The organism is Novosphingopyxis baekryungensis DSM 16222 (assembly GCF_000420305.1).
In the GTDB taxonomy this organism is placed as follows: Bacteria; Pseudomonadota; Alphaproteobacteria; order Sphingomonadales; family Sphingomonadaceae; genus Novosphingopyxis; species Novosphingopyxis baekryungensis.
Genome location: NZ_ATUR01000003.1, coordinates 172,117 through 397,179 on the forward strand (window position 1 = coordinate 172,117; position 225,063 = coordinate 397,179).

At 62.1% G+C, this 225,063-nt stretch carries 225 protein-coding genes, 3 tRNA genes and 2 pseudogenes (1 of these 230 only partly in view); 111 read left to right on the forward strand and 119 right to left on the reverse strand.

Going from position 1 to position 225,063, the window contains the following annotated elements; translation table 11 throughout:
• Positions 1-322: the end of an alpha/beta fold hydrolase gene (locus tag G410_RS0104595; protein WP_022672478.1), read on the forward strand. 548 nt of this gene lie to the left of the window's left edge; 322 of the gene's 870 nt are visible here — the last part of the coding sequence; the start codon falls outside the window, past its left edge; it ends in the stop codon at positions 320-322.
• On the opposite strand, the gene G410_RS0104600 is transcribed toward G410_RS0104595, so the two are convergent.
• The 5 genes from G410_RS0104600 to rsmI are packed head-to-tail and all read right to left on the reverse strand — an operon-like array spanning position 317 to position 4,661.
• Positions 317-1,849: an acetyl-CoA acetyltransferase gene (locus tag G410_RS0104600; RefSeq protein WP_022672479.1), complete on the reverse strand. Its 1,533-nt coding sequence runs from the start codon at positions 1,847-1,849 to the stop codon at positions 317-319. The genes G410_RS0104595 and G410_RS0104600 overlap by 6 nt on opposite strands.
• An 18-nt stretch (positions 1,850-1,867) precedes the next feature.
• Positions 1,868-2,473 carry a DedA family protein gene (locus G410_RS0104605; protein WP_022672480.1) on the reverse strand — a complete coding sequence of 202 codons (606 nt, stop codon included), beginning with the start codon at positions 2,471-2,473 and terminating at the stop codon, positions 1,868-1,870.
• A gap of 10 nt (positions 2,474-2,483) precedes the next feature.
• The gene (gene gshB / locus G410_RS0104610; protein WP_028971062.1) at positions 2,484-3,440 is read right to left on the reverse strand and encodes a glutathione synthase; all 957 of its coding nucleotides are present in this window, start codon (positions 3,438-3,440) and stop codon (positions 2,484-2,486) included.
• Positions 3,441-3,459: 19 nt separating this feature from the next.
• A complete protein-coding gene (locus G410_RS0104615) occupies positions 3,460-3,819 on the reverse strand; it encodes a YraN family protein (protein WP_022672482.1) in 360 nt (119 codons plus the stop codon).
• On the reverse strand, positions 3,816-4,661 hold the full coding sequence (rsmI, locus tag G410_RS0104620; protein WP_022672483.1) for a 16S rRNA (cytidine(1402)-2'-O)-methyltransferase: 846 nt from the start codon (positions 4,659-4,661) through the stop codon (positions 3,816-3,818). The genes G410_RS0104615 and rsmI overlap by 4 nt, the downstream gene beginning before the upstream one ends.
• A gap of 11 nt (positions 4,662-4,672) precedes the next feature.
• Here rsmI and G410_RS0104625 point away from each other — a divergent pair, with 11 nt between their 5' ends.
• The gene (locus G410_RS0104625) at positions 4,673-5,929 is read left to right on the forward strand and encodes a penicillin-binding protein activator (protein ID WP_022672484.1); all 1,257 of its coding nucleotides are present in this window, start codon (positions 4,673-4,675) and stop codon (positions 5,927-5,929) included.
• 88 nt (positions 5,930-6,017) lie between these two features.
• On the forward strand, positions 6,018-6,413 hold the full coding sequence (locus G410_RS0104630) for a four-helix bundle copper-binding protein (RefSeq protein WP_022672485.1): 396 nt from the start codon (positions 6,018-6,020) through the stop codon (positions 6,411-6,413).
• A 69-nt stretch (positions 6,414-6,482) separates the two neighbouring features.
• Here G410_RS0104630 and def read toward each other — a convergent pair whose 3' ends face one another.
• Both def and recR read right to left on the reverse strand, forming a co-directional pair.
• On the reverse strand, positions 6,483-7,052 hold the full coding sequence (def, locus tag G410_RS0104635) for a peptide deformylase (protein ID WP_022672486.1): 570 nt from the start codon (positions 7,050-7,052) through the stop codon (positions 6,483-6,485).
• 205 nt (positions 7,053-7,257) lie between these two features.
• Positions 7,258-7,854 (reverse strand): recombination mediator RecR, encoded by a 597-nt coding sequence (gene recR / locus G410_RS0104640; RefSeq protein WP_028971064.1) that lies wholly within the window; start codon positions 7,852-7,854, stop codon positions 7,258-7,260.
• Between the two features lie 167 nt (positions 7,855-8,021).
• On the opposite strand from recR, the gene fmt reads away from it, so the two are divergent.
• On the forward strand, positions 8,022-8,927 hold the full coding sequence (gene fmt, locus G410_RS0104645) for a methionyl-tRNA formyltransferase (protein ID WP_028971065.1): 906 nt from the start codon (positions 8,022-8,024) through the stop codon (positions 8,925-8,927).
• Between the two features lie 3 nt (positions 8,928-8,930).
• The gene (gene truA / locus G410_RS0104650; protein WP_022672488.1) at positions 8,931-9,692 is read left to right on the forward strand and encodes a tRNA pseudouridine(38-40) synthase TruA; all 762 of its coding nucleotides are present in this window, start codon (positions 8,931-8,933) and stop codon (positions 9,690-9,692) included.
• A gap of 2 nt (positions 9,693-9,694) precedes the next feature.
• Here truA and G410_RS0104655 read toward each other — a convergent pair whose 3' ends face one another.
• The 12 genes from G410_RS0104655 to G410_RS0104710 all read right to left on the reverse strand — a co-directional run bounded on the left by G410_RS0104655 (position 9,695) and on the right by G410_RS0104710 (position 24,983).
• Positions 9,695-11,590, reverse strand: coding sequence for an XrtA/PEP-CTERM system amidotransferase (locus G410_RS0104655; RefSeq protein ID WP_022672489.1), 1,896 nt, complete (start codon positions 11,588-11,590; stop codon positions 9,695-9,697).
• Between the two features lie 9 nt (positions 11,591-11,599).
• On the reverse strand, positions 11,600-12,574 hold the full coding sequence (gene xrtA / locus G410_RS15640; RefSeq protein WP_022672490.1) for an exosortase A: 975 nt from the start codon (positions 12,572-12,574) through the stop codon (positions 11,600-11,602).
• Positions 12,571-13,791 carry a TIGR03087 family PEP-CTERM/XrtA system glycosyltransferase gene (locus tag G410_RS0104665; protein WP_022672491.1) on the reverse strand — a complete coding sequence of 407 codons (1,221 nt, stop codon included), beginning with the start codon at positions 13,789-13,791 and terminating at the stop codon, positions 12,571-12,573. The genes xrtA and G410_RS0104665 overlap by 4 nt, the downstream gene beginning before the upstream one ends.
• Positions 13,788-14,858, reverse strand: coding sequence for a FemAB family XrtA/PEP-CTERM system-associated protein (locus G410_RS0104670; protein WP_022672492.1), 1,071 nt, complete (start codon positions 14,856-14,858; stop codon positions 13,788-13,790). The genes G410_RS0104665 and G410_RS0104670 overlap by 4 nt, the downstream gene beginning before the upstream one ends.
• Positions 14,855-15,730 carry an XrtA system polysaccharide deacetylase gene (locus G410_RS0104675; protein ID WP_022672493.1) on the reverse strand — a complete coding sequence of 292 codons (876 nt, stop codon included), beginning with the start codon at positions 15,728-15,730 and terminating at the stop codon, positions 14,855-14,857. The genes G410_RS0104670 and G410_RS0104675 overlap by 4 nt, the downstream gene beginning before the upstream one ends.
• Before the next feature lie 27 nt (positions 15,731-15,757).
• Positions 15,758-17,161, reverse strand: coding sequence for an XrtA/PEP-CTERM system-associated ATPase (locus G410_RS0104680; RefSeq protein WP_022672494.1), 1,404 nt, complete (start codon positions 17,159-17,161; stop codon positions 15,758-15,760).
• A 36-nt stretch (positions 17,162-17,197) separates the two neighbouring features.
• The gene (locus G410_RS0104685; RefSeq protein WP_156851855.1) at positions 17,198-18,907 is read right to left on the reverse strand and encodes a porin family protein; all 1,710 of its coding nucleotides are present in this window, start codon (positions 18,905-18,907) and stop codon (positions 17,198-17,200) included.
• Positions 18,904-19,824: an AAA family ATPase gene (locus G410_RS0104690; protein ID WP_022672496.1), complete on the reverse strand. Its 921-nt coding sequence runs from the start codon at positions 19,822-19,824 to the stop codon at positions 18,904-18,906. The genes G410_RS0104685 and G410_RS0104690 overlap by 4 nt, the downstream gene beginning before the upstream one ends.
• 11 nt (positions 19,825-19,835) lie before the next feature.
• Entirely contained in the window at positions 19,836-21,380 is a 1,545-nt protein-coding gene (locus G410_RS0104695; RefSeq protein WP_028971069.1) for an XrtA system polysaccharide chain length determinant, read from the reverse strand.
• 28 nt (positions 21,381-21,408) lie between these two features.
• On the reverse strand, positions 21,409-22,038 hold the full coding sequence (locus G410_RS0104700; RefSeq protein ID WP_028971070.1) for an XrtA/PEP-CTERM system exopolysaccharide export protein: 630 nt from the start codon (positions 22,036-22,038) through the stop codon (positions 21,409-21,411).
• Positions 22,039-22,251: 213 nt separating this feature from the next.
• On the reverse strand, positions 22,252-23,478 hold the full coding sequence (locus tag G410_RS0104705) for a pyridoxal-dependent decarboxylase, exosortase A system-associated (RefSeq protein ID WP_022672499.1): 1,227 nt from the start codon (positions 23,476-23,478) through the stop codon (positions 22,252-22,254).
• On the reverse strand, positions 23,475-24,983 hold the full coding sequence (locus tag G410_RS0104710) for an acyl-CoA ligase (AMP-forming), exosortase A system-associated (RefSeq protein ID WP_022672500.1): 1,509 nt from the start codon (positions 24,981-24,983) through the stop codon (positions 23,475-23,477). Before G410_RS0104710 ends, G410_RS0104705 begins: the two co-directional genes overlap by 4 nt.
• Before the next feature lie 48 nt (positions 24,984-25,031).
• On the opposite strand from G410_RS0104710, the gene G410_RS15645 reads away from it, so the two are divergent.
• The 7 genes and pseudogenes from G410_RS15645 to mprF form a co-directional block, all read left to right on the forward strand.
• Positions 25,032-26,066, forward strand: coding sequence for a GNAT family N-acetyltransferase (locus G410_RS15645; protein ID WP_162604070.1), 1,035 nt, complete (start codon positions 25,032-25,034; stop codon positions 26,064-26,066).
• 54 nt (positions 26,067-26,120) lie between these two features.
• The gene (locus G410_RS0104720) at positions 26,121-26,372 is read left to right on the forward strand and encodes a phosphopantetheine-binding protein (protein ID WP_022672502.1); all 252 of its coding nucleotides are present in this window, start codon (positions 26,121-26,123) and stop codon (positions 26,370-26,372) included.
• Positions 26,372-27,058, forward strand: coding sequence for an alpha/beta hydrolase family protein (locus tag G410_RS0104725; protein ID WP_022672503.1), 687 nt, complete (start codon positions 26,372-26,374; stop codon positions 27,056-27,058). The genes G410_RS0104720 and G410_RS0104725 overlap by 1 nt, the downstream gene beginning before the upstream one ends.
• Complete coding sequence (locus tag G410_RS0104730; RefSeq protein ID WP_022672504.1) at positions 27,055-27,909, forward strand: hydrolase 1, exosortase A system-associated; 855 nt, start codon at positions 27,055-27,057, stop codon at positions 27,907-27,909. The genes G410_RS0104725 and G410_RS0104730 overlap by 4 nt, the downstream gene beginning before the upstream one ends.
• A gap of 97 nt (positions 27,910-28,006) precedes the next feature.
• Positions 28,007-28,083 (forward strand) — tRNA-Met (locus G410_RS0104735).
• 129 nt (positions 28,084-28,212) lie between these two features.
• Positions 28,213-28,386, forward strand: a complete 174-nt coding sequence (locus tag G410_RS17315; RefSeq protein ID WP_156851856.1) for a hypothetical protein — start codon at positions 28,213-28,215, stop codon at positions 28,384-28,386.
• Between the two features lie 141 nt (positions 28,387-28,527).
• A pseudogene (gene mprF, locus G410_RS17135) lies at positions 28,528-30,807 on the forward strand (bifunctional lysylphosphatidylglycerol flippase/synthetase MprF); the annotation flags it as partial.
• Positions 30,808-30,838: 31 nt separating this feature from the next.
• Here the strand turns inward: mprF and G410_RS0104745 are convergent.
• Complete coding sequence (locus G410_RS0104745) at positions 30,839-31,555, reverse strand: AcvB/VirJ family lysyl-phosphatidylglycerol hydrolase (protein WP_022672505.1); 717 nt, start codon at positions 31,553-31,555, stop codon at positions 30,839-30,841.
• 158 nt (positions 31,556-31,713) lie between these two features.
• Between G410_RS0104745 and G410_RS0104750 the strand changes: the two genes are divergently transcribed.
• Positions 31,714-33,060, forward strand: coding sequence for an AcvB/VirJ family lysyl-phosphatidylglycerol hydrolase (locus G410_RS0104750; RefSeq protein WP_022672506.1), 1,347 nt, complete (start codon positions 31,714-31,716; stop codon positions 33,058-33,060).
• Positions 33,061-33,109: 49 nt separating this feature from the next.
• On the opposite strand, the gene G410_RS0104755 is transcribed toward G410_RS0104750, so the two are convergent.
• From G410_RS0104755 to G410_RS15665, 5 genes are all read right to left on the reverse strand, one after another.
• Positions 33,110-33,709, reverse strand: coding sequence for an SDR family oxidoreductase (locus G410_RS0104755; protein WP_022672507.1), 600 nt, complete (start codon positions 33,707-33,709; stop codon positions 33,110-33,112).
• Between the two features lie 236 nt (positions 33,710-33,945).
• Positions 33,946-36,042, reverse strand: a complete 2,097-nt coding sequence (locus G410_RS17320) for an EAL domain-containing protein (RefSeq protein ID WP_211214994.1) — start codon at positions 36,040-36,042, stop codon at positions 33,946-33,948.
• A gap of 248 nt (positions 36,043-36,290) precedes the next feature.
• On the reverse strand, positions 36,291-37,679 hold the full coding sequence (locus G410_RS15660; RefSeq protein ID WP_156851858.1) for a TolC family protein: 1,389 nt from the start codon (positions 37,677-37,679) through the stop codon (positions 36,291-36,293).
• A gap of 2 nt (positions 37,680-37,681) precedes the next feature.
• Positions 37,682-40,828, reverse strand: coding sequence for an efflux RND transporter permease subunit (locus G410_RS0104770; protein WP_022672510.1), 3,147 nt, complete (start codon positions 40,826-40,828; stop codon positions 37,682-37,684).
• Positions 40,828-41,895 carry an efflux RND transporter periplasmic adaptor subunit gene (locus G410_RS15665; RefSeq protein WP_245559299.1) on the reverse strand — a complete coding sequence of 356 codons (1,068 nt, stop codon included), beginning with the start codon at positions 41,893-41,895 and terminating at the stop codon, positions 40,828-40,830. Before G410_RS15665 ends, G410_RS0104770 begins: the two co-directional genes overlap by 1 nt.
• Positions 41,896-42,164: 269 nt before the next feature.
• Here G410_RS15665 and G410_RS0104780 point away from each other — a divergent pair, with 269 nt between their 5' ends.
• Both G410_RS0104780 and G410_RS0104785 read left to right on the forward strand, forming a co-directional pair.
• Entirely contained in the window at positions 42,165-42,602 is a 438-nt protein-coding gene (locus tag G410_RS0104780; RefSeq protein ID WP_028971074.1) for a ferritin-like domain-containing protein, read from the forward strand.
• Between the two features lie 96 nt (positions 42,603-42,698).
• Complete coding sequence (locus tag G410_RS0104785; RefSeq protein WP_022672513.1) at positions 42,699-43,976, forward strand: NAD(P)/FAD-dependent oxidoreductase; 1,278 nt, start codon at positions 42,699-42,701, stop codon at positions 43,974-43,976.
• A 3-nt stretch (positions 43,977-43,979) separates the two neighbouring features.
• Here the strand turns inward: G410_RS0104785 and G410_RS0104790 are convergent, their stop codons facing one another.
• From G410_RS0104790 to G410_RS0104850, 13 genes are all read right to left on the reverse strand, one after another.
• Positions 43,980-44,507 carry a 2'-5' RNA ligase family protein gene (locus G410_RS0104790; protein WP_022672514.1) on the reverse strand — a complete coding sequence of 176 codons (528 nt, stop codon included), beginning with the start codon at positions 44,505-44,507 and terminating at the stop codon, positions 43,980-43,982.
• A gap of 6 nt (positions 44,508-44,513) precedes the next feature.
• On the reverse strand, positions 44,514-45,485 hold the full coding sequence (gene mltG, locus G410_RS0104795; protein WP_028971076.1) for an endolytic transglycosylase MltG: 972 nt from the start codon (positions 45,483-45,485) through the stop codon (positions 44,514-44,516).
• 186 nt (positions 45,486-45,671) lie between these two features.
• Positions 45,672-46,811: a GGDEF domain-containing protein gene (locus tag G410_RS18370; RefSeq protein ID WP_022672516.1), complete on the reverse strand. Its 1,140-nt coding sequence runs from the start codon at positions 46,809-46,811 to the stop codon at positions 45,672-45,674.
• Between the two features lie 391 nt (positions 46,812-47,202).
• A complete protein-coding gene (fabF, locus tag G410_RS0104805) occupies positions 47,203-48,462 on the reverse strand; it encodes a beta-ketoacyl-ACP synthase II (RefSeq protein ID WP_022672517.1) in 1,260 nt (419 codons plus the stop codon).
• A gap of 133 nt (positions 48,463-48,595) precedes the next feature.
• Positions 48,596-48,838 (reverse strand): acyl carrier protein, encoded by a 243-nt coding sequence (locus G410_RS0104810; RefSeq protein ID WP_022672518.1) that lies wholly within the window; start codon positions 48,836-48,838, stop codon positions 48,596-48,598.
• Between the two features lie 140 nt (positions 48,839-48,978).
• Complete coding sequence (fabG, locus tag G410_RS0104815; RefSeq protein WP_022672519.1) at positions 48,979-49,719, reverse strand: 3-oxoacyl-ACP reductase FabG; 741 nt, start codon at positions 49,717-49,719, stop codon at positions 48,979-48,981.
• Between the two features lie 2 nt (positions 49,720-49,721).
• A complete protein-coding gene (locus G410_RS0104820) occupies positions 49,722-50,147 on the reverse strand; it encodes a GxxExxY protein (protein WP_022672520.1) in 426 nt (141 codons plus the stop codon).
• A gap of 28 nt (positions 50,148-50,175) precedes the next feature.
• Complete coding sequence (gene fabD / locus G410_RS0104825) at positions 50,176-51,126, reverse strand: ACP S-malonyltransferase (RefSeq protein WP_022672521.1); 951 nt, start codon at positions 51,124-51,126, stop codon at positions 50,176-50,178.
• 217 nt (positions 51,127-51,343) lie between these two features.
• The gene (locus G410_RS0104830) at positions 51,344-53,131 is read right to left on the reverse strand and encodes an acyl-CoA dehydrogenase C-terminal domain-containing protein (RefSeq protein WP_022672522.1); all 1,788 of its coding nucleotides are present in this window, start codon (positions 53,129-53,131) and stop codon (positions 51,344-51,346) included.
• A gap of 47 nt (positions 53,132-53,178) precedes the next feature.
• On the reverse strand, positions 53,179-53,652 hold the full coding sequence (locus G410_RS0104835; RefSeq protein WP_022672523.1) for a MerR family transcriptional regulator: 474 nt from the start codon (positions 53,650-53,652) through the stop codon (positions 53,179-53,181).
• Positions 53,653-53,752: 100 nt separating this feature from the next.
• On the reverse strand, positions 53,753-54,283 hold the full coding sequence (locus G410_RS15675; RefSeq protein ID WP_022672524.1) for a hypothetical protein: 531 nt from the start codon (positions 54,281-54,283) through the stop codon (positions 53,753-53,755).
• Positions 54,280-54,642 (reverse strand): phosphoribosyl-AMP cyclohydrolase, encoded by a 363-nt coding sequence (hisI, locus tag G410_RS0104845; protein ID WP_022672525.1) that lies wholly within the window; start codon positions 54,640-54,642, stop codon positions 54,280-54,282. The genes G410_RS15675 and hisI overlap by 4 nt, the downstream gene beginning before the upstream one ends.
• 32 nt (positions 54,643-54,674) lie before the next feature.
• Positions 54,675-54,929, reverse strand: a complete 255-nt coding sequence (locus G410_RS0104850) for a Rho termination factor N-terminal domain-containing protein (RefSeq protein WP_028971078.1) — start codon at positions 54,927-54,929, stop codon at positions 54,675-54,677.
• Positions 54,930-55,108: 179 nt separating this feature from the next.
• Here G410_RS0104850 and purF point away from each other — a divergent pair, with 179 nt between their 5' ends.
• Entirely contained in the window at positions 55,109-56,578 is a 1,470-nt protein-coding gene (purF, locus tag G410_RS0104855; protein WP_028971079.1) for an amidophosphoribosyltransferase, read from the forward strand.
• 52 nt (positions 56,579-56,630) lie between these two features.
• Complete coding sequence (locus tag G410_RS0104860; protein WP_022672528.1) at positions 56,631-57,341, forward strand: SDR family NAD(P)-dependent oxidoreductase; 711 nt, start codon at positions 56,631-56,633, stop codon at positions 57,339-57,341.
• A gap of 115 nt (positions 57,342-57,456) precedes the next feature.
• Here the strand turns inward: G410_RS0104860 and G410_RS15680 are convergent, their stop codons facing one another.
• Positions 57,457-57,735, reverse strand: a complete 279-nt coding sequence (locus G410_RS15680; protein WP_033317356.1) for a hypothetical protein — start codon at positions 57,733-57,735, stop codon at positions 57,457-57,459.
• Between the two features lie 349 nt (positions 57,736-58,084).
• The gene (locus G410_RS0104870) at positions 58,085-59,173 is read right to left on the reverse strand and encodes a hypothetical protein (RefSeq protein ID WP_156851859.1); all 1,089 of its coding nucleotides are present in this window, start codon (positions 59,171-59,173) and stop codon (positions 58,085-58,087) included.
• A gap of 167 nt (positions 59,174-59,340) precedes the next feature.
• Between G410_RS0104870 and G410_RS0104880 the strand changes: the two genes are divergently transcribed.
• Both G410_RS0104880 and G410_RS17325 read left to right on the forward strand, forming a co-directional pair.
• Positions 59,341-59,661 (forward strand): hypothetical protein, encoded by a 321-nt coding sequence (locus tag G410_RS0104880; protein WP_022672532.1) that lies wholly within the window; start codon positions 59,341-59,343, stop codon positions 59,659-59,661.
• 311 nt (positions 59,662-59,972) lie between these two features.
• Positions 59,973-60,983 (forward strand): hypothetical protein, encoded by a 1,011-nt coding sequence (locus tag G410_RS17325; RefSeq protein WP_022672533.1) that lies wholly within the window; start codon positions 59,973-59,975, stop codon positions 60,981-60,983.
• Positions 60,984-61,085: 102 nt separating this feature from the next.
• Here G410_RS17325 and G410_RS0104890 read toward each other — a convergent pair whose 3' ends face one another.
• From G410_RS0104890 to G410_RS0104930, 8 genes are all read right to left on the reverse strand, one after another.
• Complete coding sequence (locus G410_RS0104890; protein ID WP_022672534.1) at positions 61,086-62,489, reverse strand: DUF2252 domain-containing protein; 1,404 nt, start codon at positions 62,487-62,489, stop codon at positions 61,086-61,088.
• Positions 62,490-62,568: 79 nt separating this feature from the next.
• The gene (locus G410_RS0104895; protein ID WP_022672535.1) at positions 62,569-63,789 is read right to left on the reverse strand and encodes a serine hydrolase domain-containing protein; all 1,221 of its coding nucleotides are present in this window, start codon (positions 63,787-63,789) and stop codon (positions 62,569-62,571) included.
• A complete protein-coding gene (locus tag G410_RS0104900; protein ID WP_022672536.1) occupies positions 63,786-65,081 on the reverse strand; it encodes a class I SAM-dependent methyltransferase in 1,296 nt (431 codons plus the stop codon). Before G410_RS0104900 ends, G410_RS0104895 begins: the two co-directional genes overlap by 4 nt.
• Positions 65,082-65,122: 41 nt before the next feature.
• Positions 65,123-65,905, reverse strand: a complete 783-nt coding sequence (locus G410_RS0104905) for an SDR family oxidoreductase (RefSeq protein WP_022672537.1) — start codon at positions 65,903-65,905, stop codon at positions 65,123-65,125.
• Positions 65,906-66,062: 157 nt separating this feature from the next.
• On the reverse strand, positions 66,063-67,457 hold the full coding sequence (locus tag G410_RS0104910; RefSeq protein ID WP_022672538.1) for a cryptochrome/photolyase family protein: 1,395 nt from the start codon (positions 67,455-67,457) through the stop codon (positions 66,063-66,065).
• 95 nt (positions 67,458-67,552) lie between these two features.
• Complete coding sequence (locus G410_RS0104915) at positions 67,553-68,554, reverse strand: metal-dependent hydrolase (protein WP_022672539.1); 1,002 nt, start codon at positions 68,552-68,554, stop codon at positions 67,553-67,555.
• Positions 68,555-68,569: 15 nt separating this feature from the next.
• The gene (locus tag G410_RS0104920; protein ID WP_022672540.1) at positions 68,570-69,601 is read right to left on the reverse strand and encodes a 2-oxoacid:ferredoxin oxidoreductase subunit beta; all 1,032 of its coding nucleotides are present in this window, start codon (positions 69,599-69,601) and stop codon (positions 68,570-68,572) included.
• A gap of 119 nt (positions 69,602-69,720) precedes the next feature.
• Positions 69,721-71,577, reverse strand: a complete 1,857-nt coding sequence (locus tag G410_RS0104930) for a 2-oxoacid:acceptor oxidoreductase subunit alpha (RefSeq protein WP_022672542.1) — start codon at positions 71,575-71,577, stop codon at positions 69,721-69,723.
• A gap of 170 nt (positions 71,578-71,747) precedes the next feature.
• Here G410_RS0104930 and G410_RS0104935 point away from each other — a divergent pair, with 170 nt between their 5' ends.
• From G410_RS0104935 to G410_RS0104945, 3 genes are read left to right on the forward strand one after another with little or no spacing between them, the layout of a single operon-like run.
• A complete protein-coding gene (locus G410_RS0104935; protein WP_022672543.1) occupies positions 71,748-72,701 on the forward strand; it encodes an alpha/beta hydrolase in 954 nt (317 codons plus the stop codon).
• Complete coding sequence (locus G410_RS17645) at positions 72,698-73,177, forward strand: RNA pyrophosphohydrolase (protein WP_022672544.1); 480 nt, start codon at positions 72,698-72,700, stop codon at positions 73,175-73,177. Before G410_RS0104935 ends, G410_RS17645 begins: the two co-directional genes overlap by 4 nt.
• Positions 73,178-73,210: 33 nt before the next feature.
• Positions 73,211-74,107, forward strand: a complete 897-nt coding sequence (locus G410_RS0104945; protein ID WP_022672545.1) for a DUF481 domain-containing protein — start codon at positions 73,211-73,213, stop codon at positions 74,105-74,107.
• 23 nt (positions 74,108-74,130) lie between these two features.
• Here the strand turns inward: G410_RS0104945 and G410_RS0104950 are convergent, their stop codons facing one another.
• Positions 74,131-74,664 carry a tetratricopeptide repeat protein gene (locus G410_RS0104950; RefSeq protein ID WP_051137224.1) on the reverse strand — a complete coding sequence of 178 codons (534 nt, stop codon included), beginning with the start codon at positions 74,662-74,664 and terminating at the stop codon, positions 74,131-74,133.
• 32 nt (positions 74,665-74,696) lie between these two features.
• On the reverse strand, positions 74,697-75,878 hold the full coding sequence (locus tag G410_RS0104955; RefSeq protein WP_028971081.1) for an RsmB/NOP family class I SAM-dependent RNA methyltransferase: 1,182 nt from the start codon (positions 75,876-75,878) through the stop codon (positions 74,697-74,699).
• A gap of 589 nt (positions 75,879-76,467) precedes the next feature.
• On the opposite strand from G410_RS0104955, the pseudogene G410_RS18445 reads away from it, so the two are divergent.
• Both G410_RS18445 and G410_RS17330 read left to right on the forward strand, forming a co-directional pair.
• Positions 76,468-76,767, forward strand: a pseudogene (locus tag G410_RS18445) (integrase core domain-containing protein); the annotation flags it as partial.
• A gap of 262 nt (positions 76,768-77,029) precedes the next feature.
• Positions 77,030-77,833 (forward strand): N-acyl amino acid synthase FeeM domain-containing protein, encoded by an 804-nt coding sequence (locus G410_RS17330; protein ID WP_022672548.1) that lies wholly within the window; start codon positions 77,030-77,032, stop codon positions 77,831-77,833.
• A gap of 64 nt (positions 77,834-77,897) precedes the next feature.
• On the opposite strand, the gene G410_RS0104970 is transcribed toward G410_RS17330, so the two are convergent.
• Together G410_RS0104970 and G410_RS0104975 are read right to left on the reverse strand one after the other, a co-directional pair.
• Complete coding sequence (locus G410_RS0104970; RefSeq protein ID WP_084488971.1) at positions 77,898-78,494, reverse strand: FxDxF family PEP-CTERM protein; 597 nt, start codon at positions 78,492-78,494, stop codon at positions 77,898-77,900.
• Between the two features lie 230 nt (positions 78,495-78,724).
• Entirely contained in the window at positions 78,725-79,954 is a 1,230-nt protein-coding gene (locus G410_RS0104975) for an NF038122 family metalloprotease (protein ID WP_022672550.1), read from the reverse strand.
• Between the two features lie 637 nt (positions 79,955-80,591).
• Here G410_RS0104975 and G410_RS18375 point away from each other — a divergent pair.
• From G410_RS18375 to G410_RS0104985, 3 genes are all read left to right on the forward strand, one after another.
• A complete protein-coding gene (locus G410_RS18375; protein WP_281163331.1) occupies positions 80,592-81,257 on the forward strand; it encodes a PEPxxWA-CTERM sorting domain-containing protein in 666 nt (221 codons plus the stop codon).
• Entirely contained in the window at positions 81,245-81,928 is a 684-nt protein-coding gene (locus G410_RS15700) for a L,D-transpeptidase family protein (protein ID WP_245559300.1), read from the forward strand. The genes G410_RS18375 and G410_RS15700 overlap by 13 nt, the downstream gene beginning before the upstream one ends.
• Before the next feature lie 110 nt (positions 81,929-82,038).
• Positions 82,039-82,560, forward strand: coding sequence for a CAP domain-containing protein (locus G410_RS0104985; protein ID WP_033317357.1), 522 nt, complete (start codon positions 82,039-82,041; stop codon positions 82,558-82,560).
• An 82-nt stretch (positions 82,561-82,642) separates the two neighbouring features.
• Here G410_RS0104985 and G410_RS15705 read toward each other — a convergent pair whose 3' ends face one another.
• A complete protein-coding gene (locus G410_RS15705; protein WP_245559301.1) occupies positions 82,643-83,659 on the reverse strand; it encodes a cell wall hydrolase in 1,017 nt (338 codons plus the stop codon).
• A gap of 171 nt (positions 83,660-83,830) precedes the next feature.
• On the opposite strand from G410_RS15705, the gene xrtV reads away from it, so the two are divergent.
• The 4 genes from xrtV (at position 83,831) to G410_RS15715 (ending at position 87,745) form a co-directional block, all read left to right on the forward strand.
• Positions 83,831-84,754 carry an exosortase V gene (gene xrtV, locus G410_RS15710; RefSeq protein ID WP_162604072.1) on the forward strand — a complete coding sequence of 308 codons (924 nt, stop codon included), beginning with the start codon at positions 83,831-83,833 and terminating at the stop codon, positions 84,752-84,754.
• Complete coding sequence (gene epsI / locus G410_RS0105000) at positions 84,744-85,463, forward strand: exosortase-associated protein EpsI, V-type (RefSeq protein WP_022672555.1); 720 nt, start codon at positions 84,744-84,746, stop codon at positions 85,461-85,463. The genes xrtV and epsI overlap by 11 nt, the downstream gene beginning before the upstream one ends.
• Before the next feature lie 12 nt (positions 85,464-85,475).
• A complete protein-coding gene (locus tag G410_RS0105005) occupies positions 85,476-86,321 on the forward strand; it encodes a SurA N-terminal domain-containing protein (protein ID WP_028971085.1) in 846 nt (281 codons plus the stop codon).
• A gap of 332 nt (positions 86,322-86,653) precedes the next feature.
• The gene (locus tag G410_RS15715; protein ID WP_022672557.1) at positions 86,654-87,745 is read left to right on the forward strand and encodes a glycosyltransferase family 4 protein; all 1,092 of its coding nucleotides are present in this window, start codon (positions 86,654-86,656) and stop codon (positions 87,743-87,745) included.
• A gap of 6 nt (positions 87,746-87,751) precedes the next feature.
• Here the strand turns inward: G410_RS15715 and G410_RS0105015 are convergent, their stop codons facing one another.
• Complete coding sequence (locus tag G410_RS0105015) at positions 87,752-88,708, reverse strand: UDP-glucuronic acid decarboxylase family protein (RefSeq protein ID WP_022672558.1); 957 nt, start codon at positions 88,706-88,708, stop codon at positions 87,752-87,754.
• A gap of 139 nt (positions 88,709-88,847) precedes the next feature.
• Here G410_RS0105015 and G410_RS15720 point away from each other — a divergent pair, with 139 nt between their 5' ends.
• On the forward strand, positions 88,848-90,047 hold the full coding sequence (locus G410_RS15720; RefSeq protein WP_033317358.1) for a glycosyltransferase family 2 protein: 1,200 nt from the start codon (positions 88,848-88,850) through the stop codon (positions 90,045-90,047).
• On the opposite strand, the gene G410_RS15725 is transcribed toward G410_RS15720, so the two are convergent.
• The gene (locus G410_RS15725; RefSeq protein ID WP_022672559.1) at positions 89,974-90,768 is read right to left on the reverse strand and encodes a WecB/TagA/CpsF family glycosyltransferase; all 795 of its coding nucleotides are present in this window, start codon (positions 90,766-90,768) and stop codon (positions 89,974-89,976) included. The genes G410_RS15720 and G410_RS15725 overlap by 74 nt on opposite strands.
• Positions 90,768-92,333, reverse strand: a complete 1,566-nt coding sequence (locus tag G410_RS0105030) for a tetratricopeptide repeat protein (protein ID WP_022672560.1) — start codon at positions 92,331-92,333, stop codon at positions 90,768-90,770. The genes G410_RS15725 and G410_RS0105030 overlap by 1 nt, the downstream gene beginning before the upstream one ends.
• 102 nt (positions 92,334-92,435) lie before the next feature.
• Here G410_RS0105030 and G410_RS0105035 point away from each other — a divergent pair, with 102 nt between their 5' ends.
• From G410_RS0105035 to G410_RS0105060, 6 genes are all read left to right on the forward strand, one after another.
• Positions 92,436-93,080 (forward strand): polysaccharide biosynthesis/export family protein, encoded by a 645-nt coding sequence (locus G410_RS0105035; RefSeq protein ID WP_022672561.1) that lies wholly within the window; start codon positions 92,436-92,438, stop codon positions 93,078-93,080.
• Between the two features lie 42 nt (positions 93,081-93,122).
• Positions 93,123-94,337 (forward strand): hypothetical protein, encoded by a 1,215-nt coding sequence (locus tag G410_RS0105040; RefSeq protein ID WP_022672562.1) that lies wholly within the window; start codon positions 93,123-93,125, stop codon positions 94,335-94,337.
• On the forward strand, positions 94,334-95,779 hold the full coding sequence (locus G410_RS15730; protein ID WP_022672563.1) for a GumC family protein: 1,446 nt from the start codon (positions 94,334-94,336) through the stop codon (positions 95,777-95,779). The genes G410_RS0105040 and G410_RS15730 overlap by 4 nt, the downstream gene beginning before the upstream one ends.
• 28 nt (positions 95,780-95,807) lie before the next feature.
• On the forward strand, positions 95,808-96,593 hold the full coding sequence (locus G410_RS0105050) for a CpsD/CapB family tyrosine-protein kinase (RefSeq protein ID WP_022672564.1): 786 nt from the start codon (positions 95,808-95,810) through the stop codon (positions 96,591-96,593).
• A gap of 222 nt (positions 96,594-96,815) precedes the next feature.
• Complete coding sequence (locus tag G410_RS0105055; protein WP_022672565.1) at positions 96,816-98,183, forward strand: oligosaccharide flippase family protein; 1,368 nt, start codon at positions 96,816-96,818, stop codon at positions 98,181-98,183.
• A gap of 29 nt (positions 98,184-98,212) precedes the next feature.
• Positions 98,213-99,031 carry a hypothetical protein gene (locus G410_RS0105060; RefSeq protein ID WP_022672566.1) on the forward strand — a complete coding sequence of 273 codons (819 nt, stop codon included), beginning with the start codon at positions 98,213-98,215 and terminating at the stop codon, positions 99,029-99,031.
• A 76-nt stretch (positions 99,032-99,107) separates the two neighbouring features.
• Here the strand turns inward: G410_RS0105060 and G410_RS0105065 are convergent, their stop codons facing one another.
• Positions 99,108-100,262, reverse strand: coding sequence for a glycosyltransferase (locus G410_RS0105065; RefSeq protein WP_033317360.1), 1,155 nt, complete (start codon positions 100,260-100,262; stop codon positions 99,108-99,110).
• A 246-nt stretch (positions 100,263-100,508) separates the two neighbouring features.
• Between G410_RS0105065 and G410_RS0105075 the strand changes: the two genes are divergently transcribed.
• Entirely contained in the window at positions 100,509-101,708 is a 1,200-nt protein-coding gene (locus G410_RS0105075) for a DUF1996 domain-containing protein (RefSeq protein WP_084488980.1), read from the forward strand.
• Between the two features lie 48 nt (positions 101,709-101,756).
• Here the strand turns inward: G410_RS0105075 and G410_RS0105080 are convergent, their stop codons facing one another.
• Genes G410_RS0105080 through G410_RS0105090 form a run of 3 tightly spaced genes read right to left on the reverse strand, consistent with a single transcriptional unit; the run spans position 101,757 to position 104,640 of the window.
• Positions 101,757-102,419 (reverse strand): glycosyltransferase family 25 protein, encoded by a 663-nt coding sequence (locus G410_RS0105080; protein ID WP_156851862.1) that lies wholly within the window; start codon positions 102,417-102,419, stop codon positions 101,757-101,759.
• A complete protein-coding gene (locus G410_RS15735; protein ID WP_022672570.1) occupies positions 102,416-103,618 on the reverse strand; it encodes a glycosyltransferase in 1,203 nt (400 codons plus the stop codon). Before G410_RS15735 ends, G410_RS0105080 begins: the two co-directional genes overlap by 4 nt.
• Positions 103,615-104,640 (reverse strand): glycosyltransferase family 2 protein, encoded by a 1,026-nt coding sequence (locus G410_RS0105090; protein WP_245559302.1) that lies wholly within the window; start codon positions 104,638-104,640, stop codon positions 103,615-103,617. Before G410_RS0105090 ends, G410_RS15735 begins: the two co-directional genes overlap by 4 nt.
• 168 nt (positions 104,641-104,808) lie before the next feature.
• Here G410_RS0105090 and G410_RS0105095 point away from each other — a divergent pair, with 168 nt between their 5' ends.
• A complete protein-coding gene (locus G410_RS0105095) occupies positions 104,809-105,915 on the forward strand; it encodes an acyltransferase family protein (protein ID WP_022672572.1) in 1,107 nt (368 codons plus the stop codon).
• Between the two features lie 16 nt (positions 105,916-105,931).
• Here G410_RS0105095 and G410_RS0105100 read toward each other — a convergent pair whose 3' ends face one another.
• The 3 genes from G410_RS0105100 to G410_RS0105110 all read right to left on the reverse strand — a co-directional run bounded on the left by G410_RS0105100 (position 105,932) and on the right by G410_RS0105110 (position 111,248).
• Positions 105,932-107,290, reverse strand: coding sequence for an O-antigen ligase family protein (locus G410_RS0105100; RefSeq protein ID WP_022672573.1), 1,359 nt, complete (start codon positions 107,288-107,290; stop codon positions 105,932-105,934).
• A gap of 12 nt (positions 107,291-107,302) precedes the next feature.
• Positions 107,303-109,789, reverse strand: a complete 2,487-nt coding sequence (locus G410_RS17335) for an AMP-binding protein (protein ID WP_022672574.1) — start codon at positions 109,787-109,789, stop codon at positions 107,303-107,305.
• Positions 109,790-109,886: 97 nt separating this feature from the next.
• Positions 109,887-111,248 carry an exopolysaccharide biosynthesis polyprenyl glycosylphosphotransferase gene (locus G410_RS0105110; RefSeq protein ID WP_022672575.1) on the reverse strand — a complete coding sequence of 454 codons (1,362 nt, stop codon included), beginning with the start codon at positions 111,246-111,248 and terminating at the stop codon, positions 109,887-109,889.
• A 700-nt stretch (positions 111,249-111,948) separates the two neighbouring features.
• Here G410_RS0105110 and G410_RS0105115 point away from each other — a divergent pair.
• Positions 111,949-112,968: a fatty acid desaturase gene (locus tag G410_RS0105115; protein ID WP_162604074.1), complete on the forward strand. Its 1,020-nt coding sequence runs from the start codon at positions 111,949-111,951 to the stop codon at positions 112,966-112,968.
• Between the two features lie 223 nt (positions 112,969-113,191).
• Here G410_RS0105115 and G410_RS0105120 read toward each other — a convergent pair whose 3' ends face one another.
• From G410_RS0105120 to G410_RS0105140, 5 genes are all read right to left on the reverse strand, one after another.
• Complete coding sequence (locus G410_RS0105120) at positions 113,192-113,716, reverse strand: PilZ domain-containing protein (RefSeq protein ID WP_022672577.1); 525 nt, start codon at positions 113,714-113,716, stop codon at positions 113,192-113,194.
• A 151-nt stretch (positions 113,717-113,867) separates the two neighbouring features.
• On the reverse strand, positions 113,868-114,116 hold the full coding sequence (locus tag G410_RS0105125) for an XrtV sorting system accessory protein (protein ID WP_022672578.1): 249 nt from the start codon (positions 114,114-114,116) through the stop codon (positions 113,868-113,870).
• Between the two features lie 226 nt (positions 114,117-114,342).
• Positions 114,343-115,797 carry an IMP dehydrogenase gene (guaB, locus tag G410_RS0105130; protein WP_028971091.1) on the reverse strand — a complete coding sequence of 485 codons (1,455 nt, stop codon included), beginning with the start codon at positions 115,795-115,797 and terminating at the stop codon, positions 114,343-114,345.
• A gap of 131 nt (positions 115,798-115,928) precedes the next feature.
• Entirely contained in the window at positions 115,929-117,446 is a 1,518-nt protein-coding gene (locus G410_RS0105135; protein ID WP_022672580.1) for a M20/M25/M40 family metallo-hydrolase, read from the reverse strand.
• On the reverse strand, positions 117,443-118,288 hold the full coding sequence (locus G410_RS0105140) for an HpcH/HpaI aldolase/citrate lyase family protein (protein WP_022672581.1): 846 nt from the start codon (positions 118,286-118,288) through the stop codon (positions 117,443-117,445). Before G410_RS0105140 ends, G410_RS0105135 begins: the two co-directional genes overlap by 4 nt.
• Positions 118,289-118,438: 150 nt before the next feature.
• Between G410_RS0105140 and G410_RS15745 the strand changes: the two genes are divergently transcribed.
• From G410_RS15745 to G410_RS0105155, 3 genes are all read left to right on the forward strand, one after another.
• Positions 118,439-119,410 (forward strand): SPFH domain-containing protein, encoded by a 972-nt coding sequence (locus G410_RS15745; protein WP_084489033.1) that lies wholly within the window; start codon positions 118,439-118,441, stop codon positions 119,408-119,410.
• A gap of 4 nt (positions 119,411-119,414) precedes the next feature.
• Positions 119,415-119,867: an NfeD family protein gene (locus G410_RS0105150; protein WP_022672583.1), complete on the forward strand. Its 453-nt coding sequence runs from the start codon at positions 119,415-119,417 to the stop codon at positions 119,865-119,867.
• 128 nt (positions 119,868-119,995) lie between these two features.
• Complete coding sequence (locus tag G410_RS0105155; RefSeq protein WP_022672584.1) at positions 119,996-120,508, forward strand: GNAT family N-acetyltransferase; 513 nt, start codon at positions 119,996-119,998, stop codon at positions 120,506-120,508.
• On the opposite strand, the gene G410_RS0105160 is transcribed toward G410_RS0105155, so the two are convergent.
• Positions 120,505-120,972 carry a MarR family winged helix-turn-helix transcriptional regulator gene (locus G410_RS0105160; RefSeq protein WP_022672585.1) on the reverse strand — a complete coding sequence of 156 codons (468 nt, stop codon included), beginning with the start codon at positions 120,970-120,972 and terminating at the stop codon, positions 120,505-120,507. The genes G410_RS0105155 and G410_RS0105160 overlap by 4 nt on opposite strands.
• Before the next feature lie 110 nt (positions 120,973-121,082).
• Here G410_RS0105160 and G410_RS0105165 point away from each other — a divergent pair, with 110 nt between their 5' ends.
• Together G410_RS0105165 and G410_RS0105170 are read left to right on the forward strand one after the other, a co-directional pair.
• On the forward strand, positions 121,083-121,508 hold the full coding sequence (locus G410_RS0105165; protein ID WP_022672586.1) for an Ohr family peroxiredoxin: 426 nt from the start codon (positions 121,083-121,085) through the stop codon (positions 121,506-121,508).
• A 125-nt stretch (positions 121,509-121,633) separates the two neighbouring features.
• Positions 121,634-122,056, forward strand: a complete 423-nt coding sequence (locus G410_RS0105170) for a DUF3597 family protein (RefSeq protein ID WP_022672587.1) — start codon at positions 121,634-121,636, stop codon at positions 122,054-122,056.
• On the opposite strand, the gene G410_RS0105175 is transcribed toward G410_RS0105170, so the two are convergent.
• Positions 122,053-123,150: a mechanosensitive ion channel family protein gene (locus G410_RS0105175; RefSeq protein ID WP_022672588.1), complete on the reverse strand. Its 1,098-nt coding sequence runs from the start codon at positions 123,148-123,150 to the stop codon at positions 122,053-122,055. The two genes, G410_RS0105170 and G410_RS0105175, sit on opposite strands and share 4 nt — an antisense overlap.
• A 112-nt stretch (positions 123,151-123,262) precedes the next feature.
• On the reverse strand, positions 123,263-124,867 hold the full coding sequence (locus tag G410_RS0105180; RefSeq protein ID WP_022672589.1) for a phosphoenolpyruvate carboxykinase: 1,605 nt from the start codon (positions 124,865-124,867) through the stop codon (positions 123,263-123,265).
• 278 nt (positions 124,868-125,145) lie between these two features.
• Between G410_RS0105180 and G410_RS0105185 the strand changes: the two genes are divergently transcribed.
• The 8 genes from G410_RS0105185 to G410_RS17340 all read left to right on the forward strand — a co-directional run bounded on the left by G410_RS0105185 (position 125,146) and on the right by G410_RS17340 (position 130,972).
• Positions 125,146-125,856 (forward strand): response regulator transcription factor, encoded by a 711-nt coding sequence (locus G410_RS0105185; protein ID WP_022672590.1) that lies wholly within the window; start codon positions 125,146-125,148, stop codon positions 125,854-125,856.
• 34 nt (positions 125,857-125,890) lie between these two features.
• The gene (locus G410_RS0105190) at positions 125,891-127,393 is read left to right on the forward strand and encodes an ATP-binding protein (RefSeq protein WP_084488988.1); all 1,503 of its coding nucleotides are present in this window, start codon (positions 125,891-125,893) and stop codon (positions 127,391-127,393) included.
• Positions 127,390-127,842: an HPr kinase/phosphorylase gene (locus G410_RS0105195; RefSeq protein WP_022672592.1), complete on the forward strand. Its 453-nt coding sequence runs from the start codon at positions 127,390-127,392 to the stop codon at positions 127,840-127,842. The genes G410_RS0105190 and G410_RS0105195 overlap by 4 nt, the downstream gene beginning before the upstream one ends.
• Positions 127,839-128,801: an RNase adapter RapZ gene (gene rapZ, locus G410_RS15750; protein ID WP_022672593.1), complete on the forward strand. Its 963-nt coding sequence runs from the start codon at positions 127,839-127,841 to the stop codon at positions 128,799-128,801. Before G410_RS0105195 ends, rapZ begins: the two co-directional genes overlap by 4 nt.
• Positions 128,798-129,202 carry a PTS sugar transporter subunit IIA gene (locus G410_RS0105205; RefSeq protein WP_022672594.1) on the forward strand — a complete coding sequence of 135 codons (405 nt, stop codon included), beginning with the start codon at positions 128,798-128,800 and terminating at the stop codon, positions 129,200-129,202. Before rapZ ends, G410_RS0105205 begins: the two co-directional genes overlap by 4 nt.
• Positions 129,199-129,477 (forward strand): HPr family phosphocarrier protein, encoded by a 279-nt coding sequence (locus tag G410_RS0105210; protein WP_022672595.1) that lies wholly within the window; start codon positions 129,199-129,201, stop codon positions 129,475-129,477. The genes G410_RS0105205 and G410_RS0105210 overlap by 4 nt, the downstream gene beginning before the upstream one ends.
• Positions 129,478-129,484: 7 nt before the next feature.
• A complete protein-coding gene (locus tag G410_RS0105215) occupies positions 129,485-130,294 on the forward strand; it encodes a TrmH family RNA methyltransferase (RefSeq protein ID WP_022672596.1) in 810 nt (269 codons plus the stop codon).
• 63 nt (positions 130,295-130,357) lie between these two features.
• The gene (locus G410_RS17340) at positions 130,358-130,972 is read left to right on the forward strand and encodes an META domain-containing protein (protein WP_022672597.1); all 615 of its coding nucleotides are present in this window, start codon (positions 130,358-130,360) and stop codon (positions 130,970-130,972) included.
• Between the two features lie 30 nt (positions 130,973-131,002).
• Here G410_RS17340 and G410_RS0105225 read toward each other — a convergent pair whose 3' ends face one another.
• From G410_RS0105225 to hrcA, 6 genes are all read right to left on the reverse strand, one after another.
• Positions 131,003-132,418 (reverse strand): DNA recombination protein RmuC, encoded by a 1,416-nt coding sequence (locus tag G410_RS0105225; protein ID WP_425411245.1) that lies wholly within the window; start codon positions 132,416-132,418, stop codon positions 131,003-131,005.
• Positions 132,419-132,502: 84 nt separating this feature from the next.
• The gene (locus G410_RS15760; protein WP_162604075.1) at positions 132,503-132,937 is read right to left on the reverse strand and encodes an energy transducer TonB; all 435 of its coding nucleotides are present in this window, start codon (positions 132,935-132,937) and stop codon (positions 132,503-132,505) included.
• A gap of 143 nt (positions 132,938-133,080) precedes the next feature.
• Positions 133,081-133,734, reverse strand: a complete 654-nt coding sequence (fsa, locus tag G410_RS0105235) for a fructose-6-phosphate aldolase (protein ID WP_022672600.1) — start codon at positions 133,732-133,734, stop codon at positions 133,081-133,083.
• A 101-nt stretch (positions 133,735-133,835) separates the two neighbouring features.
• Complete coding sequence (locus tag G410_RS15765; RefSeq protein ID WP_051137227.1) at positions 133,836-134,543, reverse strand: DUF4197 domain-containing protein; 708 nt, start codon at positions 134,541-134,543, stop codon at positions 133,836-133,838.
• Between the two features lie 102 nt (positions 134,544-134,645).
• A complete protein-coding gene (grpE, locus tag G410_RS0105245; RefSeq protein WP_022672602.1) occupies positions 134,646-135,221 on the reverse strand; it encodes a nucleotide exchange factor GrpE in 576 nt (191 codons plus the stop codon).
• Between the two features lie 44 nt (positions 135,222-135,265).
• A complete protein-coding gene (hrcA, locus tag G410_RS0105250) occupies positions 135,266-136,309 on the reverse strand; it encodes a heat-inducible transcriptional repressor HrcA (RefSeq protein ID WP_022672603.1) in 1,044 nt (347 codons plus the stop codon).
• 116 nt (positions 136,310-136,425) lie between these two features.
• On the opposite strand from hrcA, the gene rph reads away from it, so the two are divergent.
• Positions 136,426-137,142 carry a ribonuclease PH gene (gene rph / locus G410_RS0105255; protein WP_022672604.1) on the forward strand — a complete coding sequence of 239 codons (717 nt, stop codon included), beginning with the start codon at positions 136,426-136,428 and terminating at the stop codon, positions 137,140-137,142.
• Between the two features lie 85 nt (positions 137,143-137,227).
• Entirely contained in the window at positions 137,228-137,851 is a 624-nt protein-coding gene (rdgB, locus tag G410_RS0105260) for an RdgB/HAM1 family non-canonical purine NTP pyrophosphatase (RefSeq protein WP_022672605.1), read from the forward strand.
• Positions 137,852-137,911: 60 nt separating this feature from the next.
• Here rdgB and G410_RS15770 read toward each other — a convergent pair whose 3' ends face one another.
• The gene (locus G410_RS15770; protein ID WP_022672606.1) at positions 137,912-138,514 is read right to left on the reverse strand and encodes a CAP domain-containing protein; all 603 of its coding nucleotides are present in this window, start codon (positions 138,512-138,514) and stop codon (positions 137,912-137,914) included.
• Positions 138,515-138,698: 184 nt separating this feature from the next.
• Between G410_RS15770 and hemW the strand changes: the two genes are divergently transcribed.
• A complete protein-coding gene (gene hemW / locus G410_RS0105270; RefSeq protein ID WP_022672607.1) occupies positions 138,699-139,856 on the forward strand; it encodes a radical SAM family heme chaperone HemW in 1,158 nt (385 codons plus the stop codon).
• A 24-nt stretch (positions 139,857-139,880) separates the two neighbouring features.
• Positions 139,881-140,768 (forward strand): tyrosine recombinase XerC, encoded by an 888-nt coding sequence (locus G410_RS0105275; RefSeq protein WP_022672608.1) that lies wholly within the window; start codon positions 139,881-139,883, stop codon positions 140,766-140,768.
• A 3-nt stretch (positions 140,769-140,771) separates the two neighbouring features.
• Here the strand turns inward: G410_RS0105275 and G410_RS0105280 are convergent, their stop codons facing one another.
• The 15 genes from G410_RS0105280 to flgB all read right to left on the reverse strand — a co-directional run bounded on the left by G410_RS0105280 (position 140,772) and on the right by flgB (position 154,461).
• Positions 140,772-142,796: a TonB-dependent receptor gene (locus tag G410_RS0105280; protein ID WP_022672609.1), complete on the reverse strand. Its 2,025-nt coding sequence runs from the start codon at positions 142,794-142,796 to the stop codon at positions 140,772-140,774.
• Between the two features lie 88 nt (positions 142,797-142,884).
• Entirely contained in the window at positions 142,885-144,063 is a 1,179-nt protein-coding gene (locus tag G410_RS0105285) for an alpha/beta fold hydrolase (protein WP_022672610.1), read from the reverse strand.
• A 204-nt stretch (positions 144,064-144,267) separates the two neighbouring features.
• The gene (locus G410_RS0105290) at positions 144,268-145,200 is read right to left on the reverse strand and encodes a flagellar motor protein MotB (protein WP_022672611.1); all 933 of its coding nucleotides are present in this window, start codon (positions 145,198-145,200) and stop codon (positions 144,268-144,270) included.
• 3 nt (positions 145,201-145,203) lie between these two features.
• Positions 145,204-146,067 carry a flagellar motor stator protein MotA gene (gene motA, locus G410_RS0105295; protein ID WP_022672612.1) on the reverse strand — a complete coding sequence of 288 codons (864 nt, stop codon included), beginning with the start codon at positions 146,065-146,067 and terminating at the stop codon, positions 145,204-145,206.
• A gap of 145 nt (positions 146,068-146,212) precedes the next feature.
• Positions 146,213-147,061 carry a flagellin gene (locus G410_RS0105300; RefSeq protein ID WP_022672613.1) on the reverse strand — a complete coding sequence of 283 codons (849 nt, stop codon included), beginning with the start codon at positions 147,059-147,061 and terminating at the stop codon, positions 146,213-146,215.
• Between the two features lie 38 nt (positions 147,062-147,099).
• Entirely contained in the window at positions 147,100-148,431 is a 1,332-nt protein-coding gene (locus G410_RS0105305) for a flagellar hook-associated protein FlgK (protein WP_022672614.1), read from the reverse strand.
• The gene (locus G410_RS18265) at positions 148,428-148,721 is read right to left on the reverse strand and encodes a rod-binding protein (protein ID WP_022672615.1); all 294 of its coding nucleotides are present in this window, start codon (positions 148,719-148,721) and stop codon (positions 148,428-148,430) included. Before G410_RS18265 ends, G410_RS0105305 begins: the two co-directional genes overlap by 4 nt.
• Positions 148,718-149,830, reverse strand: a complete 1,113-nt coding sequence (locus tag G410_RS0105315; RefSeq protein ID WP_022672616.1) for a flagellar basal body P-ring protein FlgI — start codon at positions 149,828-149,830, stop codon at positions 148,718-148,720. Before G410_RS0105315 ends, G410_RS18265 begins: the two co-directional genes overlap by 4 nt.
• Positions 149,830-150,507, reverse strand: coding sequence for a flagellar basal body L-ring protein FlgH (locus tag G410_RS0105320; protein ID WP_022672617.1), 678 nt, complete (start codon positions 150,505-150,507; stop codon positions 149,830-149,832). Before G410_RS0105320 ends, G410_RS0105315 begins: the two co-directional genes overlap by 1 nt.
• A 5-nt stretch (positions 150,508-150,512) precedes the next feature.
• Positions 150,513-151,301 (reverse strand): flagellar basal-body rod protein FlgG, encoded by a 789-nt coding sequence (flgG, locus tag G410_RS0105325; RefSeq protein ID WP_022672618.1) that lies wholly within the window; start codon positions 151,299-151,301, stop codon positions 150,513-150,515.
• 54 nt (positions 151,302-151,355) lie between these two features.
• Positions 151,356-152,099: a flagellar basal body rod protein FlgF gene (locus G410_RS0105330; protein WP_022672619.1), complete on the reverse strand. Its 744-nt coding sequence runs from the start codon at positions 152,097-152,099 to the stop codon at positions 151,356-151,358.
• Between the two features lie 42 nt (positions 152,100-152,141).
• A complete protein-coding gene (locus G410_RS0105335; RefSeq protein WP_022672620.1) occupies positions 152,142-152,972 on the reverse strand; it encodes a flagellar hook-basal body complex protein in 831 nt (276 codons plus the stop codon).
• Positions 152,973-153,058: 86 nt separating this feature from the next.
• Positions 153,059-153,709: a flagellar hook assembly protein FlgD gene (locus tag G410_RS15775; RefSeq protein ID WP_022672621.1), complete on the reverse strand. Its 651-nt coding sequence runs from the start codon at positions 153,707-153,709 to the stop codon at positions 153,059-153,061.
• Positions 153,706-154,098 (reverse strand): flagellar basal body rod protein FlgC, encoded by a 393-nt coding sequence (flgC, locus tag G410_RS0105345; RefSeq protein ID WP_028971101.1) that lies wholly within the window; start codon positions 154,096-154,098, stop codon positions 153,706-153,708. The genes G410_RS15775 and flgC overlap by 4 nt, the downstream gene beginning before the upstream one ends.
• A 15-nt stretch (positions 154,099-154,113) precedes the next feature.
• Positions 154,114-154,461, reverse strand: a complete 348-nt coding sequence (gene flgB, locus G410_RS0105350) for a flagellar basal body rod protein FlgB (RefSeq protein WP_022672623.1) — start codon at positions 154,459-154,461, stop codon at positions 154,114-154,116.
• Positions 154,462-154,682: 221 nt separating this feature from the next.
• Between flgB and G410_RS0105355 the strand changes: the two genes are divergently transcribed.
• From G410_RS0105355 to G410_RS0105390, 8 genes are all read left to right on the forward strand, one after another.
• Entirely contained in the window at positions 154,683-155,417 is a 735-nt protein-coding gene (locus G410_RS0105355; protein WP_162604076.1) for a MotA/TolQ/ExbB proton channel family protein, read from the forward strand.
• Positions 155,414-155,854: a hypothetical protein gene (locus G410_RS0105360; RefSeq protein WP_022672625.1), complete on the forward strand. Its 441-nt coding sequence runs from the start codon at positions 155,414-155,416 to the stop codon at positions 155,852-155,854. Before G410_RS0105355 ends, G410_RS0105360 begins: the two co-directional genes overlap by 4 nt.
• Before the next feature lie 95 nt (positions 155,855-155,949).
• Positions 155,950-156,495, forward strand: coding sequence for a flagella basal body P-ring formation protein FlgA (locus G410_RS0105365; RefSeq protein ID WP_022672626.1), 546 nt, complete (start codon positions 155,950-155,952; stop codon positions 156,493-156,495).
• 97 nt (positions 156,496-156,592) lie between these two features.
• Positions 156,593-156,871 carry a flagellar biosynthesis anti-sigma factor FlgM gene (locus G410_RS15780; RefSeq protein ID WP_022672627.1) on the forward strand — a complete coding sequence of 93 codons (279 nt, stop codon included), beginning with the start codon at positions 156,593-156,595 and terminating at the stop codon, positions 156,869-156,871.
• Entirely contained in the window at positions 156,871-157,164 is a 294-nt protein-coding gene (locus G410_RS0105375) for a hypothetical protein (RefSeq protein ID WP_022672628.1), read from the forward strand. Before G410_RS15780 ends, G410_RS0105375 begins: the two co-directional genes overlap by 1 nt.
• A gap of 134 nt (positions 157,165-157,298) precedes the next feature.
• Positions 157,299-158,096: a transglycosylase SLT domain-containing protein gene (locus tag G410_RS0105380; protein WP_022672629.1), complete on the forward strand. Its 798-nt coding sequence runs from the start codon at positions 157,299-157,301 to the stop codon at positions 158,094-158,096.
• A gap of 83 nt (positions 158,097-158,179) precedes the next feature.
• Positions 158,180-160,228: a flagellar biosynthesis protein FlhA gene (gene flhA, locus G410_RS0105385; RefSeq protein WP_245559311.1), complete on the forward strand. Its 2,049-nt coding sequence runs from the start codon at positions 158,180-158,182 to the stop codon at positions 160,226-160,228.
• A 14-nt stretch (positions 160,229-160,242) separates the two neighbouring features.
• On the forward strand, positions 160,243-160,971 hold the full coding sequence (locus G410_RS0105390; protein WP_022672631.1) for a sigma-70 family RNA polymerase sigma factor: 729 nt from the start codon (positions 160,243-160,245) through the stop codon (positions 160,969-160,971).
• A 114-nt stretch (positions 160,972-161,085) separates the two neighbouring features.
• Here G410_RS0105390 and G410_RS0105395 read toward each other — a convergent pair whose 3' ends face one another.
• On the reverse strand, positions 161,086-161,937 hold the full coding sequence (locus G410_RS0105395; protein WP_022672632.1) for a flagellin N-terminal helical domain-containing protein: 852 nt from the start codon (positions 161,935-161,937) through the stop codon (positions 161,086-161,088).
• Positions 161,938-162,152: 215 nt separating this feature from the next.
• Positions 162,153-162,980 (reverse strand): flagellin N-terminal helical domain-containing protein, encoded by an 828-nt coding sequence (locus tag G410_RS0105400; RefSeq protein WP_022672633.1) that lies wholly within the window; start codon positions 162,978-162,980, stop codon positions 162,153-162,155.
• A gap of 313 nt (positions 162,981-163,293) precedes the next feature.
• Between G410_RS0105400 and G410_RS0105405 the strand changes: the two genes are divergently transcribed.
• Genes G410_RS0105405 through G410_RS0105490 form a run of 18 tightly spaced genes read left to right on the forward strand, consistent with a single transcriptional unit; the run spans position 163,294 to position 179,189 of the window.
• Positions 163,294-164,604, forward strand: a complete 1,311-nt coding sequence (locus tag G410_RS0105405; RefSeq protein WP_022672634.1) for a sigma-54 interaction domain-containing protein — start codon at positions 163,294-163,296, stop codon at positions 164,602-164,604.
• A gap of 14 nt (positions 164,605-164,618) precedes the next feature.
• The gene (gene fliE / locus G410_RS0105410) at positions 164,619-164,969 is read left to right on the forward strand and encodes a flagellar hook-basal body complex protein FliE (protein ID WP_028971105.1); all 351 of its coding nucleotides are present in this window, start codon (positions 164,619-164,621) and stop codon (positions 164,967-164,969) included.
• 10 nt (positions 164,970-164,979) lie between these two features.
• Positions 164,980-166,704: a flagellar basal-body MS-ring/collar protein FliF gene (fliF, locus tag G410_RS0105415; protein ID WP_342662452.1), complete on the forward strand. Its 1,725-nt coding sequence runs from the start codon at positions 164,980-164,982 to the stop codon at positions 166,702-166,704.
• Positions 166,697-167,773: a flagellar motor switch protein FliG gene (fliG, locus tag G410_RS0105420; protein WP_022672637.1), complete on the forward strand. Its 1,077-nt coding sequence runs from the start codon at positions 166,697-166,699 to the stop codon at positions 167,771-167,773. Before fliF ends, fliG begins: the two co-directional genes overlap by 8 nt.
• Positions 167,766-168,401 (forward strand): FliH/SctL family protein, encoded by a 636-nt coding sequence (locus tag G410_RS0105425; RefSeq protein WP_022672638.1) that lies wholly within the window; start codon positions 167,766-167,768, stop codon positions 168,399-168,401. The genes fliG and G410_RS0105425 overlap by 8 nt, the downstream gene beginning before the upstream one ends.
• Positions 168,398-169,744, forward strand: coding sequence for a FliI/YscN family ATPase (locus G410_RS0105430; protein ID WP_022672639.1), 1,347 nt, complete (start codon positions 168,398-168,400; stop codon positions 169,742-169,744). Before G410_RS0105425 ends, G410_RS0105430 begins: the two co-directional genes overlap by 4 nt.
• Complete coding sequence (locus G410_RS0105435; RefSeq protein WP_028971108.1) at positions 169,741-170,172, forward strand: hypothetical protein; 432 nt, start codon at positions 169,741-169,743, stop codon at positions 170,170-170,172. Before G410_RS0105430 ends, G410_RS0105435 begins: the two co-directional genes overlap by 4 nt.
• The gene (locus G410_RS17945) at positions 170,169-171,935 is read left to right on the forward strand and encodes a flagellar hook-length control protein FliK (RefSeq protein WP_156851863.1); all 1,767 of its coding nucleotides are present in this window, start codon (positions 170,169-170,171) and stop codon (positions 171,933-171,935) included. The genes G410_RS0105435 and G410_RS17945 overlap by 4 nt, the downstream gene beginning before the upstream one ends.
• A 39-nt stretch (positions 171,936-171,974) precedes the next feature.
• Positions 171,975-172,523, forward strand: a complete 549-nt coding sequence (locus tag G410_RS0105445) for a flagellar basal body-associated FliL family protein (protein ID WP_022672642.1) — start codon at positions 171,975-171,977, stop codon at positions 172,521-172,523.
• A gap of 4 nt (positions 172,524-172,527) precedes the next feature.
• Entirely contained in the window at positions 172,528-173,460 is a 933-nt protein-coding gene (locus G410_RS0105450) for a FliM/FliN family flagellar motor switch protein (RefSeq protein ID WP_022672643.1), read from the forward strand.
• Positions 173,453-173,833 carry a flagellar motor switch protein FliN gene (gene fliN, locus G410_RS0105455; protein ID WP_028971109.1) on the forward strand — a complete coding sequence of 127 codons (381 nt, stop codon included), beginning with the start codon at positions 173,453-173,455 and terminating at the stop codon, positions 173,831-173,833. The genes G410_RS0105450 and fliN overlap by 8 nt, the downstream gene beginning before the upstream one ends.
• Positions 173,833-174,216: a FliO/MopB family protein gene (locus tag G410_RS17655; RefSeq protein WP_022672645.1), complete on the forward strand. Its 384-nt coding sequence runs from the start codon at positions 173,833-173,835 to the stop codon at positions 174,214-174,216. Before fliN ends, G410_RS17655 begins: the two co-directional genes overlap by 1 nt.
• A 4-nt stretch (positions 174,217-174,220) precedes the next feature.
• Complete coding sequence (fliP, locus tag G410_RS0105465; protein ID WP_022672646.1) at positions 174,221-175,087, forward strand: flagellar type III secretion system pore protein FliP; 867 nt, start codon at positions 174,221-174,223, stop codon at positions 175,085-175,087.
• A gap of 8 nt (positions 175,088-175,095) precedes the next feature.
• Complete coding sequence (locus G410_RS0105470; RefSeq protein WP_022672647.1) at positions 175,096-175,368, forward strand: flagellar biosynthetic protein FliQ; 273 nt, start codon at positions 175,096-175,098, stop codon at positions 175,366-175,368.
• A 37-nt stretch (positions 175,369-175,405) separates the two neighbouring features.
• Entirely contained in the window at positions 175,406-176,188 is a 783-nt protein-coding gene (gene fliR / locus G410_RS0105475; protein ID WP_022672648.1) for a flagellar biosynthetic protein FliR, read from the forward strand.
• A gap of 3 nt (positions 176,189-176,191) precedes the next feature.
• Positions 176,192-177,334 carry an EscU/YscU/HrcU family type III secretion system export apparatus switch protein gene (locus tag G410_RS0105480; protein ID WP_022672649.1) on the forward strand — a complete coding sequence of 381 codons (1,143 nt, stop codon included), beginning with the start codon at positions 176,192-176,194 and terminating at the stop codon, positions 177,332-177,334.
• A 45-nt stretch (positions 177,335-177,379) separates the two neighbouring features.
• On the forward strand, positions 177,380-178,774 hold the full coding sequence (gene fliD, locus G410_RS0105485; protein WP_022672650.1) for a flagellar filament capping protein FliD: 1,395 nt from the start codon (positions 177,380-177,382) through the stop codon (positions 178,772-178,774).
• A 22-nt stretch (positions 178,775-178,796) separates the two neighbouring features.
• A complete protein-coding gene (locus G410_RS0105490; RefSeq protein WP_022672651.1) occupies positions 178,797-179,189 on the forward strand; it encodes a flagellar export chaperone FliS in 393 nt (130 codons plus the stop codon).
• An 85-nt stretch (positions 179,190-179,274) separates the two neighbouring features.
• On the opposite strand, the gene G410_RS0105495 is transcribed toward G410_RS0105490, so the two are convergent.
• Positions 179,275-180,306 carry a sigma-54 interaction domain-containing protein gene (locus G410_RS0105495; protein WP_028971111.1) on the reverse strand — a complete coding sequence of 344 codons (1,032 nt, stop codon included), beginning with the start codon at positions 180,304-180,306 and terminating at the stop codon, positions 179,275-179,277.
• Between the two features lie 369 nt (positions 180,307-180,675).
• Between G410_RS0105495 and G410_RS0105500 the strand changes: the two genes are divergently transcribed.
• Positions 180,676-181,803 carry a zinc-binding dehydrogenase gene (locus tag G410_RS0105500; RefSeq protein ID WP_028971112.1) on the forward strand — a complete coding sequence of 376 codons (1,128 nt, stop codon included), beginning with the start codon at positions 180,676-180,678 and terminating at the stop codon, positions 181,801-181,803.
• 86 nt (positions 181,804-181,889) lie between these two features.
• Here G410_RS0105500 and ribB read toward each other — a convergent pair whose 3' ends face one another.
• Positions 181,890-183,164 carry a 3,4-dihydroxy-2-butanone-4-phosphate synthase gene (ribB, locus tag G410_RS0105505; RefSeq protein WP_028971113.1) on the reverse strand — a complete coding sequence of 425 codons (1,275 nt, stop codon included), beginning with the start codon at positions 183,162-183,164 and terminating at the stop codon, positions 181,890-181,892.
• A gap of 479 nt (positions 183,165-183,643) precedes the next feature.
• Between ribB and G410_RS0105510 the strand changes: the two genes are divergently transcribed.
• Both G410_RS0105510 and G410_RS0105515 read left to right on the forward strand, forming a co-directional pair.
• A complete protein-coding gene (locus G410_RS0105510) occupies positions 183,644-184,825 on the forward strand; it encodes an acyl-CoA dehydrogenase (protein ID WP_022672655.1) in 1,182 nt (393 codons plus the stop codon).
• 1 nt (position 184,826) lies between these two features.
• Positions 184,827-186,005, forward strand: a complete 1,179-nt coding sequence (locus G410_RS0105515) for a CaiB/BaiF CoA transferase family protein (protein ID WP_022672656.1) — start codon at positions 184,827-184,829, stop codon at positions 186,003-186,005.
• 15 nt (positions 186,006-186,020) lie between these two features.
• Here G410_RS0105515 and G410_RS0105520 read toward each other — a convergent pair whose 3' ends face one another.
• From G410_RS0105520 to G410_RS0105530, 3 genes are all read right to left on the reverse strand, one after another.
• Positions 186,021-186,899, reverse strand: coding sequence for a crotonase/enoyl-CoA hydratase family protein (locus tag G410_RS0105520; protein ID WP_022672657.1), 879 nt, complete (start codon positions 186,897-186,899; stop codon positions 186,021-186,023).
• Positions 186,900-186,979: 80 nt separating this feature from the next.
• Entirely contained in the window at positions 186,980-187,762 is a 783-nt protein-coding gene (locus G410_RS0105525; protein WP_022672658.1) for an SDR family NAD(P)-dependent oxidoreductase, read from the reverse strand.
• A 33-nt stretch (positions 187,763-187,795) separates the two neighbouring features.
• A complete protein-coding gene (locus G410_RS0105530; RefSeq protein WP_022672659.1) occupies positions 187,796-188,968 on the reverse strand; it encodes an acetyl-CoA C-acetyltransferase in 1,173 nt (390 codons plus the stop codon).
• Between the two features lie 190 nt (positions 188,969-189,158).
• On the opposite strand from G410_RS0105530, the gene G410_RS0105535 reads away from it, so the two are divergent.
• Positions 189,159-189,234: transfer RNA gene (locus tag G410_RS0105535), tRNA-Ala, on the forward strand.
• Between the two features lie 488 nt (positions 189,235-189,722).
• Here the strand turns inward: G410_RS0105535 and G410_RS0105540 are convergent.
• Entirely contained in the window at positions 189,723-190,046 is a 324-nt protein-coding gene (locus G410_RS0105540; RefSeq protein ID WP_022672660.1) for a TIGR02300 family protein, read from the reverse strand.
• A gap of 188 nt (positions 190,047-190,234) precedes the next feature.
• Between G410_RS0105540 and aroA the strand changes: the two genes are divergently transcribed.
• The 4 genes from aroA to G410_RS0105560 all read left to right on the forward strand — a co-directional run bounded on the left by aroA (position 190,235) and on the right by G410_RS0105560 (position 194,608).
• Positions 190,235-191,560, forward strand: a complete 1,326-nt coding sequence (aroA, locus tag G410_RS0105545) for a 3-phosphoshikimate 1-carboxyvinyltransferase (RefSeq protein WP_022672661.1) — start codon at positions 190,235-190,237, stop codon at positions 191,558-191,560.
• Complete coding sequence (locus G410_RS0105550; protein WP_022672662.1) at positions 191,557-192,186, forward strand: (d)CMP kinase; 630 nt, start codon at positions 191,557-191,559, stop codon at positions 192,184-192,186. Before aroA ends, G410_RS0105550 begins: the two co-directional genes overlap by 4 nt.
• A gap of 231 nt (positions 192,187-192,417) precedes the next feature.
• Positions 192,418-194,112, forward strand: coding sequence for a 30S ribosomal protein S1 (gene rpsA / locus G410_RS0105555; RefSeq protein ID WP_022672663.1), 1,695 nt, complete (start codon positions 192,418-192,420; stop codon positions 194,110-194,112).
• 214 nt (positions 194,113-194,326) lie between these two features.
• Positions 194,327-194,608, forward strand: a complete 282-nt coding sequence (locus G410_RS0105560) for an integration host factor subunit beta (protein WP_022672664.1) — start codon at positions 194,327-194,329, stop codon at positions 194,606-194,608.
• Positions 194,609-194,692: 84 nt separating this feature from the next.
• On the opposite strand, the gene G410_RS0105565 is transcribed toward G410_RS0105560, so the two are convergent.
• From G410_RS0105565 to G410_RS0105585, 5 genes are all read right to left on the reverse strand, one after another.
• On the reverse strand, positions 194,693-195,814 hold the full coding sequence (locus G410_RS0105565; RefSeq protein ID WP_162604077.1) for a methyl-accepting chemotaxis protein: 1,122 nt from the start codon (positions 195,812-195,814) through the stop codon (positions 194,693-194,695).
• Positions 195,765-195,992 (reverse strand): sulfurtransferase TusA family protein, encoded by a 228-nt coding sequence (locus G410_RS0105570; RefSeq protein ID WP_022672666.1) that lies wholly within the window; start codon positions 195,990-195,992, stop codon positions 195,765-195,767. The genes G410_RS0105565 and G410_RS0105570 overlap by 50 nt, the downstream gene beginning before the upstream one ends.
• Before the next feature lie 26 nt (positions 195,993-196,018).
• On the reverse strand, positions 196,019-196,546 hold the full coding sequence (locus G410_RS0105575) for a DsrE/DsrF/DrsH-like family protein (protein ID WP_211214995.1): 528 nt from the start codon (positions 196,544-196,546) through the stop codon (positions 196,019-196,021).
• Between the two features lie 143 nt (positions 196,547-196,689).
• A complete protein-coding gene (locus G410_RS0105580; RefSeq protein ID WP_022672668.1) occupies positions 196,690-197,460 on the reverse strand; it encodes an ABC transporter permease in 771 nt (256 codons plus the stop codon).
• Positions 197,457-198,386, reverse strand: a complete 930-nt coding sequence (locus G410_RS0105585; RefSeq protein WP_022672669.1) for an ABC transporter ATP-binding protein — start codon at positions 198,384-198,386, stop codon at positions 197,457-197,459. Before G410_RS0105585 ends, G410_RS0105580 begins: the two co-directional genes overlap by 4 nt.
• Positions 198,387-198,478: 92 nt before the next feature.
• Between G410_RS0105585 and G410_RS0105590 the strand changes: the two genes are divergently transcribed.
• Positions 198,479-198,563, forward strand: a tRNA-Leu gene (locus G410_RS0105590).
• Here the strand turns inward: G410_RS0105590 and G410_RS17660 are convergent.
• Complete coding sequence (locus G410_RS17660; protein WP_084488998.1) at positions 198,527-199,027, reverse strand: hemerythrin domain-containing protein; 501 nt, start codon at positions 199,025-199,027, stop codon at positions 198,527-198,529. The two genes, G410_RS0105590 and G410_RS17660, sit on opposite strands and share 37 nt — an antisense overlap.
• 214 nt (positions 199,028-199,241) lie before the next feature.
• Between G410_RS17660 and G410_RS15790 the strand changes: the two genes are divergently transcribed.
• On the forward strand, positions 199,242-200,699 hold the full coding sequence (locus tag G410_RS15790; protein WP_022672670.1) for an ABC transporter substrate-binding protein: 1,458 nt from the start codon (positions 199,242-199,244) through the stop codon (positions 200,697-200,699).
• A gap of 33 nt (positions 200,700-200,732) precedes the next feature.
• Positions 200,733-201,155 (forward strand): DUF4112 domain-containing protein, encoded by a 423-nt coding sequence (locus tag G410_RS0105605; protein ID WP_033317362.1) that lies wholly within the window; start codon positions 200,733-200,735, stop codon positions 201,153-201,155.
• A gap of 33 nt (positions 201,156-201,188) precedes the next feature.
• Here G410_RS0105605 and G410_RS0105610 read toward each other — a convergent pair whose 3' ends face one another.
• The 12 genes from G410_RS0105610 to G410_RS0105665 all read right to left on the reverse strand — a co-directional run bounded on the left by G410_RS0105610 (position 201,189) and on the right by G410_RS0105665 (position 211,078).
• Complete coding sequence (locus G410_RS0105610) at positions 201,189-201,905, reverse strand: ribonuclease T2 family protein (protein WP_022672672.1); 717 nt, start codon at positions 201,903-201,905, stop codon at positions 201,189-201,191.
• Positions 201,906-202,337 (reverse strand): hypothetical protein, encoded by a 432-nt coding sequence (locus G410_RS0105615; RefSeq protein ID WP_022672673.1) that lies wholly within the window; start codon positions 202,335-202,337, stop codon positions 201,906-201,908.
• A 55-nt stretch (positions 202,338-202,392) separates the two neighbouring features.
• Positions 202,393-203,229: a carboxylating nicotinate-nucleotide diphosphorylase gene (gene nadC, locus G410_RS0105620; RefSeq protein WP_022672674.1), complete on the reverse strand. Its 837-nt coding sequence runs from the start codon at positions 203,227-203,229 to the stop codon at positions 202,393-202,395.
• Between the two features lie 10 nt (positions 203,230-203,239).
• Positions 203,240-204,526 carry a DUF2254 domain-containing protein gene (locus G410_RS0105625; RefSeq protein ID WP_022672675.1) on the reverse strand — a complete coding sequence of 429 codons (1,287 nt, stop codon included), beginning with the start codon at positions 204,524-204,526 and terminating at the stop codon, positions 203,240-203,242.
• Positions 204,526-205,872 (reverse strand): DUF2254 domain-containing protein, encoded by a 1,347-nt coding sequence (locus G410_RS15795; protein ID WP_022672676.1) that lies wholly within the window; start codon positions 205,870-205,872, stop codon positions 204,526-204,528. The genes G410_RS0105625 and G410_RS15795 overlap by 1 nt, the downstream gene beginning before the upstream one ends.
• 26 nt (positions 205,873-205,898) lie before the next feature.
• Entirely contained in the window at positions 205,899-206,918 is a 1,020-nt protein-coding gene (gene nadA / locus G410_RS0105635) for a quinolinate synthase NadA (protein ID WP_022672677.1), read from the reverse strand.
• Between the two features lie 95 nt (positions 206,919-207,013).
• Complete coding sequence (locus tag G410_RS0105640) at positions 207,014-207,724, reverse strand: DUF4230 domain-containing protein (protein WP_028971118.1); 711 nt, start codon at positions 207,722-207,724, stop codon at positions 207,014-207,016.
• Positions 207,721-208,614: an MBL fold metallo-hydrolase gene (locus G410_RS15800; protein ID WP_022672679.1), complete on the reverse strand. Its 894-nt coding sequence runs from the start codon at positions 208,612-208,614 to the stop codon at positions 207,721-207,723. Before G410_RS15800 ends, G410_RS0105640 begins: the two co-directional genes overlap by 4 nt.
• A gap of 359 nt (positions 208,615-208,973) precedes the next feature.
• Positions 208,974-209,306 carry a Grx4 family monothiol glutaredoxin gene (gene grxD, locus G410_RS0105650; RefSeq protein ID WP_022672680.1) on the reverse strand — a complete coding sequence of 111 codons (333 nt, stop codon included), beginning with the start codon at positions 209,304-209,306 and terminating at the stop codon, positions 208,974-208,976.
• Between the two features lie 4 nt (positions 209,307-209,310).
• Entirely contained in the window at positions 209,311-209,571 is a 261-nt protein-coding gene (locus tag G410_RS0105655; protein WP_022672681.1) for a BolA/IbaG family iron-sulfur metabolism protein, read from the reverse strand.
• A gap of 13 nt (positions 209,572-209,584) precedes the next feature.
• Complete coding sequence (locus tag G410_RS0105660) at positions 209,585-209,908, reverse strand: DUF1476 domain-containing protein (protein ID WP_022672682.1); 324 nt, start codon at positions 209,906-209,908, stop codon at positions 209,585-209,587.
• Positions 209,909-210,076: 168 nt separating this feature from the next.
• Positions 210,077-211,078 (reverse strand): NADPH:quinone oxidoreductase family protein, encoded by a 1,002-nt coding sequence (locus G410_RS0105665; RefSeq protein ID WP_022672683.1) that lies wholly within the window; start codon positions 211,076-211,078, stop codon positions 210,077-210,079.
• A 161-nt stretch (positions 211,079-211,239) separates the two neighbouring features.
• Between G410_RS0105665 and G410_RS0105670 the strand changes: the two genes are divergently transcribed.
• From G410_RS0105670 to G410_RS0105740, 16 genes are all read left to right on the forward strand, one after another.
• A complete protein-coding gene (locus tag G410_RS0105670) occupies positions 211,240-211,989 on the forward strand; it encodes a fatty acid desaturase (protein WP_028971119.1) in 750 nt (249 codons plus the stop codon).
• A gap of 10 nt (positions 211,990-211,999) precedes the next feature.
• The gene (locus tag G410_RS0105675; protein WP_022672685.1) at positions 212,000-212,524 is read left to right on the forward strand and encodes a sterol desaturase family protein; all 525 of its coding nucleotides are present in this window, start codon (positions 212,000-212,002) and stop codon (positions 212,522-212,524) included.
• 41 nt (positions 212,525-212,565) lie between these two features.
• Positions 212,566-212,916 carry a DUF3147 family protein gene (locus G410_RS0105680; protein ID WP_022672686.1) on the forward strand — a complete coding sequence of 117 codons (351 nt, stop codon included), beginning with the start codon at positions 212,566-212,568 and terminating at the stop codon, positions 212,914-212,916.
• Positions 212,917-212,932: 16 nt separating this feature from the next.
• A complete protein-coding gene (locus G410_RS0105685; RefSeq protein WP_022672687.1) occupies positions 212,933-213,844 on the forward strand; it encodes an SMP-30/gluconolactonase/LRE family protein in 912 nt (303 codons plus the stop codon).
• 135 nt (positions 213,845-213,979) lie between these two features.
• Complete coding sequence (locus G410_RS0105690; protein WP_022672688.1) at positions 213,980-214,534, forward strand: PepSY domain-containing protein; 555 nt, start codon at positions 213,980-213,982, stop codon at positions 214,532-214,534.
• Positions 214,535-214,639: 105 nt separating this feature from the next.
• Complete coding sequence (locus G410_RS0105695; RefSeq protein WP_022672689.1) at positions 214,640-215,347, forward strand: CoA transferase subunit A; 708 nt, start codon at positions 214,640-214,642, stop codon at positions 215,345-215,347.
• 14 nt (positions 215,348-215,361) lie between these two features.
• Positions 215,362-216,303 (forward strand): 5'-nucleotidase, lipoprotein e(P4) family, encoded by a 942-nt coding sequence (locus tag G410_RS0105700; protein ID WP_245559303.1) that lies wholly within the window; start codon positions 215,362-215,364, stop codon positions 216,301-216,303.
• A 52-nt stretch (positions 216,304-216,355) separates the two neighbouring features.
• Entirely contained in the window at positions 216,356-217,231 is an 876-nt protein-coding gene (locus G410_RS17345) for a hypothetical protein (RefSeq protein ID WP_156851864.1), read from the forward strand.
• Positions 217,228-217,866, forward strand: coding sequence for a 3-oxoacid CoA-transferase subunit B (locus tag G410_RS0105710; RefSeq protein ID WP_022672692.1), 639 nt, complete (start codon positions 217,228-217,230; stop codon positions 217,864-217,866). The genes G410_RS17345 and G410_RS0105710 overlap by 4 nt, the downstream gene beginning before the upstream one ends.
• A 48-nt stretch (positions 217,867-217,914) precedes the next feature.
• A complete protein-coding gene (locus G410_RS17950; RefSeq protein ID WP_156851865.1) occupies positions 217,915-218,058 on the forward strand; it encodes a hypothetical protein in 144 nt (47 codons plus the stop codon).
• A gap of 29 nt (positions 218,059-218,087) precedes the next feature.
• Positions 218,088-219,416 (forward strand): serine hydrolase domain-containing protein, encoded by a 1,329-nt coding sequence (locus G410_RS15810; RefSeq protein ID WP_022672693.1) that lies wholly within the window; start codon positions 218,088-218,090, stop codon positions 219,414-219,416.
• Entirely contained in the window at positions 219,413-220,288 is an 876-nt protein-coding gene (locus G410_RS0105720) for an alpha/beta hydrolase (RefSeq protein ID WP_022672694.1), read from the forward strand. The genes G410_RS15810 and G410_RS0105720 overlap by 4 nt, the downstream gene beginning before the upstream one ends.
• A gap of 149 nt (positions 220,289-220,437) precedes the next feature.
• Positions 220,438-220,668 (forward strand): hypothetical protein, encoded by a 231-nt coding sequence (locus G410_RS0105725; RefSeq protein ID WP_022672695.1) that lies wholly within the window; start codon positions 220,438-220,440, stop codon positions 220,666-220,668.
• A 288-nt stretch (positions 220,669-220,956) separates the two neighbouring features.
• Positions 220,957-222,438, forward strand: a complete 1,482-nt coding sequence (locus G410_RS0105730) for a SulP family inorganic anion transporter (protein ID WP_022672696.1) — start codon at positions 220,957-220,959, stop codon at positions 222,436-222,438.
• 58 nt (positions 222,439-222,496) lie between these two features.
• Complete coding sequence (locus G410_RS0105735; protein ID WP_022672697.1) at positions 222,497-223,120, forward strand: glutathione S-transferase family protein; 624 nt, start codon at positions 222,497-222,499, stop codon at positions 223,118-223,120.
• Between the two features lie 223 nt (positions 223,121-223,343).
• Positions 223,344-225,002 carry a thiamine pyrophosphate-binding protein gene (locus tag G410_RS0105740; protein WP_022672698.1) on the forward strand — a complete coding sequence of 553 codons (1,659 nt, stop codon included), beginning with the start codon at positions 223,344-223,346 and terminating at the stop codon, positions 225,000-225,002.
• Positions 225,003-225,063: the final 61 nt, after the last annotated feature.

Genomic DNA, 225,063 nt, shown 5'->3' on the forward strand with positions numbered 1-225,063 from the left:
TTCGGACGAGCAGGCCCGCCACCTGACGCTCCATGCCGTCATGCGCAACGAAGACGGTAGCTATAGCTGGAAGTTCGACCCCTATGTCCATCTCTGGCCGGTGATCGACATGGATTATCGCGACATCGAAGCGCTGTGGACCCGTATCCATTGCGAAACCCTGCTGATCTACGGAGAGGATAGCTGGGCGTCCAATCCGCAAGAGGATGGGCGCGCAGAGCATTTCCCCAATGCCCGGGTTTCCAATTATCAGAAGGCCGGTCACTGGGTCCATCATGACCAGTTCGATCAGTTCATCGCCGAACTCCGGGCATTTCTATAAAAAGCGAAACAGCGAGCGGCCATCACCGCCCGGTTGGACGGAAACGTTCTGGCCGATCGCATCGCCTTCAGCCAGCCTTTCCAGGGTGGCCGGATGATCGGGATCGGCCATGGCAACCAGGCGCTCGCCCGTGGCCGTTCGTGCCACGATCACGCCGCGATCCCCTGTGCGTCGCGGTAAAAACGTGTAGCTTTCGATCGTCGCATGGCCATGGTGCTCATCGACCACAGTGATTGCTGGCGGTTCGTCGGGCAGACTGGTCCAGCGCGATTTTGCCGACCAGTCGGCAGGGCGGCAGGAATAGATGCCGGTGGCATATTTGCTCATGATGCCGCCATTCGCGCCGATCATGGCATAAGCCTCGCGGTCGGCCCGCAAACGCTGGACCGCCTCGGCGATGGCATGCGCGGAATAATTGTTGCCGGGACCGCCGAAGAAAGGCAGCCCGCCCGTCAGGGTCAGGCCGCGGGGATCGTCCGGCGCAAGATCCAGCGCATCGGTAAGGTTGAAGACCGCGATGGCGAAGCAGCTGTAAAGATCGATATAAGCAAGATCGTCCAGAGTGATCCCGGCGATATCGAGCGCGCCGCGGACCGAGGCGATGGCCGCCTGGCTCACATTCAGCTCCGCGCGCGACAGGACGGAGGCTTCCTTGGCGTCGCAAACCCCGTGGATATGCACCCAGCGGTCTTCGGCAATGCCAAGCGCGCGTGCCTTGCCGGCCGAGGCGATGAGGATTGCCGCCCCCTGATTCACCTGATCACGGGCCACCGTGAGCCGGGTATAGGGTTCGGCGACGATGCGGTTGCGTTCCGTGACCCTTGCCAGCTCGCTGGCTGAACAGGCGATCGGCGCGGCGGCATAAGGATTGGCCGCCGCAACATCGGTGAACGGCGCAAACAGACGTCCGATATCCGATCGATAGTCTTCCAGACCGCGCCCCAGCCGCGCGCGCCGGGCATTTTCCAGCAGGGCATAGCCCGCAATCGGCGCGCCGACACCATGTGCGATCAGGGGAGTGTCGATCAGGCCTTTCATGCCATAGCCGCGATCGTCCAGCGAGCCCTGCACCGCCTCGGACCAATCCGCCCGTTCGTCCCTGGCCTGCAAGGCGAGCATGGTGGAGATAGCCTCCGCCCCGACAATCGTGGCGCAGCTGCTTCGGCCTTCGAAAATATCCTGCGCCAGTTCGCCGACCAGCTTTTGCGGCCCCTGCCCCCCGACAATCTCAAGAATGGCGCGATCGGGATTGGCCCCTACCCGCCGCGCAATGGACCGCGGCACATTGTGCGACCCGCCGAAGGGCGCCTTGGCCACCGGCGTCGATATCTCGAACTGGCGAATGGCCGCGACGGTATCGATGGCCGCACCGACATCATCGGCGCTCTGGCAATCGGCCATGGCCGCAGCAAGCGCTTCGCCAGCGAGATCCATGGGGCAAAGCGCTCGATAGCCGGGATCGTCGAGCCGCTCGGCATATTGGCCGACCCCGATGATGATCGGCGTGTTGTCTGCGATATGGTCCATGGCCGCCCGCTCCAGCGTTCAGCGTTGGTCGTGCGGCTTCCAGGTGGCCACGCGATAAAGGTAGAATATCAGGATCAACACCATCGTCGCGGTCGCAATCGGCCCGACATAATCGTTGATCGCCTCAAAATTGCGGCCGAGATAATAGCCTGCGCCGGTCAGAATGACATTCCAGATTGCCGCGCCTGCGAAGGTAACGACCAGAAACCGGGTTGTTCCCATGCGAAAGAGCCCGGCGGGCAGCGACACGATCGTGCGGAAGGCGGGCATGAAGCGCAGAACGAAAACGATCTTTCCACCGTGCCGCGTAAACAGCGCATTGATCTTCTGCACATCTTCCCAGTCCACCGTCAGCCAGCGGCCCCAGCGATTGACGAAGCCCTCCAGACGCCGGAACCCGTAGACACGGCCCAGCAGATACCAGGCGTAGTTTCCCAATGTCGAACCGATCGTCCCGGCCAGAATGACCGTCCAGAAATCCATCTTTCCCTGACCAACCTGGATGCCGGCCAACCCCATAATCACTTCGGACGGGATCGGGGGAAACACGTTTTCCAGGAACATCAGGAAAGCGATGCCCCAATAGCCCCCGGCGGCAACGATGTGGATGATCCAGCTGCTCACTGCGCGGCGCTCATGCAGCGGCGCGTTCGGCGAGACGGCGTTCGATGGCGTCCCAGATCATGCCCGAACTGTCGGTCCCGTTGAACTTGTCGATGGCCACGATGCCGGTGGGGGACGTCACGTTGATTTCGGTCAGCCATTTGCCGCCGATCACGTCGATGCCGACGAAGACGAGGCCTAGCCGCCGCAGTTCCGGCCCCATGGCGTCGCAGATGTCCTGCTCGATCTCAGTCAGCTGTGCCGCCTCGGCATAGCCGCCCTGCGCAAGGTTGGAGCGGAACTCGCCCTCGCCCGGCTTTCGGTTGATCGCGCCGGCAAATTCGCCGTCGATCAGCACGATGCGCTTGTCCCCCTTGGCGATATCCGGAAGGAAGGGCTGCACCATATGCGGCTCCTTCCAGGTCTGGTTGAACATTTCGATCAGCGCGGACAGATTGTCGCCATCTTCGCCGATACGGAACACCGCCTTGCCGCCGTTTCCGTGCAGCGGCTTGATCACGATAGCCCCATGTTCCGCCTGAAAGCGGCGCACCTCGTCCAGCCGCCGGGTGATCAGCGTGGGCGGCATGAAGCGCCGATAATCCAGCACATAAATTTTCTCAGGGGCGTCCCGTACGGCCTTGGGATCGTTGATTACCAGCGTCTCGTCGGCGATCTGCTCCAGCAGCCAGGTGCCGGTGAGATAGCCACTGTCGAACGGTGGATCCTGCCGCATCAGCACCACGTCCACATCTCTACCGAGATCGAGCGTCACTGGCTCGCCCAGCGTATAATGATCGCCTTCGACGCGCTGCACTGTCACCGGAAAAGCGCGGGTGGTGAGCCGACCGTCGTGCCAGGTGAGATCGCGCACATCATAATAGAATTGCTCCACGCCGCGCGCCTGCCCGGCCAGCAAGATCGCGAAGCTGGAGTCGCCGGCGATGTTGATCCCCTCCAGCGTGTCCATCTGAATGGCGGCTTTCATCACGGTTTCCTTCGATCGTTCATTGGCCAGCGTGCCAGACATTGGTCAGGTGGCGCGGCCACCGGCCCGGCGCAAGTAGGATGATATCGAACCGCGCATCGAAGCGTTCCCCGCAATATTGCGGGATGGCCACTTCCGCCGCGGCCACCACCCGGCGGAAGCGATAGGCATCGATGGCCGTTTCCAGTTCCTTTTCACTGGCGCGCGCCTTGACCTCGACAAAGGCCACCACCCTGCCCCGCCGGGCCACGATGTCGATCTCCCCGCGCGGATTGCGCACGCGCTGGCCGAGAATGCGATAGCCGTGCAGCCGCAGCCACCAGGCCGCGATCCGTTCCGCCCGCCGCCCGCGCCGTTCCGCCGCGAGCCGCCGGTTCATCCGCGGCTCTTGAGCGCCGTGGCGCGGACATACAGTTCCTTGCGGTCGAGCCCGAAGCGCTGTGCCACCTCTCCCGCCGCCTTGGACGTCGGCAGGCGTTCCAGGGCCTCCAGCAGCGCCGCCTCGATATCGTCTTCGCTCGCTTCCACCGATTGCTCCACCGGCGGGCCGACCATCAGAACGATTTCTCCCTTGGGCGTCTGCGCGTCGTATTGCGCGGCCAGATCGCCCAGGCTGCCGGTGACCACCTCCTCATGCCGCTTGGTCAGCTCCCGCGCCACGGCGGCCTCGCGGGATCCGCCCAGCAGCTCTGCCATCGCCGCCAGCGTGCGGCCAAGCCGCGGCCCGCTTTCATAAAAGATCAGCGTGGCGCGCAGCGGTTTGAACTCCGTCAATATATCGGCCCGCGCCTTTTCCTTGGTCGGCAGGAATCCGGCGAACAGAAACCGGTCGGTCGGCAGGCCGCTGATCGACAGCGCCATGATCGCCGCGTTCGGCCCTGGCGCACTGGACACCATCACCCCGGCCTCCCGCGCCGCGCGGACGAGCTTGTATCCCGGATCGGAAATCAGCGGCGTGCCGGCATCGCTCACCAGCGCGACCACGCCTTGCTGTGCCGCCGCGATCAGATCGTCCCGCTCCCGCTCGCCGCTATGATCATGATAGGGGCGCATCGGCTTGTGCAGGCCCAGATGGCGCAACAGCTTGGCCGTCACCCGGCTGTCCTCCACCGCCACGATATCGGCGGCCTCCAATATGGCGGCGGCGCGGGCGCTGACATCTGCCAGGTTGCCGATTGGCGTGGCCACGATATAGATGCCGGGAGAAAAATCGGTTTGCATGAGGGTAGGTCATGACAGAAGCAGTTATAGCGCGGCAAGCAGGCGTTGCAGATATCGCCGGAAAAGGTCGCGTCACGACCTTCCTGAAAAAGGGCCGCCTGACGCAGGGCGGTCTGAAAAAAATGGGCGCTGTGGCCGGGTTGATCTTCCTGACGGGGTGCGAGACTCTGGTGCCCAGCGGCGGGCGCCGTCCTCCACCGCGCACCGATACCGCGCCGCCCAGCTCCGCTTCGCAGCAGCCGGGCAATGTCATCACCGCAGACAATAGCCGCCACAAGGTTGCGCTGCTGCTGCCGACCACTGGCGAAAATGCCGACATCGGTCAGTCGATCGCCAATGCGACCACGCTGGCGTTGCTCGATATCAACGCCTCCAATATCCGCATGACCACCTATGATACCGCCAAGGATCCCCGCGCCGCGGCCCAGCGCGCCGTGGCGGACGGCAACAGCCTGATCCTCGGCCCCTTGCTGGGGGACAATGTGGTCACGGTTGCCGGTGTCGCGCAGCAGCGCAATATCCCCATCCTCAGCTTCTCCAATGATTCCGGCGTGGCGGGCCGCAACGTCTTCATCCTGGGCCATCTGCCCAGCCAGTCGATCGACCGTGTGGTCCGCTATGCCGTATCTCAGGGCAAGACGCGCATTGCCGGGCTGGTGCCGCAGAATGTCTATGGCCAGCGGGCGACCGGCGCGCTCAACAGTTCCGTGCGCGCCGCCGGTGGCATGCTGGTCGGCGTGCAGCCCTATGACCGGACCAGCCAGTCCGTGGATGCGGCCACCAAGGCGCTTGCGGCAGCCGGGCCGTTCGACGCCGTGCTGATTGCCGATACCGGGCGCGCCGCGATGGCGGCCGCTCCGCTGCTGCGCCGCAATGGTGCCGGAACCGCGCAGTTCCTGGGCACCGAATTGTGGAACACCGAAAGCGCCCTGGCCGGGTCCATCCCCATGCGCGGCGGAATCTTCGCCAGCGTTTCGGACGATCTCTATCGCCAATATGCCGATAAATATGAAACGCGCTTCGGCCGCATGCCCTTCCGCCTGTCCAGCCTGGGCTATGACGCGGTGCTGCTGGTCGCCAATATCGCCAAGAACTGGAAGGTGGGCACGCCCTTCCCCGTCCAGCGGCTCACCGATCCCGAAGGGTTTATCGGCATCGATGGCAGCTTCCGCCTGCTGCCCAACGGCCTGAACGAACGCAATCTGGAGGTGCAGGAGATTCAGAGTGGCCGTTTCGTCACGATCGATCCTGCGCCGCGCGGTTTCTGACCGGGCTGTTCCTGCGCGATTTTTCCGGGCGGCGGAACGAAGCACGCCGTCGCCCGGTTGATCTCCTGAAACCCATCAGGAGAAATTCATGTCTATCGCCGAAATGATTGCCGACCATCCGCAAGTCCAGAATGAGGACGCGGCGCTCGGCCTGGCCGTGCGCCACGCCATGTATTGCGCCGCGATCGCCAATAGCTGCGCCGATGCCGATAGCGCCGAGGACGGCGATATGCGCCAATGCATCCGCGCCTGTTCGGATTGTTCGGACATCTGCACCGCAACCTATCGCACCGCCAGCCGCCGCACGGCGGGCAATGTGCAGTTGATCATGAGCATGTTCGAACTGTGCATCCAGGCGTGCGAGCGCTGCGCCGAGGAATGCGAAAAGCATGACAATCCCCACTGCAAGCGCTGCGCCACGATGTGCCGCGAAACGATCGAAGATTGCCGCAAGGCGCTTGCGGTCATGAAAAAGGGCAGCTGAAGTACAGCCGACCCGATCATTCTATAGAATTTAGCAAAACCGCCTCTCCTCCCGGATGAGGCGGTTTTCTTATGCGGCTTCCTTGCGCAGCTTGTTGAGCTTTTTCAACACCATCTGGCGCTTCAGACGTGACAGATGATCGATGAACAACACCCCTTCGAGATGGTCCATCTCATGCTGAAGGCAGGTGGCCCAGAGACCGTCCATATCTTCCTCATGCACCTTCCCGTCCAGATCCTGCCAGCGGGCACGAATGGTGGCCGGACGCTCGACATCGGCATATTGATCGGGAACCGACAGGCAGCCCTCCTGATACACGCTGAGATCGTCGGACGGATCGAGAATTTCCGGATTGATGAACACGCGCGGATCGCGCTTCACCGGCTGATGCGTATGCGCATGGCCGTCATGATTGCATGGTTCCGGCTCCGCATCCGGATCGGGCTCCTGCAGATCGATCACCAGCACGCGCTTGGGCACGCCCACCTGGATCGCAGCCAGGCCGATGCCCGGCGCATCGTACATCGTGTCGAACATGTCCTCCACCAGCGTGCGCAACGCGTCGTCGAACTCGGTCACGGGGGTGGAAACGGTTTTCAGCCGGGGGTCCGGCACTTCAAGGATCGGTCTTATAGCCATGGGCGTGAGATAAGATCGCAGCGCGCAGCGGTCAAGCAGGGGAGACGCGGGGCAAACTACGTTCTGTCCTACAAGGTGCGCCATCCGCTACACTCCGCTCATGCGCACCGCCCTAGCCCGTCCTGTCCACTGGCCGACGATGGCCCACGGCTCACCGGGTTTTCACCCGCGCGGCCTGTCGCTTCTGTCACCCTTCGCGCGTCGTTCAGCCGATCGGGCGACGCGCGCGCAGCGCCTGCGCCAAGGTGCCTTCATCCAGATAGTCCATCTCGCCGCCCACCGGCATGCCGTGGGCCAGCTGCGTCAGCCGCACCGGCTTGTCCTCCAGCCGCTCGGCAATGAAATGCGCGGTGGTCTGCCCTTCCAGGGTCGCGTTCATCGCCAGCACCACCTCGTCGATGCCGCCGGCGGTCACCCGCGCAATCAGCTGATCGATCGACAGATCCTCGGGCCGCACGCCTTCCAGCGCGCTCAGCCGGCCACCGAGCACATGATAGCGGCCCGGAAACAGGCGCGATCGGTCGAGCGCCCAGAGATCGGCGACCTCTTCCACCACGCAAAGCGACTTTGCATCGCGCCGTGGATCGAGGCAGATCGCGCACGGATCGGTGGTGTCCACATTGCCGCAGGTGGAACAGGTGGTCAGCGTTTCGCTCACCGCCTTCAACGCGGAGAGGAGCGGCAGCAGCGAACCCTCACGCTTCTTCATCAGATGCAGAACCGCGCGCCGCGCCGATCGCGGGCCCAGACCGGGCAGCCGGGCCAGCGCCTGTGTCAACGCTTCGATTTCTTGAGATGCCATGATCGAAAGGTAGGAAATGCGGAGGTTGAATGAAAGCACCAACAACGCCACACCGTTCCTGCCAAGTACGGCCGTGACGGTTATCCATGCAGCGCGGTGCTTGGCGGATAGCCCTCCTGCCTGCGTATGAGGCCAAACGTTTTGCAACAGACGGGACCGAAGAACCAATGCGCCTAGCCTTTATGGGAACGCCGGACTTTGCCGTGCCGACGCTCAACGCCCTGCAGCTGGCGGGGCACGACATCGCCATGGTCTATTCGCAGCCGCCGCGCCGCGCGGGCCGGGGCAAAAAGGTCACGCCCACGCCCGTCGATGCCCGTGCGCAGGAACTGGGCCTGCCGGTGCGCACGCCCACCTCGCTGCGCAGCGCCGATGAACATGCCTATTTCGCCGGGCTGAAGCTGGATGTCGCCATCGTCGCCGCTTATGGCCTGATTTTGCCGCAGGCGATCCTCGATGCGCCGCGCCTCGGCTGTCTCAACGTCCATGGATCGCTGCTGCCGCGCTGGCGTGGCGCGGCCCCGGTGCAACGCGCGATATTGGCTGGCGACGCGGAGACCGGTGTCACCATCATGCAGATGGAAGCCGGACTGGATACCGGCCCGATGCTCGCCATGGCGGCCACGCCGATCGCGGACCGGACAGCGGGTGAGATCACCGACGAACTGGCCGTGCGCGGGGCCGCACTGATGGCCGAGGTGCTGGACAATATCGGCAGCTATCCCGCTGAAAAACAGCCGGAACATGGCGCGACCTATGCCGCGAAGATCGACAAGGCCGAGGCACGGATCGATTTTGCCGCATCGGGCGACGCGGTCCTTCGCCAGGTGCGCGCGTTCAATCCCGTGCCGGGCGCATTTTTCGAGCATGACGGCGAGCGCTACCGGGTGCATGCCGCCACGCTCCAGGGCAAGGATGGGGCGCCCGGCACGGTGCTGGACGATCGGCTGACCATCGCCTGCGGCACAGGGGCCATCCGCCCCGCGCTCATCCAGCGCGCGGGCAAACCGGCGATGTCGCTGGACGATTTTCTGCGCGGCAATGCCCTGCCCGTCGGTACCATGCTCGCCTGACCCATGCCCCGCTACGCCTTCACCATAGAGTTTGACGGCCGCCCCTATGTCGGCTGGCAGCGCCAGCATAGCGACCCGTCGGTGCAGGCCGCTCTGGAACGGGCGATCCGTACCATCACCGGCGAAGAGGTGACGGTGCATGCCGCCGGGCGCACCGACGCCGGGGTCCACGCGCTGGCCATGCGCGCGCATGCGGACATCGCCATGGCGCTGCCCGCTTTTCGCATGATGGAAGCGCTCAACGCCAAATTACGGCCCGATCCGGTTGCCGTAATCGGCTGCGCGCTGGTGCCAGAGGATTGGCACGCCCGCTTCAGCTGCACCGAACGGCGGTATATCTATCGGATTATCAATCGCCGCGCGCCGCTGACCTTTGAACGCGGCCTGATCTGGCAGGTGAAGCCGCCGCTCGATGAAGATGCCATGCAGGCGGCGGCCGATATGCTGCTCGGCCGGCATGACTTCACCACCTTTCGCTCCGCGCACTGCCAGTCCGCCAGCCCGGTCAAGACGCTCGACCGGCTGGATGTGGAGCGGAACGGCGATGCGATCAGCATCCGCGCGCAGGCCCGTTCTTTCCTGCATCATCAGGTGCGATCAATGGTCGGATGCCTGAAGATGGTGGGGGAAGGCAAATGGCGGGTGGAGGATATGAAGGCCGCACTGGACGCGGCGGATCGCCATGCGCTGGGCTTCAACGCGCCGCCGGACGGCCTCTATTTCGTCGGCGCCAGCTATCCGGGCGAACAGACAATTGCACCATAAAGCTACAGCCCGAACAGGCGCGTCATCGATTTTTCGAGCATCAGCATCTGCCAGATCAGCCGCCCATGATCCCGGCGGCCTGCGATATGGTCTTCCGCCATTCGGTCCAGCGCAACGCCATCGAACCAGCCCGTGCGGGCCAGCGCCGATCGGCTGCCCATGGCCCGCGCCTGCCCTGCCAGCGGCCCGCGAAACCAGGCGCTGATCGGGGTGACAAAGCCCATTTTCGGCCGATACAATATGTCTTCGGGCAGATAGCGCTCCATGGCGCTTTTCATCAGCCATTTGCCCTGCCCGCGCCGCACCCGGAACTTCTCCGGCAAGCGCGCGGCAAATTCGATCAGCCGATGGTCGAGCAACGGCTCGCGCGCTTCCAGGCCCATCGCCATGCTCGCCCGGTCGGTCTTGGTCAGAACGTCTCCGGGCAGCCAGAAGGTGAGATCGGCATATTGCGCCCGGTCCAGCCCAGACCGCGCCGGGGCGTTCTCCATAAGCCGGATCAGCCGGTCTTCTGCGCGGTACTCGCCCAGCGCCCCGCGCATATGGCTGGCATAAAGCGACTGCCGCGCATCCGGGCCGGTCACGCTGAGCGCATCGGCATAGCCCTCCGCCCCGCTGCGGGCGAGCGAGAGCAGCGTCGTCTTGGCGCGCAAGGGCCGCGGTGCCCAATCCGCCTTGGGGTAGATCGCCCCGAGCCCGCCCAGCAGGGAGGATCGCAATCCCGCCGGCAACAGGCCCCGCACGCGCTCTTCCGCGGCATGAAACACCTGGCGGCGATAGCCTGCCAGCGCCTCGTCCGCGCCATCGCCGGACAGCGCCACGGTGACATGCTCGCGCGCCAGCTCGCACACGCTCAGCGTCGGCAGCGCGGAAGCATCGGCAAAGGGCTCGTCATAGATGTCTGCCAGCCGGTCGATCCGCTCGAACTGGTCCGCGCCCACGGTGCGCGCGTGATGGTCGGTCGCGAACCGCTGTGCGATGGTGCGCGCATAATCGCTTTCGTCGAGGCCCTTTTCATCGAACCCGATGGAACAGGTGGTCACCGCCCGGCGCGAGGACTCGGCCATGAGCGCGACCACGCTGCTGCTGTCGACTCCTCCGCTCAGGAAGGCGCCCAAGGGTACATCGGCGACCATGCGGCTCGTGACCGCAGCGCGCATCAGCGCAACCAGCTCTTCCTCCAGCTCACCCACTTTGGCCCTGGAGCGCTGTGTGAAATCGACGTCCCACCAGCGCTGCGGTTCGGCCAGGCCGCCGCCACTGCGAAGCGTGAGACAATGCGCGGCCGGCAGTTTCATCACGCCTTTCACGATCGATCGATCGTCTGGCACATAGCCGAACGCCAGATAATCCTCGACCGCCCGCTCATCCGGCACGCGCCGCAGCAGCGGATGCACCAGCAACGCCTTGAGCTCGGATGCAAACGCAACCGATCCGTCGGACAAGGCGGTGTAAAAAAGCGGTTTTACGCCAAGCCGATCACGCGCCAGAAACAGCGATCTGGTCCGCTGATCGTACAATGCGAACGCGAACATGCCGTCGAGCCGCGAAAGGCAGGCCTCACCCCATTGCGCAAAAGCGGCCAGAATGACTTCCGTATCTCCGTGGGTGGCGAAGACATGGCCCTTGGCTTCCAGCTCGCAGCGCAGGGCGGCGAAGTTGTAAATCTCGCCATTGAAGATGATCTGAAAGCGACCGTCGGCATAGCCCATCGGCTGCGGGCTGCCCTCCAGATCGATGATCGACAGACGGCGATGGCCCAGCCCGATGCCGGGTGCGGTCCACACCCCTTCGCCGTCCGGACCGCGATGCGCGATGGCATCGGTCATGGCACCGATGCGCGCCGGATCGACCGGCTTGGCCGTGCCGATGTGAAATATACCTGCGATGCCACACATGAAGCGGCCCTAGAACAGCATAGCGGCGATGGCGAGCGGCAGCGCGGCAATGCCGACCAGCGCTGCCGCCGCCGGCCGCTCTTCGATCTTTCCGGCAAACGCGCCCTGCAACCGTGCCGGATCGAATGCGGCCGCGTCCGCGCTCTTGTCGAAAAACGGCCAGGCGGCGGCCAGAACGAGTCCGATCACCACGCCGAAAAATATCCAGCCGTAAAAGATATGATCGAACCCCGCCGCAAAATCGAGCCCGTGATAATGCGCGATGATGATGGTGCCCCAGGCGCGGATGCCATTGGCGACAATCGGCACAATCACGCATGCCGCGAGAAACGCGATACGGCGGCGCGCACTGTTAAAACACAGATTGGCAACCAGAGCACCGAGCGCGACCATCGCGATCAGGAATTTCACGCCCGAACAGGCTTCCGCCACATGGAACAGGCCCGCCGGCGTGGCGATATACAGGCCTGAAAGATGCGCGGGAATACCACTCCAGCCGAGCAGAACCATGCTCATCTCGGCCGTCACAATCTGAAGGGGATAAATCAGTTCATCGCCAAACGGCACCAGAAAGAAGGAGAAAAGAAACGGAAAGGCCAGCCCGCGCCCCACCATAGGGCCGGTCAGCGTCAGCACGGCGCTCTGCAGCAAGATCAGCAGGGCCAGATGGCGCGCAAAATTGATATCGAGCATCGCGCCGCCAAGCCAGATCGCCGCCCCCGCCGCGCCCCAGAGTAGGCCCGGCCACCATGCAGCGGGCGTCAGCGCGGCCAGCTCGGCCTTGCGCTGCCAGACCAGCCAGACGATGATCGGCGGCAACAGCAGGCAATGGCTGTAGGTGGAGATGTTCCACCAAATATCGAAAATCTGTGCGCTATCCCGCCAGAACAGCGCGAGGATGACCAGCATGGTGCCGCCGAGCAGTGGCAGCGTGGCGTTCCACAGGGAAGCGTTGCTATCAACGCGGGCGGCCAGAGCGGTCACAGCGAAGCACCATTGGCTGCCGGATCGGATATGCCGAGGATTGGTCCCAACGGCGCCAGCTGGCTGCCCCAGTCATAATGCGTCATGACATGGTGGCGCGCGGCCTGTCCCATGCGGGTGGCGCGGGCAGGATCGGACAATAGCGCGCTGGCCATCTCGGCTTCCTGAGCAGCGCCGTCGGCCACCATCAGATGCTCGCCGGAAACCGCATCGATGCCTTCGAACGCAGCGCCGCTCGCCAACACGGGACGCGCCATGGCCATCGCCTCCAGCACCTTGTTCTGCACGCCGCGCGCGATACGCAGCGGTGCCACGACCAGATCGGCAGCGGCCAGCCAGCTGCGCGTATCGGGCACTTCTCCGGTCACGAAACTACCGTGACATCCGTCCAGTGCGCGAACCTCCGCGCTCGGCGCACGCCCCACGATCGCGAAGCGGGCGGCTGGATGCGCCGTGCGAATCGCGGGCATCGCGTTGCGGGCAAAATCCGCCACCGCCTCGATATTCGGGCGATAATCCATCTGGCCGGTGAACAGGATCAGTGGTCCCTCCGGACGATCCACCAGCGGCACGATGTCCGGATTGGCCGGATCGAAGGTGGAAAAGTCGATCCCGTTGCCGATGGCATGTACCCGCCCGGCCCCGCTGCGCTCCCGGAACAACGCCGCCTCGGCTTCGCTCACGAACAGACTGGCATCGGCGCGGCGGGCGATCCGTTTTTCGACGTCGGCCAGCAATTTGCCCTCGCGCCGGTTGATCCAGCCCATCGGGCCGCCGCCTTCATGGCCATAGCGTTCGAACTTGGCGCTATCGACATCGCCGAAATCCATGACCACCCGGCCCTGAAAGCTTTTGGGAACATATTGCGCCATCTGGCTGGAAAAAATGTGGATCGTCTGGATCCGTGCGCGCTTCACCAGCAAATTGATCTTGCGGCGCATCGTGGGCGAATCGAATGCGACCAGCGAGACTGGCCGCCGCATGGCCAGCGCGCGCAGACCCGCTTTCCACATTGGCCGCAGGCGCGGCTCCAGCACCGTGGATTGCGCAACCGCCTTGAGCGACTCCTCATGCTGCCAGTCGTCGAGCTGATCGACGAAGGCGGCCACATGAACCGGTGCGCGCTCGGTCATCCAGCGCAGCATATGATAGGACCGTATCTTGTCGCCGCGATCCGGTGGCCACGGCATCCGGTGGGCGAGGAAAAGGATACTCATCCCAAACCCTTGGAAAGCCATGGGCCGATCATGTTTGCCACGGGCAGCGGCAGTTTCTGCCAGGCCGACACCATGGCGCGATATTTCGGGCTATTGGGGTTCACGTCCCGCTTCTGCCCGTCCCTGCTCCAGCTGGCATAGCGCAGCGGCTGCGGATCGAACCCCCAGTTTTTCTTGTAACTCCACGGACCGGTGCCGGTCTTGGATCGGCCAAAATCGAAGCGGGTGCAGCCGCGCCCTGCGGCGTGGCGCATCAGGGTAAAATACATGATCTCACTGGCCCGGAGCATGCGCGCCGCATGCACCCCGCCGCCCCAATAGGGCATCACCACGCCGTCATGATAAAGGCTGAGGACGCTGGCCACCGGCGCGCCGTCGTGCAGGACGGTCAGGATATCGGCATGCTCACCGAAGCGGTCCAGAACCTCCGCAAACAAGCGCTTCGGAAAGACCGGCGTGCCTAGATTGCGAACGCTGGTGGCATAGACCTGATAATGCCAATCCCGATCGCGCCGGGCACGGCCAGTTTCCACTTGCAGTCCTGCTTTCAGGCCTTTGCGTATCTCCGCCCGTTGCTTGCGCGGCACGGCCTTCAGCTGCGCTTCCTCGCTGTCGGCCAAATCCCAGGAAAATCCGCAATAGGTCGTCTCGTCGATCTGCCATTCCGGGCCGCCCGGCAATGCCCCGCCGCGCAGCTCCACGGAGGGAAAATCATGGGCACCGGCATGAGCGAGCACGGCTTCGGTCAAGGCTTTGCGCGTGGCATGATCGTCTGTCAGAATGCCGCCGTCGACCGCAAAGCCAGACGATGCCAGCGCCTTGCCGAACAGCGCCGAACGCATCTCGGTGATCGGCACGACGCCGCAAACGCGGCCTGCACGCTCAGCGATCAGATAGAGGCCCTGTTGACCGCAAGCCGCCGCCACGGCAGCCAGCCATTCCGGCCGGTGGAACGGCGTCGTATCGCCGCGTCCTGCGAGAAATTGCGCCGCCTTCTCCATGGCTGCATGGTCATCGAGCCGCGCGGCGGTTATGCTCGGCGTTTCCGGAACAAACGGCATGCTCATGCCAGCCGCAGCTTTTCCAGCTCGGCAACGCTATCCACGCGGCCCCACTCGAAGGCCGCAAGCATCCGGTCCATCTTGGCTTCCATGGCCGACAGATTGGTATAGTGGCGCAGGCGCGATTTCAGCGGCGCATGCGAAACGCGCGGCTGATCGGGGTCGATTTCCCAAGGGTGGAAGTAGAAGATACCGGGCCGGGCATCGCGCTGGTTTACCTGGTTGAACGCCCAGCGGCTGAAGGCATAGGGCAGCATGCGGAACCAGCCGCCGCCACCCGCCGCCAGTCGTTTGCCGGCAAACTCGGCGGTGGTCACCGGCAGTTCGATCAGATCCGATCCGTCGACCGGACGAAAGGCGAAGCGGCCAGCTTCCGGCCAGCCATAATGGTCGCTCTGCACCGGGGCCACGCTCGAGGAATAACCATAGCCGCGCTCGGCCAAAATCTCATGGGCCCAGGGCGTGCGCTTATCGATGGAAAAACTCGGCGCGCGATAGCCTGTCACCATGGCGCCGCTGCTATCTTCCAGCAGTTTCTTCGTGCGGTCGATATTCCGGGAGAAAACCTCCGGGCTCAGTGTAAAAACCCGCTCATGGCCATAGCCGTGACTGGCCAGCTCATGCCCGGCATCGACGATCGCCCGCATCAGCGCCGGGTGCCGCTCGGCCACCCAGCCCAGCGTGAAAAAGGTCGCCTTCACCCCCGCGCGGTCGAACATCTCGATCACCGCATGCGTGTTGCGCTCCACCCGCCGGGTAAGGCTGTCCCAATCGGTCCGGTCGATTGTATGTTCGAACGCACCGACCTGGAACCAGTCCTCGATATCGACGGACATGGCATTCAGGATCGGTCCGTTCTTGATCGGGCCTTGCAACATGGTGCGTGGGGCTCCTCGCCAAATGGATCAGGCGGCGCGAAGATGCGCCGGTTTTTCGTCGCGCTCAACATATTCCAGCAGAATGGTCACGAGCCGCCGGATGGTTTCCTCCTGATCGGCCACGCGGCCAGACAATAGATCGATCCGTTCCGCCAGTTCGTCGATGCGGGCTGCGGAAGCGCCTAGATTATCATGAGACCCGTCATGCCCGGGCGGGGAGTCCTCTGCAGTCGCCTCCATCGCGGGCATCGCCGGTTCGTCATGTTCGGCCATGCCGGCCTCATCAGCGGACGTTTCTTCTGCGCCCTGTTGCGAAATATCACCAAGGTCATGCGCGATCGCGGCCACGGGATCTTCCGGGGCCGCTTCGATCATGGGATCATCGCCCATGTCCGCAGCCCCATCGGCTTCGGGCGCATCATAAACAGGTGGCGGCTTGTCAGGGCGAAAGAAGCGCACCGGCGCGTTCTTCGGTCCATCGAACGCCGTGATGCTCTCCAGCGCCTCGTCCTGTACCGGCTCGTTCGGCTCGATGGACGGTTCCGGAATGTCCGCCACCGCTGCTGCATCGACCGATCGCGGCGTCTCCGGAGGGTTGGTAGCCCGGTCCGCCACGGGCGCATCTCCCTGAATATCGGCCAATACGGTATCGACCAGCGCGCCGTCGATCCGTTCGCGGCGTTCGACCGCCCCCATAAGAAGCACCCGCGTCAGCAGCATGTTCAGCTTGCGCGGCACGCCCCCACTGGCGTCATACAGGCGGCTTATGGCATCGACCGTGATGTCCGGGCGGCCGTTCCAGTCGACCTTGGACAGCCGGTGGATGATATAGGGTTCGATCTCGCTCGCCTGCATCGCATCGAGATGATGGGTGGCGATCACGCGCTGGCGCAACTGTTCCAGACCTGGCGCATCGCGCAGCTTGTCCCGAAATTCCGGCTGCCCCAGCAGGAATATCTGCAACAACGCCTGATTGCCGAGCTGGAAATTGGACAGCATGCGTAGCTCTTCCAGCGTGTCCGTGGGCAGATTTTGCGCCTCGTCCACCACCAGCAGGCAGCGCCGTCCCTCCCGCGCTTCGGCGTGGAGAAAATCTTCCAGCCCGCGCAGCATCTCGCTCTTCGGCTTGCCCGCCATGGAAAGGCCGAAGCTTTCCGTCACCATGCCAAGCAGGTCATGACCTTCGACCTGAGTCGTCACGATGGTCGCGGCGGTCAGCCGCCCTGGATCGACCGTTTCCATGAGATGACGCACCAGCGTGGTCTTGCCCGCACCGATCTCGCCAGTAATGACGATGAAACCTTCGCCCTGCGCCAGCCCATAGCCCAGATAGCTGAGCGCCTTGCGATGCGTGGCGCTTTCGAAATAAAAGCGCGGATCGGGCGTCAGCTGGAACGGGCGTCCGCTCAGTTCATAGAATTGATCATACATCTCGTGATCCCCTGTCGCGTCTTGCTTGCGCGCGCGTTAAAAACTGTACCGCAGGCCAAGCAGTGCCGACGCCGTGAACTCGTCATTGTTCAGATTGAATGCCTGGCTGTCATAATAATCGACACCCAGCGCCGCCGTCGCGTCCAGGCCACGCCAGATGCTGCGATTATATCCCGCATTTGCGCCCAGAGCGAACACCTCGCCAGCGGCAAAGCCTGGATCGAAATAATTGGCGTAGACATTGGCGGTCAGCGTCGAAAGCGCATCCAGATCCCGCGAAAGGAACAGATTGGCGAAATAATTCTGATCGGTCGTGCCGTTGATCGCCGCCTGCACACCGCTATCGGAAGTCAGGAATTTGCGCCGGTTATATCCCAGCGCCAGCCCGGCCTTCCATCCTGCCATATCGGTGGAATAGCTGCCGGTAATGCCGCGCGAGCGGAAGGCGACGCCGGAGGCGGACTGCAGCACATCGTCGAAACAGACGCCCGTGGCCGTGCCGAACGCACAGCTGCTGACGTCGCCCGTCAGGGGATTGCGGAAGGACTCGAAATCGGTCGGCAGACCGGCCAGGCGATCGCGCAACAGGCTGCCATATCCGGTCACGCTGTCATAAACGGACACGCCGAGCGAGGATCGCTGATTGGGCTGCCAGCTGAACGTGCCGCTGAAAGTCTCGCTGCCATAACGCTGGCCGACCCGCGCCTCGAGCGAGGTGCGGCGGCTGGGCCGCCACAGCACGCCCACATCCCAGATGAAGCCGTCCTGCTCATAAGCCAGCAATCGCGGGCTGGACCGATCCACGATCAGTCGCCCGGCATCGTCGGTGAGGACATTGCCATTGGCATCGCGCTGCACATCGCGCTCGGAAATCTCGATTTCCTCATAGCCCGCACCGCCGACGGCGGCCAAGGTCGGGCTAACGGGGACGGTCAGGTCCACCCGGCCATAGACATTCTCGAACCGGTTATCGAGCGCGCCTGCATCCTCGCGCTGATATCCGCCGCCGACTGCCCAGCCGATTGGCAGCACGCCGCCCGCCTGCTGGCCGATCGTGGCGCTGGCCGAATGGCTGGTGCTTTCATCGAAGGGCAGCACTCCGCCAAGGCCGACAGCGGAATCGATGCCGTCATCCTCCAGCCGGGTATAACCGGCCCGGTACGCTGCGCCGATCGTGACGCCGTTGGTCTGCACCCCGATGGTCGGCCCGGCGTACACCGAATAGATCTGGCTGGTATTGGCCGGATTGCCGACCAGATTGCTGGGCCGCGCGCCGGCTCCATCGACCCGGGTGCGTGCGGCAAGACCGCCCGCATCGACGGAAATTCCCCGCGCCAGCTTGACGCTGCCGGATGCCAGGCCGGTCACATAATCGCTGTCCGCCAGATCGTCATCATAGGTAATCAGCCGCTCATAGCGCGCACTGATCCCGGCCTCGACGCGCTGCTGGCTGATGCGCGCATCCACGCCAGCGGCGACGGTGGTGTAGGTGACGATATCGCTCTGACCATTGCCGCCGGTAAAGGCCACCTGATCCACTTCGATATAGGGCGTGATATCGCTGCGCACGCGGCTTGAGGAACGCGTCGTCGACGGCACTTCGTCCAGCGTTTCGGTTTCCAGCTGCGGCCCTGCCCCGTCGCTGGGCGGTGCATCATAGCTGGCGCCATAATCCTGCGCGGCCAGCGGCGCGCCAAGGGCGGCCAGCGTGAGCGCCATGGATAGTCTGTAGGGGGCCATCATCATGATGCTCCATGTCCATAATAGGAACCGAACTTGCGGCCGGTGGTGGAAAACTGCGTTCCGTTCAGCAGCAGGCGGATATGCTCGCAGCCGCCGAGCAGACCCAGCGCATCGCGCAGCGCCGCATCGCTGGTTTCGTCGGCCTTGACCACGAGCAACACCTGTCCGGCATGCATCGCCAAGACGCCGGCCGGTGACGCCGCCAATGCGGGTGGGCTGTCGAATATGACGATCCGGTTCGGGTCCGCTGCTTCCAGCCGCTGAAACACGGTTTGCGTGCGGTGCGACGCTAGATATTCAGTATCGGCTTTGTTCTGCATGCCTGACGGCAAAATGGTAAATCCCGGTATGTCGGTGCCCAGGATCAGGCTTTCGACATCGCGGTCCGGATCGGCCAGCGCGTCCATCAGTCCTGGAATGGTCACGCCGTCCGCATCCTGCGGATCGATGCCCAAGGTCGGAAGAATGGAGGGTCGCGCGAAATCCGCATCGACCAGCAAAACCCGGGTGTCGCGCTCCGTGGCAAGAGCCAGCGCCAGATTGATGGCGCAGAAGGTCTTGCCCTCATCCGCATTGGCGGAGCAGACCAGAATGCGCCGGCCATGCGGTATGGGCTCCATACCCTTGGCGCCATTGGCCCATAGCAGCAGCTGGCGTTTGACGATGCGGAATTCTTCGAGCAGTTTGCCGACTGCTCCGTCAGGAACGATCAGATTATTCTGGCGCAGGGTAGCACGGTCGATCTCGACCCTTTGGCTGGGCTCGCGGCGGGCCGGCGCTGGCTGCGCCTTGGCTTGGCTGCGCTGATAGGATTCTTCAGCGCCCCCCACCTGACGACGCAGCGCGGCACCAAAATCATAGATTTCGGCGGCACGCTCCAGGAGCGAGGGCTGATGCGCAGCAGGATCATTGTTGGTCATGCATATATCCTTCACGCTACCGAGCCACGCTGGACGAATTCCACCATCATCAGCATCAGAAAGACAATGGCGAGCGCGCCCGCGCCACCATAGAAGAGACGCTGGCGCTTTTTGCGGGCGGCACGCTGGGCATCGGTCAGCATTTCCGAAATCGATCCGATCACCGGCAGACCGCTGGCGCGTTCCAGCGCGGCGGGCGTGGGAAAGCTGGTGCGCAGCTGCGACATGGCAAAGGCAATCCCGGCGCCGCCGCCAAGGCCCAGCAGCAGCACGCCCGTCAGCAGGAGTGGGCGGTTCGGCGCGGCGGGCACGCGGCTGGCGCTCGGCGGCGTGACCACCCGGAACTGCGTGAGATCCGATTCCTGCTCCACGTCACCGCGCAGACGAATATTTTCGCGTTCCGCCAAAAGCTTGTCATATTGCTGCTTCAGCACATCATAATCCTGGCTGATGCGCTCATATTCCGCCTGCACGCCTGGCTCGGCGGACTGTCTGCCCATCAGACGGCTGACATCGCTCTCCAGGGCCGCTTTGCGGGAGCGCAAGGCCGCCACCGCCGCGTTGCGGTCGGCCTGCATGGACTGCAGTGAGCTGTAGGCCGGATTGGGCGTGCGATAGCTGCCCGCGCCCGCATTGGACGGTGCGCTGGCCGCGCCGCGCAGACTGGCGATCTGATTCTTCATGGCGATGACATCGGGATGGCTGTCGGTCCAGCCGCGTGCCCGCGCCGAAGCCAGTTCGCCCTGCAACTGCGCCATCTGATTGGCCGCCGGATTGCCTCCACCGCCGCCTGGAATGGGCGTCGAGATTGTGGGCGGCGTACCGGCCAGCTGACCATTGAGCGCGGCGAGCGAGCTTTGGGCGGATGCCAGCTGGCTATCGATCTGCCCCAGTTCCGTGCGGGCCGCCAGGAGCTGCTGGCTGGCGGACCCGGCCCCCGGGAGCAGCCCGAGATTCTGGGTTTCAAACGCCACGCGCTTCTGCTCGGCTGCCTGCAGTTCCTGCTGCCGGTCGGCCAACTGCTGGTCCAGAAAGCGCAGCGCCGTGCCGGTGCGGCCTGCACCGCCCGCGATATTCTCCTCCTGAAATATATCGATCACTTTCTGCGCAATATCTCGGGCCAAGCCGGCTGCCTCCCCGTCCGTGCGTCCACTGCTGGACTGCATGACGCTGATATCGACCAGATTGGCCTGCTCGGATTTCACCATGATATTCTGGCGCAGCGCCACGATCTTGCCGGCCATGTCCGCATCCGACGATACGGAATCGCCCAGCGCAGTGCCGCGTACGACCTTTTCCAGATTGTCCGCAGACAGCAGCGTTTGCTGGATCCGGTCCAGCTTCTGCCGCTGGTCGGCACGGTCGTCGATGACATTGGTGGACAGCATCGCCTGATCGCCAACGAACAGCTGCGCACGCGATTCATAAACGTTCGGAATCAGCGCGATGACCAGCCAGCCGAGAAGACAGATGCCCCACGCCACGGCCAGTGCGAACCAGCGCCGTTTCCACACGCGGTAGAGCGCGATACGGATTTCGTCGAAGAGACCGTTCAAGACAGACATTCCTTCATGAACAGAGCGATCAGAACATGCTTTCCGGAATAATGATCACGTCGCCGGGGCGCAGCAGGACATTGGCCTTGCTGTCGCCGCGTTTGAGCAGATCATCGATCCGAACGGAATATTCGCGCTGCACGCCGGATTCGCGATCGGCACGGATCAGGCGGGCCTTGTTGCCGGCAGCAAATTCGCTGAGCCCGCCAACCGCGATCATCGCATCCAACAGCGTCATGTTCGCACGATAAGGAATCGAGGCCGGCTTGTCGGTGGCACCGACGATGCGGACCTGCTGAGAGAAGGTGCCGGCAAAGCTCTTCACGATTACCGACACGATCGGATCGTTGATATATTCCGCCAGACGCAGCTTGATATCGTCGGAAAGCTGCTTGGGCGTCTTGCCGGTGGCGGGCAGGTCGGTAATCAACGGCGTGGTGATGCGGCCATCCGGGCGCACCTGCACCGTGGCACCCAGTTCCGGATTGCGCCAGACGAAGATCTGGAGCTCATCCAACGGGCCGATAACATATTGCTCGCTGGGCGCTTCGGTCTGCGACACATAGGTTGCGGGCGGCAGTTGCGGCCCCGGCGCCGGTCCGGCGCATGCCGAAAGCAGCGCTACGCCGGACAAGAAAGCCGCCGCCCTGATCTTCATGTTCGCCATAATAAAGTACCTCTTTGGATCTCCGCCACGCGCGCATATCGAACGAACGGATGTCTTGATGATGGCATGCACCAAAAGGGTGAACAGACCATTAGTATTGAACCGGAATTGGATCCGATTGCTGTCATAAGAACCCATATTGGCAACGAATATGCTGCCTGTTTGGACGCATAGGGGACCGCCTTGGCCGGTGCTGACCGTTGCTCAGATCAACAGTTCCGCCGCCGGTCCCTGACCGAGGAAATTGGCCGGCGACGCGCTGGCGCCATATGCTCCGGCACAGAAGATCGCGACCAGATCTCCCACATCGGCACGGGGCAACATGGCCTGGTCCGACAACCGGTCCAGCGGCGTGCATAGACATCCTACCACAGATTGCACGTCTTCGGCAGTGGCATCGAACCGGTTGGCAATGGCAACCGGATAATTGCGCCGAATGACGGTCCCGAAATTTCCGCTCGCGGCCAGTTGATGGTGCAAACCGCCATCGGTGATCAGGAATGTTTCGCCGTGGCTGATTTTTCGGTCGATCACCCGGGTGAGATAGACGCCCGCCTCGCCAACCAGATAGCGCCCGAGCTCTATCGCAAAATGCGTATCGGCCAAAATCGACGCGCGCCCGGCCAGTTCTGCGGAAAGCGCCCGCCCCACCGCCTCGATATCGACCGGCTCGTCTCCGGGGAAATAGGGGATGCCATAACCGCCGCCCAGATTGACATGCGGCGGCGTCACGCCGGCCTCTTCCGCCAGCCGCGCCGCCAGAGCGATCGTCTGGCTCTGCGTTTCGATCAGCGCGTCCGCCTTCAGCGCCTGGCTGCCGGCATAGATGTGAAAACCCCGCCAGTCCGCGCCCGCATCGATCAGACGCCGCACCAGCACCGGCACCCGTTCCTCGTCGATCCCGAACTGCTTGGCCCCGCCGCCCATCTTCATGCCCGATCCCTTGAGATCGAAACTGGGATTGACGCGAATGGCGATTTTCAGCGGTTTTCCAATGCGCGCAGCAATAGCCAGCGCGCGTTCGGCCTCACCCTCGGATTCGCAATTGAGGGTGACGCCATGGCCGATGGCCGCTTCCAGTTCGGCGTCGCGCTTGCCCGGTCCGGCAAAGCTGATGCGGGCCGGGTCGACGCCGGCGTTTATCGCCAGCGCCAGCTCTCCGCCGCTGGCAATGTCAAACCCGTCCACCAGCCCATTCATATGCTGGAGCAGCGGCCCGAAGGGGTTGGCTTTCATCGCATAATGGATGGCCAGTTGCTGCGGCATCGCAGCGCGTAGCCGCGCGAATGTTTCGCTCAACAATGCGCGCGAATAGACGAACAACGGTGTCTCGCCCGCCTGCGCGGCCACATCGGTGATCTTCACCTCGCCGATCGCCAGCGCGCCGTCCAGGGCCGAAAAGCCGTCTGGAATAGGTCCGGTCTTCTTCATGCAGCCACCCGCGCCTGCAGCGCCGTCCGGTCGATCTTGCCATTGGCGTTTTTAGGAAACGCGTCGAGCCAGATGACCTCGCTCGGTTGCATGAAATTGGGGAGCGTGGCCTTCAGATGCTGGCGCAGCGCCGTCTCGTCTCCGGTGCCGCGCGCAAACAGCACGATGGCCTCCCCCAGCGCAGCGTCCTTGCGCCCCATCGCGCAGCTTTCGGCCACCGCCTCGCTGGCATCGGCGGCCTCTTCGATCTCTTGGGGGGATATGCGATTGCCGCTCGTCTTGATCATCGCATCGTCCCGGCCCACGAAATATAGCAGGCCGTCCGCGCCGCGTCGCACGGTATCGCCGGACCACACGGCAGTGCCGCCAGAATGCGAAAAGGCCGGCGCCGGTTTGAAGCGCATCGCCGTGCGCTCGGAATCGCGCCAATAGCCCTGCGCCACCAGCGGCCCAGCATGAACAAGCTCGCCGGGCTCATCGGGCGCGGCTTCCGTTCCGTCCGCAGCCACCACGAGGATTTCGGCATGCGGTATCGCCTTGCCCATCGAGGTAGGGTTATCATCGATCAGCATGGGATCCAGATAGGTAGACCGGAATGCTTCGGTAAGACCGTACATCGCGTAGATCTCGGCCGAGGCGAAGATGCCGCGCAACTTGGCCACCAGCCCCGGCGTCAATGCGCCGCCGCTGTTGGTCAGCCGCCGCATTGAAGAAACGGCGTCGTCCGTCCAGCCTTGCTCCACCAGCTGGACCCAGAGTGGCGGTACTGCCGCTAGCGTAGTCACGCCATGTCTTGCGCAGGCCTTCACGACATCCTTCGGTGTCAGATAATCGAGCGGCGCCACCGACGCGCCGGCAGCCCAGCTGCTGAGCAGCTGGTTCTGGCCATAGTCGAAACTCAGCGGCAACACCGCCAGCGTCACGTCGTCGGACGCGAGCTTCAGATATTGCGCCACGCTCAGCGCGCCCAGCCACAAATTGGCATGGCTCAGCATCACGCCCTTCGGCCGGCCGGTCGATCCGGATGTGTAGAGGATCGCCGCAAGGTCGTGCACGTTGCGATGATCCGATGACGCACCAAGACTGTCGCCATCTTCGTTGAGAGCGGCCTCCGCCTGCCCTTCCTCGATCGCTGCGGCGTCGTGCAGATCGGCGGTTTCGAGGGTGCTGAGACGGGCCTTGCCGGCGATCAGAAGACGCGCGCCGCTATCGCCCAGAATATGATCGACCTGCGCGCGTTTCAGCAGCGGATTGATCGGCACATGGATCAGTTCGGCGCGCGCGGCCGCCAGCGGCATCAGGCAGGCTGTTTCGGTCTTGCCCATCCAGCTCGCCACCCGGTCACCTGAATTCAGACCGTGATCGCGCAACCAGCTGGCCAGTTTACCGATACGGAGATTTAACGCCTGATAGCTTATGGCGCCTCCACGCAGATGCAGGGCATCATCATCGGGCTTGCCACGCAGCGCCAGATGATCGAGCGGAAGGATAACGGGATGCGACATGAGCAGGTAACCGAAGCTCCGCTTGGAGAGGAAAGAATGGCGGAATACGTGGCGTCAAAAGGTGAATATCACGATAATTTTCAGGATGCGAGCGTCCGTGCGGCGCTGTCGCGTCCGGCGCAGACCAGGCTGTTCGACAGAGCCGACTGGCTGGCGCCGCTGCACGCCGCCGCCTTCGAAGATCAACCGCTGCAACTGCTGCAACTGCGTCAACCTATGGGCGAGATCTGGCTGCCGCTGGTGCAGGAGAATGCTGGCAAGCTGAAGGCGCTGGCAAATTGGTACAGCTTTCGCTGGTCACCACTTTTTTACGCGCTGGAAGATCCCGCCTTTCGCCTGCCCCTGCTGCGTGATGCGGCGGTGGCGCTGAGATCCCGGGCTCGCGCCGTCACCTTTTCTCCATTGGCCGAAAGCGATGCACAGCAGATGCGCACGGCGTTCACCGCAGCCGGCTGGCAGGTCGACGTGGAGCAATGTGACGAAAACCACATCCTGCATGTAAACGGCCGCAGCTTTGAGGAATATTGGGTGCAGCGACCCGGCAAGCTGCGCAGCACCGTCAAGCGCAAGGGCAAGTCCGGCGCGGTCACCTTGCGCATTCTCGACCATTTCGATGAAGCCGCCTGGGCCGATTATCAGACCGTCTACGCGCGCAGCTGGAAGCCCGAGGAAGGCAGCCCGGATTTCTTGAAAACCATCGCGCGGATCGAAGGTGCCCATGGCGCGCTGCGCCTTGGCCTCGCTTATATCGACGGCACCTGCGTGGCGGCGCAGTTCTGGACCTGCGAGCATGGGGAAGCGCTGATCCACAAGCTGGCCTATGACGAACGCCATGCCAAGGCGTCCGCCGGCACGCTGTTGACCCACGCATTGTTCCGGCATGTGATCGATGAGGACAAGGTCGATCTGGTCGATTACGGCACCGGTTCGGACGCGTATAAGCGCGACTGGATGGAGGCCGTGCGCCCGCGCTTTCGCCTGACGGCCATGCGCCCCTTTCACCCGGCCAACTGGCCCGAGATGATCCGCTCTTCACTCGGCCGCGCGCTCGCGCCGCTTGTGCGGCGCGCGGACAATGTCTAGGGGCGTCGCTGCAACGCGCTCTATTCAGGGGAATTCCAGCCTGTGGCACATGATATGCAAGCCGATATTGCGGTTCGATCGGTCCTGGTCGACGTGCTGGGCCTCGATGCCGAGCGTGTGGCCGCGTTCGACGCCGATACCGAGCTGTTCGGCGCCATTCCCGAACTTGATTCCATGGCGGTGGCCGGTCTGCTGACCGAGCTGGAAGACCGGCTGGACATCGAGATCGACGATGACGATGTCGATGCGGAAATCTTCGAGACATTCGGCAATCTGGTCGCCTTTGCCGAGGCGAAACAGGATTGATGCCCGGCGCGCTGCGCCATCTCTCCTATACTATAGACGGGCTGGCCGAACAGCTGCTCGTGATTGGCGACGGGAGCCCCAGGGTCCTGTTCGTGCCGCCCCTGTTCGATGAAATGAACCGCATGCGCCGCACGCTGGTGCTGGCCATGCATGCGCTGGCGCAGCGCGATATCGCATCCGCGCTGATGGATCTGCCCGGCTGCAATGAAAGTCTCGCCCAGCTCGATACGCAAAGCCTGACGCGCTGGCGGGATGCCGTGGTCGCCGCTGCAGCCGTCACGGAGCCAGATTGCCTGGCATCTTTACGCGGCGGTTGCCTGATCGATGACGGGGCAGACCCAGCGCATCGCTGGCGGCTTTCTCCTGCCAAGGGAGCCAGCCTGCTGAAGACATTGCTGCGCACACGAATAGCGGGCGAGCGCGAGGATGGCCGGACCGTCACCGCCGCGCAGCTTATCGAACAGTCCAGGCTCGCGCCGATCGAGCTGGCCGGCAACTGGCTTGGCCCGCAGATGGTGGCCGAGTTGCATGACGCCTTGCCCGCTGCGCTGCCTGCCCGGGAGGTGAAGCCGGGAACCGGCCCATCGACCATCACCGGCTCCGCTCTGTGGCTGCGCGCCGAACCGGGCGAAGACGCGGCCATGGCCCATGCCATAGTCAGCGATATCGCGCAGTTGATGGCATGAGGCGCTTCATCAGCTTTTCCTGCGATGGCGACCATCTGGCCGCTACGCTGGATGAGGCGCCCGGCACCACCGGGCTGCTCATCGTCAGCGGCGGCAATGAAATTCGCAGCGGCGGGCACGCCAATCAGGCCAGGCTCGCGGCCTGGGCCGCTGGCGAGGGCCACCCCGTCTTTCGCTATGACCGCCCCGGGATCGGGGACAGCGCAGGAATGAACCGGGGCTATCTGGAAGGTGGGCCGGCGCTGCGCGCCGCCGTCACCGCATTTCGCGATGCCTGTCCCAGCCTCGACAGGATCGTCGCCTTCGGCAATTGCGACGCGGCCGCCCTGCTGATCCACTGTGCCAGCGATCTGGATATCGATGCGCTGCTGCTGGCCAACCCCTGGCTGATCGAGCCTTCCGAAACGCCGGACTTGGCCGACGGTGCGGCGGATGGCCCGTCCCCCATGCCGTCCCCCATGCCATCCAGCGCCGCCATCCGCGCTCGCTATCTGGCGCGGCTGAAAAATCCGGTCCGGCTGCTGCGTGACCTGATGGGCGGCGCGATCGACCTGAGAAAATTTGCCGCCGGATTGGCCAGGCTGCGCGCAAGGCAGGCACCCTCCCCGCTGGCCGCCCGGGCGGCGGCGGCGCTGGAAGCGTTGGAAACGCCGGCGACCATCCTGATCGCACAGGCCGATGCCACGGCGCTCACCTTCATGGCCGCCTGGAAAAGCCCGCTTTTCCGCAAGGTACAGCGCAATCCGCACGTGCGATTGACCGCCCATGCCACCAGTTCGCACAGTTTCTCCGACGCATCGTCCCAGCGCTGGTTGCGCGAGGAAATATTGGACAGTCTGCAAAAAGTCTGAGCGCGGGAAGAACAGGCAGCTGGCCTGTTGACGCCCCTGCAACCCCGCCCTATAGGCCTGCGATCCGCGCGGCGACTGGCCGCGCCGGGCCCTTTGGGGCGGAGTAGCTCAGGTGGTTAGAGCAGCGGAATCATAATCCGCGTGTCGGGGGTTCAAGTCCCTCCTCCGCTACCAATTTCACGATGGCGTTTTTGCCAAAGCCTCGGCCTGGTCGGCCTAGGCCGGCCCACGCGCAATGAAGTCCTTCAAAACTTCCGATAGCGATTGATGCCGCCGTTGCGTATCAGCACGCGACTCACGTTGGTGAGCAGGCAGGCAGACGGGCTGAACGTGCAGATCGAGATGGGCGTCCTTCGTGAATTCGGGGTGCGGCACAAGACCGCGATCAGCCTGCTGGTGATGCTGGTGATAACCGCGCTCGGCCTTATGGCCGTCCATGCCCTGTCCCAGGAAATCAACGTGGCCGATCTGCGTTAACAATTGCGCACGATTGCCCCATCCCATGTGATGCTGGCGATCTTGTTTACCGCAGGCAGTTTCACCTGTCTGACCATCTATGACTTTCTGGCCCTGCGCACGGTGGGCGCCGGCCAGCCTTAGGCGACCGCGGCAAAAGGCGGCGCCTTGAGCTATGCCGTCGGAAATATGCTTGGCCTGTCGCTGCTCACGGGCGGATCGGTGCGCATGCGCATTTACCGGCAGGCAGGGGTGTCGCCGGAAAATGTCGCGCGTGTGATCGCCATTGCGGCGCTGACCTTCTGGTCGGGCATTTTCAGTCTTTTCGGGATCGTGCTTCTGCTGCGGCCGGGTGCCCTGTCGCTCGGCGGCTTTGCCGTGCCCGGGCCACTGCAGCTCGCAATGGGCGGGGTCATTTTGCTGACCCTGATGGCGGCGCTCGCCGCATCCGCACGTGGCAAAAGGCTGCTCACCCTGAACCGGTTTTCGCTGCCCCTGCCCTCGCCCGGCACGGGATTGGCGCAGCTCAGCATCGCCGCCATCGATATCGCCTGTTCCGCGGCCGTGCTGTTCGTGCTGGTGCCAGGGCTCGGCTGGGAGAGCTACCCCACGCTGCTGACCGCTTATGTAATCGCTCTGGTGATCGCCGTGCTCACCCATGCGCCGGGCGGTCTGGGGGTCTTCGAAACAATCATCCTGCTGGCGCTCCCGCAGATCGATAAATCGGACATGCTGACCGGGCTGATCGCCTATCGCCTGATCTATTATGTCCTGCCCTTCCTGCTGGCGATGGGCGTGCTGGCGGCCAGCGAGGGCGCACATATCCGGCGGCGCTTCGGCACCGTGGCGCGCGGATCACGCACTGTCGCGACATCGATTGCGCCCTTTGCCATGGGATCGCTGGTCTTCGTGGCGGGCGCGATCCTTTTGCTCAGTGGCACCCTGCCAGCGCTTCCGGATCGCCTGAAAGCGGTGGAGAGTGTCCTTCCGCTGCTGCTCGTCAACTTCTCGCACCTCGTCGCCAGCCTGATCGGCACCTTGCTGCTGATGGTTGGCTTTGGCCTGTTCCGCCGGCTCGATGCGGCGCGCCATGCCGCCAGCGGGCTGCTCCTGGCGGGCGCAGCCTTCGCCCTGCTGCGCGGGATCGACTATGAGGAAGCCGCCACGCTGCTGGCCGTGTTCGCGCTCCTGCGATGGACCGGGCCCGCCTTCTACCGCCGTACCGCCTTTTCCGCCGAGCCGCTTTCGCTTCGCTGGATTCTGGCGGTCGTCGCCGTCATTCTGCTGTCCGGCTGGCTGGGCTTGTTTGCCTATAGGAACGGGGCCTATGGCGCGGAGAACTGGTGGGAACTGGGCGTGCGCGGCGATGCCCCTCGTTTCCTGCGCGGCCTGATCCTGTCCGTGCTGGTCGCGCTGGGCTTCGCCCTCTGGCGCCTGGCCTCACCCCACCATATCCGTCTTTCCACCGGCAAATTGCCAGATGAGGTTTGGGACAAGGCAATCGCCGCCACCGATAATGCGGAGGCGCATCTGGCGCGCACGGGGGACAAGCGCTTCATCGTGTCGCAGGATGGCAGCGCGTTTCTGATGTACCAGGTGCAGGGCCGCAGCTGGATCGCCATGGGTGATCCCTTCGGCCCTGCCGAGCGCTGGAGCGGCCTGATGTGGCAACTGCGCGAGGTGGCCGATCGCGAGCAGGGGCGCGCCGTCTTCTACCAGCTGTCCGCAGCCGCCCTGCCCCATGTCATCGATCTTGGCCTTGGCATCATGAAACTGGGCGAGGAAGCGCGCGTGGACCTGACCAGTTTTACGCTGAGCGGTGCGGCCCGCAAATCGCTGCGCAACACCTATGGCCGGATGGAGCGCGAAGGGCAGCGGTTCGAGGTGATCGAGGGCGATGCCTTGCTGGCCGAGATGGATGCCCTTCGCGCGGTGTCCGACAGCTGGCTATCGGCCAAGAAGCAGCGCGAGAAACGCTTCAGCCTGGGACGGTTCGATCCGGCCTATATCGGCGGCGCGCCGGTTGCCGTGGTGCGCAACGACGCAGGCAGCATCACCGCCTTTGCCAATCTATGGACGCTGCCGGGCCGCGAAGAGCTCTCCATAGACCTCATGCGCCACGCACCGGATGCGCGCAGCGGATCGATGGACTATCTGTTCGTCAGCATATTTCTGTTGGGGCAGAGCCAGGGCTATCGGTGGTTCAACCTGGGCATGGCGCCGCTTTCCGGCATCGAGAACCGGCGGCTTGCCCCGCTCTGGGCGCGCGCGGCGGGCCTGCTCTATCATCATGGCGAGGTGCTTTACGGCTATGAGGGTCTGCGCGCCTATAAGGAGAAATTCCATCCCATATGGCGCTCGCGCTATCTGGCCGCACCGCGGGGATTGCCCATGGCCCAGGCGTTGATCGATACGACCTTGTTGGTTTCCGGCAAACCCTAGGGCTGTTTCCCGCCAAGCCCTTGGCCGCGCATTAACGTGCCCGTTTGGCAATTTGCCGTTCAAGCGTCTCGTAAACCGCGTCGGGATCGTCATTCAGATAATGACCGCCGGGCAAGGCGATATCGTTGATATTGGACCGATGCAGCAGCGGACAGAGCGAATGTTCTTCCCTCACGCCATGGATGCAGGCGGCGGACACCCAGTCCAGCTGCCGTGCCGTCGGCAGGGCCGGACGATCCGGTTTCATCCAGTTGAAAATCTCGGCGGGGCTGGCCCTCAGAAACACCGTGTCTGTCGGAACGATAAGGGCGACGAAGGCGACGTGGTCCCGCAATTCCGGCGACATGGCCGGCAGCGCGAGCTGCAAGGCATCAGCGCCGAAAGACTGGCCGACCAGAACGACGGTCCGCACACCGAATTGCCGCATGGTGCGACGGGTGAGCAGAGCGATTATATCCTCCACCTGCTCTGGCGTGCGGCGGTGGCGGAAATAGGTCAGCGAGTTGAAGCCCAGCACCGGAACGCCATCGGCGGCGAACCGCGCGGCGATTTTTGGCCCCATGCCGGCGTTGAAGCCCATGTCTCCCGACAGAAAGGCGACGGCATAATCGGCCTTTGGCGCGTCCGCCGCCGCTGGAACCGGCGTGAAAGGATCGCTGGAGAAATAACCGAGATAGCCCAGATACCCCCCGCCGCCGATGGCGAGGGTCAGCAGCGCGGCACCCGTCCAGCCCAACAGCCTTTTCATGCGCCGATTTCTCACGACACGGCACCTTCGGGCAGCCAGTCGTCGCCGGGGCGAGGCGGGCGCTTAAGCTTATCGGCATGGCATTTCATATCAGCACCCTTGTCAGGCATCTTCGGCCGGTGTCTTGCAGATCATCCAATCGCGCAGAGGGGAAAAGGATGCGCCTGCTTCGGCACTTCTGGTTCATAGCGCTGCTGGCGGCGGTTCTGGCCGTTCTCGCAGTCATCTGGTGGCCCGGTTCGTCGTCCGCCAGGCAAAGCATCTATGCCTATGGCCCCGTGGGCAAGGTGTACCTGACGCAGCCCGAGGGCAACCCGCAAGGAATGGCCATGCTGGTCTCCGGCCGCGCCGGCTGGACCTTGCAGGAAGACCGGTTGGCGCGCGACCTATCGAATATCGGCATAATCGTCGCGGGGGTGGACGCACGGCTTCTGGTTCAGCGCTCCGCCAAGGCCAGCGTGCGGCAGAAGTTTTCCTGTCTGAACTTTTCCAGCCAGCTGCATGCGGTGGGCAAAGATGTGCAGCACCGGCTGAACCTGGATCATTATATCCAGCCGGTTCTGCTGGGCGTCGGCGAAGGCGGAGCACTGGCCTATATCGCCCAGGCACAGTCCGGGAATGGCTTTTATCAGGCAGCGATGTCGATCGGCCTGCCGAAATCGGTGGACATGCCGATGCGCGGATGCGGCAAAACGACCGCGCGTACGGCGGGGCCGGATGGCTATATGCTTGCTGCGCTGCCCAAGGCCGATCAGCCGTGGTTCGTGGTCCTTGACGGCGGCGGAGATCCGATGTCCGATTTCGTGCGGAAAGTGGGCGGCGGCAAGCTGATCGGGCCACGCCAGATCGCCGGTACGCTGATGCCCGTTTTGCAGGATGCCGAAGCCGACGATATGCCCGGCGGACTGCCCATTACGGAAATTCCCGCCACGGCTGCTGGCAATCCCAGGCTGATGGCCATCCTCTATTCCGGCGATGGCGGCTGGGCCGGGCTGGACCGAGATATCGCCGCCGAGCTTGCCCGGCGCGGCATTCCTGTCGCCGGTATGAGCAGTCTGAAATATTTTTGGACCGCCCGCACGCCGCAGCAGAGCGCCACCGACCTTCAAACCATGATGGACCATTACAGCCAGAAATGGGGCCGCAACGAGATATTGCTGGTGGGGTACAGCTTCGGTGCGGACGTCCTGCCCTTCATCTACGATGCGCTGCCGCCGGAGCGACGGAAGCAGATCATACGGGTTGGGATGATCGGTTTTTCCGACAATGCCGATTTCCAGTTCCATCTCGACAACTGGCTGGTGGCTAAGGATGCCGCCAGTCGCCCCACCTTGCCGGAAGTCGCGCGCATGGCTGGCAGCGTCCTGTGCATCGGCGGCTTGAAAGACAGCGACAACGCCTGCCCCCGCATCACCAACCCATCGGTACGCAAAGTCACCCTGCCGGGCGATCATCACCTCAATGATGATGCCGGCAGGATCGTCGACAGCCTGCTCGAACGCTAGATCGCCGAGGAACGGGCGATGTGGCGCGCGCGCCGGATACTCTTGGTGATTACATCTTGCTGTCCATGAGGAACACCGCATTCGCCCTGGCTGGATCCGTCGTGGACTGCGCCAGTACGGCTGCCACGTCTCCGCGATGGGCCTTGCCCTTGGGATCGACATCGTCACCGAGGCGAATATTGCGCTCGCCATCCTCTTCGGTCAGCGTGACGGGGCGAACGATGACATATTCCAGGCCGGACGCCTTGAGATGCTCATCGGCTTCATGCTTTGCCTGCAGATAATGGGCCAGATCGGAACTGGGATCGGGCTTCCCGGCGCCGATGGAACTGAGCATCACGAACCGTTTCACGCCTTGCTTGGCAGCAAGATCGATAAGGGCTTTGGCACCGTCGCGGTCGACCTTGTCGGTCATATCGGCGCCCGTGTGACCACCCGAACCAGCCGCGAAGACCACGATGTCCGCATCCCGGCAGACATCGGCGGACAAATTCGTCAGATCGGCCTGCCGCGTCTCGATGCCTTCCGGCAGTTTCGAGAGATCCGAGGATTCCCGCACCATCGCAATGGGATAATGGCCGATCTCTTTGAGTTGTCGAGTGAGCCTGGCACCGGTATTTCCGGTGGCTCCGGCGATCAGAATGTTCATGGTCTGCAGGTCCTTGTTGCATGGAGAATGGCCGGAGAGCTCCGGCGTCGCCCATGCAATGGCTGACCCGCTTATTCGTTGCCCAAATGCGCGGCTTTGTCGATTATATGCCTGATCGGCACAGCCGCTGACGCCTTGATCCTGGATGCTGGAAAGCGGTGGCCGGAGCAGGCGAAAAGGGCATGCAGGACCTCACGCCATAGGCCGATAGCCTGCCCGAACGGAGTGGTCGCGGTTCAGGCTGCCGCGCGGACCGACAGGCTTTCCTCGTCGCATAACAGCGCGCGAAGCTGGGACGTGATGGCGTCGCCGTCGGCAGCGGCGAAATCGAAGCCGCTGTCGGCCGCATAATGACCGAATTTTTCCGCCGACGCTTCGTTCTGGCCAACAAATGCCATGGCCCAGCCCGGAAAGACGCGCGTTTCGACCGGACCGAAGGACAGCAACTGAACCTCGCCATGCCGCTCGTCGCGCTGGATATGTTCGAATACGGTCTCGATGGCCGCCTGGCCGCCTTCCAGAACCTGCGCGAACAGACCATCGGTGAACATCAGGGCGCCGGTGATACCGGCGGCCGCATTGTTGCGCTGCGATGTCGCCAGAATCTGATCGACCGTGCTGCGCACCTCCTCGTCCAGGCCCATCACCATGTTGCGACTATAATAGACAAGACGATACAGATCCGTTGCCACGATCGGACGCGCCTCTGCCGGTTCCGGATCGCCCAGAATGTCGTCCAGCCCCACGGGCGTCGTCGCCAGCCGCTCCAGCATGGACGAAATCTCGTCAGCGGGAACAGGGCGACTGAACAGATATCCCTGCGCCGAACCGCAGCCGCTCTCGGTCGCCTGATCGAGCTGCGCGGCCGTCTCCACGCCTTCCGCGATGGTCGTCATGCCCAGATGGCTGCCGATCGCGGTGATCGCGCTGATAATGCCCTTGCTCTTGATCGGGTCCATCGAGCGGATGAAGCTCTGGTCAATCTTGATCGTGTGAAATGGAAAGCTTTGAAGGTAGCTCAGCGAGGAATAACCGGTCCCGAAATCGTCCATCGAAATCTTGATGCCGAGTTCGCGCAGCGCGTACAGCGTGGCCACACATCCCTCGACGTCGGACATCAGTACGCTTTCGGTGATCTCCATTTCGAACCGTTCCGGCGGTAGACCGCTGCTGGCGAGCGCGTTGAGCACCGTGTTGGTCAGCTTGCCGCTTGCCAGTTGCTTGGCCGATACATTGACGGCAACGGGGATCGCCGTGCTCCAGCTGGCGGCATGTTCGCAGGCCTGGCGAATGACCCATTCACCGATCGGGATGATCAGCCCCGTCTCCTCGGCTATGGGAATGAATTGGGCGGGAGTGACGATCCCGCGTTCCGGATGGCGCCAGCGAATCAGGGCCTCCATGCCAGTCACCGTGCGCGTCTTCAGGTCCATCTGCGGCTGATAATAAAGCTCGAACTGCCGAAAGGCGAGCGCACGGCGCAAATCCACCTCCAGCGCGCGGCGTTCCTGCATGGCGGCGTCCATCGATGGTTCGAAGAAGCAATATTGACCGCGGCCAGCGCGCTTGGCCCGGTACAGGGCTATATCCGCCTGTTTCATCAGGCCGATCGCATCCTCCGCCTCGCCGCGCAGCGCCACGCCGACGCTGGCACCGATGTCGATCATATGGCCATCGATCACATAAGGGCGGCCGATCAGTTCGACCAGGCGCTTGGCGAGCATTTCGGCGCCGAACGGCTGCTCGGCGTCGCATTGCAGCACCACGAATTCATCGCCGCCGAACCGTGCCACACGGTCGGATTTGCGCAGGGCCGATGTCAGCCGCTCCGATACCTTGCGCAAAAGCGTATCGCCAACCGGGTGGCCCAGGGTGTCGTTGACCGTCTTGAAGTGATCCAGATCGACCATGATCAAAGCCGATTGCGTCCTGCTCTCGAAGGCGCGCTCAAGCTCTGGAAGAAAGGATCCGCGATTGCCCAGTCCGGTCAATATATCGAAGTTGGACGAGGCATGTGCCCGGTTCTGCCCCTCGATCCATTCTGTCACCTCATGCAGATGACAGACGGCGCCCGCACCGGCGAGCGGGCGAACCACGAGCGAATAATGTTTCTCGCCAAGCATGATCGTCTCGCCCTTGCCAAAGAACAGGTCCGGCTCGAGGGAGAAAAGATCGTGAAAGGTGCAAGCAGCGCCCTGGTCCGCATCCACGGCCGCCCAGAAGCTCGCATTGGCATTGATGATCCGATTGGCGCCATCCAGTAAAGCCACGCCGGTCGGCAGGGCATCCAGCATCATGCTTTGGTCAAACGGCAAATTTTTCAGATCAGCCACGTCGTTATCATATTCCATAGTTCTTGCCGTCGATGCATGCATGCATGCGCCTCAGGTCGTTAATAATCGTTTATGAGGGTCGGCGGCCGGCCCGCCGGCCATGCCCGTCGGCATTGACCCCGATGAACCTTACGTTCCATCCGATCAGATAGTTTCGCCCAGTTCACCGATGCCAACGCGCGGCACGAAGCGTGCCGCATGCCGGGCGCCGCACGGTGAGTGTCGTCAGCGTGCCGTGGACGCGCTGCTCAGTCCGCGGTGATCGGCGGCGCTTCCGGCATGTTGGGCGCACCGACGGCGCGGTACATGCGGATGATGGCGCTCGCCAGATCGGCCTGCGCATCGACATAATCCTGGCGGCTGGAGATCAGCTGGCGCTGCACATCGAGCACTTCGAACAGGGATGTCAGGCCTTCGCGGTACAAGGCGTTGGATTGATTGAACGCCACCTCGCTCTGGTCGATCGCACCGGCCAGCGCGTCCAGACGTTCCTCATAGCTTTGAATCGCAACCAGCGAGGTCTCGACCTCGGCCAGTATCTGCAGCAGCAGCTGACGATAATCATACAGGCTGGCCTCGGCCAAGGCTTCGGCAGAGCGAACTTCCGCGCGGCGGCGACCGCCATCGATCAGCGGTATATCCAGAACGGCGGTCAGCGTGGCGATAATCGAAGAGACAATGCTGACCGACCCCAAGGCGTCGAAGCCGATCTGCCCCGGAATGACCAGGCTGGGATAAAGATCGGCGCGCTCGATCCCCACGGCGGCGCCTGCCGCGGCAAGATTGGCCTCGGCAACCAGAAGATCGGGGCGGCGGCGCACCAGATCCGTCGGCACCCCCCGCGGCGGGCCACCGGCATATTCGGGGATACCGCCATCATCGTCCGGCAAGCTGATCCCGGTGGAGGCCGGTTCGCCGATCAGGACGGCCAGACTGTTCAGCGCATCGGCCCGTGCCAGATCGATCAGGCCGCGCTGCGCCTGCGTGCGCGCCAGATCGGCGGCGGCGCGGCGCACGTCCAGATTGGCGGACAACCCCGCCTCGTAACGCAGCGTGACGATGTTGAGCGTGCGTTCCTGCAGCGCGCTGGACTGGGCGAGCAGATCGAGCCGTTCCTCGCTGCGCTTGAGTTCGATATAGGTCAGCGCCACGGAGGCGGCGATCAGGCGGCGCGCGTCGGCCAGCTGATAGGCCGCGCCCTGCGTTCGCGCGAGCTGCTGCGCAATCTCCGCCGACAGCCGGCCATTGATGTCCGGATTGAACGACCCCGCCAGACCCGCTGCAGCGCGCAGATCATTGTTGTTGCCGCGAAAGCCGCCATCGGCGCCTGCCTCGGCAAAACCGTCCAGCTGCGGCAATCGGTCGCTGCGTTCCGCGTCGAGCAGCGCGCGGGCGGCCATCAGCCTTTGCCGGGTCGCCGCGATATCCAGATTTTGCGCCAGCGCACGATCGACCAGACGGTTGAGTTCCCGGTCGCCAAAGCCCCGCCACCACAGCTCCGCCTCGCCCGGCGACGGACGGTAGGCCGCCGAAAAATCTGCCGACAAGGCGGTCTGCGCTGCCGCCGGGGCTGGCGACTGCGGCGTGGCACAGGCGGCCAGCAGGCATAGCGGGGCCGGTAGAAGAAAGCGCGCCATCCTCATGCCGGTGCCCCCGCGCCCGGCAGCATCCCGTCCTCCCGCGCTTCGGCCAGTTCCTCACGCAAGCGGGACAGGTCCTGCGTCTGCGGTTTGCTGAACTGCGCGATCAGAAGATAGATCACCGGCGTCAGGAACAAGGTGAACAGCCCCGCCAGACCCAGCCCGCCGAAGATGACCCAGCCGATGGATTGCCGCGCTTCCGCCCCTGCCCCGCTGGCGATGATCAGCGGCACCGCGCCGACCACGGTGGAGATGAGCGTCATCGCGATCGGGCGCAGACGGATGGCGGCGGCTTCCTGGGTGGCTTGCCGCAGACTGCGGCCCTCCAGCCGCAGCTGGTCGGCGAATTCCACGATCAGAATGCCGTTCTTGGCCATCAGGCCGATCAGCATGACCAGCCCGATCTGCGAATAGATGTTGAGCGATATGCCGGACAGGGAAAGCGCAAAGACCGCCGCCGCCAGCGCGAACGGCACGGTCAGCAGCACCACCAGCGCGCTCGTCAGGCTTTCGAACTGCGCCACCAGCACCAGAAACACGATGACGAAAGCAAAGATATAGGTGAGCAGCAGATCGCTCGACGTTTCCTCCAGCGTCTGCGCATCGCCCTGCAGGATCATGTCGATATCCTCGGCCACGCTTTGGTCGGTCAATCGCTCGATCTCCGTCACCGCATCGGCCAGGGTCACGTCCGGATCGATATCGGCCTGCACCTCGATCGCGCGGCGCTGCTCGGTGCGGTCCAGCTCGGCCGCGATGCCTTCCTCGCGGATGCTGGCGACGGTGGACAGCGGCACCAATCCGCCACTTTGGGTCCGCACGAACAGATTGCCCAGATCGGCCGGGTTGGCGACCGATACGGTTTCCGAGGACAAGAGGATCGGGATCGCCTGATCGTCGACATTCAGATCCACCACCTCGTCCCCGCCGACCATGGCGCGCAGGGTGGCCGCCAGATCATCCAGATCGATGCCGAGATCGGCGGCGCGCTCGCGATCGATCTGCACGGATAGCTGCGGCTGGGTCGGCTGATAGCTGATTTCGCTCTGCGACAGAATATCGGAACGGGTGTCGATCGCCTCGGACAGTTTGAGCGCGGAGCGATAGATACGGTCATAATTGCTGCCGGTCAGCGCCACCTCGATGCGGTCCCCGCCCCCGCCGCCGACATTCAGCGAACTCTGGCCGCGCGCGCTGGCGCGCGATCCGGGGATCTCCTTCAGCGGATCGCGCAGCGAATCCACGATCTCGCGCTGGCTGCGGTCGCGCTGGCTCCAGTCGGCCAGCGTCGCATCGACCCGGATACGGTTGGGATCATATCGCCCGACGATCGAGAAGCTGGAGACGATCTCCCCGCTGTCGATCAGCGGCTGCAACACCTGTTCGATCTCATCCATCTCACCCTGCATGAAATCGATGCCCACGCCGTCCGGCCCGCTGGCATCGACGATGATGCTGCCCCGGTCCTCGTCCGGCACCAGTTCATTGTCGAGCGTGCCGTAAAGGAGCGCCGCCGCGCCCGCCGCCAGCACCGCGACGCCCAAAGTGAGTTTCGGCCTGTCCAGACAGTGGTTCAGGATGCGCTCGTAACGCGCGTTCAGCCATCCACCCCACGCGCCCAGACGGCGCGAGATGGCGCCTTCCTCCTGCTTCGTTCCATCTTCCTGCTCCTGCGGCACCAGATGCAGCCGGGCAGCCAGTGCGGGCACAAGCGACAGGGCGACGAAGGAGGAAATAATCACCGACAGCGCAAGCACAAAGCCGAATTCGCGGAACAGTCGCCCGGCCTCGGACGGCAGAAAGCTGATCGGCACGAACACCGATACCAGCACCGCCGTGGTGGCGATCACCGCGAAGAAGACCTGCCGCGTGCCGATGACCGCTGCCGCCTTGCGGCCCAGCCCCTTGCCCTGCAATCGCTGCGCATTTTCCAGCACCACGATGGCGTCATCGACAATCAGCCCGGTGGCCAGCACCAGCGCCAGGAGGGTGAGCAGATTGATCGAAAAGCCCAGGAGCCAGATGCCCGCCAGCACGCCGATCAGTGCAACCGGGATGGTGGCGCTGGGAATGATGGTCGCCTTCCATTGGCGGAAGAAAAGCAGGATGGTCAGGATCACGATGGCGATGGTGAAGCCCAGCGTGATCAGCACCTCCTCCACCGAGACGCGGATGAACTCGGCATCGTCGGAGATGACGGAAATCTTCAGATCGTCGAACCGCCCGTTGAGCCTATCGACCGACGCATTGACCGCGTCCGATATCTCGATGGTGTTGCTGCTGGCCTGCCGCACCACGCCCAGCCCAATGATCTGCTCGCCGTTCAACCGCACGAAATTGGTGGCATCGGCGGGCGCGAAATAGACCTCGGCCACGTCGCCGATGCGGGTATTGGCGTTGATCGCGACATTCTTGATCAGCGCGGGCGTTGCGGCATTCGCCTCGGCCCGCACGACCAGCTCCTGCGCTTCGGAGCGAAAGCTGCCAACTGGTACATCGAACGGCGCGCTCTGCAGCGCTTCGGACACATCGGCGATCGTCAGGCCATAGCGGTTGAGGCGGATCGGATCGATCGCCACACGCATCTGCCGGATCCGCGCACCGAACTGATCGATGCTGGCCACGCCGTCCGCGGCCAGCAGTTCGGGCACGATATCATTGTCGATGATGCGGGTCAGCTCGGCCTCGTCATGGACGCGGCTGGATATGGCCAGACGCATGATCGGCTGCGCATCGTTATCGGCCTTGACCACCCGCAGCTGCTCGACGCGGTCCGGCAGGTCGCGCTGCACGCGGCTCACCGCTTCGCGTACATCGCTGGCCGCGGTATCCAGATCGGTGCCGGGATAGAATTCCACGCGGATACGGCTGTTGTTTTCCTCGCTGGACGACCGGATTTCGCGCACCCCGGTCACGCGGGCGGCGGCGTCTTCCAAAATGGAGGTGACCTCGCTGTCCATGGTTTCGGGCGCCGCGCCGGGGAAATTGGCGGTTACCGACACGACCGGTCGATCGATATCGGGCAGCTCGCGCACTTCGATGCCGAACAGCGCCGCCAGACCCGCGATCACGATCAGCAAGTTGAGCACGGCGATCAGCAGCGGCCGCTTGACCGCCAGCATGGGAAGATCGGACTTTTCCTCCATCAGCGCGCAGGTGCGGCGCGCGCGGGGCCGGCCCCAGAACCGGCCCCTGGACCGGTCTTAGTCAGCTGCGCATCGATAGGCTTGGCGCGGTCCCGGCTAATCACGCGAACCTTGCTGCCGTCCCGCACCTTCTGCGCCCCTTGCGCAATGATGGTGGCGCCGCGCGGCAAGGCCGCGTCGACCAGCGCCATTCCCTGCCGGCGCGACAGAATGGTCAACGGCACGCGCCGCGCGGTGCCATTGTCCACGCGGAACAGATGCGCGCCTTCGCTGCCCCAGATAATGGCCTCTTCCGGCACGGCGGGCATTGCGCGCCCTTCCAGATCCAGATTGATGCGAAAGCTCATGCCCGGGCGCAGCGTATCGCCGGCATTGGGCACGCGGGCGCGCACGGTGAAATTGCGCTCATCGCTGGAAATGATGGTGTTGCGATCGCGCACCTCGGCCTCAAAAGTGCGGTCCGGCATCGAATAGGGGGTGATGCTGACCGCGCGGCCCGGCGTCATCGCGTCGTACACGCTCTCCGGTGCCTGGAAATCCACGAACAGGGTGGACCGGCGATCGAGCTGTGCAATCAGGGTGCTGGTCGTCACCCGGTCGCCCACATCCGCTTCGGTAAATCCGATATTGCCCGAAAAGGGCGCGCGCACCGTGCGTTGATCGAGCGCCAGCTTGGCCTGCCGCAGCTGAATCTGCGCGGAGACCAGCGCGGTTTCGCCCTGCTCGATCTGGCTGTCCGACAGGGCGCCGGTATCCTCGATCCGGCGATACCGCCCCAGCAACTGCTCCGCCTCACGCACGGCATTCTGCGCCAGATCGACGGCCAGCTGCTCCTCGCGCGATTCCAGTCTAACCAGCGGCGCGCCTTCGCGCACATAATCGCCGCCGTCGAACAGCACCGCCGTGACGATGCCGTCGCTGCGTGCGAACAGCTCCGCCGAATCCTGCGCGCGCGCGGTTCCGATCGCTTCGATCTGGCGTTGCTCTGGAAGATAGGACACCGCCTGCGCGGTCACCGTCACCGCCTCTTCGCCTGCGTCCCTTTCCTTGTCGGCAGCGCAACTCATGAGCAGAAGGCAGCAGGAAAGCTTGCAGAATGTGGGGAACGCATGCGGCATGGCCACTGGACTAAGCATCGTTCGCGCCATGGCAATAGCGCTGTCACCTGAAGGCCCATGTTCGGCCAGCATCCGGCAGGGCGGAATGGTGCCCGACGATCTGAAAGGGTGGCGGTTACGGCGGCGCGTGCCGGGCGTGCGACATAACCTTTGTTTGCCCGGCACCCATTGCCCCGCGCCCACGTTTCATCAGCTCAACAAGTATGGAGTTCAATATCATGGCAGACGGTCTCAAAACGCTAGAAACCCTCACCGACACCGCGTTCGACAGCGCAATCGGATATGAAAAGGCCGCCGAAAAGGCGACCAACAGCGGTCTCAAGACCACCCTGATCGAACAGGCCGGCAAGCGCCGCCAGACGGTCGCCACGCTCAATGCGGAAATTCAGCGCCTGGGCGGCACGGCCCGGACCGACGGCAGCACGCTGGGTGCGGCGCACCGCGCGTTCACCTCGCTTGCCGATGCCTTTGGCGATTCCAATGAGCGCGCTGCCGAACGTGTGGAAGAGGGCGAGGATTATATCGAGAAGAAATTCCGCGAGGCCCTGGAAGACAAGTCCTTCACGCCGGAAACCCGCGCCGTGATCGAGGCTGCGCACCGCGAAATCAGCGAAGGCGAGCGTCTGACCGATCGTCTGGAAGCACAGTTCGACTGATCCAGTCCGGATAGCTACTTTTTCGCCCGCGATCGGCAACGGTCGCGGGCGTTTCTGTGTCCATCGCGGGCGCGGTCAAGCCAGGTCTTGCAACATATGGCTGCGCGCTGCATCACCGGCGCCATGGACAGCGATACACTTCAAGAGCGCTACGATATCGTCATCGTCGGCGCTGGGCATGCCGGTGCGCAGGCGGCCATCAATCTTCGGCAGGCCAAGTTCGAAGGTACGATTGCGCTGCTCGGGGATGAACGCGCCCTCCCCTATGAGCGGCCACCGCTCAGCAAGGAATATCTTGCCGGCGACAAGCCGTTCGAACGCATCATGCTGCGGCCCGAAGCCTTCTGGGCGGAGCGCCATATCGCGTTTCATGGTGGCGCGCGCGTGGCCAGCATCGATTCCATGGATCGCACGCTGCGGCTGGCCGATGACCGGACGGTGGGTTTCGACAAGCTGATCTGGGCCGCCGGTGGCAGCCCGCGCATGCTGCCCTGCCCGGGCGCACAAGCCGCCAATGTCCACGCCATCCGCCGCAAGCGCGATGTCGACGTTATTCGGCAGGATCTCGGCGCGGCCGAGCGTATCGTGATCGTCGGCGGCGGCTATATCGGCCTGGAAACGGCGGCGGTGATGCGCAAGCTGGGCAAGCAAGTGACCGTGCTGGAATCGCTGGACCGTGTGCTGGCGCGCGTGGCCGGCCCGCTCCTGTCCCGCTTTTACGAGGCCGAGCATCGCGCGCAAGGCGTCGATCTGCGGCTGGATTCCACGCTGGAGATGTTCGAAACGGATGAGCGCGGACGCGCGGTGGCGGCCATTCTGACCAGCGGCGAAGCTATTCCCATGGACATGGCCGTGGTCGGCATCGGTATCGTGCCGGAAGTCGGGCCGCTGATCAGTGCGGGCGCGGCAGGCGGCAATGGTGTGGATATCGACAGCCAGTGCCGCACCAGCCTGCCCGATGTCTATGCGATCGGCGACTGCGCGGCGCATGGCAATCCCTATGCGGACGGCGCGCATATCCGGCTGGAATCGGTGCAAAACGCCAATGACATGGCCAAGGTGGCGGCGATGAGCATCGTCGGCACCCCGATCGATTATGACGCGGTGCCCTGGTTCTGGTCCAATCAATATGATCTGAAGTTGCAGACGGTGGGCCTGTCGACCGGGTTCGATCAATGCGTGCTGCGCGGCGATCCTGCCGAGCGCAGCTTTTCCCTCGCCTATCTGCGCGGCGGACAGCTGATCGCGCTGGACTGCGTCAATCGGACCAAGGACTATGCGCAGGGGCGTGCGCTGGTCGCGGCAGGCGCGATGCCCGATCCCAATGAGCTGGCCGATGGTGAGCGCACCCTGAAAGACGTCGCGCTTCTCTAGACCCTAGCGCCCGCGAAAGCTGTACCGGCCGATCGCTTCCCAGGGGCCGCCGCGATAATAGAAGCTGGCCAGACCGGTAATGGCAAAAGGGCGCGGCTCGAACCCGGCCGAAAGCTCGGCATGGAGCGCCTTGGATTCCTTGGGCGTCACCTTGTTCTGCACGGTCACATGCAAGCGCGGGCGCGCCTGATCCTGCGGGGTCAGCAGCCCGCGAAATCGGTCCGCCAGTTCGTCCCGCATGGCCAGCAGCTCCGGGCTGTCGATGCGATAGGCCACGCCCTTGCCCAGATGCATGACCTCGCTCAGCCGCGCTCCGGGCGGCGGGTAATCCGCCGCCATAGCGGCCAGCGCCTGTGCAATCTCGCGCGCGCAGGCAGGCGGCAGATGGTGAAACAGCGTGACATGCGCATCCAGATAGTTGCGCTCGGGAGGAAAGTAGCGCTGCCGCAGGCCATTGGCCCAGGCGAAATCCTCCGCTCCCATCAGGGCGGTGACGATGATCGGGGCGGCGGCGGGCGCTTCCTCAGTCATAGTGACTTACATCTCCCCGCGCTGACGGCGGATGGCATACCATTTGGCGACATTGGCGTTGTGCTCATCCAGCGTTCTGGCGAAGACATGGCCGCCCGTGCCATCGGCCACGAAATAGAGCGCATCGCTGTCCGCAGGATGCAGCACCGCCTCTATCGACGCGCGCCCAGGATTGGCGATCGGCCCCTGGGGCAGCCCGGTCATGGCATAGGTGTTGTAGGCGTTCACATCCGCAATCTCGGACTGGCGAATGCGGCGGCCGAGCGGCTTGCCCTTGGTGATGGGATAGATGATCGTGGGATCGGCCTGCAGCATCATGTTCTGCCGCAGCCGGTTGGAGTAGACGGCGGCCACCGTGGTGCGCTCTGCCGACAAAGCGGTTTCCTTCTCCACGATCGATGCCAGCGCCAGCGCCTCCTGCGGCGTCTTGACCACGATGTTCGGATCGCGCTTGGGCCATAGCTCGGCCATCGTCTTGGTCATCGCTTCCTGCATGCGCTCCAGCACCGCCGCACGCGGCTCGCCGCGTTGAAAGCTGTAGCTTTCCGGCAGAACGGAGCCTTCGGGCGGCACCGGAACGTCACCGGTCAGCAGCGGTTCGGCCATCAGCGTATCGCGCACCATGACGGACGGCATGCCCTCCGGAATGGTGACGAGCCGGTTCAGCACATCGCCGCCCTGCAAGATGTCCATTACCGCGCTGTTGCTGGATTTGGCCGGAATGAAGAACTCGCCCGCCTTGATCGCCGCGCCGCCGCCCAGCAGGCGCGCCCGGTTGAGAAAGGCCTCGGCGGACTTGATCGCGCCCGCCTCTTCCAGCGTCTTGGCCGCTCTGGTGAGCGTGGAGCCCTCCTTGATGACGACCGTGAGATCCTTCGGCGCTGGGCCGTCGGCGGTCCAGCCATAGACGAAATTGCCGCCCACGAAGAGCGCGATACCGATGGCGAGAACGAGGATAAAGAGACCGATTTTGCGCATGAGGAATTCTGTAGCGGCAATGCGCAAGGGCGCAAAGCATCTTGGCAAGCCGGCGTTGCGCCAGCGCCCAAACGCAGCCACTCGGTCGCGTCGGCTTTCCAGTCAGGTCTGCGTTCTGATATCGATCGGTCCGGCTTCCGTCGGTTTTTTGCCGAAGAGCGACCTCTCAGCCTGATCGGCGCCGCCCTATTTGGGCTCCACAAATGGGCCAAGCTTGGCGGAAGCGCGTGAAGGCGATGGGTGGGGCTGGAAACCGCCACCATTTCGTTTGATCTCATAGCTGGCCGCGTCGGCTTCGCGCATCAGGGCGTTGAGCGATGCCGTGCTCAACGGGGCAATACTGAAACCAAGGCTGAGGCCCAATGTGATCGGTCGACCGGTGCCGACATCATAAGGTTCTGTCAGCTGCCGATGAATGTTTCCCGCAAGTGCCCCTGCATCGGACTGGCGGTCGGAAACCGGCTGCAAGACCACGAATTCGTCCCCGCCGACGCGGGCGGCCGCATAATTTTGCCCGACGAGCTGCTGCAGCCTCTCGGCGATGGCTTTCAGCAGAATGTCCCCGGTGGCATGGCCGAATTGGTCGTTGACCGCCTTGAAGCCGTCCAGATCGAAGGCGTGGACCGCTATGAGCCCATTGTTACCATGCGGCAGCGCGTCGAATGCTTCGCGTAATCCCAAACGGTTTTGCAGCGACGTGAGGGGATCGAGCCTGGCCAGATTGGCCATCTGCAGACGCATGGTAATCAGGCGGCGATCATTGCCGTAAATATGCCAGATCGTCTCCAGGGCGATCAGTAGAAACAGCGCAAAGACGGCGATGATCAACAGCCGGGCGTCCTGCAGGAATATCAAAGCGGACGCAATTGCAGGCACGGCGGCGATGGTCACGGCGCTCATCGCGATCAATGGCCGCGCCGAAATACGCGTGGCGACGCCCGCGCAATATCCAAATAGCAGCGCGGTTCCAACGACGTGCAACTGGAGGGCGGGCAGCGAAAACAAAAGCGCGCAGAGGGCACCGACCGGCCCCGCCATGCACCATGTGGTGATCGCATGGCCAAGTTCGAACCGTTTGACGGCTGCGTCCGAGGACGGGCGAACGACCATCGCGCGCCGATGAAAGCGGATCAGCAAGATCTTGAGGGCGGTGGCCATGATGCCGACGACGGTAATGCCAATCGCAACAGCGGCGCCGGTCTTGCTGTAGGTATAAAGGCCGATGCCGGCAAAAATTGCCCCGATCGCCGCTGTCGGCAGCACATTATCTGCCAGGGCCGACACCAGGGCCCGGTAGACATCGATCGGTTCGGTGTGACGCCGCATCAGCTTACCATCATTGTTCCGAAGAGCGTCTTGCTACCACGGGGCCTGTTTAGGATTGTTTAAGTGGCATCGGCGGCGCTTTCGGCAGATGGGCGCGAATCTGCCAGAACAGTATCTCCGCTGCACCCATGGCCCCGCAGAAGGGCTGTGGAGACCGCATCGAGAAGGGTTCAAACTCGCAACGCAGAAGCGCAAATGGCCATCAATTGAGCCGTTCGCAAAACGTCAGCCGGGCACGAACGACGACCTAGAGGCTATCGTTTCGCGCAGGTCTTGCGATCACGAACCTGCACATGCCAGACCCACGAAAGCACCCGGTCAGCAAGCTGGATCCAGTGGGACTGAAAAGCAAAAGCCCTTCAGTCCTCGCCTGAAACAGACTGCCTGACGATCAGACCCGTGTCATGATCAGGCTGGCATTGGTGCCGCCGAAGCCAAAGCTGTTGTTCAGCACCGCGCGCACCTCGCGCTCCTTGGCGACGTGCGGCACCAGATCGACACCCTCGCAGCCCTCGGACGGGTGATCGAGATTGAGCGTTGGCGGCACGATCTGGTCGCGCATGGCCAGGATGCAGAAGATGCTCTCCACCGCGCCCGCGCCGCCCAGCAGATGGCCGATGGCGGACTTGGTCGAGCTCATCGACATTTTCTTCAGATCGTCGCCGAACAGGCGGCGCACCGCGCCCAGCTCCAGCTCGTCGCCCAGCGGCGTGGAGGTGCCGTGCGCGTTGACATAATCGATGTCTTCCAGGCTGAGGCCGGACTTTTTCAGCGCCATTTCCATCGAACGGAATGCGCCGGAGCCTTCCGGATGCGGGGCGGTGACGTGATAGGCATCGCCCGACAGACCGTAGCCGATCACCTCGGCATAGATCTTCGCGCCGCGCGCCTTGGCATGCTCATATTCTTCCAGGCAGACGACGCCGGCGCCCTCACCCATCACGAAGCCGTCGCGGTCCTTGTCATAGGGGCGCGAGCCTTTTTCGGGCGCATCGTTGAAATTGGTGCTGAGTGCGCGCGCCTGCGCAAAGCCGGCAATGCCGATCGGGCAGATCGCGCCTTCCGCGCCGCCCGCCAGCATCACGTCCGCATCGCCATCACGGATCATGCGCGCGGCATCGCCGATGGAGTGGGCGCCCGTGGAACAGGCGGTGACGACGGCATGGTTCGGCCCCATCAGGCCATATTTGATCGAGACCTGGCCGGAGATCAGATTGATCAGGCGGCCATGGACGAAGTGCGGCGAGACGCGGCTGGGGCCCTTGCGGTCCAGCACGAGCGATTCGCTCTCGATGCCCGGCAGGCCGCCAATGCCCGATCCGATCGAGCAGCCCATGCGATAGCGCTCTTCCTCGCTCGCGTCGGTCAGCCCGGCATCTTCCAATGCCTGCCCGGCGGCATCGATGCCGTAGACGATGAACGGATCGACCTGGCGCTGCACCTTGTGATCGACACGCAGGTTCGGATCGAAGCCATATTCATGGTCCGCCGGCTTCACTTCGCATGCGATGCGGCATTTATAGTCCGTCGCATCGAAGCGCGTGATGGTTCCCGCGCCGGATTTGGACGCCAGAATATTTTTCCACGCGGTTTCCACGTCCGCCCCCAAAGGCGTGACCAGCCCAAGCCCCGTTACGACGATCCGACGCATGCGTTATTCCTCATTCCCATTCACTCGGCGCGCAGCCATGGCCCGCGTGCCGCAAACTAAAACGGCCCCCCGCCCGTTGCCGGATCGGAGGGCCGCATTGATAGCATCACCGTCAGGCGGCGACCATCGGCCGTCAGGCGGCCTTGACGTTCCGGATGTAGTCGATCGCGTCCTTGACGGTCGTGATCTTCTCGGCGGCGTCGTCAGGAATCTCGACGTTGAACTCTTCTTCGAAGGCCATCACGAGCTCGACGATATCAAGGCTGTCCGCGCCCAGATCGTCGATGAAGCTCGCATCCTCGGTTACCTTGTCGGATTCGACGCCGAGATGTTCGACTACGATCTTCTTTACGCGTTCGGCAATATCATCACTCATGGAATGAGCCCCTTCATGGTCTGAAAACTTGTGTCACGGATTGCCCTACTTGGGCGCTGCCCGCTGCGCAAGAGGCCCCGCGATCTGCGCAGCCACAACGGACAACGCCTCGGCGCGCGCATGGGGTCCATGCTGGCACGTTACAGCATGGCCATGCCGCCGTTGACGTGCAGCGTCTCGCCGGTGACATAGCCGGCTTCACGGCTCGCTAGATAGGTGACGGCAGCGGCAATGTCCGCGCCTTCGCCCAGGTCGCCTGCGGGAATCTTGGTCAGCAGCGCGCTTTTCTGCGCGTCGGGCAGACCGTCCGTCATGTCGGACCGGATGAAGCCGGGCGCCACGCAATTGACGGTGATGCCCCGGCTCGCCAGCTCCTGCGCCAGCGCCTTGGACATGCCGACCATCCCGGCCTTGGCCGCCGCATAATTGGCCTGCCCCGGATTGCCGGTCGCGCCCACGATGCTGGTGATGGAGACGATGCGCCCGAAGCGCGCCTTCATCATCGGACGCGCAGCGGCGCGGCACAGACGGAACGCGGCCTCCAAATTGACGCGCAGCACATCGGACCATTCCTCGTCCTTCATGCGCATCGCCAGATTATCGCGCGTGATGCCGGCATTGTTGACCAGGATATCGAGCTTGCCGAGCTTCTCCACCGCAGACGGCACCAGCGCGTCCACCGCAGCGCCATCGGACAGGTTGCACGGTAGGCTGACATGGCCATCGCCTTTCAGCGTACCGCGCACCTCGTCCAGCTTGCCCTCCCGCGTGCCGGACAGCGCAATCGTCGCGCCCTGCTCGGCGAGCGCGGCGGCGATGGCAGAACCGATACCGCCGCTGGCCCCGGTTACAAGGGCGGTCATGCCGCTAAGGTCGAACATGGTCATTCTCCTTTTTGATTCACGCGAAGTCGCGAAGACGCGGAGGGCGTGTAATTGTTCACGATACGGCGCAGCCCTTCCTTGAGGGTCGCGCCACCAAAATTTACGAGCAGCCCGAGCGGTTGTCCGGTAAGCTTCAGGTAGGTCAGCAATTGTTTTGCATGCGCCGCATGCAGTTTTTCAACCGATTTGATTTCAATGAGTAAAATGTTGTCGACCAGCAGGTCGATCCGAAACGCTGCGTTGAACGACAATCCCCGATAATCGATATCGACCGGCTTTTGCCGGTCAATCCTGTGGCCGCGCCGTTCCAATTCAGCAGCAAGGATCATTTCATACACGCTTTCCAGCAAACCCGGCCCAAGATCGCGATGCAAATGAAACGCAGCGTCGACGACATCTTCAGCAATTGCCTCAAGGTCGGACATCTTCGCGCCTTTGCGTCTTCGCGAGAACCTATATACCCTTAATCAGCGCCTCGATATCGTCCATCCCCTGCACGCTCAGCACCTGAGCATCGGGCGCGATGCGGCCGACCATGGGGCCGACGACCTTGCCGCCGATCTCCACGAAATACTCTGCGCCCGCGTCGTGCATGGCGGCGACGCTTTCGCGCCAGCGCACGCGGCCCGTCACCTGATCGACAAGGAGGGTGCGGATCACGTCAGGGTTCGACGTCGCCTCCGCCGTGACATTGGCAAAGAGCGGCACGTCCGGCGCAGTGATCGCGGTATCGGCCAGCGCCTTTTCCATCGCCTCGGCAGCGGGCTGCATCAACGGGCAGTGGAACGGCGCGGAGACGGGCAGCAGAACGCCGCGCTTGATGCCCCAGCGCTCCTTGTCGTCCTTCACCATGGCCACCGCCCGTTCGATCGCGCCCTTATGGCCGGAAATCACGACCTGGGTGGGATCATTATCGTTCGCGACGGTACAGATCTCCCCTTCCGCCTCGGCAGCTTCGGCAAGGTCTTCGGCTTTGGCGACATCGGCGCCGAGCAGCGCGGCCATCGCACCCTCACCCACCGGCACGGCACGCTGCATCGCCTGCCCGCGCAGTTTAAGCAGCCGTGCGGTTTCGCCCAGCGGGATCGCTCCGGCGGCGCACAGCGCGCTATATTCGCCCAGCGAATGCCCGGCCACGCAGCCGGCGACATCGGCCAGCTTCACGCCGCCCTCCTTCTCCAGCACGCGCAGCACGGCCAGGGACAGCGCCATGATCGCGGGCTGGGCATTTTCGGTGAGCATCAGCTCATCCGCCGGGCCGTCCTTCATGAGCGCGAACAGCTTCTGGCCGAGCGCGTCGTCGACTTCCTCGAACAGTTCGCGGGCATGGGGGCTGGCGGCGGCCAGGTCTGCGCCCATGCCGACCTTCTGGCTGCCCTGTCCGGGGAAAATGAATGCGCGCATCGCTCGTCCTGTTCGCTCTGTAATGGGAGCGGTGGGTTAGGACGCGGATCGAGCGAGTGCAAGACCGGTGGGATCGTGCGAGGCGTGCCCCCCGGATAGGACAACGCCCCGGCCCGTTCGACTGGAACGGGGCCGGGGCGTCGTCTTTACCTTCTGACGCAGGACGTCAGCGATTTCAGGCTGCCGCTTTACCTTCTGACGCAGGACGTCAGCGATTTCAGGCTGCCGCGAACATCTCCGGCTCCAGATCCATCAGGCTGTCCGCGCCCGCTTCGATCTTGCGGCGCAGCGCGCCGGCATCGGGCATGATCCGCTCGGCAAAGAAGCGCGCGGTGATCAGCTTGGCTTCGGCGAACTTGTCACCTTCCATGCCAGCGGCCGCCTTGGCCATGCGCAGCCACATCAGACCGAGCGCGACGATGCCGAGGATGTGCATATAGCTATGCGCACCGGCGCCGACATTGTTGGGATTGCTCATGCCGTTCTGCATGAACCACATGGTCGCCGCCTTCAGCTCGCCATTGGCCTTTTCCAGACGCTCGGCGAAATCCTTCACCGCCGCTACGTCCTTGGCATCGGCGCATTCGGAATCGACCAGCGCGAAGAATGCCTGAATGGCGCGGCCATTGTTCTTGGCCAGCTTACGCCCGACCAGATCCATGGCCTGCACGCCATTGGTGCCCTCATAGATCATGGCGATCCGCGCATCGCGAACATATTGCTCCATGCCCCATTCCTGGATGTAGCCATGGCCGCCATAGACCTGCTGCATATTGGTGGCGATGTCATAACCCTTGTCGGTGCCATAGCCCTTGATGACCGGGGTCAGCAGGCTGATCAGGTCGTCGGCCATTTCCTTGTCTTCGTCGCTCACCGCCTTGTGCGTGAGATCGACCTGCAGCGCGCCCCAGATGCACAGGGCGCGAAGGCCTTCGGTCAGCGCCTTGGCTTCCATCAGCATGCGGCGCACATCAGGATGCACGAACAGCGTGTCGGCCTTTTCGGACGTGTCTTCCGGCCCGGTCAGCGCACGGCCCTGACGGCGATCCTGCGCATAGGCGACCCCGTTCTGGAAGGCGACTTCCGCCACGCCCAGACCCTGAAGACCCACACCAAGCCGTGCGGCGTTCATCATGATGAACATGGCGGCCAGACCCTTGTTCTCTTCGCCGACCATATAACCGGTCGCGCCGTCATAGTTCATGACGCAGGTCGAGTTGCCGTGGATGCCCATCTTGTGCTCGATCGAGCCGCAGCTGACCGGATTGCGCTCGCCCAGCGAGCCATCCTCATTCACCATCACCTTGGGCACGATGAACAGCGAGATCCCCTTCACGCTGTCGGGCGCATCCGGCGTCTTGGCCAGCACCAAATGGATGATATTGTCGGTCAGGTCATGCTCGCCCGAGGAGATGAAAATCTTGGTGCCGGTGATGGCATAGCTGCCATCGTCATTTGGCACGGCCTTGGTCCGGATCAGGCCCAGATCGGTGCCGCATTGCGGCTCTGTCAGGTTCATGGTGCCGCCCCATTCGCCGGACACCATCTTGGGAACATATTTTTCCTTCTGCTCCTGCGATCCCTTGGCCAGGATCGCGGAAACGGCGCCGTGGGTCAGGCCCGGATACATGGCAAAGGCCATGTTGGCGCTGGTCATATATTCCTCGAACGCCATCGCCATCACATGCGGCAATTCCTGTCCGCCGAATTCCACCGGCGTGGCCAGCGTGCCCCAGCCGCCTTCGCGGAACTGCGCATAGGCTTCCTTGAAACCCTTGGGCGTGGTCACGCTGCCATCTTCATGGCGCGTGCACCCTTCCTGATCGCCGCTCTGGTTGAGCGGAAACAGCACTTCACTGACGAATTTGCCGCCTTCATTCAGAATGGCTTCCACCATGTCGGCGGAAGCGTTCTCGAAACCGGCCAGGTTCGAATAGCGATCGAGGCCGACGACATGGTCGAGGATGAAACGGGTGTCCTGCACTGGGGCGCGATATTGAGGCATGGGGGAATTCTCCGGCTAAGGTCGTTTGATAAAAAGGGATGAAATGGTCAGGCGCGGCGGGCGATCCTGGCGGATTGCTGTTCCTCACGTTCCACCAGTTCCACCTGCGCTACGAAATCGGTCAGTTCTTCGATCGCACTTTCGATATCGTCTCGCTGACGGGTCAGGCTGTCGATACGCTCGCGGCATTTCTCGATCGTGACGCGGCGCTGCTTGTTTCGGCCATCGTCGAGATCATAGAGATCGATCATCTCGCGGATTTCCGACAGGCTGAACCCGACGCGCTTGGCCCGCAGGATCCAGGCCACACGCGCCCGGTCCCGCTTGGAATAGATACGCGACAGGCCCACGCGCTCGGGCGCGATCAGTCCCTGATCCTCGTAAAAACGCAGGGCGCGCGGGGTAATGTCGAATTCTCGGCTGAGATCGGAAATGCTGTAACGCTCCCGGTCGTCACCCGGCGTGTCGATCGTCGCCGTGCCCGAAACGGCTTTGCTTTGCGAAGCTCTGCTGTGTGACATGGCGGCTCTCCCCGGAAACGAACGGAACGCCTGTTGTTATACTTTACGTTTGCGTAAACGTCAAGACAAAGCGAGCGTCGCCACAGAGCATCACGGAGGTCTATGGACACAGCCGGTCCACACCCCTGCCCAGCGTCGATCGGGCCGCCGCTGCGCCGGGTTCGACCAGATAATAGCTCGTGCCGGCAAAACTGGCCCGCGCGCTGCAAAGCTGCGCGCAGCTTTCCGGTATATCGCCGGAAAAGCGCAGCTCGGCGCCGTCATAATGTGCGTCAATCTCGCATCCCTCGGCACGGTCGAAGCGGATCAGCATTCCGTCCCCGGTCTGCCGTGCTTCGCCTTGTCCTTCGCAGACGCTGGCGCCGCCAAAAACCGCCAGCGCGCCGATGCGAAAGCGGTCGTCTCCGCTGGCCACGGCGCAGAATTTGTCGGTGCCCAGATCGCTGCGCCGTTCATAGCGGCCCACCAGCTGCACGGCGTCCGGATCCGGCACGATGCCGCGCGCGATGGCGGCTTTTTCCAGTGCGCTGCCGGCGCCCGTCGGGTCTGGGGGCGTCCGCCCTGCCTCGTCCTGTCCGCAGCCCGCCAATAGCGATGCGAGCAGCAGGGCCAGCGGCAGGACGTGCCTCACAGCCGTTCCAGCGATCCCGAAGCGGTAACGCGGCGATAGAAGCAGCTGCGCTCCCCGGTATGGCAGGTCGGTCCGGCGGGGCGCGCGATCACCAGAACAGCGTCCTGATCACAATCGATCCGCAGGTCCTCGACCGTCAGCACGTTGCCGCTGCTTTCACCCTTTTTCCAGAGCGTCTGGCGGCTGCGCGAAAAGAACCATGTCTCGCCGCTCTCGATGGTCCGGTCCAGCGCTTCGCGGTTCATATGGCCCACCATCAGCACGGTGCCATCGGCAGCGTCCGTCACCACCGCCGTCAGCAGTCCATCGTCGCCAAATTTCGGATCGAGCGCGAGCCCGGATTCGCGTGCATTGTCCATGGCAAAGCAGCTAGCGGCCCCGCACCCGCCGTTCAACTGTTGCGGATTGCCGCAATCAGCTCATCCTTGGTCATGTCCGAACGCCCATCGATGCCGATGTCCTGCGCTTCCTCATAAAGCTCATCCTTGGTGCGGTCCTCCAGCTTGCGGCTGTCATGATCGATCGAGCCATTGGCCTGCGCATTGGCGATGCGCGCCGCCTTCTCCTTAGACGCACCGTCGTCGCGCAACGCTTCATAGGTATCCTTGTTCTTTACCGATGGGCCGGGATCGTTCTTCGCTGCCATGATCATCATCTCCTTTGCCATCCGGAACGCACGTCTTTTGCGCGTCGTTCCCTGCCCACTCGCGCCGCGCCCCGCAGGCACCGCGTGACAATTGCATGACGACAAGGGGAGACAAGCGAACCGGCCCGCCCTATATGCGCGTGGCACAGGCCCACTCCAGCGAAAGTACCGCGATCGGCATGCTGACCACCCACCCCTATGACGATGACAAACTGCGCGAAGAATGCGGGGTATTCGGAGTCGCCGATGTGTCGGACGCTGCGGCCATGGTCGCGCTCGGCCTCCACGCCCTGCAGCATCGCGGGCAGGAGGGCGCCGGCATCGTCAGCTTCGACGGGGCGGAGTTCCACAACCACCGCGCCGCCGGCCATATCGCGGGCAATTTCGACAGCGAGGAGGTGATTGCCTCGCTGCCCGGCCGTTCGGCCATCGGCCATACGCGCTATTCCACCCATGGCGAATCGGGCCTGCGCAATGTGCAGCCCTTGTTCGCGGAGCTGGCCAGCGGCGGCTTCGCCATCGCGCATAACGGCAATATTTCCAACGCCATGGCGCTGCGGCGCGATCTGGTGAACCGCGGCTCGATCTTCCAGTCGACCTCCGATACCGAGGTGATCATCCACCTCGTCGCCACCTCCAGCTACCGCACCCTGCTGGACAAGTTCATCGACGCGCTGAAGCAGGTGGAGGGCGCCTACTCGCTCATCACCATGACGCCGCGCGGGATGATCGCCTGCCGCGATCCGCTGGGCATCCGTCCGCTGGTGATGGGCAAGCTGGGCGACAGCATCATCTTCGCCAGCGAGACCGTGGCGCTCGACATCGTCGGGGCGGATTATGTGCGCAGCGTGGATCCGGGCGAGCTGGTGGTGGTCGAGGGGGGCAAGATCACCTCGCACCGCCCCTTTGGCGAGAATCGCCCGCGCCCGTGCATCTTCGAACATGTCTATTTCAGCCGCCCGGACAGCATCGTCGACGGCAGCTCGGTCTATGGCGTGCGCAAGGCGATCGGCGCGGAGCTGGCGCGCGAAAATCCGGTGGAGGCGGATATCGTCATCCCCGTGCCGGACAGCGGCACGCCCGCCGCGCTGGGCTATGCCGAAGAATCGGGCATCCCGTTCGAGCTGGGCATCATCCGCTCCCACTATATCGGCCGCACCTTCATTCAGCCGGGCGACGGCGTGCGCCATCTGGGCGTCAAGCTGAAGCACAATGCCAACAAGCCGCTGGTGAACGGCAAGCGCATCATCCTGGTGGATGACAGCATCGTGCGCGGCACCACCTCCCTGAAGATCGTGCAGATGATGCGCGAGGCCGGCGCGCGCGAGGTGCATATGCGCATCGCCAGCCCGCCCACGCGCCACAGCTGCTTCTACGGCGTCGATACGCCGGAAAAGTCCAAGCTGCTCGCCAACCGCAAGACCATTGAGGAGATGCAGGACTTCATCCATGCCGACAGCCTGGATTTCCTGACCATCGACGGGCTCTACCGCGCGCTGGGCGAAGCCAATCGCCGCGATGAGCGCCCGCAATATTGCGATGCCTGCTTCACCGGCGATTATCCGACCCGCCTGACCGATCACGATGCGCTGGAGCGCCCCGATCAGCTGACCCTGCTGAACGCCGTGGAGACCGAGGCGGCGGAATAACCCTCCCCCTCCGCCACGGCGAGAGGACCTGTATTCAAGAGCGAGAATGCCCATGACCGACATGCCAGACCAGAACGTCGCCCTCGTCACCGGCGCGGGGCGCGGGATCGGCGCTGCGCTGGCCCGGCGGCTGGCGGCAGACGGCATGCATGTCGTCCTCACCGCCCGCACCAGCAGCGAGCTGGAGGCGGTGGAGGACCAGATTTTCGAGGCCGGCGGACAGGCCACCATCGCCCCGCTGGACCTGACCGAGAGCGACAGCATCGCGCGCCTGGCCAATGCGATATCGGAGCGCTGGAACCGGCTGGACCTGCTGGCGCTGAACGCCGCCATGCTCGGCAATCTCTCCCCCGTCACCGCGATCGACGGCAAGCAGTTCAACAAGCTGCTCACCCTCAACATCGTGGCGCAGCAATCGCTCATCGCCAATTTCGATCCGCTGCTGCGGCGCAGCGCGGCGGGCCGCCTGATCGCCATCACCAGCAGCGTGGGCCAGACCCCGCGCCCCTATTGGGGGGCTTATGGCGCCAGCAAGGCCGCGCTGGAGGTGCTGGTGCAAAGCTATGCCGCGGAGGTCAAACGCCTCAGCCCCATCCGCGCCGCCATCGTGGACCCGGGCGCCACCCGCACCAAGATGCGTGAAAACGCCTATCCCGGCGAAGACCCAGAGACGGTCAAACCGCCCGAGGCCGTGGCCGATGCCATCGCCGCGCTGCTGGAAAGCGGGTTCGAGACCGGGCACCGGATGCGCGTGGAGGGCTGATCGCCCGCCCCGCCGAACGCCGGGTCCCAATCCTTCCAGAAAAAGAGGCCCGCTGAACCAGCGGACCTCCCAGGGAGGGGTGCGACGCCTGCCGCACCCGATCCATCACGATAGCTCAGATACCGTCTGCGGTGTCTTCCAGCGTCTCGGCTTTCTGATCCATGGCTTCGGCCTTCTGCTCCATCTTGGCAGCGCCCACCTGATCGGTGGCCATCTCGGCCTGTTCCTCGGCCAGATCGCTCTGCGCTTCGGCAACACCGGCCTGCGCGTCCATCACTTCGCCCTGCGCTTCGAGCACATCGTCCTGCTGTTCGGCGGCTTCCTCATTCGGGCCATCGCAAGCGGCGAGAACGAACATCGAGGACAGGGCAACGGCGGCAATCAGTTTCTTCATGATACATCCTGTTAAAATGACTTCTGTAACGCAGCGGCCTATAGCATCTCCGCCCGCCACGTACAGCGCTGGTACATTCCCAAGGCCAGCGACACAAATTTTTGCGAAGCCGACCGTCCAGACGGCGCGTACCGACGGTCGATCTCCACGCATTTGGAAATCGAACGGCGGCTGTGGTTTTTAGAACGATATTGCTGTCGAAGCAGCGCGTAATCGCCGCGCCATTTGCAGAGAAGAACCAAATCTAGGTCCGCGTTGGAGTTGCGCCGTCGAAAAAGAATGGCAGTTATTGGGCCGGGAACAGACTGGCCGGTTTGAAACCTTCTGAGGCCGAAAGGAGACATTCAATTCAGATTTGTTGTCGTTTTTCTGCGTCCATCTTCAAAATCCATGTTTCAACGCTTTCGGGCAGGCCGAGCCTTCGAGCCGCGGCAATATCCCGCCGAGGGTCGTAAGAAAACGCGGTCATAGGAATGGCGCGGTTGGCCATTTCGAGCATAAGATGGGTGAACTGCTCTATGCCCAAAGTTGTTTGGTCCTTTGAGATGGTGACGGGTGGGTTTTTGAGGAAGCTCAAGGTGTTGACCAGCATGATCTCATCGAATCGATCGCGCAGTTGATCGTTGGTCAAAGGCTGCAGATACGGATTTCGACGATAGTCGGTTCGCCATCGTTCGTGACGAGGTGCGTGCTCAGGAATATGATCAATGGTGGTGAAGTCGGACGCTTGTGGTTCGTCAAAGGAAAGGTCGGGGTAGTCGCAATGGCGTATCCACGCGTGTTGGATGAACTCAACCACCTCCGATTTCCACGGCGCATATTGAATGCCGCTCCCTTCGACCACGGTGAGTGGGAAGGTCAGGAGATTTTCCACGATTGTTGCATGGCGCTCGGTGAAGTAGATGATCGCATCGACATGGGCGAAGCGCGGCGAGCCGTCCTTGTCTCGGCGCCGGACGGCGTGCCAAAGGATATATGACACGGTGTGTGGGTCATACGCTTCGTGATCCTCGTTCACTAGTATCAGAATTTTTACGAGGCTTTTGCGCGGGTGATCTTTCTCATGCGCTTCGAGCTGGCGATTGGCTTTCTGTAACGGGCGAGTGATGCCGCGCCCGATCCTTTCAAGCACCTGTTTACCGATGCCGTCTGGGTCGTCCGTATTCTTTATAAAGGAGTCCATCGGGGCGCTGCCGAGGAAGATCGGCCAATCCGGGCGCTTGCGTAATTGCTCGACGAGATTTTCAACACGCTCCTCACCATCATCTTCAAGTGTTTTCAACTCAATGGCGACAAGACCGCGGAAGCAGGCATAGTCTGGTCGAAGCTGCTCAGAACTGTCTGGGTCGTCGAGCGATTGGCCGCGCAGGGCTTCAAAGATAAAGCGTTCGACGCGCGGAGTTAGTGGCTCGACAGGGCCGGTTCGTTCGATACGCATGACATAACTACCATAACCACTGCTGCGGCAAATGTTAATGGTAGTGCGGAGGGGCAAAGCTGCCTTTCGCCTAACGCCCCTATTGCGGACCTTCTACAAAAATATACGATGCCCTAAGGCGGCCATCCAATCGGTTGGGACGGGATCTACAGGGATGCCGAGAGGGGGTGGCGGTATTCATTGCATCCGGTCAGTTGGGCATCCATGACCCACGCTTCGCACGTTGGCCAAGAGAGGCATTTACGGCGTATTATGAGATTTACCTGAGCGGTGGTGAACGGGATGAGAGGAGAGCCATCCGGGAGACGTTCAATGGCCGTGAGGCGGACTACACAGGCCACGAGGTCGTTTTCTATGTAAATCGCGATTATGACATCGAAAAAATGCGCACGAACGTGAGCGGCCTTTTGTCTGACGATATGGAAGTGACGGTGATACGTTCATCGAAACGTCAATGGGATTGGAAGAAGAACCAAAAAAAGTCTTGAAGCACGTTGTCGATGTCTTTGCAAAGTGTTGGCTAGGTACCCCTAGTTTCCGCAGGGGGGGACTCGCCGTCGTCAGATTTGCAGCGCCGCAAATCCAGGGCGCTTTTCGACACCCACAAACTGACAGTCACAAAACCACCCCCAAGGCGGTCATTCAGGGGCCGCTCGGGCAGTCCCGAAAGCGGATATCGCCGGAGGCTCGCGGCTACTACCGCTTTCAGGTTCGCCTAACGAAAATCGGAATGACCGACGTAAAGACGCAAAGCCGCCCTCTCTTGCAATGTAGGACTATCTTTGCCCTATCCTGTTCGATGACAGGCTCATCGAAACCGCATCGCCCTTCGGCCCACCATCATGCCGGGGAGGACGCGCCTGATCCTGTCGAACGCGCCGCGCGGGCCGAGGCGTTGGCGGATGCGGAGGCCGGGCCGGGGGATGCGGAAAGCACGCAGGATTTCGTCGATCGCATATGGACCGACCATGGGCATTGGCCGGATGTCTATTTCCCCGAGGGGCTGGCAGGGCTTTGTTACAAGGACGGCGCGCCGCTGCCCAGCAACCATCCCGATCATCCGCGCGTGCGCGGCGCACCGCGGCAGGCGGATGGCTCGCTGGCCAGCTATTGGCAGTGCACGCCGGGCGAGCTTCGGGACATGGGCGTGGATGCGCCCCCGCCGCGCCGCAGCCGCCATGACGGCTGGACCACCGCGCGGATCGAGCAATTTCTGGAGGAGCTGCGCGCCACCGCCAGCATCTCGGACGCTTGCCGGGCCGTTAGCATGTCGCGTTCTTCGGCCTACAAGCTCTATGCCCGCGCCGATTCCGGCCATATCCGCAAGGCGTGGGACGCGGCGTTGAAGGCGGCGACCAATGTGCTGGTCACCACCGCGTTCGACCGGGCGGTGAACGGCGTGCAGGAGCAGGTCTGGTATCAGGGCAGAATGGTCGGTTTTCGCGAACGCCATGACAACCGCCATCTGCAATTCATGCTGAAGGCGCGCGATCCGCTCAACTGGGCGCCGCTGGACGATCTGCAGGGCTGGGTCCGCCATCGCGGCCTGCCCGAGGCGGCGATGCCGGCGGACACGGCGCTCGCCCATGTCCGCAAGGGGGAGGAGGCGTGGGGCCGGCAGCTGCCCGGTGAAGATGGCTGCGCGGAGGAGACGCTCCTGCCCCCACCGGACGAGCGCGCCAGGGCCGCCAGGGACGCGCCGACGCAGGAGACGGCGGCGAACCGCCAGCTGGGTTCGGGAGGGTTGGATTCGGGGGTGTTGGATTCGGGCATGTTGGATTCGGGGGACGACCGAAAGGAACAGGATTGAGCAATCGATCCGTGTTCACTTTGTCAACTTAGCGCAATTTTATAACGGGCCGAGAGTGATGCGCCATGGGGCGGCCCTGCGGTTCGCCGCGCTTATTAGGCTCTAGCTGATCTTGTAGGGCAATCGCTCGAACGCGCCGCGCTTGTGATCCCGGCGATAGGCCTTGTGGTCCTTGCGGATGCGTTTGGCCGCCTCGCACGCGAAGCAGGTGACGTCGTCTATGAAGACATGGCGCGGCTCCATCGCCTCCAGGATGGCCGGTTCCACGTCATAATCGACATCGCCCACCTCGTCCGACCGGGCATGGGCGCGGGCCAGGGCGCGGCCGCAGATATCGGCATAGTCCAGCCACTCGTCATAGGACAGGTCGTCCAGATCGATATCGTCGCGGAACGGCGCCCGCTCGCGCGACAGGAAGCTCATGCCGTCTATCTTCACGCTGCCATAGAACACATCGCCATCGGGCAGATGCACCTTCTGGCCATGGACGATGCGGGCGGCCTCATCCTCGAACTGCCGGTCCGGCGTGGGGACCAGCCCGGCCATGGCGCTGCGGCGGGCGCGCTTGAACTCGACGATCCAGTCATCGGTGGCGTCTTCCGATGGCCCCTCCAGCAGGATGTAGAAGCGATCGAGGCCGAGCGAGGCGGTGCCCTGCCCGTGCCGCCGGGCCACGTCCTTCACCCGCAGCTGGCCGTGCAGGCTGTCCGGCTCGATCCCGTTGCTCTTGGCCAGCCCGTCGATCAGCGCCTGAAACTCGTCGCGCCGGCTGCTGATCGGCGTCAGCTCCTCGCTGGTGCGAAAGCCGTCGCCCTTTTCATTATGGTAGCGGTCCTTCAGCCAGCGGTGCCGGTCCGTCAGCGCGCTATGGAACAGCTTTTTGATCAGCGGTGGGCTGTTGTCCATGCGGTAGACATGGCGCGTCTCGATCTCGTCGCGCGCGCACTCCTCCATGGCGGCGGCATAGCCTTTGACGAAAGCCTTGGCGATCTTGCGCCGCTTCTTCTTGCCATGCCCGCCAATCTCCCGCGCGGCGATCACGAAACCGGTGGCGCCGCGCTTGATGTCCCAGCTGAACGGGCCGTACCCCACTTCGTCGAAATCATTGACCGAGAAGATGGGCGCATGGTCCGCATTTGGCATGATGCCGAAATTCTCCGGGTGCACATCACCCAGCAGCATCACCTCCGGCATGGCCGCATCGGCGCCCGCCATGTCGCGGTAGAAGACCAGCGCGGTGCCACGGAAATAGGCGAACAGCGACGCGGAAAGCGCTGCGAACTTCTCGCGCGTGCCCTCGGCATGATTGTCGATCCGCTCGACATGGTCTTCCAGAATGGTGGCACGCACATGCTCGCGCCGGGCCTGGCCCTTGAGCATCGTGGGCAGCATGATCGCGGCCTCATGGGCAAAGCGCTCGGACAGACGGGCATAGGCCTCCCGCCGCTTGCCAACGTCATGATCGTCCTGCTCGCGCCCCTTGGTCCATTTATCCTTGGTCGCCACGCGCTGCTCCTGTTGCTATCCGCCTGCCCCGTGGCGGATACGTGTGCGCTGTTTCAACGCTTCGGGACGGGTTTGGCCCCTAACGCGTTCCAGCCGCGAGCTTCTGGAAGAAAGCCAGCCGCTCTGCGGTCAGCTTGCGTGACGAGGCGACCGGCCAGTTGGAGACCGCCGCGATCACCACATTCTGTTCGGGAAAGATCGTGATCGCCTGCCCGAATATGCCCTGCGCGCCGTAATTGCCGCCGGGATACACCCACCATTGATATCCATATCCGAGGCCCGCAATCCCGGTATCGGCCTGCGACGACCCGGCCGCGGCAAACCATCCGTCCGGTACCTGCCCCTTGCCCCCGTCCATCGCGAACAGGCCCATCCTTGCATAATCGGACAGGCGCAGCGACAGGCAACAGCCACCGATATTGTTGGTCGCGCTATCGACCATCCAGAACAGATCACCGGCGAAGCCCGCCGGATCGACGATCTTGCGCTTGGCATAATCGCTGAGGCGCTCCCCGGTGGCCCGCGACACCAAGGTGCCGATCAGATTGGTTTCGCCGGTCTTGTATTCCCAATGCGTACCGGGCGCATATTCGCGCTTCAGGGTCTTCATGTAAGCGGTGACCGGGTCCTGCCCCGCCCCCACCGGGATGGACAACATTTTGACCACATCGCTCTGCGGATCGGTATAGTCCTCGTTCCATGCGACGCCGGATGTCATGCTGAGCAGCTGCTCGATGGTGACCCCGTCATAGCCGCTGCCGCCCAGCTCAGGGATATAGGCGGTGACAGGGTCCTGCAGCGATCCGATCTTTCCGTCCCTGATCGCCGCGCCGACCAGCGTGGAGGTGAAGCTTTTGGCCACCGAGAAACTGGTCCACCGATCGGTCGGCTTCAGGCCTAGCCCGTAGCGCTCCAGCACGATCTTGCCGTCCTTGATCACCATCAGTCCGGCGACCTGCTGTACTTGCATGAACGTGGTCACGGCGGCATCGTCCATGGCCAGCGGCGCGCCTTTGGGCAGCACAAGCGGCTTGGGAGACGCCTTTGCGGTGGTGCCGGGGAAAATATCCTCCATCCGCCGGAAATTGGCCGAGCGCTGTTCATCGGACCAGAACAGGATCTCCGCCCCCGCCTTCTGGACGCGCGCCATTTCCTCCGGAGAGAGGATCAGCGTGTCAGCTTTTGACGATGCCAACGTCGGGGCCGACGTCGAGGCCGACGCCAAATCGGTAGTCGACACCGGTGCGCAGCCCCCCATCGACAATGCGGCCAGTGCCCCGAAAGCTGTGATATATTTCATCGATCCTGCTCCTTCACCAAGGTCACCTGCGCCACGTCGATCCCGCCGCCGCGAAAACCGCCCTCGCAATACATCAGATAATAGCGCCACAGCGCCACGAAATCGGTGTCGAACCCCTCTGGCAGACGCCCTGCCTCGACGGCCGCGTCGAACCGTTCCCGCCAGATCCGCAGCGTGCGGGCATAATCCAGACCCATGGAGTGTTGGTTCTCCCACATGAGCCCGCGGGCTTCGGCAAGCGCGCGAAAGCGGCTTTCGGACAGCAACATGCCGCCGGGGAAAATATATGTCTGAATGAAATCGGCGCCGGCCGCATAATGCTCGAAAATGTCATCGGCGATGCTGATATATTGCAACCCGGCCCGCCCGCCCGGCTTCAGATTGGCGGCGATGGCGTCGAGATAGGCGGGCCAGTAGCGCTGGCCCACGGCCTCCACCATTTCAACGCTGGCAATGGCATCGAAGCGCCCCGCCCCTTTCTCGCCCAAAACGTCGCGATAATCGGTCAGGGTGAAAGACAGCTGCGATCCGCCAGAGCAGCCCCTTCCCCTCTGCTGCGCCGCAACCATCTGCTCGGCAGACAGCGTGATGCCGCGATAATCGAGCGCATGGCGCTCGCACGCGCGAACAGCAAGCCCGCCCCAGCCGCAGCCGATTTCCAGCAGTCTGGCGCCGTCATGCAGATCAAGCCGGTCCAGCAAGGCGTCGATCTTGCGCAGCTGGGCCTGCTCCAGCCGTTCGCCATCGTCCGCACCGGCATTGTCGAACAGAGCGCTGGAATAGCTCATCGTATCGTCGAGCCACAGCTCGTAGAAATCATTGCCGAGATCGTAATGATATTCGATGTTGCGGCGGGCCTTGGAAGGGCTGTTATCGCGCAGCCAATGGCGCAATTTGCCAAGCAATTTCCATGGGCCGCGTGATCGTGCCGATTGACCGAGCGACACCCGGTTGCGCATGAATAGGTCGAACAACGGCACCGGATCGGGACTGGTCCATTCGCCGAGCTCCCATGCGTGATACCATCCTGCCGATCCGCCGGTAATCAGCCGGAGCAGTGCCCGCCAGTCGCGCAGATCGACTTGCGGCACCGGCCCGGACGCGCGGCAACCGAGGATGCGGAACTCGCCATTGGGAAGGGTCGCCTCAATCCCGCCTTCGGCCAGCCCTGCATCGATCCTGTCCAGAATGCGGTGCATGCTGGGCGCGAGGAGACGGGACAGCAGGCTGCCGCCAAGCGCCAAGCGCTGCTTCGTCAAATGCTTGGCCCTATTGGACGCCGGCGCGTTCATCCGTTGCTCATGCCGCAAGCCGCGGGCGAAGGCAATTGCCGCTAGCTGCCGGGGGCCGCGGCAGATCCTGCAAGTATCCCTCCGTCCAAAGTCAGCTCCGCACCAGTCATATAGCTGGCCTCATCGGACGCCAGCAGCACCGCCAGCGCCGCCACTTCCTGCGGTGTACCGAAACGGCGGAGCGGCGTATCCGCGACGAGCGCATCCATGCGCGCCTGGCGGCCGGGTTCATCCCCCAGCATGGGCTCCCACATCGCAGTCAGGATCGCTGCAGGATGAATGGAATTGCAACGGATCGCGAGCCCCTGTTGCGCGCAGTACAGGGCCACAGTCTTGCTATGGTTGCGCACGGCCGCCTTGGACGCCGCATAGGCGGCCGCACCGGGTATGCCGACCATGCCGGAGCGCGACGATATATTGATGATGGACCCCGCCCCGCGCGCCCGCATCGCGCGGATGGCGTACCGGCAGCCCAGGAACGTACCGTCGCTATTCACGGCATGAACGCGCCGCCAGCTTTCCAGGGTGGCATGTTCGGGATCATGCGCCGCTGGCCCATGTTCAAAACCGGTGATCCCGGCATTGTTTACCAGGATATCCAACTGTGGGACGTTCCGCGCAAGATCGTCCCAATCGGCCTCTTCAGACACATCGAGCCGGAAAAACTGCCCGCCAAGTTCTTCAGCCAGTTCCTGGCCGGCAGATTCATCGATATCGGTAATGATGAGGTGGCCGCCCTCGCGGTGAAACGCGCGTGCGATCGCCTCGCCAATCCCGCGCGCGGCGCCGGTGACAAGGCAGATCTTGCCTATCAATTTTTGCATGGAAAATCTTTCGTGAACAAAACGCGCAGTTGTGGGCTGCGCCAAAAGGACGCCGCAACGTCCGGGCTTCAAAAGGTCAGAAGCGCTTGTTCACTGGTCTCACTCCGCACATCAATGCCCGGAAGCTAGATCGCAATCTGGCGCCGGTCAATCGGCGCTAATTCTTGATCTTCTCATACGCCGCGAGTGCACGCTCGCGCGCGTCCTTGTGCCCGATGATCTTGGCGGGATAGTCATCCGGCTTGCATCCGGCATCCTCGGGATCGTGGATGGCATCATCGGGCAGATCGGCCAGTTCCGGCACATAACGGCGGATATAGTCGGCCGCGTCGAACTTTTCGGACTGGCTCAGCGGTGCCATGATCCGCACGAACATGTTGCTGTCGACACCGGTGCCAGAGATCCATTGCCAGTTGACCGCGTTGTTGCCGTAATCGGCATCGACAAGACAGTCCCAGTACCAGCGCTCGCCCTCGCGCCAGTCGATCAGCAGATGCTTGATCAGGAAACTGGCGCAGATCATCCGCACGCGATTGTGCAGCCAGCCATGCTTCCAGAGCTGCCGCATGCCAGCGTCCACGATGGGATAGCCCGTCTGGCCATGGCACCAGCGATCGAACTCGTCCCGAACAGTCGAGGAGCGAAAGTCGCGCCATTCCAGCTCTTCGAAGCGTTCGCGATAGCCCTGCACGCCATAATCGGGAAACTGCATGATCACATTCTGGGCATAGTCACGCCAGGCCAGTTCCTTGAGGAACACCGTGGCATCGCCCTTGGCCTCGGCGATACGGTGCCAGACATAGCTTGGGGACACTTCGCCAAAATGCAGATGCGGGCTGAGGCGCGAGCTGCCGTCCTCCGATGGAAGGTTGCGCCGATCGTCATAGTCCGCGGCAGACGGACGAAAATCATTCACTTGCCGCCGCGCCGCTTCCTCACCCGGGGTCCACATCTCGGTAAAGGCCGTGGCCCAGTCGGGATCGGTCGGCAGCAACGCCCAGTCCTCCAACCTTTCGCTATCGGGCCATTGGTCCGGGCACTCGATCTTTTGCGGGGCGCGGAGAGCCTCTTCGGGAGGCATCGTCTCCTTCAGCGATTTCCAGAATGGCGTGTAGATTTTATACGGCTCATCGGAGCCGGTCGTCACGCTACCGGGGGGTTTCAGATAATTGCCATCATGGAGGCACAGCGCGCAATCTGCGTCCAGCTGCGCCTTCAGCTCGCTTTCCGCCTCGACCCACCATGGCTCATAATGCCGCAGGGCATGGATCTGCGACACACCCTGCTGCGCCGCGATGGCGCATAACACGGACACGCTGTCGCCCTTTCGCAGGATAAGCTGGCTGCCTTTTTCTTCCAGATCCGCGCTCAGCGACGCAAGGCTATGGTGCAGCCACCACCGGCTGGCCCCGCCCATCGCATGGTCTGCGGCGCGCTCGTCATCCAGAACATAGACCGGAATGACCGGCCCGGCCGCAACTGCCGCGCGCAGGGCCGGTTGATCCGACAGGCGCAGATCGCGGCGCAGCCAAAGGATGACAGGATCGGGCATGCGCTTGGACTCCAGCAGAAAATTGATCGGGCTTGGCCGCCATTGTTTCTATAGCGGCCAGCCTGCTTTGCCCAATGCACGATCCGGACTTCCGTTCACTGATCGCCCGCTATCCGCACCGTCCGGCTGAAACCGCTGGCGGTACGCGCATCGCTGAACCGCGCATCGCCCACCTTAACCAGCGTCTCGTTCGGCCCGCGTTCGGCACGCGCGACGGGAACGAGCGACCAGTTGAGAAATGCCGCCAGCTGCCGATCCTGCCGCGCGGCCTCTGCCACCGCAGGGTCGGCCATATTGGTGTCGGTGGGTGTTTCGTCCGCGGTCATCCTGCCGGAGAGCGCATCGTAGCTGGTCCGCCCAAGCGTCGTGCCGCGCCGCCAGATGATCTCACGCCGCCAGAAGGCAATCGGCACTTCGCCAGCCATCACAAAATCCGGGCTTATGCCATAAAAGCCCTGCGCCAGCGCGCGCGTGGCGTGTTCCGCCTTCAGGCTGAGCAGGCCATTGGCACAAATATAGACCAGCGCCGCGCACAGCCCCACGATTGCCGGACGACGCCATTCGGTACGCTTGCGTTTTTCCCACCGCCGGGAAAGCCAGATGGAGAAGGCGAGGATCGACCAGACCCAGACATCGATGATGAACAGGGTGTCTCCATGAAACCAGCGCTCGCTGAACGGCGCGAGCAGCTGGATGCCATAGGTGTTCATGAAATCCAGCGCCGGATGGGTCAGCGTGCCGATATAGCATAGCGCGACAAGCCAGCCGAAGCGTACGGTATCGCGCCCCAGCGGACGGCGGTTCCACTGTTGCCACCAGCGCGCCTCGGCAGACCGGTCACCCTGTTTGCCCTGCCAGCGATCGAGCGCCAGCAGCAGGCAGGCGAGCAGGAACGGCATGATGGCCACGCCGCCCACACCATGGGTAAATCCGCGATGATATTGGATGCTTGGCAGCCCGAAGAGCGGTTCCAGCACCACATCGATATCCGGCATGTTCGCGCCGAGGATAAGCGCGGCCATGCCCAGCCCGGTCTTGCGCTTCAGCCCGGCCTGCCCCAGCGCCCAGCCAGCCAGCGAGTGGGTGAAATTGTCCACGCGGCTGCGGCGGCCCTAAAGGTCGGGGCCGGGATCCGTTACAGTCCAGGTCTGTCCTTTGCTCACCAGCTTCTGCAGATTGGGCGTCTTGCCCTTGGCGGCTTCTGCCATTTGCTCGACCACTGCGCTCTCGAACGTTTCGCGCGGATCGTCATAGAGCACGCCGAGCGCCTTGGGAAACGGGCCGAACGGCATCTCGACCAGCATCTGCGCCATCATGCGGTTCTTCACATCATGCACGCGCACACCAGCGCCCTGCCAGTCGCCGTCTGCCACGTCGACCACTTCCAGCTTCAGCGTGTCGTTGTTGAGCGCAAGGCCCTTGGTGCCGCCGTCGAACAGCATCGGTTCGCCATCGTTCAGCCAGAGCTGGCCGGTCGCTGCGTTCTTCTTCTCGGTAAATTCGCCGAACACGTCCTTGTTATAGACGATGCAGTTCTGGAAAATCTCGATGAACGCTGCGCCCTTGTGCGCATGCGCCGCCTTCAGCACATCGGGCAGATCCTTCGACACGTCGAAGCCCCGCGCGATGAACCGGGCACCCGAGCCCAGCGCAAAGCTGCACGGCTCGGCTGGATGGTCGACCGAGCCGAATGGCGTTGACGGTGTGGTCGTGCCTTCGCGGCTGGTCGGTGAATATTGGCCCTTGGTGAGGCCATAGATCTCATTGTTGAACAGCATGATCTGGCAGTCGAGATTGCGGCGGACCAAATGCATCATGTGATTGCCGCCGATCGACAGACCATCGCCATCACCGGTGATGATCCAAACGTCCAGATCGGGGTTGGCCAGCTTCACGCCCGTGGCCACCGCCGGCGCGCGGCCGTGGATCGTGTGGAAGCCATAGGTTTCCATATAATAGGGAAAGCGGCTGGAACAGCCGATGCCGGAGATGAACACGGTGTTGGCCGGATCGCCGCCAATCTGCGGCATCGTGCGCTGCACCGCCTTCAGGATGGCGTAATCGCCGCAGCCGGGGCACCAGCGAACTTCCTGATCGGTTTCCCAATCCTTCAGCGTGGTCGTGACGGGGGTCATGTCATTCATGGAATCAACTCTCGCTCAGGAATACAGCTTCCAGATCAGGAAGCCGACTACTGCCAGCATCGCGATCAGGGGGAGGACGGGCTTGGGTTTCAGCTCGTCCGGTTCAATGGGTCCGGGCATCACGACGCGCCCTGGATCGCCAATTCCAGTTCGGCAATCGTGAAGGGCTGTCCGGTCACCTTGGTCAGCGGCTGGGCATCGATCAGATATTGATCGCGCAAAAGGGTCTTCAGCTGCCCGGTGTTCATTTCCGGCACTATGACCTTATCATAGCTTTTCAGCAGATCGCCCAGATTGGCGGGCATCGGCCAGATGTGGCGCAGATGAATATGGCTGACATCATGGCCATCGCGGCGCATGCGGCGCACGGCCTGATGAATTGGCCCATAGGTGGAGCCCCAGCCGACTAGCGCCAGCTTGCCGCCAGGCTCGCCCAGCGTGACATCCTGATCCGGAATCGAATCCTGCACACCCATCACCTTGGCGGCGCGAATGCCGGTCATCTGCGCATGGTTTTCAGGGCTGTAATCGATATGGCCGGTGCCGGCCGCCTTTTCGATGCCACCGATGCGGTGCATCAGGCCGGGCGTACCGGGCTTCACCCATGGGCGGGCCAGCTTCCTGTCGCGCGCATAGGGAAGATATCCGCCCTCCGGCACGTCCTCGAGAAATTGCACTTCGAACGGTTTGTAATCGTCCATGTCCGGCACCTTCCAGGGCTCGGCAGCATTGGCGATATAACCATCTGTCAGGAGCATGACCGGCGTCATATATTGCACGGCCAGGCGCACCGCTTCGATGGCGCAGTCGAACACATCGACGGGCGAGCGCGCGGCCACCACCGGCATCGGCGCGTCGCCATTGCGACCGAATACGGCCTGATACAGATCGGACTGTTCGGTCTTGGTCGGCAGACCGGTCGATGGTCCACCCCGCTGCGAGTTCACGATGACGAGCGGCAGTTCCGTCATGATGGCGAGGCCCATGGCCTCTCCCTTCAGCGCGATGCCGGGACCGGACGAACTGGTGACGCCCAGCTGCCCGGCATAGCTTGCGCCGATGGCAGAACAGATGGCCGCGATCTCGTCTTCCGCCTGGAAGGTCGTGACGCCGAATTCCTTGAGGCGCGACAGATGATGCAAGATCGCGGAGGCCGGGGTGATCGGATAGCCGCCAAAGAACATCGGCAGACCGGCCAGCTGCGCGCCCGCCACCAACCCGAGCGCCACCGCCTCGGCGCCGTTCACCGTCCGGTACAGACCCGGACTTGCCGGTGCCGGATCGACATGATGCTGCTTGAGCGGACCGGAAATCTCTGCGGTCTCGCCATAGGCATGGCCAGCGTTCAACGCCGCGATATTGGCTTCCGCGATATCGGGTTTCTTGGCGAACTTGGCGTTCAGCCAATCGACAATCGGCTGCCGATCGCGATCGAACATCCAGAGCGCGAGTCCCAGCGTCCACATGTTCTTGCAACGCAGCGCTTCCTTGTTGCCAAGACCAAACGGCTTCACCGCTTCGAGCGTCAGTGCACTGATATCGAACGCCAGCAGATCATAGGGCGCCAGGCTGCCATCCTCGAGCGGATTGACCTCATATTTCGCCTTGTCCAGATTGCGTTTACCAAACTCGCCGGTGTCGGCAATGATCAGGCCCCCTTCGCGCAAGGAGCCGACATTGGTCTTCAGCGCCGCCGGGTTCATCGCAACCAGCACATCGGGCCGATCCCCGGCGGTATCGATCGCGGTCGAACCGAAGTTGATCTGAAACGCGGACACGCCAAACAAGGTGCCCTGCGGTGCCCGGATTTCCGCGGGGAAATCCGGAAAAGTCGCAAAATCGTTGCCCGCCATGGCCGAGGACAGCGTGAACTGCCCACCGGTCAGCTGCATACCGTCTCCACTATCGCCTGCGAAACGCACCACCACGCGCTCGGCGCTTGCTACGTTGTCCTGATCCTTCAGCGCCGTCGCCATGCCCGGCCTTTCCTGTCATGCATTGTCTGGTTTCCGGAAGTAGGACAGGCAGTGCAGTTGCGCAAATTAGAAAATCTGTGCCGCACCCAGCCTGCGGTTCACCGATAAGATTTTGACAGGCCGGTCAACCATCTCCACCTACAGCTTCAAGACAGGCGAAAGGAACCAATATGCCGGACCTCTACGTTCGCGACGACGTGCGCAATTTCCTCCAGATGCTCGAACAGATGGGCGGAAAAGCAGCGCATGAGGGGACGCCTGCCGAGGCGAGACAGGCGTACAACATGCTCACGCCGCTGGCCGACATGCCGCCTGAACACCTGGCCGTCATCACCGAAATGCATTGTGACGGACCGGATGGTCGCATTCCGCTGCGCTATTATGATGCGCGTTCCGACCGCGCGGACAACCCCGTCATATTGTTCATCCATGGCGGCGGATTCGTCATCGGCAATCTGGACAGCCATCACCCTTTCTGCACCAGCCTTGCCAAGGCGCTCGACCTTCCGGTGATTGCGGTCGATTATCGCCTGGCGCCGGAACATCCGTTCCCCGCCGCGCCGGATGATTGCGAGGCGGTGGCCCGCTGGATTGCCTCCAATCCAGCCGCGCTTCCCTTCAAGCCCACCGGCCTGATCCCATGCGGCGACAGTGCGGGTGGCAATCTGGCTATCGTGACCACCATGGCGCTCCGCAAGGATCCGGCAGAGGTGCCTGTGGTGGCACAGTTCCCAATCTATCCAGTGGTCGATTCGGGCGCGGACTATGACAGTTTTCGCGAATGCGCGGAGGGCTTCCTTCTGACGAGCGAGACGATGGCATGGTTCGGCGAGCAATATGCAGCTCAAGCCGGTCATGAGCGCAATGACGTGCTCCACCTTTCGCAGGAAGGAATGCCGCCAACAGTCATCGTCACTGCATCGCTCGATCCGTTGCGCGATCAGGGGCTGGCCTATGCCGACAAGCTGCGCGAGGCCGGTGTGCCGGTGCGGGCCATCATGGCCGAAGGCACGATCCATGGCTTCATCTGCATTCGCAAGGCGATCCCTTCCGGTCAGGAGGATATCGCCAAACTGTTCGGTCTGATGAAGGAGACGCTGGCCGATATCGGAGTGACACAGTGACCACATCCACCGATCTTCCTTACAGGCCTTGTGCAGGGATCATGCTGGCCAACAGGTCCGGCAAGATCTTTGTCGGACAGCGCATCGACAATCCGGACAGCGATGCCTGGCAGATGCCACAGGGCGGTATCGACGAAGGGGAAGACGCCGAACAGGCGGCCCTGCGCGAACTGACCGAAGAGACCGGTATCGCGCCGGACAAGGTGACCATCGTGGCCCGCTCCAGCGAGGAGCTGTTCTACGATCTGCCACCCGAACTCTACGGCAAGATCTGGGGCGGACGCTATGGCGGGCAGCGGCAGAGCTGGTTCCTCATGCGGTTCGAGGGCGAAGACAGCGATGTCGACATCGCCACCAGCCATGCCGAGTTCCGCGCTTGGCGCTGGGCCGATCCGGACGAGCTGCCACAGCTGATCGTCCCGTTCAAACGCAAGCTTTACCGTGACATCATCGATGAGTTCGGCCCGCTCATCTGAGGGGTTGGACGCGCGTTGACCTTGAGGGACTTCATGAGACCGATCCTCTCCGGGCTGGCCGGCGGCGCCGTGATGCTTGCCAGCCCCGCCGCTGCGCAACTGAGCGATCCTGTGCGCGTCATGCTGGAAGGTTCAATCGAGAGCGGCAATGCCAGCGAAGTCGACACCGTCGCCAAATACGCCAAGACGGCGTTTCCCGAAGACGCCGATGCCATCGATGCGATGGTGAGCGGATGGAAGACCAAGGTGGCGGAGCGCAAGCGCGCGGAGCTTGAGAGCGCCAACCTGCTGGACCGCTGGGAGGGCGAAGGCCAGCTGGGCTTCACCCGCTCCACCGGCACCAGCAGCGACATCGGCCTGAACTCCGCCCTCCGGCTCAAGCGGGTGGGGCTCGACTGGACGCACGCCCTGCGCGCACAGGTCGACTATCAGGAGAGCAACGGCGTCACCACGCGCGAGCGCATCATGGCGGCGCTGGAGAGCCAGTATCGGTTCGACGACAGCGCCTTCGCCTTCGGCCAGTTCCAGTTCGACCGGGACCGCGTGCAGGGCGTGGAGCAGCGCTATGCCGTCTCCGGCGGCCTCGGCTGGACCGTCGTGGAGCAGCCCGACCTGCGCATCGCGCTCAAGGGCGGCCCGGCCTATCGCTACACCCGCTACCGGCGCGATGGCGACGAGCAGGTCATCACCGGCCTTGGCGCCGTCGACAGCCGCTGGACGGTCGCCAGCGGCATCGCCCTGACCGAACAGGCACAGGCGCTTGTGGCCACGGACAACAGCACCTTCACCTCCACCACCGCGCTCGATGCCAATCTGATCGGATCGCTCTCCGCCCGGCTATCCTACACGCTGGACTATCAGACCGCGCCGCCCCCGGGCCTGGTCGACCTCAGCACGCTGAGCCGGGTGAGCCTGGTCTACGGCTTCTGACACCGCGGCCGCACGGCAGCCGCTCAGGGCTGTTCCTCGGCGCGGCGTTCCGCCTCTTCCACCGTGGTGGCCGGCGTTACCGCCTCGGCTGAGCGGACCGGCTCGGCGGCAGCCTGATCGATCGCCTGCGCCAGACGGTCCGCATCGGAGCAATCGGTCCGGCAGAGCAGCCGCAGCCGCGCCAGATCCTCCCGCGCCCGCTCCAGCGCGCCGCGATCCGCCAGCGCCTCCCCCTCGCCCGCCAGCGCGGCCACGTCATTGGGGTCGCGCTCCAGCGCCTCCCGGTAGAGCCGCACCGCCTTGCCATCGAGACCCTGTGCGCGGGCGATATCAGCCAGCGATACGAACGCCTGCTGGAAGGCGGGATCGACCGCCAGCGCAGTCTCGTACAGGTCTATCGCCAGCGCGCTATCGCCTGCGGCCTGCGCCGCCGCAGCCCGTGCCGCAAGCGCCTGCGCCTGCGCGCTAATCGGCGGCAGTTCCGGCTTCGATAAACCGGCGCTCGACACCATGGCAAGGCCGAGCGACAGGGCGATGGCGGCGGGAGAAAAGCGCATGATGAGATTCCAGATCGTTTCGCGGTTTGCGGTCATTTGGGCGTGAGCAGGGCGTAGAAAAAGCCGTCACTCCCGTCATGAGACGGATCGAGCAACGTTCCGTTCCGATGGCCGCGGCCGGGGCCCTCATGGGGCATCGCCGTCCAGCCGGCATGGCCTGTCAGAAACCGGTCGATCTGCCCTGCGCCCTCTTCATCCAGCAGCGAGCAGACGGCATAGACGATCCGCCCGCCCGGCGCGACCATCGTCGCCGCCAGATCGAGTAGCCGCGCCTGCAGCGCCGTCACCGCCTCCAGCCGCTTGGGCGTCAGCCGCCAGCGCGTCTCCGGGTTGCGCCGCCAGGTGCCGGTGCCCGAACAGGGCGCGTCGACCACCACGATATCGCATTGCCCCGCCAGGGCGGCGAGCGCCTCGGCCTCCTTGCCGGGATCGAGCAGCAGCGTCTCGGCGATGGTCGCCCCGGCGCGTTCGGCCCGGTCGGGCAATTGATTGAGCCGCCGCCGATCGGTGTCGGCTGCGATCAGGCGGCCACGGTTCTGCATCAGCGCGGCCAGGGACAGCGTCTTGCCGCCCGCGCCCGCGCACAGATCGAGCACGGTCATGCCCGGCTGCGCGCCGCTGGCCTGGCAGATGAGCTGGCTGCCCAGATCCTGAATTTCCACGCGTCCGTCCCGATAGGCATCGGTGGTCAACACGTCGCTGTCCGGCGGCAGACGCACCGCATTGGGCGCGGTGTCGATCGGCTCCGGCGCAAGATCGGCCAGATCGCCCAGCACGGACTCGCGGCTCGTCTTCAGCCGATTGACGCGCAGGTCCAGCGGGGCGCGCTCCATCAGCGCATCGAGATCGCGCCGCACCGGCGCGGCGAAGCGCTTGACCAGCCAGCCGGGGATGGTGCGGCCACTGGCCACCGGTTCGTCCGCGCCCATGGCGGGCGGCGCATGCCCTTCCCCGCCAAACATTTCCGCCAGTTCGGGCTGGCTGGCCGCCATGCCGAGCATCGCCGCGCGCCCACTGACGGGCCGGTCGCCCCAGCGGCGGATGGCGTTCCACGCCAGATCGCGCACCGCGCGCCGGTCCTTGGACCCGGCATAACGGCGCGCCTTGAAGAATTGCCGCGCAATCACATCCGCCGCCGGTCCGCCATCGCGCGCCGAGACGATCACCTCGTCCAGCAGCTCGATAGCCGACTGCACCCGCGCCGCCGGAGTCACGACCGCCGCCCCAGGGTCACACGGTTCACACAGTCCAGAGCGGGAAAAGCTGGTCCCTCACAGCCGACGGAACTGGACATGACATGATGGCAACCACGCAGGGGCTGAGAATAAGAAAAATGCATGAGGACCGCATAAGCAAACTCCGCCCGGTAGGACAGCGATTTGAATCATTGCCCGCTCAGCGTGGCGTGCCGTGGCGTGATCGCTTGTTTTTCTCCAGGCTCGATTGGTGTCCGGCGCCAACAGAAGGACCGACAAGATGAAGAGAAAGAAGATGAGCGAAGAGCGCATCATCGCCGTGCTGAAGGAGGCCGTGGCGGGTTCTACGACCGCTGACCTCGCTCGGCGGCACCGCGTGTTTCAAGCAGCGATCTAGAGCTGGAAGGCCACATGAGGCGGGTTGAAGCTGTGTGCTTCGCACGCCTTCGCCACCCGATGCGCGTTGGCTGAGGGCGCTTGAGCGCGAGAACGCGAAGCTGAAGCGACTGCTGGCGACTATGATGCTCTGCCAGGCTGCCTTAACCCGAAGGGCGGCGTCGCCAAGGATATCCTAGCATAAAGGCTCTGACGCTCGCCGCCGGGCCGCAGGAGGCGACGCAGTTGCAAGCGTGCTGTTGAAATGAGGGCGCCGGACCCGGTGCTTGCCCTGCCGAACCAGCGCTGCAGCCTAAAGTTCGGCGTAGAATGGCATGACATAGCACCGGATAAACCGATGCAGACCAGCTTCTGTGCCAGCATGAACGGTCGCATACGCAGCGAACTTCCCAATGAGACGCCGTTCATGAGCCTCGCGCATGCCCGGGCCGTAATCGTGGATTACAACCAACAGAAACCACACTCATCCCTCGGCTACGCAACAGCAGCGGCGTTCGCATCAGCGTCACATCCGGCATATAGCTCACCCAGCGCGTTTTTCAGGGTCAGCTTTTCAACTCCGGCCGCAGCGGGATTGGCCTCGACCTTGCAGCCTCACGCCTCCTAACAAATCAGTTTTTCTATTAACTAAAGTCAGCGTCCAACCATTAAACGATTCGCGGCACAAAGACCCACTAACAGAGGGTCGGGAATATGCAGGGTCAATCGTTCGCAATAGTGAAGCATCATGATCGCATCGCTCAGCTTCGCATAAGCCAGCTACGGTTCACGTCATGATCGTATCCGCGCTGGATCAGGCAGCCGATCCTTCGCTCGATGCTACGATCTGTTCTCGGCATTTCCAAAGAGCAGAGAACGGTCCGTTGCAGGAAGTCATGTTCAGGCTCGCAAATTCCGACGGGCAGCGCAGCAACGCGCAATTTCTGCTCAACCAAATCTATGCACGCAAGGGTTTCGGTTCGAATCATTCGTTCGCCCGGTCCCAAAAGTCTTCGACGTTCATTGCGTCCGTGGAAGATTATATCTTTGGCACCCTTACGCTGACCGCCGATTCAAGTGACGGCCTTGGGCTAGATTCGACCTTCCGAGACGAAATTGATTATTTCCGTGCAACAGCACGTCTGGACATATGTGAGCTGACCAAGTTTGCGTTCGATCCATCCCCGCGCTCGCGGCCATTACTGGCCGCATTGTTCCACATCATATATATTTACGGGGTTAGCCACTTAAACTGCAGCGACTTGCTCATTGAAGTGAATCCGCGACATGTCCGTTTTTACGAAACGATGCTTGGATTTAGCAAAGTAGGGGCTCCACGAACGAACAGACATGTTTGCGCGCCGGCTCAGCTCATGCACATTACAGTCGATCAGGTCAGTGAATCGATCCGGATGCTTGCCGGAAAACAGACCCCCGGCGAACGGTCTTTGTACCCTTATTTTTTCAGCCCAGCGGAAGAGGCTGGCATACGGACACGGCTTGCCAGGGAAAATGGACTGGGACGAACGAACGACGTCACGTCTCTAGGGAGCACTTTAGCCGTTCCAGGCCCATCCAGCCGTCAAAAAGTGCATTAAAAAGGCGGGAAGAAACATCTGTTTCTTCCCGCCCTTGAACATTGCCAGATTTGGCAAAAGCCTATCAGAAGGCAAACTTTACGCGAACATTCTCACGCGTGCGACGACGCATCGAGAAGCCGATGCCCGCAAAACCAAAGAGCATAAGCGCCCAAGCTGCTGGCTCGGGTACGGCCGTCATGGCGTTCGGCGAGAACGAAAGATCACCACCGAAAGAACCGTTTCCACGCGACTGGTAGTTGATCGACAAAATGTTCTCGTTCCCTGTGAAAATAGGAATGTTCGACAAAGCGCCGAATTCCGCATTACCCAGCGACGCCAGCGGCACGACGAAATTGCTAACGCCATTGCTGAACATCACGGAAATAAAATCAAGATCGGTCCGGCTGCCGAGCATTCCGGCAAAGTTCGTGATCAGCGATCCGCTGCCCAGGCCGTCCTGACCCAAACGAAAGATGAAACGATCGGTAAAGTTACCGGCCTGAAGGCCCGAACGACCAAAGGTAGCCGAAACGGTGCCGTCGAAGGGATCGCCATTAACCTGGAAAAATGCCGAAGGCGATCCGGTCTCGTTCGTTCCCGGGAAAAAGTCTGCTGCGCTGGCCGTTGTTGAAATGGCAAGTGCCGATGCTGCGACCAAAGCTTTTAAAGCTATGTTCATGATAATTCCGATCTATTTGAGTTGCAAAAGTGCCCGACTCGTTGAAAGTTATTAAAACATTAATTCAACGATAGCAATGCCCTAACTGGTCGTGTCCGGGTTCGTTCCAGAATGGCACTAAGATCAATTCAAATGTTTCAGAGTCTTTCGGGCCAAAACCCCATATTCTGCAGTCGGACCCGCAGCCCCCCGTCATATTGCACGACGAGAGACCGCGGTCCGATTAGCAATCAGGCGAACCGAACGCCCTTTAGCCCACGCTTGCGGAAGCGCATGGAACCGGCAAGGGCACCGAAGCCAAGAATCATCTGCAGCCACGTGGATGGCTCTGGCACGGCAGGTACGGCGAAGGCGCGATAGGCATCGGCTGTGGTGTAACGATAGTTAGCACCGTTGCGCAGTACATCGAAGTTCACGTCATAGCCGATGGCATCATAAGCGGCCAAGTCGAGGCCGGTGATCTCTTGAAGCTGACCACGACCCGATGTTGGATCGAGAATACCCCGCTGCGGGTCACCAGCCGCGCTGTCGCGCCAGTGGGACGCCTGCTGACGACCACGACCGTTGAAACGACCATCTTCGAGAAGCGAGTCGCCAAACAGCTGGCTCCGGCCGCCATCGATCGAGAAATAGGGGTTGCCCTGCGTGGACCAGTCAAGCGTTCCTTCGCTACCGTAGCGGAAAAGATCGAGCTGGCTCATAACCACGAAATTCTCGAGCAGGCCGGCATTCGCATTGGGGCCGTTTGGCGATGTGAAAGCATCATAGCTGTCTACGCCGCTTACGAACCCAAGCGCGTGGCCAATCTCATGAATCGCAACGCCAATGAAATCGAACGCGTTGGAGTCGATACCATCAGTCGGATTGAAATCGAACGCGAACGAATTGCTGAACGTGATCGTTCCATCACTGCTGCCGTAATTGACAGCATTCCCGTTAACGTCGGTAGTGATGCCGAGCGCTTTCGCACTTGCCTTGGTAATCGCCAACGTGGAGTTATTCACACCGCCATCGTTGTCGATACGCGTCGCGGCATCGGTGTACCCGCTACGATCGGCCTTGATCGCGTTCGTAACAGCAGTGACTGCACCGAAGGAAGGATCCAGTGCACTGAGGCTTGTGCGCTGCAGATTGGAGGTAGCCTGCGCATCCAGCGCGCTCGTCACATCACCAAACAGCGCAGAGTAGCCCTGGTTGATCGACAGCAAAGTGCGGCTGCTGCCCGTCGAACCGAGAACACCGGGGTTGAGCGCACGGAAGCCAATGTCGAGATTGATCACGGCGTTATCGGTCAATACCGACGACCAGTACGCAGTCGCAATATCAAATCCGGCACGCGCCTGCGTGCCCACACCGGCGCCGCCTGTATCGTTCAGTACGAAAGTGACGGCATTGGCGGGCGCGGAAGCCCCGAAAAGCGCAAGCGCAGCACCTGCTGCTAACAGCGTAGATTTCATCATCGATATTCCCCAATTCCTGAAAATTGCAAACAGGCACAGCCGTTTCTTAAGGCTTTATTAACCGTCCTGTTAGCTGCGACAGGAATGACCACCGGTCAAGGCCAATTTTCGGCGGACGTTCAGAATCCGTTTCAAAAAAGCACATGGTCTGCTTTTAATACTTAGCGACGCAATATTCTAACAACTGCAGCGACTGAGACAGCGAAATTTAGCGGAATCAATTCGCGAATTGGCCATGATCGATCGCAACATTCGTTGATGAAGCGGTGATTGCGCCGCTGAAAGAGCATCCAGAGAGCACGCCGCTTTATCTGAGAACCCAGTTGCCATTCAGATGGCCGGTTCCACCGATAGCCTCACGCCCCCCACATAAGAATCGACCAGTGAAGATCAGTTCGAATCGATTTTCACCGCTCTAAAAAAGGCCCTTGCCATACTGATATCGGGCGCTGAGGCGACGGACATTAACCACGCATCAGGGACCTTTATGGGCGGTTGAGCCGTTTTGTGTGCAATGGTTACAATTGTGTAAATAATAGGGTATCATGCTTCCGTGAAAAACAAATTGAACCCCAATCGGACGAAACGGCGAACGGTCGTCCCTGTCGGCAAGCTGATGATCGTATCGGCTCTCGCCATGTTGAATTTGGGCTTTGGGAGCGACCGGCTGAATGGCGTTGCCAACGCTCAGGCATCAAGCGACGCGCAGACATCGGCCGCCATTCTCGATCTTCTCGCGCGTTCGCCCGGCGAACGTGGTCTCACTGACCTATTAAAGGGAAAGCGCCAAGCCACTATATTTGGCGAGATTGAAAATGTGCCGGCCGACGCAGCTCCAAGGCAGCGCGCCCTTGGCAAAGTCTTTGATTTCCCACCGGAAGATGGCCTGGCATTTACGGCAGGAACGCCGACCGACCTTCTCGGGCTCGGGACACCGCCGCCCATTTCTGATTTGGCGGACTTTCCTGCAATAGCTGCGACGCCCGCGGCCGGAGTGCCCAGTTTTTCCGGCACGGGCCCTGGGGCACCACCAGTTGGCGTGATTGGCGGAAACCCTGGAGGGGGTGGCCCCGCCGTCCCTGGACCCGGCACTCCAGATGGCCCACAGCCAGAACCCCCGGTGGCAACACCAACGCCGCCTGCTGGTCCTGGCATCCCGACACCGCCTATAACAAGTCCAGTGCCAGAGCCCGGCACATGGATGCTGATGCTGGTGGGTTTTATCGCATGCGGTGGAGCATTGCGGCGCCGTGGTGCAGTGCGCGTGTTTGGAAAGGATGCAGATAGCAGATGCGTTGGATAATGTTGTCAATCCTGGGTGCAATCCTGTTCACCGGTTTCCTTCTGGTCGGACAACCAAAGCTATTTGCAAGCGAGGAAATGCCTGTACGGAACGGCTCGCCGGAGTTCACATCAGGTGGAGACAGCTTCAGTCTTACCAAGCGATATCCCCTCACGCCTGAGGAGGTGGCTTTAGCTGCCAGCAAGAATTTATTACCGGCAAATGCTCGGACGCTTTTAAGAGTGGATGCCAAGCTGAAGCATGGTGATTATCGCTGGGACGCGGAAGGCGTGCCCGCGGGAACCTTGAATGTTTTTGTCGATCTGGAACGGCAGATGATTTCGGTTTTCCGCGCAGGGCATGAGATTGGTACCGCTGTCATCGTATATGGCGATGACAAGATGCGCTCTCCCCTCGGCGTCTTTCCTATCCTGTCGAAACAAAAAGATTATCATTCGCGTAGCTATGATGCGCCAATGCCGTACGCGATGTTTCTGACCATGGACGGCGTGGCACTGCACGCTAGTCCGATATCGGCCCGGCGAGCGACACATGGATGTATCGGCCTGCCGGAACCCTTTGCACAGCTACTCTTCAATGCGGCCAAAGCCGGTGATCGCGTCCAGATCGTGCGCTCGGAGCCTAGCTTGCGCGGTCCGTTGGTAGCGGCTCCCCTGCCCGACCTTTATTAGCCTGCTTTAAGAGTTTCTTTGGCAACATCGTAAACCGCATTTCTTTATCCTGTTTCTGTACGTGACATTGAGACCGCAGAACTAGTTTTGCCCCTGAAGAAAGGGGCATCATGGTACGGTTTGCTACGGTCTGGAAACTCTCGGTCCTAACAGCCTGTTCTTTCATGCTGCCCGGAATGCAGGGCCGTCTGGATAATGCCGAACTCCGTATTCTTTCGGCTCACAATGCCGAACGTGCCAAAATGGGTGTGGCTTCGCTGCGGTGGGATGATCAACTGGCCGAAGGAGCGCAGCGCTGGGCCGATCATCTGTCGGCTACCGGAAAGTTCGAACATTCGCCCAATCGGCCGGGTGAACCGCTGGAAGGCGAAAATATCTGGGGGGGAACGCCAGACTCCTTTACACCCGAATCCATGGTTCGTCTGTGGATCGCCGAGAAGCGGTCCTATGTGGCGGGGGTGTTCCCAGCCAATAGCAGCACTGGCCGGGTTGAGGATGTCAGCCATTACACCCAATTGATCTGGCGTCGCACGGAAGCGGTCGGGTGCGGCCTTGCCCATCTCGGTGGAGAAGAGATACTGGTTTGTCGCTACAGTCAGCCCGGAAACGTGCGTGGACGCATACCAATCTAGGACGGAAGTTGCCGATCATAAGGCTCAGCCACGGCGCAGCTTTCTGATCACCAGAGCATGTATAGGGGCAGCAATGAAAACCCTATTGATCGACAAGCGCTCCCGCTTTTTGATCAGCCGCCAGGCGCGAAGGCCGCTCGTCAACTTTCAGGCCAGATGCCTCGCGAGCCTGAGTTTTTGTAGACGTTAAAATCTTCTCGGCCTGTGCAAGCGGCATGAAATCATCAGCCAACAGTGGTGATAATTGTGGTTTCTGGGACAGCGTGGGTGGAACGCCCAAAAAGATGTTCTCGTCATACTCAATGGTTTCCAGGTCGCCTATTAGCTGCTTCGCACTTTCAAGGTCGTCCAGCAGAGCAACCTGGGTGAAAGCGCGACGCCGGCCCCAATTGCCTTTCCAACGGTAAAAGATGTGGTGACCCAATTTGGTGATTTTATTGAGTGATGGTGCCCAATAGGGCACGACGAAATCTGCGTGATAATGCGTTGCCATACCCACCTCCGGTTCGACACCGCCCGACAATGCGGTGACTGCCAGCTTTCGCGCGCTTTCCCATCCTGCCTTGGAAGGGCGGCGTTCCAGGCTGCCATCGCAGGTGAAGGTGAACTGGCATCCCGTCTTGCGATCGGAGCCTTCGTAAACCACGCCGCAGACAGAACGTGGGAAAGCCGGATGCCGAACGCGATTAAGGACGACCTGCGCCACAGCACGTCGCCCACTGGCCGGCTCATTTGCAGCTTCGTAATAAATGGCCGCGGTGAGGCAGTCAACCGAAGCTCCGCGCTCACCCTCACCCGCCCCCATCGGCAAGACGAGCGCTGGAGCCGGCTCAACGGGCTCCTTGGAAAATGGCATTTCCTCGTTCGCTTCGGCCGCCTCTTCGGCTGTCAGCGGCATGAATGTCTGCGGCGCAGGGATAAGAGGTTTTGGCCCGGCAAGCCGTTCCTGATCGATCGCGGCATCGATACCCTGCTGCTGTCGACCAGCATCATGGACCACCAGCCACCAGACTGCAGCACCCAAAGCTATGACGGCAAACAAAATGACGAATATAAGCTGCATGGCTGACATAGCGCGCCAGTTTGCTTTGAATTTCATTGCGAACAGCACCTGTCACATTCAGCCATGATCATGTCTTATTACAGAAGACCGACTAACGGCTTACACCAAAACCGTCTCGCGCCGGCACGCAAAGCGTTTCTTGAAAATTGAGGCATTGGCATGAGGTCGCCAGCACTCTATCCACGAATATTAGGCATAGGATGGGAAATGGCAATGGCGACCGCGTGGAAGTCCGTATCGGCCGGGCCGGTTGGCGTCCGGGAGAAGCCACAAGCAGGGTTCATTCTGCTCGTATTGATTCTGGGGATCGTTCTTTTCGCGGTTCCTACCATGATGTTCGTCACGCAGCAGTCTTGGACCGGCGAAGAAGGTGCGCATGGACCAATCGTGCTGCTTACTGGCCTGTGGCTATTATATCGCCGCTGGCAAGAGGTGAAAGGATATGCTGGAACGCCGCCGGCTTGGCACGTGTGGGGGCTTCTGGCCGTGCTCATACCCTTGCAGATTTTCGCCCGGATCACCCAGATCGTGGAAATCGAAGGCTATTTGATGTATTTCGTGCTGCTGACGGTGCTGTACAGCATTGTCGGTATAGACGTGATGAAACGTCTGCTGTTTCCCTTATTCTATCTGGCGTTCATTTTCCCACCGCCGGATACCGTTGTAGCTGCGATAACCATACCGATGAAGATGTGGCTATCGAAGGCGGCGATCGCTTTTCTTGCCATGTTCGGCTATCCGATCGGCGGCGAAGGCGTGCGCATCTATGTGGGCCAATATGAGCTGCTGGTTGCTGCAGCCTGCTCCGGTATCAACTCCATCATTTCGCTGACCGCCATTTCACTTTTTTACATCTATATTCGCCACCAAGCTGACTGGCGTTATGCCGTGTTTTTGGGCCTGTTCATTATTCCTGTCGCGTTGATCGCCAATTTCTTCCGCGTTTTGATCTTGATCCTCTTGACCTATCATTCCGGTGAGGCGGCTGCGCAGGGATTTTTGCACAATTTTGCGGGCATCTTGATGTTTGCAATTGCCTTGCTCACCATCTTCGGGCTCGACAGCGTGCTCAAACCGATATGGGATAGGTTTATGGATCGCAGATCAGGAGATGCCAGCCATGGTCAGTGACATTCAGCCTCAATCAGCCAAACCGCAATCGCGGCCGCTATTATTGTCGCGGCGGCATGCGCTGATCGGTGGCGCGCTAGCTTGCGCATCGGGGTTCGCTTTTTTGCGCCAGCCTGCCGTTGCCAACCCAGTTATCAAGGAAAGCCAGTTCGAAGGCTGGGTTCCAGAGCAATTCGGCCAGTGGAAAACGATTTCGCAAAGCGGGGTAGTTCTCCCGCCGCCGGATACGCTCAGCGATCGTTTGTATGACAATCTCATAACCCAGGTTTATGCCGCGCCGGGCCTGCCTGCGGTCATGTTGCTCCTCGCGTATAATAACGCACAGGACGGCGTTTTGCAGGTCCATAGACCGGAAGTTTGCTATCCCGTTGGTGGTTTCGAACTGAGTGCTACAAGGGAAATGGATATTCAGGTCGGCAGCAAGACTATACCGGCCAACTTCTTCACCGCCACAAGCCCCAACCGTATCGAACAAGTCGCGTATTTCACACGATTGGGACGCGCCTATCCTCGCAGCTGGGCGGAACAGCGGATCGCCGTCATGCAAGCCAATCTTGAGGGCGATATCCCCGACGGCATCATGATGCGGGTCTCCGTCTTGAGCGCTGACGCCGGACGGGCGGAGGATCAGTTGCAGGATTTCAGCCGCGCCTTCATCACCGCAGCCCCAGCCCCATTGCGCCGAGTACTGCTCGGTACGGCAACATAAAGGAAACAATTCATGAAACGTCGTACTTTAGGCGCTTTGGCGCTTGTTCTGGTTTCGCTCCAGGCCTGCAACAAAGAGGCCACCGGTCAAGTGGCCGCCGTCGTCAATGGCGATGAAATCACGCTGCAGGAGATCAATGCCGAACTGGGCAGTGCCAATATTCCTGAGGGTGTCGACAAAAAGGTCGTGCAGCAGGCTGCTTTACAACGCATCATTGAACGTCGTCTTCTTGCGCAGACTGCTGAAGAAGAAGGTCTGGACAAGACACCTGAGTTTTTGATCCGCGAACGGCAATTGCGCGACGCCCTGCTGATTCAGCTCATGGGGCAGAAGGCCGAACGGTCACAAAAAGTGCCCGATCAGCAAGCGATCGACGCATTTATTGCCGAAAGCCCCGCCATGTTTGGCAACCGCCAGGTATTCACCGTGGATCGCATCCAGTTTCCCATGCCGGCCGATCCGAGTAAGCTGCAACAGCTGAAGGACGACCATAGCATGGCCGCCGTTGCCAGCCGTTTGCAGCAGCTCGGCGTGGATTTTCAGCGAGATTCGGCGCAGCTCGATACCGCGAAACTAGGCGATGAGCGGCTGAAGCAGATCCAAACACTGCCCGCGGGCGAGCCATTTGTTCTGACGGAAAATGGGATGGTCATGGTGGGTGTCATTACTGGCGAACGGAGCGCTCCCCTGGCGGGCACGGAAGCACGGCCGCTGGCGGTCAAGGCGCTCCAGAGCAAGCAGTTCGAAGACTCCATGCAGCAGCGTATGAAGCAGGCCAAGGCTGCGGCTGATATCAAATATCAGGATGGGTTCGCGCCTCCCAAGGCTGCGGACAAAGCCGCTGCGCCAGCCAACTGATCGACCATACCAAATGGAAGCGGGCGGCCTGCCTGGACAGGCCCGCCTGCTTCCAATCGGCGCAGATACATCAACAAACGGTCGGAGCTCGCGAGAGCAAGGCATCTAAAATAGCGGCGGTCCGCGGCGTTGGCGCAAAGTGACCGTCCATCATATTTTCGCCACCCGCGCGTTCTAACCATCGGCAGGAGCGTTAGCCAACTGCGGTCCATCCCCGTGTTCTATGATGGACATAGGCCACACTCCGGCACCTGTGAGCCGGATAAGCGGTCTAAAAGCGCCTTTACCGAACAGTCCTTACCGTCCCTATTTCCCGCAATAAGAGACATGTGATGAACCTGCTCTTCGCCCTGCCCGGCTTTCACCGTTATGAGCGTGGCGCAGAAGTGGCCCTCTTATCGGTGGCCGAGCATCTGGCACGGTCGGGCGATGCTGTGACCGTCATGGGCTCCGGCGGCGAACGGGCGGAAGCCAGCTATCGTTACAAGCAGCTGCCCTCCATTCGACGTGAACGGTTTGAGAGATTTCCCACCTTCCCCCCTTTTCGCAGCGAAACGGCATGGGAAGATGCCAGCTTTTCGGCATCGCTGCTGCGGGCTTACCGCCCGGACGACTATGATGCGGTCATAACCTGCTCTTTCCCCTTCACCCACTGGACGCTACGCCGACCGTCCCGGCACAAGCCGCTGCAGATATTCGTGACGCAAAATGGCGACTGGCCCGCCGTCGCCGACAATAGCGAATATCGCAGCTTCGCCTGCGATGGTCTGGTCTGCACCAATCCGGACTATCTGGATAATAACGCCTCAAAATATAATTGTGCGCTGATTCCCAATGGCGTGGATCTGGAACGCTTCCACCCCGGTCCCGCCGTTCGCGAGCAGTTGGGATTGCCGCTGGATCGCCCGATCATCCTGATGGTGAGTGCGTTTATCGAAACCAAGCGCGTTCTCGATGGTATTCGCGCCGTGGCCGAGATGGACGATGCGGTGCTGGTGGTGGCCGGGGACGGCCCCTTGCGCGCAGAAGGGCAGGCCCTGGCAGACCAGCTGCTGCCCGACCGGTTCCGGCGCATCAGCCTGCCCGCCAGCGATATGCCCGCCCTCTATCGCTCCGCCGATGTCTTCCTGCATTTGTCGCTACTCGAATCGTTCGGCAATGTCTTCATCGAGGCGGACGCAAGTGGACTGCCGATCGTGGCACATGACAGCGAAAGACTCCGCTGGATCCTCGGCGACCAATCGCCTTATCTTTGCGACACCGAGAACCAGCCGGCACTAGTGGCGGCACTCCGGGGAGCCCTCGCCGCGCCTGCCACAGACCGGCATTCCGACAATATTGCGCGCTTTGGCTGGCCCAACATAGCCGCGCAATATCGCGATTTTATCGCCGGTCTGCTGAGCGCCCGATCAGACCGGACCTAATCTGCCTCACTTGGAGATCTGCCGGAAATAAGCGATGGTTTTCTCCAGACCGGCACGCAGTTCGATGGTCGGTTCCCAATCGAGCTCTTTCTTGGCCAGCGAGATGTCGGGGCGTCGCTGGGTTGGATCGTCGGATGGCAGGGGATGCTGCACCAGGGTGGAGCGTGACCCGGTCATCTCGATCACCTGTTCGGCCAGTTGCTTGATGGTGAATTCCACCGGATTGCCGATATTTACCGGACCGGTAAAGCCATCCCGGCTGTCCATCAGGCGCATCAACCCCTCCACCAGATCGTCGACATAACAGAAGCTGCGGGTCTGCGATCCATCGCCGTAGATGGTGATATCCTCGCCGCGCAGCGCCTGCATGATGAAGTTCGATACCACACGGCCGTCCGACGGATGCATGCGCGGACCATAGGTGTTGAAGATGCGCGCGACCTTGATCTTCACGCCGTTCTGGCGGTGATAATCGAAGAAAAGCGTCTCGGCACAGCGCTTGCCTTCATCATAGCAGCTGCGCAGGCCAATCGGGTTTACATTGCCCCAATAGGGCTCGGTCTGGGGATGCTGCGTGGGATCGCCATAGACTTCGCTGGTGGAAGCCTGCAGGATCGGAACCTTGATGCGCTTGGCCAGGCCGAGCATGTTGATGGCGCCCACGACCGAAACCTTGGTGGTCTGCACCGGATCATGCTGATAATGAATGGGCGAGGCAGGACAGGCCAGATTGTAAATGGCATCGACCTCCACGAAAAGCGGAAAGCAGATATCGTGACGCATGAACTCGAAACGCGGATGGTCGTGCAGATGGGCAATATTGGCTTTGGAACCGGTGAACAGATTGTCCACGCACAACACTTCGTCGCCCGCTTCGATCAGCCGGTCGATCAGATGCGATCCGACGAAGCCAGCACCGCCCGTGACCAATACTCTGCGAGCGCTGAAATAATCGCGTGCCATGGTTTTTCGTCTCCCTCGATTGTAGAAATCTGCACTATATCCGGCCTTGAGCGACAGCGCATAATTCGAGATCGCAGTAACACAGCGCCCCGATATGGCATCCCTGCCAGTGACAGCCAGCTTCTGAAAGACAAATAAGATGGAACTGGCCGCCTGGCTACTCGCGACACCGCTTTGCGTGCTTCTCGGCTATCTCACGCTGGAACTGCTGCTTGGCTTGCCCCCGTTGAAAGCCAGCACTCTGGTCAAAGGCACACCGCCGCCATCGAGCGTAATCCTTGTACCGGCTTATAATGAGGCCGCGAATATCGCCCAGACCGTGGAGGCCCTGCGCAAAGTGGCGCCGGCTGCCTCTATCCTCGTAGTGGCGGACAACTGCACAGACGATACCGCCAGACTGGCCCGTGCCGCCGGTGCGCAAACCGCCGAACGGTTCGACATGGAGCGCCGTGGCAAGGGCTATGCGCTGGCCTTCGGACGGGAGGTATTGCGCGCCGATCCTCCGGAGGCTGTGCTGGTGATGGATGCCGATTGTGCGCTGGCGCCCGGCAGCGCGGCCCGCCTTGCTGCTCTCGCCGTCTCGCTCGGTCAGCCGGTGCAGGCTTCCAACCTGCTCGTCTCCCATGCCGATGCCGCGCCGCTCGTGCGCATTTCCAACTTTGCCATGATGATCAAGAACCTGGTGCGCGCGCGTGGCCTGATGCGGCTTGGCCGGGGGGCCCTGTTGTTTGGAACGGGCATGGCGTTTCCCTGGCCTGTTTTCGAACGGTTGCCGCTGGCCACGGCCGATGCGGTCGAGGATCTTCAGATGGGTCTCTGGCTGGCGGCCGAAAACAGTCCCGTCGCTCTGGACGATCAATCCTTCGTCACCAGCCAGGCGGCATCGGTTGAAGACAGCCGTGGCCAGCGCAGCCGCTGGGAACACGGGTTTCTGCAGACTGCCACGCGGCAGGCCCTACCGCTTATGACGGCCGGTCTGCGGCACCGATCGCGCCTGCAATTCGCCTTGGGTGCGCATCTTATGGTTCCGCCGCTGGCCCTACTGATGCTGCTGGCCGTGGCGTTTCTCGCACTTATAGCGCTGCTGTGCGCGCTGAGCGGCCAGTGGTTGCCGCTATGGGTTGCCGCTCTGGCTTTCGCTGGCCTGAGCTTCGCCCTTCTTCTTGCATGGTGGCGCGAGGGCCGAACGATCCTGCCCTTTTCAGCCCTGCTCAAGACACCGCTCTATGTGCTCTGGAAGATTCCCATTTATGTGGGGTTTTACATCAACCGCCAGCGCGGCTGGAACCGGACCCGGCGCGAGGGTGAGAGCGACGACGGTTCCAGCGCCACCAGATAGGGAAGATCTTGGGCCCCTCGATCAGATAGCGGCGCCACAGACGGCGTGGCTCGCTCAGCAGCCGGAACAGCCATTCCAGTCCGGCGCGCTGCATCCAGCGCGGTGCCCGCTGTTTGACGCCGATCAGAAACTCTAGCGATGCGCCGATACAAAGAGCGACGCCTCTGGCCCGCCCGTCCGTCTTGATCTCCTGACAGACGATTTCGCTTTGCGGCGCGCCGATCGCGAACAGAGTGATATCGGGTCCGCTCTCTACTACGAATCGCGCGATATCGGCCCGCGCTTTCGCGTTGTTGAGCACGCCCATCGGCGGCTCGTGGAATTGCCAGTCTATGATCGGAAAATCGGCGGCGATACGTGCATGCAGTGCAGCGTCTCCGCCAATAATCGCAATTCGCATGGGATCGGCCACCGCGCCGAGCAGATCGCGCGTCAAATCGCTGCCGGGCATGAGCGGCATGGAGCAGCCGGACAGGACTGCCAGCCGTGCCAGAATCCGACTGTCGCAAATTACCAGATCGGCGGCATCCAGCGCCGGGCCAAGCCGCTCTCCCTGCGGCCCGTGCAGCCGAACCACATGATCGACATTTGGTGTCACCACATAGGAAAAGGTCGAATCTCCAGCGAGCGCCAACACGGCGTTCAAAATCCGGTCAGCAGGTATCAGGTTGAAGCGAACGCCCAGAAATTCGATCCGCGGCGCCGATGTCCTGTCCGGCATCAGCGGCTTTCCAGGCGGCCATAGAGTCCATTCGGCGGGGTCTGTCCCACTGGAATGTCCACCCCGAACATCTGCGCAGACTTGGCCAATCCTTCCGCTGCCTGCGCTGTGCAGCCAGCATCCGCTTTTCGGCAGAGCGACTGATAGAGACGCCAGCCGCTCGAAAGCGCCGGCGCGTCCCGTGTCAGCTTGCGCGCGATGGCCACCGCCTGACGGTTCAGACCATGCTGCATCATCCAGTTGGTGGTCAAGGTCGCCAGACGGGCGCTCTGGGGATTGGCGTCCATGCCCTGCCGCCAGACCCGTTCGGCATTGTCCACATCGCCCAGTTGCGAATAGGCGGTTGCCGCCGCGCTCCAGGCTGCGATGTCTGCCGGGCATTGATAGGAGGCCCGTTGGGCCGAGCGGAGCGCATCGGAAGCATTGCCGGTCTCCAGCAGCGCCTGGGCCCTCGCGATCAATGCGGTGCAGTTGGTTTCGTCTGTCGCCAGCACACGCTCTGCGCGCTGAAGACCGGCCTGCGCGCGGCCCTGTCGCACCAGCATCAAGGCGGCAACCGCGGATGGCTCCGTGCCCGGCAGTCCAGCCAGCATCTGCGATGCCGCAGCGGCCCGTGCATGATCCACCAGAAAGCGTGCGACCCGCAGCCGCACCGGCTCCGGAGCAGCGGATGCGATAGCCCGGACCGAAGTTCCATCGAGGCGGTCGACGCCATATTCATTCCAGAGATCGACAGCCTGATCGGCAATGGCGCGCGTCTGTTCAGGCTTGGCCAGCAGCCCGGTGGTCAGGCGCATCGCATCGGCAGGACGGTTGTCTTTGAACGCGAAATTTGCCTCATCAATCCGAATATTGTCATTATCGGGCAGTCGCTCACGCAAGTCCGCGAAGCTCCGCCGTATGCCTTCGCGGTCGCTCAGCGCGCGGTATATTTCCAGCCGGGTGAGCGACATGCCGGCCGATGCACGCGATCCGCGCTCAAAATTCTCCAGCAACGTCAGCGCTTCTTCCCTGTCGCCGTTGCGAAAGGATGAACGGGCCTTCAATATTGCCCCCCCCTCACTCGACGGATCGATTTTCAGGATCTGATCTGCGTAGCCGATGCTTTCGTCGAACCGGTTGCGGACCAGGCTGTGCAGTCCGCGAGTTAGCAGCGCATCCACATTGTTGGGATCGAGCGATAGAATCGTTTCGGCTGCTTCCTTGGACTCACGCAACCTGCCCACCTGCATTCCTAGCTGCGACACTGCCTGCAAGGCTTCCATGTTCTGCGGATCAAGTGCCAGGGCATTGCTATAGGCACCAAAGGCGCCCGGCACCGAACCGGCTCGGTACTCTATGCGTCCACGCAGCAGATGATAGTCCGGTTCGTCGTCCCGTTCCGCAATGGCGTCTGCTATGGCTATGCGCGCCTCGGCAATCCTGTTCTGCTCGAGCAGGGACTGCGCTTTTGCAGCATCTTCCTGCGCATTGGCGAAGGAATTGCCGCAGGCCGCCAGCATCATGAGGAGCGAAATGGCCGCCAGAGAAACGAAGGCCTTCCAGAGCGTTCCGCGGGCAAACACAGGCTGTCCCACAACCGCAAGGTTAATGGCATGGTCAAACTTCATGGACGACCTTATAGGGTGTCGCAGCAGGCTGTCGATCACTGTTGGAGTACCTCTTGAATGTTCCGTATTTTGCTTTTCGCGATGATCAGTTTTTTTGGGGTTTTTTCCTCAACTGTAGCGGCGCAGGAAGTTGCTTCATCGCCAGCGATCGCTGAGGAGACGACGCTGCAGAATGCGCCGACCCCGCAACAGGGCAGGCCATATAGGATCAATGCGGGCGACGAACTGGAAATCTACGTTTGGGGCGAAGAACGGCTCCAGCGCACGGTCAAGGTCCTGCCCGATGGCACGGTCGCCTTTCCGCTGGTCGGTCGTATCAACGTGCAGGATCGTTTGCCTGGTGAAGTTGAGGCGCTGATTACACGGGGACTCAGCAGCCAGTATCGCGGCGAGGTTCCGCAGGTGACTGTGTCGGTATTATCGCCATCGGGGCTGCAATTTTCTGTCATGGGCCGGGTCAATGCGCCCGGTACTTTCACTCCGGGCCGTTACATCAACGTGTTGGAAGCCCTGAGCATGGCCGGTGGACCAAGTGAATTTGCAAATCTCGACAATATTCTGATTATCCGCAAATCAGGGTCGGACCTCGGCTCCAGGCGGGTACGCATGTCACAATTGTTCAAAAGCGGCACCGATCCGAACAGCATCAACGATGCGAATATTCCCCGTATCGAAACTGGCGATACCATTATCGTTCCTTGATAGCCGTTCGCGATCTTGGGAATTCGATTTGGGGGAAAGTTCATGCAGAAACGTTCGTTAGTAGTTACCGCAGCCCTGGCTGCGTTTTCAACCCAGGCACTGGCTGATAATGTGACACGAGTGACGGCGACCGTCTCTGCTGGCGCCTCTGTGAATACAAATCCCTTTCTCCTCGAGGACAGCGAAACCGCACTGAGCGGCATTATAACGTTCAACCCTCGGGTCTTTATCGAGGGCGACCGCGGGGAGGTGACGGTGAGTGGGCTTGCTCGTGTTTCGCAATATTCCACCAATCTTGGAACCGACGCAGCATTTCGTATAGGATCAGACGCCGTATATGCGGTGGATGGACGCACCTCCATTACCGGTGGCATTGCGCTGCAAACTGCCCGTAATGCGTTTCAGAACTCACTGCTTGCCAATGCCGGCGATCTGGCCTTGCCTGGTGCCGAGTTGGAACCGGATGTGAATTTCGTTGATCCTACTGTGGCTGGCACAAGAACGCGTACGTCGTCTATTAACGGCTCTCTTGGCGTAAATCATACGCTCAATGAGGTCAGCTCGATCGGTGGGCAGATTGGCAGCAACTACACCTTTTTTGACAATGGCGTCGGCTTTGATTTCAAAAGCTATTCTGCGTCAGGTAGCTACGCCCATCGCGTCTCGCCAAGAACATCGCTGAACGCGGGCCTTGCCGGCACACGGGTTGATTATCTCGGCCGTTCTGTGGGCGATACGAAAATCCTCTCGCCCAATATAGGCGCTACACAGCAACTGACCGAGACGATGGTTCTCACGGCCAATATTGGCGCTTCTTTTGTTTCGACGGAGAACGGATTGGGCTCCTCTACCTCGCAAACCTTCCTTTCAGGTTCAGTCAGTTTGTGCGATCGCGGCTTGAACCAGGGCTTTTGTGCGGCGTTGAGCCGTAATGCATCTCCAACAGCATTGGGCACCGTTCAAGCAACGACATCTGCTTCTCTCAGCTTCGATCAGAAGCTTTCACGAACGGAAAATGTGTCGATCTCGGGTCGCTACAGCCAGTCAGATCAAAACAACCTCTCCGCCAACAGCGTCAGTTTCCCGGGCAACAAGGTGGTTGGCCTAACCGGACGGTACAGCAAGACCCTGAATGAGCGGCTCTCCTTGTATGTCACGCCGGTCTACGGCAAAATTTTTGGAACGTCGCCTGATCGGTCCGCAAATTACGGTCTGACCGCCGGCATAAGCTATCGTTTGGGACAACTAGGCCGATGAATAACAATCCCTATGACATTTTGGATGAAGAAGCTGCTGGAGGTGGTAACTTTCTGCAGCATCTCCCCACGATCCTCTGGCAGCGCAAATGGTGGATCATTGTCCCTCTGATCCTCGGCATTGTCGGTGCTGGCGCAGCTATTCTGCTGATACCGCCTACTTATCGATCCAATGCCATCATGCTGGTGGAATCATCCCAACTGCCGCAAGAGCTCACGGGTATGGACGGTACAGACCTGATCGATCGTCGCATCGCAGCAATCCAACAGCAAATTACGGCGCGGCCAGATCTAATCGAACTCATAGAGCGCTATGGTCTCTATCCGGACAAACGCGGCAGTGCACCGCTCTCGGAACTCGTCGACGATATGCGCTCCTCGATCAGTCTTACACCGACACAAGCGGCCGCTGCTGGCAATAGCCGCGAACGGAGCACCATCGCGTTCGAACTTGCGTTTGAATCGAGCGAGCCGGTGCAAACACAGGCTGTCACGCAGGATCTCATGGACCGCGTGTTGCAACTCGATGCCCGCGGCAATGCGGAGCAGGCCACCAACACCGTCCAGTTCTTGACCGATCAGGCCGCGACCCTGGAGACGCGCATCTCGGAAGTGCAATCACAAATCGCACAGGTCAATGCACGTAACGGTGCGGTGCTGTCGGGCAATGGTATGATGATCGGCGGTGACAGCGGTAGCTACGACGTGCAGATAGCCGCGCTTCAGCGTGATAATCAGTCGCTTATTCAACAACGCCAGATGGCCCAGAGCAGTGACCAGCGTGATCCTATCGTCTCCGCAGCGGAGCAACGGCTGGCCAGTGCACGTGCCGTTTACGCCGAAACGCATCCCGATGTTATCTTCGCCAAGCAAGCATTGGCAGAGGCTCAAAAGCTTGCAAAAAGCAACACGAAGAAAATTCCCGTCGATACGATCGATCAGCAGATCGCATTCAACAACAACCAGATCGCGACGCTGCGCGCGGCAAAAGCAAATCAGGTTGCGCAGATGAATTCGCAACTTTCAGCGCAATCGCGGGCACCCCTCGTGCAACAACGCCTGAGTGAAATGCAGCAAAGCCTCAGCGCGCTGAATGCACAATACGAACAGATTCAAAATCAGCTGCTGAGTGCGCGAGCGGGCGTCCGCGCTGAGGACGAACAGATGGCCGAGCGTCTGTCTGTTGTGGAGCCCCCTGTCGTTCCGGATGAACCGATCTGGCCGAACCGCCTGTTGCTGGCGGCGGGTGGCATTCTTGGTGGCCTGGGCCTCGGGATTCTGCTCGCTTTCGCGGTGGAACTCCTGTTTCGCCCCATACGTGATCCTAACACGCTTAAGAATATCTTCGGTGTCTCACCACTAGGTGTGATTCCGGTGATCGAGGTGCGTCAGCCCAAGCGAGCTTCCCGTAAGGGTTGGCGCCGCTTCGTTCCAGCGCGCTGAATGACATACCGATTTCAGGGTAAAAGCCATGGCCGAACATAAAATTACGACCGATCGACGGTCGATCCTTCACCTGTCCGACCTCGCGGAGATCACACCGAGCAAGGACGCCGTGAGCGCGAACCGCATCGTCGGCTTCAACAGCCGTGATTCACGGGCCCGCCCGTTCAGCCTGTTGCGCACCAGCCTGATCAAGAAGCTGAAGGAAAATAATCATCGCCTGGTGGGCATCACCTCCGCCAGCCCGGCGGCCGGCAAATCCTTCCTTGCTATGAATCTGGCCAGCTCGCTGGCACGCGTGAGCGAAGAGCCGGTGTTCCTCGTCGATCTCGATCTGCGGCGCGCTTCCCTTTCCGAATATCTCGGCACCGCGCCGGAAGTCGGGGTGGAGAGTTTCATCGAGCAGAAGACCGACCGCCTTGGCGATGTGGGTTACAGCATATCCGGCACCAATCTCGGGCTTTTTCCCTGCGTTCAGCGTGACCAGGATACGGCCGAGCTTCTTGCCGGCACCGGATTCAGCCGGATGATCGAGCAGTTCCGCAACGAAAGTGAAGCGTCGATTATTCTGTTCGATTTGCCCCCGGTCTTCGCCAATGACGATGCCATGATCATTTTAGAGCAGCTTGATAGCTACATCATGGTGGCCGATGCAGGGAAAACCACGCGCAAACAGGTGGAAGAGGTTGTCGCGATGCTGCAGCCCACCCCATGCATCGGGTCTATCCTGAACCGTTACAAAGGCGGGTTCGGCGATAGTTATGGCTACGGCTACGGCGGTGCCGACTATTCGCGCTATTATGAACAAACTTGACCGTCAGACCGTCTTTAACAAGTAGATCGTTTCAAACGGGCGGATATCAACCAGCACTCAGGCAGGCCCTCTGCGTAGGGTTATGCGCTTTTTGATAGTGACGCAGTTTCAGCTAACGCGGTCGGGCTAGATATACGCTGCAGTTATTTTGATAGATTCGAGAAAGAGGCGGCAATTTTGTTAAGTCGTGCTGTATCTTCTGTCTGGGAATGGGCCAGCATTTTGCGGAGCAGCCGCGCAGTCCGCGATAGCAGTATCGTCGGTGCGGTGCAGTTCGCAACGCAAGCTATCCGCTTTCTCAGTAACATTATTTTGGCCGCCTTGCTCTCGCCCGTCATTTTTGGATTGATGGCGATCGTCACAACAATCCGCACCGGCATTGAACTGCTCAGCGATGTCGGGATTGGTCAAAGCATCGTCGTTTCAGATGATGGCGCAAAACAGGAATTTGTTGAAACTGCTTGGGCGCTGAAAATCATCCGAGGTATTGTGCTGACGTTGGTCGGTGCTGCCGCCGCATTTCCCGTTGCCTGGTTCTACGGGAAAGCTGAACTCGGGCCGCTCCTGCTCGTCGGTTCACTTACATCTCTTTTCAGCGGGTTCGAGCGTCCCGGAGGAACATTGTGTGAGCGCGATCGAAAGATGGTGCGCGTTGCCATTTTCAGAATTGTCGTGGCGCTCATCGGTTTTTCATGTGTGGTGTTTTTCGCTTGGATGATACCCAGCGCAATGGGATTGGTCATCGCTGGTGTCGTAGCTTCGGCAATAGGCGTCGTGGTAAGTTTTCGAATATTGCCGCTGCCCGGTTATCGTCCTCGCATATCGCCAAAATACCGCTCCAATATCATGTCCTTCGGCAAATGGATTTTCCTGTCCTCCGTCATCTATTTTTTCGCCAGCAACTTTGATCGCCTATATCTTCCAGCTCAGATTCCGGTGGTAATCTTCGGGATATACAGCATCGCCAGATCGCTTACCGAAGCGATCGTTCAGATGGCGGTTCAGGTCAATCGCCTCGTCGTGCTGCCCGCCGTGGCGCGCTCGAAGCATCTGCTTCACACCGACCGCGGACGCTTGGGCAAATTACGGTTCCTTGGCTTAGGCGTGGTCGATATCGGGCTAGGCGTTGCCATCGCCTCATCGGATATCATCATCGATCTGCTGTTTGATCCCCGTTATGCACTGGCAGCAACGATTCTGCCGATCCTTCTGCTGGGTTCGTGGTTCTCGATCCACGCATCGGTGACGGAAACGACCTTGCTCGGCGCCGGTCATTCTCGCCCAATGGTGGGTGGCAACTTTTTGCGGCTGCTGAGCACGGCCATTGCGCTCCCTCTCGCGTTGACGACATCCGGCATGGCCATTGCGCTGCTGATCATCGCCTTGGCCGATGCACCGCGCTATCTCTGGCTTAGCTGGTACGCCAAGAGCAAGAATGTCCTGTTCGGGTCGCAGGATGCCATGTTGCTGCTAATGGCGTTGATGTCAGCAGTCCTAATTCGGGTATTGCTCAATGCCGTGGGCCTGGCCGACGGTTTCATTTCTGCCGTGCAGTGGGACGGCTTGGCCTATCTCAACGCGGCCGGTTAAGGCCTCATCTTCCACCAAGCGAGTATATAATGAGCGATATGGAACATCAGTCGGGCAACATCCCTCATTTGAACTCCCTGTGGGTCGGGCCGCGGCTGAATTATCTGGAGCGTCTGTGCCTGGCATCGGCCAAGCAGACCGGCCATGAATTTACGCTGTGGAGCTACGATCCCGATAATCTGGACGGCGTACCGGCGGGCACCGACGTGCGCGATGCGGCCGAGGTGATGCCGCAGGAACGCCTGCTGCGCTATCGGGACAGCGGCTCGGTCGCTCTGGGTGCCAATCTGTGGCGGATCGAGCTAATGGCGAAGGGCCTTGGCTGCTGGGTAGACATGGACTTCATTTTCCTGAAGCCCTTCGATTTTGGCAGCAATTATCTGTTTGGTCTTGAATATGAGGGTTGGATCAACAACGCCGTAATCTATGCGCCATCGGATTCCGCGCTGGTCCATGATCTGCAGACCATTCCGACGCCCAATACCGTGCCGCCATGGTGGGGCCCGAAACGGCGTCTGAAATTTTACTGGCAGAGATTCCGTGAGGGTCCAATCGAACTGGAAGACTATCCGTGGGGCACCTTCAGCGCCGGATTGCTGACCCATGCCATCAAAAAGAATGGGCTGATCGACCGCGCGCAATCCCCCGATATATTCTACCCGGTCCGATACAAGGACGCGCTTGCTTTGTATGAACCAGCGGAGGTCGTGGAAGCGATGGTGACCGAAGATACGCGTGCGGTCCATATGTGGCACTCGCGGCTTCAAGGCCTGCGCGATGCGCCGCCGGCACCGGGAACTTTCATCGACAAAATGTGCCGCCGCTTCGATGTGGACCCAACGTTATAGGAATATCTAATTTTGTCGAAAGGTTTCTACTATTCATCTCCACCCTTTAAACAAAATGATACCATCAGGGTAAATATTATTGGAGACCAATCAGGCGACGAAGCTTGGGATATACTTTGTCGGCGGTATAGTTAGAAAGGACGTAACTACGTGCATTAGAGCCGATGCTTTGACGCAATTCAGGGCTGTTTTTCATGTCGAGAAGGTGCTTCGCCATGGCATCTGTATCGCCCTCGTCGACAAGCCATCCGCGTTCACCGGATTTCACGTGTAGCTTCATTCCACCATGCGTTGTGACAATCGGTACAAGGCCATGTCCCATTGCCTCGACGAGGGATACCGCCTGAGTTTCAATTCCCTGACGCGGCAAAGTCATACCGTGCTGAAGGAAGATATGAGACTTTGCCAGAATCTTTAGAGTTTGGTCATGTGTCAGAGCTCCATGCACGACAACACGGTCTTGCAACCCGGCATCTGCAATCGCCTTACAAACGTCCGCCATTTGCGGCCCGTCGCCCACTATCTCCAAGATCATATCATCAGCTCTACGCGCCGCTTTAGCAAAAGCTTCAATACTCTGCAGCGGGCCCTTCTGCGCTGTAAGCCTAGAGACCATCACAATTCTGGTAGGGCTTGCAGCACGTTGATCAACCGCCGTAAAACAATCGGCATGGACTGCGCATGGAATGACTTCGGTTTCTTCTGGCGCACCGAGGTCGATCATGCGGTCCCGCAATATAGGCCCCGCAGCAGCAAGGCGCACACCGGATCGGAAGAACCGACGGTAGCGTACGCGCCACTGAGGCATTTGGCCCACGACATTAATGTCCCACCCGTGACTAATGGATGTCAGCGGCAGCCCCATCTTGCGCGTCACTGACGAAACCATTGCTGCAGTATTGGCGAACTCTGCAAGAACATGCGTGACAGAATTTTCGATGAAGAATTTTTGAATTTCCGATTTCTGTGCTCTATTCAAATGATATTGTCGGATCTCATCTAGCTGCCTGACAACTGTTCTCAGCAACGGAATGTCTGGGCCAACCCAGTTTTTAGGCCTGACGATTTCTATTACCGGCACATCAGTTTTTGCCTTTTCTCCGGTCGTTGAGATATGCACGACCACTGTTTTACCAGGCGCAATCGCTGCAATATGTTCATGGAAAAAAGTGACAGATGCGTGATAAAGATCTGGTACTACAATAGCCAGAACAGGCTGCTTTACTTCCATAAACAATCTTTCGACGATTCTTATTAAGACGATTTTTTCAAAATACGAACATAGTGGCTTTGACGTGCCCCCAGCTTCCCACCAGATGTGATCAGAGCGGAACCGCGTTGTCGCGCATGAGTGTGGTTGAGGCAATGGGCTGCGTAGCATAGCTGACCTCGCCTTCTGCAGGGCCAGACATGGAAATAAGAGCTTGAGCCTCGTCCTGCTCACACATTTTTAAACCTTTCTTGCCAATTTCAGGAAATGACCAATCTTGACTCAGTCGTCGTTCGTGCACAGCGTCGCATCATGATAACGATCATGCTGTCCTGTTTCATGGCTTTGGCCAGCTGCGGAGGCGAGGAGGGTTCGGCTTCACCTTCGCCAGTAGTTTCGGTTCCGGCAAGCAATGCTCCGACACCCGTTCCCGTACCCACTCCGACACCAGCGCCGGCCCCGTCACCGACGGCGGAGCCCGCGAGATCAGGCAGCGAGCTTATCGCGGAAATACCATCCAATTTCGCTGTGGCTTCCCAGCTTGGCAAATATCGCAGCACGGCGAGCAATGCCCCGGATGTTGTGGGTGCGTTTCGGTTCCTCTGCGGTCCCGGAGATGTCAAACGCTTCGATCCTATTGTTTACCCCGGCGAACAAAATGCTGGGCATTTGCATCAGTTTTTCGGCAATACCGAACCGTCTCCCGACAGCACTTATGAAAGCCTGCGGACGACAGGGGATAGCACCTGCCAGAACAAGCTTAATCGCTCTGCCTATTGGGTTCCCGCGCTCCTGAACGGAGAAGGTCAGGCCATTCGCCCAAGGCATGCTTCGATTTACTACAAGCGGCGTCCTGCGTCGGATCCTTTCTGCACCCAAGCGTCCAAGAAGGGCTGCGTCGGCCAGCCCCACGGCATCAAATATATCATCGGCTATGATATGCTCGGCGGCGAAACGACCGGCGGCCCTTACATCAATTGCAAGGGCGACAAATATGCCGATTTTGACGAGATGATCGCGCATTGTGGTGACATCACCGAATTCAAACTTATTGTGAATTCGCTCGATTGCTGGGATGGCAAACATCTGGATACACCCGATCACCGCGCTCACATATCGGGCATGATCCGCGGTAGGGAGACAAATTATCAGAGCCAGTGTCCCGATGGCTATGACTACATCATTCCACGGTTCACATTGTCCATCGCTTACATCCTTCCGCCTGGGACCGACGTTACCAAGCTCTCGCTTGCCAGCGATCATCACGCGGGGACGAAGCCTGGCGGTTCTTTTCACGCCGATCTTTGGGACGCATGGGACGGACCCACGAAGAAGGCCTGGACGGAAAATTGCCTGGATCGCATGCTCAATTGTAGTGACGGCAATCTCGGCGACGGCACGATCATGGCGCGCGGCCCCTATTACCCCACGGACAATTACAAGGTGCTGGTGCCCATACCGGAATAAGGCGTTGGCTTTGCAAACCTTGCCTGCGATGGCGTTTAGCGAGCGGGCTTAAGCTGCACCTTTCAGCCTCGTAAAACGCTTGCGTACGCTGCGCTGAAGGCTCGCGAGTTGCCGAACAAGCGGTAATTTGTCAAACCAAGCCAGTGTCGCGATGTCGCTCCGCGAAGGACGCTGGACCGCCATCGGGGGGATAGCGAAACGCGTTTCGACATCGGGATAGGCCCGGCGAAACCAAACATAGGCGGCATCGATCGGTGGATGGATACCATCGTAGCGGAGCGCTTCCAGATATGCGCTAACCTGCTGCGCACCGTCGCGTGAAAAGCCCATCATATGGGCGTCCTGTATATCGCTGGTTGCCAGATCTTCCGGATTGGCGGCGGTATAGCCTCCGTAAAATATGTCCCAGCCCGGCACGGCCTCCTGATCCGAAGCGCCTGGACGGAAATCGCAATCATCTTCCAGTATCAGTACCGACTCTCCGGCAGCGGCGGCCTCACGGAGAATCGCCTTCTGGCTTTCATAGACCCCGCGCGCACCGATCGACGTGAACTGACCGGCATCGTCCGGGCGAAACGCCGGAAAATAGCTGACGCGCGGATCACCGGCCAATCCGACCTTGGCCAGTTCACGGTCCATCTCCCGTCTGCGATCCTTTCGGCTAGCCAGATTGACGATCCGTACCCGATCAAACTGCTCCAGCACTCTCATCGAGCCTCCTCCCCGCCGACTAAGCTCGCCATGGTCGCAGCGGCAGTCTCAAGCTGAAAACAGCGGACCACTTTCGCATGACCCGCCTCACCCATCGCCTGCCATGAGGATCGGCTGGCCAGCAATTGCCGCAATTTGTCCTCCAGATCGCTCCAGTCCGAAGGCGTGAACATCATGCCGGTGCGGTTCTCTTCTATCAGCTCCGGAATGCCGGCGACGCGGCTGGCGAGAACGGGTTTCTGCAAAGCCAAGGCCTCGATCAGGACAACGGGTAATCCCTCCATCAGACTGGGCAGAACCATCACGTCGGCATTTGCGATCTCAGCAAGCGTATCCTTCTCCACCAGGGCACCGGTCAGCCTGATGCGATCGGTCAATGCGAGTTCGTCGATCCGTGCCCGCAATTTTTGCGATGCCGGTCCATCGCCGACAATGGTGAGAGACCAGTCGATACCGTCGCTCGCCATGACGGCAAGCGCCTCCAATAATCCAAAATAGCCTTTTTCTGGGGAGAGCCGGCCAACGGTTATCAATCTTGGTATGTCGGAAGCGGCAGCGGCGCGGCTGACGTCCGGAACATTGCTCATGTCGATGCCGCAGCGCACGATGTGCATGCGCGGCCAGAACTCCGGCTCCACCAGGCGCATGGCCTGCGCTTGCATGAAAAAACTCGCGCACGCCACGAAATCGGCCCTGCGCAGCTTGTCGGGCAGAAGCGCCCCGGCGGGATGGTCCGTCTCCGAGATACCGTGGAGCGTCAAGCTCCAGGGTATGCGCAGAAAATCGGCCGCGATCATGCCCACCGTCGCTCCGCTATTGGCGAAATGATTGTGGAGCCTGTCCGCGCGATGTCGGTGCAACCCTTGCGCCAAAAATACCGCTTCGACAAAATGAAATTGTGACCAGAGCAGACCGCGCAAACCTGCCTGGCAATGGGTACAGGCCAGTTTCCAGCTGGAGAAAAAACGGAAAAGGTTGAACTTTAGTGCCCAGAGGAGAGCCGCGAGATAGCGGAAGGCACCATGGCCGAGCAGACTTTCGACCATCTCTCCCGCTGCATCCGCGGATGATGGCGCCCGATGCTGAACGCTGAAGGGAATGACATGGATGCCCAATGCGCGCAGCCCGCTTACCTCCCTGCGGACGAAGGTATGCGAGGGCGCGCCATAGTCGCTGACCAGATAGGCAATGCGTATCATTTGTAGAAGATCGCCCCTTGCGTACCACCGCGTAACGCTTTGCTGCCGTAACGCAGCACCCCGATCGTTTCGGGAATTTTGCCCAGCAGCAGATGAAAAGCCCGCCGCCCCCCCTTGCGCACGGTGAGCCTCACCATTTGCGTACTCCAGATTAGCGGGGCCATCAGAAGACCCCACGGCCCGATCAGCGCAAATGCCAGAAGAGCCACCAAAACGACGCCAAGAGTCCAGAAAAGCGCGCTTGTCACTTCTCGCAAATAAAGGTGTTGTCCGGATTTGTGCATGACCTGCGCATAGCCGAAACCGCTCCGGACCGCGCGCATCCACCATTGCCGCCAATGATGCATATCGGCGTCATGGATCGTCATCGGCTCGCCCAGCCGCCAGATCGTCCAGCCATTCGATCGCAGTCTCTGACAAAGCTCAGGCTCCTCGCCTGCGATCATGATCGGATCGAATCCACCGACAGCCCGCCAGGCTTCCACCCGGTACAGCGCGTCGCCGCCGCAGGCATTGGCCTTGCCCACCGGCGTGTTCCATTCCTCATCGCACAGTCGATTGTAGAAACTAGCGTCCGGATAGCGCTCACGTCGCCGCCCGCAAACGGCTGCAACCGAAGGCTTTTGCGCTAAAAACTCCGCAGCGGCGGCCAACCAGCCCTGCTCCATTTCACAATCGCCGTCGAGAAACTGTATCATCCTAATGTGGGGTTCCAGCTCCAGCAATCGCGCCGCGCCTTCGTTGCGCGCGCGCGCAGCCGTGAAGGGCTGCTGCATATCCAAATTTACCACCTCGGCGCCGATCGAACGGGCAAAGGCCACGCTGCCGTCGGTGGACCCGCTATCCACATAGACGATCGGCAGATCAGACGGAATCGAACGCAGACCGAGCACCAGCCGCTCGCCCTCATTGCGTCCGATCATGACGACCCCGATAAGATCGACCATGCCTTCGCGAGCGGTTGCCGCCATATGGTCCGGCCCGCCATCAGCACTGGTGCCGGCTAATGTAGAAGACATCATGCAATCAAATCCCAAGGCTGGTCGTCGTCAGTATCCAACGGCGCGTACCAACCCTCCCGGCACTTCATGACGATCCTGATGCCGGTAAGGCATAGACTTTACGTTGCTGCAAGGCCACTGCGATTAGAGATATGTGGCAATATGAAACGCTCGAGCTCCACGAGGTAAATGTCCAAGCTTCACACCGAAACCGCAACGCCCCGCGCGGCAGCCACATCTCTTGGAAAGATTCATTCGATCCAGCTGATGCGCGCTGTCGCCGCGATGCTGGTGGTTTTATATCATGGACAACTCGCTTGGACGAACCGGTTCAGCGCATCCGAGCAAAGCCTTGAAACTTACATTTTCGGCTTTGGCGCCGTGGGCGTACATATATTTTTCGTAATCAGCGGTTTTATCATGGTCTATACCAGCCGGTTCTCCGGCGGGTTCGATGGCAAGGCATTCTTCCGGCGCCGGATACTGCGAATCTACCCTATATACTGGATCAGTGCAGGCCTTTATCTCTCCATATATTGGCTTATCGGCCTGCCCTATGCCCTGGAGCCGGGTAAAGTGATCGGCGCCCTGCTGCTTCTGCCGGGCCATGGCGCTGCGATCATCGGACCAGCCTGGACACTGGTTTTCGAGCTGTTTTTCTACCTCTGCTTCGGCACGGCGATGCTTCTCGGCCTCAACCGCGGTCTATTGTCGCTCAGCGCTTTCTTTCTGGGTGCCATTGTCCTGGGCGTCATCATTCGATGGGACAGCCCGGCGTGGCAACTCATCACCAACAGCCTGCTAATCGAATTTCTGGCCGGCGCATGGATCGGCTGGCTGCTCGTGAAAAATCGCCTGCCCGAGGGCGGTGGCCCCTTACTCATCGCGCTCTCGATCGCAATCTTTGGCGCAGGCATGTTTTATGGTTATGACCGCATGCCGTCCGTGCTTGTTTGGGGACTGCCAAGCACTTTGCTGGTTGCCGGCTCCATCATGACCGAGAAAGGACGAACGGTCGTACCGCTGGTGCGCAAAATGGGTCATTTCGGCGATAGCAGCTATGCGCTTTATCTGATCCACATCCTCCTGATCACCTGCGCCGTGGCGTTGGCCGATATCCTGCCCTTCCTGAAGCGGGTCGATCCGGCTCTCATGTCCATTCCGATAGCGCTCGTGTCGCTATGCGTCGGCGAAGCGCTTCACCACAAGATTGAACGTCCGCTGCTCAAACGTCTGAACCCGCGCAGAAGCTTGATCCCGGAACGCGAGCATCCCGCCGAAACGGCGCAGCGCTAAATTTGGCTCGGTCGGTTTAGCCGAATTGCGGCTTCGGTTTGCCAGACGGCCCGGACCCTGTGGCGATCATTCGCCGTTTCATTCTCAGCTGCATGGATTTCTCACGCTCCACCTGGCGGATCATACCTGCGATGATGCCGAGCGCGATAGCGAACAAATATTGTGCGCTATAGGTGATAAAGACCCATTCTAAGAAACTGTGCGCGGCGGCAACCATGATCGCAACCGTCATACCCAGAACGATCTCGCCTCTTGGATCCTTGCGGTACTGAAAAGAGAATTTCAGCCCTCGGAATATCGCCAGCCCTAAGAGAAAGGCAAAACTGACGATTCCAAGCCAGCCAGTCTCCGCACCAATCAGCAGATAGATATTATGCACCTTGGCAGACCGGCTTGCATAGGTCGCCACCACGCCAGCGCGATCATTATAGCCAGCTGAATTGGCAACGACGACATACTGGTTCGCACCGATGCCCATGGGATGATCGGATAAGATTGAACTGGCGGCGCGCTCGAAGGCTTCGCGCTCCTCGTTGGACCCGGCTGTGTTGGGATTGACGGCAAATCGTTCAGCGAAGCTTTTTAACACGATTGGGGAAATCGCGAGCGCAGCGACAAGGACGATCGCGACAATCTTCCATTTGTGGACGGTGATGCGCCGGAAAAGCGAGAGCAACAAAAGCAGAGGAATGCCAGCGCCGATAAACCCAATAGTGCCGCGCGATGCGCCAAGAGCAACCGCTAGCAAGGCGGCCAGAACCCCCAATATGATTATTTTCCTTCTATCGCCGCCAAGAAGAAGGGCTAACAGGGGCAAGGTGACGAAATGAAGCATCATGCCGAGCAGGTTCTGATGACCTACACTGCCCGAAGCCTGCACAACACCGGACAAGCGCTGATCCACGGTGAGAACGCCTTGGAAGATTGCTCCGTACGCCAGGCCCAGCGCCATCCAGCGGACGGCAGAAGGCTTGCCCGCAAAGCTCGCCACGGCCACAAAAAGGATGAACATTCTAGCGAGCTGAAACACGTAAAAACTGGTGCTCATCGCCAGTTCGGAAAACAGCATCGATAGCATGACCGCAAAAATATAGGCCAGGAAGGCAAACATCAGCGGCAGGCGCTGCCAAGGCCGCGCGCTTACCGCGATCATTGCGATCGCGAGGGTATCGAGCAAGGATATGACGTGGCCCTTGGCATAGCCTGTCCATGTCGGCCAGCTGATGAGAGCCGCATCCAAATTCAATGCGCTCATCGTTAACGGCAGGATACCGAACAGAAAATAGGCCCAGTTTCTCTGTTGCGGATACGCTTTCAGCATACTGATAAAGATCGGTATGGACAGAAACACGAGAAGGATGCCGACAAAGCGCATGGGTGTATTACTCTAGTTCGTTCCGACGCGGCCGAACATCATCCTGTGGATGCGCCGGCCGAGCCAGACCATGATGGCTGCAAAGAGCCCCACCGGAACAACAGTCGAGATCAGCCCCGATATGCCGTAGCTTTCCAGCGCTGCCTTTATCGGGATCACCATGCCGTGCCCGATGAATATGGGAAAAGCCAGCATTCCACAGATAATGGCAATACGCATAAATGTGGTCGTGCGCCAATGTTCGGCGCTGTGAATACCGCCAGCATAAAGCAGAAGCGCGGCACCGGCAAAAGCAGGAATAGCGACTATTTCGCCGGCATTTTGCGTCCACCCGCCCGGCAATGAAGCGACCAGCAATGCGCCCAGTGCGCCAAGCGCAGCGCCCCATTTGGCGCACAAAGCGCGAAGGTCCGTGGCATCCTTAAACTGCTGAAGCCAGAGCGCAGCCGCAAGGCCAAGCGCCGCCGCAGCCAGCAGGCGCGGATAGGCATAGGGCGCAACGAGCATATGCCAGCCAAGGCTCGCCCAGCCGGTAAACGGGTTCACCGGCATCAGGAAAGATAGCAGCAGAAAGACGCCGTAAGCGGCAGCGGCGAGCATCAGACTGCCGAACACGCGGTCGCGCGTTGCCGCAATCCGCCGCAGCCAAAAAAGCGACGTCGGCACCATTAGCGCATAAAACAGGATTACTTCGTAAAACAATTGCTCGGGCCAGATCGGGCCGAACCCGGTACCGGTCGCAATCAGACGCCACGTCTGTGCACTGGCGATCAACGCGACACCGATGACGAGCAGCCGAGTATTGGCCCGAATGCGCTGGCGCAATCGATCGCGACCGGAATCGAGCCTGCCGAAGAAAAAGAGCCCCAACCCCATGCCATATACCATGGCAAAGCCCGGCGTACCGATACGCAAAAGCGGCGCCGTAACAGACCAGATGGCCGCGCCCGCCGCCCCGGTCCGCTCGACGAAGAACGGTCCCCAATGGGACACCACGATAAGCAATGCGAACAGACCGCGCACCGCATTCAGTGCGTCTGCGCGGATGGCCCGGATATCCATGCGCTGGCGGGATGGCGTGCCATCCAGTGCAGCGGCGATCTGCCTGACGGTTTCTCCGGCGAACATGCGCTGCATGACTTCTGGCGGCAGACCGGCTTGCTCGGCCCTGATCATGACCGACACGGCTGACAGCGAGTCGCCGCCAAGATCGTGAAAACTATCGTCCCGGTCCACTGACAGCCCCAGCGCATCGGACCAGATCATGGCGATGCGAGCTTCCTGCTCCGTCAGGGCGCCGTCATCGCTCGCAGCTATCGCCTCCGGGGCAGTAGCCATCGCCAGCTGGGCCTGCACTCTGTCGGCCAGCTGTTGACGTTGCAGCTTGCCGGTTTCAGTGCGGGGCCAGGCGTCCAGCTCCACCAGCTCGACATCGCCCGCACGCAGGCCCGCTTCGGCCACCGCATCGAATATGCCGGGTGAAAGAGCGACTTTCTGTCCCACCATGGTGACCACCGCCAGCTTTTCTCCGCGCAGAAGGTCCTTAATGACGCAGGCGGCCACAGGTGTGTCAGGAGGAAGCTTTTCCATAAGCTGCCGTTCGAACAGCTCGGCAGCAATCTTGACGCCGCCGATATTGGCAACATCGTCCGCACGTCCACGGAAATGCAGCCAGCCATCACGCATGACGCCCAAATCGGCCGTGCGCAGCCACCCGTTTTCGTCCACCGGAAGTGGATCACATGTGCCATCTGTCACAATTCCGGAAGCGAGATGCGGGCCGCGCACCTCAATCCGCCCATCCTGCGCGATCCGTATGGCACCCTCGCCAACCGCATGGCCGACGCTGCTTAACACCTCATCGGCCGCCTGATCGATACGCAGAAAGCTGGACCGGGACGCTTCCGTCAGCCCGTAATGCTGCAATATGATCGCCTCAGGAAATATCTCCGTCAGGCGTCGCTTTTCTTCGGCCGCCATATGCTGGCTTCCCAGCTCAAGCCACCGCAGCCGGCGCCCCGCCGCGCCGATAATGTCAGGATTGGCCAATATGGTGCGCAGCTGGGTGGGCACGGCGGAAAGAGCGTTAATCTCACCATCGCGCAGCATATGAGCGATTTCATCCGGTCGGAAGCCATTGTCTGGCAAAAAAACCGTGCCGCCTGCAGCCGATACGGCCCGGACACGGCCAAGCCCAAAGCTGTAGGTGACGGGAACGCCGACATATTCGCGAACGGAGGCATCCAATTCCATGCTTCCGATCAGCCGGTCGACCGTATCGCTGATAGCGCGGCGTGAGATCGCAATGGCTTTGGGCTGGCCTGTGGTCCCGGACGTCGTACTGATTTGCGCCAGCTTGGCCGAGGCGTCCGGCACGAACACGCCTTCCCACCATCCACCGCCCGGCGCAGCCTTCAAGAGCGCTGCCTCTTTCAGACCAGCACCTGGCGCCTCGCCAATCATCAGGATCTTGGCATCTTCCCATGCGCGCGCGGCCACGTTTAGAAACGCTGTTCCGCTTGTTTTCTCGATTTTAACGAGCTGCGACTGAGGTATCCGTTCGGGCGAAATGGTGATTGCTTCGGGAACGAGGGGATCAATAGGCATTTTTGTGCACCACCACCCGCGCAGTTTTCAGCAGGATCATGATGTCTGTCCATAAGGACCAGGTGGCAAGATATTCCAGATCGCAGCGGACCCTGCCCTCAAGATCTTCAACTTTGTTCGTGGCGCCGCGATAGCCGCGGATCTGCGCCAGACCGGTGATGCCCGGCTTCAGCGCGTGGCGAAGCCAATATTGGCGCGATGCATGCCAGAACAGCGCGTTGCCCGCCATGGACCCGAGCGCATGCGGCCGCGGTCCAACCACACTCATCTCTCCGCGCAGCACATTGAGCAACTGCGGTAGCTCGTCGATGCTGGTGCGCCTGATCCAGTAGCCGACCTTCGTCACGCGGTCATCGGCCCGATCGGCCGATCGGTTGCCTTCCTCATCCGCGGTCTCGCAGCGCATGGAGCGGAACTTGAAAATCCGGAATTGTCGATTGCCCTGCCCCACCCGCACCTGGCGAAAGAATATAGGCCCCGGGCTATCCAATTTGATGGCAACAGCGACCAAAATTAACAACGGCAATAAGAAGACCGTCGCCAGCGAAGCCACCACCAGGTCAAGCGAACGCTTCTGAATCCTGCTCATAAGGCCCAGCGGCCCGCGCGACAGAATGATCGTGTCACTCTGGTCATAGGTACCGATCGCCACCGCGCCATGCAAAAGATCGCGATCAAGCAGAATTTCCCCGCCGACATCATGGCCTTTGAGAAAGGTGGCCCAGCTTGCACGATGCTCAAAAATGCAAGCGACGACGACGCGATCATAGGGAGAAATCATGCGTGACAGCGTATCGATCATCGTAGGCGTGTTGAGATCGGGCCACAGCCCGACATCGGCCACATTGATAACATGCGCCGGGCCATCGGGCTGAGCTTCCAAGCCATCCAAAATCAGAATGGTGGCAACAACCGATTCCCCGAGAACGCGTTTGACGAGAAAATCCATGAGGACTTTCGACAACACAATGAAAAAGGCTGCCGAAGCAAAGGTGATGATGAGCCCGAGGCGCGAGATATCATCCAGCTTGAGCAGAAAAATAAGCCCAACGACGACGACGCCTGTTACCAACAGCGCGCCCAAAGAACGCTGAATGGCGAGAAGCCGGTGCTGAAGCGTTTCAACGCACTGGGCCGACCGCGCAATTTCCATCATGACGAATATTGGCAGCATGATAATCACGATGGAATGGCCGCCAGCAGCCAACCATTGTTCGGAGCGCAGTTCCAAGGCGCACAAATAGCCAAGGATCACAGCACCGATATCCAACACCAGGGACAGCATATACAGCAGAGTCCTGCGGTCCCGGGCAGATGTCGAGCCATTATGTTGGCCGTCCGCGTCCAACATTGTTTGCCTTTGGCCGACTATCTCTTTCGGAATTTCCACCTGCACTCCCAGTGCTACAAATATATTACTGTTACCGTCGAACTATTTCAAAATGTGAAAAAGCTCATCGATCTTGAAAAGAATATATTGCGACGACCGTCACATGCGACGATCCGGAAAATGGTCGCGAAGCGCTAGAATGCATCGCATAAATTCCACATCTTCACGGTCGCCTGGCTCCAAAGAATTGGCAGGTTCCCCATATTAACAACCGTCTGGCCCTACCCTAAAATCGGCGAGGCCGAAAGGCGATACCGCGCCGGACAATCGAACGCAAACGCGGTGAAAACCCCTGGTATCGACAGCCCCACCATTGCAATTACTGGCCAAGACGATGCCCTCGGCTGAGCTGCCATGATAATTGAATTCGTTTAAGATACCGGTAAAATTGCAAAACCGGTGATAGAAGCATGCGGCAGATCGCAGTTCTCCGGACTTAAAGGCCCGTGTGCCAAGGCCTCTTTACCTGCAGGGGCAGGCTACAGAGTTCCCAGTTCCCGAAACTCATTTGCGGCGTTGTTTGATGAAATGACTTACGCGGCGCATTAACGATGAGCCCGCCTGGTTGCTCACCGACGCCGTCTGACCCATTTACCTTTGGTTGATGAAGGGGCGATATATCGCAAGGCATTCGGCGTGGGATGGGATGCGGGTAAAGACCATGAAATATCCTAACAGTCCAATATCGGGAACGCTCGCTTCGCGTCAGTCGGGCATGGATGAAACTGATTATCAGGGTCGAAACACCCCGACGGGCAAAGCAAAGTCCCATTATGCGCGCTTCCGCAGCGATCCCCATTACCTTCCAAAATATTATATCTATACTATCGCGTGTCTCTGGCCGCTGACTCTGCTCGCGGAGTTTTTCACAGCGCATGTGCGCAGTATCGATCATATAGCGTTCTGGATCGTGGGCATGCTGCTGTTGATAGCCCCAAGCTTTTCCCTCATTTTCGTCTCGGGCCTATATTTTATGCTTTTGGCCGCGTTCATGCCGACAGGATTCCTGAATCCGATCGCGCTTGCTTGTATGGCATTCGGCATATTGTTGGGCATTATGTCAGCAGCCCTGATGCATAATGCAGCGCATGATAATTTCCCGCAAACGTGGCAAAGCCGCTTGATCGGGGAAATATGCGGTTTGTTTCAACTCACCGGATTTGTCGGATGGTCAATATCGCATACGATACATCATTCCGCGCCGGACAATCCAGAAAAGGATGCCCACGCCCCAGGTCACTTGTCTTTCGGCAGCTACATGACCAGCATGGGCACTTTGATGAAAGACAATCTAACGAACAAATATTTCGAGATATTTGGCGTCAACCGCGAGACCAAACGAACATGGTCCCTTCTGGGTCGCTTTCTACCAGTCGTGCGATACACAAGAGTGTTCTTCATATTCGTTCTGATGGGACCGGTTTTATTCGCCACATTCTATGTTCCGTTTAAAATCGCAAACGCCTTGATCTATGGCGATTTCAATTATCGAACCCACAGGCCGATGTCTGACGGTAGCTTTGAAGTTCTCAACCTGAATCACAATGTTTGGCTTCGGTTTCTGAACGCCATCTCGTTCGGGTCATATTTTCACAAAAACCATCATCGCTCCCCTAATATCTTCAACCCGCGCTACGCTAGGGATGACGGCAAACCGTTCATAACCCATCGTGTCGATTGACATTTCGGCTGACCTCGAGCTTCGATGGAGCACGGCCGTCTAGCGGGTGTTAACGTTCCACAATTTATCGTGGCCAATTCGAGACAGCCATATGCTCTGATGCTGGGTAATCGCTGATATGCCCGCTTGTCTTCTTTGGCCTGTTGCAGGTCATGTGCCCGCAGTCCACGTGGCGGCTTAAATCACTTGAGTAGGCCAAGTGACGCAATCGGCGATGCTAAACTTATCCCGAGATCAGAACGTAAGCGACAGCCGCTATTAGCGCCCAAAGAACTAACGCGATCGTAAAAGCCGCCGAAAAATTGATCGCAGGCTCGATCGGGCGATTTTTGTCATAGATGGGCGCAGTTTCGATCGAGTCTTTTTCCGCGGTTGGCAAATCTTTTGTGGGTGGCGACTTGAGCAACATCGTGCTGATGTCGCTTTTTGAAATCGGATCGAAAAATTCGCACCCAACGAACGGTCCGCTTTGCCACACGACACAGGCTGCTACAGCGCCGACGTCGGGAAGATTTATTTCGACTCGGTCTTTCACGCTCAAATTCGACGACTCGGTTTCCAGGAGCAAACCGCGGAACGAAATGTTGCGAATGATGATGGGAATTTCAGTATTCCCATATGACCTTGTCGTAGCTTGCAAGCGCAGTCGGCGGCGCTTCGCATCGCGCCGGTTCGAAGGGCCTGCGAGATCAACAGAGCTTTGACCGCCGAGATCATCAATCTTCGTCAGTGTCGAAATTTTGTACATCTGCAGATATTACAGACTGGTGGTTAAGATGCGGTGTGCGTGCAGCAGAACTGCGCAGCAGAAACGCTGCAGGCAGATGAAATCACTCAGGCTGCATTAGATCCTTCAGCCGACATTCTGGACGATGTCCAAGCAAGCGCAGCCAGGACGATCATTGCCGCAAAAAGGGCAACTTCACCTTCAAAACAATGAAAATATACCCAATTACGGAGCCGAGAATGATCGCCGCTACAATGTCATAGCCTTCATTACCGACGTAATTGGCCACGGCGCATCCTACAGCCGGCGGAATATACTGCCAAAGCTTGTCCCGAGGTTCATCTTCGGATGATCGCTGCATCAATAAGGTCAGCAGGCCCGCAAAGGCGAAAACCGTGATCCAATCCCAAAATGTTTCCACAAACCGGCCTTTTTACTGAGTGACTGAAAACGCGCCGTGAGGGATATCTCTATGGCCGCTTGCAGCAACGTGTATTTACAGGATCTAACAGTTCATCGCCCCCGTGAAAAGACCGGGCTTGGCAAGACAAAGCCGCCAAGGTCCCGCTCAATACAATGCGACGCCCGGAAATTTGATCGAACTATCGACCTTGGCCGTCGCTTGATGCGGATATGCGAGGCACGCTTTACCGCGTCGGGTAGTTGGGGGCTTCGCGGGTGATGGCCACATCGTGGACGTGGCTTTCCTGCAGGCCGGCATTGGTGATGCGGACCATGCGGGCCTTGCGCAGATCGGGGATCGTGTGGCTTCCGGTATAGCCCATCGCCGCCTTCACGCCGCCGACCAGCTGGTGGATCACGTCGCGCGCGGTGCCTTTATATGGCACCTGCCCTTCGATGCCTTCGGGCACCAGCTTCATCTGATCCTTGATATCCTGCTGGAAATAGCGGTCGGCCGAGCCGCGCGCCATGGCGCTGACCGAGCCCATGCCGCGATAGCTCTTGTAGCTGCGGCCCTGATAGAGAAAGGTTTCGCCCGGCGCTTCCTCGGTCCCGGCCAGCAATGAGCCGACCATGACGCAGGACGCCCCGGCGGCCAGCGCCTTGGCGACATCGCCCGATGTACGCAGGCCGCCATCGGCGATGATGGGCACGCCATGCTTCTGGCCTTCTTCGGCACATTCCAGAATAGCGGTAAGCTGCGGCACGCCGACACCGGCGACCACACGGGTGGTGCAGATCGAGCCCGGCCCGATGCCGACCTTCACGCCGTCCGCGCCGGAATCGATCAACGCCCTGGTGGCATCGGCGGTCGCAACATTTCCGGCGACCACCTGAACCTCGTTCGACATCTTCTTGATCGCGGCCACCGCCTCGCCGACCATCTTGCTATGGCCGTGCGCGGTATCGACGATAATGACGTCGCAGCCCGCCTCGATCAGGGCGCGGGTGCGGTCCAGTCCCTTGTCGCCCACGGTGGTGGCGGCGGCGACGCGCAGGCGGCCCGTACCGTCCTTGGTCGCTTCCGGATTCATCACCGCCTTCTCGATATCCTTGACCGTGATCAGGCCGACGCAGCGATACTGATCGTCCACCACCAGCAGTTTCTCGATGCGGCGCTGATGCAACTGGCGCTTGGCCTCTTCCTGCGTCACACCGGCTGGCACGACGGCCAGATTGTCCGCCGTCATCAGCTCGGCCACCGGCTGATCGGGATTGGCGGCGAAACGCACATCGCGATTGGTCACGATGCCGACCAGCTTGCCGTCCTTTTCCACCACCGGAATGCCGGATATGTGATTTTCCGCCATGATCGCCTGCGCCTGCGCCAGGGTCGCTTCCGGCTGGATGGTGATGGGGTTCACCACCATGCCCGATTCGAAGCGTTTCACCTGCCGCACCGCAAGGCACTGCTCCTCGATCGACAGATTGCGATGGAGCACGCCCAGGCCGCCCATCTGCGCCATCACGATCGCCATCTGCGCCTCGGTCACCGTGTCCATCGCGGCGGACAACACCGGAATGTTCAGCTCGATCGCCTTGGTGATGTGCGTGCGCGTGTCGGCCTGGCTCGGCACCAGATCGGACGCAGCTGGCTGCAGCAATACGTCGTCGAAGGTGAGACCAAGGGGGATATCAATCATGTTGGGTGCTGCCTGCCGGAGGATTCGTGGCAGCCCATGTAACGGCAGGCGCGCCGTTTCGCCAGTGCTGCTGTCGGCCGATGCACGATCTTACGGGCACAACCCCAAGTTGGACAGGCAGCGGGCGATCAGCGCTTGGGCGGTTCGCCACGACCCCGCGCCGGATAGCGCTGCTTGTCGCCGAAATAGCGGCCCAGCGCCACGTGCAGATCGGCATCCTCCGCCGCGCCGCCCAGTTCGGTGGCATCGGTCAACGCGTCATCCGGCCCGTGATAGGCGCCGGAGATAAAGGCGTTGAGCTGCGCGCTGTCCGAAAAGGCGCCATTGGCCATCACGGTCGGCACGCCTTGTTCCAGCAGCGCCCAGCCATCCTGCCGCTTGATATAGGCATTGGCGTCGTCGTCCGCGTCGATTTGGCGGCCGAGCGCCTGCGCCACCTTGGCGACATCGCTCGCGATGGGGGTTTCGCCGCGCCCGATGATCGCCAGCGGGCTGCCCGCCGGGCCGATCGCGAGCGTATCGAGATTGAGCGCGGCAACGATTCGGTCGAGCGGTACCGGCGGCTCTTCCACAAAGGCTTTGGCACCGAGCAGCCCCATTTCCTCTCCGGTGGTAGCAAGGACATAGATATCGCGGTCCAGCCGGGGGGCCTGGGCAAAGCGCCTGGCGACCTCGATCAGCACGGCGACGCCGCTGGCATTGTCCACTGCGCCATTGCAGATGCGGTCGGCCGCCTCCGGGCTGCGACAGATGCCGAGATGGTCCCAATGCGCGAGCATCAGCACCGCGCCGGACTTTGGATCGGTGCCGGGCAGTTTGCCGATGACATTATAGCTCGACAGGCGCGCGACGTCGCTGCTGGCGGACAAATCGGCGGTCAGCGCCATCGGCTCGGCCAGCGCTGGATCGGCTTCGGCCCGCAGGCGCGCCTCGGCCAGGGTATCGCCCGTGGCCGCGAACAGCCGCCTCGCCGCATCGTCGCTCATGCCGCCGTAAAAGGCCGGCTGGCGCGCCTGATCGGCCAGCAGCATGCTGGTCTGGCGATACCAGCCGCCACGCAGGCGGGACACCGGATCGCCGGGATCGAAGATCAGCACCACGCCGCTGGCGCCCGCGGCCGCCAGCGCCGCCGCGCGCGCGGCCAGATCGCGATGCTCGCCCGGCGCATGATCGGCCAGCATCACCGCAAGCTTGCCCGACAGATCGGGCGCGGCGGCATCCGCGGCGATACCATAGCCCGTAAAGACCAGCGGCACGCGCTGCAGCGCCGCACTGCGATCCCGGCCCGACAATAGCAGCATCCGTTCCGGGGTCGGCACCGTCTTGCCGTCGCTTGTGTGGAACTGCATGCTGCCGGTCAGCGGTTTGACCGTGACCATGTCCACCGGCGCATACCAGCTGTCGCCCGCCGCGCCCGGTTGCAGCCCGGCGGCGCTCCACTGGCTGGCGATGTAATAGACCGCCTTGCGCCCACCCTCGCTATCGGGCGCGCGGCCTTCCAGCTCGTCGCTTGCCAGATAGGCGATATGCGGGCGCAGATCGTCCGGCGTGATCGACGTCGGTGCCGGCGCAGTCTCGGCAGCCGCCGGCAACGCTGTTCCCAGCAGCAGGCCAGTGATAGCGAGGGACGCCGCGGCGCGCCTCATCGCTGGTCGTCCGCGTGCGGCATCGGTGCCTGTCCGGCGCGGGCGAGCAGTTTCGTCGCCTCCACCACATGCAGGTCCTCGATCATCTCGCCGCGAAAGCGCACTGCCCCGCCCTGCGCCGCCGCGATCAGCGCAGCGGCCCGTTCCAGCGCAGCCTCGTCCGGCGCGAACAGGCGGTTGGTGGTATCGATCTGGGCAGGATGGATCAGCGTCTTGCCGGCAAAACCATAAGCGCGGCCCTGGCGGCATTGCCGCTCCAGCATCTCCGCATCGTCCAGGCGGTTGCACACCCCGTCGAACACCGGCTTCTTTGCCGCCGCGCCCGCCAGCACAATCTGCTGCAGGGCCATTTCCAGCCCCTCGCGGTTCGGCCCGGCCTGCACGCCCAGATCGAGCGCCAGATCATTGGTGCCCGCCAGCAGCCCGGCGACCGGCTCCATTGCCGCGATAGCGCGCGCTTCATACACCGCCGCTGCCGTCTCGATCATCGCCAGCAGGGGCACGGCCAGCCGCCCGTTCAGCGCATCGACCGTGGCGGGTGCCTCCACCTTGGGCAGCACGACATAGTCCAGCGGCAGATCCGCCAGCAGCGCCAGATCGCCATGTTGCCAGTCCGTCCCCACACCGTTGATGCGCAGCGCGATCAGCTTGTCACCGCCAAAGCCGGCGCGGATGGCCCCGGCGGCGATGGCGCGGGCATCGCGCTTGGCATCGGGCGCAACGGCGTCTTCCAGATCGACCACGATCATGTCCGCCGCCAGCCCCGCCGCCTTGTCCAGCGCGCCTTGCCGCCCGCCGGGCACGAACAGCGCCGAACGCACATGCTGGAGCCGAACCGTCATTGCCACATCGTCGCTCCTGCACCGTCTTTGGTCGAATAAAGCTTCCCTTGCGGCACCCTTTGCCGCAAAACATGGGCGTCGCAAAGGGAGGAATTACGGGTGATCTATCTGGTTGGCGCCATCGCGCTTCTGGTTCTGGTCTATGGATTGATGGGCGTGAAGATCGTCCATCAGGGTTTCCATTACACTATCGAGCATTTCGGCCGCTACACCACCACCGCCACCCCCGGCCTCGTCTTCGTGCCGCCCTTTTTCTACGGCGTCGGCCGCAAGGTGAACATGATGGAACAGGTGCTCGACATTCCGGGCCAGGAGATCATCACCAAGGACAACGCCATGATCCAGTGTGACGGCGTGGTGTTCTTCCAGGTGCTCGATGCCCCCAAGGCGGCCTATGAAGTGTCCGACCTCTACAATGCGATCCTGAACCTCACGACCACCAATCTGCGCACCGTGATGGGATCGATGGACCTCGATGAAACCCTGTCCAAGCGCGATCAGATCAACGCGCGACTGCTGCACGTCGTCGACGATGCGACCACGCCCTGGGGCGTCAAGATCACGCGCGTCGAGATCAAGGATATCCGCCCGCCGTCCGATATCGTGGAGGCCATGGCCCGCCAGATGAAGGCCGAGCGGATCAAGCGCGCGCAGATTCTGGACGCCGAGGGCGACCGGGCGTCGAACATCCTGCGCGCCGAGGGTGAGAAGCAGTCCAAGATCCTCGCCGCCGAAGGCCGCCGGGAAGCCGCCTTTCGCGATTCCGAAGCGCGCGAGCGTGAGGCCGAGGCTGAGGCCCGCGCCACACAGGTGGTGTCCGAGGCGATCCGCGACGGCAATCCGCAGGCGCTCAACTATTTCGTGGCGCAGGATTATGTGAAGGCCATCAGCGGCTTTGCCACCTCGCCCAACGCCAAGACCATTCTGTTCCCCGTGGAGGCGACGCAGCTAATCGGCACGATCGGCGGTATCGGCGAGCTGGCGCGCGAGGCGCTGGGCGGCCATGCCGATGCAGCCACGGCCAAGGAAAAGCCATCGCAGATCGTCGCCAGCCCGTTTGCGGCAGAACGCACCCGCGACGGCGGCGGTCTTGCCACCGGCGACGGGCCGCGCGGCAGCTGACCGAATGGACGATATCGATCCCTATCTGCTGTGGATGATCGGCGGCGTGCTGCTGGTCGTGGCGGAAATGCTGGTGCCGGGCATCTATCTGCTGTTCGTCGGCGCCGCCGCCGTGCTGACCGGGGTGGCGACGTGGATGTATGATTTCGGCCCGGTCTTCCAGATCGGCCTGTTCGCGCTGTTTCTGCTCGCCGCGATCCTGATCGGCAACCAAGTCTACAAGCGCAATCCGGTCGCCAGCAGCGATCCCGATCTCAACAACCGCTCGGCCCGGCTGGTCGGCACCTCGGTCACCGTGATCGATGCCGTCAGCGCCAATGGCGGGCGCGTAAAGGTTGGCGACGGTGTCTGGCCCGCACGCGGCCCCGATCTGGCCGTGGGCGAAACGGCCCGCGTCCTGCATGTCGACGGCGGCGTGCTGGTGCTGGAAAAACCGCAAGGCCTGATCGAATCCTGAGCAGTCCCAGATCGCACAGGATATCCCGCGCGAACGATCCCGTTGCGACGAAAACCAACCAAGACCGTCAACAGACCGAACCAACACAGGACTTGGCGCGCCCGGCGCGAGCGGGCAAAAGACGGCGCATGACAGCACCCCTCTCCTTCCGCCCCGCCGATGCATCCGATATCCCGGCGCTGCATGCGCTGATCGAGGGCGCCTATCGCGGAGAGACGGCCCGGCAGGGATGGACGCATGAGGCAGACCTGATCGCCACCCCGCGCACCAGCGCCGAAGAACTGGCCGGGATCATCGCATCGACCGACAGCCGAATGCTGACGGCCTGGCGCGATGGCAGCCTGATCGGCACGGTCCATATCGCGCGCCGCGCGCCCGGCGGGGCCTATCTGGGTATGTTGACGGTCGATCCGGCGGCCCAGGAGGGCGGACTGGGCAAACAGATCCTGGCGCATGCCGAGACGCAGGCGGCGCAGATATTCGGCGCCCGGAGCATGACCATGTGGGTGATCACCGGGCGGCCGGAGCTCATCGCCTTCTACAAGCGGCGCGGCTATGCGCCGACCGGCGAGACCGAGCCTTATCCCGTCCCGCTCGATCCGCCGCTGGAATTTGCGGTCTTGCGCAAGGCGCCGATCTAGCCCGCGCCCTCTTCCACGCCCTTACTTCCCTCCGCGGAAATCAGGGCATCGTGGAAGGCCTTCACCTCCTCGTTGATTTCCTGCAGGCGTTCATTGGTCATGTCGGTGCGGTCCTCCACCATTTCGGCCAGGCATTCGGTCTCTTCCCAGCGGACCTGACCGCGTTCGGTCAGGCGGACGATGATCTGCCGTTCGTCGTCGGGATCGCGTGTCCGGGTCACCATTCCGCCGCTTTCCAGCCTTTTGGCCAGCGGTGTCACGGTACTGGAATCGAGGCTCAATCGCTTCGCGATCGCACCGATGGTCATCCCGTCGTCGGTTTCGTGCAGGGCCTGCAGAACCAGCAACTGCGGAAAGGTGATGCCCAGCCGATCCAGCACCGGCTTATAGACCCGGTTGACCGCCATCGACGTGGCGTAGAGCGAAAAGCAAAGCTGCTGATCGAGTGAAAGCCGTTGGCCCATGAATAAACCCTCTGATGCCGCAACCGGCGGCCATTTGCCTGACGAACAATTTTCTGGACAATCGCCACCGCGATTTATAGTTCTTTATCGCGATAACTAAGGAGTGCGGTGTGACGATCGACGTTAGATACCGAACTATTGCAACAGCAAGCGATGGCCGCAATAGCGTTGTGCGTTCGGAAGATGGCCGAATTGGGCTGAAGCTCTCCGCACCTGAGGAGCTGGGGGGCGCGGGCGGCGCCGGCACCAATTCCACCCAGCTCTTTGCAGCCGGATTCGCCTCCTGTTTCATGATGGCGCTCAAGTCGGCCGGGCGACGATGCGACATGCCGGTGTCGCAGGACACGGCGGTGACGGCACATGTCGGCTTCGGCCCGGACATCGATGGCGGTTTCGGTCTCACGGTCGATCTGGAGGTCTCGCTGCCCAGAATGGAGCGGCGTGATGCGGAAATGCTGATCGAACAGGCCGATGCCCTGTGTTCCTACAGCCGGGCGACCCGTGGCAATGTGCAGGTCGGCTACTCCCTCGCCTGAATGCGGGCGCGAAGGCGAGGCCCTCTCGCCCTGAAATTCATCGCCCGGTCGTTTCCTGTTGGGCGTTCCGACCCAGCAGTGCGTTGCCGATGATATCCCCCATAATGGGGCATCGAAGGAGACGCATGATGAGTATTTTCGGCAAGATGAAAGACGCGATTTTCGGGCAGAAGGACAAGCCCGTCGCCAAGCCGGCCGCCCCCACCGCCAATACCGCACCCCGTCCGGCCGATCCTGCGGTTGCCAAAACGCCCGCAACCGCTCCGGCCCAACCACAGGTGCAAAAGGCCATATCGCAGGACGATGTGGAACAGATGCTGGAAAGCAAACAGGGCAGCGACACGTTGAACTGGCGCACGTCGATCGTGGACCTCATGAAGCTCGTCGGGATCGATCCCAGTCTGGAAAACCGCAAGGAGCTGGCGCAGGAACTCGGTTACACCGGAGAGCGCAACGGCAGCGCCGAGATGAACATGTGGCTGCACGAAAAAGTGATGCAGGAACTGGCGAGCCATGGCGGCCGCGTATCGTCCGACCTGAAGGATTAAGTCGGCGTCATCGATGTTCGCAACGCTCCCTCCGGCTCGACCAGCGCACGATGCCGGGGGAGCGCTTCGGGCATTTCATCGCGGATGAAGGCGAGCATTTTTTCCCGAATGGCGCAGCGCAGATCGAAGGTGCGTGGCGAATTGCTGGCAGTGGCGAGGATCCGCAGCTCGATCGCGTCGGCGGTCATATCGGTCACCTGCACCACCTTGCCGCGCCCGTCGAACAGCGGTTCGTCCGCGATGAAGCTTTCGAAATATGCGCGCAGCCGGTCCACATCGGCGGTCGGATCGAGATAGAAGAACACCGAGCCGAGCAGGCCCGCACCCTTGCGGGTCCAGTTCTGAAACGGCTCTTCCAGGAATTTCGATACCGGCACGATCAGGCGGCGCTCGTCCCACAGCTTGACCACGACATAGGTCAACCGGATATCCTCGATCCATCCCCATTCGTCCGCGATGATCACCGCATCGTCGATCCGGATCGGTTCGGTAAACGCCATCTGGATGCCGGCGATCAGATTTTTGAGCGCAGGCTGCGCCGCCGCGCCGACCGCCAGACCGGCCAGCCCAGCCGAAGCGAGCAAGCTGACGCCGATGCTGCGCACGCTGGGCAGGCTCAGCAGCATCATCGCGACGGTAACGAGCACGATGAGGAAAATGCCGATGCGCACCAGGATGCCGGTGCGGGTGCGCCGGCGGCGCGCTTCCAGATTGTCTTCCACGCTGATATCGGCGTGCAGCTCGACCACCTCGCGCAGGGCCCGCAGGATGGCGATCAGCGTCCAGCCGATCAGCAGGGGCAGCATCAGCCCTTCGATCAGATGCCAGATGTCGACGCTATCCTGGTTCAGCCGCCAGCCGCGCCGGGCGATGCCGACCGCCAGCGCCACGAGCAGCCAGCCGATCGGCTGTTTCAACCGGCGCAGCACGATCTTGTCCGAACGACTTTGCGAACGCGCCGTCAAACGCTGCATCAGTCGAAATAACCCGCCGTGCAGCACAACGGCCAAGCCGGCGGCAATTGCCACGTCGATCAGATGCCGCACGGTAACAGGCAAATTGTCGAACATAGCGGGCAAGGGCACATCGATCATGCCGTAACGATAGGCATGATGAACCTGCGCTGCAACGCAGCATCGGCAGACGCTTTTGGTGGGGTGACGTCCGGAACGCGCAGCCTAGGGCGCGTCCCGAACGTCCGTTTCCTCAGCTCGCGGTCGGTGCGGCTTCCTTCACGCCGTCATCGACATGCGCCTCGAATGGCGCGAAATTGTCGATGAACAGCTTGACCAGCTTGGCCGCCTGATCGTCATAGGCTTCCTTGTCGGCCCAGGTCTCGCGCGGATCGAGGATCGTGCTGTCGACGCCCGGTACGGCAATCGGCACTTCGAACCCGAAGTTCGGATCGGTGCGGAATTCGGCATCGTTCAGGCTACCGTCGAGCGCCGCGTTCAAGAGCGCGCGGGTGGCCTTGATCGGCATGCGGCTGCCGGTACCATATTTGCCGCCGGTCCAGCCGGTGTTGAGCAGCCAGCACTGTACCCCGCCCTTGGCGATCCGCTCCTTCAGCAGATTGCCGTAGATGCTGGGGTGGCGCGGCATGAACGGCGCACCGAAACAAGTGGAGAAGGTGGCTTCCGGCTCGGTCACGCCGATCTCTGTTCCGGCCACCTTTGCGGTATAGCCCGACAGGAAGTGGTACATGGCCTGCTCCGGCGTCAGCCGCGCGATCGGGGGCAGTACGCCAAAAGCGTCGGCGGTCAGCATGATCACATTCTTCGGCACCGGACCGAGATTGTTTTCCGACGTGTTGGGAATGAAGTCGATCGGATAGGCGCCGCGGCTGTTTTCGGCCAGGCTGGCATCGTCCAGATCCAGCGTGCGGGTCTCATCGTCCATGACGACATTTTCCAGCACCGTGCCGAACCGGCGGGTGGTGGCATAAATCTCCGGCTCGGCCTCTTCGCTCAGGCGGATCATCTTGGCATAGCAGCCGCCCTCGAAATTGAAGACCGCGCTGTCGGACCAGCCATGCTCGTCATCGCCGATCAGCGTGCGGCTGGCATCGGCGGACAGCGTGGTCTTGCCGGTGCCGGAGAGACCGAAGAACACGGCGGTGTCGCCATCCGGCCCGATATTGGCGCTGCAATGCATCGGCATCACGCTCTTGGGCGGCAGCAGATAGTTGAGCAGGCCGAACACGCCCTTCTTCATTTCGCCGGCATAACGGGTGCCGCCGATCAGGATCAGTTTCTCGCTGAAATTGACCGCGATCACCGTTTCTCCGCGCGTGCCATGACGCGCCGGGTCCGCCTTGAACGAGGGCAGGTCGATCACGGTATATTCGGGGGAGAAACCGGCCAGCTCGTCCTCGGTCGGGCGGCACAGCATCGTGCGGATGAACAGATTATGCCACGCAAGTTCGTTGATCACGCGCACGGCCACACGATGCTCGGGCTGCGATCCGCCGAACAGGTCCTGGCAATAGAGCCGATCCTTCTGACCCAGCGCCTTGAGAAAATCTTCTTTCAGATTGGCGAAATGCTCCGGCGTCATGGACGCATTATTGTCCCACCAGATCGTGTCCTCGGTCTCGCCATCGCGTACGATGAACTTGTCCTTGGCGGAGCGGCCGGTATGCGCGCCGGTTTCCACCACCAGCGGGCCGTCCTTGGCCAGCCGGCCTTCGCCATGAACGATGGCCGCTTCCACCAGCGCGCCGCGCTGCAGGTTCCAGTGGCACTCGGCCGCAACGGAAAACCCCTGATCGGACAGCGACACATTGGGGGATCGGGACGTGGACTTGGTCATGGGCCTATACTCTTCCTAAGACATGGGCCACGCACGCCCGACCTGCATGACATGCGGTGTCGACGAACCTGGCAGAACATTAGAGGTCTGAGTATGGCGTAGATCAGCTTCCGCGGAGCGTCAATTGTGCGATGCCCCTCTTGTTCCATCACCGTGCATACTGCACTTCGCGCAGCCGGACCTTTGCTTGCAGCCCCGTGCGGCTTCGCGTATCGGCGCTGAACATTAGTGCCGGGTTTTCGTGCGGCAAAGACACCGGATAGGGATGAAAGCGAGACATGGCCGCCACCATCGCGCTGGTCGATGACGACAAGAACATCCTCGCCTCGGTTTCCATCGCGATCCAGGCCGAAGGCTATGTCACGCGCATCTATTCGGACCCGCAGGCCGCGCTGGACGCGCTGGTCGAGACGCCGCCGGACCTGGCCGTGCTGGACGTCAAGATGCCGGGCATGGACGGTCTGGAACTGCTGCGCCGCATTCGCGAAAAGCGCGAATTTCCGGTCATCTTCCTCACCTCCAAGGATGATGAACTGGACGAGGCGCTGGGCCTGGCCATGGGCGCGGACGATTATATCACCAAGCCTTTTTCCCAGCGCCTGCTGCTGGCGCGCATCAAGGCCATCCTGCGCAGGGTCGACTATATGCAGCGCGCGGCCGAAGCGCCCGACGACGGCGCGGCGGGCGAGCCGATGGAGCGCGGCGATCTGGCGATGGACGAGGCCCGGCACGAGGTGCGCTGGAAAGACCAGCCGGTCAGCCTGACCGTGACTGAATTCCTGATCCTGCAGACGCTCGCCACCCGGCCCGGCCTGGTAAAGACCCGCAGCCAGCTGATGGACGCGGCGTATCAGGACGATGTCTATGTCGATGATCGCACCATCGACAGCCACATCAAGCGCCTGCGCCGCAAATTCCGCGAGGTCGACCCGTCGTTCGAGGCGATCGATACGCTGTACGGAGCCGGATATCGCTTCTCAGCCGAATGAGCCGGCCGGCCTAGCGCTGGGCTGGTCGCGGCGCATGTCGCTCACCACGCGCATTCTGGCGGTCAATATCTTTGCCATCGTGCTGCTGGCTGGCGGATTGTTCTTTCTGGACAGCTATCGCTCGCAGCTGCTGGAGATCCGCAGCCAGGCCCTGCTGCGCGAACTGGACAGCGTGGCCCAGGCGCTTGTGCTGCTGCCCGCATCCCGCCGCGATGCCTATCTGACCGAAGTCGCCGTCGCGCTGGAGTCCAGACTGCGTCTATATGATGCCAGCGGCGCCAAGATTGCCGACAGCTTCCTCCTCGCCCCGCCAACCTATGATGTCGCGCAGCGTGATCAGATCCCGCTGCGACGGATCATGGCGCGCGAGATCGATGTCGTTACCGACGCGCTGGTGGGATCGCCCGCCCCGCCCGATTATGTCGATCCACAGCCGGACCGCGCCGATGACTGGCCGGAAATTGCGGCCGCATCGGACATCGGCAGAAGCGTGGCGCGGCAAGGGCCGGACGGTGCCTATGTGCTGAGCGCGGCGCGCCAGACGGCCGACGGTGCGCTGCTGCTGACCACCCGCGCCGCGGATATCCGCGGCATCATCCGCGAGGAGCGGCTCACGATCACGCTGTTCTCCATCGCGGTGCTGCTGGTATCGATCTGGCTGTCGCTTTTTCTGGCGCGTACGATCGTGCGGCCCCTGCGGTTGCTGGCGCGCAATGCGGTCAAGGTACGGCTCGGTTTTGCGCGCGAGGTTTCGATCCCTCGCCTGCCCTCCCGCCGCGACGAGATCGGCATGCTGGCGCGCGCGGTGTCCGATATGTCCAACGCGCTGCGCGGCCGAATCGACGCGACCGAAGCCTTTGCCGCCGATGTGGCACATGAGGTGAAAAATCCGCTCGCCTCGCTGCGGTCCGCGCTGGAGTCCCTCCAGATGGTCACCGATGAGGGTTTGCGCGCGCAACTGTTCGAGATCGCGTCCAGCGATGTGCGGCGGCTGGACCGGTTGATCAGCGATATCAGCGAGGCCAGCCGGGTCGATTCGCAACTGTCGCGCGCCAAGTTCGATCAGATCGATATGGCGCAGATGGTCGCGCAGCTGCTGGACGCCCGGCGGCAGCGCGCCACCGATCCGGATGTGACGCTGCGCTTCGTCGGCCCCGCCGGCGGCACGGCGCTGGTGATGGGGGAGGATGTGCGGCTGGAACGGGTGCTGGAAAATCTGATCGACAATGCCGTCTCCTTCTCACCCACCGGCGGCACGGTGGAGATCCTGGTCAGCAAAACCGCCCGCGAGGTGGTAATCCGGGTGATGGACGAAGGCCCCGGCGTGCCGCCCGATCAACGCGACGCGGTGTTCGAACGCTTTCACAGCCGCCGTCCGGCAGACGAAGCCTTTGGCAAACATAGCGGCCTCGGCCTGGCGATCGCGCGCACGATCATCAACGGTCATCAGGGCAGCATCCAGACGGTCGACCGGTTCGACCGGCAGGGCGGCGCCTGCTTCGAAATCCGCCTGCCACGCGCCGATCCGCCAGCATGACCGGCCAGGAGCAGATCCATGGGACCGCCATCGCGCTGAACGGGCGCGGCGTGCTGCTGCTGGGAAAGCCCGGTTCCGGCAAATCCGATCTGGCGCTGCGGCTGATCGACCGCGGGGCGCTGCTGATCGCGGACGATCAGGTCTGTCTGCGCCGGGAAGACGACGCCCTCCTCCTCTTCGGCCCCGGGATCTTGTCCGGACGGATCGAACTGCGCGGGATCGGCCTGCTTTCCGCCCCCCATCTTGCCGCTGCGCCGATGATGATGGCGGCGCTTTGCGATCAGCCGGTGGAGCGCCTGCCCCATGCCGAATATCGCCACTGGCTGGGTCTGCGCCGTCCGGTCATCCGGCTTGCCCCGTTCGAGGGCAGCGCGCCGATCAAGCTGGAATGGGCGCTACGCGGGCTGGTTGACGCGGCAACAAGCACGTCTAAACAGGTCGAGGAATGAGCAAGCCTGCCACCCCCACCACGATCCTGCTGGTCACCGGCCTGTCTGGCGCGGGCAAGACCACCGCGCTTAATCAGCTGGAAGATCTGGGGTGGGAGACGATCGACAATCTGCCGCTGCGTCTGGTCGGCCGCCTGCTCAAGATGCCGCGCGGCCAGGGCCAGGCGGAGGGCAATCTGCCGCTGGCGCTGGGGTTCGACAGCCGCACGCGCGGGTTCAGCCCGCAGCAACTGATCGAGCAGGTGAAAAAGCTGCAGGAAAGCGGCGACATAGCCATCTCGACGCTATTTCTGGATTGTCAGGGAAGCGAGCTTGGCCGCCGGTTCGCCGAAACGCGGCGGCCGCATCCGTTGGCGCATGATCGCCCGGCGGCGGACGGCATCGCCCAGGAACGCTCGATCATGCAGCCGCTCCGGCGCTGGTCGGACATGGTGATCGATACGACCAATCTGGCCGTCAACAACCTCAAGACCCTGATGCGCGAACGCTTCGATCAGGGCTATGCGCGCGGCACCACCCTTTCGGTTACCAGCTTCGGCTTCTCGCGCGGGGTGCCGCACAATGCCGATCTGATCTTCGACCTGCGGTTCCTGCGCAATCCGCACTGGGTGCCGGACTTGCGCGCGCAGACGGGCCAGGATGCGCCGGTGTGCGACTATGTGATCGCCGATCCCGCCTTCGATGAGGCTTTTGCCAAAATTCGCGATCTGGTGCTGTTTTTGCTCCCGAAATATGAAGCGGAAGCCAAGGCCTATGTGAATATCGCCTTTGGCTGCACCGGTGGCCGGCATCGTTCGGTCTGTTTTACGGAAGTTTTTGCCGACATGTTGCGCGGGCAAGGCTATGCGCCGTCGGTCGATCATCGCGATCTTGGGTCACGGCCGGTCGACAGCCTGGAAAATCTACGGCGCGGCGATCATGACGATTCGCCGCCCAGCAAGGAAATGCAGCCATCATGATCGGTATCGTCCTGGTCACCCACGGCAATCTGGCGACCGAGTTTCGCGTGGCCATGCAACATGTTGTCGGCCGGCAGGAGGGCATTGCCACCATCTGCATCGGGCCGAACGACGATATGGAGATGCGCCGCCGGGAAATCGGTGAAGCCGTGGCCGAAGTCGACACCGGCAAGGGCACCATCATCCTGACCGATCTATTCGGCGGTACCCCGTCCAACCTTGCGATCTCGCTGCTGGAAAAGGGCAAGATCGAGGTGATCGCCGGGGTCAACCTGCCGATGCTGATCCGGCTGGACAGCGCGCGCCGTAATCTGCCGATTGCCGAGGCTATCACCGCCGCGCGCGACGCCGGGCGCAAATATATCTCCGTTGCATCCGAACTTCTGGATTCCGATAAATGAGCGAACATGCCCAGCGCACCGTCACCATTTGCAATGACAAGGGCCTGCACGCGCGGGCCAGCGCCAAGTTCGTCGGGCTGGTCGCGCGGCTGCCGGACGATGTGGCGGTCGAGGTATCGAAAGACGGCCATGGCGTGCCGGGCGGATCGATCATGGGACTGATGATGCTGGGGGCCGGCAAGGGCAGCGATATCCAGATCACCGTCGACGGACCGGATGCGGAGCGCATTGCCGACAAGCTGGTCGGTCTGGTGATGGACGGGTTCGGCGAATAGCCCTGCGATGATCGAACGGCGTATCATCACCGGGTTTTCCAACCCGACGGTCAAACATATCCGGTCCCTGCGCGACAAGAAGCACCGCCGCCGTGAGGGTCGCTTTCTGGCGGAGGGCCTGCGCATTTTGACCGAGGCGCTGGAAGCCGGTCATGTACCCGAAACGCTGATCCTGTCTGACCGGGCCGAGCCGCATCCGCTGATCGACGCGCTGGAAGCGGCCGTAGACGCGCGCGGCGGAGAAGTGATCGAGACCTCGGTCGATATTCTGGAAAAACTTTCGGGCAAGTCCAATCCGCAGACGGTGCTGGGCGTGTTTGCCGATCTGCCGACGGCGCTGGACGCGCTGGACCGCAACGCGTCCCCAATCTGGCTGGTGGCGCAGGAAATTCGCGATCCGGGCAATCTGGGCACCATGCTGCGCACCGGCGATGCGGTCGGCGCGGGCGGGCTGATCCTGCTGGATGATTGCACCGATCCTTTTTCCGTCGAGTCGGTGCGCGCCAGCATGGGCGCGCTGTTCACGCAGCACATTGCGCGGGCCAATGGCGCCGATTTCCTCGCCTGGCTGCGCGCGGGGCCGGGCCAGCTGGTCGGCACCAGTCTGCAGACCGAGACCGATTATCAGACGCCCGGTTATGCGCCGCCAGTATTCATCCTGACCGGCAATGAGGCGCGCGGCCTGCCCGACGATTATGAAGCGGCCTGCGATCTGCTGGTACGCATGCCGATGATGGGCAAGGCCGACAGCCTGAACGCCGCCGTGGCCACTGCGGTGATGGCCTATGAGGTGCTGAACCAGCTACGCCGTAGCTGACCCGGCAGAACATGCCGTGGAAGCATGCCGGAACGGTTCCGGAGCCGGAACGTTTTACGCGCCATGACATCATTCTCCGCTATCCGCTCCGCCGCCCTGCTCTCCACCGCCGCGCTTCTGCTGTCAGGCTGCCAGGGCTTCGGCCCCAATGCGGGCGGCTATGACGATGGCTATGGCCAATATCCCGCCAATGATCGCTATGGCTATCCGGAGGCGCCCGGCGGCGGATACCCTGCGGACAATGATGCGGGCTATTATGGGGACGAGAATGCGCCACCGCCCGCACCGCAGGCGGGGCAGGCCTATGGCGCGCAAAGCCTGGCCGGCACGCGCTGGCGCATTGTATCCATCAACGGCTTGCCCGTGGAAAGCCCCGAGGCGACCCTCGATTTCTCCGCCAACAGCGTGAGCGGCACGACCGGCTGCAATCGCTTTTCCGCCAATTATGTTCGCGATGGCATGGCCATCAGCTTCGGCCCGGTCCGCAACACGCGGATGGCGTGCGAACCGCGTCTGATGGGTCAGGAACGGGCCTTTATAGATCTGCTCGATGCTGCCGAAGCGCAGCCCGTCGGCAATCGGTATCGCCGCCTCGGCGCGGTGCGCTATACCCCCAATGGCGACATGATCCTTTCGACCCCGGATAGCCGGGCAGCGTTGCTGACCCCGGCTTATTGATCCGCGAAGGCGCTGAGGGTTGGCTCGGCGTTATTCAGCCGCGGCCTTGGTGTCCTGCGCCTGCTCCACCTCGCCGTAGCGCGGCAACGCATCGAGTTCCGGCACGTCCTCCAGTTCCTTCTTTCCGGTTTCGATATTCAGATCCCTGAACCGCCTGCCGGTCGCCAGCACATTGCGCTCAAAACTGCCGACGAACTTGTTGTAATTGCCGACCGCGCTGTTGAGGCCTGAACCCATGCGTTTCAGATGCTCCGCTGCCGTGGCCAACCGCTCGTACATTTCCTTGCCGAGCTGCCCGATCTGCTTGGCCTCCCGCGCGAGACCGTCCTGCCGCCACACGTCAGCCACCGTGCGCGCAATCGCAACCAGGTTCGTAGGTGTGGCGAGCAAAATCTTCTTTTCAAACGCATAATTCCAGAGATCAGGTTGATGCTCCAACGCGGCGGCCAGGAAATGTTCGCCCGGCACGAACATCACCACAAAGTCCGGCGATTCTTCGAACTGATCCCAATAAGCCTTGCGACTGAGGCCATCGATATGGTTCTTCATCGACACGCAATGGCGCGTCATGAAGGCAGCCCGCGTATCTTCATCCTCCGCCCCAAATGCATCCTGATAATCGTTGAGCGACACCTTGGCATCGATCACCAGCGATCGTCCCCCAGGGATTTTCACCACGGCATCCGGCCGCAGCCGACCGTCTTCGGTCGTTATGCTGTGTTCCAGTACGAAATCGGTATGTTCGGCCAGTCCGCAGGTCTCCAGCACATTTTTCAGCTGCTGCTCGCCCCAGCGCCCGCGCGCCTTGGGAGCGTTGCGCAGGCTGTTGACCAGCCGCGCCGCCTCATTCTGCACGCGCTGCTGGCCTTCCTTCATCTCGCCGATCAGGCCGGTGAGCGTGCCATAGGCCTCGGTCCGCTCTTTCTCGATCTTGCCGACCTGCTCCTCATAGCTTTTCAGCCGCTCGCCGACCGGCGCCAGCAACTGCTTGATCTTTTCCTCATTGCGGTCGCCCTGCTGGTTGAAGCGTTCGTCCGCACGCTTGAGGAAACGCTCCTGCGCCTCGCCGAGCAGCTTGCCGCCAATTTCGCTGAACTGCGCGCTGAGCGCCTTCTTCGCATCCTCATTGATCTCGCGAAGCTCCTGCAGGCGTAGCTTATAGGCGTTTTCGCGTTCCTCCTGCCCGGCTTTCAGGCTGGCCAGCTCATGCCGGTCCCCTTCCGCCCGGTCCCGCACATTCTGAAGCTCCGCGCGCACCCCGGACATTTCGCCGCGCACATTGCCGAGTTCCGCCTTGGCGTCATCACGCTCGCGCGACACGCCGTCCAATTGCAACCGGAGCAGCTCCAGCGCCGCCTTGCCATCGTCCCCGCCGCGCTTGGCCAGCGCCCAGCCGAGCACCGCGCCAAGCAGAAGCGCGACGATGACGGCAGTGATGGTAATGATCGGGTCCAAAACATGACTCCTGAAGAACAGATAAGGAACGCTAGCGCTGCGTAGCGTTAAGCGCAAGGACCGCCATCATGACGCCTAGTCCGGAATTTCCCAGCGTATGGCGTTGGACCATAAGGCGCCGCTCGGTGTCGGTTCGAACCGTGCCCGCTGCAGCAAAGCAAAGCAGGTCGCCTCATCCAGATCGGCGTGACCGCTGCCGACGCGGACGGCACAGGCAAAGGGTTTGCCATCCGGATCGATGCGCAGATCGATCTCGGTCACACCCTGCCGTTCCTCGCGCAGTGCACGCGCCGGATAATCCTCCGGACGCACCCACCGGCCCGGATTGCCGATCGGCACTGCCGCTTCCCCGGCCCGTGGCGGGGTGAGCGGCACATCATAATCAGCCGCGCTCAGATAGCGCCCGTCTGCAAGCGGGTCCGGCTTGCGCAGCTCCTGCCAGGCGATGGGCGCCATCGCGAGCGCAACCGGAACGAGGAAGGCGGCCCATTTGCGCCAATTGGACGCCATCGCGGCCATCCGACAACGGGTGCAGACATGGGCTCGGTCGTCGCCGGACGGGACACCGGTAAGATCGGCGCGCCGCTGCGTGCCAACCAGGCCCCCGTCCAGCCGCCGTCCGCAACTTTGGCAGCTTCGCGCCACCAATGTGGTCAGCCGATCGACTGACCGGTGGCTTCCCAGTCCTTCATGAAGGCAGCGATGCCATTGTCGGTCAGCACATGCTTGAACAGACCGCGAATGACGGCGGGCGGCATGGTCGCCACGTCCGCACCGATGCGCGCGCTTTCCAGCACATGGATCGGGTGCCGGATGGAGGCGACCAGAATTTCCGTCTCGAACAGATAATTGTCGTAGATCAGGCGGATATCGTCGATCAGCTTCATGCCGTCGAACCCGTTATCGTCATGCCGGCCAACGAAGGGCGAGATGAAGCTGGCCCCGGCCTTGGCCGCCAGCAGCGCCTGATTGGCCGAGAAGCACAGCGTGACATTCACCAGCGTGCCGTCTTCGGTCAGCTTCTTGCAGGTCTTCAAGCCGTCCATGGTGAGCGGCACCTTGATGCAGACATTGTCCGCAATCTTGCGCAGCGTTTCCGCTTCACGCATCATGCCGTCATGATCCAGTGCGACGACTTCGGCGCTCACCGGCCCGTCGACCAGTCCGCAGATCTCGGCCACCACTTCCTTGAAATCGCGCCCCGCCTTTTTGATCAGCGACGGATTGGTGGTGACCCCGTCGAGCAGGCCGGTCTCGGCAAGATCGGCGATTTCGGCGGTGTCTGCGGTGTCGACGAAGAATTTCATGTGGCTGCGCTCCGGCTCTGTCTGTGTTGAAGCCAAGCTTAGGCGTTGCCGCCCGCGCTGTCAGGTTCGATGCACAGAAAGCTGTGGAAAAAAGCTGCGCGCTAGAGCGCGCCGCCTATTCCCAACGCGCCGATCAGCAGCGGATCATTGGTCGCGCGGGGATTGGCGCGGATGCTGGCTTCTTCCCGTCCAATGGCGCTCCAGATGACATTGTCGGCCGACCGCGCGACGCTGCTCGCAATCCCCTGCACATCCACTCCGCTGACTGCGCGGATGGCCTGGGAGACCACATCATTTTGCGCCAGCCGCAGGGCGCCGCCGATTTCCGGCACCATCGCGGTGATCAGCGCGGTGCCCAGCCGTCCGCGCAAAAAACCGGTGGCCGCCTGCGGGCCGCCGCGCAGGATGGCGGTGGCATCGGTGAAACTGGCATTGCGAATCGCGTCGGTCACCAGCGGCGCGGCGCGCTGGGCGCCTTCATAGGCGGCGATGTTGAGCTGCCGTTGCAACTGATTGCGAAACGCGGCGCTGCGCAGGACTGCTCCGATGATCGCCCCGCCCTGGCCGAACTGATCCGGCAGTGGAATACGGTCCAGCTCATTGTCGTAAAAGCCGCCTGGCTGCAGCAGCTGCGCAAAAGCGTTCTGCGAACTCAAGGTGAGGAGGCGGCGCACCGCCTCGTTCAGGCTGAAGCCCGGCAGCGACTGACAGCCTGGCAGCAGCAACGCCGCTGACGCCATGATGCCGCCGCCGATAAAGGCACGGCGGCGGACGGGGGTGTCGAAGGCGACTGCACCTGGCTGGGACATGGAAAAACGCTCCTGATTGTTACGCTGCGGCAACGTCCGGCGCGCGCCATATGTTCCCGGCTGCCCCCGCCCCTCAACGGGGCGGGCGTGCCGTCGCCAGCGTTATTCGGCCTTCTTGGCCACGCCCACCAGCGCGGGCCGCAGCAGGCGATCCTTGATCATATAACCGGCCTGAATTTCCTGCACGACCGTGCCGGGTTCTTCATCGCTCGGAATTTCCATCATGGCCTGGTGCATATTGGGATCGAGCGGCAGGCCCTTGGCGGCAACGCGGGTGATGCCATGCTTCTTGAACACGCTTTCCAGCTCCCGGCCCGTCGCCTCGATGCCGGTGATCAGGCCGCGCCATTTTTCCTCATCCCGCACTTCGCTTGGAATGGCATCCAGCGCGCGCTGCAGATTGTCGTTCACGGACAGCACGTCGCGTGCAAAACCGGTGGCGGCATAGTTGCGCGCATCGGCCGCATCCTTTTCCGCGCGGCGGCGGACATTCTGCGTCTCGGCCTGGGCGTAAAGGACATTCTGCTTGGCTTCGGCGATCTGCTTTTCCAGCTCGGCCAGCCGATCATGCTCCTGCAATTCCGGCGCCTCTTCTGCCGTTTCCTCGCGCAATTCCTCGGGCACGCCCTTCAGTTCTGCTTCCTGCTCGGCAGTGTCGCGATCATTCTGTTCAGCCATGGGGTCTCTCAAATCTCTCGAAAAAATTGGGGGAGCGCGGACGGTCAGTCGACGAGACGCGACAGCGCCCGCGCGGTAAAGTCCACCATGGGCACGATCCGCCCATAGTTCAAGCGCGTGGGGCCGATCACGCCGACCACGCCGACGATGCGCCCGGCGCTGTCCTTATAGGGAGAAGCGATGACCGATGAGCCGCTGAGCGAGAACAGCTTGTTCTCCGAACCGATGAATATCTTGGTCGCCTTGGCTTCGCGCGCGCTGTCGATCAGCCGGGCGATCTCTTCCTCGCTTTCGATCTCGTCGAGCAACTGGCGCACCCGGTCCAGATCGGCGGCGCTGCTTTCATCCAGCAGCCGAGCCTGTCCGCGCACGATGAGCACGGGGCGGTCGCCGCCGTCGAGGCTCCATGTGGCCAGCCCCTCGCGTACCAGCGCCGCGCTGGCGCGGTCCAGCGCGTCCCGGCGATCGCGGATATCGCCGTCGATCCGCTCCATCGCGGCGGACAGGGTCATGCCCGCCAGATGCTGCGTGAGATAGTTGGACGCCTCGATCAACGCAGCGTCGGTCACGCCGGGCGGCGGATCGACGATGCGGTTTTCCACCGTGCCGTCTTCGCCCACCAGTATGACGAGCAACTGCGTCTCGGACAGGCGGGCGAAACCGAATTGCTTCAGCCGCGGCTCCCGCTTGGGCACCTGCACGATGCCGGCGCAGCTCGACAGGCCGGAGAGCATGGCGGTCGCCTGTGCCAGCGCCTGCTCGATCGGCCCGGACCCGCTGAGCTGCGATTCGATGGCCTGGCGCTCGTCTTCGGACGGTTCGGCCACCTGCATCATGCCGTCCACGAACAGACGCAGGCCCAGATCGGTCGGCAGTCGTCCGGCGCTGGTGTGCGGCGCGGCGAGCAGGCCCAGCTCTTCCAGGTCCTGCATCACATTGCGGATCGTGGCCGGCGACAGGTTCAGGTCGGAGGCACGGCTGATGGTGCGCGATCCGACCGGCTGGCCGCTTTCCAGATAGGCCTCGACCACGCTGCGAAAAATGTCGCGCGTGCGGTCGGTCAATTCGGTGATGGGCGGCGTGGACATGCCTGCCAATCTAGTCGCTAGGCGGCGCAATGCCAAATTGCATCGTATCGGCGCGATGCACTGGCCACCGGCCCCGCGCATGCCTAAGGCGCTTCCCATCATTACAGGAGATTCCCATGCGCCCCTCTTCCCGCGCTGCCGACGAAATGCGTAGCCTCAGTTTCGAGACGAATTTTACCAAACATGCGGAGGGCAGCGTCCTCGTCAGCTTCGGCGATACGCGGGTGCTCTGCACCGCCAGCGTGGAAGACCGCTTGCCGCCATGGATGCGCGGCAAGGGCGAAGGCTGGGTCACCGCCGAATATTCCATGCTGCCCCGCGCCACGCACACGCGCGGCATGCGGGAAGCGGCCAAGGGCAAACAGTCCGGCCGCACGCAGGAAATTCAGCGGCTTATCGGGCGTAGCTTGCGCTCGGTCGTAGATATGAAGAAGCTCGGCGAACATCAGATTACGCTCGATTGCGATGTGATCCAGGCCGATGGCGGCACCCGCACCGCGTCGATCAGCGGCGCCTGGGTGGCGATGCGCATGGCCGTCGACGGGCTGCTCAAGCGCGGCATGATCGCACAGGACCCGATCGAGGCAAAAATCGCCGCCGTCAGCTGCGGCATCTACAAGGGCACGCCGGTGCTCGACCTGGACTATATCGAGGACAGCAACGCCGATGCCGATGCCAATTTCGTGCTGATCGAAGGCGGCCGCATCGCCGAGGTGCAGGCCACCGCCGAAGGCGCGACCTATGATGAGGAAGGCCTGCTGCGCCTTCTGCGCCTCGCCAAAATGGGTTGCGAGGACATTTTCAAGGCGCAGGAAGCGGCCATAAAGGGCTGACCCTTTCGAACATTCATGAAACGTCATTCCGGGCTTTGCTCCAACCGGGCTTTCTCCGGAATGACGATCAGGAGGCCGATTGCCCATGCATCGCAAGCTGATCCCCGGCGATCTTATCATCGCCACGCATAATGACGGCAAGCTGCGCGAGATTACCGCGCTGCTTGGCCCCTATGGCATGAAGCCGGTTTCGGCCGGGCATCTTGGCCTGCCCGAGCCGGACGAAACCGGCACCAGCTTCGCTGAAAACGCGCTTATCAAGGCGCGCGCGGCGGTGGAGGCTACCGGGCAGGTCGCGCTGGCAGACGATAGCGGCATGTGCGCCGCAGCCCTGGGCGGTGCGCCCGGCGTCTATACCGCCGACTGGGCAGAAAAGGCCGCCTTCGAAGGTGGCCCTGGCCGGGACTGGTACATGGCGATGGGCAAGGTCGAGGGCAAATTGGCTGAACAAGGCCCGGATGTCGACCGATCCGCGCGCTTTTTCAGCACGCTGGCGCTCATGTGGCCAGACGGGCATCATGAGCTGTTTGAAGGCTCCGTATCCGGCACATTGGTCTGGCCCCCGCGTGGCGGCAAAGGCTTCGGTTATGATCCTGTGTTCATGATCGATGGCGAGACGCGCACATTCGGTGAGATGGACCCCGCCGAAAAGCAGGAGATCGACCATCGCGCGGTGGCCTTCGCCAAGCTGGTGGCTGCCGTCTTCTAGATCGCTCCCCTTCCGCCCTGCCAGACAGGGCCATGATCCGGCGCGGCGGCAGCCAACTCGTCAGCTTTTCTCCGGCACCTGCCCGAAGGCATTACCCCTCGGCGCGTAGCGGCATACGAGAAACTCTTTGCTCTGATTTTCGGACACCGCGCAGCCAAGCTGCGTAGAGCCGCGCCAGATGACTTGCGTATAATGGCCCATCTGAACCCCGCTCCTGCTGTTGTTCGGCGCGGGCCCGCTGACATAATATTGGCCTTTTTCAATCCAGCTATCGACCATATCGGAATAGGAATAAGCGCCGCGCGTGCCCATCCAAAGATTTTCACCTTCCGGCACACCCCGTTGCTGTGCATGGCCAAAGCGGTTCATCGCGGCCATATCGTCGGCATAGGCCTGCGCGGAGGCTTGCAGCGCGTCGCTCCAAACCAGCGGCGGTACGTTCATGGCGGCCCGTGCGCTGTTGTGCCGCGTCAGCATGACTTGCCGCAAAGAGCCCTCAGCGCCAGCGGGCGTTGGCGGCGCGGTCCGCTGCGGGATGGGCGCCGCAGTCTGTAATGGCTCCATCGCAGGGCCCTGCGCCACAGGACCGGCGCTCTGGATTGGCATGGCTGGGCAAAAGCAGGCTCCCAGAAATGGCACCAGCAGCAGAATGGACGTTTTCATCGTTTGTGTTTCTCCGTTTCTCCGAACTCCCTGCCAGCCGGAACAGGACCATCGGCCGGCGGCCAATCTACGGGGAAACAGGTTTCATTTTCATGACCCGATCTGCCGATCCAGATCATGAAGACGTACCGGCGCATAGAACTTCGACAAGCGTTGCGTGAGCGGATATGGGCACGGCGTGACCATGCCAGCGCCCCTTGCCCTTTATATTCACTGGCCGTTCTGCGTCAGCAAATGCCCCTATTGCGATTTTAACAGTCACGTCCGCGCGGCGATCGACGAGGATGCCATGGCCGCGGCCTTGCTGGCCGACATGGCGCATGAGGCGGCCCTGATGCCGGGCAGGACCTTGGGATCGATTTTCTTTGGCGGCGGCACCCCTTCGCTCATGCCGCCCACACTCGTGGCGCGGCTGATCGACGCCGCCACGACCCATTGGACGCCCGCTGCCGATATCGAAATCACGTTGGAGGCCAATCCCAGCTCTGTCGAAGCGGCGCGCTTTGCGGATCTGTCGCTGGCTGGCGTCAACCGTGTGTCGCTAGGCCTCCAGTCGCTCGATAACGCCGCGTTGCAGTTCCTCGGGCGGGCGCATGACGTCACCGAAGCGCTGGCCGCCCTCGATACCGCGCAGGAGCAGTTCGATCGCGTCAGCTTCGATCTGATCTACGCCCTGCCCGGTCAGACGCTGGACGCCTGGCAGGCCGAGCTGGATCGCGCGCTCGGTTTCGGCACCGGGCATCTGTCGCTCTATCAGCTGACGATCGAGCAAGGCACGCGCTTCGCGAGCGATGTGCGCCGCGGCGAATTTGCGCCGATGGACGACGATCTGGCTGCGGAGTTCTTCGCATGCACGCAGACCAACACAGAAAAGGCCGGTCTGCCGGCCTATGAAACCAGCAATCACGCCCGCCCCGGCCAGGAAAGCCGCCATAATCTGACCTATTGGCGCTATGGCGATTATGCCGGGGTCGGCCCGGGGGCGCACGGCCGGCGGCGCGCCATGGCGACCGAACGGCACAAGAAGCCGGAAAATTTCCTGAGCGCGGTGGCGCGCAACGGCCATGGCCTGCGCCTGGAAAACGCGCTGTCCCTGTCAGAGCAGGCCATGGAGGCGCTGCTCATGGGTTTGCGCCTGCGCGAAGGCGTGCGCCTTGACGTCATGGCTTCGCGCTTCGGCTTTGCCCCGGATGCGCTGGTCGATTGCAATGCGGTGTCACGGTTGCAGGGCCATGGCCTGATCATCCGCAATGGCCCCCATCTGGCACTCAGCGAGGCCGGGCGTCCGCTGCTGGATGCCATTCTGGCCGACATCGTGACGATCGAGCCGGTAGCCGTGTGATCCCGGCTAGGATAGGCTGACGCCATGGCCCAGACGCTCATCCGCGAATATGCCGCTTTCCTGAACGACGACCGTCGCCGGTCACCGCATACCGTGCGCGCCTATGTCACCACGGCAGAACGGTTGGTCTCTTTCCTCGAGAACGAAACCGGTTCTTGCAGTAAAGACGCTATTTCAAATATTTCCGTAAATGATCTGAGGGTATTTCTAGCCAGCCGGCGCGGCGATGGCATCGGCAATCGCTCGGCGGCGCGCGAACTGTCTGCCCTGCGCGCCTTTCTTACCTATGTCGGCACAGACAGCGCCACTCTTCGCCGCCTCAAAGCGCCCCGTGCCGAACGCACGGTGCCCCGCCCGTCTGCCCCCGATGACATCATGGCGCTGGGCGCAGACATGGCCGAAGCCGCCTCCCAGGCTTGGATTGCCGCACGCGATTGGGCGGTCCTGCTGCTGCTTTATGGCTGCGGGCTGCGCATATCGGAAGCGCTGTCGCTGCTTGGCGGAGATCTGCCGCTGGGCGAAACATTGCGGGTCACGGGAAAGCGCGGCAAGACCAGGATCGTGCCCGTGCTGCCAGCCGTTCGCGACGCTGTGGCCCGTTATACCGAGCTGACGCCCTTTCCGGCGGCAAAAGAGGAGCCACTATTTCGCGGTGCGCGCGGCGGCCCGATGAAGCCCGCCGCCATGCGCAGCGCGGTTTTGCGCGCGCGCCGCCGCCTGGGGCTTTCGGAGCGGCTGACGCCGCATGCGCTGCGCCACAGTTTTGCAACGCATCTGCTGGCCGGTGGGGCCGATCTGCGTTCGCTTCAGGAACTGCTCGGCCATGCCAGCCTCAGCTCCACCCAGATCTACACATCCGTCGATGCGGCGCATCTGCTCGACGTCTACCGCAGCGCCCATCCGCGCGCCTGATGGTCAGCGCGGCAGCGCCGCTTTCAGGCCGATCCAGATGGCCCGCGGCGCGCCCAGATCGATAGAGCCACTCTGGTTGCGCGTCACCACCCTGGTATCGAACAGATTCTCCCCGCGCAGCACGAGGGTCAGCCGGTCGGACAGCGCGGCGGTGGCAAAGGCATCGAGCGTGGTGACGGCGGGCAGCACGTCAGTATTCAGATCATCCTCGAACTGCGCCCCGACATGGCGCAGGGTGGCCGCCACAGACCAGCCCGCATCCGGGCGCAGCCCTATGGTCGTGCTGGCGGAGAAGCGGGGGGTCTGCGCCGGACGGAAACCGTCCAGCGCCGCGGCGACACCGCTGCCCCGCGTTTCGGCATCGCTATAGGCGGCGGAACCGGCAAGGCGCAGGATACCGGACTGCGCGTCGGCGGTCAGCTCCACGCCCCGTGCCTCGACCGCGTCGATATTCCGGCGCTGGCGCAGGTTAGGCTCCAGCGTGACATTGGCCACCGCATCACGCAGATCATTGTCGAACGCCGTCAGCGCCATATGGAAAGCGCGGGATGGTCGCCAGTCCAGACCGATTTCGGCGCCGCGCAAATGCTCGTTCTGCAGTGCGTCATTGGCCTGCGTCACGACGGGAAAAACGACAAAGGGCCGGTACAGTTCGTTCAGGGTGGGCACGCGCAGGCCGGTATAGCCCGCCGCCCGCAAGGAGAGATGCGGGTTCACGGCCCACAACGCGCCTAGCCGGACATTGCCGTCCCAGCCGCTGCGATCCGGATAGCGACGGTCGATCGCCAAGGCGCCGCTGCCCGTCCGCTCGCGAAAGAAGCCATCGGCGATCTGCCAGCGATCGGCCCGCACGCCCCCGGTCAGCGTCACCGGCCCAAGCGTCAGATCATTTTCTGCGTACAGGCCGATGTCGCTGTTGCGCCCGCCCGCATTGCGGCGCGCGGTGATAACACCCGTGAAGGCGCTGAACGCATCCTCGAACAGTTGGCCATCGCTGATCCGCAGATCGGCCCCGATGCGCAGGACATTGTGATCACCGGTGGGTGGACGCAGCTCGATCTTGCCGCCCAGGCCGGTCGACGGGGTGGATCGCTGATCGAGCACCTTGACGAAGCGTGTCGAGCTGATGACGATGTTCGAGAAATCGCGCGCCTGAACATAGCCCAGCAGATCGAACTGCCAGCGGCCGCGCCCCACGAGCCGCAGACTGGCATCCTGACCGCTGCTGCTGCTGTCCGCCCCTTTGAAGCGCAAGGTGCGATGGTCGGCAAAACCAAGCCCGCGTGCCTGCAGCTCTATGTCAGATGTTATCGGCACTGCGGCGCGCAAGCCTATGGAATAGCTGTCGAACTGTGCGCGCACGCTCGCGGAATCGCGCTGCTGCTGCGGCGCGGTGTAGAAGCCCTGCCCCCGGTCCCATCGGCCAGACAGTACGGCGAAGCCGCTGCCCAGACGCGGGGCCAAAAGGGCGCTGATCTGCGTCTCTGCCCGGTCATTGACGAAGCCGGCGGCGTCGATCTGGCCCAACAGATCCGGCCCGCCGCTTTCCAGTTCTATGGTCCCTGCCACCGCGCCGGCACCGAACGCCCCGCTGCCGCCGCCCCGCGTGACTCTGGCAGAGGCCAAGCGCTCGGGCGCGATGGCGTTGAACGGGATATAGCCGAAGAAGGGATCGGCCATCGGCACCCCATCCAGCAGAACCAGCGCGCGGCTGGTGGCGTTGCCGCCCAGCGACCGCAAGGTCACGCCCTGCGCCGATGGATTGGAGGATCGGCTGTCCGAGCGGCGAAACTGCTGGAAACCGGCGACATTGGCCAGCGCATCTTCGATCCGGCCCGATCCGGTGGATGTCAGACTGTCGCGCGTCAAAGTGACCGATCCATAAGCCGCGGTGCCAGGCGTTTCGCGCAACCCTTCTCCCGTCACCACGATGATGGGCGGGCCGTCATCGCCTGACCGGTCTTCGCCCGCGGACGCCGAACCGCTCTGCTGTGCGCATAGCAGCTGCGGGTGTGCCCAGGCAGCCATGGCTAGGCCCAGAGACGCTGCCCGTACGGATGGCATACGCCATCCCCTGCCACCTTCCGGTGCAAAGTCCTTCTTCATAAAAACCCTATCAAGCGAAGTGCAAACGCCTGTATTTCCCACGAAAATACAGCAGCGGATCGCGCTGGGGTTCATAGCGCACACGCCGGACCCGGCCGATCAGGATTTCATGGTCCCCGCCGTCATGCATGGCGAATTTGTCGCATTCGAAGCTGGCCAGCGAACCTTTCAGGATGGGCACTTCGCCCTCCCATTGTTCGACATCGGTATCGGCGAATTTGTCCGCGCCCCGGCTTGCAAAGCGGTTCGACACCGGCTGCTGTCCAATATGCAGCACGTTGACCGCAAACCGGTCTGCCGCCTGAAAGGCAGGTAGGCTCGATGCCGATTTGGCCAGGCACACCAGCAGCAATTCCGGATCGAGCGATACCGAGGTGAAGCTGTTCGCCGTCAAACCCACCGGCTCGCCGCGTTCATCCACCGTGGTCACCACCGTAACCCCGGTGGCAAAACATCCCAGCGCATCGCGCAGCGTGCCGCTGTCCGATCCCTGAAGATATTCGGGCGGCTCGCGCGGCACGCGCCGTTCGAGAAATTCCAGCAGCAGCGCATTGAAGACCTCGCTCTGCTCGGCGGCGGCAAGATGGCCTGCCCCTTCGATCTCCGCCAGCTCCGGATCGCGCATCACCGCGGCCAGCTGCGCCATGGATTCCGGCGTGCTCAAGCGGCTTTGCGCGCCGCGCACGATCAGCGCGGGCTGTCTGATACGCGCGGCGGCGGCCAGCAAACGCTCGGCGATCTGTTCCATCGTCATGCTGTCGCCGCCGATATCTTCGGTTATCGCGCCGTGATCGCGCGCCGCCGCGATGTCGATCTGCGGGGGCGAATCCACCAGCACCAGCGCGCTCGCCAGATCGGGCTCTCCCTCGCCCAGCGCGGCCATGGCGATCCATCCGCCCAGCGACGCGCCCACCAGAACCGGGCGCGAAGAGAAGCGGGCCAGAATGGCCGAAAGATCGCGCACATGGGTGTCGAGATCATAGGGCTGTGCGTCCGGACCGGGCGGCGCGCGCAGATCCAGGCTGACTGCATAACGGCCCGCCGCAGCCAGCGCCCGGCCAGCATCGTCCCACACCCTGCGGGACTGGCCGCTGCCGGGCAGCAACAGCAGCGGTGGATCGTTCGAATTGCCAAAGGCACTGGCCGCGATCGGCGCATCGCCAAAGCCAAGCAGTTCCAGCTCAGTCATAACGGCGCCCCTCATCGCAGGTGGTCGGCGGATTGTTCACCGGGATGCGGACGACGGGTTGCGCCATTAAAGCGTCAAAGCCGCCTCGGCGGCACAATCGGGACGGGGTGGAAGCGCATATCACCGGCCCGCTGTAACCGCGCGGCACCCTGTTTGTCACCCTCGCCGATAATCAGACGGGAAAGGCCGGATAGCGCTGCCCGTTCAACCTTCGGAAGCGGCCTTGCGTGCGTCGATCTGCCGTCGTCCATCGACCAGCGCGGCTTCCATCTGGCTCTTGCCGGCCTCTGTCAGCAGGGTGATCGACATGCGGCGGTTGCGCGGATCGGCGGCATCGGCCGGATTGAATGGCTGCCGGTCAGACACGCCTTCTATCTTGTCGAAGCGCTTCTCGCTCAGTCCGCCTGCCATGAGCGCCTGCCGCGTCGCTTCCGCGCGGGCGGCAGACAGCAGCCAGTTGTTCATCGTCTTACCGGACGCATAGGGCAGGCTGTCGGTATGACCGCGCACCGCAATGGCATTGGGAAGTCCGTCGATCGATCCGGCTACGGCCTGCAGCAGCTTGGTGGCGCGCGGGATCAACGCATCGCTGGAAAGCTTGAACATCGCAAAGTCGGCGGCATCCACCACTTCGATCCGCAGTCCTTCGGGTGTGCGGATGAAGCGGATATTGTCGGCCAGTTTGCGCAGTTCGGCTTCCTTGTTCAGCTGATCGCGGATTTCCTTCTCGATCTTGTCGAACTGTTCCTTTTCCTGCTGCCGAACCAGCTCATCGCGGCCGTCCTTGCTGCCAGTCGCATCCTGCGGGATCGTCATGGTGCGGGTGCCGGTCTGGCCGGCCGCGTGCGGATAATCCTCACGCGACATGATGGACTCGCCGCCGAAGGGACCGTTTGATCCCGCGCTGCCCTCTTTCATTTCCATCAGCGTGGGCGCGAAATAATCCGCGATGCCCTTGCGCTGGTCCTCATCGGTTGCACCAAGCAGCCACATCAGAAGAAAGAACGCCATCATGGCCGTCACGAAGTCGGCATAGGCCACTTTCCACGCCCCGCCATGGTGACCGGCATGGTCGTCGGCGATGATTTTCTTGATGATGATCGGGCGCTGATTGGCCGCGTCTGCCTTGCTCGCCATCGGTCAGCGCGCCCGCAGACCGTCAAACACATCGGCAAAGCTCGGCTGGTTGGCATGGTCCAGACCGGAACGCGCCGCTTCGATTACCAGCGGCTGCGGATGGCCGTGCAGGCTGGCAATGATGATCTGCTTGGCAACCTCGTAGATCTTGTGATCTTCCTCGACGATCGCCTTCACGCGGTTCGCCATCGGGCCAACGATGCCATAAGCAAGCAGCACGCCCAGAAATGTGCCGACCAGGGCCGATCCGATCATTTCACCCAGAACTTCCGGTGGTTCGCTGATGGCGCCCATGGTCTTCACCACGCCCAGCACGGCGGCCACGATACCCAGTGCGGGCAGTGCATCGGCCAGCCACTGAAGATTGTCCGCCGGGCCCATCACGCTTTTATGATGTGTCTTGAGATGCTGATCGACCACATCTTCCACCGAATGCGGATCGAGATCGCCCGAGGATACAACTACCAGACGCAAGCTGTCGCAGATCAGCGAAACCAGGGTCTTGTCCGCAAGCAGGCGCGGAAATTCGGCGAAGACGGCGCTGTTCTGCGGGTCTTCCACATGCGGCTCCAGCGCCACCGGCCCTTCGGAGCGCAGCATCTTCATAAGTTTGCCGCACAGGAAGATGCAGTCCAGATAGTCCTGCCGTTTGAACTTGGGCCCCTTGAACACCTTGGCAAAACCGCCGCCCAGCGCCTTGATATCCGCGCCGCTATTGCCGGTGATGATGGCCGCCAGCGCGGCGCCGCCGATGACCATCATCTCGATCGGCAAGGCGTGCAGCACGGCACCGATATTGCCGCCGGAAATAATGAATCCGCCAAACACCATGACGATCAGGACGACTAGGCCGATTGCTGGCATCATGGTAAAGAAAAATCCTTTATTGGACCGCTCGCCGCAAAGACACAAACGCCCGGCGCGAGATCAGTCATAGTTCTTTTAGGTTAACGGATTGGGCTGCCGAATCTTAAATCAACCGCGGCCATGGCCTGCTAACCGGGGATATTCATCAGCGCAGGAAATCCATCAGCGAGCGGGAGTTGATCTTGGCATAGACAGCCTGTGCCGCCTGCAGCGAGACGTCGAGCGCCTGCAGGCGCGTGATCGCTTCGGTGATGTCCACCTCTTCGATATCTTTGCGGCGCTGGGCCAGCACCAACCGGCTTTCGTCGAATTGCGCCCGCGCACTATCAAGCCGTCCACGCACCACGCCCTGCTCGGTGAGCGTTTCGGTCATCCGGCCGAGGGCATTATCAAGCGGCGACAAGGCTTTCTGCCGTTCGGTGATGGTGCCAGTACGCACCACATTGATGGCGTTCTGCATGATCTGCGTGATCGACACTAAGCCCCCCTCTCCATCCGAAATATTTTCGGACAGCGCGGCAAGAGTGGGCGAGGCGATGATATTGCGGCTGCTGCCGATCGGCACACCGATGGCGACGGTGCCGAACAGCGGCCCACCAAAAGGATCTTCCTGGCCCATGATATCCTGCATGTTCGCAAGGATACCCTCCAGCTCGATGGCGATGCCTTCCTGATTGGCCCCGTTGGTCGCCTCATTATTGGCGAGGACGATCAGTTCCTTTGCGCGGGTCAGGCCGTTGGCGATTTCCACCATGCTGGATTCGGCCTGCACGGCCCGCGTTTCCGCACGCGATATATTGGATACGGACGCCGTGTCATTGCCCTGACGAACCGCAATTTGCGAGATTTCCAGCCAGCCCTGCGGATCATCCGATGGACTGACGAGTTTCTTGCCGCTCGAAATGGCTGCCTGCTGGTCGGCAATGGCTTTCATCACGTCAAGCTGACGCTGAACGGCCTCGCGGGGGCGGCTTCGGTTGATCGACTGGACCATGGGTTAGGCTTCCTGCTTGGGCTGCTATGTCCGCGGCATCAGAACAGGCCGAGGATTGTCTGGGTGGTCTCGCGCGCCATCTGAATGACCCGACCGGCCGCCTCATAGGACTGCTGCAGGCGGATCAAATCGGCGGTTTCGCGATCGAGATCGACGCGTGAGAGGGAGTCGCGATTGCTGCGGGCGTTGCGGTCCAGCGCGGAGGCAGAGGCCTGCTCGTTCTTGGTCGCCAATATCAGATTGGCGTGCACCGAGATGATCTGGTTCCAGTCCCGCTCGATATTGCCGCTGCTGCGCAGGCCGTCCAACTCCAGCAGGTTTCCGTTGGGAACGCCGCCGGTACTAGCCAGCGCAAGCTGTGCGGCGCCGATAGGTTGAAGATTGAGCCCCGATGCGCCGCCGCCGGTGGTCAACAACGGGACGCCTGCCGTGCCGGCGTCGGTCAATCCGCCCGCATGCCAGTCATTCAGCTGTGTGGCGAAATCTTCAGCGAGTTTGTTCAAATTAGTCAGATCGGTCGTCGCGGCGGTCCGCGCCCGGCTCAATCCCGCCAGCATGCCATTGCCCGGAACCTTGCCAGACGCACCGTTGACCAGAATGTTGAAACTGCCGTCCGGCTTGTCTTCTCTGGACAAGGTCGCCGAATTGCCGATTTCGACGATCGTTTCGCCATTATAGCTGACCTTGGCCACGCCATTGGCGCCAAATTCGATCTTTGCGTCCAACCGCTCGGTTATGACCGCCAGAGCGACATCGCGCGTATCCAGCAAGCCGGCCTGCGCCTGCGAACCCGGCGTGCTGCGACGCAGATCCAGGTTGACGCGCGACAGGCTGGACAGCGCCTCGTTGATACCCAGTAGTTCGGCATCGGCTTTCAGGCCAATCTGCTCGATAGACAGTTCCAGATTGTCGCCCGTCCGCCGGAAGGTTTCGGCAGTGGCGTTAATCTCGTTGATAAAGGTCACGCGCAGCGCGCTGTCGAACGGCGCTGCCGCCAGCTCCTGACCACGCGAATAAAATGCAGCCAATCGCTTGCCGACATGCTCGCCGCCGCTGTCCAGGCCGGTCTCGATCGCGCTCAGCCAGTTGGCCTGCGTTTCCGTGCGCACCAACGCCGCGCCGCTGAGCCGTACCGACGCCTCGAGAAATTCGTCGCCCGAACGGGCCACGCCGTTGATGCGCACTCCGCTCAACCCGCTTTGCGCGGAATAGAGCGGATTGAGCGAGCCGGAGATCGTGGCATCGCCAAGGACCACGTCACGGCGGACATAATCACCATTTTCCGCATTCGCGATGTTTTGCGACACCGTTTCAAGCGCAGCGCCATAGCTGCTGATCGCAGAGCGACCGATGGAAAGCAGTCCACTCATAATGTGCCCTCAAACTGTTTCAGCAGCAGATCGGCAATGCCGAAATCATTGCCCTTGGCCATGGCATCGGCCAGGTGCGAATCCTGCAGATCGCGGAACTGTTCGGTCGCCTGGTTGCCGAAAAGATCATCGCCCAGACCGGCGCTGCGCATCGATCCGATCATCTGGCGCATGAACACGGCCTCAAACGCCTCCGCGGCGGCGCGCAATTCTTCCTTGCGCGCCGCCTTGGCGGGATCTGCGGCGGGCGCGGTCACGCCCACCGGATTTGGTGCGATAGGGCCGGTCACAGGATCACCAGCTCGGCCTTGAGCGCACCGGCCTGCTTCAGGGCGTCCAGAATGGCGGCAAGATCCGATGCGCTGGCGCCGATGGCGTTAATCGACTGTACGATTTCGGACAGCGATGCGCCGCCGGTGATGTATGTGCTGACCGGCTCCTGATCGATCGAGATGTCGCTGCGCTGTTCGACCGCAGTCTGTCCACGGCTGAACGGCGCGGGCTGCACGATCGCTGGCGCCTCATCCACCCGCACGGTGAGCGATCCGTGGCTGACGGCTGCGGGACTGATCCGCACCGCGCCATTGATCACGACCGTACCGGTGCGCGCATTGACGATGACCCGGGCCGGCGCTTCGGCAGGCGTGACTTCCATATTCTCGATCGCGCCCATCAGCATCACGCGGCTTTGCGGATCGGTGGGGGCACGGATGGTGATCGACACCGCGTCATTGGCGGCAGCCAGCTGCTCGCCAACCTTGTCGTTGATGGCATCGGCCACCCGCAGCGCGGTGGTGAGATCGGCCTCGGCCAGATTGAAAGTGAGATAGGGGGTCTGCTCGAAACCCGTTGCCACGACGCGTTCCACCGTCGCCCCGCCCGCGATGCGGCCGACGGAGGGAATATTGACGGTGGTGGTGGAGCCGTCACGCCCCTGGACGCCAAGGCCGCCCACCGCAAGATTGCCCTGGGCCATGGCATAGATCTGCCCGTCCGCGCCCAGCAGCGGCATCATGATCAAGGTGCCGCCACGCAGCGATTTCGCCTTGCCAATGGCCGATACGGTAATATCGATCCGCTGGCCCGGCTTGGCCATCGCGGGAAGCTCCGCCGTCACCAGCACGGCGGCGGCGTTCTTGGTTGCCGGATTGACCCCGGGCGGCAAGGTCAGGCCGAAGCGCGTGGTGACGCCTTTCATGGCCACGGTGGCATATTCCAGGCTGTCATCGCCCGTGCCCGCCAAGCCGACGACAATGCCGTAACCGGTCAGCTGGTTGGCGCGCAGACCTTGGAAGCCGCCAAGATCCTTGATCCGCTCGGCAGAAACCGGCGCGCTCGCCAATATGCCCGCGGTCAGGACCAGACCGATCTTGAAAAGAATGGAAAGGATGGTCTGCATCAGAACGGGCTCACAATGTTGAAGAAGCGCTGGAGCCAGCCCTGCTTGCTGGCCTGGGCGATTTCACCGGCGCCGCCATAATCGATATGGGCATCGGCCACGCGCGTGGACGGCACGATATTCTCCGGGCCGATGTCTGCGCTGCGGACAAGGCCGCTGAAGCGCACATATTCGTCGCCGCGATTGAGCCGGATCAGCTTCTCGCCGCGCACCAGCATGGTACCGTTGGGAAAAACCTGCGCCACGGTAACGCTGATCTGGCCGCTCAAGGCGTTGCTTTGCTGCGCGCTGCCACCGCCCTTGAAATTGGTGCCGCCGCTCACGCTCACATCGCTGGGGTTGAACAGATCAAACGGACCGGTCGTCGGCGGTGTGATGCCGAAGCTGCCGTTCTTGTCCACATTGGCACTGTTCGATTTTACTGCCTGGGTCCGCTCGACCAATGCGATGGTCAGCAGATCGCCGATGCGCGCCGCGCGCGCGCCGGAGGTCAGCGGCGCATAGCCATTGGCCACCTGAAAAATCGAACCATCGGATGCGGCAACGGGCTGGTAAACCGGTGGCGGCGCGATGGTGGCTGCATAAGCTGGATCGGGCCGGGCCTGCTGCGTGCCTAAACAAGCGGACAGAAGCGGCGTGGCTGCGAGAAGGATGGCGATATTTTTCATGCTATTCATCAATCTCACAGCTGCTGGTTGGCGAATTGGAGCATTTCATCGGTCGCCGAAATCATCTTGGAATTGACCTCATAGGCTCTTTGGGTTTCGATCATGTCAACGAGCTCCTCGACGATGTTGACGTTCGATCCCTCGAGCGCGCCCTGCCGCAGAACGCCGCGGCCTTCCTCGCCAGCCGCGCCGGTGATCGGCGCGCCACTGGCCGCCGTTTCCTTCAACAGATTGTTGCCGATCGATTCCAGCCCGGCACTGTTGACGAAGTTGGCGATCTCGATCCGGCCCAGCTCATTGGGTTCAGTCTGTCCCTGCAAAGTGGCCGAAACTGTGCCATCTGCGCCGATCGTTACCGATGTCGCGCCTTCCGGCACCTGGATCTGCGGCTGCAGCGGCAGGCCGTCGCTGGTCACCATCGTGCCGTCGGCAGTCAGGTTGAAATTGCCCGCACGGGTATAGGCGGTGCCGCCATCGGGCAGTTGCACCGGAAAATAGCCATTGCCTTCGATCGCGAGATCCATCGCGTTGCCGGTGGTCTGCAGCGATCCTTGCGTATCGATGCGCGCGGTACCGGAAATGGCCACGCCGGTGCCGAGCGACAGACCGGTGGCGAACTTGTTCTGCTGGTCCGCTGCGGCGCCCTTCTGGACGACCTGCTGATAGGACAGCGTTTCGAACTGCGCCCGATCGCGCTTGAAGCCGGTGGTGTTCACGTTCGCCAGGTTGTTGGCGATCACGCGCATCTTGGTGTTCTGTGCGTCAAGCCCGGTGCGGGCGACTTGCAAGGCGGAATTACTCATAAGACTTTATCTCCGTTGGTCGGTCGATCGGTGCGGCGTGGTTCCGGGCGCTCATCAGCCCGGCAGTTGCATGACGCTCGCCCCGCCATCGTCCATTTCCTTGGCGGAACTCAGAAGCTTGACCTGTGCCTCATAGGCTCGGCTGGTCTCGATCATGTCGACCAGCGCCTGAGTCATGTTGACGTTCGATCCTTCCAGAGCACCGCTTTGCAGCCTTGCATCAGGATCTGACGGCAGCGCGCCGCCATTCTTAACGCGAAAGAGGGTATCCTCCGCCTTTACTATCTCGCTGCCGTTCGGATTGACCACGCGCAAACGGTCTACCTGCTGTGGCTGGTTCGGATCGCCGCCGGTCGGCACGATCCAGACTCCGCCATCTTCGGCAATCGTGACCTTGTCGGCCGGGGGCACGATCAGCGGACCGCCCTCCCCCAGAACCGGATGGCCATCGCCAGTGGTCAGCAGACCGCTTTCGGTCAGCATCAGATCTCCGCGGCGGGTATAACCTTCATCGCCGCCTGGTGCCTGCACGGCCAGCATGCTCTGCCCCCCAAGCGCGATGTCGAGCGGGCGACCCGTCGACTTGATCGCGCCGGGGTTCAGATCGGCCGTCAGCACATATTCGTTCGGCGTCGCCCGGCTCTGCAGCCCTTCACCATGAACATATTGCGCCTGCGCGCTCACGATCTCGGCGCGAAAGCCGGTCGTGTCCGCATTCGCCATGTTGTTGGCGATCGCGGTTTGGCGATTCATCACCCCTTGCATGGCGCGAAGGCTGAGATGGACCATTTTATCCATGGAAGGCTCCTAGAGTCGGGCGGCTATTGACGGCCAGCTGGATCAGACCTGCAGGTTGACGATGGTCTGCGTCATGTTGTTCGCGGTCTCGATCGCCTGCGCATTGGCCTGGAAGTTGCGCTGCGCGGAAATCAGCGAGACCAGCTCTTCGGTAATGTCGACATTGGCGGTCTCTAGCGAACCGGACCGAACCGTCCCGACCGAACCCGTGCCTGCCTGCGACAGCGTTGCCTGACCGGAAGAACCGGTTGCCTGGAAATGCGCGTCACCAACCGGGCGCAGTCCTTCGACGGCGGTGAAGGCGGCCATGGCAGCCGCGCCAAGCGGCTCCTGATTGCCGTTGGAATAGGTCGCCGTGATTACGCCCTTGGCATTGACGGCGATGTTGGCCAGCACGGCGTTGGGATCGGTCGGATCGGTTTCCGGCAGAACCAGATTGATCATATCCGCCTGATTGGTCGACGTCGTATCGCCGTTTGCGTCCACTGGCAGCATCTGCAGGATGTTACCGGTCGCATCGACCACCTGCCGGTCGTTGTTGATGCCGAAGGAACCGTTGCGCGTATAGGTGATTGCGCCCGTGGTCGAAGGGCTCTTCACCGTGAAGAAGCCTTCGCCGGCCACAGCAAGATCGAGCGTACGGTCGGTCGATACCAGCGTGCCCTGGGTGAACTGCTGGACGATACCCTGCAGCTGCACGCCCTGACCGGCAATCATCTTGGTCGTCTGCGTGGGCGACGCGGCAAACAGGTCGCCGAACTGCGCGCGGCTCTTCTTGAAGCCGTTCGAGTTGGCATTGGCGATATTGTTAGAGACCACCGAAAGATCGGATTGTGCTGCCTTCAAGCCGCTGAGCGAGGTAAGAAAGGACATGGATTAACTCCTGTAGATAAACTGGTTTTGAAAAACCGACGTTGAAACTTGGGTGGAATATCGGGGTATCGGGGCGCTGACGGGGATCAACTGACGCCGCGAACGGTGGCCACGTCCACCGGACCGACGGGGGTATTCAGAACGGGGCCGGTTCCTGCCGGGGACAGGCCGACGGCGCTGACCGGAAGCCAGGTCGCGATGGAATTGGCAGAACCGCCGGACACCCGGACGGTCAGATTGCCAAGAGCTTCGGGTGTGCCGGCTTCGCTCATGCTGTCGAAGGAGAAGGGCACCCTGCCCGCCTCGATCGGCCCGGCGGTGCGCGAGCGGACAACCTTGCCTGTGCTGTCGACCAGATCGATGGTCAGCTTCTCGCTGCGTCCGGCCAGATCAATCTCGCCGCGATAGATGCCGTCGGCATCCGGCGCTGCAACATTGCTGTCCGCCAGCACCGTCTTGCCGATGAACTGGGACGCTTCGGACAGGCGCGTGCCGGAAAAGGACGCGGAAATGGACTTGAGCGACTGGTTCATCTCGGCAATGCCCGCCACCGACGAGAACTGCGCCATTTGCCCGACCATTTCCTTGTTATCGACCGGATCGAACGGATCCTGGAATTTCAGCTGTGCTGTCATCAGCTTGAGGAAACTTGACTGATCGAGGCTGCCGCCGCCTGTCGCATTGGCCGGCTGTGCCCGCACGAGGCCTGGCGGAAGAGTGCTTTCTACGGTGCTCACTGGCCCATCCTTACGGTATCGAGGATCAGCGACTTGGCCGTCTGCATCACCTGCACATTGTTCTGATATTGCCGGGCAGTTTCGATCATATCGATCAGCTCGGCGGCTTCATCGACACCGGCATCCCAGACATTGCCGTCGGCATCGGCCAGCGGATTGTTGGGGTCGTGCCGCATCTGTGGCTCGATATTGGACTGGACGACTTTCTCGACATCCACCGTGGCCACGCCGTCGCCGCCCGTGGCGGTGCGGAACACGGGTTTGAGCGCGCGATAGGCTTCTTCGGCACTTTTATAGGTGGTGCCGGCGTTGGCGAGATTGGACGCCGTCGTGTTCATCCGCGTAATCTGCGCGGACATGGCGCGTCCCGAGATGTCGAAAATGTTCATGGGACCGGGCATGGCTTATTCTCCCCTGATGGCGCGTGTCAGGGTATTCACGCGCCCTTCGAGAAAGGAGAGCGTGGTGGAATAGCCGACCGCGTTCTCGGCGAAGAGGGTCTGTTCTGTGGAAAGCTCGACCGTGTTGCCGTCGAGCGACTGCTGCAGCGGAATGCGATAGCCCGCATTGGTCTCCATGGCGCCCACGGCATCCTTGCCGCCCACCACCTGCTGCATCGCCTTGTCGAAATCGAGGTCGCGGGCCTTGTATCCAGGCGTTGCCGCGTTGGCGATGTTCGAAGCGAGCATGGATAGCCGCTGCGAGCGTAGCTGCAGGGCGTCTCCGTGAATGCCGAAAATTTTATCTGCCATAACGCTTTTCCTACTTAATCCAGACCGTGCCCTGCCGTTGTAGTGCCAGGACGATGGTTTGCCGGGTATCGGTAAGCAAAGGCCGTGCCAAAACGTCAGCAATGGCGTTTTTGCGCGGTGTCGTCGCGCTATCCGGGTTTCAGACCCGTTCGAGCGGCAACATCTTGCCGCCCGGCAAATTTTTGCCGCTCCGCAATGGGTGGCTGTGTGAAGGGTCGTGGATGACGTACGAAATCCTGGGACAATATCTCGATCCGGTAGCGCTCGTCGTGGTCGGTGTCGGCTGCATGCTGGTCGCCATCGTCCAGAACGGGCTGCGCATGGCGGGCAGCGCAATGCTGGCAGCTGGCCATATGGCCGCGCCCCGCAAAAAGGCCGAACGCGCGCGCCTGTCCGTGGTGATGATCGAAGACTGCGTACGTCGGCGCGGCGTCAGCTGCGCAGATCGCGTAAAAGCCACATGCGCCTTTGCACGCAAACTCGGCATGCTCATGTCCGATGCGCCGGGATTCGAAGCCTATCGTCAGGCGACGGAACGTCTGCTGGAGGCCCAGGAAACCCAGCGCACGCGCATCGTCCAAGTCTGGAACGATATTGCCGATGCCGCCCCGGCGCTCGGCATGCTCGGGACCATTTTGGGACTGGTGCAGATGTTTGCGCGCATGGAGACGGCGGAAGGCATCGGCGGCGCCATGGCCATATGCCTGCTGACCAGCCTGTACGGGCTGGTTTTTGCGCATCTCGTCGCCGGGCCGATTGCGCGCCGGCTGGAAATGCTGGGGCGGCAGGAAGCCGACTGGCAGAACGGCATCGCGCAGCGCATGATCGCCCTGGCACGGCGCGAATATCCCGACGGAGCAGCCAGCAGGCTGTCGCTCGTCCCCTCCGTCCAACCATCCGAACCCCAGCCGCAAGCGCAACCGCCTGACGCGCGCCGCAGAAAGGCCGTGCAATGACGCATAAACGCACTTTGGTAGGGTTTATCGACCTGTCGCTGATCCTGCTCGGATCTGTTGCGCTCATCGGAGAGCTGCAGCAGTCGAAGCTCGTTTCGATCGTGCCGCCGTCACCGAAGCGGCATAGCAGCGATACCGACCATATCGAGGTCGGTATCGCCCGCCTGTTCGAACCGGACGAGGCGCGGCTTTCCACGCAGGGGCAAAGCTGGGTCCGCTATCTGGCCCGCCAGGCGGATGGGCGCCCCATCACCATTGCCGTTTCCGTCGGTGCCGATAACGAAAAGGCCCGGCTGGACAATTGGGAACGGGCGGCCGCGCGCACCGCTTCGATCATGTATGCGCTGGAAAGCGCGGGCTATCCGACCAAACAGATCCGGCCATCCATGCCGCAAAGCAAGGCCGAGAAGGGAAAAATCATCGTCACCCTTGGCTGATCGTTAGCTGGCACGGCTTTTGCTTTATGCTTGGGAGGAGCGGCGCACTGGCGCTTCTGTAACCTTATGCCCTCATGTGATCGCAAGGCCCTATCATGACCAAGAGCAAGCTGCTTTATCTCGGCGCCGCCACGGCCCTTCTCGCCGTGGCACCTGCCGCTGCGGGAAATTTTCAGAGCCTCGATGATCTTGATGTGGCGGTGGCCGCGCACGCCGGTGCCAAGATTGGCGATCCGGGCGGGGCGCGCACGCCGATCGACCGGCGACTGAAGCTGAAAGCCTGCCCAGATGCGCCGAGCGTTTCAGGCCCGGTGCTCGGGGCCGCCGTGGTCCGTTGCGAGCCGATTGGATGGTCGATCCGGGTTCCTCTGCGCCTTGATGCAGCTACGTCCGGCGCAACCAATAGCAATAACGGTGCACCGCGAACAATGGCGGCGCGCCAGCAGGAACGCGATGCCATCGTGCGGGGTCAAGCCGTTCGCCTGACCGTCGAAGGCCGCGGCTTCACCCTCTCGCGCACCATGATTGCGGATGCGAACGGTAAGATCGGTGACATGATTTCGGTCCGCGCGGACCGCTCGTCCAAGCCGGTTCTGGCCCGCGTCGTGGACATTGGCGAAGTATCGGTATCCGGTATCTGACCGCCGCTTTTCCGCGCCCGTATCGCGGCAATATCTTTTTTTCTTAAAGTTCTCTCCAAGCTGCCGTTACCGATAGCGACAAGAGTAAGAGGTTATCATGAAGATTGATCGTCCCAATAGCTATTCTGCCGTTTCCACCGCAGCAATCCGTGGCGCGAGCAGCAAACCCGTCTCCGCGGTCGGTGAAACCCGCCCAGCCAATGACGACAGCGCCGTCCGCCAGTCGGATGCGGCGAAGATCGCCAGCCAGGGCGCCCCGAAAGACGGCGCCAAGATCGAACGGATCCGCGCTGAAATCGCGGCAGGCCATTATGTGCTGGATATCCAGGCGCTGGCCCAGAAAATGATCGATATGGACGTGCTCGGCGGCGAGTGATGCAGACGCATCGTATCCAGGCTGCGCAGCAGCAGCTGATCGCCGCGCTCGATGCCGGCGATGCGCCCGACATCCTGACCGCCACGGGAACATTATCCTCGTTGATCGATGAACTGCGGGCCACCCCTGCGCTCTACGCCAGCACGGATTTGCGTGAAGAGTTCGAGCATATCGAAAAGCTCTCGGTTGCCGCGGCCTATCGGTTGCGCGTACTGACCGATCATACGCGCCAGCGGCTCGAGCTGCTGGGCGCCGACACGCAGCCGATCAGCTACGGCCCGCGCGCCGCCTGAGCGCGCCTGCCCGCCCCGCGCGGGCCAAGTTTTTTAGCCTCCTTTCCCAACCACTTCTCATTGTCATCATTCCCGGTCGCTGTCGCTGAACTTGGCACGGACTTTGCTTCTCTCCTGCAAACAGGAGTCGGCACATGCCATCGGGAATCAACAGCTATGCAAATATGGGCGGTGATCGCATCACCCGCGCCATTGCACAGTCCGCCAAGCGGACTGGCGTCGATTTCGACTATCTGATGGGCCAGGCCCGCATCGAAAGCGGCCTCAACCCCAACGCCAAAGCCCCCACCAGCTCGGCCACCGGCCTCTATCAGTTTATCAGCCAGAGCTGGCTGGCAGTGGTCGACCAGCATGGTGCCGATCACGGCCTCGACTGGGCAGCCGGTGCCATCCAGAAAGATTCGCGCGGTCGCTTCAACGTGGCCGATCCGCAGATGCGCCAGGCGATCCTGGATCTGCGCAAGAATCCAGAGGTTGCGGCCGTGATGGCCGGCGAATTCGCCTCCGACAACAAAGCCTATCTGGAGCGGCGCCTGGGCCGCGAGATGGCGCCCGTCGATCTGTACCTTGCCCATTTTCTGGGTGCAGGCGGGGCCACCAAATTCCTGTCCGCCCATGCCTCCAGTCCCGATGCCGCCGCCGCGCCGCTTTTCGGCAAGGCCGCCGGGGCCAATCGCAACATTTTTTACGCCTCCAATGGCCGCGCCCGCAGCTTCGACGAAATCCGCAACCGGTTCGCGGACAAGCTCGGCAATGGCGCGAATTTGCCGATGGGCGGCAACTCTCCGCCGGGCGGCAATGACATGCCTTATGTCCAGCCCGCCGATTATCTGCGGCTGGCCAGCCAGCGGACCACGCCCACGGGCACCGACCTCAATCGTAACGACAATGCGCGACTGGCTTACATGCTGCTCGCGTCAATGGGAGCTTGAAGCCTCACATGAAAGCCGCCTCTTCCCCCGCATCCGGTTCCGCTCTCAGCGCTCTGCTGGATGTCCGGTCGGCCCTGCTGCCGATGGCCACCCTGCTGCTAGTCGTGTTCCTGGTCTTGCCGGTGCCCGCCTTTGTGCTCGACATCGGGTTCATCACCAACATCATGATTTCGCTCGCGGTGTTGATGGTGGCGCTGAACGCGTCCAAGCCGCTGGACTTCAGCAGCTTTCCAACGGTGCTGCTGTTTGCAACGCTGCTGCGGCTTGGCCTGAACGTCGCCTCCACCCGCGTCGTGCTGGTGTCCGGCCATGAAGGCGGCGATGCGGCCGGCCATGTGATCGAAGCCTTTGGCTCCATGCTGATCGGTGGCGACTATGTCGTCGGCCTGTTCGTGTTTGCCATCCTGATGATCATCAACATGGTCGTCATCACCAAGGGCGCAGGCCGCGTGTCGGAAGTCAGTGCACGTTTCACCCTGGATGCCCTGCCCGGCAAGCAGATGGCCATCGATGCCGATCTCGGCGCGGGCCTCATCACGCCGGAAGAAGCCAAGCAGCGCCGCGTCGACGTGGCGACCGAGGCCGATTTCTACGGCTCGATGGATGGTGCCAGCAAGTTCGTGAAAGGCGATGCGATCGCCGGCGTGCTGATCCTGGTCATCAACATTCTCGGCGGCATCGTGCTCGGCGTGGTCAGCCATGGGCTCGATATCGGCGAGGCCGCGTCCACCTACACCATGCTCGCCATCGGCGACGCGCTGGTGGCGCAGGTCCCTGCCCTGCTGCTGTCGATCGCCGCAGCCGCGATCGTGACCCGCGTGTCTTCCCCGTTCGATCTGCCCGGACAGATCGCCTCGCAGTTCGGATCGCACAAGGCCTGGATCCCCGTCGCCGTCATACTGACGATCCTGGGCGTGCTGCCCGGCATGCCGCACATGGTGATTTTGCCTGCGGCCGCCGTGGCCGGCTATTTCGCCTATCGCTTTTCCCGCCCCGAGCCAGAGGAAGAAGTGCCCGAAGCCCCCGCCCCCAATCCAAGCACCATCAACTGGAGCGACGTGTCGGACGAAGCGATGCTGGGCATCGAGGTTGGCTACGCGCTCACCCCGCTGGTCGACGAGCGCAAGGATGCGCCGCTGATGAAGCGCGTGACCGGTATCCGCAAGCAATTGTCCAAGGAGCTGGGTTTCGTCATTCCGCTGGTGCGCATCAAGGATGATCTGACGCTTGATCCCAATGCCTATCGCATCACCATTGGCGGCACCGTGATCGGCGAAGACGTGATCTGGCCGGAAGACATGCTGGCGATCGACAGCGGTGATATCGACGAAGAGATCACTGGCCGCGCCTGCAAGGACCCCACCTTTGGCATGGACGCGCGCTGGATCAGCCCGGATATGCGCGCCGAAGCCATCGTGGCGGGTTACACCGTGGTCGACGCCTCCACCGTGCTGGCCACGCATCTCAACCACATGATCCGCCTGAATGCCGCGCAACTGTTCGGTATGGATGAAACCAAGATGCTGCTCGACAATCTGAAGGAGCGCGCGCCGGAACTGGTCGAGGGGCTCACCCCCAAGGCGCTGTCCCTGTTTGCCGTGTCCGCCGTTTGCCGCGCGCTGCTGATCGAAGGCGTACCGCTCAAGGACTTCCGCCGTCTGTGTTCGGCCATGGTCGAGGCGACAGGCGATGGCAGCACGGATATTCCGCTGGTGGTGGAGCGGGTGCGCCAGCGCATCGGATCGCTCATCATCCAGTCGCTCGTCCCTGTCAGCATGCCGCTGCCGGTGGTCACGCTGGATCCGGAGCTGGAGGGTCTGCTCTCCCAGTCGATCAAGATTTCCGGCGATGCCAGCTTCCCGATCGAGCCCGGCCTCGGCCAACGCATCCTGACGGCCATCGAGGAATCCAGTCAGCGCCTGATGCTGCGCCAGCAGAATTTCGCGCTGGTCACCTCCCCCGCCGCGCGCAAGGCGCTGTCCGATCTGCTGCGTCCGCGCTTCCCCGATACACCGGTGCTCAGCTTCCGCGAACTGCCGGATGACAAGCCCGTGGAAGTCATCGCAACGGTCGGTGGCCCCGCAGAACCGGCACCGCAGCCGCAAGCCCATCACAGCTTCACCGGACTTTGAGAGGAACGCGAGCCATGAATTTCCAGACAAGTTCCTCTTTGACCTATGGGCGCAAGCCCGTTCGGCAAGACCCGAAGCAGCTGATCGAGGACCATATCCCGCTGGTGCGCAAGATTGCCTGGCACGTCTCTGGCAAAGCTCCTGCGACCATAGAGGTGGAAGATCTGATCCAGATCGGCCTGGTCGCGCTGATCGAGGCGGCACGCCGTTATGAAGATCAGGGGCACCAGTTTTCCACCTATGCCGGCACGCGCATCCGCGGCGCGATGATCGATCATCTGCGCGCGCAGAGCAATCTGTGCCGCTCCGCGCTGGATTTCCGCAAGCAGCTGCGCCGCGCGCAGGACAAGTTGATGAAGCAGCTCGGCCGTGACGCAAGCGAGAAGGAGCTGGCGCTGGAGATGGGCCTTGAACCGGCAGAGTTTCTCTCGCGCTTCGATCAGGCCGCCGATGTTCAGATGGAATCGATGGACGAGGTCTATTCGGAACACAGCATCTGGTTCGCATCCGAAGACGATGGCGCCGATATGGCGCTGGAGCGCGATGAGCTGACACAGCTAGTCGCCGCGGGCCTCGGAACGTTGAACGAGCGTGAGCAGATGGTGCTGCAGCTGTTCTTCATCGAGGAACTCAACCTGGAAGAGATCGGCTCTGTGCTGGGTGTCACCGCCGCGCGGGTTTGCCAGATCAAGAAAGGCGCGCTCGATAATATGCGCAAGAAACTCAGCCAGACGATGGATTGAAGCATGGCGGCCATGCCGGCCAGCTTTATCCAATAAAAAGCGCCCGCCGGTAACTACCGACGGACGCTTGTTCAGCCTTCCCGCATCGAACGCATGCGGGTGGCTTCAGTGCTATTAACGCAGCAGGCTCATCACGCCCTGCTGGCTCTGGTTCGCCTGGGCAAGCATCGCGGTGGACGCCTGGTTCAGGATCTGGAACTTGGCCAGATTGGTCGACTCTTCGGAGAAATCGGCATCCTGAATACGGCTGCGGCTTTCCGAAAGATTGGTCACGCGGTCGGTCAGGCTGCTGACGGTGGCCTGCAGACGGTTCTGCGAGGCACCGAGATCGGCCTGTGCGGTGGTGATCGTCTTCAATGCCGCATCGAGCGTGCCAAGAGCGGTAGCAGCAGCCGTATCCGTCGTGATATCGATGGTTACCGCACCGGCGTTATCACCAATGCCGAGCGCGGCGATACCGACATCCGTCAGACCGATCGCCACCTGTTCACCGGATTTCGCGCCGGTCTGGATATTGATAGCCGTCGCCGTTAGCGTAGTACCGTCGGCATTGTTGAGCAGCTGCACGCCGTTGAACGTGGTGTTCTTGGCAATGGCATCGATCTGCTTGGTAAGCGCGCCGACTTCGGCCTGCAGATTGGTGCGATCTTCCAGCGTCAGCGTGCCACTGGCGGACTGAACGGCCAGTTCGCGCATACGCTGCAGGCTGTTGGTGATCTCGTTCATGCCGCCTTCTGCGGTCTGCGCCAGCGAGATGCCGTCATTGGCATTACGCTTGGCCATCGTCAGGCCGCGCACTTCAGAGGTCATCTTGGTGGCGATGGCAAGGCCGGCAGCATCGTCGCTGGCGGAGTTGATGCGCTGGCCGGTGGACAGGCGATCGATGGCCTTCGAAAGGCCCATTGATGCCTTGGTCGACGCGGACGTCGCCCGCATCGCGGCGGTGTTGGTACCGATAACAGTCATAGGTGTGTTTCCCTTATTGAAGTCTGGACAACTCCCTGATCAAGAGTTGCCTCGAAGGTGGTAACGGCACCTGCCAAGATAACTTTAGAACAAAAGCACACATTTTATTTGGTTATTATATTCCGATCAGTAACAACATAGTACACACGCGTTTTTGCCCGCCGGATCACTCCGGCGGGCTACGCTTTTTAGTTATGTTAGTCTGGCTTGGTGTATTAGCGCAGCAGGCTCATCACGCCTTCCTGGCTCTTGTTCGCCTGGGCGAGCATCGCGGTCGATGCCTGGTTCAGGATCTGGAACTTGGCCAGCTGCGTGGATTCTTCGGAGAAGTCGGCGTCCTGGATGCGGCTGCGGCTTTCCGACAGGTTGGTCACGCGGTCGGTCAGGCTGCTGACGGTGGCCTGCAGCCGGTTCTGCGAGGCACCGAGGTCGGCCTGCGCCGTTGTCACCGTGGCAAGAGCCGCATCGAGCGAGTCCAGCGCTGCGTTGGCACCTGCCGTCGTGCTGATGTCGATTGCGGCCACGGTCGTGGTGCCATCGGTCAACGTAGCGGCCCGCACGTCGGTCAGCTGGATGCCGACCTGCTCGCCGGACTTGGAACCGGTCTGGATGTTGATCACATTGGCATTGTCGAGCAGGCTGACATCATTGAACGTGGTGCGGCCGGCAATATCGTCGATCTGAAGCTTCAGCGCGGCGACTTCCTTCTGCAGGTTGCCGCGATCATCCACACCCAATGTGCCACTGGCCGACTGGACCGACAGTTCGCGCATCCGCTGCAGCATGTTGGTGATCTCGTTCATGCCGCCTTCGGCGGTCTGGGCCAGCGAGATGCCGTCATTGGCGTTGCGCTTGGCCATCGTCAGGCCGCGTACTTCCGAGGTCATCTTGGTGACGATGGCGAGACCGGCAGCATCGTCGCTGGCCGAGTTGATGCGCTGGCCGGTGGACAGACGCTCGATCGCCTTGGAAAGGCCCATCTCGGCCTTGGTCGAAGCGGAAGAAGCGCGCATTGCAGCGATGTTGGTTCCGATGACAGTCATTTCGATTTCCTTCGTTCTAATCCGGGGCCGGCATCGTGTCTCGCCGGGTTCGAAAAAGGTAACGGTGCCAATTCGGATCGCTTAAATTGAAAATCGACGGGCCTGAAAGACCGTCAAATGCCGGCTTTATATATATATAGCGCCATTATTTTGACGCTTTGCGACGCTGCATTGACGCTTTGACGATCAGCTATGCCGGGCCAACGGCAATATGCCGCAGCGCGCCGCCATTTGGCGGTTTGGCACACCCCTTGCATCCACTTGCCATGAGGGAGCCAGCCATGTCGCTGTGCCAAAGTCCGGGGAAGTAAGAATGTTCGTAACGAAAACCGCCATCAGCGATGCCGCAGCTGCCATGCTGCCCACTTTGACGGCCTATCTGAACGCTGTTCTTATAGACACCATACGCATGGAGGACGCGGCCGGTTCCACGCGAACGCGCCCCATCCGCATTTTGACCGAAGACGAGCGCAGCGAGGCATCGCATCGCGATCTGATCCTGTCCTTCCGCCCCGGCGCGCCCACGCTGGTGCCTGGCGACATGACCCAGCCCATGCAGATTGCCTTTGGCCCCGATGATCTGAAACTTGGCCACGCTCTGATTGCCGAAGCCGTGCGCCATGGCGGCCCCGCCGTCGGTGAACCGGCCAGCGCCAAGTTGATGCGCTATGCCGCCCGCGTGGCGACGAGCGAAGCGGCGGTCCTGATCCAGGGCGATACCGGCGTGGGCAAGGAAGGCATGGCCCGCTTCGTGCACAACAACAGCCCGCGCGCGGAAGGCCCGTTCATTGCCGTCAACTGCGCCGCCCTGCCCGCCAGCATGGTGGAAGCCATGCTGTTCGGTCACAAGCGCGGCGCCTTCACCGGCGCAAGCGGAGAGAGCGAAGGTCTGTTTCGTGCAGCGGATGGGGGCACATTGTTCCTGGACGAGATCACCGAGCTACCGCTGGAGCTGCAGGCCAAATTGCTGCGCGCGTTGCAGGAAGGCGAAGTGCTGCCCGTGGGCGAGACCCGCGCCGTGAAGGTCGATATCCGCATCGTGGCCGCAGCCAATCGCAATTTCACCGCCGAAGTGGCCGAGGGTCGCTTCCGCGAAGATCTCTACTGGCGCCTCAATGTCATGCCGATCGAGATCGCACCACTGAACGAGCGCCGTCAGGACATCTGCGCCATCGCCGCGACCATGCTGCTCGCCATGCAGAAGGACGGAGCGGATTTCGCGTGGATCGATGCCGAGGCGCTCCACGCCCTGATGAGCCACGCTTTTCCCGGCAATGTGCGCGAATTGTGCAACATGCTGCAGCGTGCACTGGTGCTGCGCGAAGGCGACAGCATCACGCTGGAGGATTTCGATCTTGCCCCGGACCCGTTCGCAACGCCGATCGGCAGCATCCCTGCCGCTTTGCCTACGACGCCCCGTGCCGACCCCACTCCCCTCGCCAACCGCGTCCTGCGTGGCCGTGATCTGCAGACCCAGGCCCGTCTGGCCGAATTCGACGCGATCAGCGCCACGCTGGAGGAAACGCAGGGCAATCGCCGCCGCGCCGCAGAGCTTCTCGGCATATCCGAACGCACGCTTCGTTACCGCCTCGCCGATATGCGCGAGCTGGCCGAAGCGGCCTGAAGGAGGACTGATCCATGCAACCGATGGCCAACAGCCTGCTCGCCGCGCGCAACGCGATCCTGCAGCAGAACAAGACCCTCCAGAACGTTACCGAAGCACCCAAGGTCGGCAGCGGTCAGATCGGCGGATCGGGCAAAGCGCCCGAAACGCCGTTCACCGATACCATGCGCGACGCGCTGAGCCAGGTGAACGCATCGCAATCAACCGCTGCCAATGCCGCCGCTGCTTACGACGCTGGACAAACCACCGATATCGCGGCGGTCATGCTGGCCAAGCAGAAGGCGTCGGTGGGGTTCGAGGCTACCTTGCAAGTCCGCAACAAGCTGCTCTCGGCTTACGAGAACATCATGAACATGCCGGTGTGATATGAATGAAATGACGATTTCCCAGCCCGGCGATGCCGGTTCCGGTGACGGTGGCGGACTGACGCGGGCCACCCAGCGGCTGAAGCCCATGGGCATCAGCGACAGCGGTTCGATGGCCTCCGGCTTCATGGACAAGGCGCGCGAATTTCTGGGACAACCGGCGGTGGCCAAGGCGCTGCCGCTGATCGGCTTTCTGGCGGTGGTGGCAATGGCTGCTGCGGCCTGGATGGCGTTTCAGGCGCCGCCGCAGCGCGATCTGTTCCGCGGCCTGCCGGAAAATGACAAGGCCGCCGTGGCAGCGGCGCTGGACAGCAATTCCATTCCCTACAGTCTGGACACCGACACCGGCGCGCTGACCGTAGCCGAAGACGATTATTATGCCGCCAAGATGCTGGTCGCCGCGCAAGGGTTGCCCAAAAGCGCGCCCGATGGCGATACCATGATCTCCAGCATGCCCATGGGGGCCAGCCGCGCGGTGGAAACCGAAAAGCTGCGCGGCGCACGCGAGGCCGATCTGGCTCGCTCGATCGAAGCCATCGACAGCGTGAACTCGGCCCGGGTGCATCTGGCGGTCGATCCGCCAAGCGTGTTCATCCGCGAACGGAATGAACCGGCCGCATCGGTGGTGCTCAATCTTGCGCCCGGTGCCACGCTCAGCAGTGAGCAGGTGCAGGCGATCACGCATCTGGTTGCCAGCTCCGTCTCCGGCCTGAATTCCGATCGTGTATCGGTGGTCGATCAGAACGGACGCCTGTTGTCGGAAAGCGCCACGGACGGGCCGCTTGGCGAGGCGGGCCAGCAACTGATGGTGCGCCAGCAGATCGAGGACCGCTATCGCCAGTCGCTCACCGCCTTGCTCACGCCCATCCTTGGTGCGGGCAATTTCGCAGCCGAAGTCTCGGCCGAACTGGATTTCTCGGAACGTCAGGCAACCAGCGAAACCTTCCCCAAGGACGAGTCCGTTGTGCGCAGCGAAAAGCGCAGCTGGACGGAACAGAGCGATCCCGCTTCCGGCAATGCCGGCGGCATTCCCGGCGCCGTCAGCGATCAGCCGCCTGCCGATGCCACCGTAGGCGATCAGCTGGCCGATCCCACCGCGCCTGCCGAAATGCAGAAGCGTCAGGAAGAGATTAACCGCAATTTCGAGCTGGGCCGCCAGGTATCTGTGGTGCGGGAGGCGACCGGCGATGTCAGCCGCCTGTCCGTGGCCGTGGCGATTGCCAATGGCGCCGATGGCAAACCGCGCAGCCCGGCGGAGATTGCCGCGATCGAACAGCTCATCAAGGGCGCGATCGGCTTCAGCCAGCAGCGCGGCGATCAGGTGGCGGTGTCCTCGCGCGCTTTCCAGCCGATCGTCGAAGCCAACACGCCCTGGTATGAAGCCAGCTGGGTGTCGCTGCTGGTGCGCAATGTCTCCGGCCTGATCGCGGCACTGGCGCTGATCTTCTTCATCGGCCGCCCGATGCTCAAGCGCCGCAAGGAGCTGAAGAACGCCGCTGCGGGCAAGACGGGCGAGGAAAATGAAGACGGCACGCCGGCCCTTCCCACGTCGCTGCAGCCGGAAGCCATCGCGGACAAACCGGTCACGCTCGACATGATCAGCTCTGCCTACAGCTATCAGGAGCGCGCGCTGCTGATCCAGGATTTCGTCAAACAGAATCCCGATCATGCCACGCTTGTGATCAGAGACCTGCTGAATTCAGCCAAGAACACGAAGGAAGCAGCCAATGGCTGACGTGATTGAGAAAGAGGAAACCGCCCTTTCCGACCTGGCAACGCAAGCGCCGGTTCCATCGACCGAGCTGCGCGAAATCAATGACGAGCAAGCGGCGGCGATCCTTCTTCTGCTGTTCTCCGAAAAGGAAGCGGCGGACATTCTTTCCCGGCTGGAGCCCAAGGAAGTCGAACAGCTCAGCAGCATCATGTACTCGGTGTCCGACATCGGCCCGGGTGAGATCGACACCGTGCTGGACCGGTTCGTCAACCGGGCGAAGCACCGCACGACCCTGGGCTATCGCTCCGACGTGCAGATCCAGTCCATGCTCACCGCCGCGCTTGGCGAACAGCGTGCCGAGGTCATGATCAGCCGCACTGCGCCCAAGCGTCCGCAGCCCAGCCTGGAAGCGCTGGAATGGATGTCACCCTCCGATATCGTATCGATGCTGGAAGACGAGCATCCACAGATGATCGCGCTCGTGCTGTCCTTCCTCTCGGCGGACAATGCTGCTGCCGTGCTGGGGGATTTCCCTGCCGACCTGCAGGATGATATCGTTTACCGGCTGGCCACACTGGGCCAGGTCAGCAGCGACGCGATCGATACGATCGAGCAGCTTCTCACCGCCTTCCACGCGCCCAAGGGCAGCGGCGGCAGCATGATCGACAAGGGAGGCAATGCCCCCGAGGTCGCCGCCATCATGAACCAGATCGGCAAGAAGAACAGCGCCAAGATGCTCAAAGCCCTGTCCAAACGGGACAAGGGCCTCGCCACCGAGATCGAAGACCAGATGTTCACCTTTGCCGACCTTATCACCATGGACGTCAAGGACCTGGGCACCGTCATCCGCACGGTGGACAGCGCCCTGCTCGTTCCCGCGCTGAAGGGCGCCGACGAGAAGCTGCGCGCAAAAATCCTGAGCTCCATGTCAACCCGCGCCGCGCAGACCGTCGAGGACGAGATTGCCGAGAAAGGCCCGATGCCGCTGGCCGAAGTGCTCGATGCCCAGAAAAAGGTGATCGCGCAGGTCCGTCAGCTCGCCAACAGCGGAGAAGTTGTGATGGGTGGTCAGGGAGACGATTATGTCTGAGGCTTTCGCCCTACGCAGCTTCGCCCCGCAGCAATCGCCCTTTCGTTCGGTCTGGTCGAACGATTCCAGCGCTTTTCAGAGCAATGGCACGCAGCAGCCTGCCGCACCGGAGCAAACAGCCGCCTCGCCAGTCGATGAGATGGCGCAGGCTGAAGCCTATCTGCAGGAACAGCTGGATGACAGCTACCGTAAGGGTTTTGCCGACGGTCAGGCAGCCATTGCCCAGGCCAATGAGGAACTGATGGCCTGCTCGGAACGGCTGGCCAGCGCCGTCGAAGCGCTGAAACCACGGCCGGGCAATGCGCTATGTGAAACCCTGGTGCGCACCATCCGCCAGCTGCTCGACCGCACCGCCGGATTTTCCGAGCCGAGCGCCGAGACGCTGCAACAGCATTGCCAGACCCTGGCCACGATGGCGCAAAAGGATTGCACCAACGCCGTGCTGCATCTGCATCCGCTAGACCGGGCCCTGCTCGGCGAACAGGACTTCGGACTGACCATGGAAGAGGATGCGTCGATGACGCGCGGCACCCTGTCGCTGAGCCACAGCGAAGGCTGGATCGAACATGGCACCCAGCCGGTGCTCGATGAGCTGGAATCCATGCTGGCCGCGCTGGACACGCAATGATTGCCGCACAGGAAAAGGCGCTGACCCATCTCGTCAATCGCATCGGAAATCTGAACGCCGGGCCACGGCGGATCGGACGGCTGGTGGCGCATGATGCCGGCATGATGGAAGTGACCGGATTTGATTATCCGATCGGCTTTGGCGGCACCATTCGCACCGCGGACGGCAAGGCCATCAAGGCCGAGATCGCCGGTTTTCGCGGATCGCGCGCGCTCATGATCCCGCTGGAAAGCGATGGATCGGTGCGCAACGGCGCGCGCGTGGAACCCGACATGCAATCGAGTATGGCACAGGTGGGCGACGGGCTGCTGGGCCGCGTGATCGGCCCGATGGGCGAACCGCTGGACGGCGCCGGGCCGATCATGTCCGACAGGGACTGGCCCCTGGCTGGCAAGCGCTCCAACGTTCTCAACCGGGGCCGCGTGACGACACCGATCGATCTGGGCGTGCGCGCCATCAACGGTCTGCTGACGGCTGGCTATGGCCAGCGCATCGCCATCGCCGCAGGATCCGGCGTCGGCAAGTCGGTTCTGATCGGCCAGATCATCGCCAATGCCGATGTCGATGTCGCGGTCGTCGGTCTGATCGGCGAACGTGGCCGAGAGGTCAGCGATTTCGTCGAGACCAAGCTCGACGGCCCGATGCGCGGACGAACCGTGACTGTGGCCGTGCCAGCCGACTATTCGCCGGTATTGCGGTTGCGGGCCGCCGCGCGCGCCACCGCCATCGCCGAACATTTCCGCAGCGAGGGCAAGCGTGTCCTGCTGATCATCGACAGCCTGACCCGTATTGCCCATGCGCAGCGCGAAATCGGCCTGTCGATGGGCGAACCACCCACGATGAAGGGATATCCCCCCTCTGCCCTGGCGCTCATCCCGCGCCTCATTGAACGCGCCGGCAATGACAAGGCCAGCGGCGGCTCGATCACCGCGCTCTATACGGTGCTGGCCGATGGCGGCGACATGGAGGACCCGGTGGTCGATACGGCGCGCGCGATCGTGGATGGCCACATCATCCTGTCCCGCCTTCTCTCCGAACAGGGAATCTTTCCGGCCATCGACGTCGGCAAATCCCTCAGCCGTGTGGCCGCGGACATTATCGATGACGAACACCGCACGGCGCAGACCAATTTCCGCCGGCTCTGGTCGGCCTATGAGGAAAATCGCGATCTGCTTTTGATGGGCGCATATCGCCAGGGCAGCGACCCGGCGATCGACGAGGCCGTCGCCCGTCATGACGATCTACTGGAATATGTCCGGCAGGGCTCACGCGACGCGGTCTCGATGGAAGACAGCGTTACCGCGCTGCAGCACGGTTTCGGACAACGGGGGAATGAAGCGTGAAGAAGATACTTAAAAGTCGCCAGCGCATCCTTGGCATGCGCGAAACGCAGCTGCGCATCGCCACGGGAGACAGCGCTGCGGCGCGCGGCAATGAAAGCAGCCTAGAACAGAAGCGCACCCAGCTCAAGGCATTGGCCGTGCATATGCACAAGGCCGGTGCCCAGTGCCGCGAGGGCCGCAGCCTGCATGCGCAGCTCGAACTGGTCGATCGCCTGTGCCAGGCAGATGACAGCATGGCCGGCGCGATCGAACAGGCCCGGCAGAAAACTGCACAGATGGAGCGGCAACGGATTGCCGCCTATCAAAAACGCGAGATGGCCGATCGTCTGGTCGGCCGCGCCGCCAATGATCTGGCAACGGAGCAGGACCGCAAACTGTCCGAACAGCCCCGCGCCAAGCCGCGAAAGATGAAGGGAACGGGCCTGTGAGCAATATTTCTTCCGGATTCGGCATGATGGCCGGACGATCTTTCAAGCCAACTGGCACGGTTTCTGCATCATCCAAATCGATGACAGCTTCCTCCCTCCCTATTGGCGGCAGACCGAAGGCCTCTATCATGCAGGCTCGCGGCACCTCCACCATTGCGCCATCGTCGATATTTGGCGTCCAAACCGGTGCGACCAAGGTCGGAGCTGATTCCGACGCGCTCAACCGCACCAAGGGTAACGACGCTGATGCAGATCCGAGCAAGTCGCTAAAGCAAACAACGGTTCCAGCCGCGGGAATATTGGGCATACGCAATGGTGCAGCCCTTCCATCGGCGAAGGAGTCTGCCGGAACGACGGTTTCGGACACAGGCGACGAATGGGCTGACGATCCGTTCGAAAATTTCGGCCTTCCAGCTATCATGTCACTGGCGCTGCCGCAGACGCCCTCGCCAGCTCAGCAAGCGCGCGGCGCGCTTGGTGGCCTTGCCCCGGCCTCGACGAATGGATCCAGCGAAATGATGGCTGCGGAAACGACCGGAGAGTGGAAAGGCGCACCACTATCCAGTGGCAGCGGCTCTTCATCGTCGCCCGAAACCCCGGCGCGCCCGATTGTTTCCTTGGCTCCCGATGTTCCGGAGTTGATCCACACGGTGAAATCACCAGCGAACGGCAACTCGACGGGCGAAGGCAGCGCTGCCGGCCTCCCTCTTCCTGACGCAAGCCTTCCCCGCAATAGTTCTGACGCGCCCTTGGCGCGCCCGATAGTTAGCCAAGCGCCGTTCGATCCTATCGAGTCGCAGACGTCCCCGGCTGTATCGGCGGCAAATCGGTCGCTCCTGTCCGAAGGAACCACGACCGACGAGCGCCTTTCGCCTTTGGATACTCCGTCGTCATCGGCTGCCAACACGCGCACCCCAGACGAAACCATGAGCGCTGCAAATGTAACACGCTCTGGCTTTCTGGAACCAGCCGGCAACCGCTTGAGGCAACGTCCTGGGCTCGCGGAACGCACCGCGGCAGCCTCGAACGACGCAAATGGTATCGCCTATACCAACATCCAGCCGCCTGCTGCTGACGATCATGTTACGGCGGCCCGCACGGCAAAATCTCTCGAAGCGGCACAGAACGGAGCGGCTCAATCCGAGTTGCCTAGCCCGCTCGACTCCGCAGAGGGAACGACACAACCCGATCGGTTCTCCGCCTTCACGCAGCAGCTTACGCGCAGCATGGCCGCGCCTGGCGCGGGCGCCACAGCAACGGCGGACTATGTGCAGGGACCGCCCATTCCGTTCGATCAGCAATTCGGTCCGCGCGTGGGCAGCGCCATCAGCGCGGCGATGAACAGCATGGCCGTCAAGGATGGCACGCTGCTGTTGCAGATTGCGCCCGAACATCTGGGCAAGCTGGAAATCGCCATCGATCAGGGAAGCGAGCGGCTGCACATTACCACCGAAAATGAGTCCGTCCGCAGCGCCATTGCGCAAGCGCATGGCCGTATCGAACAGGAATTGCGCAGTGCCGGCCATCGCATGCTCGTGGAGGTGGCGGCCCGCGATAGCGCCGCCACCAGCCAGAATGGCACCGCGGGTCAGCAACATCAGGCCGGCCAGTCGGAGGCGAATGCGCAATCGCAGTCTCAATCGCAAGGGCAGGCCCGTGTCGGCCATCGTGATCCCCGGTCGCCTGGCGGCCAGCCGAATGATGCTCCCCTGCCCGGCCAGGCGCCGGGCCAGCGCCCCTCTTCCAACATCCATTATGCCTGATGCCAAGCGCGTCACATCTTCGAAACACGGAGTTCGATCATGAGTGAAGACAAGAAACCCGCCAAGAAAGGCAAATTGAAGAAAATTCTTCTGCCGGTGGTTGGCATCCTCCTGATTGGCGGGGCGTGCGGCGCCGGCGGGTTTTTCTATGCCGACATGATGGGCGGTCACGGCGCAGCCGAAGCCAAGCCGGACCTGCCGAAGATCGTGCTGAAGGACGGCAGCACCGTCGACGGGCCAACCCACGGCGGCAAATCGGAAAAGACCGAATATCAGGTCACCTATCATCCCATCGAGGAAAGTTTTACGACCAACCTGCGTGGCGGATCCGGCTTCGCGCAGGCCGAGATGGCGGTGTCCACCATCTATGACGAGCGCGTCGTCCAGGCCCTGACCGATCATGACATTGCCGTGCGCAATGCGATCGTGCTGGAAATGGCCGATACCGATGCGATGGAGCTAGAGACGGTCGCCGGAAAGAAAAACCTGGCACTGCGTCTGCGGGATCGGATCAACGAGACGCTGGAAGAAAAGACCGGCTTCGGCGGGATCGACGAAGTGTATTTCACCAAGCTGGTGCTGCAGTAAGATCATGGCCGCCGCCCAGGAAAAAGCCCCTGACAATGCCGCCGGGTCAATGCGCGACGATGCGTCGCACAGTTTCCTGACGCGCAATTCGGATGAAGCGGATATCACGCCCATCATCCGGCGTACGGCCAAGCGGCTGGCCGGGGGGCTGCGCATGGCGCTGCAGCCGCTGACCAGCGAAAAGCTGAACGTGACCGCAGAACCGCCGCGCACCGAGCTCCAAGCCGACTGGCTGGAAGCCCAGGGCGCATCGATGGGCCTGGCCTTCTTCCAGCTGCCGCCGATGAAGGGCCGCGCTGCGCTGCGTCTTCCGCATGATTTTATTGCTGCGCTGGTCGACGCCTTTTTCGGCGGATCGATTGGCCGGAGCAAGAGCAAGAAGAACAGCTATTCCTCCACCGATATGCGCCTGATGCATCGCATCGCCAGCGCGATCGGCCCGCAGCTGGGCGCAGCCTGGGCGGAGACCGGCCCATTCCGTTGCCTTGCCGCCGGATTGACCGACGATCCGGACGAAATACGCCCGAACGGCGTCAATACGGCCTTCGTCATCCAGCCGTTCACCCTGTCCTATGCCGGCGATACCAGCTTCAGCATCGAAATCGTCTATCCGGTCGAGATGATCAAATCGGCGCGCGAGGAATGGTCCGTCGTGCCGGACGTGGCGACCATCCCGCTGGACCCGCAATGGCATGAGGATCTGGGGGCAGCGTTGAGCGAGGTCTATCTGCCCGTGCGATCGGTGCTGGCACGGCCCACCATGACCCTGCCGGAACTGGCCAATCTGAAGCCCGGCGACATCATACCCATCCCGCCTGCCCGCAATCTTCCCCTGATTGTCGGCGATCGGCCCTTCGCACGCGGCAGCCTTGGCGAGCAAAACGGCCTCGCCGCCTTCCGCATCGACTATATCGAAAAAGGATCAATCCATGAATGACATGACGGAGGCCCCGAGCATGAGTGATGCCGCCGGCCTGCAGGACGGCAACGGTGCGGCAAATCCTTGCCGGGCGGACGGCCCCAGCTTTGCCGATCCCAATTCGGATCACTATCGCTTTCTGGCGGACATTCCGGTGCGGCTGTCGGTCGAAGTCGGCAATGTATCCTTAAAATTGTGTGAAATCATGAACTTGACGGAAGGCTCGGTCGTCGAGCTGGGCCGCCAGGCGAACGAAATGCTCGATATCAACGTAAATGGCACGCTGGTTGCAAAAGGAGAGGTCGTAACCGTCGACGGCCGTTTCGGCATCCGCGTGGCAGAGGTTGTCACGAAGAACGTCGGAGGTGCGAGAGTTGAAAGGCGTGCCTAGTGACCTATTATATCCTCAAGCTGGTGATCATGCTGCCCCTGATGGTGGCCATGATCGTGGGAGCCTTGTGGTTATACCGTAAATATCAGCCGGGAATGGTGCCCGGTGTCCGCCAGCGCGATCTGCGCCTGGTCGAGACGCTGTCGATGGGCACCTCCGGCAAGCTGGCCGTGGTGGAATTTGGCGGCCAGCGTATTCTGCTCTCCGCCACGCGCGGCAAGATCGAGCAGATCACCGCCCGCGACATGACCGAGCTGGAACGCCAGGCGTATGCCGCCTTGCCGATGGCCGATGCCGGGGTGAGCGACCACCCCAATCCTTTTTCCGGAATCATGAACAAGGCGCTCGCCGCGCGTGCCTCGCTCCGCCAGAACCGGAGCTGAGCCGATGACGACCCTTTTGCAACGTCCCGGCGTCCGCGCGCTCCTGAAGCTGCTGCTGACCGCGCTGATCCTGCTTCTGCCCGTCGAACTGTCCGCGCAGGCCACAGCCGTGCCCCCGGCGCAGCAGCCCGCCGCCGCCGCGCCGATTACCGCGCCGGCTGCACCATCCGCCGCGCCGCAGGCACCGGGCGCGTCCGAAGCCCTGACCCGCGCGCTGGACGATGTCTCCGGCGACGGCGCACCGCTGACGCTGTCCCTGCAGATCCTCATCCTGATGGGGCTGCTGACGATTTTGCCCAGCCTCGTGCTGATGATGACCAGCTTCACGCGCATCATTATCGTGCTGTCGATCCTTCGCCAGGCGCTGGGCCTGCAGCAGACACCGCCGAACCAGGTGCTGATCGGGCTGTCGCTGTTCCTGTCGCTGTTCGTGATGGCGCCGTCGATCGAGCAGATCAACAGCCGCGCGATCGAGCCCTATGGCGCCGATCAGGTCACGCTGGAGCAGGCCGTCTCCGTCTCCGGTGAGGTGTTCCACGCCTTCATGGTGAAGCAGACCCGCCAGACCGATCTCAAACTGTTCATGGACATCGCCAAGGTGGACGGCGTGGAAAGCCCCGAGGCAATCCCCTTCACCATCCTGCTGCCCGCCTTCGTCACCAGCGAGCTGAAGACCGCGTTCCAGATCGGCTTCATGATCTTCCTGCCGTTCCTGATCATCGATCTGGTGGTGGCATCCACGCTGATGGCGCTGGGCATGATGATGCTCTCCCCCACCATCATCTCGATGCCGTTCAAACTCCTTCTCTTCGTCCTCGTCGACGGCTGGGCCCTCACCATGGGTTCGCTTGCCGGCTCCTTTGTCAGCTGAGGCCCTTCATGGAACAGACAGATTATGTCATCGGTATTGCGCAGCAGACGCTCTGGATCACCGCGCTCGCGGCGGCTCCGCTGCTGATCCCTGCGCTCGCCATCGGCATCCTGCTGGGCATGGTGCAGGCCGCCACCTCGATCAACGAGGCAACGCTCAGCTTCGTGCCCAAGCTGATCGTGGTCGGTGCGATGCTGGCGCTGTTCGGCGGGTCGATCCTCTATCTGATCGCCGATTTTACCATCGAAACCTTCAATCGCATTCCGGAACTGCTGGTCTGATGATGACTGCCGTCCCATCAGGCGCGGAGCCACGGCCATGATGTCGCCCGCCTTTGCCGGGGCGGAGGACCAGCTGTGGCAATGGGTCATGGCGATGATCCGGCCGGGGGCTGCAATGATGGCCGCGCCCTTTTTCGGCGCGGCGCAGGTGCCGCGGCAGGTGCGCATCATCCTGGCGCTGATGATCGGTCTGGCCGCCACCGGCCCGGCCAATATCACCATGCCTGCCGAAACATTGGCAAGCTTTGCCGGCTTCATGTTCCTGGCGGGCGAAGTGGTGGTGGGCGTGGCCATGGGCTTTGCCCTGCAGATCGGCTTTTCCGCCGTGTTCGTGGCCGGTGAGACGCTCAGCAACGCCATGGGGCTGGGTTTTGCCTCCATGAACAACCCGCAAATGGGCGGCTCGACCCCGGTGGTCGGCCAGTTCCTGTCGATCATCGCCACGCTTTTGCTGCTGGCGATGGACGGGCATCTCATGCTCATCGCCATCATCGTCGACAGTTACCGCACCTTGCCGCCGGGCGATGCCTTTCCCAGCCTGATCGCGATCGACAATCTGGTCCAGTTTGGCGGATCGCTGTTTTCTCTGGGCCTGCTCATTGCCATGCCGGTCGGCGCGTCTTTGATCCTGATCCAGATCGTCATGGCCATGCTGGCCCGCTCCGCCCCTGCCCTCAACCTGTTTGCCGTCGGCCTGCCGGTCGCGCTGCTGTCCGGCCTGGTGTTGCTGGCGATGGCCGCGCCGATCATGGCGGACGGCATCATGAATGCGATGGGCGACGGGCTGGAACAATCGCGCATGATCGCGGCGGGAGGTTAGCGCATGGCCGACTCTCCCTCAGGTGGCGGTGAAAAAACCGAAGATCCTACCGACAAAAGGCTGAAGGACAGCGCCAAGAAAGGCGATGTCCTGCAGTCCAAGGAACTGGGCGTGGCGCTGATCATGATTGGCGGCGCGGCCATGTTTGCGCTCTTCGGCGGCCAGCTGGTGGAGGCCAGCTCCGCGGTCGTGCGCTCTGGCCTGATGATCGAGCAGCAGGATCTGGAAAGCTTCGACATGGCGGACCGCACCATGAAGCTGCTGGCGCCGCTGGTGCTTCCCTTCGGCGCGCTGGCGGCGCTGCTGATGGCGCTGGCGGTCGGCACCCCGGCGCTGCTGGGGTCGCTCGGCTTCCGCTGGCAGGCGATCAGCGTGAAGCCCAACAAGATGAACCCGGCATCCGGGCTGAAGCGCATGTTCGGCACCCATGCGCTGATCGAGCTGGGCAAGGCGCTGGCCAAGGTCGTCGTCATGGGCGTGGTCGGCGTCATGCTCATCATGTCGTCCATCGGCGATATGGTGCAGCTTGGGCTGGGCGATATCCGCAGCAGCATCGGCGCGTTCGGCAGCCTGTTCATCTACACCCTGATGGCGATGGCCGCCTGTCTGGTGTTCATCGCCATGATCGACGTGCCCGCCCAGATGTTTCAGCGCACCAAGAAACTGCGCATGACCAAGCAGGAAGTGAAGGACGAGCACAAGGAGAGCGAAGGCTCGCCCGAAGTGAAGCAGGCCATCCGGCAACGCCAGCATGAGATGATGAGCGGATCGGCCCGCGCGGCGGTGGAAGACGCCACCGTGCTGCTGGTCAACCCGACCCATTTCGCCGTGGCGCTGCGCTATGATCAGGCGCGCGACGCGGCGCCCGTGGTGCTTTATCGCGGACGGGGCGAGCTGGCGCTGATCATGCGCGAGCTGGCCGATGAGGCCAAGGTGCCGATCCTGCATTATCCTGAGCTCACGCGCGCCATCTACTACACGTCCAAGGCCAATCAGCTGGTGGACGAGCGGCTGTACATGGCCGTGGCCGCCCTCCTCGCCTTCCTCTTCCGGCTGGATGCCGAGCTGACGGCAAGGACCGAACGGCCCGACATCGATGTGCCGGACGATCTCAAATTCGACGCCGATGGGCGGCTTTCGCCCTAAAGTTTTCACAGCCATCGCCGTTACAGATTTCAAGAAAGGGCGTTCATGCTATCCAGTATTTCCAATCTCGTCAGCGGCCAGTCGGGGGTGAATTCCGCCCAGCTGGTCAATGATCTCGTGGCGGCCACGCGCCAGCCGCGCGAGGCTGTGATCAGTCAGAAGGAACAGCTCAACAGCGCCCGGATATCCGCTTTGGGTTCGGCATCATCGTCCCTGAAGACCTTTTCAGAGGCGCTGAGCACCATTCTCGATGGTCGCCGCTTTACCGGCAATCTGGTGTCGAGCGACGGCGGCGTGGCGTCGGCCAGCTTCATCGATGGCAAGACCCCCAAGGGCCTGCCCGTATCGGTAGATGTGAAACAGCTAGCGTCCGAACAGCGCGTCATTTCCCGCAACTATGCCACCGGGCAAGCGGCAGTGGGCGAAGGCACGCTGACGATGCAGACCAGCAGCGGCAGCTTCGATGTGACCATTGATGCCAGCAACAACACGCTGGCCGGCCTGCGCGATGCCATCAATGATGCCGATGCCGGCGTGACCGCCAAGATCCTGGTTGATAGCCGCGGCGCGCGGCTGGTCGTGTCCGGCAATGAAGGCGCGGACCAGAGCTTTACGATGAGCGCATCGACCACCGGCGCCGGCACGCTGGCGGATTTCACCTATCCGCAAAGTGGCGGCACGGGCATGTCGGTGGTGGCTGAAGCGACCAACAGCATCATCATTGTCGACGGTGTGGAGCTGATCAACAATTCCAACTCGATCGAAGATGGGATCGAGGGCGTGCGGCTGAACCTTCTGGCCGCCAAGCCCGGCGAGCCGATCACCATTTCCAGCGACAAACCCGTCGCCACCACGCGCGACCTCGTGACCGAATTCATCGATGCGTTCAACACTCTCAAAAAGGGTCTGAACAGCGCCACTGCGCCCGGCGTGGATGGCGATAGCGGTGGCCCGCTGGCCGGCAATCGCGCCATTCGCGATATGGCCCGCCGTCTTGGCCAGATGAGCAGTACTTCTTTGTCCACCGATGGCCCCTTCCGCACCCTGGCCGATATCGGCGTGCGGACGGAGCGCGATGGCACGCTGAGCCTGAACAGTGCCCAATTCGACAAGGCGATCGCGGCGGATCCGGAAGCGGTTGCCGCCATGCTCGATCCGCTGGAACCTGACGCCGAACACCCCGGCCTTGCCGGCGTGCTCGACGAGGTGAAAACGGCGCTGGAGGACAAGAACAGCCCGCTGACCTTGGCCAAGGCCCGCTTCGACCAGGTGTCCAAAAGCCTTGCCGAAATGCGCGAGAAACTGAGCGACGATATCGATCGCTACCGCGCCAATCTGCAGCAGACTTTCGGCAATATGGATCAGCAGCTCGCGATCCTGCGACAGACGCAGCAATATGTCGAGCAGCAGACCAAGATCTGGAACAACACCAACGATTAATCCGTCGACAGGAAAACGACCAATGTACTACGCACCCAATCGCGCCATGGCCCAGAGTTATGGCAATGTTGACAAGAACAGCCGGATCGCCGCCGCCAATGCGCATGAGCTGGTCGAGATCATGTTCGAACAGCTTCTGCTGCGCATCGACCGGGCGCTGAAATGCCTGGAGCGCGGGGACATGCCCGCCATGTTCCAGTCACGCGCCCGTGCCTCCGATATTCTGAATGCCTTGGAAGAGAGCCTGGACTTCGACCGTGGCGGCGAAATTGCGACCACGCTGGCCGTGGTTTACCGCGAGGCTTCCAACCGTCTGAACGCCGCACAGGGCGCGGAAACCGAGCCGATGCTGCGCGGCGCACGCGAAATCATCTCGGAAATATCCGACGCATGGACCCAGATCGGGCGCAAATAAGATAGGGGTCGGTGGTCCGGCGGCGTTCGCCGGACCACCATGACCGGCCTGACTAGCTTGTAATCAGAGCGTGATCAGCAAGACATCAGGCGGCCTGTCGATCGTCGCGGGTAATCCCGTGGCGGCGCATTTTCTCGACAAAAGTGGTGCGCTGCAGATCGACCAGCCGGGCGGCCTTGGCGATAACGCCGCCGCATTCGACCAACGCCTCAATCATGAGGCGGCGCTCTTCGTCCTGCAGATGGCTCTGCAGGGAGAAACCGTCGGTAAAGCGGACCGGCGAATCGCCTGAATTGTCCTGTGCGATATCGTCCAGATCGGTCATCTCGGCATGCATCGATCCCACGCTGCGCTCGGTCAGCAGCAGTTCGGCCTCTTCCCTGCCGATCGTTTGGCCGGGAAAGAAAATCGTCGCACGCTCGATCACATTGCGCAGTTCGCGCACATTGCCCGGCCAGCTGTAGCGCGCCAGCCGCGCCACCGCTTCGTCGCTGATGGTCGGACGTGCGCCGTGGTCCTCGCTCTGGTTCAGGAAATGCTCGGCAAGCGCGGCAACATCTTCCGGGCGCTCCGCCAGCGACGGGATGCAAATGGGAATGACGCAGAGCCGATAGAAAAGATCTTCGCGAAAATCGCCTGCGGCAATCTGCTTTTGCAGATCGCGGTTGGTCGCGGCGATGATGCGTACATTGACGGGGATCTGCTTCTTGCCGCCGACGCGGCGGATCGCGCGTTCTTCGATCACGCGCAGCAACTTGACCTGGAGGGACAGCGGCATTTCGCCCACTTCGTCCAGAAACAGCGTGCCGCCCTCGGCCTGCTCGAACAGGCCGATATGGCGGCCGGAGGCCCCGGTGAAGCTGCCGCCCTCATGGCCGAACAGTTCGGATTCGATCAGTTCGGTCGGAATGGCGCCGCTGTTGATGGCGATGAACGGCCCGTCGGCGCGTTTGGAAGCGCGATGGATGGCGTTGGCCACCACTTCCTTGCCGCAGCCGGATGGGCCGGTGATGAGCACCGAGGCCATGGCGTTGATGGAAAACCGGATCATGGTGCGGACAGATGCGATCGCATCGCTGGAACCAACCACCATTTCGGAAATCATCTTCGTTGACATGCATACCCCGTTTATCAAATCGCCACCGCCCCAAGGTCGAAAGCGAAGCGGCGTGACGGCTGCCTGCACTTTCGATGCCCCTTCTTGCGGGCAAGATGGTTAACAAAATCTTGAGATCCCCTTGAGGGCGGAAAATTTTTGCCGCCCCGGCAACGCTAAATTGCCGCTAATTCACTCATGACGAGGTGTTTTTAACCGCGCGGCCCCATCCAATCGATTACCGAAGAAAGTTAATGCGGGGGCAAAGCATCCGTTAAGCTGCCCATCCGTCCCGTGCGGCAAGAGGCCGCTGCGAACGCGCTGCATGTTGCGTTCTGCCTGCCGCCTGCCCAAATGCTGGTCTTCATACCCAATAAAGGAGACGATTGCATGAGCGATACCAACCAAGGCCTCGAACTCAGGTCAACGATTACCGAGGCCGGCACGCTCGTGCTCAATCTGGAAGATGTCACCATCGATGCGCCCGCTGCCGATGAAGTGGTGGTGCGGGTGGAAGCGACGCCGATCAATCCGTCCGATCTCGGCCTGCTGCTCGGCCCGGCAGACCTTTCCACCATGCAGAGCGGCGGCAGCGCCGACCGTCCGGAACTGACGATGGATCTGCACAAGGGCACCATGAACATGGTGAAGGGCCGTGTGGGCGAATCCATGGCCGTCGGCAATGAAGGCGCTGGTACGGTGATCGCTGCCGGGTCCGACGTATCGGACATGATGGGCAAAACCGTCGGCATGCTGGGCGGCGCGATGTACACCACGGTGCGCAAGCTGAAGGCGCGCGACTGCATCATTCTGCCGGATGGTGCCAGCGTGGCGGACGGCGCCTCGATGTTCGTCAACCCCCTCACCTCGCTGGGCTTTACCGAGCAGATGAAGATGGATGGCTTCAAGGCGCTGGTGCACACCGCTGCCGCCTCCAACCTGGGCCAGATGCTCAACAAGATCTGCATCAAGGACGGTATCCCGCTGGTCAACATCGTGCGCAGCGATGCGCAGGTGAAGCTGCTGAAAGACATCGGCGCGACCTATGTCATCGACAGCAGCAAGGATGACTTCATGGAGAAGCTGACCGACGCGATTGCCGAGACGGAGGCCTTTCTGGGCTTCGATGCGGTGGGCGGCGGCAAGCTGGCGGGCAAGATCCTGCACGCCATGGAAGCCGCGGCGCAGCGCAACATGACCGAATATAGCCGCTACGGCTCCAGCCAGTTCAAGCAGGTCTATATCTATGGCGCGCTCGACACCGGACCGATCGACCTTGGCCGTGGCCCTGGTTTGACATGGAGCGTGAGCGGCTGGCTGCTGACCAATTTCCTGGGCAAGGCCGGCATGGAAAAGGCGCTGGAAATGCGCGCCCGCGTGAAGGATGAGCTGAAAACCACCTTCGCCAGCAGCTATACCGAGACGATCTCGCTGACCGACGTGCTGAAGCCCGATGTGGTGAAGGCCTATCAGAACAAGTCGACCGGCGAGAAATATCTGATCGACCCGACCAAGTAAGCGCTAGGCAGGAACATCGTCATCCCGGTGAAAGCCGGGATGACGACAGGTTGCGATCGATCAGTTCAGTGCGCGGCCCATGGCATTCAGGCGATCGCGCGTTCGCCGACGATCGAGAGGCCATAGGCATCCAGCCCTACCAGGCTGTGGTGCGTATTGGTGAGCAGCACCATGTCCTGCACGCCAAGCTCCGTCAAAATCTGCGCGCCCGCGCCATAATCGCGTAGCTCTTCCGGCTGGGGCTGGCGGCGGCCCTGACGCATGTCGATCGCGCGGCTCATGAAAGTGGGCGTGGCGCGGTTCAGAATCACGATCACGCCGCTGCCTTCCTCGGCAATCATTTCCATCGACCGTTCCAGAATTGCGCCGCGCTCGCCCTCTTCGCCCAGCATGTCGCCAAAGGGCGAAAGCTGATGCATGCGCACCAGCGTGGGCTTGGCCGGATCGATATGTCCCTTGACCAGCGCAGTCTGCTCGGTGCCGGTGGCGCTGTTGTAAAAGGCCACGCAATTCCACTCGCCACCCCAGCGGCTGGTGAAGCGCTCTTCGGCCCGTTTCTCGACCAGCCGGTCATGCTTGCGGCGATAGGCGATGAGATCGCGGATCGTGCCGATCTTCAGATTGTGCCGCCGGGCAAAGCCAACCAGATCGTCCAGCCGCGCCATCGATCCATCGTCGCGCATGATCTCGCAGATCACGCCGGATGGATTGAGCCCGGCCAGCCGCGAAACGTCCACTGCCGCTTCGGTATGGCCCGCGCGGATCAGCACACCGCCTTCGCGCGCCACCAGCGGAAAGACATGGCCCGGCGTCACGATGTCGGCGCGCCCCCGATTGGGATCGATTGCCACATTGATCGTGCGCGCGCGGTCCCCGGCCGAGATGCCCGTGGTGACGCCTTCTTTTGCCTCAATGGAAACGGTGAAGGCGGTCGACAGCCGGTCCTCGTTGCGGCGGACCATCAGGTCCAGCCCCAGTTCGTCGACCCGCTTCTTGGTCATCGACAGGCAGATGAGCCCGCGGCCATGGGTGGCCATGAAATTGATCGCATCGGGCGTGGCCATCTGCGCGGGGATCACCAGATCGCCCTCATTCTCCCGGTCCTCATCGTCGACCAGAATGAACATGCGCCCGTTCAGCGCTTCGTTGATGATCTCCTCCGCGGTCGCCATGACGCTGCCGCCATCGCTCGCGAGATAGGCCTCCAGCTTGTCCAGCGTCTCGGCACTGGGGTTCCAGTCCGCAGCGCCAAGATTGCGCAAGGTGTTGGCGTGCAGCCCGGCGGCGCGGGCAAGACCTGCACGGGTCATGCGCCCAGATTCGACCAGGTCGGTGAGGCGATTTTTGAGTGTCTGTGTCATGGCCACGATATCACAGCGCGCTGTGACGACATCAAGTGCTTTTTCACATTTTCGATGTGATACGGAGCATATTGTTCATGGGCGGCGATCAATCTGCCGATCAGGCGCTGTCCTACATCTGTCGCGCCGCCTACACTGCCAAGCCATGTTTTCCTATCGCTGCCTTTCCATACCGCGAGCTGCAAACGCCGTCATACCGCGAGCTGCAAACGCCGTCGAGAAGCTCGGTTCATCGATCCTGCGGAACGGCTGGACAGAATTTGGCGCGGACGGGGTGTGTCACTTGCGAACTTCCGGCGGGCTGCCTTCGACGGCCTTGCGCGCTTGCGCCTGCTATTGCCGAATTTTCGGCGGGCGCCGCCGTGCGGCGGTTTCGCACTGCGCTTGGCAAAAGCCCGTCGCTCGTCCTATATCTGCCGGAGCAAACTGGCGCTTCCCGCTCATTCCGATGCGATCCGCGCTGACAATGGAGATGCTTTATGGCCGGCATGGCCCCTTTTGATTGGGAAGACCCCTTCCGGCTGGACCAGCAGCTGTCCGATGACGAGCGGATGATCCGCGACAGCGCGCATGGCTATGCGCAGGACAAGCTGCAGCCGCGCGTGCTCGAAGCGTTCGAGAAAGAGCATACCGATATCGAGATTTTCCGCGAAATGGGCCAGCTCGGCCTGCTCGGCATCACCGTGCCGGAAGAATATGGCGGCGCGGGCGCATCCTATGTGGCCTATGGCCTCGTCGCGCGCGAAGTGGAGCGGGTGGATTCGGGCTATCGCTCGATGATGAGCGTGCAGAGCTCGCTGGTGATGTATCCCATTCAGGCGTTCGGCAGCGAGGAACTGAAGCGCAAATTCCTGCCCAAGCTGGCCAGCGGCGAATTTATCGGCTGCTTCGGCCTGACCGAGCCCGACGCCGGGTCCGATCCGGCGGGCATGCGCACCACCGCGAAGAAGACGGCCAATGGCTATTTGCTCAGCGGTTCCAAGACCTGGATCAGCAACGCGCCCTTCGCGGACGTGTTCGTGGTCTGGGCCAAGTCCGAAGCGCATGACGGCAAGATCCGCGGCTTCGTGCTGGAAAAGGGCATGAAGGGTCTGGAAGCGCCCAAGATCGAGGGCAAGATGAGCCTGCGCGCGTCCACCACCGGCATGATCATGATGGACGAGGTCGAAGTTGGCGAGGATGCGCTGCTCGACGTCGAGGGGCTCAAGGGCCCCTTCTCCTGCCTCAACCGGGCGCGCTACGGCATCAGCTGGGGCGTGATGGGCGCGGCGGAATTCTGCATGCACGCCGCGCGCAATTATGGTCTGGAGCGCCACCAGTTCCAGCGCCCGCTCGCCGCCAACCAGCTCTATCAGAAGAAGTTGGCGGACATGATGACCGAGATTTCTCTGGGCCTGCAGGGCAGCCTTGCGGTCGGGCGCCAGATGGATGCGGGCACGTTCGCGCCAGAAATGATCTCGATCGTGAAGCGCAACAATTGCGGCAAGGCGCTCGATATCGCGCGCCAGTCCCGCGATATGCACGGCGGCAACGGCATTTCGGCAGAATATCACATCATGCGGCACATGGTGAATCTGGAAACGGTGAACACCTATGAAGGGGCGCATGACGTCCATGCGCTGATCCTGGGCCGCGCGATCACCGGCATCCCGGCCTTCTGAGATGGCGTGGCCGAAGCTGCAATGGGATAGCGAACCCACGGGCCCGCTTAAGGGCATCAAGGTGGTCGACATGTCCACCGTGGTGCTGGGTCCGTTGGCCACGCTGCTGTTCGCGGACATGGGCGCGGAGATCATCAAGATCGAGAACCGCGTCGGCAACACGCCGGGCGACATGATGCGCTATGCCGGCTGGTCGCCGACCGGCGATCTCGGTCCCATTTTTGCAGCGCTCAATCGCAACAAGAAAGGGCTGGAGCTCAACGTCAAGGAAGAGGACGGCAAACGCATCCTGACCGATCTGATCGCGAGCGCCGACGTGTTTTTCCACAATGTCCGCATGGCGGGCATGGAGCGGCTGGGCTTCGATTATGAAGCCGTCAAGGCGATCAATCCGAACATCGTCTATGTCCATGCCGCCGGCTTCGGCGAAGGCGGGCCGCACGAGCATCGCCAGGCCTATGACGATCTGATCCAGGGCGCGTCCGGCTTCTCCGCCCTGTTCGAGCAGCGCGATGGCGGACGGCCGGTCTATGCGCCCTCGCTGATCGTCGACAAGACCATCGGCGTCTTTGCCAGCAACGCCACGCTGGCCGCCCTTCTGCACCGGGAGCGCACCGGCGAGGGGCAGTTCGTGCAGATACCGATGTTCGAGACCTTCACCTGGTTTCACATGGTGGAAAATCTTTACGGCGCGACCTTCGACGAGGGCGACGGCAAGCTCGGTTATACCCGCAGCGCCAATCCGCGCCGTCGTCCCTACCCCACCAAGGACGGCTATATCGGCATCGTGCCCTATTCGGACAAGCAATGGGCCAAATTCTTCGAGCTTGGCGAACGCGACGGCGTGTTCGAGGATCCGCGCTTTTCCACCTATCAGGCACGCACGGAGCACACCGCCGAGCTATATGGCATCATCGAAGAGGTCGCGGCGACCAAAACCACGGACGAATGGATGGCGCTGCTGGACGAGCACCAGATCCCCGCCATGCGCTACAACCGGATGGACGATCTGCTGACCGAGGAGCATCTACAGGCGGTGGACTTCTTCCAGCACCGCGAAGGACCGCATATGCACGGCTATCGCTCCATGCGCCATCCGGTGGCCTTTTCCGCCACGCCCGCCAGCACCTATGCCGATCCACCGCGCATCGGCCAGCATGACGAGGAAATCAAAAACTAGGCTGGTGCAGGCCGCTCAGCGATATTCCTCTTCCTGCCACCAGGGATAGAAATCCGGCATGTCGCGGGACACCTTGTCCTCATAGTTCGGCAGGCGTTTTTCCAGGAAACTAGCCACGCCCTCCTTGGCGTCCGACGAGCGGGACCGACGATAGACGCCGCGGCTGTCGATGCGATGCGCGGCCATCGGGTGGCTTTCCCCGGCCATCCGCCACAGCATCTGCCGGGTCAGTGCCACCGAGACCGGCGCGCTGTTCTCGGCAATTTCGCGCGCCAGGGCATAGGCCGCCGGCAGCAGCTCGTCCGCCGATTTCACGCCCAGAACCAGCCCGGCATCCTGTGCCTCGCCCGCACCGAAGATGCGCCCCGTCATGCACCATTCCAGCGCGCGCTGCAGGCCTACCAGCCGCGGCAGAAACCAGCTCGACGCCGCCTCCGGCACAATCCCCCGCCGGGCAAACACGAACCCGAAACGGGCATCGTCGCTCGCCAGCCGCACGTCCATCGCCAGCGTCATCGTGGCGCCAATGCCCACCGCCGCACCGTTGATCGCCGCGATGACCGGCTTGTGCATCTCGAACAGGCGCAATGTCAGCCGCCCGCCGGTATCGCGAACACGATGGTCCGACAGATCGTCAACGGTCTCGTCCGATGTGAACGGACCGCCGCCATCCTGCGGCTTCAGATCGGCGCCCGCACAAAAAGCCTTGCCCGCGCCGGTGATGACCACCGCGCGCACCCGGTCGTCGGCATCGGCCGCGTCCAGCGCCTTGATCATCTCGCCCATCATCACCGGCGTGAAGGCGTTCATCTTGTCGGGCCGGTTCAGCGTGATCGTGGCGATCGCATTCTCCACCCGGTAAGACACTTCGCTGTAATCGCTCTGCAGATCCATCTCATTGTCCTCTCAAGGAAAAAGGGCGAGAAGCTTGCGCCCCCGCCCTTCATAATGCCGTGGCCGACGATATGATCCGCTCAGCGCGGGGCCATCCGGATACCGCCGTCCAGGCGCACGTCCTCGCCGTTGAAATAGCCGGTCTCGATCATGGTGAGCGCCAGCTTGGCATATTCCTCCGGCATGCCGAGCCGCTTGGGGAACGGCACGGACGCGGCCAGTGCGTCCTTCACATTCTGCGGGGCGGCCTGCAGCAGCGGCGTATCGAAAATGCCCGGCAGGATCGTATTCACGCGAATGGCCTCGCTCATCAGATCGCGCGCGATCGGCAATGTCATGCCGACGACGCCGCCCTTGGAAGCCGAATAGGCCGCTTGCCCGATCTGGCCATCCTCGGCCGCCACGCTGGCCGTATTCACGATAGCACCGCGATCGCCGTCTTCCAGGGGATCGAGCGTGAGCATGCCCGCAGCGGATTTGGTGATGCAGCGGAAGGTGCCGACCAGGTTGATCTGAACGACCCAGTCGAAAGCACTGGTGGGATATTCCTTGATCTCACCCGTTTCCTTGTCGCGCTTCACCGTCTTGATGGCATTGCCGACACCGGCACAATTGACCAGGATCCGCTCCTGCCCATGGGCCTCGCGCGCCTTGGCAAAGCCAGCGTCCACATCGTCGTCGCTGGTCACGTTGACCTTGCAGAACACACCGCCGATCTCGCTGGCAACGGCCTCGCCCTTTTCGGCGTTCATGTCGAAAATAGCGACCTTTGCGCCTTTGCTGGCGAGCAGCCGCGCGGTTGCGGCACCAAGGCCGGACGCCCCGCCGGTGACGACGGCGGCGGTATTTTTATCGATGATCATGGGATTCTCCTGAGATGGATGATGTCGCGGGCGTCAGCCCAGCCGTTCGATGATGGTGACATTAGCCTGGCCGCCGCCTTCACACATGGTCTGCAGACCATATTTGCCGCCGGTCTGTTCCAGCGCGTTGAGCAGCGTCGCCATCAGCTTGGTACCGCTGGCGCCAAGCGGGTGACCGAGCGCGATGGCACCGCCATGGACGTTAAGCTTGTCCGCGTCCGCACCGAGATGCTTCAGCCAGGCCAGCGGCACCGGCGCAAAAGCTTCGTTGACCTCATACAGATCGATATCGCCGATCTTGAGGCCGGCGCGTTCCAGCGCCTTTTCGGTGGCGAACAACGGCTCTTCCAGCATGATGACCGGATCGCCTGCGGTGATAGTGAGGTTATGAATGCGCGCGCGCGGCGTCAGGCCGTGATCCTTCAAGGCCCGCTCGGACACGATCAGCACGGCGGACGAACCATCGCAAATCTGGCTGGCATTGGCAGCGGAGATCATGCCGCCGTCCTGCAACGTCTTGACCGACTGGATGCCTTCCAGGGTTGCGCCGAAACGAATGCCTTCATCGACATCATGGCAGATCTCGCCCTCGGGCGTCTCCACTTCGATGCCGACAATCTCCTTGTCGAACGCGCCGGACTGGCTCGCCTTGGCCGCCTTTTCATGGCTGTGCAGGGCGAAACGGTCGAGATCTTCCTTGGTGAAGCCATGTTTCTCGGCGATCATCTCCGCGCCCATGAACTGGCTGAACATGACATCCGGATAGGCTTCTTCCAGCCGCGGGCTTTTGTAATTGCCCATCCCTTCCTTCATGTAGAGCGCGGCGGTGGAACCCATCGGCACGCGGGTCATGGACTCGATACCATTGGCGATCACGACATCCTGCGTACCGCTCATCACTGCCTGCGCCGCGAACTGCACCGACTGTTGAGAGCTGCCGCATTGCCGGTCGATCGACACCGACGGCACGCTTTCCGGCAGACTGGAGGCCAGCACGGCGTTGCGACCGATATGTACGGCCTGTTCGCCGCCCTGCATCACGCAGCCGGTAATGACGTCTTCGATGGCCTTGGGATCGATCCCCGTGCGCGCGACCAGCTGGTCGAGCACATGGGCCCCCAGATCGACGGGATGCACGCCCGCGAGCTTGCCCCCCCGCTTGCCGCCGGCGGTACGGATGGCATCTACGATATAGGCTTCGGGCATGGGGCTCTCCTGGATGTGACGGACGCTATTGGGGTCTCGATCTGCAACCTAAAGGCTAGTTTACGTTTACGTCAATGCGTAAGCGGAACATTCCATGCGCGATCTTGTGAATTTCCCGCTTGCAATGCAGGCACCGCCCGGAGTAGAGGCGTCGCTCCCAAGGGACATAGCCGCTCTGATCGCGGCGCACGGGGCCTTAGCTCAGCTGGGAGAGCGCTACAATGGCATTGTAGAGGTCAGCGGTTCGATCCCGCTAGGCTCCACCATTCCCTAAATCTCAACGAGAACCCTACGCAGGGCATATTAGAGGGCAGCGGTTCGATCCCGCTAGGCTCCACCATTTTCGACAACGGGAAACAGTCCGGGGGACTGTATCCGGTCGAAAATTCCAAGCGAAGCGCCGGATGTCTCGGCGCAGCCTTGTTGATGCTGCTTCGCTACTTCTCTACGCCCCCCCATTCTCAAAACCGTTCGCGCAGAGCTTGTCGAAGGGCCGTCTTTGTTTTCCGACGCATAAGACCCCTAGCAGCCACGTCCTTCGACAGGCTCAGGAAGAACGGATGTGGTGATCGAGCCGGGCCAAGCCACAGCTGCATCCTATGACAAGTTCATGATAAACGGGATGGTGACAGGACTCAGCTAGGCGACGGCGTTCATCTCGCTCCCCGACTTCGCCCCCTCCCCGCGCACTAAAAAAGGCGCCAGACCATCGGTCCAGCGCCTTTTTTCTGTCCGCAAACGGAAGGCCTCAGCCCTACTCGTCCTTGTTGTCGTCGTCGTCGCTGGACTTGGTCACGCCCAGATCGTCGTCGTCGCCGAGGTCCACGTCGCTGTCCGGCGTGTCGTCTGAATCGACCTCATCGACATCGATGTCGAGATCGTCATCCGCCTCCTCGGCCTTCTCCTTCTTCTTGTCCTTTTCCTCATAAGGAATAGGCTGCTTGGACTTCAGGACCGGCTCTGGCTCCCACTTCTCACCGCATTCGATGCACTCGACTGGATCATCCTTGCCCAGATCGTAGAAGCGCGTGCCGCAGTTCGGGCAGGTGCGTTTATGTCCCCATTCGGCTTTGGCCATGTGGCTCTCTTTCCTTGGTAACGTGGTAGGCGGGCCGCGTGAATTCGCGGCGGCATGTGAATGTTAAGTGGCGCGCGCGCTCTTAAATGACAAGAGCGCTTTGGCAAGCCCCCTGTCGGCATCCGCCGAGGCAAAGCACCGCGCTGCCCGTTGACAGGACGCCGGAGCCGCGCGAAGCATCCTTGGTCATGACCACCACCCCGACCCATTTCGCGCCATCCGGATCGCTGCACGGCGCCGTGACCGTACCCGGCGACAAGAGCATCTCCCATCGCTCGCTCATGCTGAGCGCACTCGCCATCGGGCGCAGCCGGATCGAAGGCCTGCTGGAGGGAGAGGATGTGCTGGCCACCGCAGCGGCGATGCGGGCGATGGGCGCGGACATCCTGCGCGGGGAAGACGGCATCTGGACCGTGCATGGCGTGGGGGTCTGCGGGCTGATGCAGCCTGCCGGCGCGCTCGACATGGGCAACAGCGGCACCTCCACGCGGCTGCTGATGGGGCTGGTGTCAAGCCATGCCATCAGCTGCACCTTTACCGGCGATGCATCGCTCAGCCATCGCCCGATGGGCCGGGTGATCGATCCCCTCCGCCTGATGGGCGCCGATATTACCGCCTCTCCTGGTGGCACCTTGCCGGCCATGGTGCGCGGCATCGTGCCCGCCGTGCCGATCGAATATCGCCTGCCCGTTGCCTCCGCCCAGGTGAAATCGGCGGTGTTGCTGGCCGGCCTGAACATAGCGGGCATCACCCGCGTGATCGAACCCGTGCCGACGCGTGATCATAGCGAACGGATGCTGAAGGGCTTTGGCGCGGACATTTCGGTGGAAAGCGAGGCAGACGGCACGCGCATCATTTCCATCACGGGCGAGGTGGGCCTGCAGCCGCAAGACATCGTCGTGCCGGGCGATCCTTCGTCTGCGGCATTTCCCGTCGTTGCCGCGCTCATCGTACCGGGATCGGATGTCATCGTTCGCGGGGTCGGCCTCAACCCCACGCGTGCCGGGCTGTTCCAGGTGCTGCAGGACATGGGCGGCGATATCCGGTTTGAGAATGAGCGGGAGGTTGGTGGTGAGCCGGTGGCCGATCTTCATGTGCGCCACAGCGTGCTGACAGGCATCACCGTACCACCCGAGATCGCGCCGAGCATGATCGACGAGTTTCCCATTCTCTTTATTGCCGCCGCCTTTGCCAAGGGGCGCACGCATACCAGCGGGCTGGAAGAGCTGCGCGTCAAGGAATCGGATCGATTGGCGGTAATGGCCGCCGGCCTGGCCGCGATCGGCGCGCAAGTCGAGGAAGCGGAAGACGGCCTGATCATCCAGGGCACGGGCGGCGAGACGCTGCCCGGATCGAATCAGCCCGTCGCCAGCGCGCTGGACCATCGTATCGCCATGAGCTTTGCCGTGGCCGGGCTGCACTGCCGGGAAGGCGTGCTGATCGATGATATGCACCCGGTGCAGACCAGTTTCCCGCAATTCGAACCCATGCTGCGCGGATTGGCTGGCGCATGATCATCGCCGTCGATGGCCCTACCGCGTCCGGCAAAGGCACAATCGCCCGCCGTCTGGGCGCGCATTTCGGCCTGCCCGTGCTTGACACCGGGCTGCTGTACCGGGCGGTGGGGCATGGCGTCGCGCAGGCGGGCGACGACGCGCAGGATGAAGCGGCGGCCATGGAACACATCGCGTTCCCCAATGACCTGCTGGACGATCCGGCGCTGCGATCGGAGCGGATCGGCGGCTATGCCAGCCAGGTGTCCGCCCATCCCAAAGTGCGCCAGGCCCTGTTCGATCGGCAGGTGGCTTTTGCAGCCCAGCCCCAGGGCGCGGTGCTGGACGGGCGCGATATCGGCACGGTGATCGCGCCGCATGCGGACGCGAAGCTCTACATCACCGCTTCGGTCGATGCCCGGGCGAAGCGGCGCTTTGCCGAAATGCACAGGCGCCGAGAAGATGTCACATTGGCCGCGATTGCCGACGATTTGCGCGCCCGCGACGCGCGCGACATGGAACGCGCCGCAGCGCCGCTCAAGCCCGCCGACGATGCGCTCTTGCTCGATACATCGGACCTCACTATAGAGCAGGCTGTCCGGCAGGCGATTGCTCTGGTGGAACGAAGGATAGAGAGCCGGTCTTAAAGCTGGCCCGTTTTTGAAAGGTGCGCGGCGACTTCTGGTAATGGAGGTTGCCTGACGTGCCTTTTTGGCTTTGGATTGCAGGCGATGTCGCCTCGGCTCACGGCACTTCGTTTTGCCCCGATCATCGCCCGAAGGATGCCGTTCGACACAACCGGTGCGGACGGCAGTTTGGCCAAAGACCGCCGGACACAACCGGCTGGCCAGCATAGTATATACAAGGATCAAGCCTCTATGGCCTCCATGGCAAATCCATCCCGCGACGATTTCGCGGCCATGCTCGAAGAAACACTCCCCGCGGATCAGGGCTTTGAAGGCCGCGTGGTAAAAGGCACCGTCACCGGCATCGAGAATGATCTCGCCGTGATCGACGTGGGCCTCAAGTCCGAAGGCCGCGTGCCGCTTCGCGAATTCGCGAGCCCCGGTCAGAAAGCAGATATTTCCGTTGGCGACGAAGTCGAGGTCTATGTCGACCGCGTCGAGAACGCCAATGGCGAAGCCATGCTCAGCCGCGATCGCGCCCGCCGCGAAGCCGCCTGGGACAAGCTGGAAGCCGAATATGACCAGAGCGCCCGCGTCGAAGGCACCATCTTCGGCCGCGTGAAGGGTGGCTTCACCGTCGATCTCGGCGGCGCCGTGGCCTTCCTGCCCGGCAGCCAGGTCGATGTGCGCCCCGTGCGCGACGTGACCCCGCTGATGGACATTCCGCAGCCTTTCCAGATTCTCAAGATGGACCGTCGCCGCGGCAATATCGTCGTGTCGCGCCGCGCCATTCTGGAAGAAACCCGCGCTGAGCAGCGTTCGGGCCTGATCCAGTCGCTGGTCGAAGGTCAGGTGATCGAGGGTGTGGTCAAGAACATCACCGATTATGGTGCATTTGTGGATCTGGGCGGAATCGACGGCCTGCTGCATGTCACCGACATGAGCTACAAGCGCGTCAATCACCCGACCGAAATCCTGAACATCGGCGACACGGTGAAGGTGCAGGTTATCCGCATCAACCGCGAGACGCAGCGCATCAGCCTCGGCATGAAGCAGCTGGAAGCCGATCCATGGGATGGCGCGATGGCGAAATATCCGGAGGGCATCAAGCTCAACGGTACCGTCACCAACATCACCGAATATGGCGCCTTTGTGGAGCTGGAGCCGGGCATCGAAGGCCTGGTCCACGTGTCCGAGATGAGCTGGACCAAGAAGAACGTGCATCCCGGCAAGATCGTTTCGACGAGCCAGGAAGTCGAAGTGGTCGTGCTTGAGGTGGACAGCGAGAAGCGTCGCATTTCGCTCGGCCTCAAGCAGGCTCAGGGCAATCCATGGGACGATTTCGCCGAGAAATATCCTGTCGGCGCCACGGTCGAGGGCGAAGTCAAGAACGCCACCGAATTCGGTCTGTTCGTCGGCCTCGACGGCGATGTGGACGGCATGGTGCACATGTCCGACATCGCCTGGGGCATTTCGGGCGAAGACGCGCTGCATCTCCACCGCAAGGGTGAGATGGTGCAGGCCGTTGTGCTCGACGTCGATCCCGAGAAGGAGCGTATCTCGCTCGGCATCAAGCAGCTTGAGCGCGGTGCGCCCCAGGCCGGTGCCGGCGACGATCTGCGCCGCGGCGCCACCACCACCGTTACCGTGCTCGAAGTGCGCGACGGCGGACTGGAAGTTCAGGCTGGCGAAGATGGTGCCACCGGCTTCATCAAGCGCAGCGACCTTGGCCGTGACCGTGACGAACAGCGTCCCGATCGCTTCCAGGTCGGCCAGAAGTTCGATGCGATGGTTACCGGGTTCGATCGGTCCAAGAAGCCGAATTTCTCGATCAAGGCGCTGCAGCTCTCCGAAGAGAAGCAGGCTGTCGAGCAGTACGGTTCCACCGACTCGGGTGCCTCGCTCGGCGACATTCTCGGCGAAGCGCTGAAGAAAAAAGAAGACTGATCCGGTTTCGGATTACCGCGCTTTAGCGGTCAAGGCGGCTCGCCTCCCTCGGGAGGCGGGCCGTTCTTGTTTCCGTTCCGTTAACCCCCATTATTCGAGACGGGGTGCATCTTTTTCTGTATATGATGCCACAGGCGCAATTAGCTTGCATTGATACTAATATAGATTAGTACGCCGCGCACCGTGTCCCCTAAAGGCCTTTGGAGGTGCCAGGATGATCAGATCGGAACTGATCAAAAAACTCGAAGACGAGAACCCTGAATTGAAGACACAGGAGATCGAGAAGATCGTCGACCTGTTATTCAATCAGATCGTGCAGCGGCTCGCCGATGGCGGCCGTGTCGAGCTACGTGGCTTTGGCGCGTTTTCCACCCGCGCGCGCGATCCGCGCAAGGGCCGCAATCCCCGCACCGGCGAAACGGTCGATGTGCCCGGCAAGCGCGTGCCCTATTTCAAGCCGGGCAAGGAAATCCGCGAAAAGCTCAACGAGGGCTGATCCGACGCCCAAACCGGGGCGCCGCGACGATGCTATCCCTCCGCAGATGTCGTGCCTTTGAACCGGGGACTGTAGCGTCCACCGCTAATTGGCCGCCTCCATCTGGGCGAGAAAGCGTTCTGTCGCGGCTTCCAGTTTTTCTACGGTCTGCGACAGGGTGGTCGCCGAACTTTCCAGGCCGACCGAAAGCTGGATCGACTCGGATGCCACGTTCGATAATTTGTCGCATCGCCCCGCCAATGATGAGGTCTCTTCCGCGCCATTTTCGGAGCTTTTCTGAATGGCCACGGATTTGGTCTGCTGTTCGCTCACTTCGAGACTGATAGCATCCGCCGAGTCCAACAGCCGTTCCACGACATTGTTCACGTTCCTGACCGCATCCTCGGTGTTGCCGGTTTCGACCCGCATGCCGTCAATGAGCATAGTCGCACCTCCGGTCACCGCGCGTACGTCATGGGCAAGCGACTTCACTTCATCGGCCACGACCGCAAACGCACGCCCAGCCGCGCCCGATCGCGCTGCTTCGATGGTCGCATTCAGCGCCAGCATGCGCGTTTGATCGGCAATGTCACCGATGACGCCCAGAACCTTGCCGAGCTTGCGGGAACTTTCATCCAATTCCCTTATGGTCTGCTCGCTGGTCTCGGTTCTCTGCCGCGCTTCGGCCCCTATACGCGCGATATACGCCCAGGAAATGTCCACCGTGGCGACGGATTCGTGGAGCGCGCGGGCATCGCTCACCAGTTTGCGGGCATGTTGCGCCGATGTTTCGGCCGCTGCCGTCACCCCGACCAATTCCCGGGCGGTCGTTTCGGCAAATGACCGCATCTTGTGGGATGAGGTTTCCAGCTCGTGAGATGCGGTCCCGAGGGAATGAGCGATCGTAGCGACCGTATCGCGAAATTCTCTGGAAAGCGCCGCAATCGCTCCGCGATCGGAAACCGAAAGACGGGCATCCAACGCATCGGCGCGCAGACGCTCTTTGGCCAGGTCGCTCTCCGCCTGCTCCGCTCTTGTCACGGCTTCTTCGAGCTGTCGTGACAGCTGCTCCGCGGAAGGGCGCGTCTCCTCGCCCTCCTTTACGGCTTTGCCGAGCGACGCCGCTCTTTCATGCCGTCCCGGAAACAGGCGATGCATTGCCTTGGCCACCGCGCCCTCAGCCTCTGCGTTCGATATGGTAGCGAAAGAGATCGCCATCGCGTTCATGCGACAGCAGCGCATTGCCCGTGGTGCGGCAGAAGGCACCAAAGTCTTCGAGCGATCCCGGATCGCTGCACAGTACCTCCAGAACCTGCCCGGGCTCCAGCTGACCCAGAGCCTGCTTTGCCTTGAGAATCGGGAGAGGGCAGTTCAGCCCCCGCGCATCGAGCGTTTTGGTTATCATGGTCAGCCGTCTCGGTTCGCAGAAAATCAGATATACAGATTGATGTCGCAATCGACGGCGTTTTCCAGATAGGTCGCTGCCCCCGCCACCTCGACGCCGTCGATCATCGTGTCGGTCTTGTAGCCAAGCAGATCCATGGTCATCTGACATGCGATCAGGCGCACCCCCGAGATGCGCGCAGCCTCTCTGAGATCTTCCACCGAAGACACGCCGCTCTTGGCGATCATCCGCTTCATCATGCGGCTGGTCACCCCCGTCATCCCGGGCAGCATTCCGATCCAGTTGGGCATCGCGATATGCCCGCCCATAGCCGGCATCCTCATGGCGCTGTTGCCGAGGGACGTAACGCTGAGATCGAGATCCTTTTCCAGGAGACCAAGGCCGTAAAATGTGAAGAACATGGTCACCTTCATGTCCATGGCCGCAGCCGTGCTGGCCAGAATGAACGGGGGATACGCCCAGTCCAGCGTACCCTTGGTAACGATGAGAGACATTGAGCGTGCAGCGCCCTGCTGGTCGCTGCGCGCCGCCATGTCATGTGTTTGCTTACTCAAAACATTTCCAGACACATATTAGCGACCACCCCCATGAAATGGGCCCTAATAGCATTTGGTTAAGAATTATTGCGCGATCTGACGGACTTACGCGATGGGTCGGGTGCTCAGATGATCCGCTGTCGGCCAGATGTCGGACTGGATCAGCTCTTCAGCCGATAGCCCGTCCGGAACATCCAGAAGATCACGCCGAGACATATCGCCAGAAACAACGCCAGCGCACCCATGCTGACGGCGATGGAGACATCCCCTGCCCCGAAGAAGGTCCAGCGAAAGCCGCTGATGAGATAGACCACCGGATTGAACAGCGTCAGCGTCTGCCAGAAAGGCGGCAGCATATTGATGCTGTAGAACGCACCGCCCAGAAAGGTGAGCGGATAGACCACGAGCAGCGGGATGACCTGCAACTGCTCGAAATTCTTTGCCCAGATGCCGATGATGAAACCGAACAGGCAAAAGGCGATGGCGATCAGGATCATCATGCCCATCATCAGCACGGGATGATCCACCCGTGGCTCGACGAAAAAGGTGCTGGTCGCCAGAATGATGATGCCGATGATGACGGATTTCGTCGCCGCCGCCCCGACATAGGCCAGCACGGTCTCGAACGCGCTGAGCGGAGAGGAAAGCAGCTCGTAGATCGTGCCGGTCCATTTGGGCATGTAGATGCCGAAGCTGGAATTGCTGATGCTCTCGGTAAACATCGACAGCATGATCAGGCCGGGCACGATGAACGCACCGTAGCTGGTGCCGCCCACATCGCCCATGCGGCTGCCGATGGCCGATCCGAAGACGATGAAATAGAGCGCGGTGGTGAGCACCGGGAGGACCAGGCTGGTCCAGAAGGTCCGGCGAAACCGGGCCAGCTCGAACTTGTAGATGGCCCAGACGCCGCGCAGATTGTTGTCGCTCATGCTGTTTGCCCATTATGTACCAGCTCGACGAAAATATCCTCGAGCGAACTCTGCCGCGTGTTCAGATCCGAAAAACCGATGCCAAGGTCGCTGACGCGGCGCAGCAGCGACGGCACACCGGTCTTTTCCGCGCGCGCATCGAATTCATAAACCAGCTCATGCCCCTCGGCGGCCAGTTCGGGCCGCCATTCGGCCAGCTCCACCGGGATCGCAGTAAGCGGCGTATCGAGGTTGAGCGTCAGCCGCTTGCGGCCAAGCTTGCGCATCAGCACCTGCTTTTCTTCGACCAGGATCAGCTTGCCACCGGTGATCACACCCACCCGGTCGGCCATTTCCTCGGCCTCCTCGATATAATGCGTGGTCAGGATGATCGTGACGCCGCGCTCGCGCAACCGGCGGACCATCCGCCACATATCGCGCCGCAGCTCCACATCCACGCCGGCCGTCGGCTCGTCCAGAAACAGGATATCCGGTTCATGGCTGAGCGCCTTGGCGATCATCAGGCGGCGTTTCATGCCACCGGACAGCTCCTGCACCTGCGCATCGCGCTTGTCCCATAACGTCAGATCGCGCAGCAATTCCTCGATAAAGGCTGGATTGGCCGCTTTGCCGAACAGCGCGCGGCTGAACCGGATGGTATCGATCACCTTTTCGAACGCATCGGTGTGCAGTTCCTGCGGCACCAGCCCGATCTTGCGGCGGACCTTGCGGTAGGACTGGCGAAAATCCTTACCATCCACGATCACCGTGCCGCGGGTTGGCGTAACCAGACCGCAGATGATGCCAATCATGGTGGTCTTGCCCGCGCCATTGGGACCGAGCAGCGCGAAGATTTCACCGCGCTGGATCGTCAGATCGATATCCGACAGGGCGACCGTGCCGCTCGCATAGACTTTGGCGAGTCCGCTGATTTCGAGAATGCTCATATGTCAGCGCGTCTACCGGAGTGCACGCCCGGTTGATAGACATCTTGACCAACAGGGGCCTGTGCCGCCATTCGGGCCAGACAGGCCCACGTGCGGACGTGGCGGAATGGTAGACGCTGCGGACTTAAAATCCGCTTGCCCTAGGCAGTGCGGGTTCGAGTCCCGCCGTCCGCACCAGAATTTTGCGAGACACAGATCTCCGGATGCGCGACCACAATCCGGTCGGCCAGTGGGTAGAGATGCTCGTTTTCACGCTCGACACGGCCGGAAAGCGCCAGGAAAATGGCGTTGGCTTCACGCTGAAAGCGCAAGGGGTCTGCACCGATGGCGCCTATCCTCGTCCAAGTGGCCGAGAATTTCTCGAACGCAGGGCCAAGGCTGCCCATCTCATCGAAAAAAGTGCGTGCAACGGCTGCGACTTCGGGATCATCCGATTCGATCAACCGTGGATATAATAGGCTGTCTTCCTGGGCAAAATGGATGCGCAAATCGCTGCTAATTTTGGTCAGTCGTGCGCCGATCTCACGTGCCAGGGAACCGGACGTCTCGGTGTGCAGCTTGTCAGCCAGATGCAGGATCGCCGTGGCCTGTTGCATGACATTGTCATGCTGTCGGCGGAACCTGTTTACCGTGATCTTCATACGCGATCTCCTCTGCGGTCAAACACACCGTCCACCATGACTTGCCTATGATGTTGAAGATTCGATGAAGATTGATCATGAATCGCGGAGCGCAGGCGGCCATTTAACCATGCGTCGACAGGTCGGCGGCTTGGCTCCGATGAAGCAAATCATCAGTTCAGTCGCCCGATTTACCGCTTGGCGAGCATGGGGAGGACGCGGCATAGCGTGGGCCATGCGTTTCCCCTTCGTCCTGCTTTCCCTCATCGCCATGCTGCCGATCGGCGGATGCGCTGACGGTGTGGACAATGCCAGCATCTCGGTCGCCGTGATCGGCAACGAAAAAGCCGATTTTGCCATCGGCCGATTGCCGCTTGAACGGGGGGCAGGCCTGCTACGCGCGGCAACCGCGCAGGGGCTTGTTTCCTTCGATGCACAGGGCCGGATCAATCCCGGGCTGGCCGAACGCTGGATCGCCAGCGAAGACGGGCTCAGCTACATCTTCCGGATCGGCGATGCCGAATGGAATGGCGCCGGCGAAGTGACCGCCCGGCAAGTCGCCACCATATTGCAGCAGCGGCTGGATGAATTGCGCAGAGGCGGCTTCGGCGGCGATCTGGTGCTGATCGGTCAGGTCAATGCAATCACCGATCATGTGCTGGAAATTCGGCTGACCAAGCCACGCCCCAATTTGCTCGAGCTGCTGGCCCAGCCGGAGTTCGGCATCGTCAAAGGGCGCGCCGGGTCCGGCCCGATGCGCAGCACCGAAGGTGCTACACCCGTGCTCATGCACCGCAGTTATAATCTCGAGGATGCGCGCGAGGAGCTGGTGCCGCCCCGCATCATGCTGCGCGGGCGCACCGCCGCCAATGCCATCGCGGCCTATGCCACGGGCGCAGTGGATGTGGTGGAGGGCGGGCGGTTCGCGCATCTCCCGCTGATGGATGCGGCCAGAGTGGATGCGCCCGCGATCAGTGTGGACCCGGTGGTCGGCCTGTTCGGCCTGTCGGTGGTGAACGAGACAGCGTTTCTGAAAGAGCAGGTGAACCGGGAAGCCCTGGCCATGGCGATGGACCGGACGGCGTTGCTGGCTCCGTTCGAGCGTCCGGAATGGGCCATAGCGGAAACAATCTGGCCGCCTGACCTGTTCGGCGAATGGACCATCGATCCGCCGGGATGGACGACCGCCACCTTCGCGGAACGCCGGACCGAGGCCGCACGCCGCGTTGCCATCTGGCGCGACAAGAATGGCCCCACCCCGCCCCTGCGGATCGCCATGCCGGTGGAGGCGGGCGGGCGGCTGCTCTTTGCCCGGATTGCCGCCGATCTGGCCGTGATCGGGCTGGAAGCGCAGCGCGTGGGCCCGCAGCAGGATGCGGACCTGCGGCTGATCGATCAGGTGGCCGATTATGACGGACCGCTGTGGTATCTGACCCGCCTCTCCTGCCCCGCCACGCCCATCTGCAATGAACAGGCCGACAGGCTGGTCCGGACAGCGCTGGACGTCGAAACCCTGCCCGATCGCCGCCGCCTGCTGCGCGATGCCGCCGCCGCTATACAGGCGGACGGCCGCTTCATTCCGCTGGCCGCGCCCTATCGCTTCTCGATCGTGCGGCCTGGCGTGCAAGGCCATGCGCCCAATGCGCGGGGCTGGCATCTGTTGCAATATCTGGGCGGTGGACCCACTTCCTGAGCCAGGCGCCATGGTGGTGCAAAAGGATGTACGGTGAAAGTCAGCAGGGATCAGATGGACCGGATCGACGAGATGGTCGGTTCACGCGCGCGCGATCCCCTGGCGGTGCGCCAGCGGGTCGAAGCCATGGAGAAGCTGCTGGAAGGCATGTTCGTTATCCCCGGCATCAATCGGCGCGTGGGGCTGGATTTCATCGTGGGTCTCGTACCCGTGGTCGGCGATATCATTACCGCCGCCATGGGCAGCTACCTCATCTGGGAAGCGCGCAATCTGGGCATGTCGAAATTCCAGATGACGCGCATGGCCGGCAATATCGGCATCGATACCTTGTTCGGCGCGGTGCCGCTGGTGGGCGATGCCTTTGATTTCCTGTGGCGTTCGAACACGAAGAATCTGCGCATCATCCGCAAGCATTTGGACAAGCATCATCCCGAAACGGTGACGATTCAGCAATAAGGGCTGGCCAGTAACAACGTCCGGCCGCAGCGCTCAGCCGCCGCGCCATATTTTGATATCGGTATCGTCCGGTATGGTCCGCCGGGCACAGCCGGTCGTACGAAAGCGCCGATCAAGGCACAGGCGCACATCGGTCAGCCAGCCGCGCCGGTTGCGCCGCAGCTCTATCGCCTCCGGCTCCAGCCCGGGATTGGCCATCGCAAAAGCATCGCGCACATCCTTTGCCGTCGGCTCGCGGCGGCTGAGCCGGTCCATGTCCGGAAATGCTAGGGCATCGAACAGCACGCGCGATGCACGCAGATAGGCCGACGGACGCCGGGCCATGCAGCTGCCATGCTTGGCCCATTCATGGTTCACTAGCGATACCGATGGCATATGACAGATATTGGCGCGCAAAGTGGCAGGTGGCACGGCGGACACGGGGCGGCAATATTGCGGCCAGGGCGCCCGGCCCCGCCCCTGCGGCCATAAGCCATGCAGGATAAAACCAAACTCCCCCATGCGCCCGCTGCACTGCAGGGCGTCGCGCATGCTGGTCTTGCGTGTGCGGCAATATTCGGGCGACCAGCTAAGCGACAAAATATAACCGCCGATCGGCACGCGACGCACGGGCGCATCCGGTGGACGGGACACAGCCTCGCTGCGCGGAAGAACGGAAGGCGCGCGGCATTGCCAGCCCTGCGCCGCGGCCGGAGCGGCCAGTGCTAACGCCGCCCCTGCCCCGGCAACGCCGCGCAGAAGGGCATGCATTTATTCGAAGCTCGCGCCCATTTCATCCTCATCATCCAGATCGCTTCCGGCGAACCAAGTCCGCGCATCGGCCTTGAACAAAAAGACAAGCGACGCGATCGTGACCAACTGAGACAGGAGCCCGACGATTTTGATCAGCGTGAAGGGCGGCATGACGAGCGCGGGCAGACCGATCAGTCCAAGCAGAGCGAACGCCACCAAAATCCATTTGGCCACATTGCTGGCGCGATGCGCGGTAAAATAGAGCAGAAGCAGTGCCACCGCGTAGCCAAAGACCAGAATACCGATCAGGATCGACGGGCTCAGCGGCACACCCGCGCCTTGCTGGAACTGCGCCAAGGTGGCGTTCCAGCTCAATATCGTGCCAAGCACGCTGAGCAACAGGCTGATGCCATAGAGAATTTCGAAGCGCTTGATCGACTGCGGACGCATGCGGCCCTCCCCATTGATGTTCCGCGATGCGGTCTGCCCGCTCCGCGCCCCGCGATCAAGCGGCGGCGTAATCCAGCCCGATATCCGCGGCCGGTGCCGACTGGGTGAGGCGCCCCACGGAAATATAGGTGACCCCCGTGGCTGCCTTGTCGTGGATCGTGTCCAGCGTCACCCCGCCGGAGGCTTCGGTCGGCACCCGTCCATCGACCAGCGCCACCGCCTCGCGCAGCGCGGGCACGTCCATATTGTCGAGCAGCAGATGCGTGGCCCCCGCCCTCAGCGCCGGTTCGATCTGGTCGATCCGGTCCACTTCCACAATGATATCGGCAATGCCGGCATCGGCCGCGCGCTTGACCGCCGTGGCGACATCGCCCGCGACCGCCACATGATTGTCCTTGATCATCGCTGCGTCCCACAGACCCATGCGATGATTTTGCGCACCACCCATGCGCGTGGCATATTTCTCCAACGCACGCAGACCCGGGATCGTCTTGCGGGTATCGAGCAGAATGCATCCCGTCCCCTCGATCGCCTCGACATAGTGCCGGGTCATCGTGGCAATGCCGGTCAGATGCTGCAGGGTGTTGAGCGCCGATCGTTCGGCCGTCAGCATGGCGCGCGCCTTGCCGGTCAAGCGCATGAGGTTCGTGCCCGCAGGGACATGCGCGCCGTCTTCAATCAGCCGCTCGATCTCCACGTCCGGATCGAGCCGCCGGAAAAACGCCTCCGCAATCTCCATCCCGGCCACCACCGCAATATCCCGGCTATCCATCACCGCCTGAAAACGCGTGCCCGGCGGAATCACCGCTTCGGACGTGACATCGCTCCCGCCAAGCAGATCCTCATCCAAGACGGCGGTGACGAAGGCGTCGCGATCAAAATTGTCTATCATGACCCTGTTGCTACGGCGATGGCGCGCGTTCGGCAACCGATGCGCCGGGAAAAGCCTTTGCAAGCCGCCGGGCGATGTCGCGCCGATCCGTCTCCACCTGTGCCCGCATCGCTGCGTGATCGGCCAGTTGCTGCGCCCATGTGCGCAGACAGCGGCGCTCCTCGGTTGCCAGATCGTCCCCATCGGCACGGCCCAGCAGGTCGATCATGCGGATGGAGACCGAGGGATAATCCGCCGCCGCCTGTCGCAATCCGGCCATCGGCCCGCCGAACAGACCTTCGAAGCTGTGATCGCCAATATAGAGACGGTCCGCCAGCCAGCCGGGTGGACGCGCTAGCCGGGCCTGCGCCGCGATCATGGTCCCCAACCGGTCGCAGCAGGCGATGCCGGTGTAAAAATCATTGATGGCGGGTGACAAGGCGCGTGCGGCCACTTCCACCAATAGTCGCGCATCGAAAACCACACCCTGCGCCCCCGCCCGGAAGCGGCCAAAGGAAAACAGCTTGGCCACCGCCTCGCCCTGGTCGCTGGCCGTCTCAAACCGGCCAAGCGGCTCGCCGGCCATCACATAGCGGCCTACGCCCATATCCAGCTGCATGCGCTGACCCGCCTTTTCAGCGAGTTTTACCAAGGCGCGAAAATCCACGCCTTCGATATAGCCGTCCTTCGGCGCGCAAAACACCGTGCCATCGAAGCCGGGATGCGAGGCCGGAGCGACATTCTGGAAATAGTCCTGCCGCTCTTTTCCTTCCGTGCCGATTTCGGCGATATCGATATCGATATGGATGGTCCGGCCAAGATCATGCAGCGCGCCGGCCAGCCATGCCGTCAGAAATAGCGTATAGCCGAGCAGCGCGGTCAGGCTGCCGCGGGCCACTTCCGGGCCAGTGGCGTCCGGATCGACCGCCCATAGCACCAGCACCGCCCAGCCGAAGCCGCCGAGCAGGAAACCCAGCGTCCAGCGGGTCATGTCCTTGGCAATCCAGCGGTCGATCAGCCGCACGCCCAGATTGCTCGCCGCCAAGGTCAGCACCAGCAGCGTGATCGAAAAATAGAGCGTCAGGAACGCGGCATGCACACCCACCAACACGCTGGCCAGTTCCTGCGCCGTGCCGCCCGCCATCGCCAGCGGCCAGCCTTGCGCATATAGCCAGACCGACAGGCCTTCGGCATCGGCCCAGAGAAACAGGCCCGCGACCAGGATGGACGCCATCAGCAGCAGCGTGGGCAACGCCCAGAAGCTGCCCCATGTCAGCGACGCCAGCCACCGCCATGGCGAGAAACTGCCGCGCGCCATCAGGGCAATACCGCCCCGCTGGACGCGCCGAAGGGCGGACGGCGGTCATTTTCCAGCAGGGCCGTGCTGCGTTTTTCCAGCTCATACAGGGCTGGACCGTTCAGCACGTGACGGGCCTGCTCCATCAGCTTGCGCACCTGGGTGCGGCACGCGGTATCGCGCTGTTCCGTCTTGGCGCGCAGCATGACGGAGCCCAGCGCATCGACGTAAAGCTTGGAGGCCAGATCATTGGCCGCCGCGCTCATGCGAAGCGCACCGAAGCTGCGCTCCACGAAATGTTCGAAGTCATCCGCCAGACAGAACACATTGTTCTTTCCATATTGCTGGCCATCGGCATCCCGGTCCAGATCACGATCGGCAAGCGCTGTCAGCACGGCGGACAGCCAGTGCATGCAGGTGATGGCCGTGAACGGATCGTTGATGCCGGGGGACAGCGCGCGCAGCGCAATTTCCACCAACTCGTCGATCGCAAACTCGATATCCTGCGACTGGGTGCGGCTGAGGCCGATGGCAAAGGCGCTGCGCAGATGGCCGGGCGTATCCTCCCCCATCGTGCCGTCGACAAACATCAGCGCCATGCCCGGATGCACAAAATCCCCTGCCCGCACGGACAATCGCACGGTCACACCCTGCCGCTCGGCCACCTGCCCAAGCGTTACATAGTCGATCACCTCGATATAACCGGTCCTGTGGCTCTGCACCGCCTCGCCGATCCGCACATCATGGTCCTGCCATTCCGCCCCGTCATATTCGTCCGGATAGCGTTTTTCGATCGCGCTGATCGCGCTCTGGCCGATATCGGCCACCACATTGTTGATCTGAATGCTTTGCGGAACATGATGCAGGAAGAACACCAGCACGCCGACCGAGAGCAGGGCCAGCCCTAGCGCCACCAGCATCGATATCTGCGGCACGAAGGATCCACTTGGCGCCGCGAAATAGCCGTTGCTGTCGGCCAGCCGCACCACCCTGAGGATCATCAGCGCATAGACGAAGGTCGCGATGAAAATACCGAGCGCAAACTGGTTGCCGCGATCGTTCATGAAGTTGGTCAGCAGGCGCGGCCCGTAGCTACCCGACGCATAGACCACCGCAGCAATCGTGATGGAAAAGACGGTGCCGCCCACGCCGATGGTGGAGCCGGCGATGGTGGAGAGCAGCGAACGCGCACCTTCCGGCTTGGTCGCCTGCAAAAAGGAAACGCTGTCCGGCCATGTCGATCCGATCCGGGTGTCCAGATACCAGGTGACAATGGACAGCACGAGCGCGCCGGTCGTCAGCAGCGCGGGCAGAAACCAGTAGCTGCCGCGCAATTCTATCGCCTTCTGGCGCAGCCAGGCACGCATCTAGACTGCCCCCGCCCCGTCGACGTTCAACGGCGTGGGTCCGGGGCCAACCCCATGTCGCCAAGATCACCCAGCCCGACCGTGCCACCGGCCATGGCCAGCATACGGTCCAGACTGCGCTTGGCCTTCACCCGCATATCCTCGTCCATGTCGATGGCCGGCTTCAGATCGCGCAGGGCGACGTAGAGCTTCTCCATCGTGTTGAGCGCCATATAGGGGCAGATATTGCAGTTGCAGTTTCCGTCCGCGCCGGGCGCACCGATGAAATTCTTCTCCGGGAACGCCTTTTCCATCTGATGGATGATGTGCGGCTCCGTCGCCACGATCACCGTGTCGCTGTCGGTCTCCTTGGCAAAGGCCAGGATCGCGCTGGTGGAGCCCACCAGATCGGCATGTTCGATGATCGAGGGCGGGCATTCGGGATGCGCGGCGATCGGCGCGCCGGGATGCTGCGCCTTCAGCTTCAGCAGCTCGGTTTCGCTAAACGCCTCATGCACGATGCAGACGCCGGGCCACAGCAGCATGTCCCGCCCGAACTTGCGGTTGAGATAGCCGCCCAGATGCCGGTCCGGGCCGAAGATGATCTTCTGGCTCTCCGGAATCTGCTGGATGATCGTTTCGGCCGAGCTGGACGTGACAATGATATCGCTGAGCGCCTTCACCGCTGCCGAGCAGTTGATATAGGTGAGCGCGATATGATCGGGATGCTGGCGGCGGAATTCTGCGAATTTCTCCGGAGGGCAGCTATCTTCCAGACTGCAGCCGGCATTCATGTCCGGCAGGATCACCGTTTTTTCGGGCGACAGGATCTTGGCGGTCTCGGCCATGAACTTCACGCCGCAAAAAGCGATCACGTCCGCATCGGTCTCGGCGGCTTTTTTCGACAGCTCGAGCGAGTCCCCGACGAAGTCCGCCAGATCCTGAATTTCAGGCTTCTGATAATAATGCGCCAGGATTACCGCGTTGCGATCCTTGCGCAGCCGATCGATCTCGGCGCGGATATCGACGCCGACGAAGCTTTCGCGGCCTTGTGTTTGTGCGTTCATGAATTGCCCTTTCGCTTCATCAACCTGTGAACGGCGCAGCGCGTTCCATCAAGCCGCCTGCAAGCCGATTTTGCCCGATGTTCCAATGCGTCGAACTAGCGTGCCTTCTGCCGATCGCGCAGGACATCCTCCGGACGGCGGCTGACGTCCACCGCGTCGCGCGCCTGCGCAGTGCGCTCTATCGGATAGGTCACCACCACCCGCGCATCGCCATAGCCCAGCGTCTCCAGCGGCAGCCGCATCGTGCGTGCCACCACCGATTTGCCCAGTTCGCGCGCCTGCGCCATGCGCTGCGGGGACTGGGCTTCGCGCGCCACCTTGTTTTGCGCGCCGGCAGAGGTGCGCTGGCTGAGCTGCTCGGCGGCCTGCCGCGTCACGATCAGCCCGTCGGTGCGCACCAGTGAGCGGCGACTTTCATCGACATTCGCCTTTTCCACCGAGATATCCGGCGCATTGACGATCAGCGTGCGGGAGTCTTCCACCCATTCCAGGTCATCGGGGCCGATCCTGGACAGATCGACATAATAGCCGACGCTATAGGGCATTTTCACGATCTGGTTCGATTTCAGCAGGCCGAAGCCGCGGACATCCTCCGCATTGGCCTGCACCGTACCGCTCAGCTCCGCGACCTTGAGCTGGCTGGTGCCGCTCATCCTGGCGGAGATCAACCGGGTGATGGCCGAGCCATCCTCTTCCTCGGTCACGATATACCGCTCGGTATAGTTGCTCCACACCAGATAGCCGAGCAACCCGGCACATAGCAGCAGAAAGGCAATCACCAGCCCGCGAAAAACCCCATGGCTCATGCGGGCATCCATGCTGCCTCGCCCTGATCCGTCGCGGCTGCGCTGCGCAGGGCCTCGCCGCGCTGTTCCAGATCGAACAAATGCGCCAGAACCGATCGCTCGGCCGCGCCATGAAGCCGGGGATCGAGCCCCTTGTACATCACGTCGACCATGGCCGGAACCGCAACCGGGCCGGCTTCCGTCAACAGCTTCAAAATCTGTTTCTCACGCGCCTTGCGGTGGCCCATCATGCCGCGCACCAGCTGGTGCGGATTCTCGGCCGCGGGGCCGTGCGCCGGATAATAGACCCGGTCCTGCTCGCGCTCATACAGCTTCTTCAGGCTCGCCATGTAATCGCCCATATTGCCGTCCGGCGGGCTGACCACGCTGGTGGACCATTTCATCACATGATCGCCGGTGAACAGCGCGCCGCTCTCCAGCAGCGCGAAGCACAGATGGTTGGATGTGTGCCCCGGCGTCGCCACCGCTTCCAGCGTCCAGCCGTCTCCCGCGACGGTCTCACCATCGCCCATGACATGATCGGGCGCATATAATGGGTCGAACGCCGCATCGGCGCGCGGGCCGTCATCGGCCAGCACCAGCGGCGCGCAGCCCATTATGGGTGCGCCGGTTCGCACGGCCAGCGGACGCGACCCCGGGCTGTGATCGCGGTGGGTGTGCGTGCACAGGATCGCCTTGACCCTCGCCTCGCCCACCGCCCGCAATATCGCGTCGATATGCGCGGCATCGTCCGGCCCGGGATCGATCACCGCCACGTCTTTGCCCGCCCCGACGATCCAGGTCTGGGTGCCGGTATAGGTATAGGGGGAGGGATTGGGCGCGAGCACGCGGCGGACCAACGGCTCGGGCTGTTCGGTTTCACCGGCGTGGATGCTGTCTGGCCAACTCATGAGCAAACATGTGGCCTCCCGGTCCGCAAAAGCCAAGGGAGCAGCGCCGTCACCGGTCGATCTGTCGGAAATATTTACAGTAAACGCCGGGCGGGCGATCGCTTAACCATATAACCGGCTGCTTTTCCACAGGAACGGCCATCTGGCACGGTTCCTGCTACATGATCCGTGCATGTGCTTCCCTGTCGCGGGTGGTGATCGGTTGCTTTTGTCTGATCTCGCACCCTTTGCCCCCGCGACTCCCCCCCAAATGACAGCCGCACGTAAAAAACCCGCACCGACCGATCCAATCGGCCAGCACGGGTTCTCTTTTCGTCGGCGGCGCGCATGCGCGCGAACCGGTTGCCGGGCGCAGACGCCTATTCGGCGCGGGCGACGGACTTTTCGTCCATCAGGCTCTTCAGCTCGCCGGCCTCATACATTTCCATCATGATATCGGATCCGCCGACAAACTCACCCTTCACATACAGCTGCGGGATGGTGGGCCAGTCGGAATAGGTTTTGATGCCCTGGCGCACTTCCATATCCTGCAGCACATCGACGCTGTCATAATCGACACCGAGATGATCCAGGATCGCGATGGCACGGCTGGAAAAGCCGCATTGCGGGAAAAGCGGCGTGCCCTTCATGAACAGGACCACGTCCTTCTTGTTCACCATCGTGTCGATACGGTTTTTGACGTCTTCGGCCATGTTCTTAATCTCCTTGAGGGGCGGCTGCGCCCGATTGCGGCGCGGCGGTGGTGAGCTGCAAGGCATGCAGCTCCCCGCCCATCCGGCCGCCAAGCGCGGCATAGACCGCCTGGTGCTGCTTGACGCGGCTCATACCCTGGAAACTGCCGGACTCCACATGCGCGGCATAATGGTCTCCATCGCCCGCCAGATCGTCGATCCGCACGCTTGCGTCGGGAATCGCATCCTTGATCAGTCGTTCGATATCGCCTGCTGCCATGGGCATATGTGCTGGTCCTTCAGTTGCCTTCGATGAATTGACGGCGCGCCTCGATGAGCTTTTCCTCCATCGCCCGGCGCACCTCCGCCGCATCGCTTTCGATGCCAGCCGAGGTAAGGTCGCCCAGCACCTTGCGCAACACGTCGTCGTCGCCAGCTTCCTCGAAATCGGCTTGCACCACTTCGCGGGCATAGCCTTCGGTCTCTTCCGGGGTCAGCCCCATCTTTTCCGCAGCCCAGCCGCCGAGCAGCCGGTTGCGCCGCGCCATGATCTTGAACTGCGTTTCCTCGTCGCGCGCGAACTTGTTTTCGAACGCTTTTTCGCGGTCACTGAAATCGGTCATTACGTCACTCCCCAATCCACCACATGTCCGTTCGGGCCAGGCGAGAAGACGCCCGGCCACGATCAGAAGTTCCCATGGCGGAATCGCGGCCCCTCGACAAGCGTCGGACGAAGGGCCGCCTGGCCGGTTCCGTTAGCGCCTGGCCGGTTCAGTCGCCGCCTAACCGTTTCAGTTACCGATGGTGACGACCAGCTTGCCCACGGCTTCGCGCGCGCCGACCTTGCGGATCGCTTCGGCGGCCTGTTCGAACGCGTAGGTTTCAGAGACCGGCGGCGCGATCTTGCCCTGTTCCCAAAGCTCGAACAGCTCGGCGATATTGGCCCGGTTGCGCTCCGGTTCGCGCGCGGCAAAGGCGCCCCAGAACACGCCGCACACATCGCAGCTTTTCAGCAGCGTCAGATTGAGCGGCAGCTTGGCGATGCCTGCGGGAAAACCGGTGACAAGAAACCGCCCTTCCCAGCCGATCGACCGCACGGCAGGCTCCGAATAGTCGCCGCCTACGATGTCGTAGACAATGTCATAGCCGTCCTTCTGGCAGGCGTCCTTGAACTGGCCGGCCAGAGCCTTGCTCGCATCCTTGTCGAACGGGGCGCGGCCATAGATCACCACCTCGTCCGCGCCGGCCTCGCGCGCCATCTGCGCCTTTTCCTCACTGGAAACACCAGCCACCACGCGCGCGCCATAGGCCTTGGCCAGCTCGACGCCGGAAATGCCCACGCCGCCGGCCGCGCCAAGCACCAGCACTTCATCGCCCGCCGTGATATGCCCGCGATCCTTCAGCGCATGGATCGACGTGCCATAGGTCATCAATAGCGATGCACCCTGCGCGAAACTGAACTTCTCCGGCAGATGATAGCAATTGGCCGCGCGGCCCACGGCCTGCTCGGCCAACCCGCCGAAACCGGTGCCGGTGATAATCCGGTCGCCCACGGCAAACCCTTCGACGCCCGCGCCCAGCTTGGCCACTGTGCCTGCCACTTCGCTGCCCGGCGCAAAAGGTCGCGACGGCTTCACCTGATATTTGTCCTCGATGATCAGCGTGTCGGGAAAGTTGATCGAACAGGCCTTCACGTCGATCAGAATCTCGCCCTCGCCTGGCTCGCGGTCCGGCAGATCGCCGAATTCCAATGTTTCCGGTCCGCCGGTTTGCCGGGAAATAAGCGCTTTCATCGGGTCTCTCCTGTTTTGGGTATGGCCTGAAATGGATCTGGTCAGATACGTAGCGCCGCATGGCCAGAGCACAAGCGCACTATGGCTGGCGCTGCCGCTAAATTGCCATGCCCGCTATGAACAGGGCCGGGTTATGCCTATGTAATGGCAAGATGACCGGCATGAACCTTTCCGCCACCCGGCGCGACGACGCGCGCTTGCAATCCGCGATCGGCCTGTCTCTGGCCGCTGGCATCTTTACGCTGTGGCTGGCCACGCATCTGCTGGGCATATTCGTTCTGGACCTGTCGGGCTGGAACTGGCTGTTGGCCGTGCCGCTGATCCTGGTGCAGACATGGACCTTTGTCGGCCTGTTCATCGTCGCGCATGATGCGATGCACGGATCGCTGGCACCCACGCACAAGCGACTCGGGGATCGCATCGGGCAGGCGCTGTTGCTGCTATATGCCGGTTTCGGTTGGCAAAAGCTGCGCGCCGCGCATTTCGATCATCACAAATATGCCGGCAGCGCGCGCGATCCGGATTTCGATGCCGATCATCCGCGCCATTTCGCGCCATGGTATCTGACCTTTCTGAAGCGCTATTTCGGGCTGGCCAGCTTCCTGTATGTCAATGCGGTGGTGGCGACCTATGTGCTGCTGCTCGGCGCGCGCGTGCCGAATGTCCTGCTGTTCTATGCCCTGCCCGCCATCGCCAGCAGTCTGCAGCTGTTCTACTTCGGCACCTATCGCCCGCACCGGCATGAAGATGATGGTTTTGCCGATCGCCACAATGCCCGATCGCTGGGCTATTCCTGGGCGGCATCACTTTTCAGCTGTTTCCATTTCGGCTATCATCACGAGCATCATCTGGCACCTGGCATACCCTGGTGGGGCCTGCCCGGTCGCTATCGTGCGCAACAGGACGATTGAACACCGGCTTATGTATTTTCTGAACGAGATCCTGCCCAAGATCCTGATCGTGCTGGCCAGCGCGCTGGCGATGGAATGGGTCGCCTGGGCCAGCCACAAATATATCATGCACGGCTTCGGCTGGGCCTGGCACCGTGACCATCATGAGCCGCATGACAACAAGCTGGAAAAAAACGATCTGTTCGGCATCTTCGGTGCGGCCCTGTCGATCGCCCTGTTCGCCCTCGGCAATCCTGCCGTGCTGGGCGATGCCGCCTGGCCGCCGGCGTTCTGGATGGCGGTGGGCGTCATGCTTTACGGGCTGATCTACACCTTCATTCATGACGGAATCGTGCATCAGCGTTTCTTCCGCTATGTGCCGCGCGGCGGCTATGCCAAGCGCCTGGTCCAGGCCCATCGGCTGCACCATGCCACCATCGGCAAGGAAGGCGGCGTCAGCTTCGGCTTCGTATTTCCGCGCAACCCGGCCAAGCTGAAAGCCGAGCTGGCCAAGCAGCGCGATAGTGGCAAGGCCCGGCTGCGCAGCAACGCCTGATGGCTGGGCTTACGCCGGCATTATAGCGACCGGAAGAGGGCATGATCTATTTCTGGCTCAAGGCATTGTTGTCCGGCGTGATCATCGCCCTGGTGTCGGAAATTGCACGGCGCTTTCCCGGCCTTGGCGGGCTGATCGCCTCCCTGCCGCTGATATCGGTGCTGGGCATGGTCTGGCTATGGCGCGACAACCCGGATGCCGGCACCATGGCTGCGCACAGCTATGCCACATTCTGGTTCGTGCTGCCCTCGCTGCCGATGTTCCTGCTCATTCCCTTTCTGCTCCATCGGGACTGGAATTTCTGGGCGGCGCTCGCATCGGGTTGCGTCCTCACCGTCACGCTCTACGCTGGCATGATAAGGCTGGCGCCAAGGATCGGCCTGGAATTCTAGAGAGAGGATCATTGCCATGGATATCGTCGCCAGCGGACTTCGCTTTCCCGAGGGACCCGTGGCGATGGATGATGGCAGCGTCATCCTGGTCGAGATCGAGGCGGGCTGCATCACGCGGGTGAAGCCGGATGGGACCAAGCAGACGGTAGCCGAACCGGGCGGCGGCCCGAACGGCCTGGCGATGGGGCCCGACGGAAAGCTCTATTGCTGCAACAATGGCGGGTTCGACTGGGTGCGCGGCGACGGCATGCTCGCCCCCCACGGAATCGCTCCGAATTATAGCGGCGGGCGGATCGAGCGGATCGATATCGAGACCGGCGCGGTGGAGGTGCTGTACAAGAGCGGCGATCATGGCTGCACCCTGCGCGGGCCGAACGACATCGTGTTCGATGCGCATGGCGGCTTCTGGTTCACCGATCATGGCAAGCAGGACTTTTCCACGCGCTGCCATGACATCGTCGGGATTTTTTACGGCAAGACCGACGGCAGCCATCTGGAGGAGGTGATCTTTCCCTCCAACAATCCCAACGGCATCGGCCTCTCGCCCGACGGCAACACCCTCTATGCGGCGGAAACCTACACCTGCCGTCTGATGAAGTTCAACATCGTCGCGCCGGGCAAGGTGGATGATGCGGCGGGCCCCGGCGGGCCGGGCATCCCCGTCTACCGCCCGGCCGGATACAAATTCTTCGATTCGCTGGGCATGGAGGAATGCGGCAATATCTGCGTCGCCACCATCGGCGAATGCGGCATCAGCGTCATCTCGCCCGAAGGCGAACTAGTGGAGTTCGTGGCAACGGACGACATCTTCACCACCAATATCTGCTGGGGCGGCGCGGATCGGAAAACCGCCTATATCACGCTGTCCGGCACCGGGCGGTTGGCCAAAATGGATTGGGCGCGGCCAGGGCTGAAGCTGGCCCATTAAAGCCAGCCGATTCGACGCGCTGGCCCGGCACCCCCGGCCAACACGGCAAAGTTAATATGGATTAAGTTTGGTTTGGCAGACTGTTTGCAGTAGCGCTTGCAGTAGCCGCCTGTCTTCTTGGAAAGCCCTACCCCCATGAACAAGATCAAGCTGCGCCGCACGCTCGTCAGCGTGCATCTTTATATGGCGGCCTTGCTGGCGCCGGCCTTCCTGCTGGTGGCCATCAGCGGTGGGCTCTATCTGGCGGAAGTGGAAGGCTCGGCATCTGAGACCGCCCTCCCCGTCCCGGCAGGCTTGGTGCTGCAGGGCGACGATCCGGCGCTGGAAACCAAGGTGCGCGCCTATCTGGCCGCCGCCGATGTCGATGTCAGCTTCGATTATCTGCGCACGCGCGGCGATTCCATCAGCACGCGCCCCACCTCGCGTGATCATGTGCAGTTCGAAACCAAGGACGGAGGCACCACGGCCACGCTGGTGCAGCCGGATCTGCTCAATAGCATGATGGAGCTGCACAAGGGCCATGGGCCGCAGATTTTCCGCTATTTCGGCATCCTCATGGGCATCGCGCTGTTCTTTGTGGTGGTCGGCGGACTGATCGTCGGCCTGCTGGCGCCCGGCTATCGCAAGCAGACGATCTGGACCGCTGTGGCCGGCAGCGCGCTGTTCGGCTGGCTCGCCCTGTTCGGCTGATCATGGTCGGCTGATCGGGTCGGCGCCACCTCCGATTGATTTGACGCGCGGGCGGGGCTAGTCCGGCAGGCATATTCTTTTCCGCACGAAGAAAGAGCCAGCCCCATGCAGAAAATCTACGCCGATGCCGCCGCCGCCCTGGAAGGCGTCCTGTTCGATGGCATGCAGATTTGTGCGGGCGGCTTCGGGCTTTGCGGCATTCCGGAACGGCTGATCGATGCGATCCGCGATGCGGGCACCAAGGATCTCACCATTGCCAGCAACAATGCCGGCATCGACAATGAAGGCCTGGGCAAGCTGCTGCGCACCAAGCAGGTCAAAAAGATGATCAGCAGCTATGTCGGCGAGAACAAGGAATTCGAACGCCAGTTCCTGTCCGGAGAGCTGGAGGTGGAGTTCTGCCCGCAGGGCACGCTGGCCGAACGCTGCCGGGCTGGCGGCGCGGGCATTCCCGGCTTCTATACACGCACCGGCGTCGGCACCACGATTGCGGAGGGCAAGGAGCACAAGGATTTCGACGGCGAGACCTATATCCTCGAACGCGGCATCTTTGCCGATCTGGCCATCGTGAAAGGCTGGAAGGCGGACAAGTCCGGCAACCTGATGTTCCGCAAGACCGCGCGCAACTTCAACCAGCCGATGGCCACCGCCGGCAAGATCTGCATCGCCGAAGTGGAGGAGATCGTCGAAGTCGGCCAGCTCGATCCGGACTGCATCCATCTGCCCGGCGTCTATATCAACCGCCTCATCTGCGGCGCGCCCTATGACAAGAAGATCGAGTTTGAAACCGTGCGGGAACGCGAAGACGCGTGACGCGGCGCAAGACGATGCACCGCTTATTTCGCAAGACCGGCGCGCTCTCGGCGCTGGCGCTGACCGGCATGACGCTATCGGGCTGCGTGCTGCAGGCCGCCAGCGCCGTGCCCTCCATCATGCAGGCCGCCGCTGCCGCGCGCGGCACGCGGCAGCCTGCCCCGGATCTTCCGCTGCCGCCAAGCCCGCCAGCCGGGCAACAATGGCTGTACGGCTCCGCCGAAGGCACGATCGCCACGCGCCAGACCTATGACGCGCTGACCCGCTTCGCCCTGGCCCGCGCTGCCGATCGCCCGGCGCAAAGCGTGGTGCTGAGCGATGGACCGGGGATCGATGCCGGCTTTATGCCATGCGATGACAAACCGCTGGCAGTGCTGTTCGACGCGGATGAAACGCTCATCTGGAATCTAGGGGCGATGCGGTGGTTCGCCGAGAATGACCGCGAATTCGATCCTGCGATCTGGAGCGAATGGGAACGCACCGGGGCGGGCAAATCGGCCGCTATGCCGGGCGCCGTAGAGGCGCTGCAAAAGCTGCGCGCGGCGGGCATCACCATCGTCGCCAACACCAACCGCCGTGCCGATACGGCAGCCGGCACGGTCGCAACATTGCGCGCAGCGGGGCTTGGCGATTTCGAGCATGGCCGCACGCTGTTTCTTTCGGGTGACGACGATGGCGGTTCGAAAAAGGACGGCCGCCGCGCCACCATCGCCGCGCAATATTGCGTCATCGCCATGGCAGGCGATCAGCTGGGCGATTTTTCGGACGTCTTCAACGCCCCCAGCCTCAGCCCGCGCGAACGCAAGCTGATCGCCACCCGCCCGCCGGTCGACCAACTGTGGGGCGCAGGCTGGTTCCTGTTCGCCAATCCGCTCTACGGCCCATCAATCCGCGGCACTTTCGACGATATTTATCCCGCGGAAAGCCGCTGGGCGCCGGACGCCGATGCTCCATAGGCGCGCGGCCTCCGGAACCGGAAAACGACTGGCGGCGACAGCATTGATCGCCATGACATCGCTGCTGTCAGGCTGTGTGGCGGCCGCGCTGCCGATCGCCGCGGCAGGCCTTTATGGCGGCAAACAGCTGATCGGGCGCGATCTGGAAGAACGTGCCCCGCCCATTGGCCGCAGCGCCCTGTCCCGAGGGTCCATCCGCGACGGCGAGACGCTGAAGTTGCTAGACCTTACCGCCTTGCCTGAACCGGACTCGCGCAACCAGCAATCGGCTTCGTCACCGGCATTGCCGGGAGATGCCATCGAAGGCGCGGACTATTTGGCCGCTTTCATCGAGCAGGCCGGTCGCCGTCAGCAGGCCGGGGAAATCGGACAGTCGGTCGTGCTGATGCCGGACACCGACCCGGCAAGCCCGCAAGTCACCTTGTGCGACGGCCTGCCCTATGCCTTTCTGGTGATGCTGGACCGGCAGGCCGCCGCCGGATCGTCCGATACCATGCTCCCGGTCTTGCTGGACGCGGTCGAGACCGCCCGCGAAGCCGGCCTGACCGTGCTGTTCAGCATCGACGCGCCGCGCACCGATGCGGATATCATCGCAGCAGCTCTGGCACGGTCCGGGCTTGGCCCTGTAGCGCATGGCAGCACGCTGTGGCTGGTCGGCGATCGCGGAACAGGCGACAGCGACGCGCTGCGATGGAAGATCGCCAGCAACTATTGCGTCGTGGCCATGATCGGGCATCGACCGACCGATTTCTCGCTGATCTATGGCCGCTATCCCGATGAAAGCTTCAGCGCCAGCAGCATCGGCAGCCTTTGGAACGCCGGCTGGTTTCTGTCTTCCGAGCCTCTTGCGATTCCGGCGCAGACCGGCCAATCGCTGGAGCAGAACGCGGCTATGCCCGCATCCGCCGCTAATGGAGAACGACAATGACCTGGGACCGCAATCAGATGGCCGCCCGCGCGGCGAAGGAGCTGGAGGACGGCTTCTACGTCAATCTGGGCATCGGCATTCCCACGCTGGTCGCCAATCATATTCCGGACGGCGTGGAAGTGACGCTGCAGTCCGAAAACGGCCTGTTGGGCATTGGCCCCTTTCCGCTGAAGGAAGATGTCGACGCGGATCTGATCAATGCCGGCAAGCAGACCATCAGCGAGCTGCCCAACACCGCCTATTTCGGATCGGAGCAGAGCTTTGCCATGATTCGCGGCGGGCATATCGATCTGGCGGTTCTGGGCGCGATGGAAGTGGCCGAAAATGGCGATATCGCCAACTGGATGATCCCCGGCAAGATGATCAAGGGCATGGGCGGCGCCATGGATCTGGTGGCGGGCGTGAAGAAGATCATCGTGGTGATGGATCACAACGCCAAGGACGGCAGCCCGAAGTTCATCCCCGAATGCACCCTGCCGCTAACCGGCACCAATGTGATCGACATGATCATCACCAATCTGGCGGTGTTCCAGCGGCCCGACCGCGAGAGCCCGTTCAAGCTGGTCGAACTGGCCCCCGGCGTGACGGCGGACGAGGTTGCCCAGAAAACGACCGCGAAGTACCTTGCCGATTGAGCGGGCATCGCGCCGGGGCCGACTGTTGGCCCAGAAAGGGGTCTGGACGTGATCGACAGAGCTGCAAGCTGGTTCGCCGCCAGCCGCGCACGGCAGTGGGCGGTAGCGCTCATCACATTGCCCCCGCTGCTGTATGCGGCGCTGGCGCTCGGGCGACTGGCCGGATCCTGGTCCGCGCAACCGCTTGGCTGACGAGATTGGGCGTATAGATTTTGGGTGACATGACATTATCGCGGCGGGTGGCCTATGCCATTGCTGCGGCGGCCCTGCTGCTGATTGCCTTTACTTTCTACCGCGCCTTTGCCGGTTCGGACGAGAGCTGGGCACCGGTCGCCAAATCGTCGATCGCCAAGCCGCCCCCGCCCTTGCCGACCGAGCCGGCGCTATGGACCGGGCGGATCAACTATCGGGCGCTCGACAGCCGCCTGCAGACGCTGGCCGCCCAGCCGCAGATGGTCGGGCTGGCCGTGGCGATCATCGAAGACGGACGATTGAGCTTCGTCAAAGGCTATGGCGTCACCGATTTCGAAAGCGAGACGCCGGTCGATCCGGCTACGGTGTTCCGCTGGGCCTCGCTGTCCAAGGGGGTGGCCGGCACGCTGGGTGCAAAACTGGCGTCCGAAGGCAAGTTGTCGATGGACGATACGGTGGCGCAATGGGGCAGCACGCTGCGCCTGCCGGGCGGCGCCGAACAGCAGCTGACCGTGGGCCAGCTCCTCTCGCACCAGACGGGCCTGACCAAAAATGCCTTTGACGGGCGGCTGGAGGGCGGAGACAATGCCGCCGAGCTGCGCATGCGGCTGGCGCAGGCCCCGCTGCAATGCCAGCCGCAGACCTGCCACAGCTATCAGAACATCGCCTTCGATGCTGCCAGCGAGATCGAGAGCAAGGCGGGCGGCGCGCTGTACGATCAGCTGGTGGAAGAGCAGCTGTTCAAGCCGCTGGGCATGAAGCGCGCGGGCGTGGGCATGGCCGCGCTGACCGGCGCGGCCCATTGGGCCAAACCGCATCGCGGGCATGTTGAGCGGACGTTGTCCGATGCCTATTTCCGCGTGCCGGCCGCCGCCGGGGTCAGCTCCAGCATCGTCGATCTGGAGCGGTGGATGGAGGCACAGATGGGGATGTGGCCCAAGGTGCTCTCCCCCGCCGTGCTGAACGAGGCGCACCGCGTGCGCGTGGACACCCGCCGGGTCTATGGCGGGGCGATGTCCCGCGCGCTGGAAAATCCGGGCTATGGTCTGGGCTGGCGCAGCTTCACCTATCAGGGGCATCTGCTGCAGGGGCATAGCGGTGCGGTCGATGGCTATCGCAGCACCATGATCTACGATCCGGCCGCCAAGACCGGCGTGGCCATGCTGTGGAACAGCAATTGGGGCCGCCCCTTCGCCTTCCCGCTGGAAGTGCTGGACGATTATTATCGCCTGCCTGTTACCGACTGGCTGGACCTGCCCGTCAGCGCCACCCCGCCTGCGGGGACCGCAGAGGGTGACGGCAATCTGATCGACGGGCTGACCGGCAAGGCCCCACGCGCCACGGAGACGAAACAATGACATCGTTCGTTCGCATGCTGGGCGGCGCGTTGCTGCTGGCGCTCACCGGCTGCACGGCCCCCGGCCTGCTCAACAGCGTCGACGGGATCAGCGGCGGCGGCAAGGGCGTGACCCGCGTGGCCGAGGGCGTGGCCTTCGGCACGCATGGGCAGAAGCTGGACGTCTGGACCCCCGAGGCCGCGCCGCAGGCCATGGGCGGCAATCCGGTGGTCATCTTCTGGTATGGCGGCGGCTGGGCGGACGGCAAGCGGCAGGATTATGGCTTCGCCGCGCGCGCTTTTGCCGCGCAGGGCTTCACCGTGGTCCTGCCGGATTATCGCAAGGTGCCGGACGTGCGCTACCCCGCGTTCGTCGAGGATGGCGCGCAGGCGCTGGCATGGACGCGCGCGAATATCGCGCAATATGGCGGCGATCCGCAGCGCATCGGCGTCAGCGGCCATAGCGCCGGGGCCTATATCGCGGTGATGCTGGCGCTCGATCCGCGCTGGAACGCGGCGGCGGGCGTGCCGGACGGCACGATCAAGGCGGGCGTCGGCCTCAGCGGGCCCTATGATTTCTATCCGTTCGACCAGCAGCGTGCCATCGACGCCTTCGGCCAGGCCAGCGACCCGAAGGACACGCAGCCGATCAATCATGTCAGCGGCAAGGCCCCGCCCCTGCTGCTGGTGACATCGACAAACGATACGCTGGTGCGGCCCTATAACACGGAAAATCTGGCCAAGGCGCTGTCAGCGGCAGGGGCGACGGTGGAAACGAAAAACTATCCCGGCCTCACGCATGAGGAAGTCGCCATGGCGCTGAGCGCCACCTTCCGCAGCAAAGGCCCCGTTCTGCAGGATAGCGCGGCGTTCCTGAAGGCGCAGATGCCCTAGGCCGCGTGGACAAGTTCTTTCCACGGTTTCCCTGTCCGCTATCGCCGCTTTCTTTGCTTAAACCGGCCGTTCGGCTAACGACCCTTTTGCGGACATATGCCAATTGAGCCATCGTGGGGCGATCGACGTCTTGCCTGGGGAGCGGACCAATGCTGTTTTATCGACTGACGGACGAAGAGGCCAAACGGAATCAAATAGGTCTTTTCATCGGCGTTCCTATTGTTTTTCTGATTGCCGACGGGCTGAAACGCACCAACGGAACAACAATCGGATACGGTTTCGTCGCTTTCATGACGGTACTCTATGTCTTGCTACTCTGGCAAATCTCGACATCACGGCGTCTCAATCGGTCAGAACGGGACAGCAACACGCACGACTGATCGAACTCCCCGCTACATGCGTTCCGTCCGTGTTGAACGTAAGTCAGCAAACCACCCCATTCCAGTCATAGTCCCGTGGTTTTAAGGCCGCCCGATAGCGGACGATCGATGCGGACGGAATTTGAAAGCGGACTAGGCTTCGTCTCGCGATGCTAGCGACATGGGCCGCGGCTTGCCTTTCGCGGTCCCCAGCCTTATTGGTCAGCCGCGCTGCAGTGCAGCAAATCCGACATTTCCGTGCCAAAGCGCCGGCCCCGCCTGCGCCACACCCAGAGCTGCGAGCCCGACATGCCCATCCAGAACAACATCCGCCGCGACTGGCTGAGCAATCCGAAGACCGAATTTCTCGCCGGCCTCGTCGTCGCGCTGGCGCTGATTCCGGAAGCGATCGGTTTCGCCATCATTGCGGGCGTCGATCCGCGCGTGGGGCTTTATGCCAGCTTCTCAATCGCGGTCATCATCAGCTTTACCGGTGGCCGCCCGGGCATGATCAGCGCGGCCACCGCCGCCGTGGCCGTGCTCGTGATCCCGCTGGTGCGCGATTATGGCGTGGAATATCTGTTCGCCGCGACCATTTTGATGGGCATATTCCAGGGCATCGCCGCGCTATTGCGGCTGGACCTGCTGATGCGCTTCGTCTCGCGTTCAGTCATCACCGGTTTCGTCAACGCGTTGGCGATCCTGATCTTCATGGCGCAACTGCCGCAGCTGACCGGCGTGGGCTGGGAAACCTATGCCATGGTGCTGGCGGGCCTTGCCATCATCTACGGCCTGCCGCGCATCACCAGCATCGTGCCCGCGCCGCTGGCAGCCATCGTGCTGCTCGCCATCGTCGCAATCGTCTTCAATGTGGACGTGTTCAAAGTGGGCGACATGGGCGCGCTGCCGGACAGCATCCCGCTATTTCATCTGCCGCAGGTGCCGCTCACGCTGGAAACGCTGCAGATTATCGCTCCCTATGCGCTGGCCATGGCCGCCGTCGGCCTGCTGGAGAGCCTGCTCACCGCGTCCATCGTCGACGATATGACTGAGACGCGCAGCAACAAGCAGCGCGAGACGCTGGGCCAGGGCATCGCCAATTTCGTCACCGGCTGGATCGGCGGCATGGGCGGCTGCGCCATGATCGGCCAGTCGGTCATCAACGTGAAGTCCGGTGGCCGCCGCCGCCTCAGCACCTTTGTCGCCGGATCGATGCTGCTGTTCCTCATCGTGGTCCTCGGCCCGTGGGTTGCGCGTATTCCGATGCCCGCGCTCGTCGCCGTCATGATCTTCGTCTCCATCAGCACCTTTCGCTGGCAGAGCTTTATCGAGATTCGCCAGCATCCCTGGCAGTCGAACATCGTCATGCTCGCCACCGTGTTCACCGTGGTCTGGACGCATGACCTGTCGATCGGCGTGCTCGTCGGCGTGCTGCTGAGCGGCATCTTCTTCGCCGGCAAGGTGCGCCAGCTAATGACCATCACCAGCGAACGCGAGGGCGCGACCCGCCGCTACACCCTCACCGGCCAGATCTTCTTTGCCAGCGCCGACCGCGTGACCGAAGCCGCCTGGTTCAACGAGGACGGCGTGGACAACGTCATCATCGACGTCACCCACGCGCATTTCTGGGACATTTCGTCCACCGGCGCGCTCGACAAGGTGGTGCTACGCCTGCGCGCCGAGGGCAAGCAGGTGGAGGTCATCGGCCTCAACGAAGCCAGCGCGACGATGGTCGAAAAGTTCGGCGAGCATGACAAGCCGTTCGAAAGCTACGGGACGGTGGGGCATTGAGCTTCTAACAGCTGCTATCATCTGCCAAGGTGGTGCCAACTTAGTGAAAGGCCCATCCATGATCATCCTCCACCATCTCCGCATTTCCCGCTCGTCGCGCATCATCTGGCTGCTGGAGGAGCTGGGGCTGGACTATGATCTGAAATGCTATGACCGCACGCCGGAATTCCGCGCGCCGCCGGAACTGTCCGATATCCATCCGCTGGGCAAGGCGCCCACGGTCGAGGTGGATGGCCGCGTGATGGTGGAGAGCGGGGCGATCATCGAATATCTGGTCGAACGGCATGGCGGCGGCAGGCTGGCGGTGCCGGACGAGGAGCGCAGCGCCTATCTGGAATGGCTGCACTTTGCCGAGGGCACGCTGGCCATGCCGCTGATCCTCAATTCGCTCAAACCCATGTTCGGCGGTTTTGGCGAGCGGCTGGAGGGCTTCGTATCCGCCGAAGTGACCAAGCTGCTCGATTATATGGAAGCGCATATGGCGGGCCGCGACTGGCTGCTGGGCGGCACATTCAGCGGCGCGGACATCAATATGGGCTATCTGGTCGAGCATATGCAGGCGACCGGGCTGCTGGACAGCCGCCCCAATCTGGCGGCCTATCGCGCGCGGCTGATGGCGCGGGACGGCTACAAGAAGATGATCGAATTGGGCGGGCCGCTGCGTCCGCCTGCAAAGGGGTAAGCAGAAGGCTTTACCGCCGGTCGTCATGGCGGGGGAGAAGCGCGGCCCCTTCTCCCCTGCCCTTTCCTTGTAGGAATTCTTCTGTCACTCCGGATCGCATGACTCGTCGCTTACCTTCCTCAAGCCTGTTCGCGCCCCATGGCGGGCGGCCTGCGGGGGGAGACGAAAACGCATCAGAACAGTGTGAACCACTGTGAACCACCGTGAAGCACCGGAGACCTTTATGACCCGCACCGGCGGCCAGATCCTTGTCGACCAGCTCCGCATTCAGGGCTGCGACCGTATTTTCACCGTGCCGGGCGAAAGCTTCCTCGCCGTGCTCGATGCCTTGCATGACGAGCGCGGCGACGACGCCATCCAGACCGTGGTCTGCCGGCAGGAGGGCGGCGCGGCGTTCATGGCGGCGGCGGACGGCACCATGACCGGGCGGCCCGGCATCGCCTTTGCCACCCGCGGCCCCGGTGCCACCAATGCCTCGATCGGCGTGCATGTGGCGATGCAGGACAGCCAGCCGATGATCCTGTTCATCGGCGATGTGGACCGCGAGATGCGCGGGCGCGAGGGCTTTCAGGAAATCGACTTTCCCGCCATGTTCGCGCCGCTGGCCAAATGGTCCGCGCGGATCGAGAGCGCCGCGCGCATCCCCGAATATGTCGCGCGCGCTTATGCCGTCGCCACGTCCGGCCGCCCCGGCCCCGTGGTGCTGGCGCTGCCCGAGGATATGCTGCGCGACGAGGTCGAGGTGCCCGATCGTCCGCTGGTCGTACCGCCAACCCAGCCGCTATGCGCCGATGCCATGCTGGCGCTGGTCGAGCTGCTGAACGAGGCGACCGACCCTGTGTGCATCATCGGTGGCGCGGGCTGGAACGCCAAGGCGCGGCATTATTTCGCCGAATGGGCCGAGCGGCTGGGTCTGCCCGTTGCCACCGCCTTCCGGCGGCAGGACGCGATCGACTGGCAGAGCCCGGTCTATGCCGGCAATCTGGGCTATGGCCCGAACCCCAAGCTGATCGAGCGTATCAAGGCGGCCGATCTGGTGATTGCCGTGGGCGCGCGGCTGGGCGAGGCGACGACCGACGGCTATGCGGTGATCACGCCCGACCATCCGGACCAGATTTTGGTGCATGTCCACCCCGATCCGGACGAGCTGAACAGCGTGTACCGCACCGATCTGCCGATCTGCGCGGGCATGGACGAGTTCGCCGAACAGGCCGCGCTTTGGGAGGATGAGCTCTACAGCTTCGATGCGGGCGCGCAGGCCCATGCCGAGTGGCTGGCGTGGAACGATCCGCAGCCCAATGGCGCAGCGCTGGACCTTGGCCTTGGCGTGCAGGCGATGCGCGAAAGCTATCCGGCGGACACCATCATCTGCAACGGCGCGGGCAATTTCAGCGGCTGGTGGCACCGTTATTGGCGCTATGGCGACATGCCGAGCCAGCTGGCCCCCACCGCCGGCGCCATGGGTTATGGCGTCCCAGCCGCCGTCGCTGCCGCCATACGTTTTCCCGAACGCACGGTGGTTGCGGTGGCCGGAGACGGCGATTTCCTGATGAACGGACAGGAACTGGCAACGGCGGCGCAATATGGCGCGGATCTGCTGGTCATCGTGGTCGATAATGGCGGCTATGGCACCATCCGCATGCATCAGGAGCGCGAATATCCAGCGCGGCTGTCGGGCACACAGCTTACCAATCCGGATTTCGCCGCGTTCGGCGCGGCCTTCGGCGCAAAGGTCTGGACGGTCGAAACGACGGAGGCGTTTGTCGAGGCGCTGGAAGCCGCACGCGAAACCGGCGGCATCCGCCTCATCCACGCCCGCACGGAGATGGAAACCCTTTCCGCAGGCGGTGCCACGGTGACCGGGTTGCGAAACCGCCAGTAGCCTGCTTTGCGAATCGCGCGAGCTGGCTATTGGCTCTCGAGGCAAGACGATTGGCGTGCAA

Excerpts from the sequence above, each read along its gene's own strand:
- G410_RS15770 (WP_022672606.1), bottom strand. The coding sequence starts at position 138,514 with ATGAAAACGTCCATTCTGCTGCTGGTGCCATTTCTGGGAGCCTGCTTT.
- G410_RS0104710 (WP_022672500.1), bottom strand. The coding sequence starts at position 24,983 with ATGTCGCATCCCGTTATCCTTCCGCTCGATCATCTGGCGCTGCGTGGC.
- G410_RS0104945 (WP_022672545.1), top strand. The coding sequence starts at position 73,211 with ATGAGACCGATCCTCTCCGGGCTGGCCGGCGGCGCCGTGATGCTTGCC.
- G410_RS15760 (WP_162604075.1), bottom strand. The coding sequence starts at position 132,937 with ATGGCGTCCAATTGGCGCAAATGGGCCGCCTTCCTCGTTCCGGTTGCG.
- G410_RS0105100 (WP_022672573.1), bottom strand. The coding sequence starts at position 107,290 with ATGCGCTTTGTCGGCATCCTTCTCGTGTTTCTGTCCATACCGATCTTT.
- G410_RS0105730 (WP_022672696.1), top strand. The coding sequence starts at position 220,957 with ATGCCCATCCAGAACAACATCCGCCGCGACTGGCTGAGCAATCCGAAG.
- fmt (WP_028971065.1), top strand. The coding sequence starts at position 8,022 with ATGCGCCTAGCCTTTATGGGAACGCCGGACTTTGCCGTGCCGACGCTC.
- G410_RS0105335 (WP_022672620.1), bottom strand. The coding sequence starts at position 152,972 with ATGTCCTTTCTTACCTCGCTCAGCGGCTTGAAGGCAGCACAATCCGAT.
- truA (WP_022672488.1), top strand. The coding sequence starts at position 8,931 with ATGCCCCGCTACGCCTTCACCATAGAGTTTGACGGCCGCCCCTATGTC.
- G410_RS0104820 (WP_022672520.1), bottom strand. The coding sequence starts at position 50,147 with ATGTCCGACCTTGAGGCAATTGCTGAAGATGTCGTCGACGCTGCGTTT.
- G410_RS0105285 (WP_022672610.1), bottom strand. The coding sequence starts at position 144,063 with ATGACTGAGCTGGAACTGCTTGGCTTTGGCGATGCGCCGATCGCGGCC.
- nadA (WP_022672677.1), bottom strand. The coding sequence starts at position 206,918 with ATGAACGCACAAACACAAGGCCGCGAAAGCTTCGTCGGCGTCGATATC.
- grpE (WP_022672602.1), bottom strand. The coding sequence starts at position 135,221 with ATGGCTGAACAGAATGATCGCGACACTGCCGAGCAGGAAGCAGAACTG.
- G410_RS0105400 (WP_022672633.1), bottom strand. The coding sequence starts at position 162,980 with ATGACTGTCATCGGAACCAACATCGCTGCAATGCGCGCTTCTTCCGCT.
- rdgB (WP_022672605.1), top strand. The coding sequence starts at position 137,228 with ATGCATCGCAAGCTGATCCCCGGCGATCTTATCATCGCCACGCATAAT.
- G410_RS0104900 (WP_022672536.1), bottom strand. The coding sequence starts at position 65,081 with ATGAACGCGCCGGCGTCCAATAGGGCCAAGCATTTGACGAAGCAGCGC.
- G410_RS0105500 (WP_028971112.1), top strand. The coding sequence starts at position 180,676 with ATGAGCGATACCAACCAAGGCCTCGAACTCAGGTCAACGATTACCGAG.
- G410_RS0105275 (WP_022672608.1), top strand. The coding sequence starts at position 139,881 with ATGGCCCAGACGCTCATCCGCGAATATGCCGCTTTCCTGAACGACGAC.
- G410_RS0105365 (WP_022672626.1), top strand. The coding sequence starts at position 155,950 with ATGACCAAGAGCAAGCTGCTTTATCTCGGCGCCGCCACGGCCCTTCTC.
- G410_RS0105615 (WP_022672673.1), bottom strand. The coding sequence starts at position 202,337 with ATGCGTCCGCAGTCGATCAAGCGCTTCGAAATTCTCTATGGCATCAGC.
- G410_RS0105680 (WP_022672686.1), top strand. The coding sequence starts at position 212,566 with ATGATCTATTTCTGGCTCAAGGCATTGTTGTCCGGCGTGATCATCGCC.
- G410_RS15790 (WP_022672670.1), top strand. The coding sequence starts at position 199,242 with ATGCGTTTCCCCTTCGTCCTGCTTTCCCTCATCGCCATGCTGCCGATC.
- G410_RS0105210 (WP_022672595.1), top strand. The coding sequence starts at position 129,199 with ATGAGCGAACATGCCCAGCGCACCGTCACCATTTGCAATGACAAGGGC.
- G410_RS0104975 (WP_022672550.1), bottom strand. The coding sequence starts at position 79,954 with ATGATGAAATCTACGCTGTTAGCAGCAGGTGCTGCGCTTGCGCTTTTC.
- G410_RS0105090 (WP_245559302.1), bottom strand. The coding sequence starts at position 104,640 with ATGATGTCTTCTACATTAGCCGGCACCAGTGCTGATGGCGGGCCGGAC.
- G410_RS0105580 (WP_022672668.1), bottom strand. The coding sequence starts at position 197,460 with ATGAGCGACAACAATCTGCGCGGCGTCTGGGCCATCTACAAGTTCGAG.
- G410_RS0104600 (WP_022672479.1), bottom strand. The coding sequence starts at position 1,849 with ATGGACCATATCGCAGACAACACGCCGATCATCATCGGGGTCGGCCAA.
- G410_RS0105115 (WP_162604074.1), top strand. The coding sequence starts at position 111,949 with ATGAAATATCCTAACAGTCCAATATCGGGAACGCTCGCTTCGCGTCAG.
- G410_RS0105660 (WP_022672682.1), bottom strand. The coding sequence starts at position 209,908 with ATGACCGATTTCAGTGACCGCGAAAAAGCGTTCGAAAACAAGTTCGCG.
- G410_RS0104745 (WP_022672505.1), bottom strand. The coding sequence starts at position 31,555 with ATGAAAAGGCTGTTGGGCTGGACGGGTGCCGCGCTGCTGACCCTCGCC.
- ribB (WP_028971113.1), bottom strand. The coding sequence starts at position 183,164 with ATGACACAGACACTCAAAAATCGCCTCACCGACCTGGTCGAATCTGGG.
- G410_RS0105060 (WP_022672566.1), top strand. The coding sequence starts at position 98,213 with ATGAGCGATATGGAACATCAGTCGGGCAACATCCCTCATTTGAACTCC.
- G410_RS0105305 (WP_022672614.1), bottom strand. The coding sequence starts at position 148,431 with ATGAGTGGACTGCTTTCCATCGGTCGCTCTGCGATCAGCAGCTATGGC.
- G410_RS0105495 (WP_028971111.1), bottom strand. The coding sequence starts at position 180,306 with ATGTCAACGAAGATGATTTCCGAAATGGTGGTTGGTTCCAGCGATGCG.
- rpsA (WP_022672663.1), top strand. The coding sequence starts at position 192,418 with ATGGCCTCCATGGCAAATCCATCCCGCGACGATTTCGCGGCCATGCTC.
- G410_RS17330 (WP_022672548.1), top strand. The coding sequence starts at position 77,030 with ATGATCGTATCCGCGCTGGATCAGGCAGCCGATCCTTCGCTCGATGCT.
- motA (WP_022672612.1), bottom strand. The coding sequence starts at position 146,067 with ATGATGCCAGCAATCGGCCTAGTCGTCCTGATCGTCATGGTGTTTGGC.
- G410_RS0105380 (WP_022672629.1), top strand. The coding sequence starts at position 157,299 with ATGCCATCGGGAATCAACAGCTATGCAAATATGGGCGGTGATCGCATC.
- G410_RS0105445 (WP_022672642.1), top strand. The coding sequence starts at position 171,975 with ATGAGTGAAGACAAGAAACCCGCCAAGAAAGGCAAATTGAAGAAAATT.
- rph (WP_022672604.1), top strand. The coding sequence starts at position 136,426 with ATGCGCCCCTCTTCCCGCGCTGCCGACGAAATGCGTAGCCTCAGTTTC.
- G410_RS0105175 (WP_022672588.1), bottom strand. The coding sequence starts at position 123,150 with ATGATCGATGTGCCCTTGCCCGCTATGTTCGACAATTTGCCTGTTACC.
- G410_RS0104895 (WP_022672535.1), bottom strand. The coding sequence starts at position 63,789 with ATGAAATATATCACAGCTTTCGGGGCACTGGCCGCATTGTCGATGGGG.
- G410_RS0104755 (WP_022672507.1), bottom strand. The coding sequence starts at position 33,709 with ATGAACATTCTGATCGCCGGAGCCACCGGAAATACCGGTGCCAGGCTC.
- G410_RS0105185 (WP_022672590.1), top strand. The coding sequence starts at position 125,146 with ATGGCCGCCACCATCGCGCTGGTCGATGACGACAAGAACATCCTCGCC.
- G410_RS18370 (WP_022672516.1), bottom strand. The coding sequence starts at position 46,811 with ATGCGGCGTCACACCGAACCGATCGATGTCTACCGGGCCCTGGTGTCG.
- fliP (WP_022672646.1), top strand. The coding sequence starts at position 174,221 with ATGACGACCCTTTTGCAACGTCCCGGCGTCCGCGCGCTCCTGAAGCTG.
- G410_RS0104685 (WP_156851855.1), bottom strand. The coding sequence starts at position 18,907 with ATGATGATGGCCCCCTACAGACTATCCATGGCGCTCACGCTGGCCGCC.
- G410_RS0104785 (WP_022672513.1), top strand. The coding sequence starts at position 42,699 with ATGGCTGCGCGCTGCATCACCGGCGCCATGGACAGCGATACACTTCAA.
- G410_RS0105395 (WP_022672632.1), bottom strand. The coding sequence starts at position 161,937 with ATGACTGTTATCGGTACCAACACCGCCGCGATGCGGGCGACGTCCGCG.
- G410_RS0105080 (WP_156851862.1), bottom strand. The coding sequence starts at position 102,419 with ATGAGAGTGCTGGAGCAGTTTGATCGGGTACGGATCGTCAATCTGGCT.
- hisI (WP_022672525.1), bottom strand. The coding sequence starts at position 54,642 with ATGGACAATGCACGCGAATCCGGGCTCGCGCTCGATCCGAAATTTGGC.
- flgC (WP_028971101.1), bottom strand. The coding sequence starts at position 154,098 with ATGAACATTTTCGACATCTCGGGACGCGCCATGTCCGCGCAGATTACG.
- G410_RS0105140 (WP_022672581.1), bottom strand. The coding sequence starts at position 118,288 with ATGACGGTTCGGCTCCAGCATGTGCGTTCGGCGCTGTTCGTGCCCGGC.
- G410_RS0105315 (WP_022672616.1), bottom strand. The coding sequence starts at position 149,830 with ATGCAGACCATCCTTTCCATTCTTTTCAAGATCGGTCTGGTCCTGACC.
- G410_RS0105095 (WP_022672572.1), top strand. The coding sequence starts at position 104,809 with ATGTCCAAGCTTCACACCGAAACCGCAACGCCCCGCGCGGCAGCCACA.
- G410_RS0105695 (WP_022672689.1), top strand. The coding sequence starts at position 214,640 with ATGCAGAAAATCTACGCCGATGCCGCCGCCGCCCTGGAAGGCGTCCTG.
- G410_RS0105320 (WP_022672617.1), bottom strand. The coding sequence starts at position 150,507 with ATGAATAGCATGAAAAATATCGCCATCCTTCTCGCAGCCACGCCGCTT.
- G410_RS0105355 (WP_162604076.1), top strand. The coding sequence starts at position 154,683 with ATGACGTACGAAATCCTGGGACAATATCTCGATCCGGTAGCGCTCGTC.
- G410_RS0105720 (WP_022672694.1), top strand. The coding sequence starts at position 219,413 with ATGACATCGTTCGTTCGCATGCTGGGCGGCGCGTTGCTGCTGGCGCTC.
- G410_RS0104625 (WP_022672484.1), top strand. The coding sequence starts at position 4,673 with ATGACAGAAGCAGTTATAGCGCGGCAAGCAGGCGTTGCAGATATCGCC.
- G410_RS15800 (WP_022672679.1), bottom strand. The coding sequence starts at position 208,614 with ATGAGTTGGCCAGACAGCATCCACGCCGGTGAAACCGAACAGCCCGAG.
- flgG (WP_022672618.1), bottom strand. The coding sequence starts at position 151,301 with ATGAGTAATTCCGCCTTGCAAGTCGCCCGCACCGGGCTTGACGCACAG.
- G410_RS0105565 (WP_162604077.1), bottom strand. The coding sequence starts at position 195,814 with ATGAACGCGATGGCGATCTCTTTCGCTACCATATCGAACGCAGAGGCT.
- G410_RS0104930 (WP_022672542.1), bottom strand. The coding sequence starts at position 71,577 with ATGGCGACGGCGCTGAAGGATCAGGACAACGTAGCAAGCGCCGAGCGC.
- G410_RS0105215 (WP_022672596.1), top strand. The coding sequence starts at position 129,485 with ATGATCGAACGGCGTATCATCACCGGGTTTTCCAACCCGACGGTCAAA.
- G410_RS0104870 (WP_156851859.1), bottom strand. The coding sequence starts at position 59,173 with ATGCGTATCGAACGAACCGGCCCTGTCGAGCCACTAACTCCGCGCGTC.
- G410_RS0105490 (WP_022672651.1), top strand. The coding sequence starts at position 178,797 with ATGTACTACGCACCCAATCGCGCCATGGCCCAGAGTTATGGCAATGTT.
- G410_RS0105585 (WP_022672669.1), bottom strand. The coding sequence starts at position 198,386 with ATGAGCATTCTCGAAATCAGCGGACTCGCCAAAGTCTATGCGAGCGGC.
- fabF (WP_022672517.1), bottom strand. The coding sequence starts at position 48,462 with ATGCGTCGGATCGTCGTAACGGGGCTTGGGCTGGTCACGCCTTTGGGG.
- G410_RS0104920 (WP_022672540.1), bottom strand. The coding sequence starts at position 69,601 with ATGAATGACATGACCCCCGTCACGACCACGCTGAAGGATTGGGAAACC.
- G410_RS0104970 (WP_084488971.1), bottom strand. The coding sequence starts at position 78,494 with ATGAACATAGCTTTAAAAGCTTTGGTCGCAGCATCGGCACTTGCCATT.
- G410_RS0105570 (WP_022672666.1), bottom strand. The coding sequence starts at position 195,992 with ATGATAACCAAAACGCTCGATGCGCGGGGGCTGAACTGCCCTCTCCCG.
- gshB (WP_028971062.1), bottom strand. The coding sequence starts at position 3,440 with ATGAAAGCCGCCATTCAGATGGACACGCTGGAGGGGATCAACATCGCC.
- G410_RS0105670 (WP_028971119.1), top strand. The coding sequence starts at position 211,240 with ATGAACCTTTCCGCCACCCGGCGCGACGACGCGCGCTTGCAATCCGCG.
- xrtV (WP_162604072.1), top strand. The coding sequence starts at position 83,831 with ATGGCAATGGCGACCGCGTGGAAGTCCGTATCGGCCGGGCCGGTTGGC.
- G410_RS0104670 (WP_022672492.1), bottom strand. The coding sequence starts at position 14,858 with ATGAGCATGCCGTTTGTTCCGGAAACGCCGAGCATAACCGCCGCGCGG.
- G410_RS0105560 (WP_022672664.1), top strand. The coding sequence starts at position 194,327 with ATGATCAGATCGGAACTGATCAAAAAACTCGAAGACGAGAACCCTGAA.
- fliF (WP_342662452.1), top strand. The coding sequence starts at position 164,980 with ATGACGATTTCCCAGCCCGGCGATGCCGGTTCCGGTGACGGTGGCGGA.
- G410_RS0105405 (WP_022672634.1), top strand. The coding sequence starts at position 163,294 with ATGTTCGTAACGAAAACCGCCATCAGCGATGCCGCAGCTGCCATGCTG.
- flhA (WP_245559311.1), top strand. The coding sequence starts at position 158,180 with ATGGCCACCCTGCTGCTAGTCGTGTTCCTGGTCTTGCCGGTGCCCGCC.
- purF (WP_028971079.1), top strand. The coding sequence starts at position 55,109 with ATGCTGACCACCCACCCCTATGACGATGACAAACTGCGCGAAGAATGC.
- G410_RS0105005 (WP_028971085.1), top strand. The coding sequence starts at position 85,476 with ATGAAACGTCGTACTTTAGGCGCTTTGGCGCTTGTTCTGGTTTCGCTC.
- G410_RS0104690 (WP_022672496.1), bottom strand. The coding sequence starts at position 19,824 with ATGACCAACAATGATCCTGCTGCGCATCAGCCCTCGCTCCTGGAGCGT.
- G410_RS0104860 (WP_022672528.1), top strand. The coding sequence starts at position 56,631 with ATGACCGACATGCCAGACCAGAACGTCGCCCTCGTCACCGGCGCGGGG.
- G410_RS0105375 (WP_022672628.1), top strand. The coding sequence starts at position 156,871 with ATGCAGACGCATCGTATCCAGGCTGCGCAGCAGCAGCTGATCGCCGCG.
- G410_RS15660 (WP_156851858.1), bottom strand. The coding sequence starts at position 37,679 with ATGGCGCGCTTTCTTCTACCGGCCCCGCTATGCCTGCTGGCCGCCTGT.
- G410_RS0105540 (WP_022672660.1), bottom strand. The coding sequence starts at position 190,046 with ATGGCCAAAGCCGAATGGGGACATAAACGCACCTGCCCGAACTGCGGC.
- fabG (WP_022672519.1), bottom strand. The coding sequence starts at position 49,719 with ATGTTCGACCTTAGCGGCATGACCGCCCTTGTAACCGGGGCCAGCGGC.
- G410_RS15765 (WP_051137227.1), bottom strand. The coding sequence starts at position 134,543 with ATGTCCCAGCCAGGTGCAGTCGCCTTCGACACCCCCGTCCGCCGCCGT.
- G410_RS17345 (WP_156851864.1), top strand. The coding sequence starts at position 216,356 with ATGACATCGCTGCTGTCAGGCTGTGTGGCGGCCGCGCTGCCGATCGCC.
- G410_RS0104720 (WP_022672502.1), top strand. The coding sequence starts at position 26,121 with ATGCAAGCCGATATTGCGGTTCGATCGGTCCTGGTCGACGTGCTGGGC.
- G410_RS0104835 (WP_022672523.1), bottom strand. The coding sequence starts at position 53,652 with ATGTCACACAGCAGAGCTTCGCAAAGCAAAGCCGTTTCGGGCACGGCG.
- G410_RS0105330 (WP_022672619.1), bottom strand. The coding sequence starts at position 152,099 with ATGGATAAAATGGTCCATCTCAGCCTTCGCGCCATGCAAGGGGTGATG.
- G410_RS18375 (WP_281163331.1), top strand. The coding sequence starts at position 80,592 with ATGTTGAATTTGGGCTTTGGGAGCGACCGGCTGAATGGCGTTGCCAAC.
- G410_RS15810 (WP_022672693.1), top strand. The coding sequence starts at position 218,088 with ATGACATTATCGCGGCGGGTGGCCTATGCCATTGCTGCGGCGGCCCTG.
- rapZ (WP_022672593.1), top strand. The coding sequence starts at position 127,839 with ATGAGCAAGCCTGCCACCCCCACCACGATCCTGCTGGTCACCGGCCTG.
- G410_RS0105170 (WP_022672587.1), top strand. The coding sequence starts at position 121,634 with ATGATGAGTATTTTCGGCAAGATGAAAGACGCGATTTTCGGGCAGAAG.
- G410_RS0105430 (WP_022672639.1), top strand. The coding sequence starts at position 168,398 with ATGATTGCCGCACAGGAAAAGGCGCTGACCCATCTCGTCAATCGCATC.
- G410_RS0105520 (WP_022672657.1), bottom strand. The coding sequence starts at position 186,899 with ATGGATCTGCAGAGCGATTACAGCGAAGTGTCTTACCGGGTGGAGAAT.
- G410_RS15705 (WP_245559301.1), bottom strand. The coding sequence starts at position 83,659 with ATGAAATTCAAAGCAAACTGGCGCGCTATGTCAGCCATGCAGCTTATA.
- G410_RS15700 (WP_245559300.1), top strand. The coding sequence starts at position 81,245 with ATGCGTTGGATAATGTTGTCAATCCTGGGTGCAATCCTGTTCACCGGT.
- G410_RS0104700 (WP_028971070.1), bottom strand. The coding sequence starts at position 22,038 with ATGAAGATCAGGGCGGCGGCTTTCTTGTCCGGCGTAGCGCTGCTTTCG.
- G410_RS0105205 (WP_022672594.1), top strand. The coding sequence starts at position 128,798 with ATGATCGGTATCGTCCTGGTCACCCACGGCAATCTGGCGACCGAGTTT.
- G410_RS0105150 (WP_022672583.1), top strand. The coding sequence starts at position 119,415 with ATGGACGATATCGATCCCTATCTGCTGTGGATGATCGGCGGCGTGCTG.
- G410_RS15715 (WP_022672557.1), top strand. The coding sequence starts at position 86,654 with ATGAACCTGCTCTTCGCCCTGCCCGGCTTTCACCGTTATGAGCGTGGC.
- G410_RS0104630 (WP_022672485.1), top strand. The coding sequence starts at position 6,018 with ATGTCTATCGCCGAAATGATTGCCGACCATCCGCAAGTCCAGAATGAG.
- G410_RS0105280 (WP_022672609.1), bottom strand. The coding sequence starts at position 142,796 with ATGGCTGCCTGGGCACACCCGCAGCTGCTATGCGCACAGCAGAGCGGT.
- G410_RS17340 (WP_022672597.1), top strand. The coding sequence starts at position 130,358 with ATGACATCATTCTCCGCTATCCGCTCCGCCGCCCTGCTCTCCACCGCC.
- G410_RS15720 (WP_033317358.1), top strand. The coding sequence starts at position 88,848 with ATGGAACTGGCCGCCTGGCTACTCGCGACACCGCTTTGCGTGCTTCTC.
- G410_RS0104790 (WP_022672514.1), bottom strand. The coding sequence starts at position 44,507 with ATGACTGAGGAAGCGCCCGCCGCCGCCCCGATCATCGTCACCGCCCTG.
- G410_RS0105155 (WP_022672584.1), top strand. The coding sequence starts at position 119,996 with ATGACAGCACCCCTCTCCTTCCGCCCCGCCGATGCATCCGATATCCCG.
- G410_RS15780 (WP_022672627.1), top strand. The coding sequence starts at position 156,593 with ATGAAGATTGATCGTCCCAATAGCTATTCTGCCGTTTCCACCGCAGCA.
- G410_RS0105160 (WP_022672585.1), bottom strand. The coding sequence starts at position 120,972 with ATGGGCCAACGGCTTTCACTCGATCAGCAGCTTTGCTTTTCGCTCTAC.
- epsI (WP_022672555.1), top strand. The coding sequence starts at position 84,744 with ATGGTCAGTGACATTCAGCCTCAATCAGCCAAACCGCAATCGCGGCCG.
- hemW (WP_022672607.1), top strand. The coding sequence starts at position 138,699 with ATGCCAGCGCCCCTTGCCCTTTATATTCACTGGCCGTTCTGCGTCAGC.
- aroA (WP_022672661.1), top strand. The coding sequence starts at position 190,235 with ATGACCACCACCCCGACCCATTTCGCGCCATCCGGATCGCTGCACGGC.
- fliG (WP_022672637.1), top strand. The coding sequence starts at position 166,697 with ATGGCTGACGTGATTGAGAAAGAGGAAACCGCCCTTTCCGACCTGGCA.
- G410_RS0105075 (WP_084488980.1), top strand. The coding sequence starts at position 100,509 with ATGACCAATCTTGACTCAGTCGTCGTTCGTGCACAGCGTCGCATCATG.
- G410_RS15735 (WP_022672570.1), bottom strand. The coding sequence starts at position 103,618 with ATGATACGCATTGCCTATCTGGTCAGCGACTATGGCGCGCCCTCGCAT.
- G410_RS0104730 (WP_022672504.1), top strand. The coding sequence starts at position 27,055 with ATGAGGCGCTTCATCAGCTTTTCCTGCGATGGCGACCATCTGGCCGCT.
- G410_RS0105685 (WP_022672687.1), top strand. The coding sequence starts at position 212,933 with ATGGATATCGTCGCCAGCGGACTTCGCTTTCCCGAGGGACCCGTGGCG.
- G410_RS0105390 (WP_022672631.1), top strand. The coding sequence starts at position 160,243 with ATGAATTTCCAGACAAGTTCCTCTTTGACCTATGGGCGCAAGCCCGTT.
- G410_RS0105050 (WP_022672564.1), top strand. The coding sequence starts at position 95,808 with ATGGCCGAACATAAAATTACGACCGATCGACGGTCGATCCTTCACCTG.
- G410_RS0104905 (WP_022672537.1), bottom strand. The coding sequence starts at position 65,905 with ATGCAAAAATTGATAGGCAAGATCTGCCTTGTCACCGGCGCCGCGCGC.
- fabD (WP_022672521.1), bottom strand. The coding sequence starts at position 51,126 with ATGCGCGCATTCATTTTCCCCGGACAGGGCAGCCAGAAGGTCGGCATG.
- fliD (WP_022672650.1), top strand. The coding sequence starts at position 177,380 with ATGCTATCCAGTATTTCCAATCTCGTCAGCGGCCAGTCGGGGGTGAAT.
- G410_RS0104935 (WP_022672543.1), top strand. The coding sequence starts at position 71,748 with ATGCCGGACCTCTACGTTCGCGACGACGTGCGCAATTTCCTCCAGATG.
- G410_RS15795 (WP_022672676.1), bottom strand. The coding sequence starts at position 205,872 with ATGCGTGCCTGGCTGCGCCAGAAGGCGATAGAATTGCGCGGCAGCTAC.
- mltG (WP_028971076.1), bottom strand. The coding sequence starts at position 45,485 with ATGCGCAAAATCGGTCTCTTTATCCTCGTTCTCGCCATCGGTATCGCG.
- G410_RS0105675 (WP_022672685.1), top strand. The coding sequence starts at position 212,000 with ATGTATTTTCTGAACGAGATCCTGCCCAAGATCCTGATCGTGCTGGCC.
- G410_RS0105480 (WP_022672649.1), top strand. The coding sequence starts at position 176,192 with ATGGCCGACTCTCCCTCAGGTGGCGGTGAAAAAACCGAAGATCCTACC.
- G410_RS0105180 (WP_022672589.1), bottom strand. The coding sequence starts at position 124,867 with ATGACCAAGTCCACGTCCCGATCCCCCAATGTGTCGCTGTCCGATCAG.
- G410_RS0104615 (WP_022672482.1), bottom strand. The coding sequence starts at position 3,819 with ATGAACCGGCGGCTCGCGGCGGAACGGCGCGGGCGGCGGGCGGAACGG.
- G410_RS0105735 (WP_022672697.1), top strand. The coding sequence starts at position 222,497 with ATGATCATCCTCCACCATCTCCGCATTTCCCGCTCGTCGCGCATCATC.
- G410_RS0105515 (WP_022672656.1), top strand. The coding sequence starts at position 184,827 with ATGGCGTGGCCGAAGCTGCAATGGGATAGCGAACCCACGGGCCCGCTT.
- G410_RS0104985 (WP_033317357.1), top strand. The coding sequence starts at position 82,039 with ATGGTACGGTTTGCTACGGTCTGGAAACTCTCGGTCCTAACAGCCTGT.
- G410_RS0105690 (WP_022672688.1), top strand. The coding sequence starts at position 213,980 with ATGAACAAGATCAAGCTGCGCCGCACGCTCGTCAGCGTGCATCTTTAT.
- fliN (WP_028971109.1), top strand. The coding sequence starts at position 173,453 with ATGAATGACATGACGGAGGCCCCGAGCATGAGTGATGCCGCCGGCCTG.
- rsmI (WP_022672483.1), bottom strand. The coding sequence starts at position 4,661 with ATGCAAACCGATTTTTCTCCCGGCATCTATATCGTGGCCACGCCAATC.
- G410_RS0105525 (WP_022672658.1), bottom strand. The coding sequence starts at position 187,762 with ATGATCATCGATAAAAATACCGCCGCCGTCGTCACCGGCGGGGCGTCC.
- G410_RS0105065 (WP_033317360.1), bottom strand. The coding sequence starts at position 100,262 with ATGGAAGTAAAGCAGCCTGTTCTGGCTATTGTAGTACCAGATCTTTAT.
- G410_RS0104770 (WP_022672510.1), bottom strand. The coding sequence starts at position 40,828 with ATGGAGGAAAAGTCCGATCTTCCCATGCTGGCGGTCAAGCGGCCGCTG.
- G410_RS0104675 (WP_022672493.1), bottom strand. The coding sequence starts at position 15,730 with ATGTTGCAAGGCCCGATCAAGAACGGACCGATCCTGAATGCCATGTCC.
- G410_RS0105665 (WP_022672683.1), bottom strand. The coding sequence starts at position 211,078 with ATGAAAGCGCTTATTTCCCGGCAAACCGGCGGACCGGAAACATTGGAA.
- G410_RS0104830 (WP_022672522.1), bottom strand. The coding sequence starts at position 53,131 with ATGCCTCAATATCGCGCCCCAGTGCAGGACACCCGTTTCATCCTCGAC.
- G410_RS0105290 (WP_022672611.1), bottom strand. The coding sequence starts at position 145,200 with ATGGCGAGCAAGGCAGACGCGGCCAATCAGCGCCCGATCATCATCAAG.
- G410_RS0104950 (WP_051137224.1), bottom strand. The coding sequence starts at position 74,664 with ATGCGCTTTTCTCCCGCCGCCATCGCCCTGTCGCTCGGCCTTGCCATG.
- G410_RS0105360 (WP_022672625.1), top strand. The coding sequence starts at position 155,414 with ATGACGCATAAACGCACTTTGGTAGGGTTTATCGACCTGTCGCTGATC.
- G410_RS0104725 (WP_022672503.1), top strand. The coding sequence starts at position 26,372 with ATGCCCGGCGCGCTGCGCCATCTCTCCTATACTATAGACGGGCTGGCC.
- G410_RS0105655 (WP_022672681.1), bottom strand. The coding sequence starts at position 209,571 with ATGCCCATGGCAGCAGGCGATATCGAACGACTGATCAAGGATGCGATT.
- G410_RS0105135 (WP_022672580.1), bottom strand. The coding sequence starts at position 117,446 with ATGAGGCGCGCCGCGGCGTCCCTCGCTATCACTGGCCTGCTGCTGGGA.
- G410_RS0105120 (WP_022672577.1), bottom strand. The coding sequence starts at position 113,716 with ATGTACAAAATTTCGACACTGACGAAGATTGATGATCTCGGCGGTCAA.
- G410_RS0105530 (WP_022672659.1), bottom strand. The coding sequence starts at position 188,968 with ATGCCCGAAGCCTATATCGTAGATGCCATCCGTACCGCCGGCGGCAAG.
- G410_RS0105550 (WP_022672662.1), top strand. The coding sequence starts at position 191,557 with ATGATCATCGCCGTCGATGGCCCTACCGCGTCCGGCAAAGGCACAATC.
- G410_RS0105040 (WP_022672562.1), top strand. The coding sequence starts at position 93,123 with ATGCAGAAACGTTCGTTAGTAGTTACCGCAGCCCTGGCTGCGTTTTCA.
- G410_RS0104655 (WP_022672489.1), bottom strand. The coding sequence starts at position 11,590 with ATGTGTGGCATCGCAGGTATATTTCACATCGGCACGGCCAAGCCGGTC.
- G410_RS0104705 (WP_022672499.1), bottom strand. The coding sequence starts at position 23,478 with ATGAAGAAGACCGGACCTATTCCAGACGGCTTTTCGGCCCTGGACGGC.
- G410_RS17660 (WP_084488998.1), bottom strand. The coding sequence starts at position 199,027 with ATGAAGATCACGGTAAACAGGTTCCGCCGACAGCATGACAATGTCATG.
- G410_RS15665 (WP_245559299.1), bottom strand. The coding sequence starts at position 41,895 with ATGAGTTGCGCTGCCGACAAGGAAAGGGACGCAGGCGAAGAGGCGGTG.
- nadC (WP_022672674.1), bottom strand. The coding sequence starts at position 203,229 with ATGATAGACAATTTTGATCGCGACGCCTTCGTCACCGCCGTCTTGGAT.
- G410_RS0105625 (WP_022672675.1), bottom strand. The coding sequence starts at position 204,526 with ATGGCGCGCGGCAGTTTCTCGCCATGGCGGTGGCTGGCGTCGCTGACA.
- fsa (WP_022672600.1), bottom strand. The coding sequence starts at position 133,734 with ATGAAATTCTTCGTCGACACCGCAGACACCGCCGAAATCGCCGATCTT.
- grxD (WP_022672680.1), bottom strand. The coding sequence starts at position 209,306 with ATGGCCGAAGACGTCAAAAACCGTATCGACACGATGGTGAACAAGAAG.
- G410_RS0105425 (WP_022672638.1), top strand. The coding sequence starts at position 167,766 with ATGTCTGAGGCTTTCGCCCTACGCAGCTTCGCCCCGCAGCAATCGCCC.
- G410_RS0104780 (WP_028971074.1), top strand. The coding sequence starts at position 42,165 with ATGGCAGACGGTCTCAAAACGCTAGAAACCCTCACCGACACCGCGTTC.
- G410_RS15730 (WP_022672563.1), top strand. The coding sequence starts at position 94,334 with ATGAATAACAATCCCTATGACATTTTGGATGAAGAAGCTGCTGGAGGT.
- G410_RS0105700 (WP_245559303.1), top strand. The coding sequence starts at position 215,362 with ATGCACCGCTTATTTCGCAAGACCGGCGCGCTCTCGGCGCTGGCGCTG.
- G410_RS0104665 (WP_022672491.1), bottom strand. The coding sequence starts at position 13,791 with ATGAGTATCCTTTTCCTCGCCCACCGGATGCCGTGGCCACCGGATCGC.
- fliR (WP_022672648.1), top strand. The coding sequence starts at position 175,406 with ATGATGTCGCCCGCCTTTGCCGGGGCGGAGGACCAGCTGTGGCAATGG.
- def (WP_022672486.1), bottom strand. The coding sequence starts at position 7,052 with ATGGCTATAAGACCGATCCTTGAAGTGCCGGACCCCCGGCTGAAAACC.
- G410_RS0105110 (WP_022672575.1), bottom strand. The coding sequence starts at position 111,248 with ATGTTGGACGCGGACGGCCAACATAATGGCTCGACATCTGCCCGGGAC.
- recR (WP_028971064.1), bottom strand. The coding sequence starts at position 7,854 with ATGGCATCTCAAGAAATCGAAGCGTTGACACAGGCGCTGGCCCGGCTG.
- G410_RS0104750 (WP_022672506.1), top strand. The coding sequence starts at position 31,714 with ATGCGCCTGCTTCGGCACTTCTGGTTCATAGCGCTGCTGGCGGCGGTT.
- G410_RS0105710 (WP_022672692.1), top strand. The coding sequence starts at position 217,228 with ATGACCTGGGACCGCAATCAGATGGCCGCCCGCGCGGCGAAGGAGCTG.
- G410_RS0105015 (WP_022672558.1), bottom strand. The coding sequence starts at position 88,708 with ATGGCACGCGATTATTTCAGCGCTCGCAGAGTATTGGTCACGGGCGGT.
- fliE (WP_028971105.1), top strand. The coding sequence starts at position 164,619 with ATGCAACCGATGGCCAACAGCCTGCTCGCCGCGCGCAACGCGATCCTG.
- G410_RS0105640 (WP_028971118.1), bottom strand. The coding sequence starts at position 207,724 with ATGAGCCATGGGGTTTTTCGCGGGCTGGTGATTGCCTTTCTGCTGCTA.
- flgB (WP_022672623.1), bottom strand. The coding sequence starts at position 154,461 with ATGGCAGATAAAATTTTCGGCATTCACGGAGACGCCCTGCAGCTACGC.
- G410_RS0104910 (WP_022672538.1), bottom strand. The coding sequence starts at position 67,457 with ATGCCCGATCCTGTCATCCTTTGGCTGCGCCGCGATCTGCGCCTGTCG.
- G410_RS0105470 (WP_022672647.1), top strand. The coding sequence starts at position 175,096 with ATGGAACAGACAGATTATGTCATCGGTATTGCGCAGCAGACGCTCTGG.
- G410_RS15725 (WP_022672559.1), bottom strand. The coding sequence starts at position 90,768 with ATGCCGGACAGGACATCGGCGCCGCGGATCGAATTTCTGGGCGTTCGC.
- G410_RS15680 (WP_033317356.1), bottom strand. The coding sequence starts at position 57,735 with ATGAAGAAACTGATTGCCGCCGTTGCCCTGTCCTCGATGTTCGTTCTC.
- G410_RS0104810 (WP_022672518.1), bottom strand. The coding sequence starts at position 48,838 with ATGAGTGATGATATTGCCGAACGCGTAAAGAAGATCGTAGTCGAACAT.
- hrcA (WP_022672603.1), bottom strand. The coding sequence starts at position 136,309 with ATGTCCACGCCGCCCATCACCGAATTGACCGACCGCACGCGCGACATT.
- G410_RS0105510 (WP_022672655.1), top strand. The coding sequence starts at position 183,644 with ATGGCCGGCATGGCCCCTTTTGATTGGGAAGACCCCTTCCGGCTGGAC.
- G410_RS0105300 (WP_022672613.1), bottom strand. The coding sequence starts at position 147,061 with ATGGTCCAGTCGATCAACCGAAGCCGCCCCCGCGAGGCCGTTCAGCGT.
- G410_RS0105195 (WP_022672592.1), top strand. The coding sequence starts at position 127,390 with ATGACCGGCCAGGAGCAGATCCATGGGACCGCCATCGCGCTGAACGGG.
- G410_RS0104680 (WP_022672494.1), bottom strand. The coding sequence starts at position 17,161 with ATGTATGATCAATTCTATGAACTGAGCGGACGCCCGTTCCAGCTGACG.
- G410_RS0105450 (WP_022672643.1), top strand. The coding sequence starts at position 172,528 with ATGGCCGCCGCCCAGGAAAAAGCCCCTGACAATGCCGCCGGGTCAATG.
- G410_RS17325 (WP_022672533.1), top strand. The coding sequence starts at position 59,973 with ATGACAGGCTCATCGAAACCGCATCGCCCTTCGGCCCACCATCATGCC.
- G410_RS0105610 (WP_022672672.1), bottom strand. The coding sequence starts at position 201,905 with ATGCATGCCCTTCTGCGCGGCGTTGCCGGGGCAGGGGCGGCGTTAGCA.
- G410_RS0105190 (WP_084488988.1), top strand. The coding sequence starts at position 125,891 with ATGTCGCTCACCACGCGCATTCTGGCGGTCAATATCTTTGCCATCGTG.
- G410_RS0105740 (WP_022672698.1), top strand. The coding sequence starts at position 223,344 with ATGACCCGCACCGGCGGCCAGATCCTTGTCGACCAGCTCCGCATTCAG.
- G410_RS15745 (WP_084489033.1), top strand. The coding sequence starts at position 118,439 with ATGGGCGTGAAGATCGTCCATCAGGGTTTCCATTACACTATCGAGCAT.
- G410_RS0105725 (WP_022672695.1), top strand. The coding sequence starts at position 220,438 with ATGCTGTTTTATCGACTGACGGACGAAGAGGCCAAACGGAATCAAATA.
- G410_RS0104850 (WP_028971078.1), bottom strand. The coding sequence starts at position 54,929 with ATGGCAGCGAAGAACGATCCCGGCCCATCGGTAAAGAACAAGGATACC.
- G410_RS0105035 (WP_022672561.1), top strand. The coding sequence starts at position 92,436 with ATGTTCCGTATTTTGCTTTTCGCGATGATCAGTTTTTTTGGGGTTTTT.